Source organism: Mesorhizobium sp. M4B.F.Ca.ET.203.01.1.1 (genome assembly GCF_004791025.1).
In the GTDB taxonomy this organism is placed as follows: Bacteria; Pseudomonadota; Alphaproteobacteria; order Rhizobiales; family Rhizobiaceae; genus Mesorhizobium; species Mesorhizobium abyssinicae.
Window position 1 is genome coordinate 169,532 of record NZ_SRUO01000002.1, and the last position, 230,686, is coordinate 400,217.

Sequence of the window (230,686 nt, forward strand, 5' to 3'; positions counted from 1 at the left end):
CAAGTTTCCATGCGTTGAGGCATGTCATGGACCGCTATATCGCGCGCGCCAATATTGCGCATTTCGCGGATCTTCTTCGATATGAGGTGGACGCCGAGCGACGCCGCGTGATCGAGGACTTGCTGGCGCAGGAGCGCCAGAAGTTGGAGATTGCTGAAGCAAAAGCGCGCAAGCAGACCCATGCCGCCAATCCGGCCGAAGGCAGTGAACTTCCGGTTCGAATGGACGAGCAGAGACGGCGACGCCCTGCTTGAGCGGCGCCGGTGTCGATTGCTATGCCCATCGCCTCAAACGCCGGCTGGGCGTTGAGCGGTGACCGAACTTCATATCAAGCGGCCTTGACTGTGATCTTCTTCTCGGCCTTCTGGGCTTCCGCGGTCTTGGGCAGCTTCACCGTCAGCACGCCCTTGGCGAAGGTCGCATCGATCTTGTCGGCGTCGACGCCTTCAGGCAGCTGGAACGACCGCTGGAAGGAACCATAGCGACGCTCGGAGAGATAGTAGTCGTTGTCCTTCTCTTCCTTTTCCTCCTTCTTCTCGCCTTTGAGCGTCAGTATGCGATTGGCGAGCTTGATCTCGACGTTCTTCTCGTCGATGCCGGGCAATTCGACTGTGATCTCATACTCCTTGTCCTTCTCGACGAGATCCATCGCCGGCGCGACCAGCCAGTCCGCATTGCGCAGCGCCGGCAGTTCGCGACCAAAGAGGGAGCGTGTCGAAGGCAGGCGAAAGTCGAACGGATGAAAATCGTCGAAGAGCCGGTCGATTTCACGCCGCAGGCTTTCGAACGGACCAGTCCAGTTGCCGGCTGGGGCCGGCGCAGTGCTCTTTTCTGTTTTGACAGGCAGTTTGGTGGCAGCTTCGGCCATGGGTCTTCTCCTTGCGAGCGAGTTGATCGGCAGGTACCGCCGCCTCGACCCGTCCACCCCTCCAGGGAAGGGGCGCCAGAGCCCGAGGTCGGCGGACCGCTCGCCAGGAACCCTTGCCGAGTTGGTTCATCGCTTCGCGAATCCGCGCTTTCGGCGCGATCCTCCGCGCCCGCTTCGCCAAAGCCGGTAAACCTGACGAGGGCTGCATCAAAGCACCTCGCTGACGGAGCCGTATTGATCTGGGTCAAGGGTTCCGCGCCTGGGTACTGCGGCAAGGTGATACATTGATCTCGATCAACGACGTTCCGTCGGCTCGGGTTAGCTTTCTTGAAATACCCATGACGAACGGAATGGACCCAATGACGATGACCAATGGCCAGAAGTTCCTCTTTGCCGCGGCCGACCTTCAGGCGACTGCTCTCAAGGCCGTCATAAGTTATCAGATCGAAACGCTTTCCTTCCTCAAACGCCGCTGCGAGCAAAACGTCAAACTGATCGATGATCTCTTCGCTGGTGGCGAGTTCGTGGACGTTTTCGATGTCACCAGCAATTTTCTGCAGAACGCGACCTCAGCTTATGCGACCGAGGCCGGCAACTTCGCCCGTGTTGGGTCGCGGCTCACCTCGGACATGGCCAGACGCGTGCGCAGGCAAGCCGAGAGCGCCATCGAAGACATCGCGGCGAGCACGGCAGCGTGATCGGCTATCGAGGAAGTACAGCTATGGACAAAACCACCGGATGGGTATTGCGATGAACCCGCCACGGCTGAGCCGGCTTTCAGCATCTGCTCTCCATGTGGTGACCCTTGCTGCGGCACTTGGCCCGTCCGGCGGTTGCGCAAGCGCCGACCCGGTATCGCACGGGAAGGCATTGGTCGAAGCCAATTGCGCGCGCTGCCACGCCATCGGAAGAACGGACAAAAGCAGCCACCCCGACGCGCCTGCATTTCGCGTCTTGTCGCAGCGCTATCCGATTGTCGATCTCGAGGAGGCGCTGGCCGAGGGCATTTCAACGGGCCATCCCGACATGCCAGAGTGGGTTGCCAGCCCCGATCAAATCGACGCCATCCTTGCTTACATCGAAAGCCTCCAACGGTAATGACCGCTGCGGCCATGACGATCTTGAGCCGATCTGCGGCTAGCCTCCTCCTAGGAGGACGCAACCGGTCGGCGGCGCGGCCAGGCGACGGGGTGTTGGGTCTGCAGTGGCTACGCTCTTGAGACTATGGTTGAGGGGCGCGCGCAATTGTCGGCGTGAGGCGTCGCCCGCCTCACGCAGATCGGGACTCCAGCGTTGCCAGGATCGAGCCGGGTTCGATGACGGCATTCGCCGCGGCGACAATCGTCGCGCGGCCGGCTGCAGGCGAGACAATCTCGTGCAGCGCATCCTCGACTCGAATTTCTGCTATCCGATCGCCAGCCCTTACCGCGTCACCGCTGGCAATGAACCAACGCTCCAAGATACCCTCGGGCAACATGCTGGATGCCCATAACGCCTCATCGGCTTTGATATATTCCATCGCAATTCTCCTTCGCGACTGCACGATATTCCCTTCACCAAGGTTGGCCTTGATCATGATCAAAGGACAGATCGAGCGCGAGTGATCGCGTCGGGTGGCCCACCTTGCAGAGGTTCTTGCCGTCGCCCGGGGGGTAATCGAAAGGCGTTGCGTTTTGACCCGCGTCAAGGCGACGGAGGCTGGCGGATGCACTTCATCGAACGTCGACATCTTCACCGAAGGGCGCCCCGCAATGTCTTACAAGTCGATCATCGTTAACCTCGCTGTGGATGCATCTCCTGCACCCATTGTGAAACTGGGCGTCGAACTGGCCGAGCGTTTTGGAGCGCACCTTATCGGCCTGGCGGCTGCAGATGTTCCGCCGCTCGTCGCCACCGGCAGCGGCATGGTCTACGAAGGCGAGATCTTGCAGGTCCAGCGAACCGAGATCGAGAAGCGGCTTGCGGAGCTGCGTGCCGAATTCGAGAAGCTGGTTCCGGCATCGGTGAGCAGCGAATGGGGGCAGGCAGTCAGCAGTCCAACCCGCTTCCTGAGCGTTTCCGCCCGAGCCGCCGACCTCATCGTTACCGGTGGTGGGGATGGAGAAGATGTCTTCCGTGCCGTGGATGTCGGGAGCCTTGCGCTGGGAACAGGCCGACCAGTCCTCGTCACCGCAAGCAATGTCGAACATGTCATGGCACAGACCGTGCTGGTCGCCTGGAAGGACACCAGGGAGGCGCGACGGGCGATAGCCGATGCATTGCCTTTCCTGGCCGTGGCCAACGAGGTCATTGTCGCCACCATCGATACAGACCGCAGCGAGAGCGCCCGATACAGCCTCGCCGATGTCGCGGCTTATCTCGAAAACCATGGCATCATGCCGCAAACCGAACTGCTGGCTGGCGAGGCGGAGGGCGACCGGCTGGTTGCGTTTGCGCGTTCAATCCATGCCGACCTGATCGTCTCCGGCGCCTACGGCCACAGCCGCCTGCGGGAATGGGCCTTTGGCGGTGTCACCCGCTCGCTGATCGAAGACAGCAGCATCAACCGCTTCATGTCATGCTGATGGTTTCTGGTATCGTGCCCGGCGAAGTCGGCCAACAACCCGTCCCCGCACCGACGGGAATTGTTGACGACGACGCCTTTTGGTCAATGGAGATCAATGATCTTCTGCGACGCCTCAAGACGTCGGTCTCTGGGCTTGGCACCTCCGAGGCCGTATCAAGGCTGTCGAAATTCGGCACAAACACACCAGCATCGCAGTCAGGCACCTCGATACTAACAGTGTTCGTCCGCCAGTTCCGTAGCCCGCTTGTCCTGATCCTCATTTTCGCGGCCGCCGTGTCGGCCTTCGTCGGTCAGAGCCAGGAGGCTGCGATTATCGGCGCGATTGTGCTGGCTAGCTGTGTCCTGAGTTTTACCCAGGAATACGGCGCGTCACGTGCGGCAGAGGCGCTCAAAGGGCGCATTTCGCGCAAGGTCGCAATCCTGCGTGACGGCGTCGAGCGCTCGATCGGAGCCGAAAAGGTTGTGCCCGGCGATGTGATCCGTCTCTCGGCGGGAAACCTTGTTCCCGCTGATGGCATCATTCTGGATGCGCGCGATTTCAATGTCAGCGAGGCAGTCCTGACCGGCGAGACGTTTCCAGTTGTAAAAGCGCCGGGCCGGTCGGCGCCGGGCGCTTCCGTCGCACAGCGCGCCAACGCCGTCTTCGCAGGGACGTCGGTCCGCAGTGGCACCGCGACTGTGCTTGCGGTGGCAACCGGCCAGCGCACCGAGTTCGCGTCAATCGCAGCGGCCCTCGAACGACGTGTCCCGGAGACGGACTTTGCCCGCGGGATCAGGCTTTTTGGCTATCTGATGACGGAGATCATGCTGGCGATTGTCATCCTGGTGTTCTTCGCCAATCTTCTTCTCCATCGGCCGCTGATAGAATCGCTGTTGTTTTCGCTGGCGCTGGCGGTCGGCCTTACGCCAGAACTCCTTCCGGCGATTATCAGCGTGACGCTGGCTCGGGGTGCTCACGCCATGGCGGCCAATGGCGTCATCGTTCGCCGTCTCGACGCCATCGAGAATTTGGGCAGCATGGACCTGCTCTGCACCGACAAGACCGGAACGCTGACGGAAGGGATCATTCAGCTCGATGGATGGCTCGATCCCGATGGCAACTCATCGGCGGATGTCCTGCTCTGGGCGCGTCTCAACGCGACCATGCAGACCGGTTTGAAGAACCCGCTTGACGAAGCGATAGCCGGCACGCAAGGCGGGGACGCAAGGTTGACCGCCTTTGCGAAGGTCGACGAGATTCCCTACGACTTCATCCGTAAGCGCCTTTCCGTTGTCGTGCGGACCAAGGACGCCGAAGACCTCCTGATCACAAAAGGCGCAGTGCAGAATGTCCTGAACGCCTGTGGGTTTGTTCGAACCGCAAAAGGGTCACAACCCTTGGACGACACGCTTCGCGCCGCAATCGACGAGAAGTTCCGACGATGGAGCGCGGACGGCTATCGTGTCCTGGGAGTGGCAATCCGCCACATCAAAAGCCAGGGCGCCGGATCTAGGAAGGAGGAGACCGATCTGACGTTCGCTGGCTTCCTGCTCTTCCTCGATCCGCCGAAGGACGGCGTCATGGAGACGCTGGCGGCACTCGCTCACCGCGGCATTACCGTGAAGGTCATTTCGGGTGACAACCGTTACGTCACCGCGCACCTTGCTGACGCACTCGGCCTGCGGGCTGACAGGATCATGACCGGTGAAGACCTGTCGAAACTGACAAAGAGCGGACTTTTCGCAGGCGTCCAGCAGACCGATCTCTTCGTGGAGATTGACCCTAACCAGAAAGAGCGCATCGTTCAGGCTTTGCGCAGCTGTGGCCATGTTGTCGGCTATCTAGGCGACGGCATCAACGATGCGCCCGCGCTGCACGAGGCGGACATCGGCATCTCCGTCGACAGGGCTGTTGATGTCGCCCGCGAGGCCGCCGACATCGTCCTCCTCAAACAGGATCTGGACGTGCTCGTGCGCGGGATTGACGACGGCCGCAAGACGTTCGCCAACACGATGAAGTACATCTCCATCACGACCAGTGCCAATTTCGGCAACATGATCAGCATGGCCGTCGCGTCGCTGTTCCTGCCTTTCCTGCCGCTCCTGGCGGCACAAATCCTGCTCAACAATTTCCTGTCCGACATTCCTTCGCTGGCCATCGCCACCGACAATGTCGACCGGGACCAGCTGCGCCGGCCGCGCCGTTGGGACATCAGCTTCGTCAGGCGATTCATGGTCGGCTTTGGCCTGGTCAGCTCGCTGTTCGACCTTGCAACCTTCGCTTTCCTGCTGCTTCTTGCGAATGCGACGGCGGCTACGTTCCAGACAGGATGGTTCGTCGAGTCGCTGCTGACAGAACTCGCCATCGTGCTCATCGTGCGCACGCACAAGGCGTTTTGGATGAGCCGCCCCAGCCCGCTGCTTGCCTGGCTTACGCTTGCTGTCGCGCTTGTCGCGATCGCGATGCCCTACGTTCCCGTCGCCGCAAACTTCGGCTTTGTGCCTCTACCTCTGCCTGTGCTTGTCGGGCTCATCGCCATCACCGGGGTCTATCTATTGGCCTCGGAGATGACGAAGCGCTGGTTCTTCGAACATGAAAACAGACACCAGCATCGATCAAGGGCGGGGCGCGCCTTCGGCGGGACCATACCCCATTCAACCAGCATCAAATCAGAGCCGCATGGCTGAGGTCGGGAGCATGGTGGGGAATGCAGGCACTTTGCCTATCGACAATTGTCGACAGGCTTGGAGACAGGCCTCAGCCGCCTGTGGCGGCTCTGGCCACATTCACACCCAGATCATAGACAAGCAGGCCGCCGTAGTAGGCGGTGACGGTTACAAGTGCCGCGCCTGCAACTTCGATTACAGGAACGGCGATCGCCAGGGATCCCAACTCGCGATTGCGGACCCACAATGCGAATCTGACGACCCCCCAGGTCAGAAGGGCAAATGCCGTGATTCCGCCAGGGCTTTCGTGCGTCTCCGCTATGGCGCTGCTGAAGCCGGCAGCTTCGGCATGGTCAAGCGCCAGTCCGCCGTAGAACCAGGTTCCTGTGGCGAAGACTCCTGCTGCGAGCGCAACGAAAGTGGAAATCGTGCCCACGCCCGAGCGTCTCGTCACGGCATTGCTGCTCGCAAGTGCCACGAGGTCGAGGACCACGAGCGTGTAGATGAGCACAATTGGAAAATGAACGAGGATGGGATGGATATGCTGGATTGCGATCATCAGAAAAAACTCTCCGGAGACGGGCTTGGAAATTGGCGAAGCGAAGGGGACTCGGCGTTGGAGACGAGCTGCGGGGCCTGGCGTCAATGATGCCCAGGCAAGATTAGGTCGGTGATTTCAGTCGTCTTCTCCCAAGCCGTCGTCGTCATCGGGGCTGTTCAAAGCGGCCTTGTCCGAGGTGAGACCGTCGCCGCATTCGTCGTCATCGCCCACGCCCCTGATGGCCTTGGGGCCGGTAGCATCCTGCATGGGGATAGCGTCGAGATTAATCGGTCCGGGCTGCGCGGCGGAAGACGATGCGCTGCATGAGCCTTCGTCCGATCCAGCAGCCGCCGGCGCGGCAAAGATGGTCAGGGTCCCAAGTGCTAGGAGCAAAAACAAGGAATTGCGCATGGTTTCGACGTCCTTCTCGGCGCTGCCATGATTGGCGGCCATCATGCCTTGATAGAGAACTCTTGCTTGCAGGCAGCTGAGGATGGTTGACAGCGGATTGAAAGCTTCGACGTGCGACAAGCCGAGTTCATGATGGCCAGCTTGAAGCGCCTCGCTATCTTGGGCCTGACCGCGTTTGTCCTGGTCCAGCCGGTCGGCACGCACGCCGACGAGGACGACGATGGCGACCACGACCGGGCGCGCGACCTTTATGAGCAGGGCGAAATAAAGGGCCTTGCCGATATTCTCGACATCGTACGCACGCAGGCCCCGGGCGACGTCGTCGCGGTCAAGCTCGTGCGTAGAGCCAACAAATGGGTCTACCGGTTCCAGGTCGTCGGCGCCGATGGCCGGCGAACGATCGTCGATGTGGACGCCGGTGCCGGTGTCATCCTGCGCGACGGGGAGGGAGACAGATGAAGATCCTCCTGGCTGAGGACGAGGCCCGCATAGCTGCCGATGTCGCGACTGCTCTCAGGGCATCCGGAATGGCTGTCGATGTGGTGCACGACGGCGAAACTGCCTGGTTCGCTGGCGATGTGGAGAACTATGACGCTGCCGTTCTGGATATCGGTCTCCCCAAGCTCGATGGTCTTACTGTCCTGAAGCGCTGGCGGGCCAACGGGCGCCGGTTTCCGGTTCTCATTCTGACTGCAAGGGGGATGTGGACGGAGCGTGTCGAGGGCATTAATTCCGGCGCTGACGACTATCTTCCGAAGCCCTTTGAAATGGAAGAACTGCTTGCCCGGTTGCGGGCAATCCTGCGTCGCTCGGCTGGGCAGGCGGCACCCGTGTTGAAGTCCGGGCCGTTGCTTCTTGACACCCGCCAGATGCGCATCACTCTCCGTGGGATACCCGTTTCGCTTTCGCCGCTGGAATACCGGCTCCTGGCGTTTCTGATGCATCACGCCGGGAGGGTGGTGGCGCCGACCGAACTTGCCGAACATCTGTACGATTCAGGTAACGACCGCGATCCGAACACGATCGAGGTCATTGTAGCGCGGTTGCGACGGAAGCTCGGCAGCGATGTCATCGAAACACGACGCGGGTTCGGGTATCTGATGCCCGATGATCCCGCCTGATGGGCAACTCGATCCGCTTCCGGCTGTGGTTGGCGGCAACCATCTCGATTCTTGTCGCACTCGCGATCGCCGGCGCCGGCTTGCGCTATTTGTTCGAACTTCACGTCGAGCGGCGCGTGGTGGGCGAACTAACGGTCGACCTCAACGAACTCATCGGCGCAACAACTTTCGCCAGCGATGGTCGCCTTGTTGTGGCCCCGGTGCTGACCGACCCGCGGTTTGCCAATCCACTCTCCGGCTACTACTGGCAGGTGGAGGACATCGCCACCGGCAGCTTTGAGCGTTCGCGATCATTATGGGACGCCAAGCTGCTCCTCCCTGCCCGGAGCGCAAGTGGTGGGCTGCGAACCGTCGAGGAGTTCGCGGGCCCGGGCGGAGAACTCAGTATTGCGGTCGAGCGTACGATCATCGATGCTGGAGGCCACTCCTTTCGTGCAATCGTGGCGGAAGATCATCGAACCGTTGAGTTGTCTGTAGGCGAATATGTTCGCGATCTCGCTCCGGCTCTCTTGATGCTCGCTGCAGTCCTAATGGCCGCGTTTTTCATCCAGATCACCATCGGCCTTGCTCCGCTGGAGACATTGCGGGTCGCCGTCAGAAACGTGATCGCGCAGCGAATGGCACGGCTCGATGTGGTGGCACCAAGCGAGGTGCAGCCGCTCGCGGACGAAATCAATCGTCTTCTCGATGCCCAGGAAAAGGCGCTTTCGCGAGCGCGTTCGCGTGCCACGGATTTGGCGCACGGCCTCAAGACGCCACTGCAAGTCCTGTCGGCCGACATCCGAGCGTTGCGCAAGAAAGGCGAGACGGATCTGGCCGACGAGATCGAGAAGAGCGCAGGAGCGATCCGGCGCCATGTCGAGCGGGAGCTGGCGCGCGCGCGCCTCGCGCCCGGCGTCTCCGGCAAGGCATCCTGCCTTGTGTCTGACGTCGTGGCTGGCGTCGTTGCAGTCGTCAAACGGATACCAAGCGGCAAGCAGCTTTCATTCAAGATGGACGTTGCGGAAGATCTAACGGCGCCAATCGACGAAGGCGACCTGTCGGAAATCCTCGGCAATCTGGTCGAGAACGCGGCACGCTATGCAAAGTCCTCAGTCCGTGTCGATGCATCGGAGGCAGCTGGAGAGGTGATTGTCACCGTCGCGGATGATGGCCAGGGTATTGCGGATACCGATCGGGAGTCCGCCTTGTCGCGTGGCGTCCAGCTCGACAGCAGGGGCGGCAGCAACGGCCTTGGCTTGGCCATCGTTTCCGACATCGTCGAAGCCTACGGCGGACGCCTTGCCATGGCTAACGCCGATCCGGGTCTGGCTGTGACCATTTCCTTGCCGCGACACGGTTGAGCCTGCTTCAGGCAAAGCCCGGGAAATAGTCGACCTTTATCTTCGAGCGGCGAACGCCCATCGCCAGCAGTTTCTGACGCAGCGCCTTGACCATCGCTTGCGGGCCGGAAATGTAGAAAGTGCGCTCGAGGTAGTCGGGTATTGCCAGACGTATCAGGCGCTCGTCGATGTAGCCGGGATACTGCCCGCGCTCGCCACCGCGCGCCACAGCGTGGACCGTCATTATACCAAGTTCCTGCCTGGCCGCGCCAAGCACGTCGCGATATGCGATGTCCTGCTGTCCCTCGGTTCCGTAGAGCATGACGATCGGTCGCCGCTCCTTGCGGTCGAGGAGATATTGCAACATCGAGCGGAAAGGCGTGATGCCGATGCCCCCGGCCAGGAAAGCGATCTTGGTTTCACGTCGGGCGGGCAGCGTGAAGTTGCCGGCCAGTTGCGCGGCGTGGATCGTGCTGCCTGGCTTCATGGTCATCAGTCCGCGCTTGAAGGCGCTTGATTGCGGATAGAATTTTACGCCGAGCCGGACCGTTTCCTCCGTCGGCGCCGAGGCCACCGTGAAATAACGGCGGTTGCCGCGATTGTCGGCACGATCGAGGCCAAGCGTCCATTCAAGATATTGGCCAGCCTCAAAGGCGAGCTTGCGCGGCGACCGGAAGACGAAGTCAAAGCTATCGACGGCCGATATTGAGCCTTGCAGAGGCGACCCATCTGGTACGCTTCGGATGCAATATCCCACGACCAAGCTGACAACTGGCTGTCAGCCGAGGGCGGGCTGCGAGGCGCCGTGAAAGCTCAAGGGATACGCAGGCTGCGGCCGGGTACAGAGTCTCAGCGCCGCTGGTGAGCCGTTCAGGCGACTAGCGTCTTCCCGTAATATTTTCGAATGCTTCCCCATCCTATTCGCGATGCGTTCAGGGCTTCAGGCGAGTTGAGCGAGGATATTGTCGACGACGCTTGGAACCGTACCCGCCGTGTCGATATCGATGCCGACGAGAAGATATTCCCGGGTATGATGGTTGCGCAGTACCAGCCGCCGCTCGGCCGGATCGAAACCTGGCTCATTCGGTCGCCCATCTAATCGTCGGTTCAAAGTCTCAACGTCTACGTCGAGCACAAAGACCTTGTCGAATAAGTCCAGGAATTTATGGAAATTGCGCGATCCGCCGCAGAAGAAGGTGGCAGGATGGGTCGTGTCGGCAGCAATGGCCCGGACCTTGTCGACGGGCCAAATCCAGTGCGCATATGCCCAAACGATGCGATCCTCGCCTTCGGGTGGTCCTGGCAATGCCTTGCCTGTTTCAGGGTCGCCGACATAGGCCAGGACCCAGTCACCGTGGACGACATGATAACCCCGCCGCTCCAGTTCGGTAGCGACAGACGTTTTTCCAGTGCCGGAACCGCCTTCGATCAGATAATTCTTGAGTCCCATAGGCCCGCTTATCATGTCGTTCAATCCGGCGAGAAGAAGCTCTCGCTCAACCGACCGCTTCAGCTAATCAGGGCAGCAATCGGTCTGCGGATCAATGGCGAGTGTAACGTAGGAGCGGAACATCGGTTACGGTGGAAGTGAGGGCACTTCTGATCGTTAGCTCGCGCCCAGCGCCGCCCCCGATTGACGACCATTCAAAAACTAACTCGGTCGCAACGGCAGCTTTGCATCCATGAGCGGTCATTCGCCGCTTGTGCTAAGGCTGCTGGCTCAGGAAAGCTGCCGGCCTCAGAAACGGAAAGAAGTTACGATAGACCCGCACGCCGGGAGCCCTCTCTGATTGCGGCAATGGCCACTGGATTGGTGACCGGGTACGTGTTGATGAACAGTTCGGGAGTGAAGCTCGGGAACTCGTCCTTCAGTCGCGCAGCTATCTTGGTGGCCCGCAGGGTTTCACCAAGCATCGCATGAGCCATTGCAAAGAACAGAAGCGTGGCGGGCGAGTCGGACGGGGACCGACGCAGCCCAACCAACGATTCCCGGTACAGGCCAAGGACAAAGCAGCAGCGCCCCAACATTCCAAAGTACCACGGAACATTAGGATTTAGCCGGATCGCTCGCTTGGCCAATTCGTAGCCATGCTTGGCGTCGCTCCCAACAAGAGCCAAGCTTCCTGCAAGCAAGGCAAGTGTGTCAGCGTTGTTTGGGGACGACGCCAAGACTCGCTCATGTTCTTCGACAGCAGCGTCGATATCGCCCTGCAAAGCCCGAAGATCAGCGAGCATTATTCGTGCGTAAATATCGGCCGGATCGAGGGCCAGCGCTTTCTTGACACATGCGCTCCAGCTCTCAATAGAGACAGAAACATCATCGGAAAACCCGTTGCAAGCATCCACAGCATGCGCAAGAGCCAGCGCGGTCCAGGCTCTTGCAAGACCCGGATCAAGCTCGACTGCACGCGTCAGTAGCCGTATCCCTTCCTTGTTCGAATCTCGGGTGAAAAGGTGCTTCTGCTCAAGGCCAAGCAGGTAGCAATCATAGGCTTGCAAACTTGTTGGTGGCCTCCGACGCACTGCATCGCGTCGCAGGTTGGCGAGTTGACCGTGGCAAGTAGCAACGACATTGATGACGTTTTCGGTCACGCTGTCCAGCATCGCAAACAGGTTTTCTGCGGACCGATCATAACGCGCTGTCCAAACATCAACCCCTGTGCGGGAGTCGACGAGTTGCACCCAGATGCGTACCCGCTGGCCCTCCGCTTGCACGGTTCCTTCCATCACATAGTCGGCACTCAACTCTCGTCCGATGGATCGAACATCATCGCGCCGCTCCTTGTATGAGAGCATTGTCTGGCGGGCTATCACGCCCAAGTCGGGGTAACGGGCGAGATCAACGATGATGTCCGCCGACAACCCTTCCGCGATACGCGTCCAGCGTTCTTCTCCACCGAGGTTGTCAAACGGGAGAACTGCGACGACAGGCGGCCCACACAGGTCTGTCGAACGGCGTTCGAATGGTAACTGGTCGAGTTCTTGGAGGCGGCGATCCGCAAGCAATGCAGCGAGCGCCACTTTGCTGCGAACGTCGAGTTTCCGATAGATCGCCGACAGATGGGTCCGAACCGTGGCCGGCGCTATGAAGAACATCTCGCCGATTTCACGATATGTCATCCCCTCAGCGAACTTTGTCGCTATCATCCGCTCCCGGTTCGACAGAACGGTCAAGGGATTGTCTACGACTCTAAGCATCGCCCTCAACCTCGAACCGCTGTCGGCGAGAAGCCAGATTTAGCGAGGGCAGAAAGTACTACAAATGCGGGCCGAAAACACCGCATTTGTGTGATTCCGTCTGGCGGCCCTGGCCCAAGCCTATGTCGACCGGCGCACTCTCTCCGCGGTTAGCATGGTGATCTAGTCGGGACAGGAGGCGTGTCAAATCGGCGGCCCGGCCTGCCGGGCGTCGGGGGCAGACCTTCGAATGCTTTGAAAAAAATGATTCAAGTCAAAGCGCGGGCCGACATTTCCCTCAATGGTGGCGGGATGTGGAATCCGATCGCAAGCGCTCCGTTTGGTCGAAATCTCGAACTGGCCGTTATCGACGAGGACGGCCTGCACGCGCTCGTATTCCCCTGCAGGAAGGTGCAGGAAGGCTGGCGGGATGCCGTCACCGGCGTGCGCGTCGACATCCGCCCAACACACTGGCGTGACTGGGAAGCAGAAAATAGGCAGGCGGGTTCGCTTCCCGCCCCGGCCTAGTGCTTGGAATCGGCGATCAACGCCATGCGTACCAGATGCGACAGGCTGCCGGCGCCCATTTTGCTCATGACGTTTGCGCGATGGATCTCGACGGTGCGCGGACTGATGCCGAGGTCGTAAGCTATCGACTTATTAGGCAGTCCCGACACCAGTCCGTCGAGCACCTGTCGCTCACGCTCCGACAGGGTCGATAGGCAATTTCGGATCTCGGCGGCTTGCGGGTGCGTTGCGACCGCCAGATTGCGGTTGTCCAGCGCTGATCGAATCGCATCGATGAGCACCTGATCGTCGAACGGCTTCTCGATGAAGTCGGCGGCTCCCTCCTTCATCGCCTGAACGGCGAGCGCAACATCCGCATGACCCGTCATCACGATTACCGGGACGGTATGTCCGCGTGTCCGCAGCTGCCGCAGGAACTCTATCCCGTCGATGCCGGGCATACGCACGTCGGTGACGATGCAGCCATCGATAGTCTTCGGCGCAGTCGCGAGAAAGGCGGTCGCGGACTCATGCAGGCGCACGGCAAAATCAGCTGTCGCGAGCAGGAAGCCAAGCGACTTGCGAACATCGACATCATCGTCAACCACATGCACGACATCACTACCGGCCATTGGCGACCTCTTCCTTCTCCACGACGCGCAAGGTGAACCGGAAAGCGGTTCCTCCGCCTGGCATTGGCTCGGCCCAGATATGACCGCCATGCGATTCAACAATAGTGCGACAAATCGACAGGCCGACACCCATGCCCTGTTTCTTGGTGGTGACAAAGGGCTGGAAGAGCTGGGTCGAAACCTCGGGCGCCAAGCCCGGGCCGGTGTCTACCACGCTCACTTCCGCCATTCCGTCGCTACGTGCGGTCGTAGCCACCCGCAACTCACGGCGCGGTGCCCCCTGCATGGCCTCGACGGCATTGCGCATGAGGTTGAGCAGAACCTGCTGGATCTGGATGCGATCGGTGAGCACGAGCTCGGCTGCCGGGTCAAGATGATAGCTGACGCGGACATCGGCCTCCCTGGCGCCGACCAGGGCTAGCGACGCGGCCTCTTCGATCAGCTTCGGCAGCCGTTCGACCTGTCGTTCGCTTTCACCTCTTGAAACGAAATCGCGAAGGTGCCGGATGACATCTCCCGCCCGCAAGGCCTGTTCCGCCGCCTTCTCGACGGCGTCCCTCAACATTGGCGCGTTCTCTTCCGTGCTTTTCTCAAGCAGCCTGCGACTGCCCTTCAGATAGTTGGTAATGGCCGTCAACGGCTGGTTGATCTCATGCGCAAGCGTGGAGGCCATTTCGCCAAGCGCGGTAAACCGCGCCATGTGAAGCAGCTCCTGTTGCTGCTCCTGTATTCTGGCTTCTGCCCGATGGCGTTCGGTCAGGTCGCGGCAGAAGCCGGTGAAGAAGCGTCCGGTTCCCGGATGCATCTCGCCGACGGAAAGTTCCATGGGAAAGGTCGAACCATCCTTGCGCATTCCGGTGACCGTGCGACCAAGCCCGATGATCCGGCGCTCTCCGGTTGTCAGATAGCGGTGCAGATAGGCGTCATGCTCGTCGCGATAGGGTGCCGGCATCAGCAGGCTGACATTCTGGCCTATGACTTCGCTCGATGCATAGCCGAACAACGTCTCTGCGGCTGTGCTGAAGGATTGGATGCGGCCTTGCTCATCGATGACGACCATTGCATCCGGCACCGTTGCCAAGATCGAACGCAGATGGTCCTCACGCAGCCGAAGTGCGGCATTCGCAAAGGACAGCTCGCTAACATCCGTGCCTTCGACGAAGATCGCAGTGACGCGGCCATTGTCATCCTTGATCGGCTGGTAGACGAAATCGAGGATGCGCTCTTCTGCGGGCTCATCGGGCCTGTTGCGAAGGACGACCTTTTCCCCCTGGCCTCTATGTGGCTCGCCGGTCTTGTACACCTCGTCAAGCCGTTCGAAAAACGCTTGACCTTCGAGCTCGGGAAGCGCCTCGCGCACCGGCTTGCCAATCACCTGCCTGTTGTCGATCAGACGTTGGTAGGCGGCGTTGGTCAGTTCGAAGACATGATCCGGCTCACGCACGAGGGCCATGAAGCCGGGAGCCTGCTCGAACATCTGTGACAGAACGGATTTCAGCTTCGTCCCGCCGACCGGCAAAATAGGCGCTTCGTCTTGGCTCACCTGAAGTCCTTGGATTCGGCCACTCTTGCAAGAAGGGCTAATTATCACTCCTGGCCGCTTGCGCCAAACCTATCGAGGCAAACGTCTCAGAACGAAAACGGCGGCGCTTTTGACTCGCATCAAGGCATCGGGCGCCGGCGAATGCAATCGTTCAGGCACCCGACGACTTCTGAAAAAGGTGCCTTGCATGGCCTATAAGTCAATCATTGCAAATCTTGCGATAGATGCACCGCCCGCGCCCTTGGTGAAACTGGGGGTCGAACTGGCCGAGCGCTTCGGAGCGCACCTTGTTGGCCTAGCGGCCGCCGATGTTCCGCCCCTCGTCGCCACCGGTAACGGTCTGGTCTACGAGGGCGAGGTCATGCAGATCCAGCGAACCGAGATCGAAAAACGGCTTGCCGAGCTTAGGGCCGAGTTCGAGAGGTTGGTACCGGCATCGGTGAGCAGTGAATGGGGGCAGGCGGTGTGCAGTCCCACACGGTTCCTCAGCGAGTCCTCCCGCGCGGCCGACCTTATAGTCACCGGCGGAGGTGGCGAAAATGTCTATCGCGCCGTCGATATCGGGAGCCTGGCGCTCGGCGCAGGCCGGCCCATCCTCATTGCCGCGAGCAATGCCGAACATGTCATGGCAAAGACCGTGTTGGTCGCCTGGAAGGACACCAGGGAGGCGCGACGGGCGATTGCCGATGCGTTGCCGTTCCTCGCCGGCGCCAACAGAGTGGTTATCGTCACTATGGATACCGACCGTCATGAAAGCATCCGCGACAGTCTCGCCGATATCGCCGCCTATCTCGAACATCACGGCATCATGGCACGGACTGAACTGATACCCGATGAGGCTGACGGTCACCGGTTGCTTGCATTCGCGCACTCGATCCAGGCCGACCTGATCGTCTCCGGCGCCTACGGCCACAGCCGCCTGCGGGAATGGGCCTTCGGCGGCGTCACTCGCTCGCTGATCGAGAGCAACGGCATCCATCGCTTCATGTCGTATTGACCGCCGGCCGGAATCATCCGAGCCGGAGTTGCCTGTTGACCAAGATCAAGGCGGCGGCCCCCAGCATTGACGATCATGGCTGAGAACAGGAGTGATCCCAATGACTTTTCTCGACTACCTGATTTCAGTAGACGCCAGGACCGCCTTGATGGGACGCATGATGCAGAAGCTCGGCGTCGACAGACAGTTGAAGGTCATCGCGGACCATGCCGCCGTTACCAACCGGGCGGTAGACCGCTGCCGCTCCTGCGGTCACCAGGATGAATGTTCGACCTGGCTTGACCAACACCTGCAAGCCGACGACCCACCAGATTACTGCCGCAACCGCGACCTCATTGCACGGCTGCAGCATGCGGCCGGCCAGCGATAGTTGCTTTCAGCAGCGGCCGACCGCATGTAGCGTCCCATCGCTTGCGCGTAGCGGAGAGGTCTGCGAATGCCGTTGGACTTCCGGGGTTTGACAAGTGCCACCGTGTCAAACCGAGTTTGCAGGTGATGGATTTGCCTCCACGGGACAGGCAGTTTTGAGCAGGCTGTTTTTCCTGGAAGCATTTCTGCTCTTCGTCGCGCCCGGGCCAACCAATGCTCTTCTGATGGCCGGCGCGGCCAAGCGGCAGAAGGCGATTGCACTCTTGGTCGCACAGGCCTGCGGATAGGGGATCGCAGCAGCCTGCTGGTTTGCGCTGCGCCTGCCGTCCGACGCGTTCAGGTACTCAAGCTGGGTGCAGCCGTATGGCTCGCAATACTTGGCGTGCGTCTGATAGGCATCGACCGGATCGACGCATCCGAAGACGGGGATGGCCTTTCTGTTCTGGTAACGACTGCCCTCAACCCGAAAGCCTTCATATATTGTCTGGCAACCGTGCCGGTAGACGCGAGGCCATATGACTTGGGCTTGTTCTGGATTGTGCTCTTGGTGACCACAGCCGCCTCCGGCTCGATGTGGCTCTTGCTCGGTAGGCGGCTCAGCGGAGGCGAAGAAATGGCAGACAGGATCGCGGGTGCGGCGCTTGTTGTATTTGCCTTGACGCTGCTGCGGCCTCTGTTGGCAATAGCCGCGACCTAGGTTCAACGCGGATATTAATTCGAATTTTGGGTCATGCAGAATTTCTGCCGTGCTGAACTAAGAGACAAGCACCACCGACAGCGGCCCCGCGCAGAAAAGGTTATCCGTCACCGCACTTACGCCGCCGACATTTTCAGCGGCGACAATGGCTGCCTGCCGTTCGCGTTCGTCGAAGATGGCACCGCTCAGTATCACTACCCCTTTGTCCACCGTCACGTCGATCATGTCCTTGCCGGCCAATTTCTGCTTCGCAAGCTCGGCAATAATCTTCTGACGGATCTGATCGTCGTCCGTGGCTGTAGGGGCCGATCCGGGCAAGGCATTCAGCAATGCCCGCAGAAGATCGGAGCGGGTGACAATGCCGACAACGTTGCCATCGTCGACGACGGGAATACGTTTGACGTGATGGCGCATCATGAGTTCGACGATCTCGGGCAGCGATACGCTGGGGGATACCGTAACGACATCCGTCGTCATTACCTCCTCGATACGCCGTCCGTTGGCTTGAACATATTCGTCGGCGGCTCTTCCGGGGCTCACGAGAAACTCCAGCCAACGCGAGCGCCTGCGTTGCGTGCCGAGCTCTCCGCGGCGCAGGAAGTCTCCTTCGCTGACAATGCCCACCAGCGCGCCGTCGCTGCCAATGACCGGAAGGCCGCTGATCTTCCTGGAGAGCATCAACCCTACCGCATCGGAGATCGACGCCGTAGGTCCTATCCCGATGACCGGTGCGGTCATAATGGCGTCGGCCTGCATGTCTGCCTCCCGTGATATCGATCGGTCATTGTCGAGATCTTGCGCGGCAGATGCCTTGATCTCAATCATTTCCGGCTTCGACGGATGTCATTTTGCTTGTCGTCGCGGTCGATGAGTATCCGCGCCGCGGCTCCATCAAGATCCTCGTACTGACCGCTTCTCAAGGCCCACAGGAAGCCAGTCAGTCCAAGCGCACCGAGGAACAGCGCTACCGGGATGAGGTAGATGAGCGTCGTCATGAGAGTTGAACCAGCATGCCGGGGCGCGCGCGCCGATCTTGCCAAGCGAATTCAGCCGATGAACTTCTCGCGGAACCTTGCAGCCGCAGGGCGTTTCCGATCACGATCAGCGACGAGGCGGACATCGCGACCGCCGCAAGCAGCGGCGTCACATGCCCCGATATGGCGATCGGCACCGCAAACGCGTTGTAGACGATCGCGATGGCGATGTTCTGGCGAATGAGCCGACCTGCCTTCCTCGAGACATCCAGGGCGAGAGGCACTGCCAAAAGGCTTTCGCGCAGGAAGACGAAGTCGGCGGCATTGCGACCGACGTCTGCCGCGGTCGCGGGGGCCATCGAGACATGTGCCGCACCAAGCGCCGGGGTATCGTTGAGCCCATCGCCCACCATCAGAACCTTGTGGCCCTGCCTCGACAGCGCCTCGATCCGCTCGACCTTGCCGGACGGAAGCAGCGCCGGAACGAAGCTGTCGATACCCAGCGCCTTGGCGACTTGGCCGCAGGCATTGGCGGTATCGCCGGACAGCATCTCGACGGCCACGCCGCCATTCTGCAACGCTCCGAGCGCGGCCTTGGCATCGGCGCGCGCAGCATCCTCGAACGCGAAGGCGGCGACGATCGCCCCGTTCTTCGAGAGCACCGTTCCGCCAAAGCCGCCAGATTTGCCTTCGCCGCCGGTTCGAGCCTTCCATCCAGCCCATCCGCGCCGGCCGAGGCGCCAGGTATTCCCCTCGGTGACGGCCTCGATGCCGTAGCCTGGGTGTTCGCTGACAGACTCGAGCCTGGGTTGACCGGAAAAACCCGCGAAAACGGCTATGGCCTTCGAGAACGGATGGCGCGAATGCGCGGCCATGTCGGCTGCGATCGCCAGCATGGTCGGGTCGATGGACGACGCGTTGACCAGCCTCGGCTGTCCGAGTGTGAGCGTCCCGGTCTTGTCGAACACCGCCGTGTCGATCGCGGCCAGCCGTTCCATGGCCGAACCGTCCTTGACCATGACGCCGGCCTCGAACAGGCGCCGCGCCGCGACCACCTGCACGATCGGTACGGCGAGGCCGAGCGCGCAAGGGCAAGTGATGATGAGAACGGCGATCGCGATCGTCATTGCCAAGTGCCAGTCGCCGGACGCGACCATCCAGCTCAGGAATGTCAGCAAGGCCGCGAGATGAACCACAGGTGCATAGAGGGCAGAGACCCGGTCGGCGATCCTGCGATACTGCGAGCGGCCACCCTCTGCGGCATCCATGAGTCGGACCATTTCGGCCAGGAAGGAATCCTTCGCCGCGGCCGTGGCCTGCATGGTCAGCGAACCAGTGAGATTGAGCGTGCCGGCCTGCACCTGCGCTCCCGAGCCCACGGTCCGGGGCGCGCTTTCCCCGGATACCAGCGAGCAGTCGAGATCAGAGATTCCGCTGAGGATATTGCCATCGACCGGAATCCGCTCGCCGGCCGCGATGAGCAGTTGCATGCCCGGTTCGATCTCGCCGACGGGCAGGTAGTCGCGTGTATCGTCACCCCGCAGCACCATGGCGCCGCGCGCTGCCAGTTGCGCCAGGCCGTTCACTGCGGTCCGTGCGCGCTCCCGCATCACGTGATCCAGCGTACGGCCGATCAGAAGGAAGAACAGCAAGGACACCGACGCATCGAAATAGGCGTGCTCGCCGTGCGTGATCGTCTCGTAGAGGCTCATGGCATAGGCGAGCGAGACACCGACCGCTATCGGGACATCCATGTTCATGCGACCGTGGCGCAGCGCATTCGAGGCCGAGCGGAAATAGATGCCGCCGGCGAAGGCGAGCGCGGGGATGGCGATCAGCGCCGAAACCCAGTGGAATAGGTCGCGGGTCGCGCCTTCTGCGCCGGACCAGACCGAGACCGAAAGCAGCATGATGTTGCCCGCCGCAAAGCCAGCGACCGCGACGGCGCGGATCAGTTCCGACAGCGTCTTGTCCTTCCCGTCAGGCTCCGGATCGAACAGGTGCGCTTCATAGCCCAGTCGTCCAAGCGTAGCGACGAATGCTGGAACCTCATCGCCACGCCAGCGGACCGAAACACGTTTTGTCGACAAGTTGACGCGAGCGCCTTCGACATGGCCCAGCTTGCCGATTGCCGTCTCGATCGTCTGGATGCAGGCAGCGCAATGAACCGTTGGCACCGAGAGGTCGGTCTGGTGCAGGTCATCGCCAAGCGAGCGGCTGGCTAGCCTGATTTCCTGGCTCGACGGCAGGGCGGATGTGGCCCCGTCGAGATCCAGCGCCATTTCGGCGCCTGGTGCACAACAGCTCATTGCAGCGCTCCATGGGAAATCATGATTCTGCGCACGTCGCGATAGGGCTCCGCCAGACCGGCGTCGGCATCGATTTCGACGATCCAGACGCCGTCCTTCGGTGTATGACGGACGCCGAATTCCTGGCCCGAGCCAGAAGCCAGAACGACAGTCTTGTCCTCTGCTTCATAGGCAGGATGACGGAACCGGACTTTCACGCCATGCAGTGGAACAGGCTTGCCGGCGGCGTCGCTCAAGCTGTAGCGCACGTTGCCCGACACGATCGTCAGTTCGCCAGTCCAGCCGAGCGCCGCCTGCGCGCGACCTTCCTCCGCCTTTCGGTTGAACTGCTGGCTCGCCACATAGGTGTTTTCGACGACAAGGCCAGTCCAGCTCTTGCTGGCGAGGGTCGCCATGGTCACGTTGACCCCAATGACCACGCCAAAGAAGCCGAGAATGGTGAAAAGCATGTGCCGGCCGGTGAATTCGCGGGATCTCTGCGAATGGGCACTCATCTGGCGTTCTCCGGTGCATTGAACGTGGCTGTGTATTCTGCGGACTCGTGGCCGGCCCTGTCGTCGATCCGGAACTTGAAGCTTTGCGTGATCCCAAGAATCTGTCCCGGGGGCTGGCGCACGAAAACCTTCAGCGTCTTCAACCGGTCAGGCTCGACCAGGGTGGCGAAAGAGCGAGCCGGAGTAAGATCGACGCCGACCGTGCTCATCTCGGCGCCCGGCAGACCTTGCAAGGTGAGGACGATGGTCCTTGGCTCAGGGATCATGTTGAGCAGCTTGACGGTGTAGCCGTTGCGGATCGAGCCGTCGGAAAGAGTGACGAATTGAGGGTTGCGGTCGTGCAGGACATTGATCTCCAGCCGCTCGCGGGTCAGCAGCGAGTAAACCAGTGCGGCTCCGACTGCCGACCAGGCGCCAAGATAGATAAAGGTGCGCGGACGGAAGATCTTGCGTATGTGGAAATGCGCCAACTTCTCGGAGAATGTGCCGCCGGCGGTTCGCACCAGCGAAGGGTCCACCGGGCGTTCACCGCCCCCAGTGGCCACAGCCATGTTGGCGTTGTAATCGGACAATGTCGCATAGGAGATCAATCCGCGCTCCCTGCCGAGCTTGTCCATAATGCTGTCGCAGGCATCGATGCAAAGCGCGCAGGTGATGCATTCAAGCTGCTGGCCGTCGCGAATGTCGATCCCCATCGGGCAGACTGCGACACAGGCGTTGCAGTCGACGCAATCGCCGATTGGCTGTCCAGCGGCTATGGCCTTCTTGGCATGGCGCGAGCGGGGCTCGCCGCGCCAGTCATTGTAGGTGACGGTGAGCGAATTCTCGTCCAGCATGGCGGCCTGAATACGCGGCCACGGGCACATATAGGTGCAGACCTGCTCACGCATCAGTCCGCCGAACGTGTAGGTGGTCGCCGTCAGCACAGCGATGGTTGCGTAAGCAACCGGTGCGGCAGCGCCAGTGAAGACTTCGCCAATCAGCGTCGGCGCATCAGCAAAGTAGAAGATCCAGGCGCCCCCCGTGGCTGCCGCTATGACTAGCCAGATCGCGTGTTTCGACGCACGCAACACAAGTTTGCGCGCGGTCCATGGGCCGGCATCGAGTTTCATGCGTGCGTTTCGATCGCCCTCGACCGCACGCTCGACGACGAGAAACAGGTCGACCCAGACAGTCTGCGGACAAGTGTAGCCGCACCAGGCCCGGCCGACCGTGGATGTGATCAGGAAAAGGCCGATGCCGGCCATCATCAGAAGGCCGGCGACATAGTAGAATTCCTGGGGCCATATCTCGATGAAGAAGAAATAGAAGCGGCGGTTGGCGAGATCGAGGAGCACGGCCTGGTCTGGGGCGAACGGCCCGCGATCCCATCTCAGCCATGGCGTCAGATAGTAGATGCCCAGCGTAATCGCCATCACCAGCCATTTGAAGCGGCGAAAACTGCCCGAGGCCCGTTTCGGGAAAATCTTCTTCCGGGCAGCATAGAGCGGCTGCCGGGTCTTGGCGGAATTGACCGCCTGGGCTTCCAGTCGTTCTACCTGTATCTGATCCAGCACGGTTGTCTCCACTCGCGCGCTGGCGATTGTCGTGCCCGCGCTGAGCCAAACAATGCCGCTCGGCCGGCCGAGCCGCGTTGATGCAGGTCAATCTTGGAATGTCGGAAATGAACCGAGGCCCGGCGCGGCCGGGCCTCGTCGCTTTGGCGGCTGAGGGAAGAGAACAGGCCCCCGCCTTCCTATTTTCCGCCGCCAAGCGAATGGACGTAGACCGCAAGTTCCTTGACCTTGGTCTCGCCGAGACGTCCGATCCAGGCTGGCATGACGCCATGTTTCGGCTCGCGGACCTGGGCCGCGATGGCCGTCTCGCCCGATCCGTAGAGCCAGATCGCATCGGTCAGGTCAGGTGCCCCGAACTCCCTGTTGCCCTTCGCATTAGCGCCATGGCAGGCGACGCAATTTTCCGCGAACACCTTGGCGCCGGGCTCGATCAGGCCTTTGTTCTGGACCGGACCGGAAAGGCCGGCGACATAGGCGCTGACCTGCTTGATCTGGTCGCCCGTGATGATGGCACCAAACGCAGGCATTTCCGATTGCCGCGTATCCGGATCCGAGGCGAAGCGGATGCCGTGCATGATCGTCTGCTCAACCTGGGTGGCCATGCCGCCCCATAGCCAGTCGTCGTCATTGAGGTTGGGAAAGCCTTTGGATCCTTGCGCACCCGAGCCATGGCACTGGACGCAATTGACCTTGAACGTGGCTCCGCCGGCCGCGACCGCGAATTCACGCAGCGCGTCGTCAGCAGCAATCTGGGAGACGGTCTTTTCCTGGATGGCAGCGACATATTTGCCTTTGGCGGCTTCTGCGGCCGCCAGCTCGTTCCTGACATCGTTGCGGCTGGAATAGCCGAGCACGCCCTTCGTCGCTGAAGATAGCATCGGCCATGCCGGATAGGCGATGGTGTAACCCACTGCCCAGATGATGGTGACGTAGAAAGTTATCACCCACCAGCGGGGAAGAGGATTGTTGAGTTCCTTGATGCCATCCCACTCATGGCCGGTCGTCGAAATACCCGAGACGTCGTCGATATGCTCTGAGCTCATGATCAATCGTCCTTGAGGGGAATACGGGCGGCTTCATCGGCCTGGGCGCGGCCACCCGGCCGGAGTGCGAAAGCAATGCATCCGACAAAGAAGACCGCCATGGCGAGCAGGCCCCAGCTGTCTGCGAATTCCCGCATCAGAGTGTAATCCATGTTCGCTCTCCTCAGCGGTAACCGGCGGCTTCGTCATAGTTTTTGAAATCGACCAGGGTGCCGAGCATCTGGAGGTAAGCGACCAGGGCATCCATTTCGGTGACCTGCTGCGGATTGCCATCAAAGTCGCCGATCTTGGCCTTCGGATAGCGTTTCTCGAGGCCAGACGTATCGGCGTTCGGGTCTGCCTGCGCGATCAGATCGGCGTTGGCGTTGGCGATCATGTCATCGGAATAGGGGACTCCCACACGCCTGTTCGCGATCAGATGCGTCGAGAAGTCCTTTATTTCGATCGGCGCGTCCTTCAGGAAGGCATAGCTCGGCATGATTGATTCCGGCACCACCGAACGTGGGTCCATAAGGTGCTGGACGTTCCAATCGTTCGAGTATCGGTCGCCGACCCGGGCAAGGTCAGGGCCAGTACGTTTCGAGCCCCACTGAAACGGATGATCGTACATCGACTCGGCGGCCAGGCTGTAGTGGCCGTAACGCTCGACCTCGTCGCGGAACGGCCTGATCATCTGGCTGTGGCAGAGATAGCAGCCCTCGCGCACATAGATGTTGCGGCCTGCAAGTTCGAGTGGCGAATAGGGCCGCATGCCTTCGACTTTCTCGATCGTGTTGTCGAGATAGAAGAGCGGCGCGATCTCGACGATGCCGCCGACAGTCACCACAAGCAGCGAGCCGACGAGAAGAAGCGTGGCGTTCTTCTCGATGATCGCGTGTTTGTCCATCAAGCCCATTGTCTGGCTCCTTATTCGGCAAGCTGGAGGGCGGGTTCGGAACCCGGCAATGGTTGCTCCTCGCGCTGATAGCCGAGGATGGTCATGGTGATATTCCAGGCCATGAGCAGCGCGCCGGAGAGATACAGCGCGCCGCCCGCCGCGCGCATCACATAGTATGGATGCATGGCGGCGACGGTTTCGGCGAAGGAGTAGACCAGGAAGCCCTGCTCGTCGTACTCACGCCACATCAGGCCTTGCATGATGCCGGAGACCCACATGACCGCGGCGTAGACGACGATCCCGAGGGTCGCCAGCCAGAAGTGCCAGGTGACCAGCCGCAGCGAATAGAGCCGTTGCCGGTTCCATAGCTTCGGCACCATGTAATAGATCGCGCCGAACGAGATCATGCCCACCCAGCCGAGCGCACCCGAATGGACGTGCCCGATGGTCCAGTCCGTATAGTGCGACAGCGAGTTGACGGTCTTGATCGACATCATCGGACCCTCGAAGGTCGACATGCCGTAGAAGGCGATAGCCATCACCATCATGCGGATGATCGGGTCTGTACGGATCTTGTCCCAGGCACCGGAGAGCGTCATCAGGCCGTTGATCATGCCGCCCCATGAAGGCATCCAGAGCATGATCGAAAACACCATGCCGAGCGTCTGTGCCCAGTCGGGGAGGGCGGTGTAGTGCAGATGATGCGGCCCGGCCCAGATGTAGAGGAAGATGATCGCCCAGAAGTGGATGATCGAGAGCCGGTAGGAATAGACCGGCCGGTTGGCCTGCTTGGGCACGAAATAGTACATCATGCCAAGGAAGCCGGCGGTCAGGAAGAAACCGACGGCGTTGTGGCCGTACCACCACTGCGTCAAGGCATCCTGCACGCCCGAGAAGGCCGAGTAACTCTTCGAACCCAGGAAGGAGGCCGGCATCGACAGGTTGTTGACCACGTGCAGCATTGCGATGGTCACGATGAAGGATAGGTAGAACCAGTTGGCGACGTAAATATGCGGTTCCTTGCGCTTCATGATCGTGCCGAGGAACAGGAGGAGATAGGCGACCCAGACGATGGTCAGCCAGATGTCCACGTACCATTCGGGCTCAGCGTATTCGCGGCTTTCGGTGATGCCGAGGAGGTAGCCGGTGGCGGCCATGACAATGAAAAGCTGATAGCCCCAGAACACGAACCAGGCGAGATCGCCGCCGAAGAGCCGTGCGCGGCACGTACGCTGCACGACATACAAGGACGTGCAAAGCAGCGCGTTACCGCCGAAAGCAAAGACAACGCCGGATGTGTGCAGCGGCCGCAGACGGCCGAAATTGAACCAGGGCTGGATATTGAGATCCGGATAGGCAAGCTGCAGCGCAATGACCACGCCGACCAGCATGCCGACAACACCCCAGAACATGGTGGCGATGGCGCCGTAGCGGACCGGGCCATCCATGTAAGCCTCTGGGTCAATCGGGGCCGCCGGCTTGAACTCCGTCTTGCGCAACAGGATCGCAGTGAAGCCGGCCACGGCGAAGAACAACACCCACATGTGCTGGCGGAAAGGCTCATCCGCGCCGAAGCCTGCCGCGACGAGGGCCGCAAAGGCAAACAGGCTTAGAAGGACGATCTCCGTGCCAAATCTCATCGCGAAGTCCCCGATCTCGAATTTCCGGCGGATCGTGACCGCCATCGGCACGAATTCGGGATTTTCCCTTTTCTGGCCTTGATCCAGGTCAAAGGGCGGCTTCTTTTTTGTTTGGGGAGCGACAGTTCTGCAGAACGATGCAATGGGGCAGCCTGCAGGCGAACTGTTGGATTCAGATAGGGCGGCCGAAGCGGATATTATTACTTTCCCGGAGAAGGGACGATTGGCAGTTCAATCGCCGCAGCGTTCCTCAAGCCGAGCAACGCTTTCCAGGCTGATATGCCGCCTATTTGCAATCCTAATCACACCATCTGTTCGCAGCTTGGACAATTCGCGACTGGCAGTCCCGATCGTCAGTCCAAGAAAGTCAGCTATATCCGCGCGTTTGACTGGCAAGTCGAAGCTCATCGAGTTCGCCGAGTGGTTGCCAGGACCTATGTTCCTCAGAAGGAAGCTTGCGACCTTTTCCGAAGCAGTCTTGCGCCCCAACGCCGCCATCCAATAGCGTGCTTCGTCAAGCTGCTTCAGCGCGTGCTTTAGCAGCACACGCCTAAGCGCTGGCGTTTCCTCCATCATGCGCTCGATGATCGTCTTTGAAAACGAGCATAGCGTCACCTTCGTGAGGGCTCGCGCCGTGATGGGCCATTGTGCCTTGAAAGGCCTGCCCAGAAAATCGGGCGCGAAATGGAAGCCGACAATCTGCTGACGTCCATCCGAGAGGTTTCTCGTAAGTTTGATTACGCCGGACAGTACATTCGAGTAGGCTCCGTCGTCGGCCAATTCTGTCCCCCCCGGGATTTCATGCCTTGATGAAGCCTTGGCCAGGTTGACTAGTTGCCCAGTCTCAAGTGCGCCGCATAATCCACCTTGTCGCGCTTCGCAGGACTCACAGATCGTGGGAATGTCAGCTTGTTGAGCACCCTGTTTGATGGCCATTGTGACGCCTATGATCAATAGGACGCCTATTTGCTCCGACTGTGGCCTGCACCGCCTTGATCGAGATCAAGGCTTTGTCGGTGCTTGTTCCTAGGCCGGTGGCACCAGCGCTGCAAAGAAGAACAGTATGGGCTCTGTCGCCAATCATCAGCCGCCGCAGCGTTGTTCCAGCCGGCTCAGGCTGTCTACGATTATGTGTCGATGGTTCTCGATGCGGATTACCCCATCGGCTCGCAGCCTGGTCAACTGGCGACTTACCGTCTCGATCGTCAGCCCAAGGAAGTCAGCAATATCGGAGCGTGATAGGGGCAGATCGTAACTTGTCGGCCCAGCCGCGACATCAACGGCCGGATCGATATTCCTGGTGATCATCAGAAGAAAGCTCGCGACCTTCTCCGAGGCTGTCTTGCGCCCCAGCGCCACCATCCAGCTGCGCGCATCGTCAAGCTCGTTCAGCTTCTGCTCAAGCAGGCGATGCTCCAGCTCCTGCGAGTCTTTCATCATCCGCTCGATGACGGTCTTTGGAAATGAGCACAGCGACACCTCTGTCGCAGCTTCGGCATTGATAGCACTTTCCGCCTTGAACGGACGCCCCAAGAAATCCGGCGCGAACTGGAGTCCGACAATTTGCTGCCTTCCGTCCGGAAGGCTTTTTGTCAACTTAACCACCCCGGAAAGCACGTTTGAATAGCGTTCAACAGCTTCGGCATCGCCAACCAACTCACCGCCCGGGGGAACGGCACGCCTCGACGAGGTCTTGGCCAACTTGATCAATTGATCGGGCTCGAGCGCGCCGCACACCCCCCGGTGGCGCGCTTCGCAGGATCGGCAAAGAACGGGGATGCCGGCACTGTGGACATCCTGTCTGATCGTCATTGCATCGCTCGAGCCCAGAGAGAGAAATAGAATACCATACCGCATCTCGTTGCTGTTGCGTCAGTTTGTCCGTGGCGCCAAATGCCTTGATTGAAATCAAGGCTCGCCACACTTGCGCGGGCTACCTTGGCCCCATGCCAGCGAAAGCAATCAAAGACGCACGCCCCGTTTTGACGACCAATCCGGCAGAGAACGTGCCTCGTTACACGAGTTACCCAACGGCGCCGCACTTTTATCCGGGCGTTGACGCGGTAGTGGTTCGTGGATGGATGGACGCGCTCGAAGGCGATGACGAGATATCATTATATCTGCATATTCCGTATTGCGACCGGCTTTGCTGGTTCTGCGCCTGCCATACCAAGCAGACACGTCACTATGCTCCTGTGGCCACTTTTCTGCACTCCCTACATAGGGAGATCGAAACTGTCGGCAGGTTTGTGAGCGGTCGGGGCAAGGTCCGCGCCGTCCATTTCGGGGGCGGCTCCCCGACGATGCTGAAGCCCGACGACATCCTGGCGCTCGGTAGAGCGTTGCGGGACCGGTTCGACTTTCTCGATGATGCCAGTCTTAGCGTCGAGATCGACCCAAACGATATGGACGAAGGGCGGCTGGATGCCTTCGCTGCGATCGGCATGACGAGAGCGAGCCTTGGCGTCCAGGACTTCGATCCCAAAGTGCAGAGGGCTATCAATCGCGAGCAGAGTTTTGCCCTCACGAGAAGCATTGTCGATGCGGTCCGCGCGCGGGGCGTTGCATCCGTCAATCTGGACCTGCTCTATGGGCTGCCGCATCAGACTTGCGAGAGTGTTGCAACGACCGTCGCCCAGGCGCTGACGCTGGCGCCAGACAGGCTGGCTCTATTCGGCTACGCGCATGTGCCATGGTTCAAGAAGCACCAGACGATGATCGATGAAGCCTGGCTGCCCGATTCCGCCGCACGTCTGGCGCAGTCGCAGCTTACTGCACGACTGATTGTCGAGGCCGGATACGAGGCCTTGGGATTGGATCATTTCGCAAAACCGGAGGACACGCTGGCCATCGCCGCCCGCGCCGGCAAGATCCGTCGCAATTTTCAGGGCTATACCGAAGACCAATGCGAAACGCTTATCGGTCTTGGCCCCTCCTCGATCAGCCGATACCGGCAAGGCTACGCCCAGAACATCGTTGCGACCGGCGAGTACGAAAAGGCCGTCAATTCCGGACAGGTGGCGACAGCGCGAGGGATTGAATTCAGTGTCGATGATCAGGCGAGAGGCTGGGTCATCGAACGCCTGATGTGCCAATTCGCTTTCTCGGCGACAGACCTTGTCGAACGTTTTGGAAACGTCGGCCAACGGCTACTTTGTGAAGCGAGTCGACTGGCCATTGCCAGCGCAGGACAGGTTCTCCGGCTCGAAGGCGAGAATTTCGTCGTACCGGAGGAAAGCCGTCCGCTTGTCCGGACCGTGGCGGCGAAATTTGACAAATACCTGAAGAATGGAATCGGCCGGCATTCGGCGGCGGTGTGAACCGACCGCTCCAAGCCACAAGTCAAAAGTGCTCGCCAATCCTGAATGGACCGACGCGCGTGCCGGCGGCAATCAGATAAGCAGTCGACCAGCCGATCAGCAGAAACCCGTTGACGCCTTCCAGCGCCGCCAGGATTCGCCAGCCATGGGCGGGCACCACGTCCCCATAGCCGACGGTCGAAAAAGTGATGGTCGAAAAATAAAGCGCCGTCTCGAAGTCGCTCAAGATTCCGAGCAGCCGGTAGATACCAGCCCATAACCAGACTTCTGCCGTCATGACGACAAAAAGCCCCATCACCACGCTGATCATGGCGACGATCCGGCTGCGGCGGCCGTGCATGCGGAAGAGCGCCACAAGATGTGTCATCACGTGAGTGATCGCGATAAGACCGAAAGTGTGGATCAGGACCGTCAGGCTTATGACGATCGTGCCGACGCAAAGATTAAGGATCATGCGAGGAACCTACTGGCCCCGATCGCTTGGAGTCCTTGCGCAAAATCAAGCCCCGCACCGGTCTGGCAGAATCACAGCGCCCGGCGCTTGCCAAGCCGACCTATTCGCTACCACCGGCCGCCGCTGGAGCAAGGCGAAAGAACATCGCAAGCTTCAGACTTGTCGCTATCCGTTCCGCTCGGTCGACAAACACCGCCGCCGTTTCAGGTGCGAAGAGTTCAGCGGCCGTCTCGCCGAACAAATCCTGCCAGATACCGAAATCGGCTTCGGTGACGTCCTGGAGTTTGAGGTGCGCCGGCACCGGGCGGCCGTGATAGTCACCGCTCTTGAGGATGACCGAACACCAGAAGGCGGTCATCTTCTCCAGGTGCGGATCCCAAGCGCCGGTGATCTCGCGCGCGAAGATCGGCCCGAGCCGCTCGTCGCTCCTGACCTTGGCATAGAATTGGCGTACAAGTCTTCCTATTGACGCCCGATCGATGCCGGCGTGGTCCAAAGGTTGTTCTGCGACGGGGCGCACCCTGTCAGTCAATACTGGTTTCACTGTCATCATGCACTTTCGTTTACGGTGCTGTCAGGACAATTCTAGGTGCCGAAGGGCGGCCTGCACGGCACCGGACCGGTCGCGGACAAGCCGGAAACCCAGATTGTCAGGCGGCGTGCCGACCGCGCAACCGCCACTTTTGCCATCGCGGATGAAGTTCGACATGTAAGTGCGATGGAATCCCTCGACAACGTGCACTCCGCAATTGTCGATCGAGCTCGCAATCCCTAAGCCGTCGCTGGCGATAGTTGCGTGGACGTAGCACGTCGAGGTCCATTCCCAGATATTGCCAGCAACGTCCGCCAATCCCTTTGAGTTGGTGCCGAAAGCTCCCTGTACCCTTGGTTCAGGGTAGGGCTTCCGTCCAAGCGAACTCTCGGTGCGGTATTGGGCAAGCCAGCGACGGGCCGGGTTATTGGGGTCGTTTTCTTTACTCTCGATATCGCTCCGGAATCGTTCACCGGCGGCATAGGCCCACTCGGCATCCGTCGGCAGCCGCCATGCATCTCCAGTGCGGTTTGAAATCCAGGTCGCATAGGCTTCCGCATCAATATGGCTTACACCGGTGACTGCAACGTTGCCAATCTTGCGCGGGTCGGCTGGCTTGCAGGCGCCGTCCGCTACGCAGCGTGCATATTCGACGACGCTTACCTGATATTTCATGATCTCCAGTGGCGCGTCGATCCATACTTGCACGATGGGCGCCGCGACGGGGTGGTTCTCCTTGAGGAATTCCCCCGGCTCAGCGTGATCGAACACGCCTGGTCTGAGAATCACCATTTCGCTGACGGTTGCCGGTTGAGGGAACTCCATAGATCTGGTGTCGAGCGTATGGGTTATGCCCACGCCGATCAAGGCAGCAGCTGCAATCGTTCCGAAGGCAAAGACTGGGTCGAGGGACATCGCATCAAGTCCGGCTGTGGGTGCAACCCCTTGGCTCCGCCGTGGGATTGCACCGAGGTTCCGATCTCCCGACTACGAAGCGATGACCCTAGGCGCCTCGATCTGCATCATCAGATCGTCGTCCCAGCTGCCGTCGACCGTGAAGTGCGCGGTCGCGCCAAGCTCCACCGCCTCAATGAGATTGTGGTTCACATAGGCATAGACGCCCGGCTGCAGGAACGTGTAGAGCGCCGCCCCAGCGGACCCGCCACGGATGAACCAGGTTTCCATGTCCTTGGCCGGCGGGTTTGCAAACTTGCCCCCTTCCCAGACGAAGTCGCCATGGCCGCCGATAAGGTGCGGGCGGGTGTCGCGATTGGCCTGCGAGTGCACGATCAGGACAGTCTCGCCGACTTTGGCCTTCATGGCGTTGTCGCCGGTCAGCGATCCTGCCTTGCCGTTGAACACGACATGGGTCGGGATCAACCCGCGCATCACCTTCACGGTGTCGTCATAGTTGTCGCCGGCCGACTCGTACTTCTTGAATTTTCCCTGCTCGTCGCGGGGGATGTAGAAGTCGTTCTCGCCGATATAGTAGATGCGGTCATAGCGGACGGTCTTGCCCTTGTCGTCCTTCAGGCCGTCACGCGGCAGCACCATCACGGCTCCGCTCATCCCCGACACGACATGCCACGGGATCATCGCGCCGCCCGGCGCGCAGTGATAGACGAAGGTTCCCGTTCGCGTTGCCTTGAAGCGCAGCGTGACCTGCTCGCCGGGGTTGATCAGCGTCAGCGCACCGCCGCCTAGCGCGCCGGTCGCCGCATGGAAGTCGATGTTGTGGGCGAGACTGTTGGTGTCCGGGTTGATCAGTGTGAGCTCGAGATAGTCACCCTCATGCACGACCATGAGCGGGCCAGGGATGGAACCATTGTAGGTCATGGCGTTGAGCTGCGTGCCATCGGCATCGATGACCATCGGCTTCTCTTCGACATTCATGGTGAATTCGACGACCTTGGGGCCCCCCTTGGCCACCTGGTCGTGAGCATGCACGAAGGGCGGCGCGACGAGGATCACTTTCTCGCGCGGCAACCCGGCTACATCCTTCGGCTTGGCGGCTGCCATGGCCGGCGTTGCGCCAACGGCGGCAACGGCGGCTGCGGTGAGAACAGAACCCAATAGAGCTTCACGTCTCGTAAGCATCGTCATCTCCTTCGATTGCAACGGTTGAATGCCGTGAGGATAATTGATTTGCAGGCCGCGTCTTTGCGTTTACGCAAATCTCAAAAGAGAAGCCGGGTTGCTCTTGGAAACAGAGCGAGATCACGCGCTCCCAGGAAAATCACGGATGTGACGGAAATGGCCGGACAGACCCCTCCCTGGTCTGCCCGGCCAGTGCCTCCAGCCCGCCATTGCCGGAGGCAGTCCAAGAGATGTCAAATCAGTTCGAAGCAGCCTTGGTCGCTTCGGCGAAGAGTTCGGCAAAGACGGGCTTTGCCTTGCCAACCTGCTTGACGGCTTGCGCCGCATCGAGGTTGACCGGCTTGCCGACGACGATCAGTGCAACCATGCCCATGCCGTAGTGCGGGGCACACTTGACGCCATAGACGCCCTCCTTGGTAAGCGTCACGGTTACTTCTTCGCTTGGCTTGCTCTTGAAAGGCTCGGCGCCGTCCGGGATCATGTCCTTGATGCTCTCGGCGTTGTGGGATTTGTCGGTCGGCACGAACTTGACCGTGTCGCCGGGCGCCGCGCGGACAAAGGCAGGCTGGAAGACCATGGAGCCTTTCTCTCCTTTGTTCAGCATCTGTACGACGTGTTCCGCGGCATTGACCGGGGCAACGACAGACAGCAGGGCGATCGCTGCGGCAATCAGAGGCAGTTTCATTTGGAAGTCCTTTCTTGAAGTTCATCACGGCATCGACCGTCGTTGATGCTTGTAAGCTGCCGCGCGGCCTGCGATTTGAGCTGGCGCAAATTGGATGATGAAAAATGACTGGCGGAATCGAGCGCCAGCCGGTCGGCTTTTTTCAGCGAGCGTCCTTGCCACGCGCATGCAGACGCGGCTGCATTAGAATGCCGCCAAACTGGACTGCATAGCCGACGAAGGCGGCCACCCAGAGCACAGCTGAGACATGAAGGAAGATTGAGTAGGAAGGCGCCATGGAAGCCGCCACGCGCAAGATGGCAGCTATGACGATGGCACCGAAAACCGCGCATGTCGCGCTATTTGCTCTCAATTCTCGGCCAGTGTGGCCGAAGGTGGCGCGCGTCATGACGGCAAGCGTCATACAGGCGATCGCGCCCACCGCCAAGGCGTGAATTCCCGCCGCCATTGGGATGGTCTCCGGGGCGAAGGCGGACAGCCCGGCAAGCAGAAGTCCAACCGGTACAAAGACGAATGCGATGTGCAGGATCACAAGCAGGGGGTCGGACAGCGTCCGGGTGCCCGCCCAGCGGGCGAGTCGGACAGCATTGAAGATTGCGCCTGCGATCAGCAGAACGCCGGTACCCTTTGCTTTGGCATTGTTTGCGCTGGGGCAAATTGCACCCGTCAGACATAGGATAGAAGAACAATGAGGGCATCCCTGCCCGGCGAGGCATATCATGGCAATTCCGCGGACACAGCCAAGCGCTTATCCTGCAATTCTTTCCTATGGCTTCCGGCCCTTCTTTCTACTCGGCTCGCTGCAGGCCGGCCTCGCCATTCTTATGTGGTTGCCTCTCTACTACGGCAAGCTTGCAACGCTTAAGCCTGTTTGTGCCTGTGGATTGGCATATCCACGAACTGCTCTTTGGCTATCTGACGGCAGTCATTACCGGGTTCCTGCTTACCGCAATCCCGAACTGGACGGGACGACTGCCGGTTCAGGATTTCCGCTTGGCCCTGCTGGTATCGATCTGGATCGCGGGCCGGGTCGCCGTGTTCTTCTCGCAGGAAACCGGCTGGCTCCTGAGCGCAGTAATAGATTGCTCATTTCTTGTTGCCGTAGTGGTTGCAGCAGCGGCGGAAATCATCGCCGGTCGAAACTGGCGGAACCTCAAGGTGCTGTTGCCGGTCGCGACCCTTCTGGTGGCAAATGTCCTGTTTCATGTCGAAGCCCATTTCGTCGGGATATCCGATACGAGCCGCCGCCTCGGCCTGGGAGCGGTCGTCATTCTCGTCATGGTTATCGGCGGCCGCATCATACCGAGCTTCACCCGCAATTGGCTGGTTCGCGAAAAGCCGGGACGGCTCCCGACACCCTTTGGCAGATACGATGTTGGGACGATCGCGCTTTCCGCGGCGGGGCTTGCGGCGTGGACCGTCTATCCTAAGGATCGCAGACGACGGCGAACAGATGGCATCACTTGTCGATGGGCGGTCGTCCGTGACACAGTCTGGAATCGGATTGTTGAAGCCGGGGAGGAATGGCAGTTGGCAAGCCTCGATCGATCGCTGATTGCCGGGTTGTTGGTCTATCGAGGGCATGACTACCGCGGATCTCGATCGAATAGTCGGGCAGGCGAAGTCGATGCGGATCGCTCGGGACCAGCCGGTTTTCGAGCAGGAGCAGGAAGCACATTCCTTTTTCCTACTGCTGGACGGCCACGTGCGCGTGGTGAAATCGACGCCCGACGGTCATGAGGTGACGGTGCGCTACATAAGTCCAGGAGAACTGATGGGCATCGCTTATGCGCTTGGCCGCACCACCTATCCAGCGAACGCAATCGCCGCCGTCGATTGCGTGGTTCTGGCCTGGCCAAGCCATCTCTAGGCCGACATTCGCTGCCAGTTTCCCGAGCTTCAGCGCCAACACCTACAAGGCTGTCGGCACAAGGCTCCAAGATGCCCATGCGCGTGTCATCGAGATGGCCACCGAGCAGGTGGACCAGCGCGTCGCCCATGCGCTGCTCAAGCTGGTCAAGCAGACTGGCAAGAAGACCGTAGAAGGAATTCTCATCGACTTCGCCATCTCACGACAGGACATTGCCGAGATGACGGGCACGACACTCCATACGGTGAGCCGGCTGCTGTCGGCATGGGAAGACCAGGGATTGGTCAAAAGCGGGCGTCAAAAGGTGACCGTAGTCGAACCTCACCGGCTCCTTCTGATCGCGGAAGGCCGTGCCGAGAAAAGCTAGTCGGGGTCGGAATTCTCTATCGCCGCCTGCAAATCACTATTGAGTTGTTCCTCGTCCAGATCGTGCTCCCGTGCTGCGTCGGAAACGGTGTGGAACGAAGCAATCGGGCAGCCGACGCAAAGCATGCCGTGCTGTAGCAGGACCCGGACGGCGGCCGGCGACCCGTGCATGATTTCGTCCATCGTCGCATCGTCGTTGATCTTGCTTTTCATGCCGCTTGCTCGCGTCTTGGAAGCGGGTATCTTGCATCCTCTTTCCGGGAGGCTCGTTGCGCTGAGACAAAGAGCAAGCAGCTTGCTGCACCCCCTCGCGTCTGAACTACGCAGATCGTCGACCGCGTCAGAAACGGCTTGGCCGTCCCAATGGTTACGAAGCGGTTCGCCAAAATTCATTCAGGAAGCAGATCCGGCCACTCAGCGACCGTTTTTCCTCCACGCAATGGCAGCTTCGCGCCTGATATCGGCCGATGCGGTAAGGTTTGGCGTTTCCCAAAAGAGGTCATTGCTACCGGCCTTGGGGAGGCCAATTGTGATCAATTCAGATCGCTGGGCCGCGCCGCTGAAGCGATCGATCCTGAAATCATCGAGCGGCGTTTCGTTACGACCGGTCGTAATGAGTTCGGCCATGGCATCGCCGACGGCCGGACCGAGTTGGGCCGTGTCCGCAGAAGCCGAAGGCGTGGAACAGTCCCGGCGTCGTCGCCGAGCATCCATGACCGGCAGCCTATCCCGCACATCCCTCGCAGTACTCCTCCTGATACTTGGATTCGCCAGGCCATACGAGAGAATACGAAGGAAAGGGTTGGCTAACCACCCGCTAACGTATTGATTTTCTGTAGAAAACGATGGCCCTCCAGCCTGACATGACCATTGATTTCGCACGCGAAAAATGCGTCAATCTGGGGCGTGACGGTACTCTCTCCAACGGCCAAGGGCGCAGGCGGGCGCTACAAGGTGGCGTAAAATTGGCCGACTGCTGCCGATAGTTGCCGAAACCTCAAAAAATTTTTGCGGCATTTTTTGTCTTTGAAATTAATAGCGTAATTTTTTTACGGCCTTCATGCCGGAATTGTAGCAGACCAGGAAATATTGGGCAGTAATTTCAATGGGTTATACGCCAAGTAAATAATCGAGTGGGAGTAGGGGTCAGCGTAGTCTGGAGTGCTCCATAAATCCGCTTTTGTGCAAGAATAAACGATAGCGGAACGTTCAACCTCCAAGGTCTGATGTCGTGAGCCGACCCCAAGTCGCCCTTCGGCAGCATCCGCGATCGGACCACAAACCACGCCATGTGAGGAAGCCAAAAGGACGTGGTGAGTTGATCGCTGCTGGCGTCGGCACTGCACGCTCGCATTCGCGGTAGGACTAGCATACGCTCGCCGTGCCGAAGCTTCGACCTATGGGCAGGCAGGACACAGGCATGGAGCGACGCCTCACCGCAATTCTTGCTGCCGACGTCGTCGGCTACAGCCGCCTCATGGGAGCCGACGAGGTTGGCAGGCTTGCACAGCTGAAGAGGCTTCGCGCTGAAGTGATCGAGCCCAAGATCACAGCATCGCACGGACGCATCGTCGGTTCCGCTGGCGACAGCCTTCTTGTCGGATTCGCCAGCGCAGTCCACGCGGTGCAGTGTGCGGTCGAAGCCCAGGAGGGTTTGGCCGCTCTCAATGCAAGTTTGCCCGAAGACAAGCGCATGACTTTCCGCATGGGAGTGAATTTGGGCGACGTGATTGCACAGGACGATACGATCTACGGTGATGGCGTGAACATCGCCGCGCGGCTCGAGAAGCTTGCAGAACCTGGCGGCGTCTGCGTCGCGAGCAACGTCTACGAGCAGGTCAAAGGCAAACTGGACTATGCCTACACCGACCTCGGCAGCCATCAGGTCCACAACATCGTGGAGGCGGTGCGCGCCTATCGGGTCAGTCGAGCAAAACCCACTTCGGCATTCTCGACACGGGACACGCTGACGCTTCCCGAAAAACCGTCCATCGCGGTCTTGCCATTCGACAACATGAGTGGCGACCCCGAGCAGGGCTACTTCGCTGACGGCATGGTTGAGGAGATCATCACCGCGCTGTCCCGGACGCGCTGGCTGTTCGTCATCGCGCGCAACTCGAGCTTTACCTACAAGGGGCGGGCAGTGGACATCAAGCAGGTCGGACGCGAGCTTGGTGTGCGCTACGTGCTTGAAGGGAGCGTGCGCAAGGCGGCGAGCAGGATTCGCATCACCGGGCAGCTTATCGACGCGACAACGGGAGCACATCTATGGGCCGACCGTTTCGACGGCGGGCTGGAGGACGTTTTTGACCTGCAGGAGGAAGTCACCCGCAGTGTCGTTGGAGCGATCGCTCCGAAGCTGGAACAGGCAGAGATCGAGCGGGCCAAGCGCAAGCCGACCGAGCACCTTGACGCTTACGACTACTATCTGCGCGGGATAGCAAGCCTCCACCAGTTGACCAGGGAATCCACCGCAGACGCCCTTCAGTTGTTTTACAAAGCCATCGAACTCGACCCTGAATTTGCCTCGGCATACGGCATGGCCGCCTGGTGTGCCGTCATGCGCAAGGCCAACGGCTGGATGACGGATCGCAAGCAGGAAACCGCCGAAACCGAGCGCCTGGCTCTGAAGGCCGTGGATTTGGGCAGGGATGACGCGATCGCTCTTTCCCGCGGCGGGACCGCGCTCGCCTACGTCGTGGGCGACAATAATAGCGGGGCAGCGTTCATTGATCGCGCGCTTGCGCTCAATCCGAACCTGGCTACCGCGTGGCTATTCAGCGGCTGGGTCAGGGCCGACCTCGGCGATACGGAAACTTCGCTCCGGCACCTGGCGACCGCGATACGCATGAGCCCAGTCGACCCGCTCATGTTCGACATGCAGAATGCGGTTGCGGTGGCTCATCTCTTCGCTGGTCGATTTGAGGAGGCATCATCTTGGGCTGAAAGGTCGTTGCGGGAAAAGCCCGACTTTTTGGGGTCGTTGCGCTTTGCCGCTGCAAGCTATGCTCACGCGGGCCGAACCGAGGATGCGCAAAAAGTGGTGAGCCGAATGCTCGCCCTCGATCCCGGCCAACGAATTTCCAATCTCGCCGACGTCGTTTCAACTAGCCGTCCGGCCGATATGGCTCTGCTTGCAGAAGGTTTGCGAAAGGCGGGGCTGCCGGAATAGCGCTGTCAGGCTGGCGCATCGATCGCGAGTTGGTAGTTATGACGTGGGCAGCCTGGTGGCACGATGTCGCCGCCAGATAGCAACCAGATCCGTCATGTCGGCGGCCCTCGCGACCAATGGGGTTGGGGTTTCGATTAGCCCAAGCGGCGCAGGCGATCGCTCATTGGCTGGAAGTCACGTGTGCCTGCCAGGGGTCCCCGGATAATTGAGATTCGGGGGCTCCGGCGGAGAATGGGTCTCCGCCGGAGCACGCAACATCACTTCATCAGGTCGGTCCAGATACGGGTATAGAGTTCGTCGACCTCGGCGGGGCAGACTTCCTGCCAGCCGCCGGCGGCAATGTACTCCGCCGGAATGTTCAACTCGGGCGCGGCCTTGATGTCGTCGCGCATGAATTGGGTCGAGCCCTTGATGCCGTTGGCATAGGTCGCGAAGTTCGAAATCAGGGCCGCGTTTTCAGGCGCCATGATGAAGTTCAGGAACTTCTTGGCATTGTCCGGATGCGGCGCGTCGGCGAGAATTGCTACGCTGTCCATGAACAGCGAATAGCCTTCCTTGGGGAAGCCGAGCTTTATGTCGGCATTGACCTGCCGCGCCCGGAATGCGGCGCCATTGTAGTAGAGCTGGGCCAGCGTATCGCGGCTGTCCATCTTTTCGATGCCGTAATCCATCGAGACCCAGGACTTCTTGGCTTCAAGCAGCTTGTCTCGAACCTTCTTCAGCAGCGCCTTGTCTCCGGTGCACCAAGTGCCGCCCACGTACCGGATGGCGGCATAGAGAACATCGTTCTTCTCGGGCACGACATTGATCTTGCCCTTCAGTTCCTGCGGCGGATCGAGCCAGATTGCGCTGGTGTTGATGTCACCCTTGTAGACGGAAGTGGCAACGACCGGCCCAGTCATACCCCACTGCCACGGCACAGAGTAATGACGGCCCGGATCCCAGCTGACATTCACCCAGCGTTCGTCGACATTCTTGAAATTCGGCATCTGGTCGGGCCGCGATTCAAGGAGGAGCCCCTCTTTGATCCAGATCGGCACGAAATTGGCCGACGGAACCACCATGTCGAAACCCGAGCCGCCCGCCCTGACCTTGGACAGCGCGGTATCGTTGGAGTCGTAGTCCGTCACCGTGACCTTGATGCCGGTTTCCTTCTTGAATTTTTCCAGGAGTTCCGGGCTGGTGTAGTTGCCCCAGTTGTAGAGGCTCAATTCTTCCTCCGCGAGGGCCGCTGAACTTGCTGCCGCGAGCAGCATCGCCGATGTCAGCGCCGTCAATATGGATCGCATGCTTGTCACTCCTCTGTAAGGTTGCTTATTTTTTGCGGTTGATCAGATGCACGGCCGTCACCAGAAGGATCGAGGGCACCAGAAGCATGGTGGCGGCAGCATTGACTTCGGGGGTCATGTCTCGACGGATCTGACCCAGCATGTAGGTCGGCAGGGTTTCCTGTCCGCCGGACTTCACCAGATCGGTGATGACGACATCATCGAGCGAAATGACGAAGGCCAGCATGAAACCCGCTACGATGCCGGGCGCCAGCCTCGGAAGCGTCACATGCAGGAACGCCTTCCACGGATCCGCATAGAGATCGGCTGCCGCGGTTTCGAGGGTCAGATCCATGCCTTCCAGCCGAGCGCGGATCGGCAGATACGCAAACGGGATGCAGAAGGCCGTGTGCGCCAGGACCAGATAGCCGGTGCCCGAGTAGCCGGTTGCCGACTTGACTGCGGCGAACACGATCAGAAGCGAGATGGCCGTTACGATTTCAGGAACGATCAGAGGCTGGTTGATCAGGGCGTAGGAGACCAACTGCCCGCGATAGGCGTCGGTTCGGGTCATGGCAATGGCAGCCATCGTGGCCATGACGGTCGCCAGGACGCCGGCCACGGTGGCAAGAAACAAAGAGAAGAGGGCTGCGTTAATGATCAGGTCGTTGTGCCAGGCCTTGACGAACCAATCGAACGAGAAGCCGCCCCAGACGCCGAGCGAGGAGGTCGCGTTGAAGGCGAACACGACGAGGATGAGGATCGGCAAATAGAGAGCGACGATCGCCAATCGCGCAATGATGCTGAAGCCTGGCTGCGCCTTCAAATCGAATGCGTGCTGACTAGCCGCCATGCGCATTCTCCTTACCCGAACTTCCGCGGATGTAGATGATGAGCGCCACTGTCACGATCACCAGGAGGCAGATGGACAGTGCTGCCCCGAGGGGCCAGTTTCGACCCTGACCGAACTGCAGTTCGATCAGGTTGCCCATCATCATGTTCTTTCCCCCGCCCAGGACGCGCGGCGTCACATAGGCGCCGATTGCGGGGATGAAGACGAGGATCGATCCGGCGATCAGGCCCGGCTTGCAGGAGGGGATGACGATATGCCAAAGCACCTTTGAGCGCGTCGCATAAAGATCGTACCCTGCCTCAACAAGGTTGAAATCCATCCGCTCGAGGCTCGCATAGATCGGCAGCACCATGAGCGGCAGGTAGACGTAGACGAGCCCCAGGAGAACCGCCCCGTCCGTGAAAAGCATCTGCATGGGCTTGTCGATCAACCCGGCCCAGATGAGGATGTTGTTGACCGGCCCCTGATTGGACAGGAGGCCCATGATCGCGAAGGTGCGGATCAGAAGATTGGTCCAAAAGGGGATCGTGATCAGCAGCATCCATTGGGACCGGACCTGCTCGGGCCGGGTGGCGATGTAATAGGCGGTCGGGAAGCCGATGAGCAGCGTGGCCAGCGTCGCTACCAGTGCCAGTTTGATGGAACGCCAGAAGATGATGAGATTGGCGTCGGCCAGTACGAGCGTGTCGTCAAAGGGATCCCGCTCCACAAAGACATTCGTCCAGCCGTCGAGGCTGAAGTGACCGAGCGCGACCCCGCCGAAGGCACCCTTTGCCATCACCGAATAGACAAGCATCACTGCAAGCGGCCCGACAGAGGCGATCACGATGGTCGCTAGCGCCGGCGCCTTGAGCAACCAGCGGCGCCGGCCTTCGGCGGTTCGGCGTGTGGCCGCCATCTCAGCGATGCTGGACATGGTCGCCTCCGAGCAGCCGGGCGCTATGGCTATGGATTCGCAGCCATACCTGTGTGCCGGACGTCCTGATTTTCTCTTGTTCCGGGCTGTTGGTCAGGCGGGCCGTGAAAGTCGAACCGTCGTTCAGGCGCAATTGAAGGCGGGTGTCCGTCCCAACGAAAACCTCGTCCTCGACGACTGCAGGAATGCAGTCCGATGACGGGGAGTCGAGGACGTCGACATGTTCCGGGCGGATCAGGACCTGAACCGTCCCGTCGCCGGAAGTTCCGGCTTTGCCGTAGGCGGTAGCGACAGCGCCAGCAATTCTGACCTGGTGAGCATCCGCAGCCGCCTGCCCGACAAGCCGGCCGCTCAGAATGTTCGATTCGCCGATGAAGTCGGCGACGAACCTGTCCACCGGAGCGTTGTAGATTTCCCGCGGACGGCCAACCTGGAGCACCCGTCCACGGTTCATGACGGCAATGCGATCGGACATTGCCAGGGCCTCCTCCTGATCGTGCGTCACGAAGATAAAAGTGATGCCGGTTTCGGTTTGGAGCCGCTTCAGTTCGACCTGCATTTCCTTTCTCAGCTTGTAGTCGAGGGCCGACAACGGTTCATCGAGCAAAAGCACTTCCGGTTGCGGAGCCAGAGCGCGGGCCAGGGCGACACGCTGCTGTTGCCCGCCGGAGATTTCACTGGTCCGCCGGTCGGCAAGCGTTTCCATCCGCACGAGTTTCAGCATCGCGGCCACGCGATCCACGCTCCGGGACTTCGTCCAGCCCAGCATTTTCAGTCCGAAACCGATGTTCTCGGCGACAGACATGTGGGGAAAGAGTGCGTAGTTCTGGAAAACCGTGTTGATGGGCCGCCGAAACGGCGGAAGCGCCGCAATGTCCTTGCCGCGGAGCAGGATTTGTCCATTGGTCGGAAAGTTGAACCCGGCGATCAGCCTCAGAAGGGTCGTTTTTCCGCAGCCGGACGGACCCAGCAACGTAAAGAACTCGTTTTCGGCAATGTCGATCGACACATCGTCAAGCGCCAGAAAGGCCGAAGCGCCGGTCCCATAACTCTTATGCAGGCCGATCGCCTGGACCGCCAGGCGACGATCGGCGGTTTGCGGCTGGATGGGTTGGGACAATGCCAGCATATCAGGCCTCGAAGGTCACGCGACCGCCGCAGACGGTGAGTGCGGGTGAGAGGGTGTTGATCTCCTCGGGTGAAACGGCCTCGATATCGCCGGATAGGAGGACAAAATCGGCGAAATGACCGGGTTTGAGTTGTCCCTTCCGGTCCTCCGCGTGTTCGGCATAGGCGCCTTCGATCGTGTAGGCCGCAATCGCCTCGTGGACGGTGTAGCTCTGGTCTGGCAGATGCGGCGCCCAGGGCTTGCGGTTGACGGCCGCGTGGATGCCAGCCAGGACATCAATTCGCGCCACCGGCCAATCCGACGCGAAGACAACATGGGCTCCCGCCTGCTTTAAGGTCCGCCAGGCATAGGCAAGCGGCCAGCGATAGGGCCCGATGCGGGTCTTGGCCGGTTCAAGCGGGAAATCCATCACGCCTGGGGGATGCGCCGGCTGCATGGATGCGATCGCGCCAAGGGCAGCAAAGCGCGGAATGTCGGTGGGCTGGATGACCTCGATGTGCTCGACCCGGTGGCGCGCGTCCCGCGGGCCATTGGCCTTCACGGCGGCTTCATAGCCGTTCAGGACCGAGCGCACCGCGCCGTCGCCGATCGCGTGCACGGCGATCTGCAAACCGCGCCGGTCCGCCTCGATCGCCATTTCCGTGAATTGGGCCTGGGTGAAGAGCGGTTCCCCGGTGAAGTCGGGCCTGTCAGCATAGCCGTCGACGAGATAAGCGGTGTAGCCTTCGATCACGCCGTCATAAAACGCCTTCACGAGACCGGAATTCAGCCAGTCTCCGCGATAGTCGTCATTCATGCGGGACGCCTTTTCCAGCATGGCCACCGTCATGAAGTTCTTGAAATGGAAGGGAACCTTGACGCGGCAGAGCAGGGCGCCCTGTTCCTGGATCTCGGTGAGCAGTTCCAGCGTGTAAAGATTTCCGTCCATGTTGTGGATCGACGTGATCCCGTGCCTGGCGCACCAGGCCAGGGCGGCTTTTATGGATGCCCGGTCCAGCGCCCTTTCCTCTGGCGTTGGCGGTTCGGGCGGCTCGCCTCCCGTGGAAAGCCCCAGCGACGAACGAAAGGTGCCGGCATAGACATTGACCGGTCCGAAGGCCTCGACTTCGCGCAGTTCGCCGGTGGCGAGGGCGTCCCCGCCCATGACCACCTCGTTGCCGGGCCCCAGTGCCTTTCCATGGAGAAGCCCGACTTCCTTGAGCAGTATGGTATTCGCCCACATCGTGTGATGGTCGAAGGCCACGAAGGCCAGCGGCCGGTCATCGAGAATGCTGTCGAGGAAATGCCGGTCGATCGGCCTGCCGTCGAGCATGTCGTAATCGGCACCTTGGCAGAAAAGGACCTTCGCCTCCGGATTTGCCGCCGCGTGAGCCCGCACTTTGTCGCGGATCGCGGCTTCACCCTTCGTGCCCGTCAGCAACAGGTCATTGAGGATGGCGCCGCCGCCAAACACATGCATGTGCGCTTCGATGAAGCCCGGCAGCACGCTTCGGCCGGCAGCGTCGATTATCCGCGTCGAATTGCCGGCAAGCGGCAGCACTTCGGTTGCGTCGCCAACAGCGAGGATTCGTCCGTTGGCGATTGCCATCGCAGAAGCCGTCGGCCGGGTCGGGTCCATGGTCAGAATTCTTGCGTTCGTGACCACCATGTCTGCTTGCATCAATGACGTTCCCCCAGCCTGCCCAATTCCCCTTTCGGGTAGGGCAGCAATTGACTACGCTTTTTGCATACTTTGTTGTATACAATATGCGCTTGCGAATGCGCGAGTCAACCGGTACCTATTTGCCGCGTTGACGCCAGCCGGTGTTAGGAGCCCCGATGAACGACGTTGCCCGCGGCCATTTGCGTCAGTCGACCTATGAATCGATCAAGGCGATGATCGTGACCGGGCAGCTGTCACCGGGTAGGCGAATTACGGAACTCGAGCTCGTCGAACAGCTTCAGGTCAGCCGGACGCCGGTGCGCGAGGCGCTCAATCGATTGGAGCGTGACGGGCTTGTGGTCGAACGTCCCCGCACCGGATTTGCGGTGGTTCAATTTGACGAGACGATGCTTCGGAATGTGTTCGACATCCGGGCTGAGCTGGACGCCTATGCGACGACCTTGGCGATCGCCCGCATCACCCTCGATGAAGTGGAGCTGCTGCGCGGCTTGGTCGCGGACTGCGAGCGCCTGGCGCAAACCGATTCGGCTCCTCGCGCCCGGCTGGAAGAGATGCAGACCGGCATGGAAATCCATCGCGCAATCGCGCGATTTAGCGCCAACGCCATGCTCGCGGAAATGCTGAACGGACTTTTGGACAAGTGCCAGGTCTATGTCTGGATGGAGTTGACCCAGTTGAACGACTGGAAGGCGGCGCGTGACGACCATCACATGATCGTTGAAGCGATCGCTGCCGGGGACGCCGACACGGCCTGCCGCGAATCCCGCCGTCATATCCGGCAATCGAGGGATGGCATCCTGGACCTCATGCTCAGGCAGCGCGATCTGCGCGACCTGTATCTATCCCGGACCGAGGAGTTGCAGACGCGGCCGGGTCTGGCTGTTTAGGCTTCGCAAAATTGACGTTTCTGCTGGTGTCATCTGCCGGGACATCTGGCGCTGTGTGACGTGGCGGATGCGGACATGCCATCGACGCTTGTCCCGCCATTCGGCGAAGAATTGGCAGGGAGACGCCAGCACCATGATGCACTCGGACCAGATCCATATCGATGCGGATATCGTTCGCGCGATGGTCTTCGACCAGTTCCCGGAGCACCGCCACGAGAAGATCGAGCAGCTTGGCGCGATCGGTACGGTCAATGCAATCTTCAGGATCGGATCGAGTGTAGCGGCAAGATTCCCGCTGCGTGCGATGGCGCCTGTCGAGTGCGCCAATATGCTGCGCAACGAAGCCGCGGCCATGACCGAGTTTGCCGCGCATTCTTCGGTTGCCTGTCCTCGACCGCTCGGGCTTGGTCAACCGGGCCCGCTCTATCCGCTGCCTTGGGCAATGCAGAGTTGGATAGAAGGTGACGTTGCCACGCACGATGGGCTTGCTGCTTGCGCGACCTTCGCACGCGACATTGCCAGGCTGATTGCGGCGCTGCGGGCAGCGACCACGGATGGACGTCGTTTTGATGGGCAAGGGAGGGGCGGCAGTCTTCCGGACCACGACGAGTGGATGTCGATCTGTTTCAACAACAGCGAGGGTCTCCTGGACGTGTCTCGGCTCCGTCGCATCTGGGCTCGGCTGCGTGAACTGCCGCCGTCCGGTCCCGACGTTCTGGGCCATCGCGATCTTATTCCGGCCAACCTGCTGGTGCGTGGGGACCGCCTTGTTGGTGTGCTCGACTGCGGCAGCTTCGGACCGGCCGACCCGGCCTTGGATCTTGTCGCCGCATGGCATCTTTTTGATCGCAGTCGGCGCGAAACCGTGCGTGCCCATCTTGGATCAAGCCAGCTCGAGTGGCAGCGCGGAGCGGCATGGGCCTTCCAGCAGGCGATGGGCCTGGTCTGGTACTATCGGAGCACCAACCCCGCCATGAGTGCGCTTGGCCGCTCGACGCTCTCCCGCATCATCGACGATCTGGAAATCTGATCCGAACCTGGGCGTCGTTCGGGCCTAAGTTCCTTCACAAGCGCAGGGAACCTGCGTAGCGGCAGCTCATGACCGCTCGTGCAGCAAGGCGGCGTGGGCGACCAATGCATCGATGATCACGCGCATGCGCGGCGGTACGACGCGGCCGGCGCTCCACAGCAGGTGGATGGGGGCAGTGTCCACGGCCGAGCTCATCAGCACTGGCACCAGCTCGCCGCGACGCAAGCTGTTGCCGGCGAGCCAGTCGGGCAGGAAGGCAATGCCGCAGCCGGCGACCGCCGCCTGCAACAGCGCATCGCCGTCGCCGATCATCAGCCTGGCTTGCGGCTGGTAGAGCATGGTTCCGTTGCCATCGGGCAGTGGCCATGGGTTGATGAAGTCGCGCCGGCCGTAGACCAGCAGCGCATGCTGGGCCAGCCCTTGGATATCGGCGGGTGTCCCGGCCGTGGCCAGGTAGGCGGGGCTGGCGCACAACAGCGAACGCTGCGTGCCCAGCCGTCGGGCGGTCCGTGAGGCATTGTCCGCGAGAGGGCCGAGGCGCACGGCGAGGTCGATGCCGTCGTCGACAAGGTCGGCGCGGTGGTCATCGAAGCCGATCTCGAGCCGGAGCGCCGGATGGTCCTTGGCCAGCCCGAACAGCACCGGCGCCACCCAGCGGCGGCCAAAGGCCAGCGGCAGAGCTAGCCGCACCACGCCCGCCGGCGCCTGTCGCCCGGCGGCGATGACGTCCTGTGCCTCGCTGAGCCCCGCAAGCGCGCGCCGGCAGGCCTCGTAGTAGATCTCGCCGTCGGCCGTCAGGCTCAAGCGGCGGGTTGTCCGGTTGAGCAGGCGCACGCCCAGCCGCTGCTCGAGCTGCAGCACCTTGCGACCGACGGCCGATTTGGTCAGGCGTAGCCGCGCCGCCGCTGCGGTAAAGGTGCCCGCATCGACGGCTTCGACGAAGGCGAGGGCGCCCCCAAGGCTGCCAGCTATGAGGCTCATTGTATATCCAATCGCAACGATCTTCCGACAAATTCGCACCATTGTAGCTGAATGCGCGATGGTAATACAGGCCGACAGGGTTGGAGATGCGCAATGGATGACATGACTGAAGCCTGGCGCATGACCGGGTTTGGGCTCGACAAGCTGGTACGCGGGGCGGTGCCGTTGCCGTCGGTCGGCCGGCGCGCGCTGTTGGTCGCGGTGCGCGCGGTGGCGCTCAACTTCAAGGACCTGCTGTTGATCGATGGCAAGTTGCCGGCGATGTCGCTGCCCTTCGTGCCGGCGTCGGACGCGGTGGGCGAGGTGGTCGCCATCGGGTCTGAAGTGACGCGTTTCCGCGTCGGCGACCGCGTGTTAGGGCAGGTGATTGCCGACTGGGCCGACGGCGATGGGCCGCCGGTGTTGCACAGACAGACGCTGGGGTTGTCGCTGCCGGGCGTGCTGGCGCGCCACGTCGTGTTCGGCGAGGACGCCGCCGTGCCGGCGCCGGCTTCGCTTGGCGACGAGGAAGCAGCGACTTTGCCAATCGCGGCGCTCACCGCCTGGTCGGCGTTGGTCGAGTCCAGACGGTCGCGGCCGGGCACGACCGTACTTATCGAAGGAACCGGCGGCGTGGCGCTATTTGCACTGCAATTCGCGCTGGCCTTCGGGCAAGTCCCTATCCTGATGTCGCGCCACGCCGACAAGCTCGAACGCGCCCGGATGCTAGGGGCAAGGCTCTGCGTCGACGCCGGCGCCAACCCCGACTGGACCGCACAAGTGCGGACGCTTACGGGCGGGCGCGGGGTCGACCATGTACTGGAGCTGATCGGCGGCGCCAATCTGCGGCGATCGATCGAGACAGTGGCAGCCGGCGGACTTGTATCCCTCATCGGCCAACTGGCGGGTACCGAGCTGTCCGTGCCGACACCGGTGCTGACGCGCAACCGCATTACGCTGCAGGGCATCGCCACGGGCTCGCGACGGCAGTTCGAGCGCATGAATGTGGCAATCGAGGCGCTGGGCGTCAGACCGGTGATCGATGCCGTCTATCCCTTCGAGGCGGTCCACGAGGCTTTCGAGCACCAGCGGCGCGGGCCGTACGGCAAGGTCGTGGTCAGTCTGGGCCAAATGCCGAGCTAGACAGGCATCCCACCCTGATCGTTTTCGCGACGCCGTTGCAGAGCTTCCCTTACCGCGCGCACGACATCAGCGTTGTCGGGAAAGTATCCCTTGCGCCTCGATGTCACGACCTGACCGGCCACCGCGACCTGGAATACGCCCCCTTTGCCGCGCTGGTCTTGCGCCCCGGCAACGACTGCTGCGGTACCTGGACATCATCTCGGATCGGCTCGCTGCCGATGGCTATGTGCGGGGCTGTCTGATCGGCGACTTCAGCCTGGAGGTGGTCCAGGAGAGCGAGCCGCTGCGCCAACATCTCGTCGCGATGTACCGGGAGTGGCTTCAGCCCTTTAGCGACTGCATCGCGGAGGCCCAGGCTGCCGGGGAAATCGACAGCACGTTCGCTCCACGGGATCTGGCGGAGTTTCTTCTTGCCTCCTGGGAAGGCGCGATCCTGCGCATGAAAGTGGAGCGTTCCGGCGAACCGCTCCGACGGTTCAAGGACATCGCCTTCGCTACCGTTTTTGGTCCGCCATAATTTTCCGATTTGACACTAAGGGGTGGCAAGAACGTCTTCAGGATCTGGCTTTTCGCCACTCCTCGTACTCTCCGCGGGCATCGTCATGCAGCGGATAATAGCGTTGCAACGACCCGCCCTGCATGAGCTTTTCGCGCGAGAATTCCTCCCAATCGTGATGCTTCTGCGCCTCTTCGATCACCTTCGCGGCCATTGCGACGGGAACCACCACCACCCCGTCATCGTCGGCAACAATGATGTCGCCGGGGATCACCGTGACATTGCCGCATGCAATCGGAACGTTGACGGCATTGGGATAGATGCTGGTCTGCACATGGTAATTGGGCGTCCAGCCGCGCAGCCATAGGGGCAGATCGAGCTTCTCGACATTGGGCCGATCGCGCATGCACCCGTCGATGACGATGCCAGCGCCGCCTCTGCCCTTGAAATAGGTCGACATCATATCGCCGAAGACACCCGAACTCATGTCACCGCGCGCGTCGACCACGACCACATCGCCCTCCTGAGCGTGGTAGAGCACGTGCCGGTGCAATTGCGTCTCCGGATCGGCATATTCTCCCTCGTTGAAGAGGTCGGGCCGCTGCGGCAGGAACTGCAGCGTCAGCGCCGGGCCGACGATCGACTTGCCGTGGTTCTGCGCCACCGGACCGACCATATGCGGATTGCGGAAGCCCATGTGACCAAGCGTGCCGGCAACGGTCGCGGCACCGATCTCCCTCAGCGCGTCGATCAGGTCCTTGGACGGCCGGGTGATGTCGGGGCTATGCGTCATGGTGGACTCCGGTTGACGTTGCGCTACCAGTTCGTGACAGAACCATCGCGGCGCTTGAGGTGGGGTGCTTCCCAGAAACGGAAACTCTGCGCCTGGATCGCCGCCTCGTTGATCTCGACGCCGAGCCCCGGCAGATCGCTGACCGGATAGTCGGGGCCGTCGAGCTGTGGTTGCACCGGGAAGAACTCGGAACTGTCGAAGCCCAGCTTTCTTTCCGGCGCCCTGGTCTCGAGCCAGGCGAAATTCGGCACTGCGGCGGCGAGATGTATGGTCGCGGCGGTGCACACCGGACCAAGGGGATTGTGCGGCATCAGGTCCACATAGTGCGCCTCGCTCCAGCCCGCGACCTTCATCGCTTCGGTGAGCCCGCCGACATTGCAGACATCGAGCCGATTGAACTGATGGATGCCGCGCTCGATGTAGGGCAGGAATTGCCACTTGCTGGCGAATTCCTCGCCGATGGCGAATGGGATGTCGGTCATCGTGCGCAGGGATTCGTAGGCCTCCGGCGTCTCGTCCCGTATCGGCTCCTCCAGGAAATCAAGCACGCCGCGGCCGAGCTTGTTGCAGAAGCTTGCCGCCTCGGCCACCGACAGCCGATGATGGTAGTCGATGCCGAGCACGAGGTCGTTGCCCAGCGCCTCGCGCGCCCTGTTCAGCATGCTTGCGGTGGCGCCGATCGACTCGCGCGGCTCGAAGATGTCCCTGCTGCTTTGCCCGACGGGAAAGAAGCGTATCGCCTGCCACCCCTGCGCGCGCAGTTCCCCGGCTCGTTCGATGGCGGCTTCGCCCTCGGCCTCGTCTCCGGTCGAGGCGAAGGTCGGGATGCGGTCGCGCTGCTTGCCGCCGAGCAGCTCATAAACCGGCACCCCCAGCGACTTGCCCTTGATGTCGTGCAGGGCGATGTCGATGGCCGAGATGGCCGCCTGCAGGACGCGCCCGCCTTCGAAGTACTGGCTGCGATAGATCTCTTGCCAGATCCGGCCGATCTGCATCGGGTCACGGCCGATGAGGAACTCGCGATAGTGCTCGATCGCGCCGGCCACGGCTTTCTCGCGACCGCTCAAGCCGCTCTCGCCCCAGCCGAAGATGCCCTGATCGGTCTCGATCTTGACCAGCATCTGGTTGCGGGTTCCCACCCACACCGGATAGGGCTTGATCGCCGTGATCTTCAGCTTCGTGGTCATTCACACTCGTTCCACACGCATCCGCCCTGTCTCAGTTGGCCTCGAGGGCCATCTCCGTTTCGCCGTCGAACAGGTGGATGCGCTCCTGGTCGAACTCGAGCCAGATCTGCTCGTCGGGTGCGACGGCGATGGTGGGGGACACGCTGATATTGATGATCGCGCCGGAGAGGAACGCTTGCACGAAGGTGATGTCTCCGGTCGGCTCCACCGTGTAGGCTTTGGCCGGAATGGCGCCGGGAACGGCGCTCTTGTGCAGCTTGATCGTCGAATGTCGCGCACCGAGCACGACCTTCCTGGTGGTCGCTCCCTGGACCTTGCGCGCGTTGAGTTCCGACAGTGCAAGGCTCCAGCCTTCAGCGCTCGTCAGAGCGGTGGCGCCGTTGGCCGTCGATGCCTCCAGCGGAATGAGGCTCATGGCCGGGCTGCCCACGAAGCTCGCGACGAACATGTTGGCGGGATGGGCGAAAACTTGTGCCGGCGAATCGTATTGCTGCAGATAGCCGCCGTTCATCACGGCCATCCTGTCTGCCATGGTGACGGCCTCCAGCTGGTCGTGCGTGACGTAGACGATCGTCGCCTCGAGGTCCTGATGGAAGCGCTTGATTTCGGACCGCATCTGCACGCGCAGCTTTGCGTCGAGGTTGGAGAGCGGTTCGTCCATCAGGAATACCGCCGGATCTCGAACCAGCGCGCGGCCGAGCGCCACGCGCTGCTGTTGCCCGCCCGAAAGTTCGCGCGGCTTGCGCTCGAGCAGTTGCGTCATGTCGAGCACCCGCGCCGCTTCCCTGACCTTCCTGTCGATCTCGTCCTTGGGCAGCTTGCGCATCTGCAGCGGGAAGGCGAGGTTCATATAGACCGACTTTTGCGGATAGAGCGCGTAGTTCTGGAACACCATAGCGATGTCCCGGTCCTTGGGGTCGAGGTCGTTGACCACCCGGTCGCCGATGAGGATGTCGCCCGATGTGATCGGGATCAGCCCAGCGATGAGGTTGAGTGTTGTTGTCTTGCCGCAGCCTGAAGGGCCGACGAGCGCAACGAACTCGCCGTCATCGACCGTCAGCGAAACCTCGTTGACGGCTTTGAAGCCGCCATAGGTCTTGACGAGATCTTTGAGGACCACGTGGGCCATCGGCAACTCCCTAGTGCTTGACCGCGCCTTCGGTAAGGGCGCGTACGAAGTATCGTTGCAGGACGAGGAAGAGGACCACGACGGGCACGCTCATCATGAAGCTGGCAGCCATCAGACCCGGGAAGTCGGTCGTGTTTTCCGAGAAGAAGCGCTGGATACCGACCGGCAATGTCAGTTGCTCGTTCTTGGAGAGGAAGGTGTACGCGTAGATGTATTCGTTCCATGCGCCGATGAAGGAATAGATCGCCGTGGCGATGATGCCTGGCGCCGAGAGCGGCATCACGATCAGGACAAAGGCCTGGAACCGCGTCGCCCCGTCGATGCGCGCCGCCTGCTCGAGCTGCACCGGGATGTTGTCGTAGAAGCCCTTGAGGAGCCAGATTGCCAGCGGCAGGCCGAAGGTGAGGTAGGTGAGAATGAGCGACCCATGCGTGTTCACCAGCCCGATGGCGCGCATCAGGATGAAGAGCGGCACGAGAAAGATCACCGCCGGGAACATGTTGCGCAGCAATACGGCGAAGAACAGGAAGTTCCGGCCGGGAAACGTGAAGCGAGAAAACGCGTAGGCCGCGGGAACCGCCACGATCACCGAAAGGATGGTCGTGGCTGTGGAGACGAAAAGGCTGTTCCAGAAGAAGCGGAGGAAGTCCTGGCCGACGCTGTTCTGCGGATCGAGCAGCTTCTGGTAGCTGGCAAGGGTTGGTTGGTCAGGCCACCATTGCGGCGGGAACTGCATCGCGGCGAAGCCGGACTTGATCGAGGTGAGCAGCATCCAGATCATCGGCAATGCGGTGTAGAGCAGCATGAATATGAGGAAGATACGCCCGCCCCATCGCCATCCGTCGATGCTCGCACGTCGACGGGCCTGACCCAGGCGGGCTGTCTCGGCGATCGTGCTCATGCGCCTGCATCCTTGCGTTCGTTTCCGCTTAGCGCGCGGACGTAGAAGTAGCCGAGCGTCATCAGGATGAGGAAAAGAAGCACCGAATAGGCCGATGCCACCCCCCAGCGCTGCCGGCCGAAGGCGAGCTCATAGATGTGGGTGATCCAGATGTGCGATGCGTTGGACGGCCCGCCGCCGGTCATGATCCAGGGGATGATGAAGGAATTGAAGTTGGCCACCGCCAGCAGCAGGATCGTCACCGTGGAGACGTTTCTCAAATGCGGGAAGGTGACGTGCCAGAAGCGCTGCCATGCATTGGCGCCGTCGACTTTTGCGGCGCGCAACAACTGCTCGGGGACTGTCTGAAGACCGGCCATCATCATGATCATGGCGAACGGAAACTCCCGCCAGATATTGACGACGATCAGGGAGGGCAGCACCGTGCTGACGCTGTCGATGAAATTCGGCGGCCGATCGGCCAATCCGAGGCCGACCAGTACCGCGCCGATGATTCCAAAGTCCGAATGGTAGATCCACTTCCAGATATAGGATGCGGCGACCGCGCTGATGACCCAGGGAATGATCAGGATGGCGCGCAGCACGCCCCGGCCGACAAACTCGCGATGGAGCGCCAGCGCGCAGGCAAATCCCAGGACAAAGGAGATGAAGGTGGATGCCAGTGTCCAGATAAGGGTGTTGGAGGTGACCTTCCAGAACACCGGACTGGTGAGGATGGCGGTGTAGTTGCCGAAGCCGACGAAGATCTTGTCGCGGAGCTGCAGGCCAGGTGGCGTGTTGAAGAACGACAGCTCGATCGTGTAGTAGATCGGATAAGCGATGACGATCAGCATCACGGCAATCGCAGGAAGCACGTACGCGTAGTCAGCGCGATGCTCCCAAATCTTGCCCGGCAGGGGTCGCAATCTTCGCCGAGCCCCGGTCTTTCCGGCCACGATCGTCACTTTGGCGTGCCCTTGTTTTTCGGAGCGAACCGGCCGCGCGCTCGGCGCAGCCGGCAAGATCGGGTCAGGCTTCGGCTAGAGGCCGCCGCCCATCAGGTCTTTCACCTTCTTGGCCGCGTCGTCCGCTGCCTGGTCGACGGTCATCGCACCGGTCAGGGCATTCTGCAGCATGTCCGGGACGATGATGTTCATGATCTCGGGCGATTGCGGCAGCGCCGGGAACGGGATGCCGTATGGCAGCATCGAGGTGGTGACATCGAGGAACTTGATGCTGTCCAGCCGCTCCTTCATCCATTTGGTCTTGAAGCCGTTAAGGTTGCCCGGGTTCGAGCCGGCGTAGGCCATCTTCAGCGACCACTCGGGGCTCGTCCACATGCAGATGATGGCCTTGGCCGCCGGCTCGTCCACCTTGCCGCCTTCGACATATTCGGGCTTCAGGATGTGAATGTTCGAGCCGCCGAACACGACGGCGCGCTTGCCGTCCGGGCCGGTCGGAATCAGGCCGTAGCGCATGTTGTCGATGACGGTCTGGGCCTTGTCCTTGTCGGTGCCGGTCGCCTTCTTCTGCAGGTCGAGCATGACATTGTAGTCGGACGGGTGCGAGATCATCATGCCGAGCTGGCCGGCCAGGAACAGCGGCTGGTTGTCGGCCTGCTGATTGGTGAGTGCCGAAACTGGAACCGACTTATCGCGAACATACATGTCGTAAGAAGCTTGCAGCGCCGCCTTGCTCTGCGGGCTGTTGAGCTCGATCTCCTTATACGTCGGGTTCGCCGTGGCTTCGTCGAAGACGCCGCCGCCATAGGCCCACAACTGAGGCATGAAGCGGTACGGCGTATTGCCGGCATTCTTGCGCGCCACCAGGCCGTAACCGGCGATGCCGAGCTTGTCGTGGATCTGCTTGGAGTACTTGACGACATCGTCCCAGGTCGCCGGAGCCTTGTCCGGATCAAGGCCCGCGCGCTTGAAGATGTCGGCATTCCAGATGAAAGCCATTGTTTCATTGTTGGTTGGAATGCCGTAGGTCACCCCGTCCCAGGTCACGGCCTTCATGGCGCCGGGCCAGAAATCCTCGGTCGAATACCCGACATCCTCCGGCTTGAGCGGCTCCAGATAGCCCTTTGAGGCGAATTCGGTGCCACCCAGGATTTGCAGGCGGACCGCCATCGGCGCTGCATTGCCAAGGAGCGCCGTGCGGAACTTGTCGAGGAGATCGTTATAGGTGAGGGCTTGTTCCTCGAGCTGGATGTTCGGATAGGTCTTTCGGAAGGTCTCGAAGAAGTCCTTGTAGTACTGGCGCAAGAGGTCGGGATCGCCCTCGAACACGCCCTGATACCAGAAAGTCAGCCGCCCCTTGTAGTCGAGCGGGGTGACCTTGCCGCAATCGGCCGCCGTATCAAAATCCTGTGTGCCGGCAATGGAGCGCACATATTCCGGCGACCACTTGCTCAGATCGACCGGCGCCGCACCCAGCGCTGGTGCGGACATCAACGATGCCATTAAGGCAGTGGAGACAGTGCCGCGCAGGACGGCACTGCCGAGTGTAATCCTCGTCATAGGTATCCTCCAGGTTTCTCTCCCATGCCGCTCAGCATCGAGGCGAGCGGTCTTTGCTCGTCGGCCATGGGGATATCTCGTTCAAATGTATCCCTTCGCGCATTTTGTACGTTTTCAGATCACAGATTGTCTGTCAACGCGATAAATCGTACATTGTTTATAGGAACCGTGCGTGATATCGGTCAAAATGTGTATGATTGGGGAACGGGCCTTGGCAGAAACAAGCGATTTCAAAGCGGAACCACCCGAGGGGATTGACGCTCTCGGGGCCTCAAGCGAGGGCGCCTCGCTTTATCAACTGATCAGGGAAGACATCATCGAAGGTCGGCTCGCCGCCAACGAACGGCTGGTGGTCACCGATCTCGCCCGGCGTCACGGCACCTCGACCAACCCGGTGCGCGAAGCCCTGCAACTGTTGCGGGGCGAGGGCTTTGTCACCTTCGTTCCCAACCGCGGGGCGCGCGTGCGGCCTATAGATCAGGATTTTGTCCGGGATATCTACGAGATCGGAGTCCTGATCGAGCCGGCTCTGACGCGATGGTTCGTGAATATGGCTACCGTCGAGGACATTGCTGAGCTCGAACGCATCCAGGGCCTGATCGAAGAGAACAACTTCGCCGACACGTTCAGGCACAGTGAGCTGGATACCGCCTTCCACACCGTGATGTACCAGAGGCACTATAACCGCCATGCCGCCGAGCTTTGGTGGAAGCATCGCGAAGTGCTGCGGGCGGTGAGCCGGCGCTTCAATTTCACGCTCGCCCGGCGCGCCGCGATCATTCGCGAGCACCGAGAGCTCATCGCGCATGTCAAAGCTGGAAATGCGGACGAGGCAGCCGAACTCATTGCACGCCATGTCGAGGGCTCCGGGCGGCATGTCCTCGAACACATGCGCGCGCGCAACGCCGCTCGGGCAGGGTAGGCTATCCGGTCTGGAACGTCGTTATCCCGACCGCATCGGACAAAGGCAGGTGAGATGAAAATCACGAGCATTCGGCCATGGCTGATCAAGTCCGATGCTTCTTATTGGGGAGAGTACCTGTTTGTCGAAGTGACGACCGACGAGGGCGTGAGCGGATGGGGAGAGATCACCACCACCACTAAGCTCGCCAACCGCGCGCTCTGCACGATCCTGCGGCAGATCGGTGCCGCCGTGACCGGCGAGGATCCGGCGCGCATCGAGCATCTCTGGCACAAGGTTTTCCGCAGCTTCACCTATATGGGCAGCCGCGGCGCCGCCGTCGAATGCGTAAGCGCCATCGACATAGCGCTTTGGGACATCCGCGGCAAAGTCCTCGGCAAGCCGATCTATGAGTTGCTGGGCGGACCGGTGCGCGATGAAATCGCCCTCTACACCCATCCCAACCAGGCGAAGTTTACCAGCAAGGAGGCTGTGGTCCGTGAAATTCGAGACATCGTCGAGTCCGGCCACACCGGGCTGAAGTTCGATCCGTTCCCGCACCAGGGCCGCACCACCGATGGACTGTCGCGCGAGCAGCGGGACGGCTACCTCGACGGCAGCATGACCCGCAAGGACGAGCGAGAGGCGGCCGAACTCACAGCTCTCATCCGCGAAACGGCAGGCCCCGATGTCGACATCCTCATCGATGCGCATGGCCGCTTCGACGTTCCCACCGCCATTCGCCTCTGTCGCAGCCTCGAGGAGGCTGGCCAGATCGACTGGTTCGAGGAACCTTGTCCGCCCGAAAGCCTCAACGCGCTCAAGCAGGTGCGTGAGAAGGTCAGCGCCGCCATCTCGTGGGGCGAGCGCGGCCACACGAAATGGGATTTCGTGCCGGTGCTGGAGAACAAGCTCGCCGACTACATCATGCCCGACGTGACCTGGACCGGCGGCATCACCGAACTCAAGAAGATCTCCGCCCTGTGCGAGGCCTACTACATCCCGGTCTCGCCCCATGATGCCGCGGGACCGATAAACGTGGTTGCGGGAGCGCAGGTGATGATGACCGTTCCGAACTTCTACAAGCTCGAAACGTCGGAGTGGAATCTCTCCAAATACGATCATCTCATCGACACGCCGCTCGACGTTTCGAACGGCAGCCTCAAGCTGACGTCGAGGCCCGGTCTCGGTGTCGAGATGAACCGCGACTATCTGCAGGCTCACGAGATCGAGCTGAGTTAGCCGTGCTCGCCGGCCCATGTGCGGGTCACAAGCCCCATCGACCAGAACGAGGATAAGTCATGCCAGAGACGGGTGGAGCCGACGGGGCGCTCAATCGGGTGAACACGAATTCCAGGCCGTCGGAGCTCCGCATCACCGACATGCGGGTTGCCGAAATCGTCGGCGCGCCGTTCACCTCGGCACTGCTCAAGATTTACACCAACCAGGGCATCGTCGGACTTTGCGAAGTGCGTGACGGCGCCAGCGCCACCTACGCGCTGATGCTGAAGAGCCGGCTGCTGGGCGAGAACCCTTGCGACATCGATCGCCTGTTCCGCCGCATCAAGCAGTTTGGCGGGCACGGCCGCCAAGGCGGCGGCGTCTCCGCAGTCGAGATCGCGCTGTGGGATCTCGCAGGCAAGGCCTATGGCGTCCCGATCTATCAGATGCTGGGCGGCAAGTTTCGCGATCACGTGCGCGTCTATTGCGATACCGACGCCGAGAGACCGAGCGGGACCGAAACCGGCAAGCGCCTCAAGGAGCGCATGGACCGCGGGTTCACATTCTTGAAGATGGACCTGGGCTTGATGCAGATCTCCCATGTTCCGGGCGCCGTCGTCGCGCCCGCCGGCGCGCTCGAAGGGTTTCACGCCAATCCGCGCGGCCGTGGCGGCACACTCGAGGAGCGTAAGGCCCGCAACCTCGCCTACGACGCGCAGAACGTGCAGCACCCGTTCACGGGCCTGCATTTCACCGAAAAGGGGATCGACCTGCTCGAGCAGTATATCCACGAGGTCCGCGAGGTCATCGGCTACGAGATCCCTTTAGCCATCGATCATGTCGGCCACATCTCGCTGCAGGACGGCATACGCCTGTCGCGCCGCATCGAGAAATACGCACCTGCCTGGCTCGAGGACGTGATCCCCTGGCAATACACCGAGCAATACCGGCAACTGCAGCAAGCCACCACGGTGCCGATCTGCACCGGCGAGGACATCTACCTCAAGGAGGCCTTCGAGCCCCTGCTCAAGAGCGGCGGCGTCTCGATCATCCATCCGGACCTGCTCACCAGCGGCGGCATCCTCGAGACCAAGAAGATCGGCGATATGGCGCAGGACCACGGCGTCGCCATGGCGATCCATATGGCAGAAAGCCCGATCGCCGCGATGGCTGCGGCGCATGTCGCGACCGCGACCGAAAACTTCATGGCGCTCGAATACCACTCCGCCGATGTCGACTGGTGGGACGACATCGTCACAGGTCTCCCCAAGCCGCTCGTCAGGGACGGCTTCATCACCGTGCCGGACAAGCCGGGGCTGGGGATCGACGACGTCGTCGACGAGGTCATCTCGCATCACCTGCAACCGGGTGTCACGGGGATATGGCAATCCACCGAGCATTGGGACAATGAATATAGCTGGGACCGGACCTGGAGTTAGCCCAGACCACCTTCCCTCCAAGCTCACAAGGTCAACGACCGACCATTCGTGTCGACCTCTCCCAAAGGAGAGGCGAAGAAAGAAACGGACGAAACCATGTTCTACGAACTGCGCATCTATGACTGCCTGCCGGGCAGGCTGCCGGCTTTGCTCAGGCGCTTTTCCGACCAGACGCTGGCCATCTGGGAGAGGCATGGCATCCGCCAAGCCGGGTTTTTCACCACGGCGATCGGCGAAAACAGCAATCGCCTCACCTATTTCCTCGCTTGGGATTCGCTGGCCGAGCGTGAGGCGAAATGGGCGGCTTTCGTCACCGATCCGGCATGGCACAGGGCCCGGGACGAGTCTGAGCGCGACGGGCAGATCATTGCCAATATCAGCAGCCAGTTGCTCACGCCGACAGCTTTCTCGTCTGTGAAATAGGACTGCGCCATGAAGATCACCGACCTGCGCTGTGCCGTCATCGGCAAGCACCCCATAGTGCGCATCGTTACCGATGAGGGCCTCTATGGCCTTGGCGAGGTCGAGTTCACCAAGACGTATCTCAAGCCCTTTGTGCTGCATTTCCGCGACGCGCTGATCGGCGAGGATCCGACCGACGTCGAGCGGGTGATGCTGAAGATCCGCCAACGCGGCTCGTTCAAGCCCTATGGTGCCGCCGTTTCGGCCATCGAGCATGCCTTGTGGGACATCGCCGGCAAGGCGGCGGGCGTGCCGGCCTACAAGCTGCTCGGCGGCAAGGTGCGCGACAAGGTGCGTGTTTACAACGGCTCGATCCGCCGCAAACGCGCGGGCGATCGGCCGGAGGATTACGCCGCCGACGTCAAATGGATGATGGAGCAGCCGCAGAACTTCTTCATGATCAAGCAGGGAATCTCGTTCCATTCCAACATGAAGGACACCATCGAGGGCTTCCATTACGGCGTGACGCAGAAGAAGGCCGGCTATCATGGCGCCATGGATCAGGGCATGATCAGCGAGCGCGGTTTCAATCACATGCTCGACTGCGTGATCGCGATGAAGGAAGTGCTGGGCGACAAGGTCAGCCTGGCGCTCGATTGCGGTCCGGGCTGGATGCTGCCCGATGCGATCAGGTTCGCTCGCGCGGTCGAGAAGTACAATCTGATGTGGCTCGAGGACATGCTGACCGGCGACTATGTGCCCTGGGTCAATCCTCAGGCCTATCGCGAGCTGACGACCTCCACCTCGACGCCGATCCATACCGGCGAGCAGATCTACCTGCGGCACAATTTCAAGGAACTGATCGAGACCCAGGCGGTGCGCGTCATCGGCCCCGATCCGGCCGATATTGGCGGCATTGCCGAGCTCAAATGGGTAGCCGAGCACGCCTATATGCACTCGATCCTGATGGCGCCGCACGGCACCGCCAACGGCCTGCTCGGCCTCGGCGCGCTGATCAATGTCTGCGCCACCTTGCCCGCCAACTACGTGGCATTCGAATATCCCAGCGCCTCGGACCCGTGGTGGAACGATATCGTCATCGGCCTGCCCAAGCAGGTGGTAAAGGATTCAATGGTCGACCTGCTCGAAGCTCCCGGGCTTGGGCTCGACATCGACGCCCAGGGCGCCAAGCAATATCTGCTGGCAGAGGACGCCGGGTTCTTCGACTGATTGGGCGTGAAGCCAGCCAGAGCGAGCAGCCGGTGCCGGCGCCAGGCCGGCGGACACAAGATTATCGCTTCAGTCATCGCTGGTCTTGATCACGTCCCACGCGGCGGATGGTCAGCTCTCGTTCTCATGCGGTCGAGGAGGCGCGTGAACGCTCACCGGATGCGTTGTCCGTCTTCGCCGAAGAGCCGCGCCGATGCGGGCGCAAAATGCAGGATGATCTTGTCGCCGGTCCTTGGTTGCGACGACCGCCGCTCCGCGATGATGGTCTCGCCGGTCGCCAGCGTGGCGTGGACATAGGCCGTAGAGCCCATCGCTTCGACGAATTCCACCTTTGCCTCGAGGTCGACACCCTTGTCCTGGTCGAGATGTTCGGGCCTCAAGCCCAGCTGCAGTTTCCGTCCGGGCTCAAGCGGGGTCTGTGCCGGGCTGTCCATCTCTTGGCCTCCAAACGCGAGACGGCCCCCCGCCTGCACAATGGCGGTCAGAAAGTTCATCCGGGGAGAGCCGATGAAACCCGCGACGAACGCGTTGTCGGGATCTTGATAGAGGTCTTGCGGTGTGCCGATCTGCTCGATGCGCCCACTGCGCAGCACGACGATCCGATCGGCCATGGTCAGCGCTTCAGTCTGGTCGTGCGTCACATAGATCATGGTGTTGCCAAGGACCCGGTGGAGCTTGGCGAGTTCCACGCGCATCTGCACCCGCAGCTCGGCATCCAGATTGCTGAGCGGCTCATCGAAGAGAAACACCTTCGGGTCGCGCACGATCGCCCGCCCTATTGCCACCCGTTGGCGCTGTCCTCCCGAGAGCTGGGCCGGCTTGCGCTGCAAATACTCTTCGAGCTGCAGGATCTTGGCCGCGCGCCCGACCTTGCTGGCGATTTCCTCCTTCGGGCGGTGCGCCATCCGCAGGCCGAAGCTCATGTTGTCCGCCACCGTCATGTGCGGATAGAGCGCATAGGACTGAAACACCATCGCCACTCCGCGGTCGGCAGGCTCCGCGTCTGTCACGTCGTCGCCGCCGATGAAGATCTCGCCCCCGCTCGTCTCTTCGAGCCCGGCAATCATGCGCAGCAGGGTGGATTTTCCGCAGCCCGAAGGGCCAACGAATACGGCGAACTCGCCCTCCTCGATCGAAAGCGAGACATCGCGGATAACGTCCGTCGATCCAAAGCTCTTGCTGACCTGTTTCAGTTCGACACGCGCCATCGGCTAACCTTTCACTGCGCCCACCGCGATGCCCGAAACAATTCGTCGCTGGAACAGGATGTAAAGAACAACGATCGGCGCCGCCGCGATGACGATGCCAGCGGTAAACAGGGGTATCTGGTCCGAGTACTGGCCCTTGAGCGCGGAAATCCCCACCATGAGGGTGCGGTGCTTCTGCATGACCAGCAGGGAGATCAGAATATCGTTCCAGCAGCTCAGCGTGTTGAGGATGGCCAGCGTCACCAATGCCGGCGTTCCCAGGGGCAGCATCACGTGCCACCAGACCTGCAGCAGCGAGGCCCCGTCGATCCGCGCCGCTTCGATCAGCTCGCGCGGCAGGCCGGAGTAGAACGCCGTCATCATGTAGACCGAGAAAGGCAGGAAAAATGCGGTGTAAGACAGGATGAGCCCGATGTGCGTGTTGACCAGGTTGAGGGCAAGCATCGTGCGCATGAAGGGCACCAGCACGACTTGCACGGGGATCATCAGCGACGACAGGATGACCGCGAACAGGAAGCGCCGATAGGGAAAGCGCAGCGACGCGAGGGCGAAGCCGGCCATGGAAGACACGACCATCAACAAGATGACCGCCCCGAGCGTCGCAATCACGGAATTGAGGAAGTACTCATCGAGGTGCGCCCGGGTCCAGGCCTGCACGAAGTTGTCGAGCGTGGGCTGCATGGCGAGCCCGAAGCGGTCGAGCATGTAATCGTGACGTGTCTTGAGTGCGTTGTTGACCGCGAAAAAGATCGGGTAGAGGCAGCTCAAGGCCAGCAACCCCATCGGGATCGCCGCGATCCTGAGGGTTAGCCGCTGTCGTTTTCCTGCTCCTGACACGACCTCTCCTTCAGATGTTCGCGTTGCGCGACAAGATGCGAATCTGCAGCCATGCGAGAATGCTCGTCATGAAAAACAGGACCATCGAGACAGCCGCGGCGTAGGCGGGCCGGTTGAGCTTTCCCTGTGCGGCCCAGATCAGATATTCGGGCACCGTCGTCGCCGTGCCGGGTCCGCCGCCGGTCAGCACGTAGATCAGGCCGAACATCGAAGTCAGCAGGCCGATGGTCGTGATCACCGTCGAGAACTCGATGATCGGGCGAAGCTCCGGGATGATGACATGCCACCAGATCTGCCACATCTTGGCGCCGTCGAGACGTGCCGCCTCGACCATTTCCTTGGAGACGGTCGACAGCCCGGCAAGGAAGATCAGCACACCCATGCCGAAGGTCGACCAGCATTGGATCGCCAGCGTCACCGGAAGTGCGGTCGCCGAGTGCCCCAGCCAGTCCACACCGCTGATCCCCGCTATGCTCAGCAACGCGTTCAGATTGCCATTGAAGCTCAGCACCACGCTGAAAATAGACCCGATGATGACGCTCGAAAGAATGGCGGGAAAGAAATAGACGGAGCGGAAAAACGTGCGCCCCGGCACGCCCTGGTGGATCAGGATGGCCAGCAGCATCGGGATGGTCACAAAGATCGGCACCGAAAGCAGCACCACGACGGCGTTGGCCATGGCGGAGCGGAAATTCGGGTCGTCCAGTGCGCGCAGATAGTTGCCGGCGCCGATGAACTGGCCCGGGTCGGTCGACGTCGCGCTGGTCAGGGAGATGCCAAACCCCCAGAACAGCGGAAAGATGCGAAACACCAGGACAAGCAGGATGGCCGGAAGCAGGAACAGCACCGCAACGCGCGCCTCTGCCCGGCGGCTCCGGCCTGGGCGGGTACGGGTCCGCGCGGCTTGGCCTGTCTGGTGTAACGAATTGGCGGTCATGGGCACGTCACTGATGCGGGGACGGGGGCGCGTCGCAGCGCCCCCACTGTCTGCGTGAGAAGATTGCTATTGCGGCTTGGCTTCAGCCTGGACCTTGTCGAGCGCCGCCGCAGCCTGGTCCACGGTGGCTTCACCGTTGAACAGGAGCTGGCTCTGGTGGTGCCATTCATCGAGCTCGGCCGCTGAAGAATTGGCATGCGTGGTCGGAACGGCTCTGGTCGCAAGCCAGCCCATGATCTGCTTGAGGCCAGGGCTGTCAATGCCGGATGTGTTGACTTCGGTGTTTGCTGGCACCGAGCCGGTGTCGTTGACCAGGTATGACAGGACTTCCGGCGAGGCGAGGATTCGCACCGCGTCGACGGCGAGATCGATGTTCGCGGAGTCCTTGTTCACGCCGTAGCCAACGCCGCCGTCGAGCGGAACGCCGGGGGCACCTTCATGCTGATCGGCAGCAACGGTCGGCGAGGGCATGGGATAGACCCCGACCTTTTCGACGCCCATGTTGGTTTCGAACTGCTTCCAATGCGCGACGTTGGAGAGCAGACCCATCACGTTGGCTCCGACACCTTGCTCGAAGAGGGCAAACTCATCCATGAACATGGTCTGCGAGTTGCCGCCCTCCTGGTACCAGCCATTCTTGGCGGTATCGACCCAGGCCTGCAGGATCGCCTTGATCGGCGGATCCGACCAATGGAGCTTGCCTGCCAGCCAATCGGCCTGTTGCTGCGTGGTCAGCGACTGGTTCGCGGCTTCCGAAAGGAAGAACTCGGCGTTGTAGCCTTCCTTGTTGGCCATCATGAAGCAGGCGGGTTTACCCTGCGCCTTGAAGGCGTCGCAGACCTTGGTCAGTTCGGCCCAACTCGTCGGCGGCTTCTCCGGATCGAGCCCTGCGGCCTTGTAAAGCGCCTTGTTGTAGTAGACGACGTGACCCTGCAGCGTCGTCGGGATGAAGTACAGCTTGCCGTCAGGTCCGGTGAACGCGGACTTTCCAACGAGCTTCGGGATCAGGTCGGGCAGCTTGTCGTCGAGCGGGATTAGCCCGCCGACCAGGGCCTTGGCCTGGGCGCCGCCATTGGCCCAGATGACGTCGGGGCCGGCCTTCGAAGCGAGCGCCGTGCCCAGCAGCGTGTAGTACTCGGCGTCCGGTTGAGACAGGAGGTTGAGAGTTGCTCCCGGGTGCGCGGCCTCGAATGCAGCCTTCGCGTGATCGTAGTATGTCGCGTGGGCGGCATCGTCCACGTTGACGTCCCAGACGGTGATCTCCTGGGCCAGCGCCGGCGACGCCACCACCATGGTCGCAATTGCGGTCAATATCTTCAGCTTCTGCACGTCATTCCTCCCTTTTTATCTACCAGGCCTTCGCTTCATCCAGCGCTCGCTGCGAGTTTGGGACCACGTCAACCCGCGGGGTTGACGGGTGCATCACCAAGGTCTTCGCGCGACAGGATTTCGGGGCGCGTCCAATCCAGACGCCCGGTCTCCGACAAGACCAGCCCATGGCCCGTTCGATCGGGCGCATGAATCCAGCCGTCATGAATTTCGATTGTTTGCTCGACCAGGTGATCGAAGTTCTGGAACGAGTATTCGAGCCACTCGACTTCGGGCAGCGCACAGGCCATGTGTACGCCGATTTCGAGAAACGTATTGCCAAGCGTCACCGGGACGCCGAGTTCGGCTGCCAGCCAGCCGATGCGCATCACGTCCGTCACCTGCCCATGGACATTCAGCATGTCGGTAGCGCCGGCCTGCATCAACAGCCGCTTGCCGGCCGCATCAAGGTATTCGCCTGAATTGATCATGGTCCACGGCGTTGCCGCCTTGAGGTTGCGAAGTCCGTCGAAGTCGTGGCGCAGGATAGGGTCCTCGACCCAAAGCAGATCAAAGCCAAGGCTATGAATTTTCTGCAGTTTTACCGATGCCTCCTTGGCCCCCCAAGCCTCGTTTGCATCAATCATGATCGACGAGCCGGGCCGCACCGTCTTTCTCAACAGCTCCAGCCGGGACAAATCCCGGCCGAAATCGGGATGCCCCACCTTGATCTTGAACGCGCGATAACCAAGCGCCTCGGCATGGGCAAAGAACGCCTGGAATTCATCGTCGCTGAGGTGGAAATCGAGACCGGATGCGTAGGCTTTCACGCGTTTGCGCCGGCTCCCCAGGAGCTCGTGCAACGGCAGGCCGACCAGCTTCGCACTCAGATCCCACAAAGCAACCTGGAGGGCTTCCTCGAAAGGCAAGCCGAAGGCGCGCCTGTTTCCGCCGCGCGGCCGCTGGACTCGATGCACGAGCGCCAAAGGCGATTGCCCTGCGAGATCGGGCCAGGCCTCCTCTTCAAAAACCCGTACGATCTCCGCCTGGTCTGGTAGCGGGTGAAACAAGCTCTGGATAAAGCCCAGGCCGACCAGGCCATTCTCGGCAACGAGCTCAAGCGCGGCCACGTGCGCCGTATCGATGCGGACCTGACTGTCACCGATGGTCCGGTCACGAGCGAATTGATAGCGGGTAATGCGGTACTCGGCGATGCGCATACTGGCTCTCTGATATCTCAGAATGCGCTTTAGATATTTCAGTTTTGGACAAGAGGCAAGTTGCCAGGCGCAAAACTGTCGGGCAGGCAAGCACGCAAATGCAGCAGGCTACGCTTCGTCAACGGGTTGGCGGCCCAGGCTCGTTGGCGCCCGACGACCTCCAGGCAGCCCGGGATACCGGTTGCGCTCAACGCAAGACCCCGGTCAGCCGTATCCTGCAAAGGTGCATTGATAACCGGCAATGCGATACTTTACGATGGCACGGCCAGTAATGTTTCAGAATCATGCTTAGATATTTCAGAGGCGAGGGTCAAAGTGGCGCAGCACGACGATCAGTCCGATGGGGCCGCCGGGGCGGCAGCCGGCCAACGCCTTGGCGATCGTGCCTACACGCGCATTCTTGAGACGCTGTTTGAGCGGAAGATCCCCGCGGGCGCCTTTCTGTCGCAAGGCGATCTTGTCGAAATGCTGCAAATCCCGGTTGCGCCGCTGCGCGACGCGCTCAAGCTGCTCGAGGCGGAGGGGATCGTCATCATCCATTCGCGCTCGGGCATCCAGTTCGTCAAGCCCGGGTTCGAACTGACCAGGTCGACCTACCAGTTTCGCAGCATTCTGGAGCGCGCGGCGACAGGGGTTTACGCGCAAACCGCGGACGAGGCGGATCTGGCGGAACTGGAAAGACGTCATTTGGCGGTCATCGAGGAGATCGAGCGCGGTGGGCTCACCGACCTGGTCAGGGCCGACCTCGAGCAACTCGAGACCTTGCTGCATCACTCCATCATTGCCAGCCTGAACAATCCATTGATCGACAGTTCCTACAAGCGGCTTCACAACTACGTCCGGCTGATCCGGCTGGACAGAAAGGTCACCGTGCCTCTCGTGCTGCAATCCCTGCGCGAGCACATGCAGGTCATCCTGGCATGCAAGGCACGCGACCCGGAGGCAGCTGCGGCGGCAATGCAGGCGCATCTGGCCTCCGCCCTGCAGCGCGGTCTTGGGCTCTACTACGGCTACTAGGCTGAATGAGATCCCACGAGGCGGGCCAATAGTGACGCGGCTTCGGTGCCCGCCACGCCAAGGTCGCGGACGCTGCTCATGTGATTGGCCGCCGCAAGGGTCGTGCGCGAGACAGTCAGCCCTTGCTCTTCCAGGTGACTCGTGAACATCGCGGCCTGGCTGTGGAAGGGCGGCGTCTCATCGGCGCCGACCGAGATCCCTACGGCCACGGATGGATCGAAGCTGTGGTTGATCGGCGAGAACCGGCGGGCTTCTTCGTCGGTGATCGCGATCTCGGCGGCAAGGAATGACATCTGCAACGGCTTCAGGTCGTAAAGGCCGCCGAGCAGCAGCGCAGCTTTGATGCCGGACGGCCGGCTGTCGCCGTCGAAAAGCATCGTCGCCAGATGCGCGCCGGCGGAATGACCGCTGACCGTCAGCAGGTCGGGATCGCCGCCATGGTCCGCGATATGGTCAAGCACCCATCGCTTGGCGCGGCGCACCTGGTCGACGATTTTTGCCATCCTGACAGCCGGCATCAGCGCATAGTCGACGATGACTGCGATCGCACCGGCGTTCGTGACGGTCTCGGCGACATAAGAATAATCACGCTTGGAGAACATGCGCCAATAGCCGCCGTGAATGAACATATGCACCGGCAGGCGGTCCCGCTTGCCCTCGGGAAAGAACAGGTCGATGGTCTCGGTGGCGTCATCTCCGTAGGCGACATCGCCGACCATTGGCACGTTCGCCCTGCTATCTTCGCTTCTGCGCACGATCTCGGCGACGATGTCGTCGAACTCGACCACATGATCGCGAATGCGAAACGGATCTTTGGCGTGTCCGCTCACAGGGTCACGGCGATGTACTTCGCCTCCATGAACTCGGCAACGCCGTGCTTTTGACCGCCTTCGCGGCCCAGTCCGCTCTGCTTGACGCCGCCAAAGGGCGCCGCCGGATCCGACATCAGGCCGCGGTTCAGGGCGATCATTCCCGACTCGATCTTCGATGCCACGCGCATCCCCTTGGCCAGGTCGCGCGTGTAGACATAGGCAGCGAGACCGTATTCGGTGTCGTTGGCCCTCGCAATGGCGTCCGCCTCGCTGTCGAAGCGCATGATCGGAGCCACGGGACCGAATATTTCCTCATGCATCATGGCGGCGTCAGCGGAAACGTCGCGAAGCACCGTTGGCGGGTAGAAGTAGCCTTTGCCTTCGGCGATCGCTCCGCCGCACAGAACCTTGGCGCCACGGGCGACCGCGTCCCGGACGAGACGATCGATCTTGTCCACGGCCTTGCTGGTGATCATCGGGCCGCACTCGGTTTCCGTGTGTGTGCCAGGACCTACATTGAGGGCGGCCATGCGTTTGCGCAGCGCATCGGCGAAGGCATCATGGATGCCGGCCTGAACGTAAAGCCGATTGGCGGCGGTGCAGGCCTCGCCGGCATTGCGCATCTTGGCAACCATCGCACCGTCGAGCGCTGCTTCCAGGTCGGCGTCGTCGAAGACGATGAACGGTGCATTGCCGCCAAGTTCCATCGAACAGGAGATGACATGCTTGGCGGCTTCGGCCAGGAGCACCCGGCCGACACCGGTCGAGCCGGTGAATGACAGTTTCCGCACGCGCGGATCGGCCAGCATGGCCGCCGTCACCGGTCCGGGCGTCGAGGTCGTGAGCACGTTTACGACGCCGGGCGGCACGCCAGCCTCCTCGTAGAGCGCTGCCAGCGCATAGGCCGTCAGCGGCGTCTCGCTAGCGGGCTTCAAAATCACTGTGCAGCCGGCCGCGAGCGCCGGCGCGATCTTGCGCGTCGCCATGGCGGCGGGAAAATTCCATGGCGTGATGAGCACGCAAATGCCGATGGGCTGGTAGTCGACAATGATGCGGTTGGCGCCCGAGGGCGCAAGGCCGAACTCGCCGCTGATGCGGACCGCCTCCTCGGCATTCCAGCGAAAGAACTCGGCGGCGTAGGCGACCTCGCTGCGCGCGTCACGCAGCGCCTTGCCGTTCTCCAGCGAGATCAGCGCAGCCAGTATCTCCGCCCGTTCGGTCATCAGTTCGAAGCAGCGCCGCAGGATTTCCGAACGCCTGCGTGGCGAGGTCTCGCGCCAGCCGGCCGCTGCCTTCGAGGCCGCGTTGACGGCTGCGGCCGCGTCGGCAAGCGTGGCATCGGGAACCACCGCGATCACGGCTTCGGTTGATGGATCGACCACTTCGATCACGCGGCCCTCCGACGAGGGCTGCCAGCGTCCGCCAATGTAGAGACCGTGCGAGACCGTGGCGTAATCGAACATATCTTGATCCTCGTCGGATATGCCTGCGGCGATATTCATGGGGTGAACTCCTGGTCGATCACATCATGGTGGCGGACATGTCGCCATCATAAGCAGCCCTGACCAGCCGTCGCATCGCGGCGAGGTCGAACGGACGCGGATTGTTCTTGATCAGCCGGTCGATGCCGAGCGCCTGCTCGGCCGTCCAGTCGATCCTGTCCTCGGGAAGGCCAAGCTTGGCCAAGTTCGGTGGGATGCCGATAGCGCAAAACAGCCGGCTCACCTCTCGGATGGTGGCGTGCGCCGATGCATCGGCGCCGTCGCCGTTCTGACGGAGGCCGAGAGCGGCGCCAACTTCGGCAATCTCTGCGGCCGCGGCGGGAAGGTTATAGCTCATCACATATGGCAGCATCGTGGCGACGCCCAGACCATGCGCAGTATGTGTAACTGCGCCGACCGGATACTGCACCGCGTGAGCGGCGGCCGTTCCGGCGGTACCGAAGGCGCAACCGGCGGCCAGCGCTCCCATCATGACGTCGGCGCGCGCATTCCCGTCCGATCCGTCGCGATATGCCGTTTCGAGGCTGCGACCGAGCAGCCTGATGGCCAGAAGCGCGAAATGATCGGTCAGAGCGCTTTTGCCGACAAAGACATGCTGCTGCGGCAGACGGGGATCATCGCCGCGTCTGGCCGCGGTGAAGGCCTCGATTGCGTGCGTCAACGCGTCGGCGCCGGCGATCGCCGTCAGGGAAGGGGGGCATGTCGCCGTCAGTTCCGGATCGCAAAGCGCCACCGCGGCGATGAGGTGGGGACTGGAGATACCCACTTTCAGCGTCCGATCCGGATCGGAAATCACGGCGACGGGGGTCACCTCGGAGCCTGTCCCGGCCGTAGTTGGCACAGCGATCACGGGAAGGGTAGGGCCTGGTACCTTGAATTCGCCGTAGTAGTCCTGGGGCCTGCCACCATGGCTGAGCAGAAGTGCTGCGCATTTGGCCATGTCGAGGCAGCTGCCGCCGCCGATCCCGATCACCATGTCCGGCTTGAAATCCTCCGCCTGCGCAATGCAGGCGGCGACGCTGTCGCGGGGCACATCCGGCAGCGTTCGGTCGTAGACCAGCGTCTCTATCGCCGCATTGTGCAGGCCGGCAAGAATTTCGGCGAACTGCGAAGTCGCCGCGAAACGCTCGTCGGTGCAGACGAACGCGCGCCGCCCAAATTTGGCGGCAACAGCAGGCAGCACATGACGCTGGCCTTTGCCGAACAGGATCTCGCGCGGCAGGCGCGCGGCTGCGAACAAGGTCATGGACGGCATCCTTCAGTTCCAGGGGCCGGCCTCGACGTCTGAGTCATTTCCCAAATTATCCTCTATTAAATCGTATAGGATATAGGATTGAATTGCCCGAACCATCGTGCTAGTGAGTGCTCCTGTCAAGAGGGTAAACAATGCAGAACGCGGACCTGACGGAAGCTCCTTCGACAGCCCGTATCCAGCGCGCCAACAGCCTGGCCGGCGACGTTTACGAGGCAATCTTCGCGCAGCTGATGTCGCTCAGGATTGCTCCGGGATCGCGCATCACCGTCGACAATCTCGTGAAGGAATTCAACGTCTCGCATACCCCCATTCGCGAAGCGCTTGGCAGGTTGGAGGGTGAGGGCCTGGTGCTGAAGACCCACCTGATCGGCTATCGGGCCGCCCCGCAAATCACCCGCCGCCGCTTTGACGAGCTTTACGAGTTGCGCCTTCTACTTGAGCCCGCCGCCGCGGCCAAGGCCACTGCAACACTGGACGACGAGCGCCTGACCGTGCTGCAGGAAGCGGCTGGCGTCATGGCCCGGCGGGAGGGGAAAGACGAACGCCTGCGTTATTCGAACTTCGCCCGTCAGGATGCGATCTTCCACGACAAGATCGTCGAGTTCGCCCAGAACGAGCTCATTCGCGAGACGCTCAATCACCAGCATACCCACTTCCACATCTTCCGCTTGATGTATCACTCACGCGTGACCGAAGAGGCCCTCGACGAGCATGAGGCCATTCTCGCCGCCTTCTCCGCGGGCGACCCGGACGCCGCCGCAAAAGCCATGCGCGTGCACATCGAGAATTCGCGGGACCGGCTCCTGCCTGCGTTCGAGTAGGAGCGTCAAGCTCGACGCGCCGCCGATCACCCAGGTCAACGCCAAGGAAAACCATTCCCCGACTTAACCGCTCTGCTCCGATTTCGATCCCTGTCTGGCGAGGCGCCAAGTGCACCTCGCCTTGCCACAACCGAGAGGAAGACCATGCCAGGAAAAAAGATACTGATGCTGACGGGCGAATTCACCGAGGAATATGAAATCTTCGTCTACCAGCAGGCGATGGAGGCCGTCGGCCATACTGTTCATGTCGTCTGCCCCGACAAGAAAGCCGGCGACGTGATCAAGACATCGCTGCACGATTTTGAGGGCGATCAGACCTACACCGAAAAGCCCGGTCACAATGCGCTGATCAACAAGACCTTTTCCGACGCCGAGAAGCAACTGAGCCAATACGACGCCGTCTACTGCGCCGGCGGGCGCGGACCGGAATATATCCGCACCGACAAGCGCGTGCAGGCGATGGTGCGCCACTTCCACGAGGCGAACAAACCGATATTTACGATCTGCCACGGCGTGCAGATCCTGATAGCGGTCGATGGCGTCGTCCGCGGCAAGAAGGTCGGCGCGCTCGCGGCTTGCGAGCCGGAGGTGACGCTGGCAGGCGGCACCTATATCGATCTGTCTCCCACCGATGCCTATGTGGATGGGACGATGGTTTCGGCCAAGGGCTGGACCGCGCTTGCGGCGTTCATCCGTGAATGCCTGAAGGTGCTGGGAACGGAAATACGCCACGCGTAAGCGTTGGTTCCGACGCATCACGCAATGGATGCGCCGGGTCCCTCAAAGCGGCTCGTTCCTATCATTCGTCAAATACGATCAGCGAACGCATCAGCGTTTCTCTTGCCGAGCCCAGATGCGCTCGGCAGGCTCGCTCGATGCGTTCTGGATCGCGGCTTTCGAGCGCCTCGATATAGGCGAGATGCTCCAGGATCGCCGCCTGGTTGCGCTGTTTTTCGTCATGCTTGTTCCACTGATAGTGGTAGTGGAAAATGAAGCTGATGATATCGTAGAAATCGTCGATGAAGCGGTTCGGCGAAGCCTCGTTTATGAGCCGGTGAAACCGGTTGTCGAGGCCGGAAAAGTCGTGGAATCGGCTTTCAATCCGCTTCAGCAGTTCGGTATGCGCAATCTTGAGCACGGCCAGCTTCTCCCACAACGGGGAAGTGTCGGCCTGTCGGGAAAACAGATGCGCCGAGCGCAGCTCGAACATGACGCGGATCTCGAACAGCTCAAGTGCGAAATCTTCAGTAAAGCCCTTGAAAAGCCAACCCGTGTTCGGCCTTTTTTCGAGCAGCCCAAACCGGCTGAAGCGGATCAGGAACTCGCGGATTCCGTTGGTTGCGACACCGAACTGCCGCGCCAGCTCGAGCTCGTTGATGCTGGTGCCGGGTCTGGTGTCACCGCGCAGCATCCACTCCATGAATTGCTGCTCGACGTGCTTGGCCCGTGATGTGGTTTCGGCGTCGGGATAGTAGTCGCTATCCTCGACCGGTCGGCCTGCCGTCCTGACGCCGCTGCGCTCGGCAATAAGTTCGCGGTGGGCAAGTTCTCCCAGGACCTTTCGGACAGTCGTGCGGCTCACTCCCATTTGCCTTCTGAGTTCATTTTCGGAAGGGAGGTCGCCGGTCAATTGTCCGTCGCGCAGCATACTGGCGGCGCGGTTGAAAGCCTTCTTGTAAACAGTGTCGGTTCGCATTGGATCTACCTCAGAGCAACACCTTGTCCTTTTTAGCATAAACTTTATCCATAAAAAACAACTTGACCAAGTGATGTTGGTTGTTTTTTATCGATAAGAGGAAGCTAAAAATACAACATAAGCTTTTGACGACGAGGCTCACACAAGCCGCGGCGGGGAGGGAACTTTGCCTGAAGCGGGAAACACCGGCACCTCTGTCGGCGAGGCCGCAGTGCGAGCACCCAAGAAGCAAGAAGCCGTCCCTGGCCTTGCTCTGGGCTTGGCCCTGCTGAGCGCCGGTCCGGTCGTCATCCTGGCGTTGCTGATTGTCGTTCTCAGTTTTCTGTCGCCCTATTTTTTGACGGGGCGCAACCTCAGCAACATCCTCGCCCAGACCGCCGTCATCTCGGTTGTGGCGATGGGCCAGCACCTGGTCATCCTGACGCGTGGGATCGATCTCTCGGTCGGCTCGAACGTTGCACTGGCTTCGGTCGTCGGCGCGCTCAGTTTCCATGCCGGCGCCCCCGCCTTCCTGGTGATCGCGGTGATGGTCGCCTGCGGTGCGGCGGTCGGCGCCATCAATGGGCTCTTCTACGTCTTCGGCCGGCTGCCGCATCCGTTCATCATCACCCTGGCGACATTGAGCATCGCCAAGGGGCTGGCGCTGCAACTGGCTGACGGGCGCGCCATCCCTGGCATGCCGGATGCCATCGATGCGCTTGGCCGCGAGGCGGTCTGGGGTCTGCCTGGATCGGTCTTTGTGGTCGCCGGCGTTGCCGCGGTTCTTTTCGCAATGGCCAAGACGATGGTCTGGGGACGCTGGATCTATGCCGTCGGCGGCCGGCCCGACGCTGCCCTGCGCATGGGTATTCCCGTGTCCTGGGTGCTGGTTTCGGTCTATGTGATCTCGGGGCTGTGCGCCGGCATCGGGGCGGTCATCCTTGCCGGCCGCACCGACGCCGGTTCGCCCTTGTTCGGCAATCTGCTGGAACTGGATACGATCGCGGCGGTGATCATCGGCGGTGCCAGTTTTCTCGGCGGTCGCGGCCATCTTGGCCATGCCTTGATCGGCGCCATCATGATCGGCGTCATCCGCAACGCGCTCAACCTGCTCAACGTCAATGTCTTCTTCCAACTCATCGTCATTGGCGTGGTCATCGTCATAGCGGTCGAGTCCGACGTGTTGCGCAACTATCTCGAAGGGCGCGTGCGTGTCATGCAGGCCGGGAGGCAGTCGTGAGTGCCGTTCCAGCAAGCGTCGATCATGCAGCCACCGCCGCTGAATATCCCGTGCTTGCGGTACGCGGCGCGACCAAGCGTTTCGGCTCGGTTGTGGCGCTGGACGACGTCAGCATCGAGGTCCGGCGCGGCGAGATCTTGGGGCTTCTGGGCGACAACGGCGCTGGCAAGTCGACGTTGACCAAATGCATCAGCGGGGTGCACCAACTCGATGCCGGCGCGATCCTCCTGGACGGTGCGCCAACGCAGATACGCTCCCCTGCGGATGCGCGCTTCGCCGGCATCGAGACTGTCTACCAGGATCTGGCGCTGTTCGACAATCTGACGCCAGGACAGAACTTCTTTGCCGGTCGCGAACTGGCGGGGCCGCAATGGCTTCCTCGCGGCATGCGATTTCTTCAACAGCGCCGGATGGATGCCGAAACGCGCGTTCTGCTCGCCAATTTGAAAGTCACGTTGCCAAGGCTGGACGCCGTCGTTGCCATGATGTCGGGTGGACAAAGGCAAGCCATTGCGGTGGCCCGGTCGACCGTGTTTGCCCGCAAGGTCGTGATCCTGGACGAACCGACCGCTGCACTTGGCCTGCGTGAATCGCGGCAAGTGCTCAACTTGGTCGCGACGCTGCGCGACCAGGGCAACGCCGTCATCCTGATCACCCACAATATGGAGCATGTCGTCGAGCTTGCCGATCGCGCCGTGGTGCTTCGCCAGGGCCGCAAGGTCGGCGAACTGGTGCCGACCAAGGACAACAAGCAGGAACTGGTCTCCATGATCGTGGGAGCCTGATCCGTCCGAGATTTGGGGACTGTTGCGGTCCGCAAATGCCTGAAGCGACTTCCGCCGGAAGACGCCTCAATCCAAGGGAGGAATGGAATGCCAATGAACCGAAAACTGTTCGCTGGGCTGGCGATCGCCGTTGCGTGCGCGATGCCGGCTTCGGCCGCCGACAAGATCAAGGTCGGCCTGATTACGAAATTCCCGGTGCCGTTCTACTCGACCATGGAGGACGCGGCCAAGAAATACGCCGCCGCTCATCCTGAAGTCGAGTTGGTCACCGGCCAGGGCCAGGCGGCAACCGACATCGAGGGCCAGATTGCCCTGATCGAATCCATGATCACGCAAGGGGTCAAGGGGCTGGCGATCACTCCGGTCGATCCGACCGTCGCGCCGACGCTCGACAAGGCGGTCGCTGCCGGCATCAAGGTGGTTCTCGTCGACAACGGCATCCCGGACTGGAAGGGCCAGACCGCGTTGGTTTCGACCAACAACCTGAACGGCGGCAAGATTGCCGGTGAGTACCTGAAGACCGTGCTCAAGAGCGGCGACAAGATCGGCATCCTGCAAGGCGTTCCCGGAGTGCCGGCGCTGGACGACCGGGTCACCGGCATGATGGAGGGCCTCGGCGACGTCAAGGTCGAGGTGGTCGGCAAGGGCGCAACCAACTGCACGCTCGAACTTGGCACGTCGGTGACCGAAGACATCCTGACCGCCAATCCCGATCTCAAGGCGATCTACGCGGCATGCGGACCGCCAATCCCGGGAGCCGTCAAGTCGATCAGCAATGCGGGGATCGGCAACGACAAGATCATCCTGGTCGGCTTCGACGCCTGCTGTGGTGAGATCGAAGCGATCAAGTCCGGCGCGGAAGATGCCAGCGTGGCGCAATTTCCGGCAAAAATGGGCGAGCTTGGCATCGATACCGTCGTCAAGGCGATCCGCGGGGAACCCGTCGAAGCCAATGTGGATACCGGTGCAGGACTGGTGACGCTGCAGAACGTCAAAGACTTCGAATAGGCTCCACACCTTGGCCCGGCGGCGATCTCAGCCGCCGGGTTCTTTTTGAAACATTTCAGGAAGATAATTCGCATGAAAGCGCTCGTATGCCGCAAGCCCGGCGAATTGGTCTTCGAGGATCGCCCGGCGCCCGGCCCGCCGGGCGCCGGATGGGCGCTGGTCAGCATCAGCCATGTCGGCATCTGTGGCACCGACTACCACATCTATGAGGGCAAGCATCCCTACCTGGTCTATCCACGTGTCATGGGACATGAACTCTCTGGCACCGTGACCGCGGTAGGCGAAGGCGTCGCCATCGAAGTCGGCGAACGGGTCGTCGTAAATCCCTATCTGGCCTGCGGCAAATGCATTGCATGCCGTCACGGCAAGCCGAATTGCTGCGTATCGATCGAAGTGTTGGGCGTTCATCGCGACGGCGGCATGTGCGAAGAATTGCTGGTGCCTGCCGACAACCTCTACCCGGTTGCAGGACTGCCTCTCGTTGACGCGGCAGCTGTCGAGTTCCTGGCGATCGGCGCTCACGCGGTGAGACGCTCCAGGCTTGCTGCCGGCGCAAAGACGCTGGTCATCGGCGCCGGGCCTATCGGACTGGGTACGGCATTGTTTGCGCGTATTGCCGGCCAAGCGGTGACGCTCATGGACACCAGCCGGGAACGGCTCGACTTCGCCGAAAGCCAACTCGGGTTTCCCGTCATCGACAGTGCATCGGGCTCACCTGTCGAGCAGGTGAGAGAGCGAACCGATGGCGACTTTTTCGACCTCGTCTTCGATGCGACCGGCAGCAAGGTCTCGATACAAGCCGCGTTCGGCTACGTGGCCCATGGCGGCGCCCTGATAATGGTAAGCGTCATCAAGGACGAGATCACCTTCTCGGATCCCGAATTCCACAAACGCGAGATGATGTTGATCGGCAGCCGCAATGCGCTTCGCGTCGACTTCGACCACGTCATGGCGGCAATGCGCGATGGCGCCATTCCTGCGGCCAAGCTGATAACGCACGACACGACCCTTCAGAACAGCCTGCACGATATCGCTCGTTGGACACATCAGAAGTCGGGGCTCATAAAGGCCGTCATCGCCTTCTAGAAAGAACGATGCTGGCGCCTCCGCAGACCCTGGAGTCCGATCCGCCAAGGCCAAGCACATGCGGTCGCCGGCTAGATCCTGACGACGAGAGCGCCGCCGCTGAGGCCGGCACCCGCCGCAGCCAGAAGGATTTTCTCGCCCGACCGAAACGGCTCCGCATGATGGGCCAACGACAGCGACAGCGGGATCGTTGCTGCGGAAGAGTTGCCGTATTCGACGATCGTCTTGACGATCGCTTGATCGGTGATGCCAAGGTTCCGCCCCACCGCGTCGAAAATGCGGGCGTTGGCCTGATGCGGCACGAACCGATCGATGTCCTGCGGCCGCATGCTGGCAGCAGCGAGCGCGTCCCGCGAGCAGGCTGTCATCATATCGACCGCCTTGGCGAACACCTCGCGGCCGTCGATGATGGTCATCCGGGTCTCAGCGAGGTCGAGATCGGCCTGGAAGGGCTTGTTGCTTCCGCCCGCGGGAATCTGGATCAGCCCGTAGCGCGAGCCGTCGGAATCAACCGATGCGCCGAGAATGCCTCGATCCGGATCCTCGCAGGGACCGATCACCACGGCGCCTGCGGCGTCGGCAAACAGCACGGCGCTGGTGCGCTCGGCCGAATTGATGCGGCGGCTGAGGATGTTGGCGGCGATGACAAGGCTCGCTTTGCCGTGCAGGCGTGTAAATCCGTCCGCGAACATCAGCGCATAGATGAAGCCGGCGCAGGCGCCGGTCAGGTCGATCGCGCCGGCGCGGCCGAGCCCCAGTCGATGCGCGACCAGCGGCGCGCTGGGCGGCAGGAGGTGATCGGGCGTCGAGGTGGCAAGCAGCAGCAGGCCGATGTCGCCGCGCTCGATGCCGGCGTTCGCCAGCGCCATGTCGCCGGCGCGCGTGGCAAGGCCCGACAGCGTGTCTTCTTCCGTTGCCCAGAAGCGCGACCGAATGCCGGTGCGCCGCTCGATCCAGCCGGGCTCGAGCCCGAGACGGTTTTCGATCTCCGGGTTCTCGACCCTGCGCGCCGGCGCATGATGGCCGAAGCCGAGAAAGCGCGACGACCTGTTCATGGCTTTGCGCCAAAGCGTTCGCCGGCCTCCTCGATGGCGTCATAGAGGCCGTCGAGCTCGTCGCCGGTGATGCAATAGGGCGGCAGGAGATAGAGGACATTGCCGAGCGGACGCACCAAAAGTCCGCGTTCGAGGAAGAACGCGCGCAGCTGGGGCCCGATCTCGGCCAGATAGCCGGCGGAGCCGGTGCGCAGATCGAGGGCCGCGATTGTCCCCGTTGCGCGGCTGTCGCTAAAAAACGGATTGTCGCGAAAACGTCGAAGCCCGGCAGCCTGTTTTGCGCTCAGGTCCGCGACCCGCTCGGCCACCGGTTCGTCGCGCCAGATCTCGACATTGGCGAGCGCCGCCGCGCACGCGATCGGATTGGCGGTGTAGGAACTCGAGTGGAAGAATGTCTTCCGCCGGTCCTGCGAATAGTGGGCCTGGAAGATTGCATCGGTCGCAAGCGTCGCCGCCAGCGGGATAACGCCGCCCGTCAGGCCCTTTGAAGTGCACAGAATGTCCGGTGAGATCGATGCCTGCTCACAGGCGAACATGGTCCCGGTGCGGCCCCACCCGGTCATCACCTCGTCGGCGATCAGCAATGTGCCGGAGGCTTCGGCGATCTTCTTCAGCTCGGCCACAACCCATGCCGGATACATCAGCATGCCGCCGGCGCCGAGCACCAGAGGTTCGACGATCAGAGCGGCCGCGCGCCGGTCGCGGGAGACTGCCTCGAACCGATCGAGCGTCTCCTGCTCGCGACCGGCGGCCGGGAAGGGGATGGTGTCCACCTCGAACAGCAAGGGCTCGTAGGCGGCGTTGAACACGCCGCGGGCGCCGACGCTCATCGTGCCAATCGTGTCGCCATGATAGCTGTGCTCCATGACGACGATGCGAGAGCGCGGCGCGTCGATGTTGCGGAAGTAGCCGAGCGCCATCTTCAGCGCGACCTCGACGGCGGTCGAGCCGCTGTCGGAATAGAACACCCGATCGAGGCCGGCCGGAGCGAGGCCGACAAGCGCCTTGGCCAGGCGTTCGGCCGGCTCGTGAGTGAAGCCGGCGAAGATGATCTGGTCGAGGCTCGCCGCGGTCGTCTCGATGGCCTTGACGATGCGGGGATGGCGGTGGCCGTGGGTGACGACCCACCAGGAGGAAATGGCATCCAGGATGCGCGTGCCGTCGGCCTTGCAGAGGTAGGCCCCTTCCGTCCGGACGATTTCGGGGATAGCCGGCTCGAGCGCGTGCTGGGTGAAGGGATGCCAGACTTGAGACTGCGACATCATTCGCCCCCCGCGATCGCTGAGAGGTCGAAGCCGGCAACCATCGCTTCCCTCAGCGTCCCGCTCGTCAGCGGATCGAGCAGCGGCAGCCTGCCAAGCTGGCGCACGCCGCTGAATTCCACGATTGTTCTCTGCGTGTCGGCCACCTCATCGCCGATGAAGGCAATGCCGATGAGCGGGATGGAACGGGCCCTGAGCGCCTCGATCGAAAGCAGGGTGTGGTTGATCGTGCCGAGCTTGGTACGGGCGCACAGGATGACCGGCACTCGCCACTGCGCGAAGATGTCGATGAATTTGGTACGCCGGTTGAGCGGCACCATCAATCCCCCCGCGCCTTCGATGACGAGCGGACCCGGCAAGTCTGGAAGCGACAGCTCTGCGGCGTCTATCGCGACGCCGTCGAGTTCGGCTGAACGATGCGGCGACAGTGGCTCCTTCAGGCGATACACTTCGGGCAGCACGCGCCCCGGCGGCAGGCCGGCGAGCCGTTCAACGACCTCGCTGTCGGTCTCCTCATCAAGCCCCGATTGCACCGGCTTCCAGTAGAAGCCGTCGAGCAGGCCGGCCAATGCCGCCGAAAACACCGTTTTGCCGATCCCGGTATCTGTTCCGGTGATGACGATGCGCTTGGTCATGCCGCGGCCAACACCTCGACGAGCGCCTCGACCATGGCCGAAATGTCGGCCTCGTCGACATTGAGCGTCAGCGAAATGCGCAACCGCGATGTGCCCTCGGGGACGGTCGGCGGACGAATGCCGCGAATGTCGAAACCGCGCGCCTGCAGCGCCGCCGCCAACGCCATGGTGCGCCCGTTGTCGCCGATGACGAAGGGCTGGATCTGCGAGCCGCTGGGGGCCACGCCGCAGCGCTCGGCCAATTGGCGGCCCGCGAAGGCAACGCGCTCCTGCAACTGGGCACGGCGTTGGGGCTCGTCGGACAGCATGGCAATCGCCTCGCGCGCTGCCACGGCCATCAGCGGCGATGGCGCGGTGGAATAGATGAAGGGCCGGCAGCGGTTGACGAGATAGTCACACAGCAGTCCCGGCCCGGTGACGAGCGCACCGGCCGCGCCGAGCGCCTTGCCGCATGTGTGGAGCGCGACGATGTTGTCGCGGCCCTCGAAAGCGGCGGCAAGGCCGCGGCCGTCTGGCCCCCAGACGCCGGTGGCATGCGCCTCGTCGACGACGATGAAGGCCTCGTGGCGGTCGGCCAGCACGACCAGACCGTCCATCGGCGCGCGGTCGCCGTCCATGCTGTAGAGGCTTTCGACCACGATCCAGACGCGCCCGGTGCCGCCTTCGGCGCGCCAGCGCGTGATTGCATCCTCGAAGGCATCGACGTCGTTGTGCACGGCGAGCTTGAACTCGGCACGGCCGGCGCGGGCCCCCTCATGCATGCTGGCATGAGCCAATTCGTCGAGGACCAAAAGGTCACCCTTCTGCGGCAGGGCGGTCAGCAGGGCGAAGTTGGCGATGTAGCCGGTGCCGAAGAACAGCGCGCGGTCGGCTCTGAAGAACGCTGCCGCGTCCGCCTCCAGTGCCTCGTGTTCCGGCGCGTTGCCGCGCAGCAGCCGAGATCCGGTCGCGCCGACCGGCGTGCCCTGCGCGATCGCCGCCGCCACCGCGTCGCCGAGTCTTTTGGAGGCGGCGAGCCCGAGATAGTCGTTGGACGAGAAATCGAGCCCGGCGCGCGGCGAAAGCGTCCGCAGACGGTCCTTGCGCGCCAGTCCGCGCAAGGTCGCGTCATAGCGGGCAAGCGGCGCTTCGTTCATTGCGCCTCGAGGTCCATCGGCTCGATGCCGAGACGGCGGAACAGAAGGCTATCCTTGTCCTCGCCAGGATTGTCCGCCGTCAGCAGCGTGTCGCCGACGAAGATCGAATTGGCGCCGGCAAAGAAGCACAGCGCCTGCATCTCGTCGGTCATGGCGGTGCGCCCGGCGGAAAGTCGGACATGCGATTTCGGCATCATGATGCGCGCCAGCGCGATCACGCGCACGAACTCGATCGGCTCGATCGGCCTGGCATCGGCAAGCGGGGTGCCGGCGATCGGGATGAGCATGTTGATCGGAACGCTTTCCGGATGTTCCGGCAGGTTGGCCAGCGTCACCAGCATGTCGATCCGGTCCACCGGCTCTTCGCCCATGCCGACAATGCCGCCGCAGCAGACCTTGATGCCGCTGTCGCGGACATTGGCCAGCGTATCCAGCCGGTCGGCAAATGTCCGGGTCGAGATGATCTCTGAGTAGTAGCGCTCGGAGGTGTCGATGTTGTGGTTGTAGTAGTCGAGGCCAGCCTCCTTCAGCCGCTGCGCCTGGCCGAGGTCGAGCATGCCGAGCGTCATGCAGGTCTCCATGCCCAGCGCCTTGACGCCTTCGACCATCGCCACGACCGCATCCATGTCGCGCCCCTTGGGATTTCGCCAGGCGGCGCCCATGCAATAGCGGGTGGCGCCGGCGTCGCGCGCCTTGGTCGCCTCGGCGATGACGCGCCTGACCTCCATCAGCTTCGACGCCTTCAGCCCGCTTTCATGGTGCGCCGACTGGCTGCAATAGCCGCAATCCTCCGGACAGCCGCCCGTCTTGATGCTGAGAAGCCGGCTGAGCTGGACCTTGTTGGGATCGAAGTTCTGGCGGTGAACGGTCTGCGCCTGAAACAAGAGGTCGTTGAAAGGCGCATCGTGGAGAGCCTGGGCTTCTTCCAGGCTCCATACCTGGCGGTCGCCGAGGGATTGAACTTCAGGCGCGGTCTTTTCCGAAATCGCTGCGTGCATTTCGATCCTGTTCCTTGCGTTGTGGCGAGCCGGCTAGACTTTAGATGGCCTGGTCCGACGATCAAAGCTCACGATAATCGAGGCCGATATCGAGGATCGGGGCGCTGTGAGTCAACCAGCCGATGGAAATCAGGTCGATACCGGTTGCGGCAACGGCTGGCGCAATCGCGGCGGTGATCCTGCCAGACGCCTCGGTGACCGCCCGGCCATCAACCATGGCCACCGCCTTGCGCAAGTCATCGACTGACATGTTGTCCAACAGGACTGCGTCGGGGGCAAGCGCCAAGGCTTCTTCCAACTGGGCCAGCATATCGACCTCGACTTCGACCTTGACGAGATGGCCGACGCTCATTCGCGCCCGCTCCATCGCCGGGCGAATTCCGCCGGCGATGGCGATGTGGTTGTCCTTGATCAGGATGGCGTCGTCGAGGCCGAAGCGGTGATTGGCGCCGCCGCCGGCGCGCACGGCGTATTTTTCGATTGCCCGCAAGCCCGGTGTCGTCTTGCGGGTGCAGACGATCTTCGCCTTGTGCCCGCGGATCGCACTGACGATCGCTGCGGTCGCCGTGGCTATGCCGCTGAGATGGCACAGGAAATTGAGCGCCGTGCGTTCCGCCGTGAGAATGGCACGGGCCGGGCCGCTCACCGACGCGATGGTCTCCCCCTGCGCTACGTCGCTGCCGTCCGCGCGCTCCACCGTCATCTCGACATTCGGATCGATCAGCTTGAAGGCGAGCATCGCCAGATCGAGGCCGGCGATGATGCCTTGCTGGCGAGCCGCAAGCACGGTCGTCGTATGGCGATCTCGTGGTACGATGGCGTCCGTGGTCACGTCGCCGGCTCTGCCGAGGTCTTCGAGAAGAGCCGCCCGCACCATCGGCTCGAGCATGATTGCGGGAAGTGGCGAGAGGGTCATCAGGTTACGGTTTCCAGCGCTGGCGAGTGTGCAAGTTCCCGCGCTGCCGCAAGTGCTGCTTCGAGCGTAATTTCGGAGCGCCGGCCATCAGTCGCGTGATGGGGAAAGTCTGTCCGATAGTGAGCGCCGCGGCTTTCCCGGCGCAGCAACGCGGCAATCGCGATCATCAACCCGACGGCCGCCGGGTCCGCGCCCTCGTGCTCGGCGAGCGGCAACAAGGACCGTGCGGCTGCTTTCAAGCCTTCACCGTCCCGCACGACGCCGAGCGCACGCGACAAGAGGGGACGCACCGCCTCGGGATCGGACGGCGGGCAGTCGCTTGCATTCGCTTGCCTTGTCCGGAGGGCAGCGGTTCCCGCGATGCTTTCGGCGACCCAGCGCGCGCAGACCACCGCCTCGGTCAGGGAATTGCTGGCAAGCCTGTTCGCGCCGTGCAACCCCGTCGCGGCGACTTCGCCGCAGGCCCAAAGCCCCAAAACGGACGTGCGGCCGGAGCCATCCACGGCGATACCACCCATGTGATAGTGCTGGGCAGGGCGTATGGGAATGAGATCGCGCGTCGGATCGATGCCGGCCTTGCCGCAGGCCGACGCGATCGTCGGGAACTGCCGCGCGAATGCCGGGCCGGGTCTTTCCCGCACATCGAGAAAGACGCGGTGGCCGTTCGCAAGATGGTTCCAGACGGCACGCGCCAGCACGTCGCGCGGCGCAAGTTCCGCCCCTTGCACGCCTTGAAGAAGACGCCGGCCGCTTCCATCGACGATGGTTGCGCCTTCGCCGCGAACAGCCTCGCTGATCAGCGTCATGGGGCGGCCGGACCCGTCAAGTGCGGTCGGGTGGAACTGGACGAACTCAAGGTCGGCAAGGGTAGCGCCGGCACGCGCTGCGAGCGCCAGGCCTTGTCCGCAACTGCCCAATGGATTGGTGCTGTCGAGGAACAGGCCACCGATGCCGCCCGTGGCGAGGACGACCCGTCCCGTGGCGAAGAACACCGGACCAGTCGAGCAGGTCGCCAGCACGCCGGCGATGCTGCCGTCCTCCACGGCCAGCCGGCGCGCTTCGAACCCCTCAACGACCTCTATCGTCGGCGTCGAGCGGACGGCCGCGACCAAGGCACGCATGACCTCTCGTCCGCTGCCGTCACCACCGGCATGGACGATTCGCCGCCGGCTGTGCGCTGCCTCCAGTCCGAGGCGGAATGTTCCGTCTGGTGCCCGGTCGAAGCGGACCCCGAAGCCCGCAAGCCGATCGATGGCGCCGGGCGCGGCATTGAGGATACGGCTGGCCATCTCCCTGTCGCAGAGCCCATCGCCGGCGGCGAGGGTGTCGGCCAGATGCAGTGCCGGATCGTCGTCGTCGCCGAGGCTGGCGGCCAGCCCACCTTGCGCCCAGGCGCTCGATGCGTCAGCCCCCAGCGGTGCCCTGGACAGAAGAAGCACCGGCTGCGGCGCCAGATGCAGCGCGGTCATCAGTCCGGCAATGCCGCCGCCGATGATGACGGGGCGGCCGTCGAGATTTTGCACGCTCATACGGCCAGCATCCGCTCGACGGCCAGGCGCGCGCGGCCGGCGATGCCGGGCTCGATGCTCACGACATGGCGGTTCTCTTCGAGTGCCGTGCGAATGTTGGCCAGCGTTATCCGCTTCATGTGCGGGCAGAGATTGCAGGGCCGGATGAATTCGACCTCGGGATGCTGAAGCGCGACATTGTCGCTCATCGAGCATTCCGTCATCAGCACGACGCGGGGCGGCTTTTGCCTTTCGACATAGCCTGACATGGCGGCGGTCGAGCCGGAAAAATCGGCCTCGGCCACCACGTCGGGCGGGCATTCGGGATGCGCCAGCACCGTCACGCCGGGATGGCTTTCGCGCAACTCGCGAATATCGGCGGGCGTGAAGCGCTCATGCACCTCGCAATGTCCTTTCCAGGCGATGATCTCAACGTCGGTCTGCGCGGCGATGTTCTGGGCCAGATATTCGTCCGGCAGCATGATCACCCGAGGGACGCCAAGCGACTCGACGACCGCCTTCGCATTGCCTGACGTGCAGCAGATGTCGGACTCGGCTTTCACCTCGGCCGACGTGTTGACATAGGTGACGACCGGCACGCCCGGATAGCGTTGCCTGAGCAGGCGGATATCTTCGGCGGTAATGGAGTCCGCCAGCGAACAGCCGGCGCGCAGGTCGGGAATGAGCACGGTCTTCTCAGGGTTGAGCAGCTTCGCCGTCTCGGCCATGAAATGCACGCCGGCCAGCACAATCACGTCCGCTTCGGCCGATATCGCCTTGCGGGCAAGCGCCAGACTGTCGCCGACGATATCGGCGACGCAATGGAAGATCTCCGGCGTCTGATAGTTGTGCGCAAGGATGACAGCGTTTCGTTGCCGCTTCAGGTCGAGAATGGCGTCGATGTCGCCGGCGAAGGCGGGCCATTCGATCGGCGGGATAGCCCGCCGCACGCGGTCGTACAGCGCGGCGGTGCGCGTGGAGGCGTTGAACATGCCTTACCCTCATTATGCTCGCGTTGAGTATAACTAGGGTATATGCTTAACTTGAGCATAAGGAATGTCAAGCGCGTGAAAGTGGCAATTTTGTCCCTGCGACAGTTCGTTCCGCCAGAACCGTCTGGCGGAAGCGGAAGCGCTTGGCCGGTCTCCCGCCGGTGTCCGACATCGTCTCCCCGGTCTCCTCGACCAGATCCTGCTGTTCGATGAGGCGCCGGAAATTCTGTTTGTGCACGAGCCGCCCAGCGAGCGCTTCGACGGTGCGCTGCAGTTGCAAGAGCGTGAAAGCCGGCGGCATCAGCTCGAACACGACGGGGCGGTATTTGATCTTGGTTCGAAGCCTGGCGATCCCGGTCGCCAGAATGCGGCGGTGGTCGGCAGTCATTGGTCGGCCCGGAATGGCCGGCGGAATGCCATTGTCCCGGCCGCGTGTAGCCTCCGGCACCAGCGCGGCCTCATAGAGCAGTTCGTAGCGCTGCAGAGCAAGCTCCTCGTTCCAGCCGCGATCATCCAGGCCGAAGGCATATGCCACGCGTTGCCGGCGATCGCGGCGCACGCCGAGATCCTCGGCAACGTCGGCCCAGGCCAAAAGCCGGGGCATGAGGATATCGGCCAGAATGGGCGGCGCGCCCACGCGGTGATCCTCCCACGGAAAATACTCATACCAGCCCCGCCAACCATGCGTTGGCGACCTTTCGGCCTGCTCTTCCCGTGTCAGGCCGAGATAGCTGATCGATATCTGCACGCGCGCATCGCCTGTCCTGTCGCGATCGGCAAACGTGTAGAGCTGCTCGATATAGCCTAGCAGGTGACCGGTCTGCCGCTCCACCCATGCCCGCAAGCCCGATTGCAAGGAGCGATGGTCGAGCTCGAAAGGGCCGGACGGCAAAGCTTGCGCCTGCTCGATGGTCAGGACGCGCGGCTCGCCATTCGTCACGGCAATGACGACAGCGATCAGGTCCGCACTGACGGGATGGCTCTGATCGTTCCTCTGAGCCTGCCTTGTCGCCTGGGTTGTATCGTATTGCATGGACTTCGATGGATTCCAGAAATCAGGTGGATGGCAGGCAAGCGAAGGTGAACTGCCGCCTGCCACCCGTCAACGTTTTGCACGGAAGAACGGTCTCGAGATCGGCCTCTGGAGGCTCATTGCATCGGCGTCTCGCCGCGAAACAGCGGCTGGTGCGCTTGCATCAACGCGGCAATCCGGTCGGCGACTTTTCGCACTGGCGGCGAGTGGCGTTCTTCGTGATGGGTGACGATCCATTGGTCGGTTTCCAGTTCGGGGATGGGCCGGGCGACGCGCACCAGTCGTGGATCGCTGTCGCCGACGAAGCACGGAAAGATCGAAAGGCCGGCGCCGGCGGCCACCAGTTCTCGCACCGAATGGGTGTTGTTGCCGCGCACCGCAATGCGGTCGCCGTGATGGGCTTGCAGCCAGCGCGCCGAGGCAACGTTTGCCCCTTCGCCGGTGACGCCGACGAACAAGCCGGCGGCGATGCCGTTGATCAGGTGGCGTCCGGAGTAAAGCGCGTGGGCGACCTTGCCGCTCTGACGGCCAGCCAGCCACTGCTCGGTCGGGCGCTCGCTGCGGATGCCGACGTCGGCGGCACGACGTCCGATGTCGACCCGGTCGGTGGTGGTGACGAACTCCATCCTTATGCCGTCATCGACCGTCCAGACCTCGCCGATATGGGCGGAAATGAAAGCCGAGGTCCATGGCCCGGCCGAGACGCGGACAATGCGGTCGGGCAGGCTTCCTTCGCGCCAGCGGGTCAGCGACTGCATTGCCGCCTCGACGTCCTCGGCGCGCCGCAGCAATTCTTCGCCGACCGGGGTCAGCCGGTAGCCGGTCTGCTGACGCACGAACAGCGGCTCGCCGATCTGCTTTTCAAGCGCGGTGACGCGTCGTCCAAGGGTAGCTGCGCTGAGGCGCGTGGTCGCCGTCGCCGCGCTCAGGCCACCCAGTCGCGCAACGTCGAGAAACAGCCTCAGATCGTCCCAGCCAATATCCATTTTGCAGAAATGAAAAATGCCTTGCGACCTTGGCTGTAGCGCGAAGCGGGCATCATCGCAAGTATGCAGCCATTGGCGGCCTTGGACAATCGTGCCTGGCGGGACAGCGGCAGGCGCCCAGGCTGGTCAGAAAGCCAGTGCAGTCCCTTCGGTCATGCACCCGCTTGCACAGGCTCTTTGCGTTTTCGAGAAACCCGGCGTGCGGGGCATTCCGCGCGCCAAAGGAGACAATCATGTTGTATGAACTTCGAGACCGTTTCACCCGCTGGCTTGTCTATCGTCAGACGCTTGCGAGCTTGCGGCGGGTTCCGGACAGAACCCTGGCGGATGCCGGCATTTCTCGCGAACACATCCGTGAGCATGCCCGTCGCGCCAGCCAGCATCATTGAGATCACCGAAGTGGCGGCGCCAGGATCCCGCCTTCATCGGCAGATCGTGCATCTCGACGAGATTGGGAAAGCGCTGGCATCACCACATGATGTTTCCAGCCTGCGGCTGAACCGGTCGGCCGGCTGGAGTCGGCACGCAAGCGTATCTATCCCCGCATGATGCGATAGACGGTTGCATCACCCTCCACGCCCCGAAGGGGCGCGTCAAAACCAAACACGCGATGGCCGGCAAGCATTTCGCTGACCCCGGGCGCGGAATGGAGCGCCTCGGAAATGCAGATCTGGCCGGCTTCCGCCAGCGATTGCACGCGCGCGGCGACATTCACCGTCTGGCCGAAATAGTCGAGGTTGTCGTTGAGTGTCACGGCGATCGACGGTCCACAGTGGGCACCGATCTTGAGGATGATCCCTGGCCCGTCATGCTCGCCGTTGAAGCGATCGATGTCTTCAAAGATGTGCAGTGCAGCCGAAATCGCATCCGAAGGCTGCGAGAAGACTGCCATCACCGCATCCCCGATCGTCTTGACCACCGCTCCGGCATGTTGCTGCACCGCCGCGTTGACCAGGGCGAAATGCTCGCGGACCAAAGCGTAGGCGTTGAGGTCACCAAGCCGTTCATACATGGCGGTCGAACCCTTGAGGTCCGTGAACAGGAAGGTGATCTGCCGGATGCCGAGCCCCTCCTTCTCGTCGACACGTTCGGATCGGAAGAGCTGGCGGAAGGTCTGCCGCGCAAGCAGCGCTCCACCGGAAACATAGGGGTCGAAATCGAGCGCCGGCTTGGTCGTCAGCGCGACAAGCTCGGGCGGCCAGTTGATGGCAAGCAACGAACCTCGCACCGGCCCTCTGTTCGCGACCTCGATGACAATCGGACCGGGTGGCACGGCGGGCAACGCCGGCAAGAAGCGTTTGCCGTCGTAGTCGATCTTCAGGAGTGTCGGCGCAGATACCTGGTCGCCTGATATCGGCACCGCGAATGCGGCCTGCGTCTGCACGTTGACGCCCGCAAGCGCGCCCGGTCCCAGGTCGGCGCGGAGCACTGTGGTGGTGCCGGGCGGCAGAAACGTCATGCCCCGAACGAAGCCGCGCAGTAGGTCCAGAAAGCGAACGTCTTGCCCCGGTAGCCGCCCGTCATGTCCGAAGTGGAGTTTCCAGTGAAAATCCTCGACAGAAAGCGTCTCGGGATCGTGGTACGGCAGGCGCCGCAGCTTCGGCGATATCGAGAAGGTGACCTCGATGAAGTCGTCGAGGTCGGTGTCGCCGGATACGTCGCACAGGCCACAGACGTAGTGGGTCTTCAGCGTGCGCAGGGCGCCGAAACTATCGAGCACCATACCGGACTGTGGACAGAGCACATCCCAGCTCATGTCGAACAAGCCGCAGCGGGCGGCATGAAGGAAGAGGTCGATTGCTTCAGGCTCCGCGACCGCGCGGTCGCGAGCAAAGGTCAACGGATTGACGCGATGGAGTGAGTGGTCGTCGGCGCTCCTGATCAGCGTCTCGAATTTCGAGATGACGCGTGGGCTCCAGGCTCGCGACTGCTCCACCTTGGTCATCTTGCTTTCGAGAAGACGATCGTTAAGTACCGTCACGCCGGATCCTCAATCTTGATGGGCTGCGGAGGCTGCTGGAAACTTTCCAGCGAAATCAACAGCGGAGCTATCCAGCGCCCGCCGGCCGATCGTAGCTGGCACAAGGCGTCGATCACGCCACGTCTGCTGCGATGAACCAATCGTTGATCTCCCGCAATTCCGCACGGGCCTCTTCGAACCTGCCCTGTGACCGCAATAGCTTCGCCAGACTGGTGGTCGCCTGCAGCTCCCAACTCCTGGCGTTCTGCCGCCGCGCAAAGGCAATCGCCTCGCGGAAAGAAGCCTCTGCCGCCCTGTCTCCCGCTCCGTTTGCAAGTTCGATCTCACCGCGAATGCGAAGCAAGGCGGCTGTAAAGTAATGCTCGCCGATCTTTTCGGCCTCGTGCAGACCTTTCTCAACGGTCTCTGCCGCTATATCGAATTGCCCGGAGTTCATGAAAGCCTTGGCGAGTAAACCTAAATAACACGACTTGTCGACCTCCTGATCTTCAAGGTCATTTTCGGTCAATGCCATCATGTGGCTTCCCGCCAGATTGTCATCGAGGTCCGATGCAGCCAGGCCGCCAAAAAAGCGCGCCACCCTTGCCCAGAGATTGAAGCCATTTTCCTGCGCCAGCGGCAGGAGTTCGTCGGCCAGTCGAGCGATCAAACTGCTTTCTTCGCGGAAGGCGAACAACACGCAGCCGTTTCCCAGGCAAGCGGCCAAGCGATAGGCGGGCTGCTGCCGAACGGTCGTCTCGGCCTCGAGGTAGAGTTTGAGCGCCTGACGGCGATACCCCAGAATGTGCAAGGTCCAGGAAAGGTAGATCATGGCCATGCTCGGAAAGTCGCTGCCGACCTTGTCCGCGCTTTCCTTGTGGCTGAGAGCGCGCTCGAGATATTGCCGGGCCGCCACCAACTCGCCCTGACTGAACAGGGTCATCCCCTTGAACTGCAAACCTATGACGAGCGCATTCAGGTAGCCGCCCTCCTCGCCAACCCGGATCAACTCATCGCTGGCTGCAAGGGCCTTGCCAAACTGGCCCGAGTTGAAATGGGTTCCGAAAAGCCCGTCGAGCGCCCTGATCGTCGCTTCCGGTTCGCCGAGCTTCCCGCTCAGTGCTATGGCCCGCTGATATGCGGCACTGCCTTCGCCGGTCACGTAGCCTTGCGCGGCGTAGAGCACGTCGCCCAGCTCCAGTTCGAAGCGAAGCAGCTTGCGGCTGCGATCGTCGGAATCGGGCAAGAGTTTCGCGGCTTCAAGCCCCTTCCTGAAGATACGCACCGCGTCAGCTTTTGCCCAAGTCTTGGCTGCCTTCACCCCTGCCAGCAGCCAGTAATCAGCGGCGCGATCGAACAGACCTGCGTCGGCGAAATGCTCGGCGAGCACTTCGGGACGGGCAAAAGCCGCGTTGCGGTCGCGCAGTTCGATACATTCGGCAATCAACCGATGAATCTGCTGCGCACGTTCGTGCAGCATCGTGCCTCTGGCGGCCTGCTGCAGGAGCACGTGGCTGAACGAAAAGCCCGCGCCGGCTGTCCCTCGCTCGGCGACGACCAGCCCCGTGCGCATCAGGTCGCCAACTGCGTTGCGCAGCTCCGCTTCGGGCCAATCGCAAATCTCGCGCAGTATGTCGAAGTCAAATTTTCGGCCGATCGCCGCTGCGATCTGCGCAACTTCCTTTGCTGGCCCCAGCCTGTCGAGGCGGGCAAGCAGCAAGAACTGCAGGGAGTTTGGAATGTTGTTCGTGAGTGACAAACGCTTGGGCTGCGCTGCGTCCAGCCGCAACCCTGTTTCGACCACGCTCCGGGTAAGCTCTTCGATATAGAGCGGGACGCCTTCACTGCGATCGAGCACCACTGAAACATCAGCGGCGACCGCATTCGGACTGATGTCATGGACAATAGCTTCGGCATCCTCGCGTCCGAGCGCTTCAAGCCTGATGTGATGCACATCCGGCCTGTTGAACCATGGAAGGCTTGCGGTGTTCCTGCTCGATACGAGCAGCAGCGCGGGGGTCGCAGCCAGGCTGGCGACGATTTTGTCGAGAAGCTCGCGCGAGGTCGCATCGGCCCATTGTTCATCTTCGAACAAGATCAGGATCGGGGTGGTGCGCGCCAGATAACCGACCAGATCCATCAACGCCTGTTCGGCGATGTTGCGCTGCCGTTCGGCGCTAATTCCCTCGAGCCTGTCCGGCCTGGCCGTTGGTATCCCGAGCAGGCTTGAGAAGATCGCCAGCGCGACGTCGCTGGACACCGAACCCATCGACAATCCGTTGCTGAGCTTTCGGAGCTTTTCCTCCGTTGGGTCACCGTCCTCGATCGTTGCGATCCTCTGCAATTCGGCGAGGAACGGATAAAGGGTGCTGTTCTCGAAGGTCGGAGAACATTGCATGGTCAGCTGCGGAAAGCTGCGCAGGCGCTGCTGGATCTCGTTGAGCAACCGGGATTTGCCGATACCCGACTCTCCCGAGACCCACACCGCACTGCCGCGCCTGTCGCGCACGACGGTCTCCCAGCGCTCCATCAGCAGTCGCAGTTCGGCATTGCGGCCGCACAGCCTGGTCATATGCGCGCGCTTTGCAAAACGGGTCGGCACCATGCGCTGCCGCTGCACCTGCCAAACCTGGACCGGTTCGGCGAATCCCTTCAGCTCATGTTTGCCGAACCTGGTGAAATCGATTGCGCCGCTCGCCGCCTCGAAGGTCGCCGCGTCGACAAGGACCATATTCGGCTTGGCCAGTACCTGCAGCCGCGCCGCCAGATGCGCGACGTGGCCGAAGGCGACGGTGGATACGCCGCTCGGCGCGCCGACGAACTCCCCCACCACCACCTGGCCGCTCGCGATGCCCACCCGCACTTGCAACGGATATCCCTGATTTGCCGAGATGGTGGCCACCGCATCGACGATCTCGAGCGCCGCCAGCACCGCGACCTCGCTGTCGTCCTCGCCAGCTATCGGATAACCGAAATAGGCCTGTATGGCGTCGCCGATGTAGCTGGCCGTCACACCCTTGTGGCGCCGCACGACGCTGCTGCAGGTCTGCAGAAAGGTCTCAATCAGGCGTTGGAAATCCTCGGGATCCAGGCGGTCGGCATATTCGGTCGACCCCACCATGTCGCAAAACAGGATGGTGAGATAACGCCGCTCCGCAACAGACTTCGCCGGGCCGGGCAAAATCGGGCTAGCCAATGGAACCGGCGTGGTCACGCTCCGGGACCCTCCTTGGTGCGGCGACCATGTAGCACCCGGTCATGTTATCGCAAATCGCGGCGCTCACCAGCCGCTTTCGATCGCGTCAGATGGATCATCGATGCTCGTCACACCGAACGTCGGCATAGACCAAATGGTCTGCCTCGCTGAATGCCGCTTGGCTTTGGTCGAAGCAGAACCGTTTGGGCACCAGCCGGATCAAGGTGCGTCGGTTGCATTCGCCAGGCAGATCGATCTGGAAGGTGCGCGGCGACATCGACGGCGTCGGGTCGCTCCATTTCGTGTGGCCGGCAAACGAAACGTCCTGGACCAGCAAGCTGGAGCCGGCTGAACTGACGGGACCGGAGATGGCCACGGCGTCGGTTCCTTTTGCCTGCTCGATGCTCGGATATTCGCCGCTTTGCGGTGGATCCCCGTTTGCCGGAATCGCGGCGGCGCCGACTGCCACATTGATCCTGACATCGTCGCGCTCAGGAACGCCACCGTAGCTGTTGCGAAAGGTCCAGCTTACGCGAAGGACAGGCGTCTTCACCGCCGCTCCGGGCAGGGGAGGCAAAACCTGAATCCTGGCATCGGCGAGCGAAGAGCCTTCATCCTCCGCCTCCGCCTCCGGCGCCGGGCAGCCGGTGTAGAGCGGGCGGTAGCCGCACTCGGAGCCGCCGGCTCCCCACAGACAGTCGCTCAGCTTGCGCCAGTCTTCCGAGCTCAGTCGCGGCGCGCTGGAGGACAGGTCATTGCCCGACCCCGGCAACATCCAGGGATGGATGCCACCGCTGCCGGCCGCCCAGTTCGTGCGGTGTGCTTCTATCTCGGCGTAGACGACCTGTTCCTCGTGCAGCTCGAGCAACTGGACCCAGGTCGGCAACGTGACTGTCGGCTCGTGCCCCGCCGCGTCGGCGGCAAAACGGCGGCCCGTGACTTGTGTGGTAAGCGTGTGGCAGCTTGTGCAGTTGCCCGTCGGATCTTCGACCGTCCTGGCTTGGCTGAGTTCATTGCGGTAGGTGCCGGTGTAGCCGGAGCCGACCACGCGGAACGGCGCGTCCGGCAACCGCGGCCGGTGCGGTAGAAAATCGCCCAGGCTGAAGGCGGTCGATCTGGCATCGCCGGCCGAACGAAAACCGACCCTGCTCTGCGCAATGTGCGGATCGATCACATAGGGGCTTTTGTTGTCATGGCATGCATGGCACGAGATCTGGAACGTCGGATCATAGATTTTCTCCGCCGTGTCCCTTCCCGCTTCATCGGAATAGCTGCGCCCGCCCGGCGGAACGAGGGGCTTTGACCAATCGAACTGGCTCTGGTCCTTGCGGCCGTCGAAGAAGACAATTTCTCCGGATTTCCGGTTGAACCCGATGGTGCCGAAGACAGAAAACCTCGGATCCGACCGCGTCCAGTAGGGATCGGTGCTGACCTCCTGGCTGATATTCGATTTCCTGCAGAGGAACAGCCATTCCACGTTGCCGCGCACGACTCTGACGACACGTGAGTTCAGCCCACAGTAGGTCGTGCTGCCGGTCAGCGAAGGCTTGTCGCATTTGGGCAAAGTCGCCGTCCATTTCACCACCTCTCCGTTCTCGTTCCTGTGCTCGAACTCCAGCGGAGTGCCCGGTTTTGTTGGATTGGGCTTGAGGTCGACGACATTGCCGTCGACTTCCAGTGGGATGACCTTCATCTGTGGGCTGTCGCAATCGCCGTCGGGAATAGGACCGAAGATCGCTCGCGCTTCATCGCCAGACCTGGTTATGACGTCGGTGCTCTTTGAGGCCGGCGCCCAAAAGATGTCGGGATTCCATCGCGTAACGGCGTTGGCGAACGACTTCGAATCCAGGTCGTCCTGATCGGAGCCGTGCCTCTCACCGGCTTGCGGCGTCGATACGAAAGCTGCATGTCGAAGCCCGATCGTCCCGGATATTAGGACAAACACAATGCCGAGGACCGCAGCGATCAGCGCAACGGCACGCATTTCAGCCCACTGGAGCGTGCCAGTGAACCCATGGCCGATCTCTGGGCGTCATCGCTTCTTCGCTGCGATAGAGCCAGCAACATAGTCGGCGTGGACTGTAAGCGATTGAAATCGCCACCTGCCGTCGTCCCCCTTTACAAAAGAGGCCCGGGCATCCGCCGAATAGTCAAGAACCGGTGCCGGAGAGTGGGAGTCCTGCAGAGTCACCAGGACTATCGATTTGGTGTTCACCGTCTTATCGTCAACCACGTCGAACAAGGTATTGGTCACGAGGTGCCGAGTCTGGAGGCTATCGGTCTCCATCTTCTTAAGTATTATTGTCATCTGTCCGAGGAGATCGGTTGCCGACTCCGGACCCATGCCGAGTGTCAACTTGAGGATACTGTTGCCTGAACTGCAAATCTTATAGTAAGACGATCTCGGTTCCGCAAAGAGACCAGTGAACGCGGGTGCATTTCTTTCGTCGATCGTCCAGGCATAGCGGGACAAGAGATCTTGAATTGCTTGACGATCCTCGGCCGGAGGATTCTCGACATCCCAACCGGCAGTAGCATCTGTTCCGCAGGAATCAGCTGAAGCAGTGCCGCTTAAAGCAAAAAAGAACCCACAAACCAGGGCAAGATTTCTCAAACTCGCGCAGTTAGTGATTATGCCTTTCCAACGCTCGCTCATGATGGCCCCCTCTATGGAGCTTGATGGGAAAGTACCCATTCATCTTATACCACCCCGAAAGAGGTGTCAGTCGAAATCGCTGACATTCGCGGCAACGGACATGATTTCGCGTTCCTGTTTTTTTGAATCTGAGGTAAGTTGCAATGCCCAGCCCGCAGCAATTTCATTCCTAATTTGTAAGGTAGGCTGCGGGCGATTCAGGTATGTTATCGCAAACTAAAAACTCACGTAGACGCAGCAATTCCGTCTGATCGTGGTTATATGGGAGCGTAAAATGCCAAGTATTGTTCGGAGTGTGACGCTTGTACTTTTGTATTTTTTTAGCCTTGTGCCCTTGGCGTTTGCGCAGCAGAATCAGGAAATTGAGATAGTTCTGCAATCGCGCCTGACTTCTTATGGAAACGATACCCCCCTAACTATTGTTTTTACTCTCACGAACCGATCGGGCAGCCCGATCAGGGTGCTCAGATGGACCACGCCGATCGACGGCGTCTCGGGCCAAATTTTTTCAGTGACGAGAGGGTCGCAGCCAATTCAGTATATTGGCCCTTTGGTGAAGCGAGCAGAACCGACCGAGGCTGATTTTATCGATATCGAACCCGGACGATCGATTTCGGCGACCGTCGATCTGTCATTGTACTACGCCATCTATGAAGCAGGGAACTATGCGGTTACCTATGATACAGAGCGAGTGGGTCTGCTGGTTGGTCATCCAGCTGCCCTGAGACGCGCCCAGGTTCTGAGCAACGCCGCCACGTTCAGGCTTCTATCCGGTCGAATTCCTCCGGAACGGATACCGCTCTCGGCACCCAGATTCGACCATTGTGACAGCTCTCAACAGGCTGATATTGGCGCTGCGCTGGCGGAGGCAAACAACATAGCCTCGGCTGCCCTGCAGGTTTTGCAGGGCACGCCCTCTGCCCAGCAGCCGAATTCCCAACGATATCGGACATGGTTTGGGGCGCATACCGTAGGACTGTACGCAAAGACCACTGGAAATTTCTCGAAGATTGCGGATGCTCTTGCAAACAAGACAATAACGTTTGGATGCCACGGCAGCATCTGCGGACCGGATGTCTATGCGTATGTGTTCCGTGATCAACCTTATAATATTTTTGTTTGTCAAAAGTTCTGGTCGGCGGCTCTGAAAGGAACGGATTCAAGATCTGGAACGATTGTACACGAAATTAGTCACTTTGAGGTCGTCGCCTTCACGGACGACTATTCATCTGGCGGTCAAAATTTTGCCAAGATACTCGCGGTTGAAAACCCGCCGCAAGCTACAGAAAATGGCGATAGTCATGAATACTTTGCCGAAAATAGCCCCGAGCTTCCGATGTGAGGAACGCCACACCCAACTGAGCTAGCATGGATGCGGGTGCCGCATCGCCATCGGAAACGAGCAAGGATCACCGAGGGTTGCAGCCTCGTTGACGCAAATAATCAACATTCCGCTGCTACCAGCGGGCGTCACAGCTTTCCTACTCCGTTGTGCCGGCTTTTTTTCTGCGCCGATTGGTATGCGACTGCGCAACGGCCATTTTTAGCTCCGGTGTGATCTCCACAGGCGCATTCTCTGCCCCATGTGGGTTCTGCAGCCCCTCGACGTGGACGGTCGGGAATGGGAGTTCGATGCCCTGCTCCTTGAAGGCCTGGCGGAGGCGTAAAAAGAATCTGCCTTTCATAGCGAAGGCGCCTCCCGGTCTGGTTGTGACCTTGACCCTCAAGACGATGCCGTACTCACCGAACTCCTGTACGCCCTGCATCTTGATCGGTTCGATCACCCAGTTTTTGAATTCGGGGTCTTCCGCCAGTTCCAGGCCGATGCGCTTGATCAGCTTACGAGCGAAGTCGATGTCGGTGTCATAGCCGACGGTGATGTTGAATTTGTCGGTAACCCAGTCGCGGCTCTGGTTCTGGACGGCTCCGAGTTCACCGAACGGTATTGTGAACAGCGGGCCGCGATGGTGCCGCAGCTTCACCGAGCGCAGCGAAAAGCTCTCCACCGTACCCCTGTAGCTGCCCGATGAAATGTATTCGCCGACGCGAAACGCATCGTCGAGCAGATAAAACACGCCTGAGATCACGTCCTTGACGATGGTTTGCGCGCCAAAACCCACGGCGACGCCGACGACGCCGGCGCCGGCGATCAGCGGGCCGATCTGGATACCAATTGAGGCGAGCATCATCAGCACCGCCATAACGACGATCACTGCGAGCAGAATGTTCTGGATGATGGGCAACAGCGTGCGCAGCCGCGCCTGCTGCGGATCGAGGGTTGGGATGTCCTCCTCGCCGATCACCGCATGCGACGTTTCGATGCCCAGCTTTCGTTCGATCAAGGCCTTGATGATCGACCAGCCGAAATCGGCGGCAAGAGCAATGACAATGACATTGATCAGGCCGCGCAATATGAGCGTGGTCGTCGTATCGCCGTCTCGCATGGCCTGCATGTCCAGACCCCAGACACGCGCAAGAAGGTAAGCCGCCGCCAGGATCAGGATCATCCGGATTCCGCGATCGATCACAGCGATCGTCACCGCCGGGATCGTAGGCCGGCCGGCATCTTCCGAACCCGGCCGCAGAACGAAATTGACCCCGCGCTGCGTCAGCACGATTGCAAAAGGCAGGACGAATGCGGCCAAGGTAAACCAGAACCACGTGTACAGGCCGACGATGCGCTCCAGGAACAGAGCGACGAAATAGGCAGTCAACAGCCATGTCGCTGCCGTGTGGCCGTGCCCATCGCGCCGTGTCCTTGGCCGGCGCCAGACGGCAAGCAGCAGGAGCACCAGCAGCACGAAATCGGCGCCCACCGACAGCACCATCATGCCGTCACGGTCGATGCCGAGACCCGGCAGGAGGATAAACGCGGCGGCGAAGAAGGCGAAGACGCCGACGATCCGCGTCAGCCAATAGGACCAATGGTCGGCCGTCTCGTTGCTGACCGGCAAGGCACGAACCTCGACAGCGTTCTCGACCTGCATGAAGGAAGGGACGAGCAGGGCTATGAGGTACGTGCGCACCCCCCATGTAACGACTGCAGCCATCAGGAATGTCAGCACGATCTCACGGATGAGCATTGGCCAGTCGAACAGCATGAACGCGCCGGCGCTGCCCAGCGCGAACGAGACGATCAGCAGGCTGGAATAAAGCAGGCGGCCACCAATCTTCTTGGCCCGCCCGGTCGGCGTATCCTTCGATTGCGCGATGATCCAAAGGCGAAATGGACGCGTCAGCTTGTACGTTGCCCAGGTGAGCGCAAGGCCGGCAGCGATGAAAATCGCGATCAGCATCAATACGCCGGCAGGTCCCCTGCTGGACATATCCTCCATGGTCGCTTCCCGAACGCGCGCGAATTGGCCGGGCAGCGAGGGCAAGGTTCGCACGATCCGTTCGATGTGATGCTTGATCCGATCGAGCGTCGAGGATGCCATCGTGTTCATCTGGCCCGTTGCGGCCGCGGCGTCGGACGATGCGTCAGCCGGTGAAGCGCCTGCCGCGGCAGGGGCTGCCGTTGAACCGGCGTCCTGATTTCGTTGTTCGGCCACCCAGGCCTTCACCGACGGATCGTCGAGGAGTTCGAACAGCTGTTTGACCCTTTCGGGCGGGACGGTCGCCGGCGTCTGGGCCTGTGCCGGACCGGCCAGGAAGAGGGCTATCCCGACAACAAGGGACCCGGCAATCAGGGCAAACATCGCGGTTAGATATTGGAGACGTCGTGCCGGGCGCGCCGGATTCCTGGCTCCCAATCGTCGAATCATGAGCGGCATCGCGCTGTAGCCTTCCCTCAAATCGGCAAGCAAGACATCTATGCCCGTCGTTGCTCCTACCTTGAAGAAGCCCATGTTGTGGTGCAAGACGTCATCATTGCGAGCTAGACAATTGCGCGATATCGCCGCGCGTCCGTGCACACAACGAAGTGTGATTCTGGAGTGAATAGCGCCATCGGGCCTTTCGCGTTCGGCCCGGTCGGCGCAGTGTGCAGAGAAGTCGGTGGGTTCGCGGATTGCTAGGCGATCTGCGGCTTCTTGGGTGATTCAAATTGAAAATTGCGCCTTCATGTTTCAAAACAGGTCTGTAGACCAGGATGGTTTCGGAGCCTGCGGGTCGGTGACGGCCCTCAAGGCGAGAATTCGAAAAGACGTTCAACAATGACCCAGCACGCAGAAAACACTCGAATTCTCATGTACAGCCACGACACGTTCGGGCTCGGCCACCTGCAGCGCTGCCGGACTATCGCGCATTCGCTGGTCGAGGATTTCCGCGGACTTCAGGTGCTTATCATTTCGGGTGCGACCATCGCTGGCGCCTTTGATTACCGCGCCCGTGTCGACTTCGTGAAGATCCCCAGCGTCATCAAGTTGCGCAACGGCGAATACACCTCGCTGGAAAAGGATATCGATCTGCACGAGACGCTAAGGATGCGCCAGTCGATCATCCGCCACACGGCCGAGAGCTTTCGGCCGGATATCTTCATCGTCGACAAGGAACCGCTCGGCCTGCGCGGCGAGATCGAGGACACGCTGTCCTATCTCAAAACGCGAGGCACCACGCTCGTGCTGGGCCTGCGCGAGGTGATGGATGCGCCGCATCTGCTCGAAGCCGAGTGGGCACGCAGGGATGTGATGCGCAAGATTGGCATGTTTTACGACAAGGTCTGGGCCTATGGTCCGCCGGATTTCTACGATCCGTTGACCGGCCTGGATGTGCCGCCGGCTGTCAGGGCAAAGATGACCTTCGTCGGTTTCCTGCAACGGAGCCTGCCGCGGAACGAGTTGCCCGGCCATCGGCCCGAGGGCGACTATATCCTCGTTACCACCGGTGGCGGGGGTGACGGCGCCGAACTGATCCACGACGTTATCGATGCCTATCAGCAGGATCCGCAATTACAGCACAGGGCGCTGATCGTGCTTGGGCCTTACATGCCGGCGCGCAAGCGCAACAAGCTGCTCAGGAAGGGGTCCAAGATCCCCTACATCAAGATCATCGAGTTCGACAACCGCATGGAAGACCTGATTGCCGGCGCCAAGGCGGTTGTGGCGATGGGCGGTTACAACACCTATTGCGAGATCCTGTCTTTCGACAAGCCGGCGCTGATCGTGCCGCGCATCGAACCCCGCGAGGAACAGCTGATCCGCGCGCGGCGTGCAGCAGAACTCGGCCTCATCGAGATGCTTTTGCCGGAGGAGGCCAAGGATTCCCAGCGGTTTGCCGATGCACTGGTGGCGCTGCCGGACCGGCCTCGCCCGTCGCAGAGCAATCCGCATCTGACGCTGGAAGGGCTGCCTCATATTTCCGAAATCGTCGCAGAACTGCTCGACCGGCGGGCCGGCCATCACCTTTCGGTCATCGAAGGATCGAACTGAGTTGCAACGTCGCAAGATCGTCGTGGTTCTGAAGGGCTATCCGCGGCTGTCGGAAACCTTCATCGCGCAGGAACTGCTCGGTCTGGAGCGTGCGGGGTTCGACCTGGTACTCGTCGCGCTCAGGCGGCCGACCGACGCGAAACGCCACCCCGTGCATGACGAGATCAAGGCGCCGGTCCATTATCTGCCGGAATATCTGCATCAAGAGCCGCTACGCGTGGTTCGCTCGCTGTTTGCCTGTCTGCCGCGTCCGGGCTTCTGGCGCGCGCTCGGATCGCTGGCCACCGATATCCCCCGCGACTTTACGCGCAATCGCGTGCGCCGCTTCGGGCAGGCACTCGTGCTGGCCGCCGAATGGCCGCAAGACGCGGGATGGTTGCATGCGCACTTCGTGCACACGCCGGCATCGGTGACGCGCTATGCCAGCCTGCTTCTTGGTCTGCCCTGGAGTTGCTCGGCCCATGCCAAGGACATCTGGACTTCGGCGGACTGGGATCTGGCCGGCAAGCTGTCCTCGGCGCGTTGGACGGTCACCTGCACAAGAACAGGCTTCGACCGTCTGAAGGAACTCGCCAACGGCAACTCGTCCGTACATCTGAGCTATCATGGGCTCGATCTTGATCGCTTCGGCAGCTTCGGCGAGGCGCGAAAGCAGCATGACGGCTCGGCGCCGGGCGAACCGGTTGTCGTTCTCAGTGTCGGGCGCGCCGTCGAAAAGAAGGGTTACGATATCTTGCTGGAGGCCCTTGCCCTCCTGCCAGCCGATTTGGCGTGGCGTTTCGAGCACATCGGCGGCGGCGAGGAACTGGAACGGCTCAAGGCGCTGGCGCTAAAGCTCGGCCTGGATGGTCGCGTCGCTTGGAAAGGTGCGCTTGCGCAGGAGGAGGTGCTTGAGCACTATCGAAGCGCCGACATTTTCGCCCTGGCCTGCAGGATCACTGCAAATGGTGACCGGGACGGCCTGCCGAATGTTCTGGTCGAGGCGGCCAGCCAGCGGCTTGCCTGCGTGTCGACCGACATTTCCGGCGTGCCGGAGCTTTTATCGCCGGATGAAACCGGGCTGCTGGTTCCGACGGAAAACCCGATTGCCTTGGCACAGGCGCTGGAGCGCCTGATCCGTGATCCCGCGCTGCGCGCTCGCCTCGGCGACGCCGCCGAACGGCGCGTGCGAAGCAATTTCGACCATATGGCAAGCATTGGGCAGCTCAAACAGCTGTTCCAACAGGAGTGGCAGGCTGCCGAATGATGCGGCTGCGCGCCTTCTTGTATGTCCAGCACCTGCTCGGCATCGGTCATCTCGCGCGCACCAGCCGCATCGCGGCGGCTCTGGTCGATGATGGGTTTGACGTCACCGTCGTGACCGGCGGAGCGCCGGTCGCGGGATTTCCGGGACCGGGGGTAAAGTCGGTAATCCTGCCACCTGTCACCTCAAGTGATGAAGGATTTTCCGGCCTTGTCGACCTGCAAGGCAAACCCATCGACGATGATTTCAAGAAGCGGCGTTCAGAGATGCTGCTGCAGGCATTTCGGGATTGCAGGCCTGATATCGTCATGATCGAGGCGTTTCCATTTGGACGCCGGCAGATGCGTTTCGAACTCATGCCGCTGATCGAGGCCATCGACGCGACATCGCCCAGGCCGCTGTTGGCGACGTCTGTCCGTGATATCCTTCAGGAGCGCGTCAAGCCGGGCCGAAACGAGGAAACGGTCGATCTTATCAACAGGCATTTCGACGTTGTCATGGTTCACGGCGATCCGGCTTTCGCAACCATCGACAAGACATTTCCACTGGCCGGGGCGATCACAGCCGAGGTCACCTACACGGGGCTCGTTGCCGCGCCGCCACCGCCCGCGGCCTCCGAGCGCTTCGACGTTCTGGTGTCGGTTGGCGGCGGCGCTGCCGGAAAACACCTGGTCAGATCCGCCATCGCCGCCGCAAGGAATGCCAACAACGCTTGGAAATGGTGTTTGATCACCGGCCCAAACTTGCCGAAAGACGAATTTGACGCGATCGCGCGCGATGCCACGCCGGGGCTGTCCATCTTCCGGTTCCGCGAGGATTTCGCCAGCCTGCTGACCGGCGCCCGCCTGTCGGTCTCGCAGGCGGGTTACAACACGGTCTGCGATGTCCTGCGCGCCGGTTGCCGCTCCCTGCTGGTTCCATTTGCAGCCGGTGGGGAGACCGAACAAACGGTTCGCGCCCTGATGCTCGAAGAACTCGGTCTTGCAACGGTGCTGACGGAAAAGGACTTAACGCCTGAAGGTTTGGCGCAAGCGATCGAACAGGCGCTGGTGGCGCCGGCGCCATCCGCGCATCGCCTCGACCTGGAAGGCGCGCATCACGCGGCGCAAATCCTGCGCGAGCGGCATCGAGCCTGGTCCTTGAAATCCTAACGCGGGTCGCGTCCGTGTTAGAGACGCGCAAAGCGCTTCAAACAGTTCCAATCAGCATGAAGCGCGTATATTTCTTCGTCGGCAGCTCGCCGGAGAACCTGATCTCGCGCAGCGCCGCCATGGCTTCGAACGCTGCAAGTGAAGCCACGCAGTTGATGTGCGTCGGCTCGCTGAAATAGTCGTTCGATTGCAGCAGGACAGTCGTGCCGCGCGGAAGCAGAGCAAGCCAGGCGCCGAGATCGGCTATGTGTTCACAGCTTGTATTGACCACCAGGTCGGGTTGCCCGGCCGCATAGTCGAGTGCGTACATATCGTCCGTCAGCGCCCGGAACCGGTCGCCGGCTTCCCGGTTGAGGGTCAGGGCCACCGCGCCGACTTCGGGATCGATATCGATGCTATCGACCGCCGCTATGTCGAAACGGGCGTCGTTGAAAAGCATTGCCGGCAATACGCCGTACCATCCACCCAGCACCCATATGCGCTCGAACCGGCCGCCGCAGCTTTCGAAAAGCCTGTCGAGCGCCCACATCTTGCAGGCGACCTGTTTGTGGTTGAAGGCGTTGGCGATGTCGGCCCGCGGATGCTTGGCGATGACGCGCGCCAGCCCGCTCACGAGAGGGTGGTTGACATAGGCAGCAATTCCCCGCGTAAGGTCCAGGGCCTGCTCGTGCCCGTCCAAGGCGGCATTGCGTGGTTGCGTGACATCCATCATAGTCGTCTTGTATGGTGGGATTTCGGGCGACACAACGCAATCTTGCCCCCCGCAAGGCTGTTTGATCCGGGACGTGATTATGCTGTTAGCCGCTTCGCCATTGCCCGGAGAGGGCCGGTTGCATCTGTCCGGACCGAAGGCGTCCTGGGTGGGCTGCGGCTGCGAGCTTGTCTTTGGCGACGAAGACCTTGCCGATGCGCCCTTCGCCGGCAGGTGCTCTCACATCCTGCATCCTTCCAGCTGAAGGACCCACAGTCGCATATGGAACCCAGCCTAGCCCGCTATATCTGGAGGCACACCAGGAAGCAGCAGCTCTGGATATTGATGATCGTCCTGCTTTCGATGATCCCGTATTTCATGTCCTTCGACCTGCCGAAGCTGATCGTCAACGGCCCGATCCAAGGCAAAGGCTTCGAGCAACCGGGCGCCACCCAGCCATTCATGAGACTGCACTATGACCTGCCGTTCATTGGCGAGGTCCAGTTCTTCTCCGGCTTTCAGCTCGACCGCTCGGCAACGCTGCTTGCCCTAAGCGTCGTGTTCCTGTTGCTGGTCGTCATCAACGGCTTGTTTAAACTCTACATCAACACCTACAAGGGCCGCCTCGGCGAACGCATGCTGCGGCGTATCCGCTTCGATCTGGTTGATCGAGTGCTGCGGTTTCCGCCGTTTTACTTCAAACGGGTGAAATCCGCCGAAGTGGCGACCATGGTCAAGGACGAGGTGGAGCCGCTGGGCGGCTTCATCGGCGACGCCTTCCTGCAGCCGGTGCTGCTCGGCGGCCAGGCGCTGACGGCCATGCTGTTCATCATGGTCCAGAATTTCTGGCTCGGAACGATAGCGGTCGTGATCGTGGTGATCCAGATCGTGCTGATCCCGCGAATGCGGCGGCGGCTGATCGTCCTCGGTCGCGAACGGCAGCTGACGGCGCGCGCGCTTTCGGGCCGGGTTGGCGAAATCGTCGACGGCATCGGCGCGGTTCACGTCCACGACACCTCGAACTACGAGCGCGCCGACATAGCTGCCCGGCTAGGGCTCATCTTCAAGATCCGCTTCGATCTTTACCAATGGAAATTCATGGTAAAGTTCCTCAACAATTTTCTCGCGCAGCTGACGCCCTTCCTGTTCTACATGATCGGCGGGTATCTGGTCATCGAGGGGCGGCTGGACGTCGGCCAGCTCGTGGCCGTGATCGGCGCCTACAAGGACCTGCCCGGACCGATGAAGGAACTGATCGACTGGGATCAGGCGCGGCAGGATGTCCAGGTCAAATATCAGCAGGTCGTCGAACAGTTCACCGTCGACGGTGTCATTGCGCCGACAATCGGGGCATTGACGATCGACGCCCCCGGGCCGATGACCGGCCCGCTGTCGGCGATCGGTCTGTCGATAGCGGACGATGGCGGTGCATTGCTCCTCGACCGTATCTCCCTCCAGGTCAAGCCGGGTGAGACGGTGGCGCTGGTCAGTACCGCAACAGGTGGAGCGGAGGCGCTGGCGGAAGCCTTCGCGCGGCTGAACCGGCCGAAAGGCGGCAAGGTCGCTTCGGGCGCCCACGACCTGCTTGAACTCCCCGAAGCAGTGACCGGCCGGCGCATGTCCTATGCCTCGTCGGATGTTTTCCTGTTCCAGGCAAGCCTCCGCGACAACCTGCTCTACGGGTTGAAGCATGCGCCGCTGACATCGGTGACTTATGACGGCGCTGCGGCAGACCAGCGCCGATGGAACATCCACGAGGCGCGCCGGTCGGGCAATCCCGATCATGATATCCAAAGCGACTGGATCGACTACGCTTCCGCCGGCGCTACCGGCCCGCACGACCTCTTTGAAGCCGTGCGCCGGGTGCTCGACGCGGTTATTCTGTCGCGCGACATTCTGGATCTTGGCCTGCGCTCTTCGGCCGACCTGACGCGTCACACGGAGCTTGCCAGGCGAATCGTCGAACTGCGTGCGGCGCTGCGAACGCGGCTGGAACACGAAGGGCTGAGCGGACTGGTGGTTCCTTTCGAACCGGGCGCCTACAACAAGGAAGCAACGATCGGCCAGAACCTGCTCTTCGGCGCTGCCGCCGGCCCCGAACTGGCCGACAGGGCTCTGGCGGCCAATCCGTATTTTGCTTCTGTGCTGAGCCAGGCCGGCCTCGACCGCACGCTCTACGAAATGGGCATGGAGATCGCCGACCAGGCGATCGAGCTGTTTGCCGACCTGCCGCCCGATCACCAGTTCTTCCAGCAGCTCGCCTTCATGAGCGCCGAGGAGATACCCGCCTACGAAACCTTGCTGCAACGGCTCAAGAACCGTCCCTACGAGGCGGTCTCAGAGAACGATCGCGCCATGATCGTCACCTTGAGCTTTGCCTATATCGAGCCCCGGCATCGCTTCGGCCTGCTGAGCGACGAGCTGATGAGCAAGATCGTCGCTGCGCGCAACGGATTCTATGAAAACCTGCCGCCCGAGCTGCAGAATGCGGTCGAACGGTATGATCCCGCCAAATACATCGCCGCGGCTACCGTCATGGACAATGTCCTGTTCGGCCGCGTGGGCAACAACCATCCCGACGCGCCGGACCGCATACGCTCCATCGTCTATGACATTCTTGACGAGCTGGGGCTCTATGCCGAAGTTCTGGATGTCGGTCTGGACTTCAATGTCGGTTCCGGCGGTAGGCGGCTGACCGGTGGACAGCGCCAGAAGCTCGACGTCGCCCGGGCCTTGCTCAAGCGTCCCGATTTTCTCATTCTCAACCGGCCGCTGTCGGCGCTCGACCAGCGTATGCAGGACAAGGTGCTGCAAAACGTGCTCGAGGAGGCCAGACGCGACGGCCATTCGCCGGCAATTGTGTGGGTGGTGACGAATCCGGCAATGGGGATGATGTTCGATCGCGTTGTCGTCTTCGACTCGGGCCAATTGGTTGAAGACGGAACACACGAGACACTTTTGGCGGAGAGCGGTATCTTCAAGGAACTGCTATCATAGAGCATTGGACATTCAGATGGGATCATTCTGCCGGTGGGAACTTGTGGCAAGGTCAAGGGATTCGGGTTTCCGGCTGATCGGGCCCGCCACCTTTCGCGTGGTTCGTCCCGCTACCCGGAAACAGAATTGATCCTATCTGGGGGTCGGTTGTTCTAGTCTCGCAGACGTGAGTTTTGGGAAGGTTCGCGACAATGCTGCTCAAGGATGAGGTTGGAATGCTGCAACGCGTTCCCTTGTTCTCTGGCATAGAGCCGACAAAGCTCAAGCTGCTTGCGTTCACATCCGATCGCGTGAGCTACGCCGCCGGCCAGATCCTTTTCCGGCAGGGTGATGAGGGAGATGCGGCCTATGTCATCCTTTCAGGCAGGGCGGATATTCTGGTCGATTCCGACAGCGGACCGATAAAAGTTGCCGAACTGCTGCCAAATTCGATCGTTGGCGAGATCGCCATATTGTGCAACAGCTCCCGCACGGCCACCGTCAGAGCCGCAAGTCCGGTTGAAGCCTTGAGAATTCACAAGGATCATTTCCTAAGGCTTATGAAGGAGTTCCCGGAAATGACCATCGAGATGGTTCGGGTTCTTGCCGATCGCCTGAGCCATACGACCGCGGATCTGATCGACGCGCGAAGCGCCAATAACGAATGAATTGCGCTCGATCCTTGCCGTCGTGATGGCACGGGCCTCTCACGGACAAGGTCATCAGGAGGAAAACCTTTCTCGCCTAGCAGCAGTTGTTTGGCTACGATGGCCGAGGGGGACTACGAAGGGCTTGCATGGACGACGACGTTTTCCTGGTCAGGTTTTGGGGCGTGCGCGGCAGCATTTCGGTATCGGGGCCAGAATTCTCTCGTTATGGCGGCAACACAATCTGCATCGAGATGCGATGCGGCAAGCATACGCTTCTATTCGACGCGGGCTCTGGCCTGCGGCCTGCCGGCTGGGCGCTTCGTGCGTCGGGCGTGACCGATTTCGATCTGTTTTTCACGCATTGTCATTACGATCACATCATCGGGCTGCCGGCCTTTAAGCCGATGTATGACCGGAGCGTCAAACTCAGGCTTTGGTCCGGGCATCTTGCAGGACGCATGACGACCCGGCAGATGGTCGATGAGTTCATGCGGCCGCCCTGGTTTCCGGTGAGACTGGATGTCTGCAAGGCAAGCCTCGACTATCGCGATTTCGTATCCGGAGACGTGCTTCGGCCGCGCCAAGGGGTGGTGGTCCGAACCGGCAGTCTCACCCATCCCGGTGGCTGCATAGGCTACCGGGTCGAATGGGGTGGCCGCGTCGTGGCGGTGATCACGGACACCGAGCACGAGCCGGGCCAGCTCGATCAGGCGATCCTCGATCTCATCGAGGATGCCGACCTCGTCATTTACGATTGCACCTACACCGAGGAGGAAATGGAGCGCTACCGCGGCAACGGGCACTCGACATGGCAACAGGGAGTCAAGCTCTGTGAGGCTGCCGGCGCGCGGGGGCTTGCCCTGTTTCACCACGATCCGTCGCGCACCGACGATCAGTTGGACGAGATGGAGAAATTGGCCAAAGACCGGTTTGCAGGCGCTTTTGCCGCGCGGGATGGCCAGACGCTCGAATTTCCCGTCTCATCGCATAAAAAGCGCTGAGCTATTTTCCTTTGCCGGCGCTGCGCCCGATCAATGTCCTGATCGGAAGCCATGCGCAGCCTTCAGCCTGTGCGGTGACTGCGAACAGCCGTTCGAGGAAAAGCCAGGCCGATTCATCATGCACGAGATGGTGGGTGAGCAGGCCGACCGGTTCGCCGCCATCGAATGCCTGCTGCAGTTGCGCGACGATAGCCTGAACCAACAGGCCATGATCGCGGCAACCGCGCGTGCCATGCCAATCCATGATGTCGACATTGCTGTTGATGACCGCCAGCGAAGCCGGCTTCGGCGGCCCGTAGACCGACAATGCCGCAAATCCTATCGATCCAAGGTCGGAAACCAGGCCGGCGTCGATCCTGTTCCAGGGTGGCACCAGCATCGGAACGGCACGTGCGCCGTGCAGGCCGGTTACGTGCGACAGCCCGCGCGCCAGATCATCGAGCATCGCCTCGCGTGGCCGATGCGGGCCGAGCTCCTGCTTTTTCTGGTCCTCTGGCGCATGATTCCGGTGCGCCCAGCCATGGATTGCGACCGTGGCATGCGGCGCCTCGTCAAGCCGGGCGACAAGCTTCTCATCAGTCCGGGCCGGAATCACGGCCAGGGCGACCGGAACCGCGAATGCACCGGTGAGGCGGAGCAGCCGGTCAAGCGCGGGCGTCGGATCCACGGCGTCATCGTCGCGCAGCCAGAACTCTGCCTTGCGGCCCACCCGTTGCCGACGCGCCAGTTCTTCCACCAGGGGTTGCCAGATCCGATCGGGTGTCATGAAACCGGGATCTTCGCAAGAAGTTCGGTCAGACGCGCAGCCGCCGCACCGAGGGAACGCTCTTCGAGGGTGAAGCGTCTGGCTTCCGCGGCCATGATGGTTCTTTCGTCGTTCCGGGTCAGGAGCCTTTCAATGGCGGAAGCGAATGCCGCCACATCGCCCGGCGGGGTGAGAAACCCGGTCTGGCCATCCCGCACGACCTCCGGCACGCCGGCGATGTCCTGAGCTACCACCGGAAGGCCGGCGGCCTGTGCTTCAAGATAGGCAATGCCATAGGCTTCGCCGAAACCCGGCCAGACGTAAATTCCCCCACCGTAGAGGACATCCGGCACGGCGGTTGGCTCAATCGCGCCAAGCCATTCGATACGGTCGGCGGGCAGGCCCGCGAATTGCGCTTTGACCTCTTCACGGGCAGGCCCGTCCCCGACGACCGAAATGGTCCAGGGCAGGTGGCCGATCGAGCCGAGCGCTTGCGCCAGCATGCGATAGCTTTCGAGCTTGTCGCCCGGGCGCATCATGGCGACGGTAATGAGGCGCGTCGGACAGCCCCGTGTCGGGGTTTCCCGGAATGCCGATGTGTCGATGAAGGGCGAAAGCATGCCCAGAGCGGCATCGGGTATCGCCTCTGCCAGTCCCTGACGATCCCTTTGCGTGAAGCAGATGTTCAGCGCCGCCTGTTCGACGGCTCGCACCACCAACGCTTGCGCATCGGCCCACAAACCGGTGTTGCGCCGCCTCGAATAGGAGGCTTCCGCTGTCACATAAGGGACGGCAAAGGCCGATGCCAGCTCTGGCCCGATCGGGTCGGGCGCCTTGTAATAGGGATGATAGGTGAACCAGAGATCGGGTTTGCCGTCATGATCCCAAAGCCTTGCCAGCCGCGCCGCTTCCGCTCGGGCCTCGATCTTGAGCGCATCGAAACTTTTCGACTCCGGTTCGCGTAGATAGAAGCGCAATTCGGAAGCCAGTTCGACGCTATGCCCGCCGCGCTCCAGCGCCTTGACCAGCGCCCTTGCCATCTGGCGGTCGCCGGAGGCAACGGGATGATTGAGTGACTTCAGCGGCGCGTAGAAGGCAATTCGCATTTCCGGACCCTATCATCGCAAAGCCAGCGCAAGTCAATTTCGCAGCACGATCGACTTCACCTTCAAGCAGTGGAAATGTGCTATCTCATGCTCATGGAAACAGCCGCCGCGTCCGACCCGTTTGTCGCTTCTCTGCCGGTCTTCGCAAAGTTCGAAAGCGTCGCCGATATAGACAACTATCGGCCTCTCCCCGATGGCTGGGCGCTGGCCACGGCCGACATCGTCGGCTCGACCAAGGCGATCGAGGCTGGGCGCTACAAGACCGTCAACATGGCCGGCGCCAGCGTCATTTCGGCGCTGCTCAACGCGCTTGGCCGGCAAGACCTTCCCTTTGTCTTCGGCGGCGACGGCGCGCTGGTGGCGTTTCCCGGCTCGGCGCTGGAGGTTACCCGCAACGCGCTGGCGGCTGTCCAGAGATGGGTGGCGGACGAACTGGACCTGACCTTGCGTGCCGCAATCGTGCCGATAAAGGATATAAGAGCGCAAGGCCGCGACGTTCGCGTGGCGAGGTTTCAAGCCTCCGAAGCGGTCTTCTATGCCATGTTCGCCGGCGGCGGCGGCAGTTGGGCGGAAGCCGAGATGAAAGCGGGACGCTACCGCATCGATCCTGCGCCGGCCGGCGCGCGGCCGGATCTGACCGGCCTCTCCTGCCGCTGGAATCCGATCGAAGCCCGGCACGGCGAAATCGTCTCGATCATAGCCATACCGGGGGCGTCGCGCGATTTGCGCGGTTTTCAGTTTCTGGCGTCCGACATCATCGCCCTTGCCGGCAGGCAGGAACGCGATGGCCACCCGGTACCGGTGAACGGGCCGGACTACAGCCTGCTGCCTGCCGGCCTCGATATCGAGGCGCGCGCCACGGCCCCGGCAGGACGGCGCTGGCTAACGAAGCTGTGGGTCATGTTCCTGATGACGCTCACGGCCGTCACCGATAGATATGGCTGGACGATCGGCAGTTTCGATCCGAAGGTCTACAAACGTGACGTGGCCAGCAATTCGGATTTCCGCAAGTTCGACGACGGCTTGAAGATGACCATCGACGTCGACGCGGATGTGTTGCAACGGATCGAGAACCGGCTGAAGCAGGCGGAAGATGCGGGCATTTGCAACTATGGCCTGCACCGCCAGAAATCGGCCTTGATGACATGCCTCGTCGCCTCGCCGCTGCAGCGCGATCACCTTCATTTCATCGATGGCGCGGCCGGCGGCTACGCGATGGCTGCCGCCAGCCTAAAGGCGAAGGTGCCGGTTCGATGACGGGGTTGCGGAAATCGATCTTGGGCAATATGCCTCGGCCGTGGTTCCTAGTGAGCCTCGCCACGGGAACGGACCGCCTGTCCGAATTGAAGGAAAGCAGTTTTTTGGACGCCTCGCGATCGATATATGACCGTCTTCTAGACCGGATTTCGACCCGCGCCGCGCAAGTCGGCGTGATCGGACTGGGCTATGTCGGGTTGCCGCTGGCGGTTGCGATCGCACGCGCCGGCTTTCCGGTTTTCGGCTTCGATATCGAAGCCCAGAAGGTCGAGAGCCTGAACAACGGCCAATCCTACATCGAGGCAGTGACGTCGACTGCCCTTGCCGACCAGGTGGCGGGCGGACGGTTCCGCGCCACTGAGGATTTTGCCGAACTGGCCGTCTGCGATGTCATCATCATCTGCGTTCCGACACCGTTGACGAAACACCGTGAGCCGGATCTCTCCTTTGTCAGGAACACTGCAGGCACCATTGCGAAGCATCTGCGTGTCGGCCAGCTGATCGTGCTGGAATCGACCACCTATCCCGGCACCACTGACGACGTGATCAAGCCGATACTGGAAGAAACCGGCTTGCAGTCGAGGATAGACTTCTTCCTCGGCTTCTCGCCCGAGCGCGAGGATCCCGGCAACCGCAGCTTTGAAGTCGCGACGATCCCCAAGGTCGTGGCAGGCGATAGCATGGAAGCGGCGAGGCTGGTGCAGGCTTTCTACCAGGGCGTGGTCAAGACCGTCGTTCCGGTCTCCACCACCGCGACCGCCGAGGCGGTCAAGCTGACGGAAAACATCTTCCGATCGGTCAACATAGCGCTCGTCAACGAGTTGAAGGTCGTGTTCGACGCGATGGGCATTGATATCTGGGAGGTGATCGAGGCGGCAAAGAGCAAGCCCTTCGGCTACATGCCCTTCTATCCTGGCCCCGGACTTGGCGGGCACTGCGTTCCGATCGATCCCTTCTACCTGACGTGGAAGGCGCGCGAATACGAACTGCCGACCCGCTTCATTGAGCTGGCGGCAGAGATCAACACGGCCATGCCGCATCGCGTGGTCGATGAACTGGCGAAGGCGCTGGACAGGCGCTGCGGCAAGGCGCTCAGCCGCTCGCGCATTCTCATCATCGGGCTGGCCTACAAGAAGAATGTGCCCGACATCCGCGAAAGCCCCTCGCTGCGGCTCATTGAGCTTATTGAGGAATGGGGCGGCAAGGCGGAATTCCACGATCCGCACGTCACCGAGATTCCGGCCACGCGGGAGCATATGGCGATCAAGGGGCGCCGCTCGGTCGAATTGACCGAGGCGGCCTTGAAGGATTTCGATGCTGTCGTCGTTGCAACCGACCACGACGCGATCGACTATCGGGCGATCGCTGATCACGCCCTTGTGATCGTCGACACACGCAATGTTTTTGGCCGCCTCGGGCTGGCCCGCGAGAAAGTGATGAAGGCCTGACAGCGTCCAAGCCGGCGAATTTTCTGCCCGATGTCAGGATCGTGGTTGCACTCCGAAGGCAGCTTCGCCACATAACGCCCAGAACATAGATGCAGTTACGTCTGCTGCCGCAAGGACAGTCATCAGGGAAATTCTTCGCCGCTTTTGCCGCCGAAGCAGGTCTCGTTGACTTCGGGGGATTATCCTTGGGGTTGTTGGCGGACTGTTTTATGGCGGATCAAACGACAAGGGCTCCGTCTTCGACGGGTTGCGAGATAGCATGAGCACAGCGCAGGCAGAAATTTCCACCATTCTCATGGATAAGGTTGCAGATTGGCTGAACCAATCGGCGCTGGCGGGCAGCGACCTGGAAACATTGGTAAAAGGCTTTTGCGAGCGGCTGGCTGCTGCCGGCCTGCCGCTGAAGCGGGTGCATCTGAGCTTTTCGATGCTGCATCCGCTTTATGATGCGCTTGGCTTCACCTGGGTTCGCGGCCAGGGCATGGAAGTGGAAGGTTTCCGCGTTGAGCCGGGCGAGCCGTCCGACAGATTCCTGACCAGCCCGTACTACCATCTGCTCAGCAACAAGCTCGACCATCTGCGTCGCCGGATCGACCCGTCATTGCCGCCGGAGTTTCCGATTTTCGGTGAACTCGCGCTTATGGGCGTCACCGACTACATGGCTTTCGTCCATCCCTTCAGCGACGACACCAGTCAGGGCATGATCGGGTCGTGGTCCACCGACGGCACTGCAGGCTTCAGCGATAGCATGATTTCAGCGCTGCTTCGCATCCAGAGCCACCTCGCGATCGCAACCAAGATGGCGGTGCTCACCAAGCTCGCCGACAACATGATGACCACCTATCTCGGCGGCGACGCCGGCAGGCGCGTGCTTGACGGTCAGATCAGGCGCGGCGAGGGTGATACGATCCGGGCCGCACTGGTCATGGGCGACATGCGCGGGTCGACAAGGCTTGCCGCAACCTCGGGCCGCGAAATCTATATCGATACGCTGAACCAGTTTTTTGACGCAGTTGCCGCGCCTTTCAATCGCAAAGGCGGGCAGATCATGAGTTTTATCGGGGACGGCTTTATTGCCGTGTACCCCTGCGAAAGGCACCGCTCGCAGTCCGAGATCGCCTGCCAGGCTGCTCTTGCGGCAGCGCACCAGGCTAGCGCGCGGGTCATGGATCTCAATCTGCGCCGAAAGCAGCAGGGGTTGTCCGACATAAAATTTGGCATCGGCCTGCATGTCGGCAATGTGATGTTCGGCAATGTCGGGCTTACCGACCGGCTCACATTCTCTGTCTTCGGCTCGGCTGTAAACGAGGTCCAGCGCCTCCAGATCCTGACCAAGAAATATCCGCACAGCGTTCTCGCCAGCAAGGACTTCGCCAGCTATTGCGGCGCAAACAGCTGGCTGACGCTGGGCCATGAGGAGCTGACCGGCATCAAGCAGAAGCTGACGGTGCTTTCACCCGATCTGTCGGGTGCGCTCGCGCTCGATGAAGACGGTGCGATGGAGACGATTCACGATCGAAAATCGGAGGCCGAGCAGGTCATGCTGCTGCATCGCGATGCCGCCCGGCTGTCGGCGGGCGACCCGAGCAAGCTCCAGTAAGCGCCACGAACCAACCCGAACGCCCTTGCCAGGCGGTCCGGTCGCCGGCGCCGCCGCTGGCGACCGCTTCGAATCCAAGTTGCTCTAGGCTGGCAATACGCTAGTCTCGCTTTCTGGAAGTTGCCAGAGTGGGGCTGGTTTAAGAATGAATTCAGGTGTTGACCTGCTGCGGATCGAGGATGTTGGCATCTCTTTTGCCATTATCGGCGGGCCGTTGCATGCCGTCAGGCGCGCAAACCTTCGCGTCCTGCCGGGCAAGGTTACCGCGCTTGTGGGCGAGTCGGGTTCCGGAAAATCGGTTCTCAGCCAGGCGGTGATGGGCATTTTGCCGAACACAGCCCATGTTCGTGGCCGCATCCTGTTTTCCGATCCTGAAAAGCCCGGCACGACGCAGGATATCCTGCAGATGTCGCGCGACGGACCTGAAATCCGGGCGTTGAGAGGCAGCCGCATCGGCAAGATATTTCAGGAGCCGATGACATCGCTGTCGCCGTTGCACACGATCGGCAACCAGGTCAGCGAATCCCTGCAGATTCATACGCCCATCGCTCGGGCGGAGCGCAAGGCGCGGACCGAGGAAATGCTCAGCCTTGTCGGCTTTCCCAATCCCAAGCGCGCCTATGACATGTATCCGTTCGAACTTTCGGGAGGACTGCGTCAGCGCGCCATGATCGCCATGGCGCTTGTCTGCCGGCCCGCTCTGTTGATCGCCGACGAGCCGACGACGGCGTTGGACGTCACCATCCAGGCGCAAATCCTGCAATTGCTGCGCGAGCTTCAGAGCAAGCTGAACATGGCGATGCTGCTGATCACGCACGACCTTGGCGTGGTCGCCAATGTCGCCGACGAGGTGGTGGTCATGTACCATGGCGAGATCATGGAAGCGGGACCTGTCGAGGCGATATTCCGCCGGCCGGGCCACCCCTACCTGAAGGGCCTGATGGCTGCCGTTCCGCATTTCGACCTGAAGCCCGGCGAAAGGCTGAAGGCGCTGCGCGAGGTGCCGGTGAATGTCGGGAACCTGCTCGGCAAGCAGACGGCGCCGGCGTCCAAGGGGCCGGACGACATCCTGCTGTCGGTCAGGGATCTGACGAAGACCTTCACCATCCGCAAATCCGGATGGTTCGGCGGGGATCATCAAACCTCCATTCGCGCCGTGGACGGCGTGAGCTTCGATATCAGGCGGGGTGAGTGCCTGGGTCTGGTCGGCGAAAGCGGCTCCGGCAAAACCACTGTCAGCAAGATCCTCATGCGGGCCGTCACCCCCAGCGGCGGCTCTGTGATCTTCAATGGCCGCGATGGACCGATCGACGTCTTGGGAGGCGAGGGAGACGCGCTGCGCCTGCTGCGCGCGAAAATCCAGATGGTTTTCCAGGATCCGGTTTCGTCGCTCTCACCTCGCATGACGGTGGAGAACATCTTGAGCGAGCCGCTGGAGATCCATCAACGTGGCAATGCCGCGTCCCGCCTCGCAACGGTCAAGAGCCTGATGCAGGCGATCGGGCTCGATCCGCGCTTCATCAAGCGTTATCCGCACAGTTTCTCCGGCGGGCAGCGTCAGCGTATCGGCATCGCGCGGGCCTTGGCGCTGGGGCCTGAACTCCTGATCTGCGACGAGCCGGTTTCGGCGCTCGACGTCTCTGTCCAGGCGCAGATCCTGAACCTTCTGAAGGACCTGCAGAAGGAACTGGGCCTGACCTACCTGTTCATATCCCACAACCTCGCGGTGGTGGACTACATGGCAGACCGCATCGCGGTGATGTGCGGCGGGCGTATTGTCGAGCTTGCGCCGCGCGAAATCCTGCTCAGGAAGCCGATCCACCCTTACACGCGCTCACTGGTCGCCGCGGTGCCTTTTCCCGATCTCGACAGGCCGATGGATTTCAGGACGCTGAAGCTCAGCGGCGCTTCCGACACCAGCGCATGGGGACCGCAATTCCGCGACGAGGGCGACGAGAATATGCTGTCGCCGCTCGATCTTGGCGGCGGCCACCTCGTGCTGGCCCGACGTTCGGCCGATGTCAGCGAGCTACGCCATTGATCAGCCGGCGCACAGTCCTTGGGCTCATGGCTTCGGCAATTCTGCCGGGCACGGTGCGCGCCGGCGATCTGGAGCCGGATTTTCTTCAGCCACGGCTGAAGGCCAGGTCGCTGCCGGCACTCGCCGAACGCCTGCCCAAGCGCCCGCGCGCGTTGAATCTCGCTGCGATGGGCCGGCAGCCCGGCCAGTATGGCGGCACGCTGCGTACGATCATCGGCAGCCAAAAAGATATCCGGATGATGACCATCTACGGATACGCTCGCCTGGTCGGCTATGACGAGAAGCTTAACTTGCAAGCCGATATTCTCGAAAGTTTCGACGTGGCGGATGATCGCGTCTTCACTTTCAAGATACGGGAAGGACACAAATGGTCTGACGGCAGCCTGCTGACGCCGGAGGATTTTCGCTATTGCTGGGAAGATGTCTGGCTCAACGATGAGCTTTCGCAAGGCGGGCTCGCCCCGGTGCTGCTGGCGGACGGCAAGCCGCCACGCTTCGAGATCGTCGACCCGTTGACGGTCCGCTACAGTTGGGATGCCCCCAATCCCGACTTCCTGCCTAAGCTCGCTGCGGCTTCGCCGCTGTCGCTTGTTCTGCCGGCCACCTATCTCAAGCAGTTCCACAAGAAATACCAGGATCCATTCCGGCTCGCCGGCCTGATGAAGGAGAACCGGGCCCAGAAATGGACGCTCCTGCATATCCGCATGTCGCGGCAGTATCGCCCGGAGAACCCGGATCTGCCGACCCTCGATCCCTGGCAGAACCGAACCAAGCCGCCGGCCGAGCAGTTCGTCTTCGAACGGAACCCGTTCTTTCATCGAATAGATGAGAATGGCCGGCAACTGCCCTATGTCGACCGGATTGTCATGAATGTCAGCTCGTCGGCGATCATTTCCGCCAAGACCGGCGCGGGCGAGAGCGACCTGCAATGCATGGGAATTGACTTCGCCGACTACGCGTTCCTGAAGGACGCGGAGAAGCGTTACCCGGTGAAGATGCGTCTGTGGAAACGCACACAGGGCTCGCGGCTGGCGTTGCTGCCCAATCTGAACTGTGCCGACCAGGTGTGGCGCGGCCTTCTTCGTGACGTGCGCGTGCGCCGCGCGCTTTCGCTCGCTGTCGACAGGCGCGAGATCAATATGGCCGTGTTCTACGGATTGGCGCAGGAGAGTGCCGATACGATCCTGCCGGAGAGCCCGCTCTACCGGCCGGAATTCGCGAAAGCCTGGATCGCCCATGATCCCGACCGGGCCAATGCCCTGCTCGACGAGGCCGGGCTTCAGGCGCGTGACGATGACGGCCTGCGGGTACTTCCCGATGGACGCCCGGCGCAGATCATCGTGGAAACGGCCGGCGAAAGCACGCTGGAAACCGACGCGCTCGAACTCATCACCGATCACTGGCGCCAGATCGGCATCGCCCTGTTCATCCGGACCTCACAGCGCGACATCTTCCGCAGCCGCGCGCTTGGCGGCCAGATCATGATGTCGATCTGGTCGGGCATCGACAATGGCGTGCCGACCGCCGACATGAACCCCTACCAGCTGGCCCCCACCATCGACGACCAGCTGCAATGGCCGCTCTGGGGTGCCCACTACTTGTCTCACGGCACGCTGGGTGAGGCGCCCGACCTTCCGCCTGTGGTCGAGCTGATGGCTTTGCTCAAGCGCTGGAACGCATCGACCGAAGCCACGGAGCGAGCCGAAATCTGGAATTCGATGCTGTCGATCTACACCGATCAGGTGTTTTCGATCGGCACGGTGAACGGAACGCATCAGCCAATTCTGGCGTCCTCGCGGCTGCGCAATCTGCCTGACAAGGCGCTCTACGGCTACGACCCGACCTCCTACTTCGGTGTCTACATGCCGGATACATTCTGGCTTGGAGAGTCCTGAGCGTGCTTCGATACATTGTCTGGCGCATTGCCGTGATGGTTCCAACGCTGCTGATCATATCGGCGCTTGTGTTCACGATCATCGAACTTCCCCCAGGCGACTATTTCGACAGCTATGTCGCCGAGCTTCGGGCTCAGGGCGAAGCGGTGGATTCCGATCGCATCGAGATGATGCGGAAGGACTATGGTTTCGACAAGCCGCCGGTCATTCGCTATTTCTACTGGGTCGGCGGGATGCTGCACGGCGATTTCGGCTATTCCTTCGAATATGAGCTGCCGGTTCGCGACGTCGTCGGGGACCGAATGTGGCTGACCGTGTTGGTGTCCTTCGTCACGATCATCTTCACCTGGCTCATCGCCTTTCCGATCGGCATTTACTCCGCCACGCATCAATATAGCTGGGGCGATTACGGCCTGACTTTCTTCGGCCTTCTCGGCCTTGCCATCCCGAATTTCATGCTGGCACTGATCCTGATGTATTTCGCCAACATCTGGTTCGGCACGTCCATCGGCCATCTCATGGACCAGCAATATCTCAGCGAGCCGATGAGTTGGGCCAAGGCGAAGTCTATCCTCGCCCATCTCTGGATCCCGGTCTTGATCATCGGCACCGGGGGCACGGCAAGCATGATCCGGCGGCTGCGCGCCAATCTGCTCGATGAGCTTCACAAGCAATATGTCGTGACCGCGCGCGCCAAAGGCCTTCATCCCTTCAAGGCGCTGATCAAATATCCGCTGCGCATGGCGCTCAATTTCTTCATTTCAGACATCGGCTCTATCCTGCCGGCCATCATCTCCGGCGCCGAAATTACCGCGATCGTGCTGTCTTTGGAAACGACCGGGCCGATGCTGATCAAGGCGCTGCAAAGCCAGGACATGTATCTGGCAGGGTCGTTCCTGATGTTCCTCGCCTTCCTCACGGTCATCGGCGTCCTGATTTCCGACCTGGCGCTTGCGCTGCTTGATCCACGAATTCGTTTGCAGGGCGGCAGCACCAAATGAACACGCAAACGCCGCTGCCAGCTCCGGGTGCCCCACTGCAACACTACGTTTCCATCGCGCCCTTCGACCTGCAGTCGGTCGAGGCGATGACGCCGGAGCAGTCGAAGGTCTTTCAGGCGTCGCAGTTGCGGCTGATGTGGTGGAAATTCCGACGGCACCGGCTTGCCCTTGTATCCGGCCTGTTCCTGGCAGTGCTCTATTTCGGGATACTGATCTGCGAGTTCCTGGCGCCCTACAATCTCCATACGCGCAACATGGACTACATCTATTCGCCGCCGCAGCGGGTTCACCTGTTCCACGACGGCCAGTTCGTCGGGCCGTTCGTCTATGGCCGCCGGATGACGCTGGATATGGACACGCTCAAGCGGAACTACGTCGATAAGCAGGACGATGTTCAGCGTATTCGCTTCTTCTGCAAGGGCGACAGTTACCGGTTCTGGGGCCTGTTCGAAGGTGACAGGCATTTTGTCTGCCCTGCCGAAAACGGCCAGCTCTTCCTGGCCGGCACTGACAGGCTGGGGCGCGATGTGTTCTCGCGCATCATCTATGGCGCACGCATTTCAATGACGATCGGCCTCGTCGGCATCAGTTTCAGCTTCCTGCTCGGCATAGTCATCGGAGGATTGGCCGGCTATCACGGCGGCATCTTCGACCTGATCGTTCAACGGATAATCGAAGTTCTGCAATCGATCCCCAGCATCCCGCTATGGCTGGCTCTGGCGGCGATCATGCCGATAACCTGGAGTCCGATCCTGATCTATTTCGGCATCACGGTCATCCTCGGGCTGCTCGACTGGACCGGACTGGCGCGGGCGGTGCGCTCGAAGCTTCTGGCCTTGCGCGAGGAGGATTATGTACTGGCCGCGCAATTGATGGGCGCCAGCAGCAGCCGCATCATCCGGCGGCACCTCATTCCCGGCTTCATGTCGCACCTGATCGCGACGGCGACGATCTCCATACCCGGTATGATCCTGGGCGAGACGGCGCTTAGCTTCCTCGGGCTCGGCCTCAGGGCGCCGATAACCAGTTGGGGCATCCTGCTCACCGAGGCGCGCAGCGTCAGCGTGATCGCGTTCTATCCATGGCTGCTTTTGCCGATGCTCCCCGTCATTCTCGTCATCCTGGCCTTCAACTTCCTCGGCGACGGCTTGCGCGACGCCGCAGACCCCTACAAGTGACATTGCTGTTCCGCGGCGCGCCGGGCCGCCGGCTCCGCCCGGTAAGATCCTTGTTGGCAGCCTGTTCGGTTGTTGCGGTGCTGATCGTTGGCCTCTATATGCGGCGAGGCTCGATCGGGGGTTCCACCCGCGAACCGATCTGTTCGCTGGCAATTGCCGATCTCTTGAGCTGGTTCAGGACACAAAAACGCATATGTCTCGCCTCGAGAGCTTCATCCGCAGGCTGACCGCACAACGCGACATTCTCGATCAAGTCTGCGCGGAAGTGGCGAAGATCGAGGGCCCCGTGCTCGAGCTCGGCCTCGGCAATGGCCGGACGTTCCACCATCTGCGCGAGCGCCTGCCCGGACGCCGGATCGTGGCGTTCGATCGCGCACTGGCCGCGCACGCCAGCTCAATTCCCGAGGCTGAAAACCTCGTGCTCGGCGAAATACGCGAGACGGCGAGCAGGTTCATCGGCATCGACGCCGCTCTCGTTCATGCCGACATCGGCACCGGCTATGAAGATCGCGATGCAGTGACCGCTACCTGGCTTCCCGATCTGATCGCGCGCCTGCTCCGCGTCGGCGGCATCGCGGTCAGCGGCACGCCGCTCGATCACCCGCAATTGGAGCGCCTCGCGCCGCCACCTTCGGTGCCCGCCGATCGCTATTATATCTGTAGGCGCGTGTGAGGGCCGGGACGATCTAAGAGCGTTTCACCGTTTCAAAGGAACGGCGAACCGCTCTATCTCTTTGTTTTGACGCAAATTCCGGACGGAAGGCTACGGCGAAGTCGCCGAGCCTAACCGCTCACGCCTTTCCTGGAATTGCTCTCGTCTTCAAGGGATCGTGTACACTGCTATCTCTCGCTCAATGCCGCGCAGCGAGACCTCGTGGGGTACGGGTGTGAGGGCGTTCCTGTGCAACAGATCGGCGGTGAGATTGTCGTCGACCACCGCGCGAGTGGCGAAGATCGCCTGTGTGTTTGCAAGGTTCTGCACCCGTGAAGCAATGTTGACCGTCTGGCCGAAATAGTCCTGTCGCTCGTTCAAAGACACGGCGATGCAGGGGCCGGCATGGACGCCGATCTTGAGCAGCAGATCCTCGCGCCCGCTCGTGTCGTTGAGCTCACGCATGGCATCGCGCATCCTGAGGGCCGCGGCAATCGCTCGGTCAGGCGTCGCGAAGGTTGCCATCACCGCATCACCGATCGTCTTCACCACCGCGCCGGCCTCCGCCGCGACGATCTCGTGCAGAACCTGGAAATGCGCGCGCACGAGATCGAAGGCCGCAAGGTCGCCCACCCGCTCGTAAAGCGCGGTCGATCCGCGCAGGTCGGTGAACAGGAAGGTCAGGCTGGTGATCTTCAGGCGCTGGTCGATGTCGAGCGTATCCGCGCGGTAGAGATCGCGGAACGTCTGGTTGGTGAGCAGGCGCTTGGCGGTGAGGAATGGCCGACGCTTGCCCAGGAAATCATGCAATGCCTCGCCGGCGATGAAGACCGCCGGCAGCACGCGGGTGTCGGTCCGGTTTTCCAGCGAAATGCGCAACGGCCCAGGCTGCATCTCCAGTGTCTGGTTCTGGACATGGTCGCGGTCGAAGACCAGAGAGAGGCTTCGGCGCTCCTTTGTTGGTTCGCCCTTCACGTCGATGAATTGCGCTGAATGGGTGACCGGCTCGAAGACGATGATGAATTCGGAGGGAAGCTGTATGGGCAGAACCGCCTTCTCACCGGGCGCAAGCTCGATATCCTCCAGCGAGAACGATTCCAGCTTTTTCGCGAAATCCTCATCCGGTACATCGACGCCGGACGCCCAGTAGATCTGGCGGAAATATTCCACCATCGGCAGGTCGTGTGGATTATGGGCGGCAATCCTGCGTATGCGGGGACTGACGGTAAATGTCACCTCGACCATCTCGTCGAGGGTCGGCGAATAGCCCTGAGAGCACAGCGCGCAGGTGTATTCGTCCTTCTGCAGGGTTTTCAGCGTGGCGTTGGTGTCGAGCACGCCGCCGCAGCCGGGGCACAGGACATTCCAGGAAACATCGAAGATTCCCACCCGCGCCGCATGCAGAAAGGCGCTGATGGTGCGCTCCTCGTCCAGGCCATGCTTGCTGGCGAAGGCTGGCGCGTTGATGCGGCAAAGTTCGCGGTCCTTGCCCTCCGCGATGGTTCGCTTGATCGCGTCGATTGCCAGTGGGTCGACATCGGTAGATTGCCGCAGAAGCGAGAACAGATCCTGAGCTTCGTTCATCGTGCAGGCTCCGGAAAATGCAACCCGAGGCGTGTTGGCCGGACCGTCTTTGGTCCGACTGCTCCCTTTTACGTCGAAACGTACAGTACGGCCATTCGAATAGACAAGCGACAGTCCAATCTTCATTCGGCCGATTTTCACCGGCCGCATGCGGCACTATGATGGTCCATGGGCATTCATCTTTGGGGCTCTCCCATGCCGACATCCGACAACCCGCCGTTTCCCGCGGGCCTGCGCCTCTTCTCCGCGATGGTCATTATCGTCCTGATCGTCGGCGCCGGCCTGTTTTTCGCGCCTGTGCTGGTCAAGCCGCGCTGGCCCTGGGCCGTCACGCCGTTCAATGCCCGCTTCCTCGGCGGCTTCTACACCTCCGAAATGGTCGTGATGGCGGCGCTGCTGTTGTGGAATCGATGGTCGCCCGGCAGGCTCGTATTGGTCATGGCCTTCATCTTCACCGTCATCGTGTCGGCGGCTTCGTTCATCAATCTCGGCTATTTCAACTTCGAGCGCAAAGCGCCCTGGCTCTGGTTCTTGGTCTATCTTGCCTCGGTCGCGGTATCCGGGCTGTTCCTGTGGCGGGCCAGGACCCGTCCCCCTGCAAAAGGGGTGACCTTGAATCCCGCATGGCGCCGCTACCTGCCTGTGGAATCGGCGATCCTCGGGCTCTATGGCCTCGGCCTGTTGCTGTTTCCCCTGACATTCAGCAGCATCTGGCCATGGCCGGTCGATGCCTTCCATGCTCAAGTCTACAGCGCCATCTTCCTCGCCGGCGCGGGCGGCACATGTCTCGTCTGGAGGAGCGCGCCGCGCGAGGAACTGCTGGTGCTAGGCTTGGCGCAGTTTCTCGTTGGCCTGCTTGCCATCCTTGGCCTCGTCATCACCGACGCTGCGGTGCACCGGATCGACTGGACGGCGACCGGCACATTGTGCTGGCTCGCTCTTTTCGCCTGGATCGGCATCAGCGGCGCCTTCAAACTCTACGCCGCCTCGCGATATTTTGACTCGCAATCGGCGTCATAGGTTGCGAAGACGGCTGGATTTTCAGGTCGTGTCCGGTGCATCGTGCCGTGCCGATTGCCTTGGAGCATTTCACCGTTTCAAAGGAAACGGCGAACTGCTCTATCTCTTTGTTCTGACGCAATTCCAGGCGGAAAACCGCTTTACACTTTTCCTGGAATTGCTCTAGCCAGGAACGCCATGAGCAGCACGACTTCGCCATCCTCCGAGAAAATCCAGCCGCAGCTCCGACCCGTCCGGCCAACCGATGCGGAGGCGCTTTGCGCGATCTTCAACATGCCGGGCTTTCGCTGGGGCACGTTCAGGATGCCCTTCGAGCGGGTGGAGCAGGTGGAGCGGCGCATCGCCAAGTCCGGTCAGGAAACCACCTGGATCGTTGCGGAGTTGGACGGCAAGGTCGTCGGCCATGGCAACTTGGTGGTGCAGGGTTCGCCGCGCCGTTCGCATATCGGCCAGATCAACATCGGCGTCGACGATGCCCTTGTCGGCAAGGGCATCGGCTCTGCCATACTTGGCGCGCTACTCGACGTGGCCGACAACTGGCGGGCCCTGAAACGGGTCGAATTGACCGTCTATGCCGACAACGAACCGGCCATCCGTCTCTACTCTGGCCACGGCTTCGAGGTCGAAGGTCGGCATGTGAAGGCCGGTTTCACCGACGGGCAGTACCATGACCTCCTCAGCATGGCCCGGCTGCGATTCTAAGATCGGCTGCATGGTTTTGGCTGTCTGGTCTCCCTTGGCGTTTTCACCGCAAGCGGCTAGACGGGGCCAATGACCGCCGTCTTTGATCCAACCCCTGCGCCTCCGGCGGAAATTCTGGCGGTGCTGTCGCTGCTCTGCCCGGAAGTCGTGCGTGACATCGAGCAGAACTGGAATGCACCGGTTTCCGATTACGCCCGCCATCTGTGGCGGCCCGTGGCAAGGCCTGCATCGGGCCCGGCGATCACTGCCCGCTCGATCCTGCGCGAAGTCCTGCAGCAGCGCCTCAGTGTCGTCATCCAGCCTGAGGAGATCGGCAAGGCTCTCGAAGAGTTCGAGCACAGACCGGTGATCCAGTCCGGCCTGCATTGCCTGCTTCTGATGGACCGGATCACCTTTGACGCCCTCCTGCTTGCCTGGTTCGGCGCGATCGAAAACGGGCTGTCGGCCTTCGTTGCTTTCATGGGAACGACGATGACCATGGAGACAATTGGCCGGGAGGGGCCTGGATGGCTCGATGTCGGCGACGACAAGGTCAACCTGTTTGGCATGGGCCGCCACAAACTGTGCCGCAAAAGCGCCTGCGCGGCGGGTCCCGTTTCCCTCAACAAGCGCGCGCTCGAAGCGGTGGGCGATGAAACCGATGCCAGCCGCTGGCTTGGTACGCTGCTTGCCAGCCAGGACAAGGTGTTCGGAACCGCCGCCGATGCGCTGACAGCGCTCAACGAGGATCTGGTCGCAGATTGGGATCGTTCCGGCATGGCCCGGCCGGTTTTCATCGATGACCGGCTCGCCGCTTCTGCCATGGCGCGGCATCTGGAACATGACGGCAGCCTTCTTTCCAGGCTACTCATCGAGCCCGCAAGACGCCAGCGTCTCGAACATGCCCTGCAAGAGGCCGCATCGGGACCATTCGGCAGATTCCTGCCCAATGCCACGGACTATTTCTGGGGTATCCGCGAGCAGCGCGTACGCAAGCTCGTGCTGAAGGACGGGCACCTGATCGAGCCTGACAGGCCGCAAGGTCTTTCCATCCCGTTCGAGCGGGTGCAGCTGAGGCAGGCGCTGCTGGACGGCGTGCTGCTGCCGAACCTGTTCCTGATGTTCCTCGTCCTTGCAATATTGCCGCGGGTGCGGGTAGTGGGCGGCCTGAGACAGATTGGCTATGTAGCGCTTTTCCACTCGATCCTGTTGGCTGTGCTAGATGAAAACGTGCCGGAAGAGCGCGATCTGGCAGCGGAGCTGCAGGTTCGGGAAAATGCCTGGGGGATGCGGGTCATCGATGAAAAGACCTCGGTCCGTGAGCAGCTCGCAGGCTTGCCGGAAGGGGCGCTCTTCCCGGACCTGCTTCGGCAGTATCGATTGCGGACATTTGCCCAGACGACCGACGACCTGAAACTGGTTCGCGAAAACGCCCGATGGCGCAAGATCGGCAAGGCAGCGATCAAGGCGACCTGAGCCCCTCAGGCTTTATTTCAAGCTGATTTTCCAGTGCGTAACCGCAAGCGATGGCGACCATCGGTGAACTTCCGGCCACTTCATTCGAGCACCGCCTCAAGAATGGCAACAAAGTCATCGAGCGAACGATCGCCGCGAATCTCGATGCGCGGAAGGTCGATGGGATCGCCATCGAGGCCCGCCGGCCCATGTCTGCCGCCGAAGCCGATCCGATAGCCGCACTCCCTGAGCAGCCGGCCAAGTCGCCGGTCGGTGACTGAGAAGGGTGCCGCGAACGCCGTGGTTGGCCGACCGGTCCACCGTTCGATGAACATACGCGAGCGCAAGAGCTCGGCGGCCAGGTCAGCGGTCGACAGGCCATCGATTGCACGATGCGTCGCCATATGGCTGCCGAAGAACGCACCTTCGCCGGCGAGGCGTCGCACCGTCCCGGCATCCATAAGCTGCGCCGGCGGACCGTTGTGGGCGTCCCACTCTGCACTCTTGCCAACCAGGTCCGTCACCAGGAACACTTCCGCGGTCAGGTCGCTCGCACGCAAGATCGGCCAGGCATGGTCGGCAAAGTTCTGAAAACCGTCATCGAAGGTGATGAGCACCGGGCGGCCAACGAAAGGCTGACGGTTGGCGATGGACCATTCCAGCTGCTCGGACGCAATCGCGTGAAAACCGTTGGCGCGCAGCCATGCCATCTGGCTGCCGAATAGGGCGGGCGTGCACCGAAAACGGGCGAGCGCGGCCGGACCGTCTTCGGCAACGGAATGATACATAAGGACCGGCATACGCTCCCGCCGCTCGCTGCGTGCGACGTCGCGGCGCAAGGCCTGCGCCCCGCCCCAGACGATTTTTCGCGCGACCCCCATCTCGATGCGCGCGCGGATCGGCACACAATCAATCTTTGGTTCCGCCGCCACGTCGCCAGGCGACAGGCGGCGAAAGCGGTCTATGCGATAGAGCTCCGTCTGGATCGATTGCTCGAGGACGAGGCCTTCGGTCCCTGCCAGCGTCTCCGAGATCGCTTGTGCACCGAATGTGTTCCAATCGAAGCCCGTTCTCTCAGGATTGTCGCGCAGCACGAATGCGTGTGCGGTGATGAGCCTGCCGCCAGGCGCCAACGCCTCGACGACCTTGTTGGCGAAGCGTTGCAACTCGGCGAGATCATCCAGGTAGTAGAGCACTTCCGAACAGAAGATCAGATCCATTTCATCCGGCAGCGTATCCGCCATGAAATCCAACACGCCGTACTCGACATTCGGCTGATCGCCGCCGCGCGCGCGTGCCCGCTCGATGGCTACGGCGGAGATATCAGTTGCGGTCAGATGGGCCACTCGCGGCGCCAGCTGCCGCGTGAAGTGACCCTCCGCGCAGGCCAGCTCAAGCGCCCGTCCGATGCGACCGGCAGGCAGAATTTCGAGCTGCCGCTCATATTTCTCCTGCTCATAGGACGAACTGTAGTTCCAGGGATCCTCGGTCGCGAAATGGCGATTCCAGAACGACGTGCGATCCTTGTCGCGACCATCGGCTGCCCGTGCGCGGCGCGACGCTGGAAGAGCCTCCGTAGCGTCGGCGCTCGAGGCAGCCAGCTCCCGCGCCTGCGCGGTCAATTGCGCGAGTTTGCCGAAGTGGCTGTCCCGACCCGTCCGGCGTACTGGCCGCTCAGGGGGCACGAAATTCGGCGCCAATTCAATCCAATGACGTCTTGTCACGGTCCCGAGTGCGCCGAACTGCACGCGCGCCTCGATCTGGCCGTCCATCATCAGACAGGCGTAGATCTGATCGATTCCTTCCGGAAGTTCGACAGAGGCCGGGTTTCGAACGTCGACGCGAATTCCAAGTGTCCGCGCCAGTCGGCGCGGCGCGGCAAGGTCGTCGATGTCGAGAAGCATTTGCTCAAGCTGATACTGGGCGCGGCGCGCCGCTGCGGGATCGCCCCAGACCTTGCCGAGTTCGACGATCAACTCGGTGACGGCGCCGCCGAACCTGGCCCCCCTGGCAGCCAATTGCTCTGGCGTCGACAGGCTTCCAACCATCAGGCCATCAAAGACCACCCTAACGGCCTTGCGCACCCACTTGCGCGCTACCGGGAGCGCGCGCAGGGACTGTAGGTTGATCGGGCGCGAGCCGCGGCCGCAATCCGACGCGGCGTTCCACAACGCGAACCACGCGAGGGCTTCGGCAGCGGTGCCGCCGTTGGCCTCGATCGCTCCATTGGCGTGAGCCGATGCCGGGTGTTTGACCCTGGGATCGCGAGAAAAGCCGCGGGCGATCACGATTTCCGCATCTGCCACCATCTGCGTCGAATTGCGATAAAGCGCGTTGGGGCTGATCCGATGGAAGGCGAGCGGCTCGTCGACCATCACCCAATTCTTGCCCAGGCGTGCCAGACGCTGCCACAGATCCCAGTCCTCGCAAGTGCGCAGCGAGACATCGAAACCGCCCAGCCCGACAATCGTCTCCCGGTCGACCAGCAGCGCGTGCGTGCGGACGGCGCACTGGCGGGCGAATGTTTCGAAGGGCTGGATCGCAACCTCCGGCGAGATGGTCGACGGGGTGAGCGCGCCGTCGGGCATCACGCGCCGGGAACCGCAATAGGCGGCCACCGCATCGGGAGCGGTTTCTAGTGCGGCCAGCACTTTGGCGAGGAAGCTGGCATCCACCCAATCGTCGGCATCCAGAAACATCAGCCACTGGCCGCGCGCTGTCGAAATCCCGCTGTTGCGCGCGCCGGCGGGGCCATTGGCGGAAGAGTTCAGCGTTCGAAATCGGGCATCGCGCTCCATTTGAGCGGCGATGATAGCGGGGGTGCGATCGGTGGAGGCGTCGTCGACGATGATCGCTTCCCAATCCGCTATTTCCTGATCGAGCAAGCAATCGAGCGCGCGCGCCAGCGTCGCCTCCGCGTTGTGCGCGGGCACGACGATTGAAACCAGGGGATTATGTGCCACGCCGTCTTACCCGCGCCTGGTTCGAAGGGAGAACGAGGGTCCCGAAACATAGCCGGCGATTTCCTGCATCATCGAGCTTTGGTTTTCTTCGGCAAGAGTCGGCGAATGTGAAAAACGGATGATGGCATCGGATGGCAGCACTGCCCTGTCAAGATCGGGGCGGACTGGAGGCAGGCAAAAAGGATCGGCTGCAGTTCAAGGCCTGACCTCACTCACCTGTCATTGCACAATGCCGGCTTTGCGGAGCCCGTCCACCATGCGCTCGAAATCGGCAGGGTTCTTGTAGGGCATGACTTTGCGACGGTATTCCAGCGAATAATCTGGATTGACGCGAAGCACTTCCTCCCATGCCGCGCGGGCCTCGGCGAAACGGCCCAGCTGGCCGTAGCAGGCGGCTAGAAGCGCGCGCGAGACGTCGGTGACGGCATTGCGCGCCAGCCGTTGCATCAAAAGGTCAATGGCCTCTTCGTACCTTCCAAGTTGAAACTGCGCCAAGGCCTGGAAGTGCAGAAGCACGTCCGGAAAGTATGGATTCAAGGTCTTCCCTCGGGCGAAACTCTCGAGGGCCTCCTCGGATCTGCCCGAATAGTGCAGCGCCTCGCCGAGGATGACGTGCCCTTCGGCGAAGTTCGGATTGAGGGCTAACGCGCGCTCGGCCTCGTTGATGGCGCCATCGTGCCGTCGTGTGTACAGCTTGGTTATAGCCAGCGCCCAGTGCGCCCAGGGATCGCTGTCATCCAGCGTTACCGCTCGCATTGCTGCCTCTTCCGCTTGCGCCATCGATTCCGGCGGCGACGCGCTCCATCTGTTCAGGTAATCGAGCCCGTGCGTGAGCGCGAGGAAAGCGTGGGCAGAGGCAAACGCCGGGTCCAGTTCGATGGCACGTTGCAAGAGGTTGCGGGCTGCGAGGTTCGTCTCCTTCGTCAGCTGGTGCCAGAGTTCCCGGCCCCGCATGAAATAGTCATACGCCTCAGTGTTGCGCGAGTGCTCGGGCGCCAGCCGCTGACGGTCACCCTCGGTCAGATTGAGCGCCAGCGCTCCGACGATCTGCTGCGTCACGTCGTCCTGCACGGCGAATATGTCGGTCAGGTCGCGGTCGAACCGCTCCGCCCAAAGATGGCCGCCCGTGGTTGCATCGATGAGCTGCGCGGTGATGCGCACCCTGTTCCCCGACTTGCGTACGCTGCCCTCAAGCACATGCCGCACGCCGAGCTTCGCACCCACGTCCTGCACATGGACGTTCTGGCCCTTGAACGTGAACGACGAATTGCGGGCGATGACGAAGAGCTGCGACAGTTTGGACAGCGCCGTGATGATGTCCTCGGAGATGCCGTCGGCGAAGTAGTCCTGTTCGGTGTCCCCGCTCATGTTGGCGAAGGGCAGGACGGCGATCGACAGCTTCGGCGGCGCTGCCGTCGCCGGCCGGCCCGTCGCGGTTTCCGGGGCCGCGGCCGCCTTGGTCGCGGCGCTGCCGACTTGCAGCGAATAGACCCGGATCGGCTCGGCGATGTTCTTGAGCTGCGTGCTCCCGAGATCGCTGACTGAGAGGTCGAGCCTCGCCTTGACCTGGCGATAGGCATCCTCGGACAGGCAGATGGCGCCGGGCGACGCGACGCCTTCCAAACGCGAAGCGATGTTGACGCCGTCGCCCATCAGGTCGCCGTCGCTTTCTTCCACCACATCCCCCAGATGGATGCCGATCCTGAACTCGATGCGGCGGTCCTGCGGCACGCCGGCATTGCGCTCGACCATGCCATTCTGAACCTCGACGGCGCAGCGCACGGCATCCACCACGCTGCGGAACTCAACCAGCGCCCCATCCCCGGTGCGCTTGATCACCCGCCCGTTGTGCACCGCGATGGTGGGATCGATCAGGTCGCTGCGCAGTGTCCGCAATCTCGCCAAGGTAAGATCTTCGTCAGCGCTCGCGAGCCGGCTATATCCGACCACATCTGCCGCCAGGATTGCCGCTAGCTTACGATTCTCGCTCATGGTCCGTCTCCTCGTCTCCACGATAGCAGGAAGACGCAGGGCAAGAGGGAACTTTCGCAAAAGACGGCGACACAGCTGCCGGAGTCGGCAGCGCTCTGCCGCCGGACGCACGGGTCGTTCGATGCCCATTTGCGCTGCCGCTTGCTGGTCGGCTTCTATCGGTTCATGCTTGTGAATACCGTGGCCGTGAAGCGCTTGGCGAGATCACGCCGCCACGGCCGCGAGTGAGGTCTTGCTCCATGGACTGCTCAGGCTGCGGTTTCGAGGTTGAAAGCGGTTTCGCTTTCTGTCCGAAGTGTGGCAGGCGCCAGCCCGTGCCATGCGGCAGTTGCGGCTACCTCTGCGCACCGGATTTCGAGTTCTGTCCGAAATGCGGGACAAGCCTCGGCGCGCCGGCAAAGCCGGTCGAACGGCCTGCTCCGACACCAAGCCGAACCCTTGAGCCGCCTTCTCGACCTGCGTCGCAGCCTGCGAAGGTCGAGAGCGAAGAACAGCTGCATCCCGTCTCTGACGCCGATCGCCGGACGGTAACGGTCCTGTTCGCCGACCTTTGCGGCTTCACGACACTCAGCGAGCAGCTCGACCCCGAGGTCATGCAGACGCTGCAGAACGAACTGTTCAAGGAATTGACGGCGGCCGTGCGAAGCTTCGGTGGTTTCGTCGACAAATTCATCGGCGATGCACTGCTGGCTTTGTTCGGCGCACCGGTCGCGCATGAGGACGATCCGGAACGCGCGCTTCGCGCCGCTCTCGACATGATCGCCAGGACGGCGCGGCTCGGCGAAAGCGCCCCCCGTTCCGGCTCGCCTCTGCTGCTCCACATCGGCATAAACACTGGTCCGGTCGTTACCGGAGGATTGGGCATCGGCGCCGCCAAATCCTATTCGGTGACCGGCGACACAGTGAATACGGCGCAACGGCTGCAATCGCTGGCCGCACCGGGCGAGGTGCTGGTAGGCGAGCTCACCCACAGGCTGACCCGGCATGCCTTCTCTTACGAGTCGCTGGGCGACGTCGTGCTTCGCGGCAAGGCTGGCAGTGTGCTCGTCCATCGACTGGACGCACCGCTTGCGGCGCCGCGTGCAGCGCGTGGGCTCGAGGCGCTCGGCCTCGGTGCGCCTCTAATAGGTCGCGGTGCCGAGCTCAATAGAATGCTGGCGAGCCTTGACCAGGCGTGCGGCGGCTCGGCCCAGCTTGTCCGCCTCGTCGGAGAAGCCGGTATCGGGAAATCGCGGCTGGTGAAGGAGTTCGTCGCCCGCGTCGGCGACGAGGATCGTTTTCGCAACGTCGCCGTGCGGCAGGCCACGTGCTCACCGCTGGGCGAACAATCATTCGGCGCCTTGGGCGCAGTGGTGCGCAGCGCTGCCGGGATGATGCAAAACGACAATGGCGACGAAATGCGGGAGAAGCTCGCAGCCTTGCTTACCGATCTCGGCCTGCAGGGCGAGGAGGCGAAGCGGCTGATGCCTTTGCTCTACCATGTGCTTGGCCTTGGCGACCCCGATGCCACCCTGCAGCATGTCGAGCCCGAGCAGCTGCGGCGGCAAATTCTCTACGCAGTCCGCACAATCATCGAACGGCGGCTTGCCTTGTCGCCGCTGCTGATTGTCGTTGAAGACCTGCACTGGGCCGACGCCGCTTCGCTCGAGGCACTGCGTTTCGTGATGGATAAGTTGGAACGCACGCGGTTGATGTTGCTGGTCACGCATCGTCCGGCGCCGGACAACGACCAGCTCGACTCAAGTCGGGTCAGTCACACAGCGCTCCGGCTTTCGCCGCTCAACAGCGATGACGGACGCGGATTGCTGGCGGCGCTTTTCGGCGAGAGCTGGGTGAGCTCGGCAGGCGGACTTCTCGACCAGATCCTCGAGCGTGCGGGCGGCAACCCCCTGTTTGTAGAGGAGATCGTTCGCGGTCTTATCGATCGCGGTGTCCTGGTGCGCGAGGGCCAGCGATGGCGGACTGTGGCAGGCGAAGTCGCAACCGGCATTCCCGCCACTATCCAGGCAATGCTGCTTGCCCGCGTCGACCGGCTGCCCCCGGAGGTGCGCCGGTTGGCCCAGGAAGCCGCGGTGATCGGCCCGCGCTTCGATGCCACACTTCTGAAAGCCGTGACAGCCGACCCCGGCCGCCTGGAAGCGGGCTGCGAACTGCTTTGCGATGCGGAAATCATCGAGGAAGTTGTCGGATCAGGATCGGTCTCGTCGCAAAGCTATCGCTTTACGCAAACATTGCTGCAGGACGTGATCTACCAGAACCTGCTCCTGCAACGCCGGACCGATATCCACGGGCGGGTCGGTACAGCCTTGGAGCAACTGTGCGGCGACAAGCCGGAACGGCTCGAGGATCTGACCGCGCTCGGTCATCATTTCGCACAGAGCGCCGAGCGGGAGAGGGGCGCGCATTACCTGCAGGCGGCGGGGGATCGCGCTCGCACGATATACGCCAACGACGACGCCCTTCGTTTCTACGAGCGAGCACTGACTGCATTGGGCGAAATAGGGCAAACACCGCTCAAACTGGCAATCGCAGAGCGCGTCGCCGATCTGAGCGGCCCGTTAGGCCGTCGCGACGTCGCGCACCAGCACTACGAGACGGTGCTGCAGGCATATCGCGCGTCCGCCGATCGTGTCGCTTCGGCGCGGGTTTTGCGTAAGATCGGTCGGCTGCTCTGGGACGTCGGCAAGCGGGACAACGCAGTATCCCGCTATGCCGAAGCGGCAGCGCTCCTCGATGGCGCGGATGCTCCGGTCGAGCAGGCGCATCTCTGGCAAGAACGTGGCCGACAGGCGTTCCGTAGCGGAGATCACGCCCTCGCGGCGAAATGGGCAGACGCGGCGCTGGATTGCGTCGGAACTCTGACAACCGAGCATGTCTCCGAGGTAGGGCGCGATGCCACCCTTGTGACCGCCGAGGCACTCAACACCAAGGCTGTCGCCTTGGCTCGTCTTGGGCGAGACCGCGAAGCCGTTAGCCAGGTAGAGCGTAGCATTGAATTGGCCGAAGCCGCCGGCCTGCTGGGCACGGCTTGCCGCGGCTACACCAATCTCGGCGTGCTTTACACAACCATCGATCCGACAAAGGCGATGGAGGTCTGTCGGCGTGGCCTCGAAGTGGCGCGCCATATTGGTGATTTGGGCTTCCAGGCGCGCCTCCTCGCCAATCTGGCGGTCGCTTGCTGTACTTTCACGGATCGCTGTCCAACGGAGGGCGTGCCTGCCGCCGAGAAGGCCATCGAGATCGACCGGGCGCTCGACCAGCGCGAGCACCTGTCGGTGCCGTTAATCGTGCTAGGGCAGATCCACCAGTGCAACGGCCGTCCGGAACTGGCGGTTGGCTTGTTCCACGAAGCACTGGGGGTAGCCCGCGAAACGGGCGAACCGCAACTGCTGTTTCCGTGCTATGATGGTCTCGCAACGCTTAATCTCGACCTCGACAATCTGGCCGAGGCCGAACGCTACTTTTCCCTGGCGCAGGGTATATGCGCCCAGCACGGGCTCGACCCGGAAGGGCTTGTGGTGCTGCCTTTTCTCGACTAGCCGGGGTGGGAGGTTGGAATGTCAGCGCGCATTGACTTGATACCGCTTCAGCCGGGCGACCGTGCGCCGAACGTGATACTCGACGCCATCACCCACGAGGGCAAGATTGCGCTTGACGACTTTCGCGGCCAAAAACCGGTGCTGGTCGGCCTGTTTCGAGGTCTGCACTGCGCGTTTTGCCGGCGCCATATCGCCGCCCAGGCGCGGCTCGATCCGGAACTGCGCGAAAAGGGCGTGGGGAGCCTGACGGTGGTCAACACGCCCATCGAACGGGCGCGTCTCTATTTCCGCTACCACCCGATGCCGAACCTGCTTGCGGCCTCCGACCCTGAACGTGCTTCACATCGCGCTTTTGGCCTGCCCAATCTCGAATTCACCGAAGACGAGACGAATTGGCCCTACAAGGTCTCGATCGCAGCGGCAAAGGATATGCGGGTCAACGTACCGGGCGAGTTGCCCGGTCCAATGGATCCTTTTTCGGCCAGCGAAATCCTCAACAACAAGGACCAGTACGAAGTGACCGAAGCCGACGAGCAGATGATGGCGACCGGACACGGACAACTGATAGGTCAGTTCCTGCTGGACCGGCAGGGCATTGTCCGCTGGAGCTTCACCGAGGTTCCAGAGGGTGGGCGACACATGTTTGGGGCGCCAAGCCCGCAGGAACTGATGTCAGCCGTGTCGCAAGTCGCCCAATAGACTTGCGAACGAGGTAATGCTCGCTTTCGCCCTAGCGATGTCGTCGGTGCATCGGCCTGGTGTCCGGTGGGTTTGCGCAAAGATTTTGCATTTTGTGCGCGTGCCAACCCAAGCCTCCCGAAATACCAGATATTTGTAGTCTTGGAGAATCGAGATCAACTCGTCGGCCTGTGGCGGACGGCCCGAACACTGTTCGTCCTGATTCCGATTGTCGAATAGGCTGGCGGAGTTGTCGCAGACACGGCGGCGGCTGCGGGTTTAAGGCGGCCCAGCAGACGCGGGTACGAGTTGGGTGGCCGCTGGGCCTAACCAGCGTCTTTTGGGGGGCGCCGGCTAAGCCCGCATCTTATTCATTTTCCTGCAATTGCTAATTTAGCAAAAAGGCGGATGCTCGTCGTACTACCCATCGGAACGGCCCGATCTCGACCGGAATTCGTGCTTGGCGAACGCGTGCCGGCAGCCAGCCGGAGCTCGTCCCTTTGGATGATGCCTGTTTGGAAGCCGAGCTGTCGCTGCATCCGCCTGGGCTCGCGGAATGAAGGCCGCGTCTCCCCGGCAATCGCCTCGGCTCGGCAATGCATGCCGGGCCGTTCGGGTCAGGCGTTGACCTGCCTGAGCGAGGCCTTGCCCGTATCCGAAACTGGCATTGGGAAGGGCTCGACCTGTCCTCCGGTCTTGTCCAGATACTGCATCAGCGCGGTGACCAGATGGTAGAAGATGCTGGCCGGGACCTCCGTCGCCGCTGACCTGCCGCGCTCGTCGATCCTGTCGACCCACAGCCCGAGCGGCGCCGGATCGATATGCCATCTGAAGAGGCGGGCGACACGCGCTTCGATCTCGGGTTTCAGGTCGGGTCCGCCAATGCCGTCCAGGGCGACTGCCGCCTTGACCGCCTCGCATTGCGGCCAGCTTCGAGAGAGCCGGTCGAGGGGGATCCCGTGCCGCGACACGGCAGCATAGGCCAGACCCGTGGCCCGGTTCAGTCCGCTGGCGACCGCCGACGAATAGAGCTTCCTCGCATAGGCGACCAGGTCCTTCTGCCCGCTCGCCCGGGAGAACTCGACGAGCAGCGAGGCCCATTCGAAATGATGCCCTGGTTCGGTCCACTGTCCGTCGTCGCCCGGCAGAGGCAGCCAGTCGACGTCGAAACGCTCCCCGAGCGTCCAGCTCTCCTGGTCGAAGAAATGGCACCGGAAGAGATCGATGACGCGCGCCGCCCGGCGCAGATAGGCGCGGTCGCCGGTGACGTCATGCCAGGCAAGGAAGGATTCCAGCATGTGCATATGCGGGTTCGAGAACCGCACTCCGTTCCAGCCGGGGCTCTCGAGGAAGCCATTCAGGCTGCCGTCCTCGAGATGGTTGTCGATGAAACCAAATGTCTCCTGGGCAAGCCGCAAGGCGTCGCCATGGCCGCATCGATGAGCGTGGGCAAGCGCCAGCAGCACGCAGGAATGGTCGTAGGCGTCCTCCGCCGGATCGGCCACGCTGCCGTTGCAATTGAGGGTGCGCACCCAGCCGCCGCGGTCGCTGCGGCCGTGTTTGGCGATGAAGCCGATGCCATGGTCGATGAGCCTGTCGGCCGGTCCGTCCCAGCCGCGTTCCTTGGCCACCGCGAACGCATAGATCTGGCGCGCCATCGTGCGCATGCGCTTGGGTTTTCCGAGCGCCCTTGCATCGAAACCGAGCGCCTCGTGGAAGCCGCCATGCACATCGTCGACACCTGCCGTCGACCACAGCGGCAGGGTTTCCTCGAAGAGCCAGTGCTCGACGCGCTTGCGCCATGATCCGCTGACAATGACGCGGTCTTCCGACGCCGTGAATTTTGTCTCGAGGCGTCCGCTCTTCTCCAGCTGTTCGACGACCTTCTTCACGTTCTGGCTGTGGCTTACGGGCGCGACGAACACCGCGTCAGGCGTGGCCACCACCGCCACATCCTTCATTCCGATGACGGTCAGCAGCCTGCCCTGGCTGCGCAGGTAGGAACTGTCGCAATCCATGGCGACGACATCGCCCATCACGACGTTGCCGTCGCGGTCGGTCGGGCTGGCTTCCAGCAGCGATTGCCACGATCCAAGGTCATTCCAGCGGAAGGAGGCCGTGACCATCGCGATGCCGTGGGCATGCTCCATGACAGCGTAGTCGATCGATGTCGACGGGACAGCCGAGTAGAAGCCCTGCGGCAGATAGATGCCGGAAATATCGGCCCGTGCGGTCTTATACGCCCGCTCGGCGCCGTCCCAGATGTCGGGCCGGAAGTCGAGAAACGCTTGCCGCATCGTGTCGGCGCGAAACAGGAAGATGCCGGCGTTCCAGTAGAAGTGTCCCGAAGACACATAGTGGCGGGCGGTCTCGGCGTCGGGTTTCTCGACGAAACGCGAGACGGCGGCCACCCCGTCGCCATTCGCCGACACCTCGACGTAACCGTACCCGGTTTCGGGATGTGTCGGCTTGATGCCGAATACGACGATCCGTCCCGACGCGGCCGCCGGCCTGCCCGTCTCGACGGTTTCCCAGAATTGCCTTTCGGTGGATATCTCATGATCGGAGGGGACCACGAGCACAAGCGCATCGCCGCCATGCTCGGATATCGTCTGCAGCGTGGCGATCGCGACCGCCGCGGCGGTGTTGCGGCCTACGGGTTCGAAAATCGGTCTGCCGCCATTGAGGCCGAGCGGACCGATGTCCGACACAAGGCGGTCGGCATGCCGCTCGGACGCTATGAGGTAGATGGGCGTCTCGCCATCCGGCCGCGCCTTGAGGCGCCGGACCGTCTTCGCTAGCATGGAGCCGTCGCCCGAAAGATCGTGGAACTGCTTGGGGTTGTCTTCGCGCGACAGCGGCCACAGCCGTGAGCCGACGCCGCCGCTCATGACAAAACTTACGATCCGGTCCGGCATGTCCAGTCCCTCTCGGGCTCCTTTTCGGGGCCTAGGTGCCCGAACCACCAACCCGCGTCGTGTTCCCGAAAGCCGGTGGCCCTGGTGGGCGCACTGGTCTCGAAAGCGAGCGTGTTCAACCTAGCCTGGCCGACTATGTTCAGGGCCACGGTTTCCCCTCCGCACTTCTGGGCGGAATCCTAGCACGCTGCCGAACCCAAGGCCTCTTCATGAATTGGGGGTAGCCCTTGGTCCGCACCCACTCATCCAATAGGAGCATGCCTGCCGACAGCCGAGAGGATACGTCGCGCATCCTGCTCGGGCGCCGACGGGAAGGGTGGGCTACAAGGATGGCGGACCGCGCCGCGTTCTCTTCGGAGCGTGACGGGCCCGACGGAGGTTCGTCGTCTGGAAGCCGGCTTTACCGCTCGCGTAGCGATTCCTGCTGATATTTCGCCAGAGGCGAGAGGAAGTAGCCGATGATACTGCGCGTGCCGGTCTTGATCTCAACCGTCACCGCCATGCCCGGACCGAGCTTGACGAGCTTGTCATCCACCTGCATGTCCGTACGGTCAAGTGAAACGCGTGCGGCATATTGGAGTTCCTGATCTCTCGGCTCGCTGTCGCTCTGCGCTGCGCCCGACGCACGGTCGTTCGACCCGGTCGGTTGCCGGTCGCGAACTATGGCATCGGATGACACGCTGACCACTTCACCATGAAGAAGCCCGTAGCGGGTGAAGTTGAATGTGTCGACCTTGATTTCCGCCATCTGTCCCGGATGGACAAATCCGATGTCTCGGTTGGAGAGCATGGCCTCGATCTCGAGATGGCTCTCACTGGGCACCACCACGGCCAGTGGCTGAGCGGGCGTCACCACGCCTCCCACCGTATGAACGGCCAGTTGTTGTACGACGCCATCGACCGGCGCGGTCAATTGTTGGAGCTTCGTGCGCCGCTCAGCCTTGATCACTTCTTGCCCAGTGCTCGCAGCTCTCTGCTCGGCTTTCGCGAGCGCCTCATAGGTCGCGCGCCGGTACTCCGCGGTCGTCTTTTCCCTCGTTTCCCTTAGCAACGCGATGGCTGCGTCGGCTTCGCGCAGCCGGCTCTGCTGCAGGTTGAGATCCTGTTGAAGGCCGACCAACTCCTGATACTCGGAGAGATAGAGGACCTTCGAGGCAAGTGCCTTGTCGACGAGCTGCTTTTGAATGTCGACCCGCTCCTGCAGCAGCGGTATCGTCGCCTCGAGCTTCGCCCCGCTCGCCAAAGTGGTCGATCGTTCCGCTTCTTTCTGGGATTGCTCGCGATCTATCTCGGCGAGCTTGGTGTTCTGTTCGGCGAGCTGACTGACCAGATACTGGCGGTGCATCTCGATCTCCGCTGCGCTCGCGCCCTGCGGCGGCCGGAAGGCCGCAAGAGGATCCTCCGCGAGCGCCGCGCGCAGCCGCGCGACGTCGAGTTCGGCCGAAAGGAGATCGCTTTTCTGGCGCTCCTGGTCGGCGTCCGCCATGGTCGGGTCGAGCTCGATCAGGACGTCGCCAGCCTTTACGCTCTGTCCATCGCGTACGTTGATGGCGCGGACGACGCCCGTGTCGAACGGCTGGATCAGCTTGGTGCGCCCGCCTGGCACGATCTTGCCCGTCGCGGTTGCGACGATATCGACTGTGCCCAACCACGCCCACGCCAGCGCGAAGCAGAAGACCGCGATGATACTCGCCCCGATCGCGCGCCCGATCGGCGACGGCGGCGACTCGGTGATTTCGAGCGCCGCTGGCAGGAACGCAACTTCGTGCTCGTGGCGACGAAGTTTGACTCCCGGAAATTCGACGATGTTTTGACTAGCGGACTTCATGGATGCCAGCCTGCAGATAGTGGAGGTTTGCGTAACGCCCGTTCGAGCGGATCAGGTCTTCATGGGTACCGTCCTCGACGATGCGGCCATGCTCGATCGTGATGATCCGGTTCGCGTGACGCACAGTCGAGAGCCGATGAGCGATGACAAAGACGGTCCGGCCGGCAGAAATTCGCTTCATGTTCTGCTGAATGGCGCGCTCGCTTTCGTAATCCAGGGCGCTGGTCGCCTCGTCGAGGATGAGGATGCGCGGGTCCGTAATGAGTGCCCGAGCGATTGCCACACGCTGGCGCTGCCCGCCGGAAAGACTGCTACCGCGTTCGCCGACGACGGTGTCATAGCCCTCTGGCAGCTCCAGGATGAAATCGTGAGCACCGGCGAGCGATGCCGCAGCAATGACGCGCTCCATGGGCATGGCCGGATCAGAGAGCGCGATGTTCTCGCGAATGGATCGGTTGAAGAGCACGTTCTCTTGCAGGACGACTCCGATCTGGCGTCGAAGCCAGGTCAGGTCTACCATCGCCAGATCGACGCCATCGACCAGCACGCGTCCACTCTCCGGCACATAGAGCCGCTGTATCAGCTTAGCAATGGTGCTCTTGCCGGAGCCCGAGGAGCCCACGATGCCGATGACCTGACCGGGCTCGACGCTGAACGACACGTCGTGCAGCACCTCGGGGCCGTCGATCCGGTAGCGGAAAGTCGCGTGCTCGAATGTCACCCGCCCGCGGATCGCCGGCAGCGCGGCGCGGCCAGGATTGAAGCTTGGCTCGGGAATGGTGTTGAGGATATCGCCCAGACGATCGATCGACAGGCGAGCCTGATGGAAATCCTGCCAAATCTGCGCGAGCCGCAGCACCGGCATGCTCACGCGTGATGCCAGCATATTGAATGCGACGAGTTCGCCGACGGTCAGGTCGCCGCCGATCACGAGCTTGGCACCGAAGTACAGGATTGCGGCGACGACCAGCTTGTTGATCAGCTGCACCGCCTGGCTCGCAGTATTGTTCAGGCTCAGCACGCGAAAGCTTGCGGTCACATAGGCGGCGAGTTGCTCCTCCCAGCGGCGCTGCATCTGCGGCTCGACCGCCATGGCCTTCAGCGTCTCGACGCCCGTGACGGTCTCGACGAGGAAAGCTTGATTCTCCGAGCCGCGATCGAATTTCTCATCGAGGCGCCGGCGAAACAGTGGCGCAGCCCCCGCGGAAATGCCGATGTAGAATGGGAACGACGCCAGAACGATCAGCGTCAACGAGGTCGTGTAATAGAACATCACGGCAAGGAAAACGACGGTGAAGACGAGATCGATGACAAGCGTGAGCGCCGAACTCGTCAGGAACTGGCGGATATTTTCGAGCTCGCGGACGCGTGCAACCGAATCCCCCACGCGGCGTGTCTGGAAATATGCGATCGGCAACGCCATCAGGTGACGAAACAGCCGGGCGCCGAGCTCGACGTCGATGCGGTTCGTCGTATGCGCGAACAGATAGACGCGCAGCGTGCCGAGAACAGTTTCGAAAACGGTCAGCGCGACGAGACCAGTGACCAGAACATCGAGCGTGCTCATGCTTCGATGCACGAGCACCTTGTCGATGATCACTTGGAAGAATAGCGGTGAGAGAAGGGCGAAAACCTGAAGGAAGAACGACGCGACAAGCACTTCGCTGAGAAGATAGCGGTACTTGTGGACCGCGCCGAGGAACCAGCCGATATCAAACCGTCGAGAGAGATCCGTCAGGGCCGCGCGCCGGGTCATCAGGATGATGCCGCCGTCCCAGATGGCCTCGAACTCGGCCTGGGTCATTGTGATGGGTTGCGGCGACGATGGGCGCTGAACGAGGAGCTTGTCGTCGACAACTTTGCCGAGGATCAGGTATCCACCGTCCCGAAGCACGGCGATTCCAGGCAGCGGAGTAACCGCAAGCCGATTCCAGTTTGTCCTCTGTGCCTGAGCCTTGAGTCCAAAATCTTTTGCACAGCGCAGGATTTCGGTAACGCCCACTGGCGCCGCGCCCATCCGATGCCGGATCTGGTCTGGGTCGGCCGCGATGCCATGGCAACGCATCAATATCGCCAAGGCAATAAGCCCTGAATCATCGCCGCCTTCGGGTGCGGTGCTCGCCGCCTCGACGGCCGTATCGCGTCGATCGGCGAACCGCGCAGGCAACACGGTATCGCGGGCGCGGCGTACCAGATCACGCCCGCGGGTAGCCATGCCGGCAAGGGCATGAAGCGCCCGTTGCGCAAGGTTCTGTGATCCGGCCAGGATCAAACGGCCGTCCCAGATTGCCTCGAATTCCTCGCGCGTGAGCCGCTTCGGCCCTGACAAGGGCGGATGCAGCACAACCGCTCCGTTGTCGTCGACCTTCCCGAGAAGCAGAAACCCGCCGTCATGCAACGAAGCGATGCCAGGCAGTCGGACGCTCGCAAGTTGTTTCCAATGTGTCTTGCGCGAACCGACCTCAAGCCCGAGCGAGCGGGCGCAGCGAAGCATCGCGCGGATGCCGATTGCACTGCCGCCGCCACAGCGCTCGCGGATCTGGTTGAGTTTGGCGTCTACGCCATGAGAGCGCAGGAACAGAGCCAAAGATCGAAGTCCCAGGTCTACGGCATGGGTATTCTCGTTCTGCATCGCCATCTTGGCACAACCCTTCGCGGATACGTCCGCGTTCCATCCCCCTTGCATTCACAAACTTGACGGCGCCGCACCCAGGGCCGAACCCCCGGGTGCGGCGGCGATCAATGTTGCGGTCTGGTCAGGTACGAGTCGTGATTCCAATTGCCTCCATTATTCGACAAGGAAGCCACGATCTGGCCGGGATCGACCGGGCCGGAATTACCGGCCAAGTACTGGCTCAGCAGCGCAAAGCTCTGGCTTGCCAGCGACGCTCTGGCTGTGCCGGTCGCAAATGGGTGATCCGCCATGGCGGTGTTTTGGGGCGCCAAGGTTCTGGTGGCGCCGGCGACCAGGTCCCTGTGCTCGTTCAGCAGCGCAGAGCCCTGGGCTGCCAAGGACCGTTGCCAATTGGCGGGAGCAAGCTTGCGATCCGTATGGGTGACCGCCAGCGACGACGTTGTGATGGTCGCAGGCCGAGGATCCGTTACGGCGATGGTCTGCGGCGAGGCTGTTGCGACGGCGCCGGTGACCGGGTCCTTCGCCGTTGCCGTCAGCGTCAGCGTCGCCACCGGATGAGCCGCGCCCCTGTAGTTCGATTGCAGCGTCAATCCGCTGTCGACCTGCGCTGCCGTCAAGGTGATGTTCTTGCCACTAAACGTCTTACCATCGAGTTTGTCGGTGATCGTCTCGTACCTCGGCAAGCCCGTCACCTTCACGGTCACGAGGTCGTTGGGGTCGGTCGTTGTCACCTTGACCCCGAGGTCGACCGTACCGCCCAGCCCGCTCACGTCGAGCGTTTTGTCAGCGATGGTGAGGACCGGCGCGATCACTGACGGGGTCGTTGGGGTTGTTGGGATGGTGGGGGTTGTAGGGACGGTGGGGGTCGTTGGGGTGGTTGGGGTTGTTGGGGCTGCCGATGACGTCGCGATCTGGAGACCGGAGAACGTCTTCACCGCGGCCGCAAGGTTCGCAGCGACACCGCCGGCGTCCTTGATGCTCGCACCGTTCGGAAGATTGACCCCGGTGATGGCAAGTGCCGAGGTACTCGTGTGGGTCGACGCGACCGTGATGCGGAAGTTGAGCGCGCTCGTTCCGGAGCCGCCCACATAGGTGGCGGTCGCGCCATTGTTGAGCGACAGCGTCGGCGTGCCCGATACCGCCACGGCCTCGTTGAAGCCGAGTGTCAGCGTGACCGTGTCTCCGACGTGCTCGGTGCCGGTTCCCGGCGAGGCTGTGGCCTGCGTCACCGCCGGCAAGATCGGATCGATCTGGAGCCCGGAGAACGTCTTCACCGCGCCCGAGAGGTTCGCCGCAACACCGGACGCATCCTTGATGCTCGCGCCGCTCGGAAGATTGACCCCGGTGATGGCGAGCGCCGAGGTATCCTTGTCGGTCGAAGCGACCGTGGTGCGGAAGGTGAGCGCGCTGGTGCCAGAGCCACTGAGATAGCTGGCCTTTCCGCCGTCATTGAGCGACAGTGTAGGCGTGCCCGTGACGGTCACGGCCTTGTTGAAGGCGACCGTCAATGTGATGGCATCGCCGGCATGCTCGTTTCCCGTTCCCGGCGAAGCGGCGACCTGAGTCACCGCCGGCTGGACCGTCGGCGTCGTCGGGGTCTGGGTCGATGACGTCGTCGAGGGAGTGACGTTGGCGCCCGTGACGGTGTCGCCGCTGCCCGCCTTCTGATAAAGCTGAACCCCGTCGATCAGCATTTGCATCGACGATGGGGTCGAACCATCCAGAGCCGTATGCCACCCGCTCGCGTTGTCATTCGCGACCCCCAGGTTCATCATCAATTGCATCGGCTCATCCGGGATCGCGACCTGGGCGCTGGTCACTTGCGCCATCTGTTTGCCGTCCAGATACCAGGTGATCGATTCACCGGGCACCCAGTTGATGCCGTAAGTGTGGAAGCCGCCCGTGAGGTCGATGCCGCTGTCGATAGTGTCGCCGACCCACCCTGATGGCCCGTGGAGGTGCCAGGAGAAGTTGTTGTCAGCCGACCCCGAACCGGTAAATCCACCCTCCTGTATGTCGAGCTCGAAATTGTCGCCGCTGCTGCCCGCGCCATCGCCGGGCATCAGCCAGAGGCCTGGCCATGCGCCGTCGCCGCTCGGCGCCTTCATGCTGATCTGAAGGTAGCCGCCGTTGAATTCAAAGTTGCCATAGCTGCTGACGGCGCCGGACGTGATCGGGAATGTCTGTGACACCCCACCCTGATTTACGCCGTTGATGGCCTGTTTGATCGCCGTGAGATCCAGGTACCCGTTGCTCACCGACACCTGGCTCGGCATATCGTAGTCGGCATTATATGGGCCGCCCGGCGTGCTTCCTCCCGACCCATTGCTATTCCATGCCCAGCCGTCGGCGGCATTGCTGGTGATGTAGGTATTCCAATCGCTGCCGAGCGTCGTGCCGGAGAAGTTTTCCTCGTAGACGAGGTCGCTGGAAGTATAGCCTGCGGGGGCGGAAAGAGTCATTCCGAGATCCTTCTTTGGCGCTGAAAAAAATAGAGAACTCCACTGCCGCGCATCGCCAAGCTGCGCGACATGTCGCCTGCTCGCAGTCAGGCACTGCGAATGGATTTCAAAGTAACTGAGGTTTGGAAGGCCTCGCACTAGACATATTGTCGAGCGAGCCTAACGTCGAACGCATCATCGGTGGCGGGTTTTGTCGACGGGAATGCTCACATCTCGCCCGGCGGGAGCACAGCCAAGCATGCCTTGTAGTATAAGCACGGTAGATCCTTGGTTCATTGCGTCTTTTTTGTTTTAATTCGACCCGCGCACCCAAGCAAAACGCAGGCATTTCCGCTTCTTAACTTATTCACTCACATCGTTTTGTACCTGCATGAATTGATCATTAAGGATGATGTACGTGACGTCGGCGACCCTACCACGATTTGCGGCGAGAATGAGGCTGGCAGAATGCCTGTTAACAAATTACTAACATAACTTATTAACACATTCTAATATGGAAAGTGATCGAACGGCCGCACTGGAACCGCCTTCCCGACGTCCTGCCAAACCGTGTCCGTTGGCTGAAAATGTTGCGCAGCTTGGGTTCGAGCGGTCGTTCGCATAGTGGAAGGCTGGCGTCATCGGGCGCCGCGCCGACGGCACCAGACAGGCCGTTCACTCGCGACCCCAACGTGCCTGCATAGCGATCATGGCGTTCAAGATCTGGGTGGCACCAGGATGCGTTTGGGCGGCTTGTTGAAATGGCTGAAACGTGGCCCTGGTGCGCGAAGGGGTTTCGTCGCCGCGGGACGGCCCCGTGGATTGTCAGATCTGAGCCGCGCAACCAGTCGCCAAAGCTCCACCTCGTGGCCGTCTGCTAACTGCCTGGCGTGCTCTTGCGCCGCGCCGTCGTCCGTGCAGGCAAGGTTGACCCCGCCCATGAACTGGCCGCGTTCGTCCAGAACGTAGAGCCGATAATGGGGCATCGCCTGTTCTCGATCAGGATTGCCAGCCCGTCTCGGCGCTAGCTGGATTTGCATTGAAGCCTCCAGCAGCGCTGCGCCGCTGTCGCCGATCGCTCCACTTTTGTGTACTCGCAAGACAAAGACGCTGCATGACGACATGCCCGAACATGGAATGTATATCCTCCGCAATTTGCATGTCATTCACATTGACCCAGACCACATGTTGGGCGATCTGCCGGAGCGTGCCTCCGCCGAATCCGCAAAGGCCTAACGTAACTGCGCCATGATCATTGGCGTATCGAACGGCGCGCAGAACGTTTTCCGAGTTTCCGCTTCCCGATATTGCGATGACCAAGTCGCCCTCGTTCAGGATGTTCTTCAGCTGCTCGACGAACACATCCTGGAAAGAAACATCGTTCGCGTATGCAAACGTAAGGCCCACATTGTCGACCAGCGTCCGGCCACGAAACGGGCGCTTCGTGGAAAGATAGATGCTCTTGTTCCAGTCCGTGATGAAATGCAGCGCCGTGAGCGAACTGCCACCATTTCCAAGCGTGATTATCTGCTTGCCATCCTCCTGTGCCTGCGCGACCAAGGCCACTGCATCATCGATGCTTTGGTGGTCCAATGAAGCCAGGACGATCTCGAGTTTCTTGAAATAGCCTTGAGCACTGCCGCCAACATTTTTTATTGAGCGGGCTCCGATGTCGGTTGATTGATTACTGCCGCCAAAATGTTTCATTGGGTGGACTCCGATGTCGGTTGATAGTGAACGATGCGGCTCCCGGCGAAGTCGAACTTGACAGGGAAGTGCTTTAGGTCCCCTAGGGCCGCTTTGATGGCGTCGTGGCGATCGAGAGGTGCGAAGAACATGAGAAAACCTCCTGCACCTGCTCCCAGCAGCTTGCCGCCCGTGGCACCCGCCCGCATTGCGGTCTGGTACCAGTGATCGATTGCATCGTTCGTGATTTCCTCAGAGAGGCTCTTTTTTAAGAGCCAGTTCTCGTGGAGGATTTCGCCGAAGGCGTCGAGGTTGCATCGATGTAGTTCATCACGAAGCTGATAGGTGAGCCCGACCATCCGCCTCAGCGCTTTGCGCTTGTCCGGCGCTTTTGCGATCCCCTCCGACTGGCGTACGAGAATGTCCGAAGCACTGCGAGTAATGCCGGTGTAGAACATGAGAACTTGCTTCTCGATCGAAGCGATGAAATTACGCGGGCATATGAGCGGTGACACCGAAACGCTGTCATCGCAGTGAAACTCGATGAGATTCAATCCGCCGAAGGCGGCGGCGTATTGATCCTGCCTTCCAATGGGCGCGCCACAAAGTTCGATCTCGATGCAACAACTATCGGCACCGAGCTTTGCCTTGGAGACATATTGCCCTCGGAACGCGTTCAGCGCGTGCAGAAGGCCAACCGTAAAAGCGCTCGATGATCCAAGTCCGGTTCCCTTGGATGGAATATCGGCAATAGTCGTTATTTCAACGCCCCCGCATATCCCAAGGTATCCCATCGTCGCCCTGACAATCGGATGCTGGATATCCTCAACGCTATCGACCTCTTCCGTTTTGGAATAAGCGATTCGAGTGCCGTTATCGAACTTGCGGTTCACATTCACGTAGACGTACTTGTCGATAGCAACACTTAGGACGGCGCCGCCTTCCTCCCGATAGAAGGCAGGCAGATCGCTGCCACCTCCCACGAAGCTCACTCGAAGCGGCGTCTGGCTGATAATCATCCCACGGCCTCAATCAGCTCGATCGCCCGCAATCGGACACAATGGTTGGCGCGCGCCCGCGATGCCAGAACGATTGGTGTCTCGTCCTCCTGGCGGGAGCTGTAGATACGCGCTGCAGCCTCCCGATCCACGCCTCGACGCGAGTATTCCCGCGTTACTCGGTACCTCCTCAGCTCCTCATCGATATCAACGAAGAATGTGTGTGCACGACCGGGCAAAACCACATCGGACAGCGAAAGAGCGACGGATCCTTCCACGACCAGGACGGTTTCCGGAGAAATGCTTATCTTTTCCGATCTTGGATGCGATATGCGGCTCAGCTTTTCGTAGTAGGGCAGATCGAGCGTCTCGCGAGAACGAACGCCGACCAGGCGGCTTAGAACCTTCCTGATCTCGTTCATGTCGTAGCGACCCATCACCGTTGCCTTGCGATCGGCGGCGGACCGTATCCAGCGATCAAGGGCAACGACTTGTGCATCAATGCCGCGGCCGCGAAGCACCTCGGCGATAGCGCTGGAAAGGACACTCTTTCCGCTCCGGGAGAGCCCTGCCACGAAACACACATCACCCGGCTTCACATGCGCGATCAGATCAGATGCCGTGTCGACCAAGGTCGGGTGAACGGTGAGAATGAACTTGGCAGCCTCGAACAAGTCTGGGACGGTATAGTCGGGCATGACATGATACTTGCTGTCCAGCCCGCCCGCGCCCGTCTCGACCAGAATCGATCTGATGCCGGACCGTTTTGCGAGTGCGACGTCGGCAGAGGAATCGCCGATGACCCAGGATTGTCTGCGATCGATATTGAACGCCTCGACCGCCTGGTCGACCAACCCGGTGGCGGGCTTGCGGCATTCACAGTGGACCTTTAGCGCTTCAACCTCGCCGGCAAAGCCGCGGTCTGGATGGTGCGGGCAGTAGTAGATGGCATCGACAAAAGCCCCGTGGCGGCCAAGCTCGGTCTCCATCTTGTTATGGATCATCCGCAAGTCTCGTACAGAGCATCCTCCTCTCGCCACAACGGGTTGGTTGGTGACGACGATTGCCCGGTATTCGGCCTGGTTGAAACAGGCGATCGCGGCCGCGGCCCCCTCGATCAGTTCGAAGCGTTCGGGACGATCGATGTGCCCATAGTCGACATTGATGCACCCATCCCTGTCCAAAAATACTGCTTTCTGCGGAGAAGCGAGTGAAGCTCGGGCTATGCGGCCGGAGGCAAGGTCGGCGCAGGCCTTGTCAAGTCTCGCCGGGGTTCCCGCGTCTTTTATGTACTCAGGGCTGCTATAGCTTCTGATCTCCGCGCCGGCCCGAAGCATTTCAGGAAAGAGATCTTTGCCAAAATCCAGCGGAGTTGCCGCGGCGCGCCACGGGTACAGGGCTTGTCTTCGAATGTAGTAAAGAGCCGCGCTGACTTTGTTGGGATAAAAGCAACCGGGATCGTGTGGATAAGGATGGAACGCGGCAACCACGCCATCTTCCGACGTTTCGATCAGATCGGAATCTTGCGGGTGATCATTCGGATGGGTGAAAACAGTTGCGGCTGCTGCCTTGTGTTTTTCATGGAAGCACTTGAAGCGGGTGAGATCGACGTCGAGCATCGTGTCGCCGTAGATGGTGAGGAAGTCGTCGTCGAGCAGATGCAAAACAGACAGAACCGCTCCGGCAGTCCCGCGAGGTGCACCGTCATCTACACAACGAACGTCAATCCCCCAATTCCCGCGCTGAGTGCAAAATTCCACGATCTGCTCGGCTGCATGGTTCACCAGGATCAAGATCCTCTCGATCCCGTGTTGCTTGGCGAGGAGGATTTGATGCTCGAGAAGCGGCGTGCCACCAATGTTGGCCAGCGACTTGGGCAAATCACCGATCCGGCCCCTGAGCCGTGTCCCCAGACCACCCGCAAGTACCACGGCTTGCATCACGGGTGTCCTTCCTGCCGCACGATTTCCACGACGGCTTTTCGGACAGCGTCGGCCGATCCAAGCTGGGGCCGCCAACCGAGTGCACGGAGCTTTGCTACGTCATAGGAAAACCGGGGAACATCCCCCGTCCAACCGCGATCTTCAAATCCGTATTCGATCCCCGCGCCCGGTGCGACGGCCTCGACGGTCGTTTCCGCTATGAAGCTGACGGTTACCCCTTTGTCCTCGGGGCCGATATTGTAGCAGCCAAGCCGCTCGGATGCGTTTGCACGCAGGTAGACGATCGCATCGATCAGGTCATTGACGTGAAGATAGGCCTTCCGTTGCCGGCCCGATCCCAAGACATTCAGCTTGTTTGGTGTGATCTTCAGCTTTCTGACGAAATCCAGAATGACGCCATGTGTTGCCGGAACGCCGATCACGTTCGGAAAGCGAAAAATCAAGGCCCGCGCCAACCAATTCTCGACGGCTGCGCTGATTAGCGCTTCCGATGCGAGCTTCATGGCGCCGTAGTTGGAAATCGGCAGCAGCGGCCCGACATCCTCTCTGATCGGAGCCTCCCCCAAATCGCCGTACACGGCTGAGCTGGAAGCGAAAGCAAGGAACGGAACCTCTGCCGCCTTCATTGCGTCCAACACGTTGAACGTCGTCAGAAAGGTATCGCGCAGATCGACAGAGGCATCGGCGATTCCTGCGGGAATGTCTGAATTGGCAGCCATGTGCCAGACTTCGGAAATCGGAATGCGACCGTGACAATTCAAAAATCGGGTTCTCACCGCAGCCGCGTCTGAGAGATCCACTTTCTCGAAAAAGAACCTCTCATGCGAGAGAAGTCCGTTCAGGTTTTCCCGAGAGCCTCGCGACAGATTGTCAAAGCCGAAGACCGGATATCCGCGGTCAACAAAGATCCTTGCAAGCCTGCTTCCTACAAAGCCGGCCACTCCCGATACGAAGATGGCGCGCGGTTCACCCAATCGGATTGCCCCTTACCTCTTGTGCGCAAGCTTTCGCGCCACAAGTCCTCCGGATTCTGCAATGACTTCCGTTTGCAAGCCTTCACCGCCGGACAAACAGGGAATTCGACGGGGGCTCGGCGTTAACCTCTGCGCTCGTCTTTGAGGTCATGCGTCTCTTGCGTCTTTGTGAATCATTGCATGGTTTTCTTCGATCCGCGATTATTCCTCGGGGGTAGCCCCATTTTGCTGATCCGGACTGAATCGCATCGCGCCCGCCTGTGCGGCGACGCTGCCGCGGATCCTTGCGATCGTGCCGGCCGCAAAGTTTCGCCGTTTGCGTCTCTGGCGGATCGAACCGGCCTTCGACTAAGAATACCGACGCAATGCCCCGGATGAGGGGCGGTCGCCATCCAGCGAGAAGCTCCGAAACTCGATACCGAGTTGCCTGAGCCGCTCTACGCCGGGAACCGCACGCGCCGGGCGCACGAGCCCGAGGATGGAGTCGGATCGGAAGGGCAGGGGGACATGCAGGGCCTCAACTGCCTTGAGCGCGCCACTGACAAACTGCCAGGGCACGGGGACGGCGTGCAGTGCTCTGCCTTGCGATGCGGCGATCTCGTTCATGAGCTGTCGGAACGGCACCGGTTCGGGGTTGGCCAGCCCTACCGGTTCCAGCAGCGGCATGTCCGACTCGGCAATTCGCACCATGGCGGTTGCCATGTCCGCCTCATGCACCATGAACTGATGGGAGCGCGCCCCGATCAGGGGTGTGACCGGCAGCGTGGTGAGCTTGCGGAGCGCGCCTGCCATCCCGCCCCAACCAGGGCCGTACACCAGGCCGAGCCGGGTGGAGACAGCTCCCAGACTGCCGGCGGTGCGTTCGCAGGCCAGCTTCGCCTGACCGTACAACTGTTGGGTTCCCTCCCAGGCGGACATCGAGGAGATGAAAATGACCCGGCGAACCCCCGCGTCGACCGCATTGCGGAGGAGGTGCTGCGAGCCGGACACATTGGTGCCCCACACATCGCCGGCGCTGACGAGGGTCAGGTCCCATGCGCCGTGGATGAGCACATCCAGGTCGCTGAATGCTGCCCCCGACAGTGGGCTTTTGATCTCGTACGGGCGCCACTCAGTGACGCCGGCGGCAGGCCCGGAGGTCACCCGGTTCGAACGGGCGAACGCGATGACCTCATGCCCTTGTTCGGCGAAGGCGGCACGCAGGATGGTCCCGACATATCCGTTCGCTCCGGTGATACCGACCCGCATCGAACGCTCAAGCCATCAGCTGCATCGCTTCGCGAGCGATGCGATGCGAATTAGCCATCACCGTCAGGGTAAAGGTGGTTGCCGGAACACTTGGGAAAACCGACCCGTCGATGAGATGGATCCGGTCCCAGCGCGCCAGCCGCCCGAGGCGGTCTGTCGTCGCACTCCCGGAGTCCGGCTCATTGGCGTGAGGAAAGCTGCCGCCAAAGTGGTAGCTCTTGGCTCCGCCCGACCATAGCATCTGCGGCGTGACTGGCCACAAGTCCAGGTAAGGTGCCGCTTTGCGGATCCGCCTTATTACGTCAGGCAGCATCGGAGGCACACATTTGCCCCTGACCCTGGCCTTGCTGAAGCCCTCCGAAGTGAGGGTAATCTGGGGAAGCTCGTCAGGAGCTGCTGCGGACAGCTGGGCGCTCACCCGGATCTTAGGTGATGCCCAGGACGGCAAGTAGCCCAGGCCTACCGTCAACCGGCTGAGCAGCCGATCGGTCGCGAAGGCGGCGGCGCGGTGTTTGAGGAACCCGGGAAGCGCATCGTAATATGCCTGGTTGAACGGGTAGAAGTGAATCTGTGAAACATCCAAGCCTTCGTCGTCCCGGGCGATGACCATGGTGAACTGGTTGAGTGTGAACTCGCGCCTTGCACGTGGGTCGGGTGTTGGCTTCATGGAAATCATTGGAAGAACGAACTGAGCAGATTCCGAAAGATGTACCGGCTGGTCCGACCTGAGCGAGCCTAGCATCAGCCTTGTGGTCCCGATTGCTCCGCAGCCCACGAAGACCCGGTCGGCCGTGAATCGCTGGATATGGCCGCTCGACAGTTCCCGGGCGTGCACGACGGCCGTGTCGCCATCCTGTTCGACTCGCACCGCGAGCAACCCGCTGCGGTAGTCGATCCTCCCGTTTCGCCGGAAGCGATCGAAGCTGTGCGAGGCCGAGAAGATCAGCGACCGTGGGCACCCGGTCATGCACAGGCCGCAGGGCTGGCATTCGGGGGCAGCGAAGGCGAGCCGGGCGCGGCCTATCGTTATGCCGGTGGAGCGCACTCGCTCGCGGTGCCGGTGGTAATTGGCCAGGACCATCTGTGTCCGCGGCGCCAGCGGCGGAAGCGGGTCCGGGGATCCGATGAGCGGAAACCACTCCTCGAGATCGTCGGACTCTCCAGCGAAAGGAATGTGACCCAGGATCGTCCGATAGTGCTCTTCCATATCCGAGAAGTCGACCGGCCATCCCTTGAACGTGGCGGCGCTGAAGGGCATGATTTGGGCCCCCCAGACATTGCTAAACCCGCCGTAGGCGCTCGATATGACCGCCGGGTTCACTCTGCCCACGGAATGGACGCGGTCGAGCTGGCCCTTGTTGGCAAACGGGAAATCGGATCCGTAGCTTCTCTTTTCAGGCAGCGAGTCGGACTGGACCCGCTTGGGCTGCAGGCTGACCCGGCGGACGTCCTCCTCATCCCAGTCGTCGACACGCAGCCTGGACAGCCTGGCTATTACCTCCTGGGTCTCCGCGTCCAGCACGGTGCCCGGATCGAACACGGTTATCTTCTCGTCCGGTTTTTCGGACAGCGCCAACACGGCGGCGGCTGCAGCCGGACCCGACCCGATGATTAGCGAAGACGGCATCTACTTCCCACGTCTAATACCTTGCGCGGCTGCGTCCAGTATCTGCTTGTTGGCCTGACGCAGCCGGCGCAGGCGGCGCAGCAGCGCGATCCGGCCGGTGACATGGCCTGCCGCGGCAAGACCCACGCCAACGATTATTGCCGCGCATCGCGCCAGCCCGTGGGCGTCGCCCTTGGCCGCTTGCAAAATCTCGCGCGGAACGCCCCTGGTCAGCGCGTGCCAGACGAAGCGGGTCTCGGCACCCAGTGTGGCGGCGTCGCCCATCTGGGCAAAGGCCTCGACTTTCCCCTTGTTGACGAAGAAGCAGCGGCGCCAGAAGTACTTCCAGGTCGGCCGTGAGGCGGGCACAAAGTGGCGGACGGTCGCCGCCGGTTCATAGATGACTGCCTCGCTGCCCTTGATGTGCGCCACGCGGTGGCACATGTCCATGTCGTCGTGATGGTCGGAATGGAACCCTCCCACCTGCTCGAGGAGGGTCCGCCGCACCGACATGTTGGCTCCGATGAGGTGGGCCGAAGGGCCTCGGCTGGTCGGAAGGCCATCGTAAGCACATCCGAACACCCAGTCGAACTGTAGAGGGAACCAGGCCGGGCGGCCAACCTCGAACACCGGAATGGGACGCCCGCCGACGGCGCCGATGCGCGCGTCCTGGTACGGGGCGGTGAGAACCTCGAGCCAGTCCTTGTCGGCCGCCGCATCGTCATCCAGGAACGCCAGGATCTCTCCGGCAGCCGTCTCGGCTGCCGTGTTTCGGGCCGACCCGAGATGCCCGTCCCATTTGTTCTGGATCACCCGTATCGGGGGGGTGGATGCAGCGAAGTCAGCCCATTGGACGGCACAACGGCGGAACAGGGGCTGGTCGACGCATACGATGATCTCGCAGGGCTGCAATGTCTGCTCCTGAGCCGAGGCCACCGACTTCAGCAGCAGTGCCCACCTGTCCGCAGTGTAGGCACAAATAATTACTGAGATCGTAGGGGGGCGGCGTTCGCTGCTGACGCCATCCTCGGACTGCCCGGTTTTCGATCGCGGCTGACCGGTTGTGACAACGTCAGCGCCGCAAGCGAGACCGATATTCGGGTTCCGGACGTGGCCCTCTTGGCCAACGCCAGTCGAAGCATAGGATTGCGCAAGCTTCAGAATACGCATCTAGGATTTCTCCCGACTTGAGCTGCCAGTGTCTGTCCAAACTCTTGGATAAAGGTGCGATGGTCCTGGTTTGAAACGCCAGGCCTCACGCACTGGATCCGGCCTGCCCGGAGGGCGGTTCTCGCCACGGAAGATCACCAGGGCCCGCGTGCGCGGCGGGTCTGGCGGCGCACCGGCGTGACGCAAACCACCTCGCGTTACGCAGTCCGTATTTTGTCCGTTTCCGGTCGACAATCATCCCTCCACGTGACTCCTGTCGCAGGCACAGCGCAAGCGCCCCGAAGGACTACCCCTTCTGACCTCGCACAGGCGAGCGTCGATCGGGCATAGTAGTGCCTGGCCGCTTCCAGCCGCTCGAGTGGGGACCCGTGCTGTCAGCCATCTCCCAAATCAAATGTTCGGCGAGTGTCCGAAACCGCAGCGGGTGGAAACCATCCTCGCGCTGCGGGGCGCGCTGCTGCTTTGTCATCGTGGAGTTGTGAGCTGGCGTCCTTTTGAAATCGGCTGCGAGAACAACAATGCGTATCTGCCTCAATCTCGATCCGTCCCGGCTACTGCGATGGCACCTCTGGCTGGCAGAAGCGCTTGCTGAAGTGCCTGGCAACGAAGTCTCCTGCGCTTTGGTGGCCGGCCGCCGGCCGCTGCCGTTAGTCTGCCGTCTGCTCCTCGAACTCGAAAGACTGGTCTATGGCCTTCGCGGGAAGAGCGCCGTCGACCCGGTAGACGCGGCGCTGCGGCGCCTGCCGCCGCCTCCGGCCGACCGGGTGGATGTGGTGATCGATGTGAGCGGGCTGGGATCGCTCCCGGCGGCGCGGCGCGTGCTCACTCCGGTATTCAACGGCGCACCCGGCGAGATCGGAGTCATGGCGGCCTGGGTGAACAATCAGGATCTTGTCGTCGAGCTGCACGACACGGCTCGCCCGTTGTGGCCGTGGACGGCGCGCCTGGCCAGCGCGGACCATGAAGTGCTGGCAATGAGGCTCGACAGCGCCCTTTCCTGCGCTGTGCCACTAATCCTCAAAGCCCTGCGCGAGGAAACCGGTTCAACTACGCACGGTATCTCCGGTCCACGGAAGGCAGTACCTTCATTTGGCGCGCTTTCGGCTCTGGCAAGGGCGACCGGCACGGTTGCATCGAAGGCGATCGGGGCTTTGGACATTCTGGCGAGGGGCGGTAGGATGTGGGGGATCGGCTGGCGCTTCGATGAGTCGGCGAGCCTGCTCGACAAAGGCGAAGCAGGCTTTCGGGTGCTCACGGGAAATGCCGACAGCTACCTTGCCGACCCGTTCCCGTTCCGGCACCAGGGGCAGGCTTTCATCTTTGTTGAGCAGTTCCTCTACTCGAGGAACCGGGGGTGCATTGCGGTCGTGGCAGTGAACCGGGATGGGACAGCCGGCGCCCCCCGGATCGTTGTGGAGGAACCGCATCACCTCTCGTACCCGTTCGTGTTCGAGCAGGATGGTCAGATCTGGATGATCCCTGAATCGGGGGCGGCCAGGAATGTCAGCCTCTACAGGGCAGTGGAATTTCCCTACCGGTGGACACGGGAGGCCTGCCTCATGGAAGGCATTGAGGGCTACGATACCACGCCGCTCTGCCACGAAGGGGGTTTTTGGTTTTTCGTCAGCCCAAGGCTGTGGAGGTCCACCGCCTGGGATACTCTCAGCCTCTACCATGCCGAGAGCCTGGCCGGGTCTTGGACGCCCCATGCTGCCAATCCCATTGTGATCGATGCCGGGCTCAGCCGCCCCGCCGGCGCCGTAATCCGACACGGCGGACGCGCGATGCGCCCAGTCCAAGACTGCGCGCGCGGCTATGGCGGCGCGGTGACATTCTGTCAGATCGATGCGCTCGGCGCGTCGGAATTTGCCCAGACCCCGGTCGGTCGCATTTGGTCCGGAGCCTTCGGGTGTCACACCTACAACCGCCGGTCCGGCTTGGAGGTGATCGACCTGTTCGGACATGTCCGGGGGTTGCGAGAGGTCACGACCGCTTATCGAGTGCTGGTACCGAACGCGCCGGTCTCCGGAGCGCGCGGAATCTCGGAGCCGTATGGGCAACTCGTTTCCCTGCCGGTCTCACGTCCGGATTAGCCACCCGCTGCAAAAGCGGTCGAGCGCATGGGATAGCCCAAAAGAGCTAATCATCTATTGTCTCTTTCTAACCATCCATCGTCCTTCCATTTCAGATCTTCGCCGGTAATGCTCGTATGCTCGTACAGCAACCAAAGCTTTAGGGGGCCACAAGCGCTCCAATAGGCGCACCAATCTTCTTTCAGCTCATCTTCATATTCGTTGTGGCCGGGGAGTCCGCATATGGTTGGATCAAACACATCCGTGTATGTGGCGCTCATTGGAGATGGCCCCTGCGGCTTGTCGCTGGCCGCGCACTTGCCTGCGCGTGGTGTGGCGCGCTTCCAGCGCGCCCTCTGGGTCCCGTCCTCGACCTCGCAGCACTGCCATGAATGAGCGCCTCGCCAGCAATCTCGCCCACGTCGGTGCCGTATCGCCGGCCGACCCGATTGATTTTGCCCTTCAGCCGGCACTGGCACTGCCTCGGGTGAGCTTCATCGTCCCGACGCTCAATGAAGCCGAGAACCTCCCCTGGCTTCTGCCGCGCATCCCCAACTGGGCGCATGAGGTCATTATCGTGGACGGTCGTTCGACTGACGACACGGTCGCGGTCGCGCGCCGCCTGCGCGAGGACGTGAAGGTCGTCATGGAGCCCCGGCGGGGCAAGGGCGCTGCATTGCAAGCGGGATTCCGGGCCGCCACAGGTGAGATCATCATCATGCTGGACGCCGACGGCTCCATGGTCCCGGAGGAGGCGATCGTCTTTGTCAGTGCGCTGATGGCTGGCGCAGATCTCGTTAAGGGTTCACGGTTTATCCAGGGCGCCGGCACCGACGACATGTCGCTATTCCGGATGTTCGGCAACAGGGGGCTGACCCTGTTCGTGCGGTTGCTCTATGGCGGTTGGTTCTCCGATCTATGCTACGGATACATAGCCTTCTGGACCAAGCACCTCGGCACGCTGAATTGCGACTGCGATGGGTTCGAGATAGAGACCCTCATCAACGTACGGGCCTTGAAGAGCCATCTCAACATCGTCGAGGTGCCGAGTTTCGAGGCTCCGCGCATCAGCGGTGTGAGCCATCTGCGCGCCCTCCCGGACGGCTGGCGCGTCCTCAAGACCATCCTGCGTGAGAGGGTGCACCAACAGCGGGGCGCGACAGCCCGTGCTGAGGGCGGGTAAGCCTGATGCGAATCTTGATGGTTGCCGCTCGCTGCTACCCCTTTATGGGCGGAACCGAAACTCACATCCAGGAGGTCGGTCCCCGCTTGGTGGCGCGTGGCCACGCGGTCGACGTGCTCACGACCGATCCCTCGGGGGAGCTGCCAGTCGAGGAGGAGGTGCGCGGCATGCATGTGCAGCGCGTACCGGCCTGGCCAAGGGAGCTGGATCTCTATGTGGCGCCGGGCATTTACACAGCGATCCGGCGCGGGACTTGGGATCTGATCCACTTCCAGGGCTACAGTTCTTTCGTGGTGCCGATCGGACTGCTCGCGGCCGTCCGCGGGCACGTGCCGTTCGTCCTGACCTTCCACAGCGGCGGGCATTCCTCCCGGTTGCGCAACGCAGTGCGCAGCACCCAGCACATGCTGCTCCGGCCGCTGGTCGCCCGGGCGGCGCGCCTGATCGGCGTCTCCGAATTCGAAGCCGACTTCTTCAGCGGGAGGATGGGCGTGCCGCGGGAGCGGTTTGTCGTCATCCCGAACGGCGCCGCAATGCCGGCTCCGAGCCCAGGCGTCAAGGTCGATCCGCACCTGATCGTCTCGGGCGGCAGGCTGGAGCGCTACAAGGGCCATCACCGGGCGATCGCGGCCTTGCCCGAACTGATCCGCCGGTTACCGGACGTGCGACTGCACATCGTCGGTACAGGCCCGTACGAGGGAGAATTGCGGCGCTTTGTCGGGACGCTCGGCCTCGAGAAGCGGGTCACGATTGCGGGTATTCCCGGGTCACAGCGGCAGAGAATGGCAGACCTCCTGGCAAGTGCCGGGCTATTCGTGCTGTTCAGCGAATACGAAGCCCACCCGGTCGCCGTGATGGAAGCCCTGTCGCTGCGCCGTCCGGTCCTCGTCACCGACACGTCCGGTCTGCGGGAACTGGCCGCCAATGGCCTGTGCCGGGCGATTGCGTGCAACGCCGGTCCGGCGGAGCTGGCCGTCGCCATGGCCGAGGAACTGGAGGCCCATCGGGAGGTCCCGGATTTGGCGCTGCCCGACTGGGATGCCTGCGCGCAAGCGCTGAGCGACGTCTATCGTGATGTGCTGAGCAGCCGATCCACGGTCCGCTTGCCACCCGGACGCGTGACATCGTGGCCTCCCGCGACGATGGCATGATGCTGATGATGGCGGCTCATTTCACCGCGGGAACCAGGATTAGCCCGCTCAAGGCCGGGATACGGTTCATCTCGGCCATTATCGGTCCCGACCTTCGCGGCGGCAGCGCCGATGCCCCGCCGCAACGGGCTAGCTGCGGATGGATCGCGATTCTGGGCCTGACGGTCGCCACGGCTCTGCTCCTGGTCGTGGCCGGGCACGGAGCCGGGCGCCGGGGTTATGAGATGGCGCCGCTGCTCTTCTGCTCCGGTGTCATCCTCCTGGTCGTTCCGACCAGCCTCCGCATCGCCTGGCCGACGACAGCCCGGGGGGAGCGTCTGTGCCTCCTGTTCCTGCTTAGCGAAGCCTTGTTCTACTGCAAGAAGGTCTATTCCCCGACGAGCTTCAGCGGTTACGACGAGTACCTGCACTGGATCGCAACCCAGGATCTGATCACGGCCCGCCGTCTGTTCCTGTCCAATCCGCTTTTCCCGATTGGGCCAACGTATCCCGCCCTGGAGATCCTGACGACGGCGATCGTCGATCTGACGGGACTGTCCTTGGTTGTGGCGGGGACGCTCTTGCTTGTCATCCTCAAGGGCACGTTCATCGGTGCCCTGTTTCTGTTCCTCGAAAGCATCACCGGATCGCCGCGTATCTCGGCAATCGCCTGTCTGGTCTATATGGGCTGCTCAACCTTCTTCCTGTTCGACTCAAGTTTCTCCTACCAGAGCCTCGGCATCGTGCTTTGCGTGCTGACGTTTGCGGTCGAAGCAGCCCCTAATAATCTCGTCGGGCTATCGAGGCTGAAGTCGCTCGGGCTGGTTGGCTTGCTGTTGGCAAGCCTCGCGGTCACGCATCACCTCTCGGCCGCCTTCGCCGCCATCTATTTTGGAGCGCTGGCGGGCCTCGAGGCTTTGCGCCGGCACGACCCCCTGCGGTTCGAGGCCAGGATCGTCGTGAGCTTCACGGCGATCCTGGCCATCGCTCTGCCGTTCCTGTGGATGCAGTGGCGTGGCATCCCTCTCGCAGCCTATCTCGGCCCGGTTATCGGGGCCGGCCTCAACGCATTGCTCGCGAAGATCCTGGGCGCGGCCAGCCCAATGTCGGAACACCTCGGAGCGCCGGATAAGGCCCTCTACTTGCGGCTGACTACCTTGACGGCACTCCTGCTGTTGGCACTCGGCCTGGCAACGGGCTTCTTCCGGTCGTTGGCCATGGCGGCTCCGAGTGGTGGGCGGTCGGATTGGCGTCCGATTCAGGAGATTTTCCAACGCCGCTGGCGCGACAGTCGGCTCGTGCTCCTCACCTTGCTGGCCTTCGGGCTCCCCGTCTCAGTCGCCTTCCGACTGACCTCCGCCGGATGGGAAATCGGCAACCGCATGGCAACGTTCGTGTTCATCGGCGTCGGGCTGGTCGTCGCGGTGAGCATTGTCCACTTCTGGCAAGGCCGCACACCGCGCGGGTGGCGCCGCATCGCGCCGGCCCTCGCTGTAGCGGTTATCGTCCTGGGCGGCGTCGCAAGCGCTGCGATCAATCCGATCCATGGGCGCTACAGGGTGGCGGCAGATCAGGAATCAATCGAGCCCATGGGGATCGAAACGGCACGCTGGGTTAGGGAATGGCTCGGTGCCGGCAACCGCTTCACATCCGACCGCATCAACCGCCTTCTCCTTGCGGCCTACGGCCGGCAGGACGTCAGGGTCAGGATCAAAACGGGCGTCGATGCCGCGCGCATATTCGAGGCCGAGAATTTGGGGGCCGACGAGTTTTGGGCCTTGGCGGGGAGCGACATCGATTTCCTGCTGGTGGACCTGCGCCTGACCACGGCTCCGCCGGTGCTCGGCTCTAACTTTCAGCCGTGGCAACGGCACCAGGAAAAGCCGCTCTCGGGTGCAGCGCTGCTCAAGTTCAATCATATCCAGGGCGTCGCCCGCATCTACGACAACGGCTGGATCATGATCTATGACGTGAGGGGATTGCATGGGAATCCCTAGCAAGCGGGACCTTTGGGTCGCCTTTCTGTGGGCAGCAGCGACGGTGGCGGCCGTAGCGCTCAGCGACAATGTGTTCCTGCGTACCCTCCTGGGCGCGCCCATGGTGTTCCTCGTCTCGGGCCACTCGATTCTGCGGGCCATTGGCGTCCGGACCACCTCAGTGTTGCAACACCTCGCTTACGCGGTCGGGGCAAGCTTCGCCGCCGGCATCGCCGGGGGGTTTGCCCTCAACGCCGCAGACTACCTTACGCCGCTCGGCTGGGCGGCGTGGTTCTGGGCCGTGACAGCCGCCGCGGCACTGGTGGCCGCCATCCGCCGCGACACTCCCGACCTGCCAGCTTGGCCGGCTCGCACGCGGTTCCGGCTTTGGCAGGGGGCCGCGATCCTGTTGGCAATGTTTGTGGCAACCGGAGCCTATGCGCTGGCCGTCAGCGACGAAGCGGCCTACCGGGAATTCAAATACACCGAGTTCTGGTTGTTGCCGTCGATCAGTGGCGAGTCCGGCCGGATCACCGTCGGCATCAGGAGCGCCGAGACACAACCTCAAAACTTCGACGTCGAAATCACTCTTGATGGGCAACCGTTGGCGGTTCTCCGATCGATCGCCATCGCGCCGGGCGACACCTGGACGCGAGAAGTCCCGGTGCCGGCCCTGGCGACTCGCCAGACCGCCGAAGCCCGGCTCTATCGACCGGGGGACAACCGACTCTATCGCAGCGTTTCGACGCTGGTGCCGCGCATCTGAAACGAGGCTCGATCATGCGCATCCTGCTGCTATCGCAGTTCTATCCTCCGGTGATCGGCGGAGAGGAGCGGCACGTCCGCAATCTGGGCGCAGCGCTGGCGCGGCGGGGCCATCAGGTCAGCGTCGGGACCTTGATGCATCCTGGATCGCCCGAAACCGAACTGGACGGCGAGGTACGCGTCCATCGCCTGCGCGGCACGCTCCAGCGTCTGTCGGGCCTCCACGCCGATCCCGATCGCCGCCACGCACCGCCCTTCCCGGATCCCCATCTGGTGCTTGCCCTGCAGCGGCTGGTCGCCCGGGAGCAGCCGGACATCGTTCACGCCCATAACTGGATCTACGCGTCCTTCCTGCCGCTCAAAGGTCTGAGCGGGGCACGCCTCGTGGTTACGCTCCACGATTACGGCCTTGTCTGCGCCAAAAAGAATTTCATGCACTTGGGCGCCCAACTCTGCAGCGGCCCGGCGACGGCAAAGTGCCTGCCCTGTGCCACACGGCATTACGGAGCGGTGAAGGCAACCGCGACCACCTTGGGTAACTGGGCGACGAGCTTTGCCGCTCGGCGCGTGGTGGACCGCTTCATCGCGGTGAGCCACGCGGTCGCCGGTCACACCGGACTCACCCAAGGCCGCGCCCCCTACGACGTCATCCCCAACTTCGTGCCCGACGATGTCGAAGTGCTCGGCCCGGAAGATGCCTGCCTGCAGGGGCTTCCCGAGGATGGATTCATCCTGTTCGTCGGCGACCTGACACGCCTCAAGGGCATTGAAGTTCTCCTGCAAGCCTATGCCAGCCTGAAGCGGGCGCCGCAACTGGTGCTGGTCGGGCGCCGGGTCGCCGATACGCCAACCGAATTTCCGCCGAACGTTCGAATATTCAACATGTGGCCGCATTCCGCCATCATGCATGCATGGCGGCGCTCACTGTTCGGCGTGCTGCCGTCGGTGGGGCCAGAAGCCTGCGCGACAGTGATCATGGAAGCGATGGCGTCCGGAAAGGCAGTTGTTGCAACCGACATCGGCGGCATGCCGGATATCGTCAATCATGGCGAAACAGGCCTTCTCGTGCCGAGCGGCGACGCGCACGCCCTCGCCAGCGCGATGCAGACACTTCTCGATGACCGCGCCTTGCTCGCCCGCCTGGAGGCGACAGGCCTCGCCAGGATCGAGCGCCTCAAGGCCGGAGCGGTCGTGACCCGTATCGAGCAGGTGTACCGGGACGTCCTGCGCCCAGCCCCCGGAAGGTCCGCGGTGCCGGCACAGCAAGGTTCGGGATAGCAATGATGTCGGTAGACCAATCCGGGGCGGCCATTGCTCGCGTGCGCCGAGAGCTTCGAAAGAGCGCCGCGTTCGTGATGAATTCCGGCGCCATGGCAACCGGAACGGTTGCAGCGGCCGGTCTCGGATTCGTCTATTGGTGGCTCGCGGCGCGGCTGTTTCCACCGGAGGTGATCGGCAACACCTCTGCTCTACTGTCCGTGATGGGACTTATCGGCACGCTGGGGGAGGCGGGGCTCGGAACGATGCTGGTGGGCGAGATCGTCCGGAATCCCGGCAGGGAGCGCGGCCTGGTGGCCGCAGCACTGTGCTTCGGGCTGGCGCTGGGGGTCGGGCTGGCCTTCTTGTTCGTCTTCGGGCACGCGTATTTCAGCAGCTCTACCGAGCTGATCGGCGGCTGGTTCGTGGGCGTTGCGTTCGTCCTCGGCTGCGGTCTGACCGTTTTCGCCATCTTGGCCGACCAGGCGTTCCTGGGCAACCTGCGCGCCACCGGCAGGATGATCCGGCAAGTGCTTTTCTGCACGTTGAAGCTGATGTTCATCGCCACCGCCGCGATTGGCGGCTACACCTCCCATACCGCGCTTATTCTGAGCTGGGTGGCCGGACTTCTGGCGTCCATCATCGGCGTGGACCTGTTGACCCGGGGCGGTGCGCGTCGCCTCGTTGGGCCTCCCGATTTCCAGCTGCTCCGCACGCTGCGGGGCAAGGTCTTCGACCACTACGTGCTCGACGTGGCCTTGCAGGCTCCCGGCATCATCATGCCCTACGTCGTGCTCGTTCTCCTGTCTCCGGCCATCAATGCCGCTTTCGTATCCCTATGGATGCTGGTCACCATCGCCTCGTTGATTCCCGCGGCCATGGCCACGGTCCTGTTCCCCGTGGTGAGAGCGAGCCCGAAACAATCCAGACACGACATCCTTCTATCGGTGATGGCGTCATTGCTCTTTTCGCTGGTCTGCGCCGTTTTCATCTTCACCTATTCACAGAAGATCCTTGCGGTCTTCAATCCGGCCTATGCTGAGATCGCCGGTTCGAGCCTGCGCTTCCTTGGCTTCAGCCTGCTGGGAACAACGCTTAAATTTCATGCCTGCACGCTGGCGCGGTTGGGCGACAGGATGCGCAAGGCATCTCGCTGGTTCGCGCTTGGCGGATTGCTGGAGCTGGGCTTGGTGATAGCTGGAGCGAGGCTCGGTGGACTTGAAGGCCTAGTCCTGGGCTGGACGCTCGCCACCAGCATCGAGGGCGTGTGCGCGGCCCTGACTTTGGCCTTCGCAATAAAATTTGATTCTGCCGCAGGCCCCGTGCACGAAGAGTCGCCCCCGTCGCCGCTCCAGACTTGAAAGACGGGATCGCGTTGTCAGGACCCGCTTGAGATGCTCGAACGCGCAAGCCTGAGCGCCGCGGCCGAAGCCTCAATTGCCGAAAGTGATGTCATGACGCTGCCGGCGCGAAGGGCTGCGGTCCGCAAGCAGCTCGATGTGATGCTGGATGGCGTCAAGTCGGTGCGCGCCGCGCTTGAGGATTTCTATGCCAAGGCGCTGCCGAGGCGGCCATGGAAGTCGCGATGAAATTCTCGGACGCTGATGCGCGATTCCTCCGTCACTCAGAAGTACGATGAAGGGGAAGAAACAGCACATCGGCAGATTTGGTACCGGTTGTTCTGGCCTCAATCTCGGATTGGCTTGCCTTTCGGCGCCCGGTCCGGGTCAGCCAGTATGCCTCGTATCCGTTATCCGACAAGAGGCGCAGGACTACCAAAACCGACGCCCCGAACTTGTTCAATCCCTGGTCGGAAAGTTCGACGAACAGGGCCGGCCGGGCGAACCTCAGGATCTCGATCATGCCCTGAAGCGCCAGCAGTTCGGCGCCCTGCACATCGATTTTCACGAGCGCCGGGCGCCGGGGTCCCTTGTCCGCGAGCAGCCCGTCGAGCGTCACGGCGGTGACCGGCACGCCGGTGCCGTTCCGGGAAAGCTTGTGGTCGGACGGGTAAAGCGGGTTGATTTCGAGAAAGGTCGTGCCGGGCTCAGCGGCGGCGACCACCCTCAGCGCCTCAACGCGGCCAAGGAAACCCGCGCGCTCGAGCGCGGAAATCAGGCCGCTGTAATTCTGATCCTCCGGCTCGATGGCGATCACTTTTCCGCCATCGCCGACCCATTCAGCAAAACGGAGCGTGAAGAAGCCGACATTGGCGCCGACATCGATGACCAGCGATCCGCCTGGCACGAATTCCCTGAGCTGATCGATCGGGCCTGCTTCAAAATACCTTTTGTAGAGGGGATAAAGCGCAAGATAGGCGCGGTGGAAAATCGGAAGACCCTGCAGGCCGAGCTTGGCGGTCAGCACATACAGCTTGATAGCCGAATCTCTTAGTAAAGCTATGAGCATTCAGGAACCATCCAATGACACCGATGCAGGATTTGTTGGCTGTGGCTTGTCGAGGGGCCCGCTCGGAGAGAGGGGGCCCGCTCGGACGGCGGCATCGCAACGATCATCGTTCAGTTCTGCAAACTTTATCACTCGATCAAGGTCTGATCGCGGGGATAAAGAGGTACCACTCGAGGATCAGCATCGACACGCCGCCCCAAGACCACCTGGCTGGATAATGCCGCCACCGCCACAAGCAGGAGGTTTCCCAACTACAAACATCATCAGGAGCATTTCCTCCCATCACCGGCTGGCGTGGCACAGCTCGGAAAACCATTGCTTGGTCCCGGCGAACAGCTTCGCTGAGTGCGCTTCCGAGCGGAGCCCAGTGACCAAAAAAACGCGGTCTGGTTCGCCCGCAAATGAGGCATGTGGCGACATTCAACGGCGACCGACGGACGGACCGCTACGTTTATGGCTTCCTCACAACGGCGCCGAACGAGCCGTTTCATCCCAAGGCTATGCCGTGATCACACCGCGGATGAGGAGTGCGACGCTTGGATGTGCCGTGCGACATGGGATGAGGCGAAGGCGTTGCAGCGGTCGGATAATGCGCGGCGAAGACCAAGAGGGTAGGGCAGTAGCGTTAAAGCGACTGATACCTCTATAACCTCGTGCCCTATGGTCGCATCGAGGCCCACCTGCCGCGCCGCAATATAGTCGGGGTATCCTCTCATTGTCGACTATCCAGTCCTTGTCGTTTCGCTTTAAGATTGGCTGTGACATCGATGAGCGGTGGCGACCATTGCAATCGCATCTTGGTCAAGCCCTCGTTACGAGAGGGCAATATGAAGAGTATATCGAAGTACATTTCTGTCACAACGCTCATGATCGTCTCGTGCGACACCAGTGGTGGAGGCGGTGGGTCGTCGCTGCCACCGCCAACTGGGTACACTACCAGTCAGCTGATATTCGAGGACACCTTCGCCGGGCATTCGCTCGACTCCACGAAGTGGATACCGGCGATCGCGGACCAGAACGGTATCTGGCAGCAGAGCGTGCCATCGCCGTACTCCGCGATGAACGCTGGTGGGTTCGACGCCGAGTACTTCGACCCGGCTCAGATCAGCACTGGCCCATCAGGCTTGAAGATCGTTGCGACGAGAAGCAACCGGTTCGCCGGGTACGCGTGGAAGTCCGGCGCTATCTGCACGCACGGCAAGTTTTCGTTTGCCGGTGGCTACGCCCAGATACGCATGAAGCAACCGGACGTCAGCACTGGCGGATGGCCAGGCTTCTGGCATCTCGAGGGCGGGGCCGAGATCGACACGCAGGAGGGCGGGTTCCTCCACGGCTCCGGGTCGGCCAACGGAGTGCTGGCAAAGTCGGCCAACCGAGTGCTGGCAAACGCTTTGTTGGCTGCCACCAACGAGCAGCGGTTCTTCGATGCTGGTGTGGACCTGTCGGCCGACTACCACGTCTGGGGCATGGAGTACAAACCGGGCGTGTCGATCAAGTTCTTTTTCGATGGTGTGCTCAAGCGAACCGTCACTACGAACGTGCCGACCGGTGCCATGACCCTGCTCATCAGTCTGAGTATTGCCAACAGCAGCGCGTCTGGCTGGCACACGGCCTACGACAGTTCGACCCCGGCAACGCTCGAACTGGAGGTGACCGACGTTCAGGTCTACCGCCTGAGCATGAACTGACAGCATTGTGGGGTGACGACACGAAAGTGAGCGTTACGCACCGCACGATAGAACGGAGCAGGAAACTAAGAGGCGAGCAGCGAGACGGGCCGGCGCAGCGGCCGCAAGCCGTCGGTGGGCGCCGGATCGGCGCCCCAGGCGTGACGTCGTAGTCCGCTCCTGGCGGGGCCTGCATCGACAGGCGCTCATGACAATGACCGCTTATCCTTTCCTCCAGCGCCGCCTGAGTGCGGGTGGGGGAAAAAAGAACAGCCGAAAGACCCCATCAGCCAACCCTACCCGCCGTTCCGAAGAGCCCTTAACGCGGCCATCTTACAATCAACGCCAGGGAGCGATGTCCTCACTGCCGCATTGGGCTCACGACAACGATGCGACCACCTCCAGCATTACCTCCGTGGCGCCGCCGCTGATGGATATGGCGCGGGCGTCACGCGCCATGCGCTCGATCGGGCTCTCGCGCATGAGGCCCATGGCGCCGTGGAACTGCACGCAGGTGTACATGACCTCGTTGACGAGTTCGCCGCAGATGGCCTTCACCATCGAGACCTCGCGCAGGCAATCTTCGTCCGCCGCCATGCGCCAAGCGGTGGCATAGAGAAACTGGCGGCTCGCCTCTACTTTCGCAGACAGCATCGCGAGGCGTTCACGGATCGCCTGCATGTCCCATAGCACGCCCCCGAATGCGCGGCGCGCTTTTACCCAGGCGAGGGTCATATCGATCGCCGCATCGGCCGCGCCTATCGCCATGCCGCCGAGGACAAGGCGCTCGTTCTGGAGGTTGCTGATGATGGAGTAGAAGCCCTGTCCCTCCGCGCCAAGCACGTTCTCGGCGGGGACAAGGCAACCGTCGAAGACGAGCTCGGCAGTGTCGGATGAGCGCCAGCCGTGCTTGTCCATCTCGCGGGCAACGCTAAAGCCAGGCGTGCCCTTCTCGACGAGGAACATCGTGATCCCGTGCATTCCCGCCGAGGGATCGGTCTTGGCGGCGACGCAGTAGAGATCCGCGTGGACGCCGTTCGTGATGTAGAGCTTCGTGCCGTCGAGGACGTAAAAGTCCCCCTCTCGGCGGGCACGCGTGCGGATTTCCTTCACATCCGAGCCCGCATCTGGCTCAGTGATGGCGAGCGCGGTGATCACCTCGCCGCTGACAATGCCTGGCATCCAGCGGGTCCGCTGGGCTTTGGTCCCATCGCGAAAGACATGCACGGAAGCCATGTCGGTATGGACCAGTGTCGCGTCGGCGAAGCCGCCATAGGTCGAGCGCCCGAGTTCCTCGGCGAAGATCGTCGATGCGACCGCGTCCATCTCCGCACCACCGTACTCGGCCGGGTAGCGGATGCCGAGGAAGCCGAGTTCGCCCATGCGTCGCAGGATCGGACGGGGAATGAACCCGTCTTCCTCCCAGCGATCTGCAACGGGTTTGATCTCCTCCTCGACGAACCGGCGCACCTGGTCACGTAAGAGTTCGTACTCCCCCGCCGCCCAAGGCAGGCCCGGCCCGCGCCCCGGTTCCCATCCTTTGTCCATCGTCTTCATCCGCTCTGCCATGCCAGCGCAAGAACTTCCGTGGGATTGGTCCCCCAGCCATTCGGAGGCCTTGCGGCAAGCTAGAATTCGATTTCCTCTCTCGGTCCTTCCGAGACTAAAGGGGCTCTCGACTCGGCCACCCAATGCATTCCGTCGATCACTTCCGCCAGTCCGGTCACGGTCGGGCGCTCGAAGAGGTTGCGAAGCTGCACGTCGACGCCGAAGGTCTCTCGCATGCGCGCCACCGCCCGCATCACCAGGAGCGAGTGCACGCCCAGGCCGAAGAAGTTGTCGTCACGGCCGATCGACTCGACCTTCAGAAGATCGCACCACAGCGCGGCCAGCCTCTTTTCGGTCTCCGTCGAGGGGGCAGCGAAATCTTGTGCAGGCTGGATGTTTTTCGCCGTCGGCTCGGGAAGCGCCGAGCGGTCGATCTTGCCGTTGGATGTGAGCGGCATCCGTTCGAGGCGAACATAGTGCGTCGGAATCATGGACTCCAGGAGTTGCTCGGCGAGGTGGGCGCGCAGCTCCGCCACCGTCAGGGGTTTCGACGATACATAGTAGGCCACAAGCCGTGCGATGCCGTCTGTCGCTGGTGTCACCACCGTGGCGGCGATGGCAGCGACAGCGCATTCCTGGACGTGCGGGTGCTTCAGAAGACGAGCTTCAATCTCGCCCAGTTCGACACGCGCGCCACCAACCTTCACCTGATGATCGGCGCGGCCGAGAAAGTCCAGGCGCCCTTCCGAATTCCAGCGGGCGAGATCGCCCGTCTTGTACAGCCGCAGCCTCGAAAACCCATCTTGGGGATCGGCGACCGTGAGGAAACGTGCGTCGGTGAGGTCGGGGCGATTGAAATAACCTCTTGCGAGACCGTCGCCGGCGATGAACATCTCGCCGATAATGCCGGAGGCGGTGGGCTGATGTGCGTTGTCGAGGACATAGATGCCTGCATTGGCGGCCGGGACGCCGATCGGCACCGATGCGGAATGATCCCGGTCGATGTCGAAACGGTGGATCATGCAGCCCACAGTGGCTTCGGTTGGTCCGTACTCGTTGTAGATCTCGACAGGACCGGGGATGGCCTTCGTGATAGAGCGAGCCAATTCGGTCTTGAAGTCCTCGCCACCCACGATGAACTTGCGCAGCCTTGTGGTCTCGAGATTGCGGTCGCGGACCATCGCGAGGTGCGCCGGCGTCAGCTTCATGATGTCGACGGCATTGTCGTCGATGACCTTGAGCACGACCATGCTCTGGATTCCGGGATCACCCAGATAGACCACGATTCGGCCGCCGGTGATGAGTGGCGTGAAGAGCGTTGTGACGGTCAGGTCGAAGGCCAGGGATGAGAAAAGGGGCCATGCGAGACGTTCACCGGAACTGTACACCCGAGCGGCCCACCAGATATAGTTCACCAGGTTCCGGTGCTCGATCACGACGCCCTTAGGCGTGCCGGTCGAGCCGGAGGTGAAGATGATATAGGCGGCGCCGTCCGGAGTGGCCGCGGACGGCCGGGCCGAGTCCGGCTGATTCAAAATCGATCCGAAATCGGCGTCGAGCACGAAAATGTCGGCAATGTTCGGGGAAATGACCGACTGCAGGCGCGTCTGAGTGATCGCCACCGGCGCCCGCCCGTCGGTCCCGTCGGCAATGTCCTTCAGGATTGTCGCGAGACGCCCCTTCGGTGTTGCCGCGTCCACCGGCACATAGGCTGCGCCTGACTTCAAGACGCCTAAGATCGCGACGACGACTTCAATGGAGTGCTCCATGAACACAACGGCAATCCGACCCGGTCCCACGCCGATCGAGCTCAGATGCGTGGCCATCTGGTCAGATCGTTCGTCGAGTTGCCGGTACGTCAGCGTTGCGTCGCCGAAGCGGATCGCTTCAGCGTCAGGACTGCGCGTCGCCTGGTCGCGGAAGAGATCAATGATCGTCCTGTCCGACGGGTAAGGCGCTGCCGTGGCGTTGTACTCGACAACCAGCGCCCGACGATCGGGACCTTTCAACAAGGGGCGCGCAACGCCCTCCGCCGCGATAGGTAGGACTTCATTCATGAGATACGCTCCCCATTGCAGAAATCAAAAATCAATCACGTCAATCGCTCAGCCTTTCGGGTTGCCTTGCGATAAAGCTCTGCGATGGCAGATGCGTCCGGCTCCTCCAGCATATGGCTATCGTTGCAGTCGTCGGGCCCGAAATAAAACTCGGCTTGGGGCATCACTCGAAGCCATTGGCGCGGTGCCGCACCCGATCGCATCCAGGCCTTGTTTGGAAGGAATATGCATACTCGACCCGAATACGGGGTGGGGATGTACCGCCGCAAAGCCGTGATCGCCGTGGATTTGAGTCGAGCTCTGCTCGCTAGCACCGGATCTGACGTGACAGGCTCTTTGCTTTTGCGGACGGGGAGCACTAGGGCGCCGACGCGCCCGCCAAGGTTCCGGAGACGCCTGCCGAAATACCGGAGACGAGCGCCGAATGTCGGCAGCTTTGCTATCTCTCGCAGGGACGAATCGGCGGTGCGACTGGCAAAGAAATACAGCTGATGCAGCAATTGCTTAAAGATGATGGGATGAAGGGGGCCAAAGAGCGCCATGCACGGGACCTCCGCTCCGCGTTGATGCAGGATTTTCGCCAGCTCGAGAGCGGTTGCGGCGCCGGAGCAGTAGCCGGCGATGATGTACGGACCGGTGGGCTGATATGCGACGATCTGGCGGGCGAAATACTCGGCGATATCTTCGACGCGTTCCATCGGTTCGCTCTGCCCGTCGAAGCCAGACGGTTGGAGTGCGTAGAACGGTTGATCGCCACCCAGGTGCTTCGACAGGTCCGAGAATGAGAAGGGCGCCCCGATATGCCCGGGCACGGCATAAATGGGCGTGCGTGTTCCGCGAGACTGCAGGGGAATGATTGCTGGCTGTTGCCGGGCTGCCGCAGTGGCCATGTTCAGAAACGCGATGATTTCGCCCTTCCGGTCACGCAACTGGTCGGAAGACTCGGCAGTCAGTGCGCCAGCTGGCGCGTTGCACCGCAGCCGGCCGCCCTCTACCCAGACCTTGATGTCCTTGACCGCGAGGTCTGCGAGAAGCTCTGGGATCTGCATCACGTCCGCCGACATAGGGCCTCTCGAGTTGGTTGACCTCATCGCTCATCCGCATTGCATCGTAAGTGAATGATGGCATCGCGGGCACTTCAATTTCGGACTACCAATTCTGGACTACTACCGTCCCCACGTAGCCAGGTTTCGGCACGAAGCTATGGACAGCCCAATCCCTTTCAACCCAGGAAAGGGGCTGTCCTAAGCCGCACCCCAGAGCCTTGGAGATAGCCTCCAGCCGGGTCCAGCGCCGGAGGAAACCTTCCAACCGGTCTTCCGGACCGAGGGCGGTGTAGGACCCATACTCGGAGGCGGAGAAGCAGAGCGCTGCGATCTCGTCCGCTTCGGGCACGGGGAGAACGGCCTCGATGTCCACCCCGATATCCTGCCTGGTCGAGAGGGCGACGACCGCGAGATCTCCGGATCGTGAGACGCTGAAGCGCAGATCGCGAGCAGGCATGCGGTGCGAGAGGTGTGGCTTGCCTTGGCGTCCATATTCCAGTTCGACGTCGGACGGCGCGATTCCCAGCCTGGAAGCGAGGATCCGGCGCAACTGCCCACGGGTCGCGACAAAGCGGCGGCGGTCCCGCTCCAGCCTCAACCCCTCGGCGCGCCGGCGTTCCTCTTCGCTGAGCCAAATGCCTATCTCGCGGATGACGATCTGCTCAGCATCGAGGATGAACGCCAGGAGCTGCAAACCATCATTCTCGAGAATCGGCACTATGATCTCGGATCCCAGCTTGGCCGAGACAGCAGGAAAACGGTTCGCGCCCAATGCGCCATGGCGATCGTCCCCGCCCGCGCCAGGAAATTGTATCAAGTTGAGCTCAGGGCAGCAGTCAGAAGACATAGGTGGATGCCGATCGCTTGGAGCGCTCACGCGCACAAGTGCAACTCTTTCCAAACGGGAGCCGAAAGGCCCCTGTTCAACGACTTGATATGCTGCCTCTAGATCTATGGCTCCAGCGGTAGGGGTCGAACCTACAAGCCTCGCGGCGTCGCATTAACTGTGCGGTGCGTCTACCAATTCCGCCACGCTGAAACATAGATTAGAGAGCCTATCGCGCGAACAGGTGCTCTGATACCGAGTTGAACCGGATACGCGCTGTGCTTCAAACAGCCGCTCTTTCATGTTCGTAGCTACGGTCCCCAGCACCCGCCTGGCACCGCGCAGCTTTGCCTCGATGCGGCGCTCCGGACCGTCCCTGCCTATTGCGATCCACTTCAAAGGATGTTCCGCATTGGCCAGGCGGGACTTGTGCCCCGAGAAGCCTGCCAGAAAATCGTAGCCGCACTCCCCGCGCCCGATGCTGTCCTCGATGGCCAGAACATGGCTGACAAGCCCGGGCTTGAGCCGGCCGTCGCGCTCATAGAGAAAACCGCTTTGGTAGTTGTAGACACGGCCGTCATGCACGAAATTGTAGAGGATCCCGATTGTCTGGTCCCCAGCCAAAGTCCGTGAGATGCGGACGGCCCCGGTGGGAACTCCGCGTGCAATGAGCTCCTCGTGAAATCGACGGAAGCTCGGATGGGCGAAGGCTCCCTTGCGTCCCCACCGCACCTGATGAAGCTCGGCGAGCAAATCAAACGCGGCGAGCGCCTCCGATGTGGCTTCCATGGTCCGGAACGAAATGGGGCCGCGTTCAGCATACAGCCGCATGGCGCGGCTTACCGCTTGCCGAGTATTGCGGCCCAATGTGGCGCGGAAATTTCCGCCTTTCTGGCGGACTTTGGCGAAATCGATCCACCGCGCCATATCGTCCGCCCTCACATCGGCAAGCAGCCCGGCTCGGCCCGCGGTGCGACAGGCGGCCAACTCAAAGTCCGGATCAATTCCGGAGAGCACCAATTGGTCAGAGTGGCGCAAGTGATGCGCCAGGGCCTCAAGGCACGCCAACCTCGTGGCATCGGCCAGGGATCGCTCCGCAAGAATATTGTTGTACTCGATGAATAATCGATCGAAACGAACGTCTCCGGTTTCATTGAGTAGCCAACGCGCCCGCGCATGCAGCCCGAAACTCCAGGTCTTGCGCCGGCAAATAATCGCCAATCCAACGGTCCTGCTTGACGTCCGAGCGACCAGAACATGTGGTTGCGCGCCGCGCGGCAGATGACGTAGCCAAGTACCGATCCAGAGCCAGGACAGGTAGAATGAGTGACTTGCCCGCGCTTCGAGCTCCGTCCAAATGGTCTCGAGCCTCGCGATGTCCCGCATCGTCTCCACTGTCACGTCAATAGCTGTATCCTGGCTCATGGCCGGTTCTACTGAAGTTTGTGGCAATGATGCCAAGGATATCCCCATTGCGCCCTGCTGCTCAGCCATGGAGTACTCGGAGTCTGTCTTGTTTGGCGAAGTCTCGTATCGCCAGCGCGAGAAGTGAAGTCCCTATTCCTGACTACTCAAGGCGGGCACTGCGCGGTCAGCACCTCCATCTTTGGAAGCGCTCGCGGCGACCGGCGAGCTCGCGGCGGTCGGCGACGAGCCCAAAACCGTCAGTTCCTCTTCGCCCACGAGGATATTGACGAGGTCGCCTGGCTGCAACAGGGTCATGCCGACCGACTTGATGCTGACCGGCCCGGATGCCGATTGCCGCACGATTTGATAGGTTACGCTGCTCGCGTCCGTCGCCAACTGGGCGCTGCTCCCCGGCAACGCGTAGAGGACGCCTTCGCTGGAGTTCAACTCGCGCAAATTGGTCGCGATCTGGCTCTCCGTGGACTCGATCTCAACCTCCAGATCGTTCGCAAGGTCGGCCCGGGTCCTTAGCGCCTCGGCCTCAAGTGAGGCGAGGCGCTGCTTGGCCATCGCGTACTGGTTGAGGGCGTCCTGCCGACGCTGTTCCGCGTCGGAGAGTTCGCTCCGGACCTGATCCATCACCGTCATGCTGACGACGTTGCGGTCCACGAGCGTGCGCATGCTGTTGACGCGGTCCTGGCGCAGCTTGACGAGTTCGTCGAGCGACTCCATGTGCCCATACGTGGTAACATCCTGCTTTGCCGCCTCCAGCGCACCCCTAATCGTGCGCTCGCGCTCTTTGCGGGCGGTGGCAATGGCCTTGCGCCGGTCGCTCTGCTCGTTGACGAGGTTGGCGGCTTCGGTCTCGCCAGCCAACTCCAGCAACTGGCGCGGGATCTTGGGTTCCGTACCGTCGCGCTCGGCTTTCAGAACCGCCGTGCGGGCGAGCAACTTCGACATTTGATCGATCGCCCCGCTCCGCTTCTGGGTTTCGCGCACGGCTTCGATCTTCTGCCACGGCTGGCTGTCGCCCCGGTCGAGTCCGCCGGCCAGCGCGATGGCGTGCAGGATCGTCATGCCGGGCGCGTACTTAAACGAGCCTGGATTCTTGACCGGCCCCAGTACGTAGATGGGCGAGCGCTCCAGTGGCAGGATGTCGACCAACCCCTTGCGGCCCAGCAATTGGCCGAAGATTTCCGCTGAGTCAGCCTGTACTTGTCGCGTCGACCGATTGGCGACCGGAATGGAGCCAAGCAAGGGCACGGAAATCGTGCCGTCCTCTTGGACAACATACTCGCCGCTCAGTTCCGGACGCTGCACGATGCCGCGCAGGGCAGAGGCCGAGGACCCGTCCCCCCATTTGTCTTCCTCGACGTCGACGCGCTCGTAGAACACAACCTTGAGACGATCGCCGACGCTGAACAGACTTCCGGTTGGCAGGTCTGGCGCCGTGCTGACCGCTTTGGGGCGCGCGGCACTGGTGGGGACGGCAGGTACGACGCTCCCTTCGACCAAAGTCGCCTTCGGCGCATCCGGTCCCGACACGATTGCGCGGGAAGGTTCGGAGGTGGTTTGAACCGGTTGATCTTGGGGTTCATCTTTCCAGCTGTCGATAGCAGCTGACGCCTTCTGCACAAGGGCTCCGGAGACATCCCCAACCCTCTGCGCCAACGCTTCGGAGACAGCCCCGGCCTTCTGCACCAGCGCAACCGAGACATCCTCGACCTTCTGTGTCACGCCTCCGGAAGCAACCTGGATGGCCTCCCAGTGTCTGACTGCGCCTCCTCCCAGGACGGTGACTCCGGAGAGCCCAACGACAAGCAGGATGGCCTTCACTCCCATGCGGCCAGCCGCCGGTGACAAGGGAGAGACAGGTTCGGAATTGTCATCTTTGGCCATGGCGCGTGGCTTTCACCTTTTCAATGGTGGCAATCCCCTCCCGAACTGGTCGAGGCACGGGTCGTCGACGAGCAAGGCTCTCTGTTATCGTGATCCTTCACCGCCTGCGGCACAACTATCCCTTTGTGGGCACTCCTTCCGGATAAGCACCACTTTTGGCGAACTCGTCCAATGAGCAGATTGCTGCGAGGGATCACTCCTGCCGCTTATGGGCCGCGGCTCCCGCTCGGCACGCGGCAGCCGCACCGTGGGAAAACCAAGCCCGGCAAGCACTGCCGCGCGTCGAAAACCGCGATGGTGCAGGTCCGCTGCCCGCTCTATATGCCCTGTGCCAAGCCACTGGTTTCAGAAACCCGGGCAGGCTCGACAAGCGGCCCTACGCCTAATGAGGGTATTTTGGGGTAGGGTTTCCCTAGCGTACCTTCAAAAAATGGGCGGTTGGCGCATCGAGCGCTTACCCGACGTGTTGGGGAAGTTACGATGACAAAACAATCTTGTATGACAGTGCTTGTCGGGCCAAGCGAGTTACTCCGAGAAGGCCTTAGTAGAATCCTCGATGAAGCAAAATTTCGTATCATTTTCTCCGTGGCTTGCGTTCACGATCTTCTGCAGAAGCCACTACCCCAACACAGGCCCATCCTGCTCGTCATGGATGTCGGCGGTACCGATGCAGATGCTGAATTCGCACAAATTACTGATTTTAAAGCGATTTATCCGAACAGCCACGTCGTTGCGCTAGCCGACCACTCTCGATCGAGCGATATAGTTTCAGCTTTTCGTGCGGGGGCTGACGCATATTTGACAAAGGCCGCTGCTGCCGACACTTTCGTCAAAGCGCTCGAATTGGTTATGCTTGGTCAGACGGTTCTACCGGTGGAACCCTCGTCGTTTATTCGAGATATCAGGCAAGACGTGAAATATGATGCGTTGACTAATGATTTGACCGGCGTGGATATAAAAATTGAGAATGTAGAACGAGAACTATCAATTTTATCAACCAGGGAAAAATGTATTCTGCGCTGCTTAATCGAAGGGGAGTCTAACAAGACAATCGCGCGCGAGATTAGAATTGCCGAAGCTACGGTGAAAGTGCATGTCAAAGCAATCCTTCGCAAGATTCGGGTTCGCAACCGTACGCAGGCTGCGGTTTGGGCGATGAACCATGGTGTGCTCACTCCCGCGTCGTCAGGCAACGAAAAGATGGAAACTCAGCCCTCTCGCTATCCGCAAGATCTATTTGAAGCACAAAAGGGGTACCGCTTTATCGAGAACGCTCATCCCGTGTAACCCGCTATATTCGGGTTGATGCATTCCCCCTCAAAAAGATGCGGTGGAGACGGATCGCGATGGTGCGCATTTAACCCTCTCCAGGTTCGATGCCAGCGGAGGTCAACCAACTGGCCTGGAATGTCTTCCGCGATCATCTATGCTCGAATTGGGACGGCAACCTCCGCCAGCCGAATGCATACGTGCCGCTCACGGCCAGCGTGCGGGAACGCAAGATCGGACGCAGCGCGCCAAGGACTGGCTCGACCGCCAGACCTTCGTCGGGCTTGCGAGATTGCGCGACGCAGCCGAGCATTTCGCCGGGGCTTTCACGCTTCGGAAAGCCAGAATTCTTTGCGGGTTTCGCGCCAGAAACTAACAGTGGATCATGGAGTGAAAGGGCTTTGAACGTATCCGGCGATCTGCTAACAAACTTGCCTGTCGTCGTCCGGCGAAACAGTCATTTACAGGTAAGATAGGCACGGAATCAGCGATCCAAGCCAACGTATTTTTGCCGATGCGTTCTGAGGGAATTGACTAAGGTGGGCCAAGCTGCACTTGCACCTGGATTTTCGCTCAACGAAGCTCGAATCGGAACGGTCGAGGGGGGAGAATCCGGCCTTCTTGTTTGGAAATTTGGCCAGTTGGTTGCTGTCCTCACCCGGATCGACGAGGAAGCCTATTCCACGAAGGGAAAATGGTTCCTCGAGACGGGCTTCGGATTGCTGAGCGGGCAGCACAAGAACTTCGACACGATCGAGGAAGCCGTAAGCTGGGTCGGCAAGTACACCTTCCCTAGCGCCGCCAACTCTGCAGATTGATCGGCGGATTCCAAAACACCAGGCCTCCAGGCTCTCAGGAGTCCTCAAGACTCCGGCGCAATGTCAGCCGCGGCCGAGCTCGGCGTGCGGCCCACGGACGTTACCCGTAGCGTTCCGGGGTCAGATGATTTTTGAGCTGGACGCGCGGACGCTCCGTTCCAGCGGCAACCCTGCATGTCGGCTCAGGGTCCACTGGAACGGGAGGTTGTTCTATCCAACACGGTCACTTCTCGGCCAGCGTTCCTTCCGCGAAGAGATCGTTGACCTTGTAGGCGACTTCCGTGCGGTTGGTCGCCTTCAGTTTCTTCATGATATTTCGGATATGCACCTTCACGGTGCTTTCGCGCAGGTTCAGTTCGTAGGCGATGATCTTGTTCGCCTTACCGCGCCGGAGCGCCTGCGCTACTTCGGCCTGCCTGAGCGTGAACATTCCGGTAAAAGGCTGCGTGTCGCGGCTGCCTGAATCTATCAGATGCCGCATGGAGAGAACGCTGCTCGCCGGAACGAAGATGCCTCCGGCTGCCGCAAGGTTGATCGCCTCGACGCAGACATCGATCCCCACGGAGGTCGGAATGTAACCTCGCGCGCCGCATTCGAGAGCCGTCAGGATCTGTGTCAGCTCTTCGTTGTCGGCCAGGATGACCAAGGGGATTGATTTGAACTCGGACGATATGTGCCTGATCTCGTCCGCTATACCACGATCGGTGACCTTCCGGCCGCCGAGGTTGAAGAGTATGGCGACAAGCGGAGGGGCCGAGCCCTTCTTCGTACGCCATTCTTCGATTGAACCCATGGCGGCGACCGCCATGCCGAGTTCGTGCTCTACAAGGGCCGATGCTAGACACTCGCGGTCTAAGGCCCTGCCATCCAAGATGAGCAGGCATTCCCTGCTGGAGGCATTTTCGGTTCCGTTGGCTGGAACTCGCGGCTGATTGGCCGAAGCATAATTAGACAGTCCTACTGCGGTACTCATACTACCCACCCTTTCCCACACCGAGCCGCCTTCCGGCGGCCGACATAAACTCCTTGTCCTCTAGATTTGGAAGGTGATCCCCAACCCTACGCCAAAAGTTGACGCTCTTTTGCCCTAAGCCCTGGCGTCCTTGGCAGTTTCCCGGTTTGCCCCCGAAGAAACGGCTTGGGTAGTTTAGAACCAAATTATTAGGGGTCTCTAACATAGGTTAATTTTTAGTAAATTTCTGGTCGAAAGGCCTGCGCTGAGATGGGCTCTCGATGCATCGCAATTTGCTGCAAAAGGGGAGACATGGTCAGCCCGATGCACTGTGGCCTGGCGCCACGGGGAGGCAAGCCACGAGAATAAGACTAGGCCGTAGCGGGAGAGAAACCCTACCGCAGGTACTCATTGTCGAACCCGGCAACCTTGACCAGATTCTTGCGGTTGAGGATTTCCACATGGCCTGCCTTGAAAGAGACGAGATCGGCCTTGCGAAGTTCGCTCAATGTCCGGTTCACATGAACCGTGGTCATTCCGAGGATGTCTGCCAGCTCGTGCTGAGTGAGGGGGCACTCGTATCTGCCATGGGCAGATAGGCCAACGGAGGACAGCCTCTCTTCCAATTCGAGCAGGAAATGAGCAGTGCGGCTCATCGCATTGCGCCGCCCGACATTCACCAGATGTTCGGCAAGGATGGCATTCAGGCGAGCGAGCGAGCAAGCGATCTTGTTGCCGAAGCTGCCCCCCGACAGAATGCGCTCGACGAGCACCTTCCTGGAAACCTCATGAACCGCCAGTTCCGTTATCGACGCCAGCGATGCGAAACGGGGTCCGTCGACGGAACGGAAGCCGACAACGTCTCCCCACAGCGGAGTGTCGATGATCTGCCGTTCTCCGTCCAGCAGCCCGCGGTAGAGCAGGGCCCAACCCGATTTCACGATGAATATTGTGTCGTCGTCATCATCCTGGCGGCACAGGACCGAGTGGGGTTTGTAGATCTTGGCGGTGCCGAGAAAATCATTGTTCGCCCACTCGTTCTTGGACGATGTTTCCCCCGAATGATGTGACCCTATGAACTGCGACAGCGTCTGCATGGAGACCCGCGAGTTTGTTTCAATTTATGCACAACCTACAATAGTTGCTTTCAAAAGGCCAGCTGTACACAACTTTGTGTGTTCTGGCCTTGCCGATGCATCGTGCCCCACCCGCCGCGCAAATCAGCCAATTGCATCAACGCTGCGCCGAACTTCAAAGTTCCGCATCCGGCATGGATGCGGGTCGAAAATGACTTTTTCCGCTTTGGCGATTGCGCGGCCCATCCGAGGAAGGCGGTGACTACCCGGCGCGCGGGCGCCGCGCGGCGAACACGCCGCGGCCTGTTCCCGGATAAGTTGAGAGGCAAGCGGGCTCCGCCTTAGGGCAGGCGTCGATGGCATCGACGGGACAGCAGGGTCACCTCGTCCGCCGGCTTCGCGGACGCCGCCCGTGAAGTCCAAGTCTCAGGCGTTTCCTTTGGGATTGGCGTCACGCAGCCACTGCGTCTCCAGGGCCGTTCCGTCGGCCCGGATCACCGTTTCGAAGGCGTCGATCAGTCTTTTGGCGGCTCTGCTTGCAATGTGTGACTCCGGGTATCTGGCCTTCACCTCCCGGGCGCGGTCGTAGACTTCCTTGAGCTGCCGGAGTTGCTTGGCTCGCAGCGCACCCTGCATGACCTGGCCGGTCATATCGTTTCTCCTCCTCCTCTCGGAACGCGAAGCAACCCGTCGACCGCCCGTGTGCTTGTGTCCTCCCAGCCGGCATCCAGCCAGCAAGGCAGCTTACATCGTGCCGAGGTCTCCAGCACATTGACCCCGCTTAAGCTTTAGTACGTATCGTCAGCCCGGCCGTGCGCAGGCTCATTCGGAAGGAGTATCGGCTGCCATCCTACTGCCGTGGGATGTCCAGCTACGTCCTTTGGCTTCCTTGTCCGGGCCCCTGGTCTGCCGAAGTAGGGGGGTGTGAAACACAGGCAGCCTGACGACATCCAACCCGCGACTTGTGCGAGAAAGGCCGAGCGACCATGCAGGTCTCGATTCCGGGACTGACAGGGTGCGCTGCCATCTTGATTGTCGCTTACTATTCCCGCGGCATGTTGGTCATCGGACTGATTGCATCCATGGCATTCGGCGCCACGGCTGCCATGATCCTTACGGCGCTCGAACGCGGCCCTGGCCGGCATAGTGGCGAGCTCGGTGTCGGCCGGCGGCGCCGGTCCAGGCATTCTCTTCTTCATAGCATTTGCTGTCGTTGCCACCGCGAGGGTTCGCGCCCGGCGCGCGATGGCTGCATTTGAACAGACTTGGCATCGGCTGGTCACGCAGCCAATATGAGCGGCTCGCCGACGGCGAAAATGGTGCGAAATTCGATCGCAGACGGCAGGGCAGGAGCGAGCCTCGATCATGCCAGCAATCGCGCCGGCACGCCGAGCAAGGACCGACCTCGGCAAGCCTCTGGTCGTTTGTACTCTGGCGCCATGTTATGACGCCGTTACGAGGCGCAGGGCATCGCCGGCGCGCAGGCCGCGCCGGAGCTTACTTGCGCCCGTCCTTGCGGGCCGACGCCTGCTAGACCAGCGAGGTCCAGCTGTTGCTCGAGGCGAGGTGGCAATAGAGCATTCCCAGCGCGCCCGATTTCCTGAGGTCGAAGAAGGCCTCGTCGCTCAGTTTGTTGAACGCGACCTCGTCGATCACCTGGAAATCGGTGAGGTTCAGCACCTCGCCGCCCTCCAGTGTCACCTTGCTCTGGCGCGGCGCGAACAGGCCGTGCGCGTCGATCTTCTCGATCATGGCCCGCGTCGCGTTGAAGTCGGGCTGGAACTGGTTGCAGAAGGCCAGCGCCTGCCGGGTCGCCTCGGTCGGCTTGGTGCCGTTGAAGAAGGGCGCGATCTGGCCGCCATCCTCGCGGAACGGCGCCAGCAGCTGGTCGATGACGCGCTCGCTGGCGCGGTCGATGCCGGCCGGCCGTCTTGGTCTCGTCGGCGAGGATGAAGGGATAGCGCCGCACATAGGCCGGAATGTAGTGCGGCTCGCTCCAGCGGCCGTCGGCATCGACGAACAGGTTCTCGTTCTGGCGCACGCCGGTGATGATCACTGGCGCCTTGGCGACGCCGATGAAGACGATCGGATAGGAGCGCATCGCCGCCGGCATTTCCGAGGCCACCACGGGGATGGCATGGGCGGACAGGGCGAAGGAGAAGTCGGCACGCGCCGTCAGCCCGAGCGAGCCGTGCCGTATCGGGTTGAGCGCCTCGGGCTTCGAATAGAACAGCGGCAGCCCGGTATCCGCCGCGGCCGGTGCCGTCTGCGTCTTCAAATCACTCATCCGTATCCTCCTCTGGCGCCATCTGGGTTTAGAGCAATTCCAGGAAAAGTGTGTAACGGTTTTCCGTCCGGGATTGCGGCAAGGCAAGAAATAGAACGGCTCAACGTTTCCGCCAAACGATGAACCGCTCCGGTGACCCGCAAGCCGGTGACCATTCCGATCTCGCTGGCCGGCTTCACCGCCGCGATCGACAGGCTCGCAGCCGTGAAGTGATCAGGGAAGCCCGAACGGCTCCGAGTGCAATTGACCCCACCGCGATGATCGAGCCCGCTTGCGAAGAGTGGAGCGAACGGCGTCGATCGACTAGCTTCATGGTCCTCGGTCGCTTTCGAGCGAGCGCATCACGGAGGATCGGATGGTGACGGGTGGCTGTCTTTGCCGGCGGCGTGCGTTACGAGATCGCGGGCGAGCTCTTCCAGCCGATCGCATGCCACTGCTCGCAATGCGCGCGCACCAGCGGCAATTTTGCCGTCATGACGGCATGCCGGTCGTCGGATATCAGGCTGCTGACCTCGTCGACGTTCAGCTGGTACCGCTCGTCGCCCAAGGTCGAGCGCGGCTTCTGCTCGCGCTGCGGCGGCAACCTGTTCTGGAAGGCGGAACCCGGCGCCGAGACCTATGTCACGGCCGGCACCCTCGACCGGCCGACCGGCCTTCGCCTTGGCGAGCACATCTTCGTCGGCTCGAAATCCGACTTCTACGAGCTGACCCTGCCCCAGAAGCATGAATGGTAGGTTGCAAGAGCCTATCGTTCCCGGAAGCCGCGATTGAATGAGTCGCGAACCGAGGCCAGTGTCCGGCGGCTATTTTTCCCGCATCGCCCGGCGGAAGTTCTGCGTGATCGGCTCGGCGATGTAGGAAAGCACGGTGCGGGCGCCTGTCCGGATCATCGTCTCGCTCGACATGCCGGGCAGCAGCTTGCGGCCCTCCAACTTCGCGAGTTCGGTCTTGTCGATCAACACGGTCGCCGCGAAATACGGTGCCCCGCTGCGCTCCTCCGTCATGCGGTCGGCCGACACGACCTCGACGACGCCGTCGAGCGGCGGCAGGTTGTAGCGGGCGAAAGCCGGGAAGCTGACGCGCGCGGGCTGTCCGGGGGCGATCGTCTCGACATCCTCCGGTTTGACCATCGCCTCGACCACGAGCTGTTGCCCGAGCGGCACGACTGTCATCATTGTCTCGCCGGGTTTCACGACACCGCCGGCCGTGTGGACCTTCAGATCCATGACGATCCCGTCGACCGGTGCGACGACATTGGTGCGGGCAAGCACGTCCCTGGCGGAACGCTCCCCCTGTCTGAGGTCGAACAACTCCGCCTCGACCTTGCTCAACTCCTCGACAGCCTCGTTCAGCCGCACAGTGTTGAGGTTCAGGGTCTGCATGTCGATCTCGGCCATGGCGCTTTTGGCGCGCGCGATCGCCGCGACGTTGGTGGCGCGCTCGCCTTCGATCTCGCGTTGTTGCTGCCTGAGCGACAGATTCCGTTCGCGGGTGGTCAGCCCCTTCTTGAGCAGGCCCTCAAGGTCCTTGGTCTCGGCCTCGAGCGCCTCGATCTGCCTGTCCTCGGTGGCGACAAGCTCCTGCAGTCCCGTTATCTCTTCCTCGGTCTGGTGACGGCGCTGGGCGAGAATTCCCCGCTCGTCCTCGAGATTATGATGCTTGGCCGCGAACACGTCGCGCTGCGCGGCCACCGCGTCCCTCGCGGCGGTAGTGGGATTGGCGAGCAGCGTCGGATCGAACTCGATCTCGGCCTTGCCGTCGCGCTCGGCCCGCAGACGCGCCGCCAGCGCCTCTCGCGTCGCTATCCGGTTCTGGACCAGGTCGAGCTGCGCCTTCGCCTGCGTGTCGTCGAGCCGGAGGAGGACCTTGCCCGCCTTGACGATATCGCCGTTGGCGGCGTTCAGGTCCGCGATGATGCCGCCCTCAAGGTGCTGGATGAGCTTGCGGTCGCCGGCGACCTTGATAACGCCCGGCGCCACCGCGGCGCTGTCCAACGGTGCCAGCGCCGCCCAGCCCCCGGCGACGCCGAAGAACAGGAACATGATCGCGAACCCGGTGGATGTCACGCCGGCGAGACGCAGTGGCACCGGCTCCAGCCGCGACGGTGGCGGCGCGGGTAACTCGACGACGTTCATATCCGCCCCCGTGTCCTTGGTTGCGCGGCACCGGCCTCACCCTCTCGAACGCTGCCCTGTCGCGCGGGAACGAGGTTGAGGCTCGGACGCAATTTTCGTTCCGCGTATCGGCGCGCCGGAGGTGGGGCGCTGTCCTGGTTCGCCGGCACGGCCTGGTTCGCCCCTATGGCCTGGTTCGCTATGGCCGGCACCTGACTGATCTGTCGGATGCGCGCGGCGAGTTCGCCGAAGACATAATCGCGCGGACCGTAGAGGTCCTGCTGGCCCCGGTTGAGCACCAGGATCTTGTCGACCTTCTCCAACATGTTCGATCGGTGCGCGATCAGGATAATGGTCGTGCCCGCCGCCTTGACGGCGCCCAGGGCAGCGACCAGGGCATCCTCTCCCTCGCGATCGAGGTTGGAATTGGGCTCGTCCAGGATGAGCAGCGGCGGGTCGCCGTAGAGCGCGCGCGCCAGCCCGATGCGTTGGCGCTGCCCGCCTGACAGCACCGCTCCGGATTCGCCGATCTCGGTGGCGTAGCCTTTCGGCAGCCCTTTGATCAGTTCGTGGACTCCCGCCAGTTGCGCGGCCTTGACCACGTTGTTGAACACCGTCGGGTTGAGCTGCGCGAAGCGGCAGATGTTCTCGGAAATGGTGCCGGCGAAGAGCTCGATGTCCTGCGGCAGGTAACCGACATAATGGCCGCGGTCCTCCGCCGCCCATTGGGCGACATCCATGCCGTCGAGCAGCGCGCGCCCGCCGGATGGACGCCAGGCGCCGGCCAGTATGCGCGCCAGGCTCGTCTTGCCGGCCGCGCTCGGGCCGATCAGCGCCATTGCCTCGCCTGGATTGAGCCGGAAGCTGATGCCTTTCAGGATAGGTTCGCCGCCCGGTCGGCCAAGCACGAGATTGTCGGCCTCGAACTTGCCTTTCGGCCGAGGCAGCGGCAGCACCGGCGTGGCCTCAGGATGTTGTCCGGCAACCGCGGTGAGGCGCCGGTAGGCGGCGCGTGCTCCGACCGTCGCCTTCCATGTGCCGATCGCCTGCTCGACCGGGGACAGAGCGCGACCCATCAGGATCGAGGCGGCGATCATGATGCCGGGCGAAGCCTCGTTGCGAACCACCAGGTAGGCGCCAAGGCCGAGTATCGCCATCTGCAGGGCCAGCCGGTGACAGCGCGCGATGGCCGAGATGACGCCGCCGCGGTTGGCGGCGAGAACCTGTCCCTTGTTTGCCTCGTCCTGCTGCTCCTTCCAGCCTTCAAGCAGCGGCTTCAGCATGCCCATCGCCTGCACGACCTCGGCGTTGCGGATGGCCGCCTCGGCCTGCACGTAGGCCCGCGACTGCGCGTTTGCCGCCTCGGTCAGCGGCTTCCGCGTGAGGTATTCGTTGAGCAATGCCAGCCCAAACAGCAGGATTCCACCGACCAGGGCCAGCCAGCCCAGCCAGGGGTGCATCAGGAATATCGCGGCGAAGAACAGCGGCGCCCAGGGCGCGTCGAGGATCGGGAAGATGCTCGGGCTGGTGAAAAAATTCCGCACCTGATCCAGGTCGCGCAGCGGACGGGCGTTGGCATGACCGGGCGCCGAAGCGGAATATTCCACCGATGCGGTCAAGAGTACCGGCGCCAACCGTGCATTCATCCACGATCCGACCTTGGCCAGGAGGCGCCCGCGAACCACCTCCAGCCCCGCCATCGCCGCGAGTGCCGCCGCCGCCATCAGCGACAGCATCGCCAACGTCTCCAGGCTGTGGCTGGACAGCACGCGATGGTAAACCTGGAGCATGTAAAGCGCCCCGGTCAGCATCAGCACATTGATGCCGGCGCTGAACCAGATAAGCGGCCGGATGGCGCGTCTGGCCTCTTTCATCACGACCTGCAGCGCAGGGAGCTGTTGGCTGGCTCTCATCATTATTTCTCTGTGCGGGATGACATCGGAGCGTCGTCCACAGCATCGTAAGTGGACACTGCAAGCCGCCGCTTTGCCCGTCGCCTGGTTTTAGTCCAGGGCCTTGATGTCTCGTGAACGACCGGTCCCCCAAGGGGGACCGGATCGCCAGGCTTTGAAGTTCTTGCAGGCTGCGAGGACGCCATTAAATGAAGTCCTGGCTTGCGAGGATGCTCAGGTCTTGCGTGGCAGCATCGCCGTCGAGGTCGGTGTTTGCCAGCGTGAAGTCGAACTGCTGATCGGGAACCGGACCCTCGATGCTCGTCGAGAAGTCGAGGATGCGAACACCCGAGTTGGCACCGGGGACCGTGAACTGAACGTAGGCCGTGTCGAAGGCTTGACCACCATCGTCGTTGATGGTCACGGTCTGATTACCCGAGCGCAAGCCAGTAACGTTGTCGATATTGTGATCGATCAGATTACCGGCATTGTCGTAAAGCCACGATTCTACAGTGATGGCATTGATGTTTCCAATTCCTGCGACCGCAAAGGTTAGATTGTTGATATCAGAACCGTCCGCAGTATGGAAGGTGAAGCCCTCGTTGTTATTAATCTGCGAAGCCTGACCGCCTTTCACCCCGAATCCAACCGCATCGGGGTTAAGATCGTCAGCAGCTACAGTCGGGCCTCCCAGTGGAGCCGTGTTGAACGGCGTAAAGGCATCCTTGGTCGCGTCCGCTGCGGGGTGAGTGTTGAAGATAAGACCGTCAAAGACGATGCTGCCGGTGTTGTCCACCGTGGGTACCGTCAAGGTCTCCTGAGGACCGCCCGACTTGACCGCATTGAAGTTGAGGTCGGACTGCTCACCGTGGGGTGTGAAGAGCACGTCGAAGGTGTACCCCGTGTCCGTCACGTTCAGTTGGTAGAGGTCCGTATCGGTGGCCACGTCGTGGTAAGTCAGCGTGGTTCCGTCGTTGGTGAGGATCTCCGTGATGTCATCGCCTCCGAGATCGGTGTATTCGGTGATGATAACGTGTGAGCCATCGGCTCCGGCAGTAAGGTCGAACGTCCCTGTGTCCTGTTGACCGGCGGCCAATCCGACCTGGAACGGCGAGGTATCACCAGTGATGTCGGTGAACGTCGGCCCGGCGTCCTCGAACACCAGGTGCGTCCCGAGATCCTCGTGGTTGACGACCGTCACCTCGGACGATGATGGGAACGCGACTTCGAGGTTCTCAACGCGTACGCCGGAGGTGCTTACCTTTGTGTCGTAGTAAAATCGAACGTAGATTTGGTCGACGCTATCGGCCGTTTCGATGGTATAATTCTCAAAGACGGCGCTGCCGGAAGGTAAGTTTACGGTGTCGGTGTCGGTAGCAACTACTACTCCATTATCGACAGCCCACCACTCAATGTTCACTTTCTTCACGCCGCCTACGGCCTGGATGTCGAACCTGATGCCGCCGATTTCGTTCGCATCCTGATCAGCAGAAGTCCAGGCCGCGTCTTGAACCAAGAAGCCCTCATTTTGATTCATCTGAGAGGCTTGACCGCCCTTCACACCGAAGCCGATGGCGTCGGGGTTCAGATCATCATTGGTTCCGGGGTTGGTTGGGACTGTCGTTGGATCGGCCACCGTCCCCGGGAAGATGAGTCCATCAAACTTGGCGCTGTGATTGTCAGTGGGATCGGTTGTCGCAACCGTGAGGGTCTCCTGCGGGCTACCTGACGGGATCGACGCGAAGTCGAGTGTCTGAAACGTCGTTACGATCTCGGTGGTCGATACATCCAGTGTGATCTTGCCATCGGCAAACGACAGGATGTCGTCATCGTCAACGTTGAGAGGATCGCTGTGCCCCAGCGGCTCGTATTGAATGAGGTAAATTTGCGCCGAGGACAGGTCGCTCTCGTCCAGCGCAACAGCGAACGCCAGGTCGCCGTTCGGGTCAGCGTCACCATTCGCGTCGGCCTCGCGCCCATAAATGATGCCGCCTTCGTTGTAGAGGAAGATTGCCACACCGTCGACGGTAGAGAGGCCGCTCGCCGTGCCGTCATCGGGGATCGATAGCGCCAGATCGGTCACTCCGGTTGTGTCAAGGAGGGCGTCGTTGACGGCCACCTGCGGGAAGCCTGTTGTGGCGTCGGTACCGCCACTGATATCAGCCACGCCGAGAGTGGTGAGCGTGTTGATCAGCGTCGCGTCGAGTTCTTTATCATTATCATTGGTGACGGTCTGTACGCCGATTTGCTCGTCGAGAACGAGATTGCCGTTAATAGTAGCCATAATCTGCCTCCCAATTGTGATCGAGTTATTCCAGGGTCAGTTGGAATTAGGTCAGGGCGCGCCGAAAATGGTGGATTCGAGAACCAGAACAGAACACGCCTTAACGTAAGCAAGTTCCGGAAGCGTCGAAAACTACGATTGCCCGTCCGCCATGACTTGGATGCTGGCAAACCCCAGTTGCTGAGGATCGATCTGAAATGCGGCCCTCGGAGTCATTGTCCGGCCAAGGCAGAGGGCGCGTCCATTCGCGTTTCGATAGCTTTTCGGTCAATGATCGTCCTGATCGAACGATATATATCCTTCGATATACGGGCGGACGCGGGCCTGAACGCGCTGGGTCTTCGTGTCAAACACGTCGACAGACACTCGCGCGCCGGCGCGATGCGCTTCAGCCTGAAAAGGGGATCAGATCAGGTCTGTGTTGGGACGGTCGCCCTTGCCGTGCGTCGCCCAAGCGAGCTCGGCCCTGCTGCCGAGGTTGAGCTTGGCGTAGACGTGGTGCAAATGCATCTTCACCGTGCCTTCGGACACATGCAACCGCTGGGCGATGGTCTTGTTGCGCAAGCCGCGCGAGACGAGGTCGGCGATTTCGCTCTCGCGCCCCGTGAGCTTCGACAGGGGCTGCGGCTGCGGCCTGGGCATCAACAGATGCTGGACGATCTTGTTGTCGATCCACTTTTTGCCGCTCGCCACCGCGTTCACGCATTCGACGAGAAAGCGGTTGCTGATGCCGTCAAGCACCACGCCATCGGCGTCGAGCGCCTGTATTTCCTTGATATCGAAGCCGCCGTTTTGCTGCAGGATGAAGACAATGCCGAGCGCACGGTGGGTGGCTCTCAGCCGGGAGGAAAGACTGGCCGTCTGCGGGTCCGCTGTGTCCAGGCCGACGATGACAATATCGGGCAGATGGCGCTCCACATGGGGGAGAACGTCAACAGCGCGGTGGCACTCGGCGACAATCTCGTGACCGGCCTTCCGCAACACCCACTCCAGACCGGCGAGATACACCCCCCGCGGGTCCGCGACAACCACTGTCGACATGCGAACACCGTCCGTAAAAAACGCAACGAACTTTGTTTAAACCCCTAGGAAAAAGGAAACCAGAGGTTAGGCTAATTGTCAAGAAGTCCCTAATATAGTTGCGGCTATAACCGTAGTCCAAGGCTGTTCTTGCCCCGGTGCGCCGGACGGTCCGGCAACGCCGATGTTTTGAGCTTCGGCTCTGAATGCTAGCCGAAGCCGCGAATTCTCTCAGTAGCCGACGGTGAAGCGCTGCCGGATGTGCCTCGGCGTCTCGATCTCGTCGGCCATGACGATGGCGTAGTCCTCGAAGGAGATGCTGCTGCCCTTGTCGGAGGAAAGCAGCGTATCCTTGCCGAGCCGGAACGTGCCGGTGCGCTCGCCCGCGGTGAACAGCGCCGACGGCGACAGGAAGGTCCAGTCGAGATCGCCGACCGTCCGCAGCGTGTCGAGGAAGTCGCCGCCCTTCTGCGCCTCGGCCTTGTAGATGGCCGGAAATTCCGGCGTGTCGACCAGGCGCTTGCCAGGCGCGACCTCGAGGCTGCCGGCGCCGCCGACGACAAGGTAGCGCTTGACGCCGGAGGCGCACGCGGCGGCGATCAGCGTGTCGGGATCGCTGGCGGTGAAATGAACCGAACTGACGACGGCGTCATGTCCCTTGATCAGCGCGGCGAGGCCCTCCTTGTCGAAGACGTCGCCCTTGACAGCGGTCACGCCTGGCAGCTTGGCGATCTTGTCCGGGTTGCGGGCGATTGCGGTGATGGTGTGGCCGCGATCGGAGAGTTCTTTCAGGATGCGCGAGCCGGCCTGGCCGGACGCGCCGATGAGGGCGATCTTCATGGCATTTCCTTTCTGCTTGGGGGAGGGCTGGGAGGATCACGCCGCCTGGATATGGGCGACGAGATCGTCGTAGCTGCCGAACAGCGCGTTGGCGCTGATCAGGCGCGGCGCCGCGTTGCGGATCACGGCGAGCGCGGGGACGCCATTGGCATGCAGGCGCTGGAACAGCGTGCGGCCATGGCCGACAAGGTCGCGGTGCGCGGCCAGCAACGCCGGCGTCGGCGCCTTCAGCATCTGCGCCGCGTCCGCCATGCCGACGTCGGTCAACACCGCGGCGACACCGTCCACCGTCACGATGTCGCGTCCGCCGACATAGCGGGCATGCTGGATTGCCTTCAGCGCCGCAAGCCGCTGGCGCGGGTCTTCGAGTCCGCCGGCGACGATGCCGAGGGTGGCAGCGCCGGAATCGAGCAGGGTACCGCGAACGTTCAGCACGTTGTCGAGATAAGCCTGGCTGAAGCGCTGTCCGCTCAGCCGCTCGATGCGCTGGTCGTTCGCCCAGGCATGGGCGGCAAAGCCGGCGTCCAGCGGCCGCGCGCCGGCGCCGGAGAAGAGGCCGGTCGGCAGGAGATCGAGCGCGATGCCGCTCTGCTCCAGCCTGTCCAGCATCGGCGTCGCGCCATAGCACCAGCCGCAGAGCGGGTCGAAAAGATAGGTCAGCGTTGCATTGTTCATGGCCGTCTCGTCCGGTGTCTGTCACGGATCTAGATGGCAGTTCGCCCAATTGCGAAAAACAGCGATCAATCGTACAGACTGTCTGACCAGATCAGACAATGGCTTTGCCGATGGCCGAACTTCTGAACCTTAACCGGCTCGTCTATTTCACCACGGTTGTCGAAACCGGGTCCTTCACCGCGGCCGCCGACCGGCTCGACGTCGCCAAGGCGGTGGTCAGCCACCAGGTCGGCAGGCTCGAGCGGGAACTGGGCGCCACGCTGCTGCGGCGCACGACGCGGCGCGTCACGATGACGGAGGAGGGGCGGCTGTTCTACGACCGCGCCGCCATCATCCTGCGCGAGGCGGAAGCCGCCTATGGCGACATCGCGCGCAGCGCCGACAAGCCGACCGGGATGCTGCGGCTGACGGCGCCGCTCGACTATGGCGAGAAGGTCGTGGCGCCGACCATCGCCGCCTATCTCAAGAAATATCCGAGGATGCGGGTCGAGACGATCTTCGACGACGCGGTCAGCAATCTCGTCGACGAGCAGATCGATCTCGGCATCCGCGCCGGCTGGCTGGCCGATTCCAGCAATCTGGCGCGCCGCCTTGGGAGCTTCCGGCAGGTCGTCGTCGCAAGTCCGGAGCTTGCGGCCAGGCTGCCGCCGGATGTGGCCCCCGGCCAGGCGAGGTCGCTGCCCTGGGTCGGCAATGTCCAGCTCCGCGGTATCGGCCAATGGCTGTTCTCGAAAGACGGCGAAACAGTGCTGGCCGAGCTCAACCCGATCGTCAGCTGCGACAAGAGCCCCGGCGTCCATGCCTGCGTGAAGGCCGGCATCGGGCTCGGCATCTTTCCGGACTACAGCGTCGATGACGACATCGCCAAGGGGCGCCTGGTGCGGATGTTCGCCGACTGGAGCCTGCCGACCGGCGGTATCCATGCCGTCTTTCCGCCGGCGCGCTTCAGGCCGGCCAAGGTGCGCGCCTTCGTCGAGCTTCTGGCGGCGGCCGAACGAAAGCGCGCCCGGGGCTCAAAACCGGACTGATGTCTCGACTGGTCAGCCCGGGCGGGGGGAGCAGGTCAGGGGAACCTTTGTCCGGCTGGCGATTTTGGATATGGTGGAACTTCGAACCGGTTAGGAGGGGTATGCGAATGACGACGAAACGCCTTGCGATCCGCGCACTCGTTTTCGCTGTGGCTTGCGGCATGGCCGCCTCGGCCTTCGCCGGAAGCCGCGACCATCGGGCCGAATCCGAACGCTACGTCCCCGCGCATCGCGATATCATCGACATCCTGTTCGCGGGCCCGCACTACTATGACCAGCAATTGTTCACGACGGCGGCCGGAGCCTGCTCGTACCAGCGTGTTGGCCCTGACGCCAATGCGTTGAACAAGATCAACGATCACCACTGCGGTAAATAGGCGGCCGGCCTCAGCGCCCGCCGCTCTCCCTCATCTTGCCGATGATCTCCGCCATCAGCGCCAGGTCGGCGCGTGAATCCGCGAGGTCGGTCAGCGGCTTCGTGCTTTCCATGATATGGCGGTGGAAGGTCTCGAGCTCGTTGGAGAAGGCGTCGCCATAGAGCGGGCCGAAGGCCTTCGTCACCGGACCGAGCGGACCGGCTTCCGTCACCTCCAGCCGCGTCGGGAGGCTGCGGACATAGGGCGTGTCGTAGATGATGCGAACCCGCCTGGTGTTCGAGCGCACCTCGATCATGGCATCGAACAGGCCGAGGTCGTCGACCACCGCGTCATAGAGGCAGGCGAAGTGACCGTAGTCGAAGGTCACGCTGGTGTTGGCGCCGCCATTGGTGCGGTGCGCCGCCACCACGCGCTTCGGCTCGCCGAGCAGCCCGCGCATCGCCGAGATGTGATGCGAGGAGAGCGCCGTCAGCCCGCGATAGGCGCGCACCAGGTCGGCGGAGGCATCCTGCCCCACCACTTCGCGGATCAGCGCGTCGCGTTCCTTCGCACCGCGCGCCAGGATCGCCGGATCGATGTCTGTGGGATAAAGGACGTTCTGGCTCTTCTTGAGGAAGTGCCGGCCCTCCGAGATCAGGTCGAAGATGCGCACATGGATGATGTCGGCGTGGGCCGGCAATTCCTCCCGTGCCGCCAGATAGGCCGGCGCATAGCGGCGCATGTAGCCGACGAACATGGTCTTGCCGTAATCCTTGCTCAGCGCCAGCAATTCGTCGATCTCGCGCACCGTCAGGCAGGCGGGCTTTTCCAGCAAAATGTGCTTGTTGGCCGCGATCGCGGCGCGCACGAAGCGGCTGTGCGTATCGTCGGACGACAGCACGAACACCGCGTCGATATCGGGCGAGGCGATCAGCGCCTCGGCGCTCTCGAACGCCTTGGCGGTCGGATATTCCGAGGTGACGAGCGACACCAGGCTTGGCGAGACGTCATGGACGCCGGCGATCACCCAGCGGTCGCGCTGGTCGGCCAGCACCGGCAAATGGATCGACTGCGCCACCTCGCCAAGCCCAACAAGTCCGACACGGATCACAGCCACGGCAAACTCCCTTGCATTTCCATTCTGTCGCCGGCCACCGAGGCCCGCGTTTGACGTCACGAATGACGGGCGATCACGCCGCGCCGGTGACCAGCGCCACCAGTTCGTTGCCGGTGGTTTCGGAGGCGCGCACCGTCGCCGCCATCCGCCCGGCCCGCATCACCCAGATCTGGTCCGAAAGGCGCCGCACCTGATCGAAATTGTGGCTGACCAGGATGACGCTCACCCCTTGCTCGCGCAGCCGCCGGATCAGCGCCTCGACATTGCCGGTCTCCTGCACGCCGAGTGCGGCCGTCGGTTCGTCCATGACGACGAGCTTGGCGCCGGAGCCGGCGGCGCGGCAGATCGAGATCGCCTGTCTTTGCCCGCCCGACAGGCGCCGCACGCGCTGCGTTACTGAAGGCACGTTGATCGACAGGCGCGACAGCATGGCGCGAGCCTGCGTCTTCATCGCCTTGCGGTCGAGCAGCGCGAACGGGCCGATGCGGCGCACGATCTCGCGGTTGAGGAAGAGGTTCTGCGCCACGGTCAGCTCGTCGATCAGCGCCAGGTTCTGGTGCACCGTCTCGATGCCTGCCTTGCGTGCTTCGTCGGGATTGGAGAAGGGATGCGGCCGGCCGTCGAAGAAGATCTCGCCGCCGTCCGGCGCATGCACGCCGACCAGGCAGCGGATCAACGTCGACTTGCCGGCGCCATTGTCGCCGATGACAGCGGTGACCTCGCCGCGGCGGGCCTGGAAGGCGACATCGGTGAAGGCGCGGATGCCGCCGAAATGCTTGCTTAAGCCGTCGCAGGCGAGGATCGCTTCGGTCGAGGGGGTGTGATGGACGGCGCTCATTTCTGGTACCGCATGATCAGCGCCGCCAGCACCACGATGGCGCCCACGGCGAGCGGTTGATAGAAGGCCGAGACGCTGAGCAGCGTCAGCCCGTTGACCAGCGCGGTGAGCATCAGCGCGCCGATGGCGGGCCCGAGGATGCTGGCGCGGCCGCCGAACAGGCTCACGCCGCCCAGCACCACGGCGGCCACCGAATTGAGGAGCAGGCTGGTGTTGATCAGCGGCTCGGCCGAGCCGATCCGCGCCACCAGGAGCAGCGAGGCGATGCCGGCGCAGAAGCCGGAAATCGTGTAGGCGGCGATCTTCACCCTGCCGGTGCGGATGCCCAGCGCCGAGGCGCTTTCGGCCTGGCCGCCGGTGGCCAGCAGATGCACGCCGAAGCGCGTGTGATAGAGCGCGACATGGGCGACGATGACGGCCGCGATCGCCACCCAGACCGGATAGCCGAACGGTCCGAACGAGCCGGAGGCCAACCGCAGCAGGAAGGTCGAGCCGACCATCGTCGGTTCGCCGCCCGACAGGATGAGGCCGAGGCCGGTGATGCCCGACAGCGCGCCCAGCGTCACCACGAAATCGGGAATTTTCCCGGCGGTGATGAGGACGCCGTTGAGGAAACCCACCGCGCTGGTGGCAAGGACGGCGAGCACGCAGGCCGCGAATATGCCCCAGCCGGCGGCGTTGACCAGGCCGAGGATGATGGCGCCGAGCATGACGGCGGCGGCCAGCGAAAGATCGATGCCGGAGGTCGCGACGACGAAGGTCTGGCCGATCGACAGCACCACCAGGATCGCCGCGGCCAGGAGCAGCGCCTGCAGATTGGCGACGCTGAGGAAGACCGGCTGGGCGATGCCGAAGACGATGACGAGGCCGACCAGGCCGACGACCGAGGCCCAGTCGGCCCAGAAGGAAGGATCCAGGAGGAGAGCCGACAGGGAGGAACGGCTCTCCTCCGCCGCGCCCGCCGTCACTCGAGCGGGCGCGCTTTGTTCAGGTGTGCTCACTTCAACATCTCGCGGAAGGGATCGGGATACTCGCCGCCGGGCGCGGGGAAATTCTTCAGCGACGCTTCCGCATTGTCCTTGTTGATCAAGAGCACCGGCGCCGGAACATTGGCGGGCAGTTCCTTGCCCTTGGCGGCAATGGCGCAGGCCTCGACGCCCATTGCGCCGACGACATAGGGATATTGCGCGACGGTGGCGGTGAGCTCGCCGGCGGCGATCGATTTCAGCGCGTCGACGATGCCGTCGAGGCCGATCACCTTGACGTCCTTGCCCGAGGTCTGCACGGCGCGTTCGACGCCGAGCGCCATGACGTCGTTGGCGGCGAAGAAGCCGGCGAGATCGGGGTGCGCGGCCAGGATGTCGGTGGCCGCGGTCAGCGCCTTCTCGCGATCCCAATCGGCGCTCACCATCACCACCACGTCGAGCTTGCCTTCGACGGCCTGCTTGAAGCCCTTGATGCGCGCGTTGGAGCCGACGTCGCCGACGATGCCGGCGACCAGCGCCACCTTGGAACCTTTCGGCACCAGCTTCAGCATCTCCTCGCCCGCCAGCGCGCCGGCGGCGACGTTGTCGGTGCCGATATAAGTCGAGATGGCAAAGCCTGCCGCCTTGGCTTGTTCGGCGTCGATGGTGCTGTCGATGTTGACGATCGGCTTCTTCTTCTGGGCGACCGGCACCAGCGCCTGCACCAGGTTGGAAACGCTGATCGGGTTGACCAGGTAGCAGTCGAAATCCTGCATCGCCATGGCGGTCAGGCGATCGGCCTGCCCGGTCGCGTCGCCCATGTTGGCGGCCGCCTGCACGGTGACGCCGACGCCGTCGGCCTTGGCCTGGTCCTCGATGCCCTTCTGCATGGTCTGGAAGAACGGATTGTCGAGACCCTTCACGATCGCCCCGACTTTCGGCGCTTCTCCGGCATGCGCCGGTACGGCAAGCGTCGTTGCAAGCAGGCCCGCGCCGAGCGTCAGGCAGTTCAACATGCGCATATGTCTTCCTCCTCCGAATTTTGGTTTACGGTTGGTTGTTCTGCGAACGGAATGCCTGACGGCGCGCAAGCGACCCAGGCGCTCGTGCTGGAGAGGTGCAGGGTGTCTTCCATGTCAGGCATGCTCCTCCCAGAGCGCTGGCCGATGTGCCCTGCCAGCATTTCCGCATGTTTTAGAAAAATTTGACACGCGTCAAGAATTAAAGTGGTGTGCAGCGTGTTTTAATGTGCTGCGGTGCGGTAGGAGACGGCTGCGCCTTCTTGTTTCGTCATCCACGGGCGGAGCGGGAACGAAGCGGACGCGCAGACCCGAGGATCCATGCCGCTCCTTGCATGCGTCGCAGCGGTGCAGAACGTATGATTCTGCAGCGCCCTGTCGTTCGAAAGTCACGGGTGTGGATCCAGGGTCTCCGCGACGTCGCTTCGCTTCTGCTCTCGCCCTGGAATGACGAAGAAGGGTCTGCTCAGGCCCGCGGCGCCAACGCTGGCTCATCCTGCCCGCCGGCGCCGCTCCTGGTCTCGTCGTTCTGCACCATCGCCAGCGCCGTGCCGGGCTCGCCCTCCCACAGGATCAGGCTGGCCGCGCCGACCAGGCCCGCCCGGTCGCCGAGCTCGGCCGGCACGATCGGCACGTCGCGGTAGGCCGGCATGGCGCGCTCCTCGACCGTCGCCCTGATCCCCGGAGCCAAAAGGTCGAAGCCATTGGCGAGGCCGCCACCCATCACGATCAGGTCCGGCGAATAGAGATGCAGAAGATTGGTGAAGCCGATGCCGAGCCATCTGGCTTCCGCCTCGACCAGTTGGCGGGCGGTCGCGTCGCCCGTCCGCGCGGCCTCGACGACATGGCGGGCGGAGATGTCGCCGTCCTTCGCAAGGCGCCGGAGCAGCGATCCGTCGCCGGGCGCTGTCAGCCGCGTCGCCTGGCGCCCGAGCGCCGTGCCGGAGGCGACCGCTTCGAAGCAGCCGACCGCGCCGCAGAAGCAGCGGTCGCCTTCGCCGGTGATTGTCATGTGGCCGATCTCGGCCGCCAGCCCGCGCCTGCCGTGATAGATGTGGCCGTCGGCGACCACGCCGCCGCCGATGCCGGTCGAGACGGTGACGAACACCAGCGATCCGGTGCCGCGGCCGGCGCCGAAGCGCCATTCGCCGAGCGCTGCCGCATTGGCGTCGTTCTCCAGCCGCACCGGCAAGCCGAACTGCCGGCTGAGGATGTCGATCAGCGGCACATTGTGCCAGCCGGCCAGAGTCGGCGGTCCGATGACGATGCCCGCCTTGGGGTCGAGCGGGCCGGGCGCGCACATGCCGATGCCGACGACCTTGGCCTGCGGGTGCTGCTTGAGCAATTTGTCCGCCAGCGTGATGATCTGGCCGATCACCGCCTCCGATCCGGCACCTGCAAGCGTCGGCGCCGAGACGCGGACGATGACGTCGCCGCTGCGCTCGACCAGCGCGCCGCGCAGCTCCGTGCCGCCGAGATCGAAAGCGAGCGCGACCGTGTTCATCACGCGGCGGCCTTCAGCCCGTGCAGCCAGGCCATGCGCTGCGCGAGGTCGGGGTCGCCGAAGGCAAGCGAGCCAAGCACCACCGTGTCGGCGCCGGCGGCGCGCAAGCTGGGCACCGTCTCGTGGCGGATGCCGCCGTCGGCGGCAAGGATGATATCGGCCTCGCGCCCGGCCTTCCTGATCAGCGCGCGCGCCTCGATCAGGCGCGGACAGGCCTGCTCCGACAGGCTCTGGCCCTTGACGCCGATCGACGTGCCGAGAAGCGTCACGAACGCCACCTCTGCCAGGAACGGGACGATTGCCGCGACAGGCGTTTCCAGCCGCAGCACGACGCCGGCCTCGGCGCCGAGTTCACGCGCCAGCCGCACGGCGCGTAGGCCCGCTTCGCCATTCTCGGCGTGGATGGTGACGAGGTCGGCGCCGGCCTCGATGAACTGGCGCGTCTGCGCCTCGACGATCTCGGCCTCGACCATCAGATGCACATGGATCGGCTTCGCCGTCAGCCTGGCGATGCGCGCCACGAGGTCGGGGAAGAACAGGAAGCCGGGGGTGAAGCGGGCATCCGCGACGTCGACGTGATGCAGGTCGGCATAGGCCTCGATGCGCTTCAGGTCGCGCTCCATATTGGCGAGGTCGGCCGACCACAGCGAGAATTCGCCGAGCAGCCTGTTGCGCGGCAGGGCGGCGATTGCGGCGGGGCCGGAGAGGGATTTGCTGGTCATGACGGAATGAGGCTCCGGACTTTCGAGTGGGACTGGAGGAACGTGGTGATCTCAGTGTGCAACTCACTGAAATGCTGCTTGCTGTCGCGGGCCTTGGGTGTGACCTCGGCGAAAACCGCGTTTGGCATCGTGGCGGCAAGCGTGTAGGCGCTCGACAGCGGATGGACAGCGTCCATGGCATTGCCGACGAACAGCGCCGGAATGGCGAGCGCGGCCACTTCGTGTTGCGAAACACCCGGTCCGTCGGCGGCAATATTGGCCAGCACCTGCGCGAAGGCCTTGGCGTCGGGCCGGTCGAAATAGCCGAGCAGCGAGGAAAGATTGTCGGGCGCCTCGTGATAGAGGCGCGTGGCCGTCGCCGTTTGCGCGAAGATCGTCCTCGCCTTGTCGGGCCCATGCTCGAGGATCAGTTCGGCGACCTCGGCTATGGGCTGCATGTTCGGCGGTGCCGCCGCGAAGGTCCAGGCAGGCCGCACCATGACCAGGGCGGCGACGCGTTTCGGATGGCGGCAGGCCAGCCGCAGCGCGATCCCGGCGCCCATCGAGACGCCGCCGGCAATGAAGCGGTCGAGGCCGGCCCGATCGGCGGCCGCGAGAACGTCGTCGGCGAACATGTCGAAGGAAAACGGGCGCCGCTCGCCAAGGCCGGAGCCGCCATGCCCGCGGCATTCCAGCGTGATGCGGCGGAAGCCGGCGGGGAAGGTCTGGGCGACCTGCGCCTCGCCGCCACCCAGCCCATGCTGGAAGACGACCGCCAGACCTTCGCCGGCGTCGGTGAACCGCAGCGTGGCGCCGTCGCGAGAGAGCGTCGCCATCACACCAGCCCCTTCAGGAAACGGGCGACACCGGGCGCTTCCTCGGCGGAAAGCCCATGCGTCACCAGCGGCCCATCGAAGCCGGTGCGCTTCAGCCGGGTGATGAAGTCGGCAAAGTCGACCACGCCGTGGCCGGCCGTGGCGAAGCGGGCGTCGGCGAAACGGTCCTTGGCATGCGCCATGGCGACATGACCGGCCGTGCGTTCGACCGCATCGGCGACGATGGCGCGCGCCTGTGCGGCATCCGCCTGCTCGAAGAGGTTCGCCGGATCGAGCACGACGCGCAGCCGCTTCGAGCCCATCTCGGCGATCAGGCGCGTCGCGTCGGCGGCGGAGGTGACGATGTTGGCCTGCTCGGGCTCGATTCCGAGGTCGACGCCGTGGCGCTCGGCAATCTCGAGCGCCTTCTCCATCTGGCGCGCCATATCGGCCCAGGCCGAGGGGTCGGCATTGTCGGGGTGATGCGCCCACTGGTCGTCGGGGTTGCGTGTTCCGGTGCAGAGCGTCACCAGCGGCGTGGAAAGCCTGGCGGCCGCCTCGATCACCAGCGCCAGCCGGCGCAAGCCGTCGTGGCGCACCGCCTTGTCCGGATGCGCCATGTTGTAGGTGCCCGACAACGCGACAAGGGCCACGCCCGAAGCTTCGGCGGCGGCCTTGATAGTCCGGATTGCCTCGTCGGGGACGGCATCCGGCATCGATGGCAGGCCGGCGCAGGCGAGATTGAACTGGGTGACCGCGAAGCCCGCATCGCGCACGGACGCAAGCACGCCGGCCGGCTCGGTGCCCGGAAAGGTCTTGGCGAACACCCCGACCTGCATCAGACCGCTCCCGTCACGCTGGCGATCTCGACGCGCTCGCCGCTCTCGACCGAGCGGGCGATCGCCACCATGGCGCGGATCGAGGCGAGCCCGTCCTCGACATTGGCGCCGCGCATCGGCTTGCCGTCGAGCACGGTTTCGGCGAGGCCTTCGATCTGGCGCCGGAAGAAGTGGCCGTCGGCGCCGAGCGGCTTGCGCGAGGTCGCGTCCTTCTCGTGGAAGATGTCGACCTCGCTCGCCCGGAAATACCAGGGATTGAAGGTCTTCGCGATCACGGAGCCGTTCTCGCCATAGAGCTGGAAACCTTCGTGCCAGTCCAGACGCACGGCAACGGTGAGATCGAGATGGCCGAGGGCGCCATTGGCGAACTCGGTTTCGACGAACCAGCAATAGGCGCCGAAGCGCTCGTTGAGGCGCGCCCGCACGGCGGTGATCTCGCCGGCGAGGAAGCGCGCCGTGTCGACCAGATGCGAGCCGTGCGCCAGCATGAAATATTGCCTGAGATCGGCTTTCGGGTTGCCGGCCGGCTTCCGCGCCAGCTTGCTGGTCACCGGCAGCGGCTGCACCGCGTCGGTGTTGGTGTAGCGATGCGTGGAATCGCAATACCAGGCCTTCAGCGCCAGGATCTCGCCCATCTCGTCGCGGACGAAATCGCGCGCCGCTTCCAGCGCCGGATCGAAGCGCTTCATGTGCCCGACCTGCAGCACCTTGCCCGAGCGCTTGACCGCTTCGGCCAGCTTCTCGCCTTCCTCGACCGAGACGCCGATCGGCTTTTCGCACAGCACATGCTTGCCGGCCTCCAGCGCCTTGATCGACATCGGCACGTGATAGGCATCCGACGTGGCGACGATCACCGCTTCCAGCGCGGGGTCGGCGAGCATCTCGTCAAAGTCGCCATACATCTTCTGCGGCTCATAGGTCGCGCCCATGCGCCCAAGCAGGTCGGGCGCGGCGTCGCAGATCGCGTAGAGGTCGGCGTTGCTCGCCTTCGCGCAGGATTCCAGATGCGCGAACTGCGCGATCGGCCCGCAGCCGAGCACACCGACACGAAGGCGACGGTCTTGCTTGCGGATCATCGTCTCAGGCTCCGTATCCGCGCATGGTCTGGCGGTTGGTCTTGACCGCGCCGGCTGGATCGGCGGCGGCGGTCTCGGATTCCTCCTCCAGCACCAGCCAACCGTTGAAGTTGGGCGCCGCGCTCGCGATCTCGATCACCTTCGCCGTGTCGCAGACACCCTTGCCGAGCATCGCCCAGGTGCCGCCGGCGTCGACGTCCTTCAGGTGCACGTAGCGGATGCGGTCACGGTAGGTGGTGAGCGTGTCGGCCATGTCCTTGTGGCCGCGCAATATGTGCCCGGTGTCCGGCACCCAGCCGACCAGCGAGGCGTCCAGCAGGGAAAAGATGCGGTCGTAGTCGGCGCGGTCGAAGAGCAGCGTGTTGTGGTGCGAGCTTGGATGCACCGCGACCTGGACGCCGACCTCGCGGCCGATCTCGCCGGCCTTGCTATAGAATTCCGCCGCAATGGCGAACTTGTCGTCGCGCGGCCCGTCGGAGACGACGGTCGCCGAGCCCATCGAGACAAGCGCGCCCGGAAAGGCCGCGGCAAAGTCGATCCAGCGCCTTGCGGTTTCGAGGTCGGCGCCAATCTGGTCCTTCAGCGTGAAGCCGCTCTTTGAACCGAAGGCGAAGGAGACCAGCGTCAGGCCGGTGGCCTTCAGCGCGGCGGCAAATTCCGCCGGCTTGCCGGCGTAGCGGCCGATCATCGTGTCGGTGATCTCGATGCCGGCATAGCCGCCATTGGAAATGGCCTTCAGGAGATCGTCCGGGCCGCCGGCAAAACGGTCTCCGAGCATTTCCCAGGTGAAGGTCTGGCAGCCGACTTTGAGGTCTTTCACGTTCATCCTTTCAATCCTTGATACCGCCCATTCCGTGATGTCGCTTTGCGTCTTCATGGGATGGACGTCTACTTGACCGAGCCCGCGGTCATCCCGGCGAGGAAGTACCTCTGGGCAAGAAGGTAGATGAGCAGGAGCGGCAGCGAGCCGAGCACGCTCATCGCCATCATCTGGTTCCATTCGAAAGCGTGCTGCCCCATCAGCAGCTGGATGCCGATCGGGACCGTGCGCATGGATGTCGACTTCGTCAGCGTCAGCGCGAAGAGGAACTCGTTCCAGCACAACAGGAAGGTATAGACCGAGGTCGCCACGATGCCGGGAAGCGAGATCGGGACGATCACCCGCCAGAGTGCGGTCCAGCTGCTGCCGCCGTCGACGGCGACGGCCTCGTCGAGATCGCGCGGCAAGGTGTTGAGATACCCGGTCATCAGCAGGATCGCGTAGGGCAGCGTGAACACCAGATAGGTCACGATCAGCGCGACATAGGTGTCGAAGATGCCATACGAGACGACTAGCCCGAAGAAGGGGATCAGAAGCGTGATCGGCGGAATCGTCTGCGTGCTGATGATGAGCGTGTTCAGGCTGCCCTTGCCGCGGAAGTTGAAGCGGCTGAACCCATAGGCTGCCAGCAACGCGATCAGCACCGTCAGCACGGTCACTGCTCCGGCAACGAAATAGCTGTTGAAGAAGAAGCGCAGTTTTACTGGGTCGCCAAGGATGGCCGCATACGCTTCCAGCGTGAAGGCCTTCGGCAGGATGGTTGGCGGCAGGGCAAAGATTTCGGTATTCGATTTGAACGAACTGGTCAGCATCCAGTAGATCGGGAAAGCCGCGAAAAACAGCCCGGCGGCAAGCGCGACATGCAGCGCGACGGTGATCAGTCGATCTTTCGGTGTGTGCCTTTTCCTCATGGTGACTACCGAGCCTTCTGATAACGGATGTAGAACAGCGTCAGGCCAAGAGAGATCAGCAGGATGATCACGGCGCTCGCCGCCGCCTGGGACAGGTTGTAGCTCGAGAACGCCAGCTTGTAGGTGTAGGTGCTCAGCACCTCGGTCGAGTAGATCGGACCGCCGCCCGTCGTTATCCAGATCAACGGGAAGACCTGCATGGTCCAGATGAAATCGAGCAGCGAGATGCTGATGATGATCGGCATCAGCTGCGGAATGGTGATGAAGATCAGCTTCTGGTAGGCCTTCGCGCCGTCGATGTCGGCGGCCTCGTAGAAATCCTTGGGAATGCCCTGCAGGCCCGCGAGCAGGCTGACCATGAAAAGCGGGTACCCCGCCCAGATATTGGCGAAGGTGACGGCGTGCAGCGCCGTCTCGGGCGAGGAAAACCACTCGACCTTGGAACCGATGATGCCCAATTGCATGAGGATGCTGTTCACGACGCCGTTGGGCTCGAGCAGCAGGCGCCAGATCACCGCGATGATCACGGCGGTGAACAGCCAGGGCAGGATGTAGAGCACGCGCAGGATATTGCGCAGCGTCGGATTGATGCGGTCGCTGTTCAGCATGAGCGCGAAGATCATGCCGATGGTCATGTGGAAGACGACGCTCATGCAGGTGAAGTAGAGCGTGTGCCACAGCGAAGCCCAGAACACGGGATCGGCAAAGATCGCCTGGTAGTGTTTCAGTCCGGCAAAGGAAGGGTCGCGCCGCAGCACCGCGCTGTTCTGGAACGAATAGCCAATCACCGTCACCATCGGCAGCAGCATCAGCAGGCTGATGATGATGAGCGAGGGCGACAGATAGAGATAGGGTGCGACCGCTCGTTTCAGCCGATGGTGGGAGCGCTTCTGCGGGGTCATATGCCAACCTTGGGATACGCCTTCAAGAGAAGGGGAGCTTCGGAAACGGGTCCGTCCGCATTGCCGATGCGTTGTTGCCGGGAGGCCTGCCCGAAGTCAGGCCGCCCGGTAGAGATCGCAAAACAGGCCGATCAGAATTTCGCCATCCAGCCCTTTTGAGCGTTGGCCGCGGCTTCTTCCGGAGATTGTTCGCCGGCGAGCATCTTCTGGGCTTGCACGTCGAACTGGGTCATCAGGTCTTCCGCCACCGGCAGGCCCGTGAACTCATTGGCAAGATAGCCGGTCTTGAAGATTTCGAAAGCCTTGCCGAATGCCTTGTCGGAGGTCACGAAATCTGGCTTGGCGTTGACGTTGCCGGGGAAGGCGTTGGCAAGCGACACGAGCTTGGCGTTCACCTTTTCGCTCATCAGATACTGGACGAGTTTCCAGGCCTCTTCCTGATGTTTCGAGCCCGCGGAGATGCCGATGCCCCAGGAGGCGTATGGCAGGCCGCGCTTGCCGTCGTAGTTTTCCACGACCGGGACCGGGATCAGGTCGAAGTTCAGATTGGGATTGCGTTTGCGGATGAGGTTCACATGCGCGAGCGAGTCGATCATCATCCCGACCCGGTCGTTGACGAATTCCTCGACCTTTTCCTGTTCGGTTTTGGTGGCGATGCCGGGCGAGATGGTGCCCGCGTCATTAAGCGATTTGACGAAGGTCAGCATATCCACCACCGGCTTGGCCTCGAGAGCGGGCTTGCCGTCCGCCATCATCGATTGACCCGACGCCCAGACCCACGACATCATGTCGTTCTGGACACCGGACGGCGTCTGCAGCGACAGCGGCAACACCCAGCCATACTGGTTCTTGTCGGCCTGGGTCATCTTCTTGGCGGCTTCGAGGAACTCCGCGCGGGTCGACGGCAGCTTGGTGACGCCCGCCTTGGCGGCGAGGTCCAAATTCACGAAGACCGGATAGACGAACGAAGCCACGGGAAACATCACCGCTTTGCCGTCCACCTTGATGATGTCCGCGACCTGGGCTTTGTCGAAGCCGCTCGCATCCATCATCGGGTTCATGTCGGCCAGCGCGTTCTGCGCGTTCAGATTGTTGACCCAGGCGCCGTCGAGACCAACGACGTCGCTAAGCGTTCCCGTCGCAGCACCAACCGAGATCTGGTCTCGCGTGGTCGCATAGGGGCCGCTGACCAGCGTCACCTTGATCCCGGGATTCGCGGCCTCGAATTCGTCCATGATTTTCCGCAGCGAGCCGGCGGGCAGCTCAGGCTCCCACCATTGGGTGAACTCCAGCGTCGTGTCCGCCATGGCGCCGGTTGCGCCAAGCAACCATGCGGCCGCGGCCATTTTCAGCACCGCGGGTCTTATCCGAAACGTCATTTTCTCCTCCTTCTTTAAGATCGGCTGCACAATGCGGACGATCGTCTGGTTTATTCAGAAGTCTTCATTCGCGGGCGCCTCGCTCTCGCCCGCCGGCTCTGCCGCAATTCTTCAGATCGCCAGATGCGTCTCGGGATCGAAGAAATGGAGCTTGCTGTCATCCAGGGCCAACCGGATTTCCGAGCCGGAGCGGACTGCGCTGTCCGGTTCGAATTTCGCCACCGCGTTCGACGTCAGGCCGTAATCCTCCACCGCGTCCGGGTCGCCGGAGTCCACCCGGACCGCGTCGATGTTCAGATGGACGATATGTTCCGACCCGAGTTCCTCGATCGAGGTCACCTTTGCCGGTATCGTCTGATACTTGCGGCCGGATTCGAGGCTGCTGTCATAGAGATGCTCCGGGCGGATCCCGAACACGACCTTGCGCCCCGCATACGACCTCAAGCCCGGCCTGCGCACGAAGGCTGCATCCTGCAGCCGGACGCCGAAGGTGCCGGACGTCAGTTCGTCGCCCGTCAGGGTCGCCTCGAAAAGGTTCATCGAAGGAGAACCGATGAAGCCGGCAACGAAGGCGTTCACCGGCGATTCATAGAGCCGCTTGGGTGTGTCGACCTGCTGCAGCACGCCGCCCTTCAACACCGCGACCCTGTCACCCATCGTCATCGCTTCGGTCTGGTCGTGGGTCACGTATATGGTCGTGACGCCGAGCTGCTTTTGCAGGCTGGTGATTTCCGCGCGCATCTGGACACGCAGTTTCGCGTCCAGATTGGAAAGGGGTTCGTCCATGAGAAAGGCGGCCGGCTCGCGCACCATGGCGCGGCCCATGGCAACCCTTTGACGCTGTCCGCCTGAAAGGTTCGCGGGTTTGCTGTCCAGCAGCGACGTCAGCTGCAGGGTCTTGGCGATCTCGTCCACGCGCTTCCTGCGCTCGGCCTTCGGCTTGCCCGCCAGCCGCATCGAAAAGGCGATGTTTTCGAACACTGTCATGTGCGGGTAGAGCGCATAGCTCTGGAAGACCATGGCAATGTCGCGGTCCTTGGGCGGCATGTCGACGACGTCGACGCCGCCGATCCGAAGGCTGCCGCTGGTGACGTCCTCCAGCCCCGCGATCATTCGCAACGCGGTGGATTTACCGCAGCCGGACGGGCCGACGAGGATCAGGAACTCGCCGTCCTCGACCGACAGGTTCAATTGGTCGATGGCGTGAAAATTGTTCCCGTAGGTCTTGCAGATATTCTCAAGAATGACTTCTGCCATCTTCCTCCTCCACAAGTCTCAGTTCGACCGCTGACGGAGCGTTCGCAGAGGTCAGAAGTTTCGTGACCTGGTCGTTGGTGGGCAGCGCTTCGCGCCCGCCACGTCCCGTTACGGACAGGGCTGCGGCCGCGGCCGCGAACGCGACCCGGCCTGCGGTGTCGGCCCCGCGCGTCAATGCATGGGCATAGGCGCCATGAAAGCAGTCACCGGCGCCGGTCGAGTCGACGACGTCAACCCGGTGCGGGGGCAGGTGCCAGAGCCCTGTCTCGTCGCGCCCGCGATAGTAGACGCCCCTGCCGCCATCGGTCAGAACCACGGCGGACCGCGACGGCAACCATAGCGCATCGAGCATCTCGGCCGGCGATCGGCGGCCCGTGGCAGTCCGCGCAAAGCCGAGGGGAAGAATGAGATGGTCGCAGAGCGCGATCAGCCTCTGGGTGTCCGGGCCGCTGCTCCATTCGATATCGCCGAGGATCGCAAGGCCGAGATCGCGAGCCCGGGCCACGACATCCAGCGACCGGATCGCGTAGCTATCGACGATCAGGACGGCTGCCCGGCTGAGGATATCGTCCGGAAAGTCCGGCGTGGTGCCCAGCATCGCTTCGTCGTCATAGGCGATGAACCGTTCCCCGTCCGAGCCGACTGTGATGCGCGAGCGCACCGGGCGCGCGTCCGGGTGGCGCGGTGCGAATGCGGTTTCAACGCCGCTCGCAACGAGATCGCACAGCACGGCGTCGTCCGCGGCACTGCCCAGCCATCCGACAAACCCGGCGGTTCCGCCGAGCCGCGCGACGGCGGCCAGCGCCGTCGCGACATTTCCGCCGAAAGCCCGGGCACTTTGCAGAACCTTTCCCTTGCCCGCCGACAACGGCTGATCGACATAGACGATGTCGTCGATCGCAATAGCGCCGAAGCCGAGGATCGAGGGGACGGCGGGCATGGTTCAGGCACCCGCCTTCGCCAGGGCGTCTTTTGCCGACAGGCCGTCATGGATGACGCCGCGAAAGGCAAGCGCCGCCTTCTGCGGATCGCCATGCCCCCAGAGATTGCGGCCGACCACGGCACCGCGCGCGCCGGCACGGATGGCGTCCGCCGTCTGCTGAAGCGCGCCGAGCAGCGTATCGGTCTTCGGACCACCCGCGATCACAACCGGCACCGGGCAGGTCCGGACGGTCTCTCGGAACGACTCGAAATCGCCCGTGTAGCCGATCTTGATCACGTCGACGCCGGACTCGTAGCCGATGCGCGCCGCATAGGCGATCTCGTCGGGGGTGAAGACGATTTTCGCCCCGTCGGTGAAATCGCGAGGGTAGATATGCGCCACCACCGGCATGCCGTAGCGAGCCGCCGCGTTCACCGAATCGGTCAGCCAGCGTATGTACTTGCCCTCGGTCGCGCCGCGCACCGGAATGGCCACTGCCAATGCATCGGCCCCCGCGCGCACCGCATCCTCGGGCGTTGCGATCAGCTCGCTGATGCGATCGTCCGGAGTGAAGCAGCCCGCCTGGATCACCAGGGAAGCCTTGCCCGCATATTGCGGCCACAAATGGCGGGCGGTGCCAGGCTGGATGCTGACATAGTCGGGTTTGCCCGCCATGACGCGCGCCAGCGCCCCCGGCAGGTCGGCAAGGCCGCCTTTGCGCACGTCGCCATAGCCGACGAAGTGGTCGACCGCGCCGCCAAAAAGGTTCCCCGATGGATGCGAGAAGAGGCGCGCAAGGCGCACCTTGGTTCCGAGGCTCATGAGTTCAAAATTCCCCAATCGGTTGTTTTCAAAATCCTGCTGCGTCAGCGTTTTCATATGCTCCATAAAATTTTTACGCGCGTCAAGAATTAAAATGTTGTATAGCGGCTTTCGATTGTGATCCATTGCTTGCGCCAGGGTGCGGCCAAGCCGTGGCCGCGTTGGGAGGTACGATCGAAAATGCACGGAAAATCAAAGACAAAGCTCGGCATCGGTGTCATCGGATGCGGCAACATCTCGATGACCTATCTGCGCAATGCGGCTCTGTTCGGCGGGATGGAGTTGCGCGCCTGTGCCGACATTTCCGCCGACATGGCGGCGCTCCGTGCCAAGGAATACGGCATCCGCGCGCTCGGCGTCGACGCGTTGCTGGCCGACCCGGACATCGACCTTGTCCTCAACCTGACGATACCGGCGGCGCACTTCGACATCTCGTTCTCGGCGCTTTCGGCCGGCAAGCACGTCTTCACCGAAAAGCCGCTGGCAACCTCGGCCGGCGACGGCCGCCGGCTGGTCGCCGAAGCAGCCAGCCGCGGCCTGCTGCTCGGCTCGGCTCCCGACACCTTCCTCGGTGCCGCCGGGCGCCGCGCGCGCCGCCTGATGGATGAGGGCGCCATCGGCCGCGCGGTGACCGGCACCGCCTTCATGATGGGGCGCGGCATGGAGCACTGGCATCCCAATCCGCAATTCTACTACCAGCCCGGCGGCGGCCCGGTCTTCGACATGGGCCCTTACTACCTGACGATGCTGGTCAACCTGCTCGGCCCGGTCGCCAGCGTCATGGCCATGGCGACGCGCGGCCAGGAGGAGCGGCTGATCACCGCCGACGGTCCCTTCAAAAACACCAGCTTCAAGGTCGGCACGCCGACCAACATCCTGTCGCTGCTCGAATTCCGCTCCGGCGCCAGCGTCACCTTCGGCGCCTCCTGGGATGTCTTCAGGCACTCCAACCATCCGATCGAACTGCACGGCACCGAGGGCTCGCTGAGACTCCCCGATCCCGACACGTTCGGCGGCACCGTCTCGCTGTCGGCGCGCGGCGCCGAGTGGAAGGATTTCGAGAGCGACAGCGAGCTCTACGGCGCGCGCAACTGGCCCTATGCCGCGCCCGACCGCGCCAACTACCGCATGCTCGGTGTCGCCGATCTGGTCCGGTCGCTGTCCGAGGGCAGGAGGCCGCGCGCCTCCGGCGAACTGGCGCTGCATGTGCTGGAGATCATGGAGGCGATCCTCGCCTCGGGCGAGCGCCGCGGATCGGTTGCTGTCAATGGCACCGTCGACCAGCCGCCGCTTCTCGCCGAGGACGAGGCGACGAGCCTGCTGGCCTGACGGGAGGCCGCCCGATGACGACATCGCCCTCGACGGCAGCCGGGCTCGATCCGCAAGCCCGCCACGTGCTCGATCTCGGCCGGCAGGCCGCCGCCCCGCCGTTCGAGACCGGCACGCCCGAAGAGGCGCGCCGCGCCTATGACCAGGGCTCTCCGGACCTGCAGGGCGAGCGCGAGCCGGTCGGCCTGGTCGGCGAGCGCACGCTCGCCGGACCCGGCGGATCGCTGGTGGTAAGAATCTATCGCGGGCAGGGGGCTCCGTCCCGGGCTGCTCCCGCGCTGCTCTATCTGCACGGCGGTGGCTGGGTGATCGGCAATCTCGACTCGCATGACGAGATCTGCCGCTGGTTCGCCAACATCGCGGCATGCGTCGTCGTTTCGCCCGCCTACAGGCTGGCGCCGGAGCACAAGTTTCCGGCGGCGGTCGAGGACTGCCGCGCCGCGCTCTCCTTCATGCGGGATGAGGCCGCCGCTCTCGGCATCGATGCTGGGCGCATCGCCGTTGCGGGCGACAGCGCCGGCGGCAATCTCGCCGCCGTGCTCAGCCTGCTCGCGCGGGACGACCGGATTCCGGTGACCGCACAGCTTCTGCTCTACCCCAACACCGATGCCGCGCAGACGGCGGACAGTTACCGACGCTTCGCCGAGGGTTTCGGCCTGACCGCCTCGACCATGGCATGGTTCCGCGACCAATATGTTCGCGACGCCGGCGACATCGACGACTGGCGCGTCTCGCCGCTGAAGACCAAAGGCCTTGCCGGTGCCGCCCCCGCCTTCGTCGCCATCGCCGGCCACGACATCCTCGCCGACGAGGGCGAGGCCTATGCCAGGCGTCTCCATAACGACGGCGTGCCGGTGGTGCTCAAGCGCTGGCCGGGCCAGATCCACGGCTTCGTCTCGATGGGCCGCCACGGCCCGGCATCGCGGCAGGCTGTCGAGGCGGCGGTCGCCGCCTGGCGGAGCTTCGATCCCGGTTGAGTTGGGTCGGGTCTGTCGAGGTTCAGGTCACGCCGACTGGCGCATCACCAGCGTCGCGTCGAGATTGACCTTGGGCGCCACCGCCGTCCCGTCCTCGTTGAGCAGCCCCAGCAGCGTTTCGACGCTGCGCCCGGCCATGGCGGCGAAGTCCTGCGCCATGGTGGTGAGGCCGGGGCAGGTGTAGCGGCTGAGCGGATGATCGTCATGCGCCGCGACCCTGAGGTCGCAGTCCGCCTTGCGGCCGACCTTGATCCCCTTCGAGAAGGCGGCCGCCATCACGCCGAAGGCGAGACGATCGTTGTTGCACAGGATGGTCTTGCCCGGCAGGCCGCCACTGCCGAGCATCCTCTCGGTCTGTTCGTAGCCGATCCGCTCGAAATCCCAAGTGTAGTCCCTGGTATTGCCTATGACGATCGGCTCATGCCCGAGCCGCTTCATCGAGGCGACATAGCTGGCCAGCCGTTCGGGCGAGTTGTGGTTGACATGCGGGATGTCGAAATAGACCGGCGCGTCGCCCGATCGGCAGAGATACTCGACGATCGTCGCGACGCTCTGCGTGTTGTTGTTGCCGACGAAGGGCGTGCCGCCATCGAGATAAGTGTCGAAATAAACGATCGGGATGGCCTGCGTCAGCTTCTCCAGCGTGCGGTGATCGGAGCGCCGCCCGAGCGGCGCGACGAGCGCGCCGGAGACCTTCAAGGACAGGATGGTCCGCGTCGCCTCGACCTCGAGCTCGGTCGAGCCGTGCGAGGAAATGACGATCGGCCAATAGCCTTCGTCGCGCAGCCGAAGCTCGATGCGGCTGACCATTTCCGAATAGAACGGGTCGGTCACCGTCGGCACGACGATGCCGATGCTGCGGGTGCGCTTGCGGTTGAGGTTGCGGGCGAACAGATTCGGCTGATAGTCGGAGGAGCGCAGCGCCTCCTCGATGCGCTTTCTGGTCGCCGGCTTGACGCTGGTCGGATCGTCGAAATATTTCGACAGCGTCGGTCTGGAGACGCCGCAGGAACGGGCGAAATCCTCCATGGTCTTGTGCGTCATCGCCATTCCAACCCTCGCGGCATGGACATCCGAAGAATCCTCGGTTCCATGCGACTGCCCCGGCACCTACTTAGAGCGCGCCGGCGCGCACCTGCAAGGTGAAACTTTACAGACAAGTTTTCAAGTTTCAACGCGTTATGAGAAATTATTGCATGCGTAAATTTTGTGCAGAAGCGTGTGCAGCTTTCAGTGAGGGTAACGCCTAGAGCCGGATGATTTCAGGTCGAATCGACCTGAAATCTGAATCCGGCTCTAAATCAGAGAAATAGAGCATGATGTCGCCCGAAAACCGCTTCACACTTTTCGGCATCATGCTCTAGTAGACCGGCGTCGCCATATGCCGGGGCGCCGGCCATTCCTGGGTGATGCCGGGCTGCACCGGCCGCTCGAGATACGTCGACAGCACCACATAGCTGCGCGTCGAGGTGACGCCCGGCGTTTCGTAAAGCCGTGACAGCAATCCCTCCAGCGCGCGCGTGTCCTCGGTGCGGACCTTGAGCAGCATGCAGGTGTCGCCGGCCACCGTATGGATCTCCTCGACTTCGGGGAATTCGGACACCGCCATCAGCTCCGGCGTCTTGCCCCAGCCCCTGGTGTCGATATGCACGAAGGCGAGCAGCGGCTTCTTCACCGCTCTGGGATCGATGATCGCCGCCGTGGCGCGGATGGCGCCGCTGCGCTTGAGGCGCTTCACCCGCTCATGCGCCGCCGGCGGCGACAGGCCGACGCGATCGCCGAGCTCGGCGTAGCTGATGGTCGCGTCGTCGACCAGGATGCCTAATATCTTTCGGTCGATAGGGTCGATATCGCGGGTAGGCTGCCTGTTCCGCTGAATGCCATCTGTTTCTTCATCCATATCGGAATTCCTCATTGATGCCGAATTAAATACGGCCATTATGAGCATATGTCGAACAGTGATCAATCAGCAATTCTGGTGGCGGCGCCCCGGCCGCCGATCCCGGCGCTCGCCTATCTCCTGACCGGCTGCATCGCCGTCATCGGTTCCAACTCGCTGGTTCTCGGCCCGATCGCGCCCGCCGTGGCGACCTCGTTCGGGACGAGCGTGCCGGCGGTGATGAGCGCGGCCGCTGCCTTTGGCCTCGGCACCTCGGCCAGCGCGCTCTTCCTTGCCCGCTATATCGACCGGGTGGGCGCGCGCCGCATGCTGCAGGGCGCATTGCTGCTGCTGGCGCTGGCCCTGGTCGCCAGCGCGCTGGCACCGACGGTGACGGCGCTGGTCGCGGCCCAGCTGGTCGCCGGCATCGCCGCCGGCGTCGCCATGCCGGCGATCTACGCGAGTTCGGCGGCGATCGCGCCGCCCGGCCGCGAAAGCGGCACCATCGGCGTCGTGCTGACCGGCTGGACGCTCTCCATGGTGGCCGGCGTCTCGCTGTCGGCCGTGCTTGCCGATCTCGTGCACTGGCGCGCCGTCTTCGCCGCCGTCGCGCTCCTGGCCGCGACCGCCGTCGTCGGCCTGACAATGAGTTCGCTGCGCGACAGCAAGAAAAGCGGCCCGGCGCCTTCGCCGCTCGGCGCCCTCGCCGTTCCCGGCATCCTGCCGCTGCTGATCGCCTGCGGCGCCTTCATGACCGCCTTCTACGGCGTCTACGGCTATCTCGGCGATCACCTTCACCAGGGCCTCGGCGAGCCGGTCAGCGCCAATGGCCTGGCGGCACTCGCCTATGGTTTCGGCTTTGGCGCGGCGGCACTGCTCGACGGCGTCATCGACCGCCTCGGCGCCCGGCGCGTCATGCCGTTCGCCTATCTGCTGGTGGCGGCCGTCTATGTCGCCATGGCCACCGCCAGCGGCAGCTTCGGCCTGCTCATGGCGACGATCGCCCTCTGGGGCCTTGCCAACCATTTCGGGCTGAACGTCCTGGTGATGCGCCTGACCGCGCTCGACCCCACGCAGCGCGGCACCATCATGGGCCTGAACAGCTCCGTCACCTATCTCGCCGTCTCCATCGGCACCGCCGGCTTCGGCCCGCTCTATACGAGCCTCGGCTTCGCCAATTGCGCCGTGATCGCGGCCCTGCTGATGCTGGTCGCCGCTTCGGCGGCGGCATGGCGCTCGGCAGGCACTGCCCAGCAGTAAGCTTGCGTCCCTGTTCGGTCCTTCGCTAAGGCTGGCAAATGGAACCGAACTGGACGAAGCGATGAAGACGACGCTTGAGACCACCGCCGATCCTTCGGCGCAGGAACTCGCCTTCCTCGGCGAGCAACTCACGGCCTTCAACGACGCCGATGTCGGCGCCTCGGGCCGAAAGGCGCTCGCCGTCTTCGTTCGCGACGAGGCTGGCAAGGTCGTCGCCGGCATCTCCGGCTACACCGCCTGGGGCTGGCTCTTCGTGCAATGGCTGTGGGTCGACGAGAGCCTGCGCGGCCAGCACATGGCGGGCCAGATGCTGCAGGCGGCCGAACAGGAGGCGGTGGCGCGCGGCTGCCACGGCGCCTGGATCGACACCTTCAATCCCAAGGCGGCGAGGGCCTATGAGCGCCAGGGTTACCAGCGGTTCGGCACGCTGCCCGATTTCCCCATCGGCCGCAGCCGCATCTTCCTGCAGAAGAGCCTGACTGCCGCCTGATCGGCGGTCCGGAATTGCGTCAACCAAAACCTACCCGGCGAGCTTCCCGCCGCGCATCGGCTGCGGCACGCCGGTCGTGCTCGGAAAACTGATCGGCAGGCCGCGCAGCACCCGCACCGCCAGGAACGCAAAACACTCCGCCTCGACCGCGTCGCCCTTCCAGCCCAGCGTCTCGGCTTGCACGGCCTCGACGCCGGAACGGCTGGCGAGCATCGCCATCATCGTCGGGTTGTGGCGGCCGCCGCCGCTGACCACCAGCCGTTTCGGCCGATGCGGCAGAAGGTCGAGCGCCTTGCCGACGGCGGCGGCGGTGAAGGCGGTCAGCAAGGCTGCGCCATCCTCGGCGCCGAGGCCTTCGGCCATCGCGGCGGTGAAGTCGAAACGGTCGAGCGATTTCGGATAGGGCTTGGTCAGATAGGGATGTTGCAGCAGCCTTGCGAGCCGCGCCTCGTCCACCGTGCCGGCGCGCGCCAGCGCGCCGTCGCGATCCATGTCGCCAAGCCCCTTTGCCTTGATGAAATCGTTGAGCGGCGCGTTGGCCGGTCCGGTGTCGAAGGCGACGACATTGTCCTTGCCGTCCCACCAGGTGATGTTGGCGACGCCGCCGAGATTGAGCACCGCCATGTCGCCGTTGGCATCCGCCGCGCGCAGCAGCGCGGTGTGATAGGCGGCCGCCAGTGGCGCGCCCTGTCCGCCGGCGCGCATGTCGGCCGAGCGGAAGTCGTAGGCGACCTTGGTTCCGAGGATAGAGTGCATCAGCTCGCCGTCGCCGAGCTGGCGGGTCTGGCCGAGCCGGCCGGTCTCCGGCGCGCGATGCAGCACCGTCTGGCCGTGGAAGCCGACGACGCCGATATCGGCCATGGTCAGGCCATGGCCTTCGACAAGGTCCTTCACGGCCGCCGATTGCGCGCGCGTCAGCGCCTCCTCGGCCTCGCGGAAGATCGCCGGTTCCGGTCCGGTGAAGTTCCACGCGCGCGCCTTCAGCAGCGTCTCCTCCAGCAGGGTACGGATCGATTGCGAGTAGGGCGCCAGCGCATAGGTGCCGAAATCGGCGATCCGCTCGCCGTCGGTCCTGATCAGCGCGACGTCGATATTGCCGTCAAGCACGGTGCCGGTCATCAGGCCGACGGCCCAGATTGGTTGCATGGGTTGCTAGTCCTCGTTGATCCGATCGCCGACAGCCTGGCGAAGCGCGGCGATTCCGCTGTTGAAATGACGTGTCGGATGGATCCGGTTGGTGAGCAAGGTCCAGGCCCTGCCTTTGTCGAAGTCGATCCACAGCCCGGTGCCGGTGAAGCCGGTATGGCCGATCGTGCCGGGGCTGCAGAGCCCGCCGCCGGACCAGCCTTCGTAAGGGCGTTCCCAGCCATGGGTGCGGGTGGCCGACAGCGGCGCCCGCATCAGCGCGATCGAGGCCGGCGAGGCGCCGGTGCCGTCGAGCAGCCCTTGCGCGAAATCGAGGACCGAGGCAGCCGTGCCGAACAGGCCGGCATGGCCGGCGCCCTCGAGCGCCGAGCAATTGTCGTCATGCACCTCGCCTGAGAGCACGCGGTGGCGCCAGGTGCAGTCTTCCGTCGCCGCCGCCTGGTCCGGCGCGGCCGAGAAGGCGAAGCCCGGACCGGGATCCATGGCGCGGATCCTCTTGCCCGACAGGCGCTCCATCGCGAAGCCGAGCAGGATGAAGTTGATGTCGGAATAGACCGGCATGCCGGCCTGCCATTCGCGCTGCAGGATGAAGGCGCGCAAGAGGTCGGGATCGCGGCCATAGGTGTATATGGGCGCGACGGCCGGAAACGGCGTCTGGTGGCCGAGGCACTGGCGAAACGTTACCTTTCGCTCCCACGCCTTCTCGTCATATTGGCGCAGGTCCGGCAGCGCCGAGATCAACGGCGTGTCGAGGTCGATGACGGCATCCTCCGCCAGCTTGAGAATGCGCGGCGTGGTGAAGATGACCTTGGTCAGGGAGGCGAGATCGAACCAGGTTCCTTCATGCATGGGCCTGGGTTCGGGCACGCGTTGGGCGAGGCCTGTTGCACGCACAACGCGGGCGCCGCCGCGCTCGACAATCCCTAACACGCCGCCCGGAATGCGGCCCTCGTTCACCGCGGTTTCGAGCGGCGCGAAGGCGTGAGTGAAGAGCTCGGCGAGGGCGGTCAATATCGGCCTCCATCGGAGAGGCAGCGATCCGTCCCACACCCCTCTGGCCGGCAGGCCGGAGGGGAGTGCTGTCCCGCCAAGCCTGCGCATCTTTGAGCGCTATCCTTCACCCCTCGATCCTCACTCTGTGATCCGACCCAAACACATCCCACTTTGCTGGCCCCGGTTCAAACCCCAGCGGCCGCACCAGCGACGGCACTTGCCGCGTGTCCAGTTCGAAACGCTGGCGCCGCCGCTCGATGGTCGGCACCGCCGCGATGAGCTTCTTCGTGTAGGCATGCCTGGGCGCCGACAGCACCGACTTCGCATCGCCGATCTCGACGATCTGGCCGGCATAGATCACGGCGATCCGGTGCGCGATGCGTTCCACCACGGCCATGTCGTGCGAGATGAACAGATAGGCCAGGCCAAATTCGCGCTGCAGGTCGACCAGAAGCTCCAGCACCCGAGCCTGTACCGAGACGTCGAGCGCCGAAACCGCTTCGTCGAGCACGACGACGGACGGGTTGAGCATCAACGCGCGCGCTATGCACAGCCTTTGCCGCTGACCGCCGGAGAATTCGTGCGGATAGCGCTCCAGGCTGTTTTCCGGCAGGCCGACGCGCTTCAGCAGCGTCGTCATCCTCGCCCGCGTCTCTGCATTCACGCGGCCGCCGCTGGCGATCACCGGTTCGGCGAGGATGCTCTCGATCGTCAGTCGGGGATTGAGCGAAGCATAGGGGTTCTGGAACACCATCTGGATCGGCAGTGCGCTCTGCCCGGCGGCGGCCTTGCGGACGCTGGCCGAAAAGCTGCCGCGCGTCGAGCGCACCAGGCCTAGCACCGCGCGGGCCGTGGTCGACTTGCCGGAGCCGCTCTCGCCGACAATGGCCAGCGTCTCGCCCGGCATCAGCTCGAAATCGACGCCGTCGACGGCATGCACTGCGCCGGTGGCGCGCCCGAACAGGCCGCTCCTGACCGGATAGCGCACGGCAAGCCCGTCGACCTTGAGCGCCGGCTCGGCGTCAGGCGCCTTCTCGCGCCGCCCGTCCGAACGCGTTGCCTTGCCGCTGGCGAAATGCGGCACGGCGTGCAGCAAATGCTGCGTATAGGCATGCCGCGGATGGTCGAGGATCTGGTTCAGCTCGCCCTGTTCGACGGCCTGTCCGTTCTGCATCACCATCACCTTGTCGGCGATGCCGGCGACGAGGCCGATATCGTGGGTGATGAAGATCATCGACATGTCGGTCTCGCGCTTCAGCTCGGCCAGCAGCGCCATGATCTGCGCCTGCACCGTCACGTCGAGCGCCGTCGTCGGCTCGTCGGCGATCAGCAGGCGCGGATTGCAGGCAAGCGCCGTGGCGATCATCACCCGCTGCAGCATGCCGCCGGAAAGCTGGTTCGGCGTGTATTTCAGCCGCCGCGCCGCATCGGGGATGCGCACCCGGTCGAGCGCATCCTTGGCCGCGGCAATCGCCTGGCGGCCGGTCAGGCCGCGATGCAGGCGGAACGATTCCGCGATCTGCGTGCCGATGCTCAGCACCGGGTTGAGCGAGGTCATCGGCTCCTGGAAGATCATGCCGATCTCGGCGCCGCGGATCTTCGTCAGTTGCGGTTCGGCCGCCCCTGCCAGATCGAGCACGCCGCCGTCGCCGCGCCTCAGCCGGATCGAGCCGCCGGTGATCTTGCCGCCGCCGAAGTCGACGAGCCGGTTGATCGACAGCGCGGTGACCGACTTGCCGGAGCCGCTCTCACCGACGATGGCGAGCGTTTGGCCGTCGGCGAGATCGAAGCTCACGCCACGGACAACTTCATTGGCCTCGGCCTTGCGGCCGAAACCGACGCTGAGATCGGATACGGAAAGCAGCGGGATCACGCGATCGCCCTCCGCATCTTCGGATCGAGAATGTCGCGCAAGGCGTCGCCCAAGAGGTTGAAGCCGAGGATGCTGATCATGATGGCGATGCCCGGGAAGATCATCAGCCACGGCGCCGTTTCCATAAGATTGCGGCTGTCGCTCAGCATCAGCCCGAGCGAGGCGGCGGGCGGCTGCGTGCCGAGGCCGAGGAAGCTCAAGCCCGCTTCGGTGAGCAGCGCCCAGGCCAGCGCCAGCGTGACCTGGACGGTCAGCGGCGCGACCAGATTGAGCAACAGGTGCCTGGTCAGGATGTAGCCCGAGCTGCTGCCGAAGGTGCGCGCGGCATCGACGAATTCGCGCGCCTTGAGCGACAGCGCCGGGCCGCGCACCACGCGCGTGAAGATCGGCGTGTAGACGATGCCGATGGCAAGCACGCTGGTCCAGGTGCCGGGGCCGGCGACGGCGACGATGAGCAGTGCCAAGAGGATCGCCGGGAAGGCGAGCAGCACGTCCATGATCCGCATCAGCAGGCCGTCCCAGCGTCGCCCGAACCAGGCCGCCGCCAGGCCGAGGACGGTGCCGGCGAGCGTGGCGAAAGCCACCGAGAAGAAGGCGACGGTGAAGGACTGGCCGATGCCCGTCATCAGCCGGCTCGCGACGTCGCGGCCGAACAGGTCGGTGCCCATCCAGTAGGCGGCGCTTGGCGCATGCAGCCGGTCGACACGGTACTGTGTCAGCGGATTGTGCGGCGTCAGCCCAAACAGGCCAAGCATGGCAAGCAGCAGATAGAGCCCGACGATGAAACCGCCGATGCGGCCGCTGGTATGGGCGAAGATGGCTTTGAGGATGCGCATCAATTTTCCCCCAGTCGGATGCGCGGATCGAGCGCGGCATAGGCGAGGTCGACCAGGAGATTGACGATCATGAAGTTGAAGGCGATGAACAGCACGCATCCCTGCACCAGCGCGTAGTCGCGCTGCAGGATCGCGTCCAGCACCAGCCGTCCGAGGCCGGGCAGCGCATAGATCTGCTCGACGATGACGGCGCCGCCGAGGAGATAGCCGAATTCGATGCCGCTCAGCGTCACCACCGGGATCAGCGCATTGGGCAAGGCATGGCGCCAGATGACGCTGCGCGCCGAGGCGCCCTTGCTGCGGGCGGTGCGCACATAGTCGTCGCTCAAGACGTCGAGCATGGCCGAGCGCGATATACGGGTGACCGAGGCGGCGAAGGCGAAGCCGAGCGTGATGGCGGGCAGGATCAACTGGCCGAGATTGCGCAGCGGATCCTGCCACAGCGGCGCGAACTCGCCCATCGCCGGCAGCACGCCGAAACCGGCCGACAGCGTGTAGATGATCAGCAGCGCCAGCACGAAATTCGGCGTCGACTGGCCGATCATGGCGGCGATGCGCACGCCGAGGTCGGAGAGTTTCTCGTTGCGCGTGGCGGCGAAGACGCCGGCGGGCACGCCGACCACAAGCGCGATCAGCATCGACAGTAGCGCCAGCTCGAGCGTCAGCGGGAAGCGCTCGAGGATGACATCGAGCACCGGCCTGCCATAGGTCGTCGAAATGCCGAGATCGCCGTGCAGCAAGCCGAGCAGCCAGCGCCCGTACTGGACGAACCAGGGTTGGTCGATGCCGAAATAGGCGGCGAGCGCAGCGCGCTGCTGCGGCGTCAAAAGCCCCGCCTCGGTGCCCAGCATCGCCGTGATCGCGTCACCCGGAACCATCCGGATGGCGACGAACACGACGATGGAGACGCCGATCAAAACGAGAGGAAACACCGCCAGGCGTCTGAGCAGATAGGTCACGCGAAGAACACCTCTCGCCCGCTCGCTTCGGCCGCTACTGCTGGATCGTGACCTTGCTCAGGCTGAACAGCGTGCCGGTTGGCGTTGGCACGAATCCCGCGACATTCTTCTGCTGCGCCGTGTAGCTGTAGGAGGTGTAGAGCCAGATCCACGGCGAAACCTCGGCGATGTGCTTTTCGAACTCGGCGAAGATGGCCTTGCGCTTTTCCGGATCGGTCTCGGCGCGGCCCTTCTGCATCTGGCTGTCCAGCGTGTCGTCGATGTAATTGGCCACCTTCTGCAGATTGCCGGCCTTGGTCCAGTAGCGGTTGTACATTGTGTAGGGGTCGGCCCTGCCGCCATTGAGCGCCACCGCCATGTCGAAATCGCCCTTCAGCCAGGCGTCGACATAGACGTTGAGCTCCATCATCTTGATGTCGAGCTTGACGCCGATCTCGGCCAGCTGCGACTGGATGACCTGAGCTTCCGCCGCCGCCGTCGGCGGCTCGCCGTTGGCGCCGATCACGGTCGCCGAAAAGCCGTCGGCAAAGCCGGCTTCGGCCATCAGCTTCTTCGCCTTCTCGACGTCGCGCTTGTAGCAGAACAGCTGGCCGGGATCGGTGGCCATCGAGGGAATGGTCAGCGGCCCGGTCACCTTGCCCTCGCCGAGCGAGGCGGTGTCCAGCACCTCCTGCCGGTCGATGGCGCAGGAGATCGCCTGCCGCACCTTCAGCTCGGTCATCGGCTTGCGCGACGGGTTGAGCTGCAGCACGTGATAGGCAAGCACCGGCACGCGGTTGAGCTGCAGGCTGGCTTCCTTCGGCACCAGCGTGGCGACCAGCGGGTCGTTGAGCAGCGCGAAGTCGATCTGCTTGGTGCGCATCGCCGCCAGGATCGCCGTCTCGTCCGGCAGCACGCTGATCTCGATGCCGTCGACGCCGGTGGCGCCGCCGGCCCAGTCCTTGTTGGCGCTGAGCACTTCCTTGGCATTCGGATCCCATTTGTCGAGCTTGAACGGGCCGGAGCCGATCGCCTTGGTGCCGATCGAGCCGGCGGCGATCTCGCTGGCCGGAACGATGGCCGCGTTTACGTCGCTCATCGCCGTCAGCAGCGGCACGTCCGGCTGCGACAGGTGGAAGACGACGCTCGCCGGATCGGGCGTGTCGATGCTGGCGATCGACAGGAAATTGGCGCGGGCAGCCGCCCCGGTCTTCTCGTCGAGGATGCGCTCGAACGAGGCCTTCACGTCGGCCGAGGTGACGGCGGCGCCGTTCTGGAACTTGGCTTTCGGGTTGAGCTTGAAGCTCAGTTCCTTGCCGTCGGCCGAGAACTGCCAGCTATCGGCGATCGCCGGCACGATCTTCAGGCTGGCATCGACCCTGACCAGCGGTTCATAGACCAGCTCCAAGAGCCTCAGGGACGAAAAGGCGGTCTGCTTGTGCGGGTCGAGCCCGGTGGCATCCTGCGCCCAGGCCATGTGCAGCGTCGCGGCACTTGCCTCCAACGGCGCGGCGGCGATGCCGACCAGCGCAGCAAGCGCCATGCCCGAAACCAGTTTCCTCGTCAGATGCTTGACCATTGTCGTCTCCCATTTCGCTCGACCTTGCTTTGCAATTCCGCGGACCGCTTCAAAGGGGCAGGCGCCCCGGACTGTCGGCCCAGTTTTCTCGTGCGGCTTCACGCCGTCTTTTCGCTGATCGCCTTGCGCAGGAACCCTCCCGCCTTGCCGAGCGCCTCGCGCGCATCTTCCACGCCCATGCCGGTAATCACCATCAGGATCGCCAGCTTCACGTCCTTGCCCGTCGCCTCCAGCGCCTGCCGTGCCTGCTGCGCCGTGCAGCCGGTCGTCTGCATGATGATGCGGACGGCCCGCGCCACCAGCTTCTTGTTGGACGGATTGAGGTCGACCATCAGGTTCTGGTAGCTCTTGCCGATGCGGATCATGCTGGCGGTGGTCAGCATGTTGAGGACCAGCTTCTGCGCGGTGCCCGACTTCAGCCGGGTCGAGCCGGTAAGCACCTCCGGACCGACGACCGGCGAGATGGCGATGTCGGCAATGCCGGCAATGGTCGAGCGCGGATTGCAGGACAGCGCCACCGTCGTCGCGCCCACGTCCTTGGCGTAGTTGAGCCCGCCAATGACGTAGGGCGTGCGGCCGCTGACGGCGATGCCGACCACCACGTCGTCGGCGGTGAGGACGATATCCCGCAGGTCCTCCGCGCCCTGCTTCGGATCGTCCTCGGCGCCTTCGGCGGCGCGCACCAGCGCTTCGGCACCGCCGGCGATGAGGCCGATCACCATATCTTCGGGAACGCCGAAGGTCGGCGGGCATTCGGAGGCGTCGAGGACGCCCAGCCGGCCGCTGGTGCCGGCGCCGATATAGATCAGCCGAGCGCCCTTCTGGAAGGCTTGCACGATCCGGTCGACGGCCATCGCTATCTCCGGGATGACCTTGTCGACGGCGGCGGCGACGCCCTTGTCCTCGTCATTGATCCGGCGCAGCACGTCGGCGGTGGGCAACAGGTCGATGTCCATCGTGCGCGGGTTCCGGTCCTCGGAAACCAACCGCTCCAGCTCGGACATCAAGCCGTGTTCGCTCATCCGCTTGCTTTCAAACGCTGCCTTTTGGCAGGGAATCTGATGCAGCACCGGACGCCGACCAGTGCCGCGGTCGCGGCATTGGCGCTCATATTTGTGGCCGGTTCTGCTTCGTTAACTTTTTAGAATTGAATATTCGCAGTGTCAACGACAGAATGGAATAGAATATTCCTATCGACGAGACGCGTCAGCGACCGGCGAGGGACCTTTTGGCCAGGATGATCGCCCCTGAAACCGCGTCGCCGTCGGCGGGCTTCAGACGCCGGCGCACGTCGGGCGCGAGCCACGGCTCGAGCGGGCTGGACAGGCCCCCGAGCAGCGTCACCCGCGGCGCGCCCTTGTCGAACAGCACCCGCACGAAAGTGTCGACCTGCTCGGCCGCGCTCTGCACGATCCGCCGCCCGGCCGCGTCGCCCTGGTCGGCATGGCGGATCACCATCGGCGCCAGCGCCGCGTAGTCGGTGGCGCTGGCGCGGTCCATCCAGGCGACGGCCTCCATCGGATCGTCCTTGAAGCGCTGCATGACTTCGGCGAGCAGCGCCGTCCGCTCGTAGCGTCCGTCATGGGCGCGCAGGGCAAGCCGCACCGCCTTCAGGCCGAGATCGGCGCCGCTGCCTTCGTCCGAGATCGGAAAACCGTAGCCGCCGACGCGCAGGTCGCGCCCATCGACGAAGCCGAGTCCGATCGAGCCGGTGCCGGCAATGACAATGGCGCCGTCCTGGCCCGAATGCGCGCCAAGGCAGGCCCCGACCCCGTCGCTGACGAAAGCGATGCTGGCGAAAGGATGCGCGATCGCCTTGAGCGCCTCCAGCGCACCCTTGCGGCCGATGCCGGCGAGGCCGATGCCGGCGCGGATCCGGGCGATCTCCGCCGGCCCGAAACCGGCCTCGTCGATCGCCGCGCCGAAGGCCCGCGAGACGGAGCTCCAGGCGGGCTCGATGCCGAGCCGCGTCGTCGCCGGGCCGGACAGGCCTTGCCCGAGAACGGTTCCCGCCTCGTCCTCGATGCGGGCCCGGCAGCCGGTGCCGCCGCCGTCGACGCCGAGGAAGAAATACGGCGAGCCCGCGTCGACGCTCATCTGCTGATCCGCTCGATCTCGGCGCCGCAGAGACGCAGCTTGCGGTCGAGCTGCTCATAGCCGCGGTCGAGATGGTAGACGCGGTTGATGATCGTCTCGCCTTCCGACACCAGCGCCGCCAGCACCAGCGAGACCGAAGCGCGCAGATCCGTCGCCATCACCTGGGCGCCTCGCAGCTTTTCGCCGCCGCGCACCAGCGCCGTCGTGCCCTGCAGCTTGATGTTGGCGCCGAGCCGCGTCAGCTCCGGCACGTGCATGAAACGGTTCTCGAAGATCGTCTCGCGCAACAGCGAGGCGCCGTCGGCACAGCACATCAGCGCCATGAACTGCGCCTGCAGGTCGGTCGGAAATCCCGGATAGGGCTCGGTGGTGACGTCGACCGCCTTGAGCGGTCCGTCGCGCGACACGATCAGCCCACGATCGCCTGGCCAGATTTTCACCCCGGCGGCCTCCAGCAATTGCACCACCGATGCCATGTGCTCCAACCTGGCATGGGTGAGCTCAAGCTGGCCGCCGGTGATGGCCGCCGCGACCGCATAGGTGCCAGCCTCGATGCGATCGGGGATGATGTCATGCGTGGCGGCTCGCCAGCTGGTGCCGCCCTCGATCAGGATGCGGTGCGTGCCGGCGCCCTCGATGCGCGCGCCCATGGCGTTGAGGCAGGCGGCAAGGTCCGCCACTTCCGGCTCGCGCGCCGCGTTGAGGATCTCCGTCTCGCCCTTGGCCGTCGTCGCCGCCATCATCGCCGTTTCGGTCGCGCCGACCGAGGGCGAGCTGAGCACGATGCGCGCGCCCTTGAGGCCGTTCGGCGCCGAGGCGACGATCGATCCGCCTTCGATGCCGATTTCGGCGCCGAGCGCGGCGAGCGCCGCGACATGCATGTCGACCGGCCGGGCACCGATGGCGCAGCCGCCCGGCAGCGACACCCTGGCATGGCCGAAGCGGGCAAGCAGCGGCCCCAGCACCAGGACGGTGGCGCGCATTTTTCTGACCGTATCATAGGACGTTTCCGCCGAAACGGCGGCACCGGTGTCTATCGTCGCCGCGTGCGCGGACCTGGTGACCGCGGCGCCGTGAAGGCCGACGACGCCCAGCATGTTCTCGACGTCGGTGACGGAAGGCAGGTTGGTCAGCTGCAGCGGATAGGGGCTGAGCAGTGCCGCCGCGATCTGCGGCAGCGCCGCGTTCTTGGCGCCCGAGATCGTCACCGCGCCCTCGAGCCGCTTTCCGCCGATGATCCGCAATTTGTCCATGCCGACTCCCGGTTCGATCCGCTTCCATTGACACTCGATCGACCATTCTTGGCTGTCAATTGAAATTGGAATAATTTATTCCATGGCATTGCCAACCGCGATGGGCGGCTGGTGACCAGCGCAAGGGAACTCGATGTCCGTCCTGAAGAAGATCGAGGCCAAGCTCGAGACGATGGCGCAGGGCGATCGCGAGATCGGCCGCTACATCGTCGACAATCCCGACCAGATGCTGCGCCTGTCGACGGCGGCGCTCGCGGCCGAGATCGGCCGCAGCCAGTCGAGCGTCGTCAAGTTCAGCCAGAAGCTCGGCTATGCCAGCTATCAGGAGCTGAAGCTTGCCGTCAGCGAGGCCAAGGCGCAGGAATGGCAGGTGCCGGCCGGCGTCATCCACGGCTCGATCGAGGTCGGCGACAGCCATCAGGTCATCCTCAAGAAGCTGATCGGCAGCAAGCTTCTGTCGATGCAGCAGACCGTTGCCGCCAACAGCGAGCGGATCCTTTCCCGGGCGCTGGACCTGCTCGATGGCGCGCGCCGCATCCATCTGGTCGGCGTCGGCGCCTCCTCGCTGGTGGCACGCGATTTCTCCTACAAGCTGATGAAGCTCGGCCGCAATGTCCTGCACGACAGCGACAGCCACATCCAGATGGCCAATGTCTCGACGCTTGGGCCGGATGACGTGCTGTTCGCGCTCTCCCATTCCGGCGCCAGCATCGAAACCTTGCGCATCGCCGAGCTTGCCCGCAAGCGCGGCACCACCGTGATCGCCGTCACCGGCCTGCACGACAATCCGCTGAGCCGCGTCGCCAACATCCGCCTCTACACCATCGCCGACGAGGAGCGCGCCCGTTCCTCCTCGATCACCGCGCGCGACGCGCAGCTGACCCTGACCGACCTTCTGTTCCTGCTGCTGGTGCAGCGCCAGCCCGACGCCAACGACCATATCCACAACAGCGAGGCGGCGGTCTCGGTGCTGAAGGCGGAACGGTCCTAGGAAGTCGTGCAACCCGGGTTGAGCCAGGCCGTTCGGATTTGCATGCCAGCTTCTTGCGAGGCAGGCCTTTGGTATCCACGTCCTCCTGACGCAGGCACCGGAGCAGGCCTTCTTGCCTCTTGTCGTCGAAGGCGCGACGCTGCAGGCGGAAAGACGTTTGCAAGGAGGACAACATGGCAACCGATGTCGCGGTGATCGCAGGGGCGGGGCAGGGCTTGAGCGCCTCGCTGGCGCGTCTCCTGACCAAGGAAGGCTTTCGGGTGGTGCTGGCCGCGCGCAACACCGGCAAGCTCGCCTCGCTGGTCGAAGAAACCGGCGCTCTGGCCGTGGAAACCGACGTCGCCGATGCTGCGTCGGTGGCCAGGCTGTTCGAGGCCGCCGACAAGGCGGGCCCTCTTGCGCTTGCCGTCTTCAACGCCAGCGGACGCACGCGCGGACCGATCGCCGAGCTCGACCCGGACGCGGTGAAACAGGCGCTGCTGGTGGGCGCCTATGGCGGCTTCCTCGTCGGCCAGCAGGCGGCGCGGCGGCTGCTGGCGCGCGGTTCCGGCTCGATCCTGTTCACCGGCGCCACCGCCAGCCTCAAGGGTTTTTCCGGATCGGCCGGTTTCGCCATGCCGAAATTCGGCCTGCGCGGACTGGCGCAGTCGATGGCGCGCGAGCTCAGCCCAAAGAACATCCACGTTGCGCATTTCATCATCGACGGCCAGATCGAGCCGCCCGGACAGGCGACCGAGCCGGACCGGCCGGATCGCCGCCTCTCGCCGGACGCGATCGCCGAGACCTATCTCGCTGTCCACCGCCAGCACCGCAGCGCCTGGAGCTTCGAGGTCGAGCTCAGGCCCTGGGTCGAGACGTTCTGACTTCCCGATCATGGCCGCGCCGCCGATTCCAGGCGGCGCCTCCCGCCGCTCACCCGCACCCCGGCGGGCGTGCTCGCTGTCGTGAAATCTTTGAGAGAATATTTCCTGCTCTGTTCCTGAGAAGAAAAGCAGTTCTTTGATCGGACGCCCAGCATTGCCGATGCTGTCATCAAGGCTTCGCATTCCGCCAAGCCGAAACGATTTCAGGATCGCAAGGAAAGAACCATGTCCGGACACGGCAACGCTTCAAAAACTCTCTTTACGTCAATCACCAGGCGCGCCGGACTTGCGGCGCTTCTTGCCTCGGCGCTTGCCGTTGTCGGCCTCACAACGCCGACGCCCTCCTTCGCCGAGGACAAGAAGGCGATCAAGGTCGGCATCATCAGCGGCGAGGACGAGGATGTCTGGCGCGTCGTCGTCGCCCAGGCGGCCGAGAAAGGCCTCACCATCGAGACCGTCGTCTTCAACGACTACACCCAGCCGAACGAGGCGCTGGAACGCGGCGAGATCGACGCCAACGCCTTCCAGCACAAGCCCTATCTCGACAACCAGATCAAGACGCAAGGCTATCACATCGTCCCCGTCGGCTATACCGGCGTCTGGCCGATCGGCCTCTATTCGAAGAAATACACCAAGGTCGCCGACCTGCCGGAAGGCGCCGTCATCGGCCTGCCCAACGATCCGTCCAACGAGGGCCGCGCCCTGCATGTGCTGCTGAACGAGGGCGTGATCAAGCTGAAGGACGGCACCGGCATCCTGGCGACCACCGCCGACATTTCGGAAAACCCGAAGAAGGTCGCCATCAAGGAACTCGATGCCGGCATCGTTGGCCGCTCGGTCGAGGATCTCGACGCCGCCGTCGTCAACACCGACTGGGCGTTGAAGAGCGGCCTCGGTCCCGACAACCGCATTGCCCAGGAGCCGGTGGCCGACAATCCCTACCGCAACTTCATCGCCGTCAAGGTCGGCAGCGAGAACGAACCCTGGGTGAAGACGCTGGTCGCGTCCTACCAGAACGAAACGGTGAAGGCCGAATTCGACAAGGTCTACAAGGGCACCGGCATCAGCGCCTATTGATCGGCGCCTGGCTTGCAGCAGCAGGCGGCCCGCTGTTCGGCGGGCCGCCATCGCGTTTGCGGATCGCTGAAACGGAAACAAAGATGAACCAGCATGTCACGGCCGAAGTGGCCGATCCGGCGCACAGCCCTCCGGCAGATCGGGAAGATGTCGTCCGCCTCGTCGACCTGAAGCGGCGCTTTGGCGCGACGCCGGCGCTCGACGGCGTCTCGCTGGCGGTGCGCAAGGGCGAGATACTGGGCATTATCGGCCGCAGCGGCGCCGGCAAGTCGACGCTGATCCGCTGCCTGAACGGGCTGGAGCGCCCGGATACCGGCGAGGTCGTCATCGAGGGCCGCGAGATCGGCCGGCTCGGCGAGCGCGAACTGCAGCCGCTGCGCCGCCGCATCGGCATGATCTTCCAGCATTTTAATCTGCTCTCGGCCAAGACCGTCGAGGACAATGTGGCGCTGCCGCTCAAGATCGAGGGCCGGCCCAGGGCCGAGCGTCTGGCGCGCGCGACTGAACTGCTGGAACTCGTCGGCCTGTCGGAGAAAGCAAAAGCCTATCCGGCCGCGCTGTCGGGCGGCCAGAAGCAGCGCGTCGGCATCGCCCGGGCGCTCGCCGCGCGCCCCGCGCTGTTGTTGTCCGACGAGGCGACCTCGGCGCTCGACCCGGAGACGACGCGCTCGATCCTCGCGCTGCTCAAGGACATCAACCGGCGGCTCGGCCTCACCATCCTGCTCATCACCCACGAGATGGAGGTGATCCGCTCGATCGCCGACCGCGTCGCGGTGATCGATGCCGGGCGGATCGTCGAGGAAGGCCCTGTCTGGTCGGTCTTCGCCGATCCGAGGTCCGAGATCACCAGGAGCCTGCTCGGCGGCATCCGGCCGCAGCTGCCTGATGAGATCGCCAGCCGGCTCGCTCCGGCAGGCGGCGGCGAGACGATCCTGAGGATCGATGTCGCGGGCGAGGCCGCGCGCGGCCCGCTGCTGTCGGACCTCGCCACTGCGGTGCCGGGACCGTTTCGCCTCGTCCATGGCGGCATCGATCATGTCCAGCAGCAGCCCGTCGGCACGCTGTTCCTCGCCGTGCCCGGCAACGATGCAAAGCATCTGTTGGAAGTCATTGCGTTCCTGAAGACCCGCGAGGCGCGGGTGGAGGTGCTTGGCCATGTCGCCGGTTCTGTTTGAGCTTCTCATCCGTTCGATCTGGGAAACGGTGCTGATGACCGGTGCCTCCGGCCTCATCTCGCTGGTCTTCGGCCTGCCGCTCGGCCTGGCGCTGGTCGCCACCGATCGCGGCGGCATCGCCGAAAGCCTGTGGGTGAACCGCGCCCTCGCTGCGGTCATCAACGGCTTCCGCTCCGTTCCCTTTATCATCCTGCTCGTCGCCTTGATCCCGGTCACGCGGCTGATCGTCGGCACCTCGATCGGCACCTGGGCGGCTATCGTGCCGCTGTCGATCGCCGCCACGCCCTACTACGCGCGCATCGCCGAAGTGTCGCTGCGCGAGGTGGACCACGGACTGATCGAGGCGGCGCGCGCCATGGGCGGCAACCGCTGGACGATCATCCGCGAGGTGCTGGTGCCGGAGGCGCTGCCGGGCATCGTCGCCGGCTTCACGGTGACCCTGGTGACGCTCGCCGGCGCCTCGGCCATGGCCGGCGCCATCGGCGCGGGCGGGCTTGGCGATCTCGCCATCCGCTACGGCTACCAGCGCTTCGAGACCAGCGTCATGGTCGCCGTGGTCATCGTCCTGATCATCCTTGTCTGCGGCATCCAGTGGGCGGGCGACCGGCTGGTCGCCAGGCTGGATCGACGCTGATGATGGCAGGGCCGGAAGTTCTTTGCCCGCCGACAGCGGAATGCAGCGCCGGCTTTGCGTCATTCGCGCCGAGATTGGATCGTGCGTTGCTTGGGTCAGGGCCGCGCGCATGGCATCGTGGGGTGGGGTCGCACACTGCCGCGAAAGGAGCCTGACCATGGCCAGAATCATTCCCGTGCTCGATCTCGACCGCCTCGACCAGGGCGCCTCGGAACGGCGGACCTTTCTGTTCGACCTGCGCACGGCCGCGCGCGACGTGGGCTTCTTCTATCTCTCCGGCCACGGCATATCGGCTTCTGAAATCTCCGACGTGC

198 protein-coding genes, 1 tRNA gene and 6 pseudogenes (1 of these 205 only partly in view) are annotated in these 230,686 nt (G+C 62.4%); 77 read left to right on the plus strand and 128 right to left on the minus strand.

What is annotated here, in order from left to right; all coding sequences use genetic code 11:
- The first annotated feature begins 26 nt into the window (after positions 1–26).
- Positions 27–254 (plus strand): hypothetical protein, encoded by a 228-nt coding sequence (locus EN846_RS04215; RefSeq protein ID WP_127282021.1) that lies wholly within the window; start codon positions 27–29, stop codon positions 252–254.
- A gap of 74 nt (positions 255–328) precedes the next feature.
- Here EN846_RS04215 and EN846_RS04220 read toward each other — a convergent pair whose 3' ends face one another.
- Positions 329–868 (minus strand): Hsp20/alpha crystallin family protein, encoded by a 540-nt coding sequence (locus EN846_RS04220; RefSeq protein ID WP_127282022.1) that lies wholly within the window; start codon positions 866–868, stop codon positions 329–331.
- A 359-nt stretch (positions 869–1,227) separates the two neighbouring features.
- Between EN846_RS04220 and EN846_RS04225 the strand changes: the two genes are divergently transcribed.
- Together EN846_RS04225 and EN846_RS04230 are read left to right on the plus strand one after the other, a co-directional pair.
- Positions 1,228–1,566 (plus strand): phasin family protein, encoded by a 339-nt coding sequence (locus tag EN846_RS04225; RefSeq protein ID WP_127282050.1) that lies wholly within the window; start codon positions 1,228–1,230, stop codon positions 1,564–1,566.
- Positions 1,567–1,606: 40 nt separating this feature from the next.
- On the plus strand, positions 1,607–1,966 hold the full coding sequence (locus tag EN846_RS04230; RefSeq protein ID WP_127282023.1) for a cytochrome c: 360 nt from the start codon (positions 1,607–1,609) through the stop codon (positions 1,964–1,966).
- A 172-nt stretch (positions 1,967–2,138) separates the two neighbouring features.
- Here the strand turns inward: EN846_RS04230 and EN846_RS04235 are convergent, their stop codons facing one another.
- The gene (locus tag EN846_RS04235) at positions 2,139–2,387 is read right to left on the minus strand and encodes a lipoyl domain-containing protein (RefSeq protein ID WP_127282024.1); all 249 of its coding nucleotides are present in this window, start codon (positions 2,385–2,387) and stop codon (positions 2,139–2,141) included.
- Positions 2,388–2,619: 232 nt separating this feature from the next.
- Between EN846_RS04235 and EN846_RS04240 the strand changes: the two genes are divergently transcribed.
- Together EN846_RS04240 and mgtA are read left to right on the plus strand one after the other, a co-directional pair.
- A complete protein-coding gene (locus EN846_RS04240) occupies positions 2,620–3,432 on the plus strand; it encodes a universal stress protein (RefSeq protein ID WP_127310000.1) in 813 nt (270 codons plus the stop codon).
- Complete coding sequence (gene mgtA / locus EN846_RS04245; RefSeq protein WP_245511325.1) at positions 3,432–6,101, plus strand: magnesium-translocating P-type ATPase; 2,670 nt, start codon at positions 3,432–3,434, stop codon at positions 6,099–6,101. The genes EN846_RS04240 and mgtA overlap by 1 nt, the downstream gene beginning before the upstream one ends.
- A 70-nt stretch (positions 6,102–6,171) precedes the next feature.
- On the opposite strand, the gene EN846_RS04250 is transcribed toward mgtA, so the two are convergent.
- Both EN846_RS04250 and EN846_RS04255 read right to left on the minus strand, forming a co-directional pair.
- Complete coding sequence (locus tag EN846_RS04250; protein ID WP_127390799.1) at positions 6,172–6,639, minus strand: DUF2231 domain-containing protein; 468 nt, start codon at positions 6,637–6,639, stop codon at positions 6,172–6,174.
- Between the two features lie 117 nt (positions 6,640–6,756).
- Positions 6,757–7,152: a hypothetical protein gene (locus tag EN846_RS04255; RefSeq protein WP_127282027.1), complete on the minus strand. Its 396-nt coding sequence runs from the start codon at positions 7,150–7,152 to the stop codon at positions 6,757–6,759.
- Positions 7,153–7,161: 9 nt separating this feature from the next.
- Between EN846_RS04255 and EN846_RS04260 the strand changes: the two genes are divergently transcribed.
- From EN846_RS04260 to EN846_RS04270, 3 genes are read left to right on the plus strand one after another with little or no spacing between them, the layout of a single operon-like run.
- Positions 7,162–7,491: a PepSY domain-containing protein gene (locus tag EN846_RS04260; protein ID WP_127282028.1), complete on the plus strand. Its 330-nt coding sequence runs from the start codon at positions 7,162–7,164 to the stop codon at positions 7,489–7,491.
- The gene (locus tag EN846_RS04265; RefSeq protein ID WP_127282029.1) at positions 7,488–8,153 is read left to right on the plus strand and encodes a response regulator transcription factor; all 666 of its coding nucleotides are present in this window, start codon (positions 7,488–7,490) and stop codon (positions 8,151–8,153) included. The genes EN846_RS04260 and EN846_RS04265 overlap by 4 nt, the downstream gene beginning before the upstream one ends.
- On the plus strand, positions 8,153–9,496 hold the full coding sequence (locus tag EN846_RS04270) for a HAMP domain-containing sensor histidine kinase (RefSeq protein WP_127308696.1): 1,344 nt from the start codon (positions 8,153–8,155) through the stop codon (positions 9,494–9,496). The genes EN846_RS04265 and EN846_RS04270 overlap by 1 nt, the downstream gene beginning before the upstream one ends.
- A gap of 7 nt (positions 9,497–9,503) precedes the next feature.
- Here the strand turns inward: EN846_RS04270 and EN846_RS04275 are convergent, their stop codons facing one another.
- The 3 genes from EN846_RS04275 to EN846_RS04285 all read right to left on the minus strand — a co-directional run bounded on the left by EN846_RS04275 (position 9,504) and on the right by EN846_RS04285 (position 12,649).
- Positions 9,504–9,968 carry a hypothetical protein gene (locus EN846_RS04275; RefSeq protein WP_245478070.1) on the minus strand — a complete coding sequence of 155 codons (465 nt, stop codon included), beginning with the start codon at positions 9,966–9,968 and terminating at the stop codon, positions 9,504–9,506.
- A gap of 447 nt (positions 9,969–10,415) precedes the next feature.
- Complete coding sequence (locus EN846_RS04280; RefSeq protein WP_127308697.1) at positions 10,416–10,925, minus strand: nucleoside kinase; 510 nt, start codon at positions 10,923–10,925, stop codon at positions 10,416–10,418.
- Between the two features lie 305 nt (positions 10,926–11,230).
- Positions 11,231–12,649, minus strand: coding sequence for a LuxR C-terminal-related transcriptional regulator (locus EN846_RS04285; protein WP_245493249.1), 1,419 nt, complete (start codon positions 12,647–12,649; stop codon positions 11,231–11,233).
- Positions 12,650–12,916: 267 nt separating this feature from the next.
- Between EN846_RS04285 and EN846_RS04290 the strand changes: the two genes are divergently transcribed.
- Entirely contained in the window at positions 12,917–13,180 is a 264-nt protein-coding gene (locus EN846_RS04290; protein WP_245478071.1) for a hypothetical protein, read from the plus strand.
- Here EN846_RS04290 and fixJ read toward each other — a convergent pair.
- Both fixJ and EN846_RS04300 read right to left on the minus strand, forming a co-directional pair.
- On the minus strand, positions 13,177–13,791 hold the full coding sequence (fixJ, locus tag EN846_RS04295; RefSeq protein WP_127284842.1) for a response regulator FixJ: 615 nt from the start codon (positions 13,789–13,791) through the stop codon (positions 13,177–13,179). The two genes, EN846_RS04290 and fixJ, sit on opposite strands and share 4 nt — an antisense overlap.
- Positions 13,781–15,334 carry a PAS domain S-box protein gene (locus EN846_RS04300; RefSeq protein ID WP_127284841.1) on the minus strand — a complete coding sequence of 518 codons (1,554 nt, stop codon included), beginning with the start codon at positions 15,332–15,334 and terminating at the stop codon, positions 13,781–13,783. Before EN846_RS04300 ends, fixJ begins: the two co-directional genes overlap by 11 nt.
- 187 nt (positions 15,335–15,521) lie before the next feature.
- Here EN846_RS04300 and EN846_RS04305 point away from each other — a divergent pair, with 187 nt between their 5' ends.
- Together EN846_RS04305 and EN846_RS04310 are read left to right on the plus strand one after the other, a co-directional pair.
- The gene (locus tag EN846_RS04305) at positions 15,522–16,331 is read left to right on the plus strand and encodes a universal stress protein (RefSeq protein ID WP_127308701.1); all 810 of its coding nucleotides are present in this window, start codon (positions 15,522–15,524) and stop codon (positions 16,329–16,331) included.
- A gap of 100 nt (positions 16,332–16,431) precedes the next feature.
- Positions 16,432–16,701 (plus strand): DUF6455 family protein, encoded by a 270-nt coding sequence (locus EN846_RS04310; protein ID WP_127284839.1) that lies wholly within the window; start codon positions 16,432–16,434, stop codon positions 16,699–16,701.
- 753 nt (positions 16,702–17,454) lie between these two features.
- Here the strand turns inward: EN846_RS04310 and EN846_RS04320 are convergent.
- The 11 genes from EN846_RS04320 to EN846_RS04370 all read right to left on the minus strand — a co-directional run bounded on the left by EN846_RS04320 (position 17,455) and on the right by EN846_RS04370 (position 28,102).
- Positions 17,455–18,222: a CBS domain-containing protein gene (locus EN846_RS04320; RefSeq protein WP_320254843.1), complete on the minus strand. Its 768-nt coding sequence runs from the start codon at positions 18,220–18,222 to the stop codon at positions 17,455–17,457.
- Positions 18,219–18,392, minus strand: a complete 174-nt coding sequence (gene ccoS / locus EN846_RS04325) for a cbb3-type cytochrome oxidase assembly protein CcoS (RefSeq protein ID WP_127284837.1) — start codon at positions 18,390–18,392, stop codon at positions 18,219–18,221. Before ccoS ends, EN846_RS04320 begins: the two co-directional genes overlap by 4 nt.
- Positions 18,389–20,680: a cation-translocating P-type ATPase gene (locus tag EN846_RS04330; RefSeq protein WP_127308702.1), complete on the minus strand. Its 2,292-nt coding sequence runs from the start codon at positions 20,678–20,680 to the stop codon at positions 18,389–18,391. Before EN846_RS04330 ends, ccoS begins: the two co-directional genes overlap by 4 nt.
- Positions 20,677–21,174 (minus strand): FixH family protein, encoded by a 498-nt coding sequence (locus EN846_RS04335; RefSeq protein WP_127308703.1) that lies wholly within the window; start codon positions 21,172–21,174, stop codon positions 20,677–20,679. Before EN846_RS04335 ends, EN846_RS04330 begins: the two co-directional genes overlap by 4 nt.
- Positions 21,171–22,730: a cytochrome c oxidase accessory protein CcoG gene (ccoG, locus tag EN846_RS04340; protein WP_127308704.1), complete on the minus strand. Its 1,560-nt coding sequence runs from the start codon at positions 22,728–22,730 to the stop codon at positions 21,171–21,173. The genes EN846_RS04335 and ccoG overlap by 4 nt, the downstream gene beginning before the upstream one ends.
- A gap of 179 nt (positions 22,731–22,909) precedes the next feature.
- On the minus strand, positions 22,910–23,773 hold the full coding sequence (ccoP, locus tag EN846_RS04345) for a cytochrome-c oxidase, cbb3-type subunit III (protein WP_127308705.1): 864 nt from the start codon (positions 23,771–23,773) through the stop codon (positions 22,910–22,912).
- A gap of 2 nt (positions 23,774–23,775) precedes the next feature.
- The gene (locus tag EN846_RS04350; protein ID WP_127284833.1) at positions 23,776–23,925 is read right to left on the minus strand and encodes a cbb3-type cytochrome c oxidase subunit 3; all 150 of its coding nucleotides are present in this window, start codon (positions 23,923–23,925) and stop codon (positions 23,776–23,778) included.
- A gap of 11 nt (positions 23,926–23,936) precedes the next feature.
- Positions 23,937–24,668 carry a cytochrome-c oxidase, cbb3-type subunit II gene (ccoO, locus tag EN846_RS04355; RefSeq protein WP_127284832.1) on the minus strand — a complete coding sequence of 244 codons (732 nt, stop codon included), beginning with the start codon at positions 24,666–24,668 and terminating at the stop codon, positions 23,937–23,939.
- 11 nt (positions 24,669–24,679) lie between these two features.
- Entirely contained in the window at positions 24,680–26,290 is a 1,611-nt protein-coding gene (gene ccoN / locus EN846_RS04360) for a cytochrome-c oxidase, cbb3-type subunit I (RefSeq protein ID WP_127284831.1), read from the minus strand.
- Positions 26,291–26,521: 231 nt separating this feature from the next.
- On the minus strand, positions 26,522–27,226 hold the full coding sequence (locus EN846_RS04365; RefSeq protein ID WP_127308706.1) for a Crp/Fnr family transcriptional regulator: 705 nt from the start codon (positions 27,224–27,226) through the stop codon (positions 26,522–26,524).
- Positions 27,227–27,373: 147 nt separating this feature from the next.
- Positions 27,374–28,102: a Crp/Fnr family transcriptional regulator gene (locus EN846_RS04370; RefSeq protein ID WP_127308707.1), complete on the minus strand. Its 729-nt coding sequence runs from the start codon at positions 28,100–28,102 to the stop codon at positions 27,374–27,376.
- A gap of 134 nt (positions 28,103–28,236) precedes the next feature.
- On the opposite strand from EN846_RS04370, the gene hemN reads away from it, so the two are divergent.
- Positions 28,237–29,610, plus strand: coding sequence for an oxygen-independent coproporphyrinogen III oxidase (gene hemN / locus EN846_RS04375; RefSeq protein WP_127308742.1), 1,374 nt, complete (start codon positions 28,237–28,239; stop codon positions 29,608–29,610).
- Positions 29,611–29,632: 22 nt separating this feature from the next.
- On the opposite strand, the gene EN846_RS04380 is transcribed toward hemN, so the two are convergent.
- From EN846_RS04380 to EN846_RS04405, 6 genes are all read right to left on the minus strand, one after another.
- Positions 29,633–30,064 carry a potassium channel family protein gene (locus EN846_RS04380; protein WP_127284771.1) on the minus strand — a complete coding sequence of 144 codons (432 nt, stop codon included), beginning with the start codon at positions 30,062–30,064 and terminating at the stop codon, positions 29,633–29,635.
- A gap of 100 nt (positions 30,065–30,164) precedes the next feature.
- A complete protein-coding gene (locus EN846_RS04385; RefSeq protein ID WP_127390802.1) occupies positions 30,165–30,614 on the minus strand; it encodes a group III truncated hemoglobin in 450 nt (149 codons plus the stop codon).
- 24 nt (positions 30,615–30,638) lie between these two features.
- Positions 30,639–31,511 (minus strand): formylglycine-generating enzyme family protein, encoded by an 873-nt coding sequence (locus EN846_RS04390; RefSeq protein WP_127390797.1) that lies wholly within the window; start codon positions 31,509–31,511, stop codon positions 30,639–30,641.
- Positions 31,512–31,583: 72 nt separating this feature from the next.
- A complete protein-coding gene (gene nirK / locus EN846_RS04395; RefSeq protein WP_127308709.1) occupies positions 31,584–32,693 on the minus strand; it encodes a copper-containing nitrite reductase in 1,110 nt (369 codons plus the stop codon).
- Positions 32,694–32,931: 238 nt separating this feature from the next.
- On the minus strand, positions 32,932–33,378 hold the full coding sequence (locus EN846_RS04400) for a pseudoazurin (RefSeq protein WP_127284774.1): 447 nt from the start codon (positions 33,376–33,378) through the stop codon (positions 32,932–32,934).
- 142 nt (positions 33,379–33,520) lie between these two features.
- Positions 33,521–34,099: an NnrS family protein gene (locus EN846_RS04405; protein ID WP_127390796.1), complete on the minus strand. Its 579-nt coding sequence runs from the start codon at positions 34,097–34,099 to the stop codon at positions 33,521–33,523.
- On the opposite strand from EN846_RS04405, the pseudogene EN846_RS04410 reads away from it, so the two are divergent.
- Positions 34,098–34,794 (plus strand): annotated as a pseudogene (locus tag EN846_RS04410) (NnrS family protein); the annotation flags it as partial. The gene EN846_RS04405 and the pseudogene EN846_RS04410 overlap by 2 nt on opposite strands.
- A 114-nt stretch (positions 34,795–34,908) precedes the next feature.
- Positions 34,909–35,615 (plus strand): annotated as a pseudogene (locus EN846_RS04415) (Crp/Fnr family transcriptional regulator).
- Here EN846_RS04415 and EN846_RS04420 read toward each other — a convergent pair.
- Together EN846_RS04420 and EN846_RS04425 are read right to left on the minus strand one after the other, a co-directional pair.
- Complete coding sequence (locus tag EN846_RS04420) at positions 35,612–35,827, minus strand: DUF1858 domain-containing protein (protein ID WP_127284777.1); 216 nt, start codon at positions 35,825–35,827, stop codon at positions 35,612–35,614. The pseudogene EN846_RS04415 and the gene EN846_RS04420 overlap by 4 nt on opposite strands.
- A 345-nt stretch (positions 35,828–36,172) precedes the next feature.
- Positions 36,173–36,326 (minus strand): annotated as a pseudogene (locus EN846_RS04425) (FAD-binding oxidoreductase); the annotation flags it as partial.
- Between the two features lie 708 nt (positions 36,327–37,034).
- On the opposite strand from EN846_RS04425, the gene EN846_RS04430 reads away from it, so the two are divergent.
- Complete coding sequence (locus EN846_RS04430; RefSeq protein ID WP_127308712.1) at positions 37,035–38,786, plus strand: adenylate/guanylate cyclase domain-containing protein; 1,752 nt, start codon at positions 37,035–37,037, stop codon at positions 38,784–38,786.
- 257 nt (positions 38,787–39,043) lie between these two features.
- Here the strand turns inward: EN846_RS04430 and EN846_RS04435 are convergent, their stop codons facing one another.
- The 5 genes from EN846_RS04435 to EN846_RS04455 are packed head-to-tail and all read right to left on the minus strand — an operon-like array spanning position 39,044 to position 44,612.
- Complete coding sequence (locus EN846_RS04435; protein ID WP_127308713.1) at positions 39,044–40,075, minus strand: extracellular solute-binding protein; 1,032 nt, start codon at positions 40,073–40,075, stop codon at positions 39,044–39,046.
- Between the two features lie 25 nt (positions 40,076–40,100).
- Positions 40,101–40,907 carry an ABC transporter permease gene (locus EN846_RS04440; protein ID WP_127284784.1) on the minus strand — a complete coding sequence of 269 codons (807 nt, stop codon included), beginning with the start codon at positions 40,905–40,907 and terminating at the stop codon, positions 40,101–40,103.
- Positions 40,897–41,823, minus strand: a complete 927-nt coding sequence (locus EN846_RS04445; protein WP_127284780.1) for an ABC transporter permease — start codon at positions 41,821–41,823, stop codon at positions 40,897–40,899. The genes EN846_RS04440 and EN846_RS04445 overlap by 11 nt, the downstream gene beginning before the upstream one ends.
- Positions 41,807–42,952, minus strand: coding sequence for an ABC transporter ATP-binding protein (locus EN846_RS04450; RefSeq protein ID WP_127308714.1), 1,146 nt, complete (start codon positions 42,950–42,952; stop codon positions 41,807–41,809). The genes EN846_RS04445 and EN846_RS04450 overlap by 17 nt, the downstream gene beginning before the upstream one ends.
- Before the next feature lies 1 nt (position 42,953).
- The gene (locus tag EN846_RS04455) at positions 42,954–44,612 is read right to left on the minus strand and encodes an amidohydrolase (RefSeq protein WP_127390795.1); all 1,659 of its coding nucleotides are present in this window, start codon (positions 44,610–44,612) and stop codon (positions 42,954–42,956) included.
- A gap of 158 nt (positions 44,613–44,770) precedes the next feature.
- On the opposite strand from EN846_RS04455, the gene EN846_RS04460 reads away from it, so the two are divergent.
- Together EN846_RS04460 and EN846_RS04465 are read left to right on the plus strand one after the other, a co-directional pair.
- Positions 44,771–45,502 carry a GntR family transcriptional regulator gene (locus EN846_RS04460; RefSeq protein WP_127282681.1) on the plus strand — a complete coding sequence of 244 codons (732 nt, stop codon included), beginning with the start codon at positions 44,771–44,773 and terminating at the stop codon, positions 45,500–45,502.
- Between the two features lie 133 nt (positions 45,503–45,635).
- Positions 45,636–46,532, plus strand: coding sequence for an aminoglycoside phosphotransferase family protein (locus EN846_RS04465; protein ID WP_187331230.1), 897 nt, complete (start codon positions 45,636–45,638; stop codon positions 46,530–46,532).
- A gap of 66 nt (positions 46,533–46,598) precedes the next feature.
- Here EN846_RS04465 and EN846_RS04470 read toward each other — a convergent pair whose 3' ends face one another.
- Positions 46,599–47,513 carry a LysR family transcriptional regulator gene (locus EN846_RS04470; RefSeq protein WP_127308715.1) on the minus strand — a complete coding sequence of 305 codons (915 nt, stop codon included), beginning with the start codon at positions 47,511–47,513 and terminating at the stop codon, positions 46,599–46,601.
- A 93-nt stretch (positions 47,514–47,606) separates the two neighbouring features.
- Here EN846_RS04470 and EN846_RS04475 point away from each other — a divergent pair, with 93 nt between their 5' ends.
- The gene (locus EN846_RS04475; protein ID WP_210213976.1) at positions 47,607–48,635 is read left to right on the plus strand and encodes an NAD(P)-dependent alcohol dehydrogenase; all 1,029 of its coding nucleotides are present in this window, start codon (positions 47,607–47,609) and stop codon (positions 48,633–48,635) included.
- A gap of 157 nt (positions 48,636–48,792) precedes the next feature.
- Positions 48,793–49,152 (plus strand): annotated as a pseudogene (locus EN846_RS04480) (TetR family transcriptional regulator C-terminal domain-containing protein); the annotation flags it as partial.
- A 37-nt stretch (positions 49,153–49,189) separates the two neighbouring features.
- Here the strand turns inward: EN846_RS04480 and EN846_RS04485 are convergent.
- The 6 genes from EN846_RS04485 to EN846_RS04510 all read right to left on the minus strand — a co-directional run bounded on the left by EN846_RS04485 (position 49,190) and on the right by EN846_RS04510 (position 55,642).
- On the minus strand, positions 49,190–49,924 hold the full coding sequence (locus EN846_RS04485) for a ribonuclease activity regulator RraA (protein WP_127308717.1): 735 nt from the start codon (positions 49,922–49,924) through the stop codon (positions 49,190–49,192).
- Between the two features lie 23 nt (positions 49,925–49,947).
- The gene (locus tag EN846_RS04490; RefSeq protein ID WP_127390794.1) at positions 49,948–51,111 is read right to left on the minus strand and encodes a mandelate racemase/muconate lactonizing enzyme family protein; all 1,164 of its coding nucleotides are present in this window, start codon (positions 51,109–51,111) and stop codon (positions 49,948–49,950) included.
- A 31-nt stretch (positions 51,112–51,142) separates the two neighbouring features.
- Positions 51,143–52,240, minus strand: a complete 1,098-nt coding sequence (locus EN846_RS04495) for an ABC transporter ATP-binding protein (protein WP_127308719.1) — start codon at positions 52,238–52,240, stop codon at positions 51,143–51,145.
- A 10-nt stretch (positions 52,241–52,250) separates the two neighbouring features.
- Positions 52,251–53,141 carry a carbohydrate ABC transporter permease gene (locus EN846_RS04500; protein WP_127308720.1) on the minus strand — a complete coding sequence of 297 codons (891 nt, stop codon included), beginning with the start codon at positions 53,139–53,141 and terminating at the stop codon, positions 52,251–52,253.
- Positions 53,138–54,085 carry a sugar ABC transporter permease gene (locus EN846_RS04505; RefSeq protein WP_127308721.1) on the minus strand — a complete coding sequence of 316 codons (948 nt, stop codon included), beginning with the start codon at positions 54,083–54,085 and terminating at the stop codon, positions 53,138–53,140. The genes EN846_RS04500 and EN846_RS04505 overlap by 4 nt, the downstream gene beginning before the upstream one ends.
- A 75-nt stretch (positions 54,086–54,160) precedes the next feature.
- Positions 54,161–55,642 carry a sugar ABC transporter substrate-binding protein gene (locus EN846_RS04510; protein ID WP_127308722.1) on the minus strand — a complete coding sequence of 494 codons (1,482 nt, stop codon included), beginning with the start codon at positions 55,640–55,642 and terminating at the stop codon, positions 54,161–54,163.
- A 211-nt stretch (positions 55,643–55,853) separates the two neighbouring features.
- Here EN846_RS04510 and EN846_RS04515 point away from each other — a divergent pair, with 211 nt between their 5' ends.
- From EN846_RS04515 to EN846_RS04535, 5 genes are all read left to right on the plus strand, one after another.
- A complete protein-coding gene (locus EN846_RS04515) occupies positions 55,854–56,564 on the plus strand; it encodes a GntR family transcriptional regulator (RefSeq protein ID WP_127308723.1) in 711 nt (236 codons plus the stop codon).
- 54 nt (positions 56,565–56,618) lie between these two features.
- A complete protein-coding gene (locus tag EN846_RS04520; RefSeq protein ID WP_127308724.1) occupies positions 56,619–57,785 on the plus strand; it encodes a mandelate racemase/muconate lactonizing enzyme family protein in 1,167 nt (388 codons plus the stop codon).
- 59 nt (positions 57,786–57,844) lie between these two features.
- Complete coding sequence (locus tag EN846_RS04525; RefSeq protein ID WP_127308725.1) at positions 57,845–59,203, plus strand: mandelate racemase/muconate lactonizing enzyme family protein; 1,359 nt, start codon at positions 57,845–57,847, stop codon at positions 59,201–59,203.
- Positions 59,204–59,299: 96 nt separating this feature from the next.
- On the plus strand, positions 59,300–59,626 hold the full coding sequence (locus EN846_RS04530) for an NIPSNAP family protein (protein ID WP_127282693.1): 327 nt from the start codon (positions 59,300–59,302) through the stop codon (positions 59,624–59,626).
- Between the two features lie 9 nt (positions 59,627–59,635).
- Positions 59,636–60,835, plus strand: coding sequence for a mandelate racemase/muconate lactonizing enzyme family protein (locus EN846_RS04535; protein ID WP_127282694.1), 1,200 nt, complete (start codon positions 59,636–59,638; stop codon positions 60,833–60,835).
- 152 nt (positions 60,836–60,987) lie between these two features.
- Here the strand turns inward: EN846_RS04535 and ugpC are convergent, their stop codons facing one another.
- The 5 genes from ugpC to EN846_RS04560 form a co-directional block, all read right to left on the minus strand.
- Complete coding sequence (gene ugpC / locus EN846_RS04540) at positions 60,988–62,043, minus strand: sn-glycerol-3-phosphate ABC transporter ATP-binding protein UgpC (protein WP_127308726.1); 1,056 nt, start codon at positions 62,041–62,043, stop codon at positions 60,988–60,990.
- 3 nt (positions 62,044–62,046) lie between these two features.
- On the minus strand, positions 62,047–62,880 hold the full coding sequence (locus EN846_RS04545) for a carbohydrate ABC transporter permease (protein WP_210212271.1): 834 nt from the start codon (positions 62,878–62,880) through the stop codon (positions 62,047–62,049).
- A gap of 10 nt (positions 62,881–62,890) precedes the next feature.
- Positions 62,891–63,727: a sugar ABC transporter permease gene (locus EN846_RS04550; protein WP_245478072.1), complete on the minus strand. Its 837-nt coding sequence runs from the start codon at positions 63,725–63,727 to the stop codon at positions 62,891–62,893.
- A gap of 156 nt (positions 63,728–63,883) precedes the next feature.
- A complete protein-coding gene (locus EN846_RS04555; RefSeq protein ID WP_245478073.1) occupies positions 63,884–65,146 on the minus strand; it encodes an extracellular solute-binding protein in 1,263 nt (420 codons plus the stop codon).
- Positions 65,147–65,214: 68 nt separating this feature from the next.
- Positions 65,215–66,345, minus strand: coding sequence for a mandelate racemase/muconate lactonizing enzyme family protein (locus tag EN846_RS04560; protein WP_127308728.1), 1,131 nt, complete (start codon positions 66,343–66,345; stop codon positions 65,215–65,217).
- A gap of 315 nt (positions 66,346–66,660) precedes the next feature.
- On the opposite strand from EN846_RS04560, the gene EN846_RS04565 reads away from it, so the two are divergent.
- Positions 66,661–67,362: a GntR family transcriptional regulator gene (locus EN846_RS04565; RefSeq protein WP_127282711.1), complete on the plus strand. Its 702-nt coding sequence runs from the start codon at positions 66,661–66,663 to the stop codon at positions 67,360–67,362.
- On the opposite strand, the gene EN846_RS04570 is transcribed toward EN846_RS04565, so the two are convergent.
- Genes EN846_RS04570 through EN846_RS04580 form a run of 3 tightly spaced genes read right to left on the minus strand, consistent with a single transcriptional unit; the run spans position 67,359 to position 70,922 of the window.
- The gene (locus EN846_RS04570; protein ID WP_245509052.1) at positions 67,359–68,150 is read right to left on the minus strand and encodes an alpha/beta hydrolase; all 792 of its coding nucleotides are present in this window, start codon (positions 68,148–68,150) and stop codon (positions 67,359–67,361) included. The genes EN846_RS04565 and EN846_RS04570 overlap by 4 nt on opposite strands.
- 38 nt (positions 68,151–68,188) lie before the next feature.
- Entirely contained in the window at positions 68,189–69,637 is a 1,449-nt protein-coding gene (locus EN846_RS04575) for an NAD-dependent succinate-semialdehyde dehydrogenase (protein ID WP_245478075.1), read from the minus strand.
- A 58-nt stretch (positions 69,638–69,695) separates the two neighbouring features.
- On the minus strand, positions 69,696–70,922 hold the full coding sequence (locus EN846_RS04580) for an iron-containing alcohol dehydrogenase (RefSeq protein WP_127308731.1): 1,227 nt from the start codon (positions 70,920–70,922) through the stop codon (positions 69,696–69,698).
- 140 nt (positions 70,923–71,062) lie between these two features.
- On the opposite strand from EN846_RS04580, the gene EN846_RS04585 reads away from it, so the two are divergent.
- A complete protein-coding gene (locus EN846_RS04585) occupies positions 71,063–71,752 on the plus strand; it encodes a GntR family transcriptional regulator (protein WP_127308732.1) in 690 nt (229 codons plus the stop codon).
- Between the two features lie 144 nt (positions 71,753–71,896).
- Positions 71,897–72,490, plus strand: coding sequence for a DJ-1/PfpI family protein (locus tag EN846_RS04590; protein ID WP_127308733.1), 594 nt, complete (start codon positions 71,897–71,899; stop codon positions 72,488–72,490).
- A 61-nt stretch (positions 72,491–72,551) separates the two neighbouring features.
- Here the strand turns inward: EN846_RS04590 and EN846_RS04595 are convergent, their stop codons facing one another.
- The gene (locus EN846_RS04595) at positions 72,552–73,448 is read right to left on the minus strand and encodes a GntR family transcriptional regulator (RefSeq protein ID WP_127308747.1); all 897 of its coding nucleotides are present in this window, start codon (positions 73,446–73,448) and stop codon (positions 72,552–72,554) included.
- A gap of 166 nt (positions 73,449–73,614) precedes the next feature.
- Here EN846_RS04595 and EN846_RS04600 point away from each other — a divergent pair, with 166 nt between their 5' ends.
- From EN846_RS04600 to EN846_RS04615, 4 genes are all read left to right on the plus strand, one after another.
- Entirely contained in the window at positions 73,615–74,667 is a 1,053-nt protein-coding gene (locus EN846_RS04600) for an ABC transporter permease (RefSeq protein WP_245478074.1), read from the plus strand.
- On the plus strand, positions 74,664–75,452 hold the full coding sequence (locus EN846_RS04605) for an ATP-binding cassette domain-containing protein (protein WP_127308734.1): 789 nt from the start codon (positions 74,664–74,666) through the stop codon (positions 75,450–75,452). The genes EN846_RS04600 and EN846_RS04605 overlap by 4 nt, the downstream gene beginning before the upstream one ends.
- 93 nt (positions 75,453–75,545) lie before the next feature.
- The gene (locus tag EN846_RS04610) at positions 75,546–76,460 is read left to right on the plus strand and encodes a sugar ABC transporter substrate-binding protein (RefSeq protein WP_127308735.1); all 915 of its coding nucleotides are present in this window, start codon (positions 75,546–75,548) and stop codon (positions 76,458–76,460) included.
- A gap of 72 nt (positions 76,461–76,532) precedes the next feature.
- Positions 76,533–77,546: a zinc-binding alcohol dehydrogenase family protein gene (locus EN846_RS04615; protein WP_127308736.1), complete on the plus strand. Its 1,014-nt coding sequence runs from the start codon at positions 76,533–76,535 to the stop codon at positions 77,544–77,546.
- 71 nt (positions 77,547–77,617) lie between these two features.
- On the opposite strand, the gene EN846_RS04620 is transcribed toward EN846_RS04615, so the two are convergent.
- The 10 genes from EN846_RS04620 to EN846_RS04665 form a co-directional block, all read right to left on the minus strand.
- Positions 77,618–78,601 (minus strand): beta-ketoacyl-ACP synthase III, encoded by a 984-nt coding sequence (locus EN846_RS04620; RefSeq protein WP_127308737.1) that lies wholly within the window; start codon positions 78,599–78,601, stop codon positions 77,618–77,620.
- Positions 78,598–79,863, minus strand: a complete 1,266-nt coding sequence (locus EN846_RS04625) for an adenosylmethionine--8-amino-7-oxononanoate transaminase (protein WP_127308748.1) — start codon at positions 79,861–79,863, stop codon at positions 78,598–78,600. Before EN846_RS04625 ends, EN846_RS04620 begins: the two co-directional genes overlap by 4 nt.
- Entirely contained in the window at positions 79,863–80,498 is a 636-nt protein-coding gene (bioD, locus tag EN846_RS04630; protein ID WP_127308738.1) for a dethiobiotin synthase, read from the minus strand. The genes EN846_RS04625 and bioD overlap by 1 nt, the downstream gene beginning before the upstream one ends.
- On the minus strand, positions 80,495–81,634 hold the full coding sequence (locus tag EN846_RS04635) for an 8-amino-7-oxononanoate synthase (protein ID WP_127308739.1): 1,140 nt from the start codon (positions 81,632–81,634) through the stop codon (positions 80,495–80,497). Before EN846_RS04635 ends, bioD begins: the two co-directional genes overlap by 4 nt.
- The gene (bioB, locus tag EN846_RS04640; RefSeq protein ID WP_127308740.1) at positions 81,631–82,632 is read right to left on the minus strand and encodes a biotin synthase BioB; all 1,002 of its coding nucleotides are present in this window, start codon (positions 82,630–82,632) and stop codon (positions 81,631–81,633) included. Before bioB ends, EN846_RS04635 begins: the two co-directional genes overlap by 4 nt.
- A gap of 61 nt (positions 82,633–82,693) precedes the next feature.
- A complete protein-coding gene (gene nadC / locus EN846_RS04645) occupies positions 82,694–83,548 on the minus strand; it encodes a carboxylating nicotinate-nucleotide diphosphorylase (RefSeq protein WP_127392942.1) in 855 nt (284 codons plus the stop codon).
- Positions 83,548–85,077: an L-aspartate oxidase gene (locus EN846_RS04650; RefSeq protein WP_127312017.1), complete on the minus strand. Its 1,530-nt coding sequence runs from the start codon at positions 85,075–85,077 to the stop codon at positions 83,548–83,550. Before EN846_RS04650 ends, nadC begins: the two co-directional genes overlap by 1 nt.
- Positions 85,074–86,048 carry a quinolinate synthase NadA gene (nadA, locus tag EN846_RS04655; RefSeq protein ID WP_127312018.1) on the minus strand — a complete coding sequence of 325 codons (975 nt, stop codon included), beginning with the start codon at positions 86,046–86,048 and terminating at the stop codon, positions 85,074–85,076. Before nadA ends, EN846_RS04650 begins: the two co-directional genes overlap by 4 nt.
- Before the next feature lie 67 nt (positions 86,049–86,115).
- Entirely contained in the window at positions 86,116–87,081 is a 966-nt protein-coding gene (locus EN846_RS04660; RefSeq protein WP_127310793.1) for a hypothetical protein, read from the minus strand.
- A 116-nt stretch (positions 87,082–87,197) separates the two neighbouring features.
- On the minus strand, positions 87,198–88,067 hold the full coding sequence (locus EN846_RS04665) for a LysR family transcriptional regulator (RefSeq protein ID WP_127310792.1): 870 nt from the start codon (positions 88,065–88,067) through the stop codon (positions 87,198–87,200).
- A 233-nt stretch (positions 88,068–88,300) separates the two neighbouring features.
- Here EN846_RS04665 and EN846_RS04670 point away from each other — a divergent pair, with 233 nt between their 5' ends.
- Positions 88,301–88,456, plus strand: coding sequence for a DUF1127 domain-containing protein (locus EN846_RS04670; protein WP_127283540.1), 156 nt, complete (start codon positions 88,301–88,303; stop codon positions 88,454–88,456).
- Positions 88,457–88,602: 146 nt separating this feature from the next.
- Here EN846_RS04670 and EN846_RS04675 read toward each other — a convergent pair whose 3' ends face one another.
- From EN846_RS04675 to EN846_RS04690, 4 genes are all read right to left on the minus strand, one after another.
- Positions 88,603–90,048 carry an adenylate/guanylate cyclase domain-containing protein gene (locus EN846_RS04675; protein WP_127310790.1) on the minus strand — a complete coding sequence of 482 codons (1,446 nt, stop codon included), beginning with the start codon at positions 90,046–90,048 and terminating at the stop codon, positions 88,603–88,605.
- A gap of 112 nt (positions 90,049–90,160) precedes the next feature.
- Entirely contained in the window at positions 90,161–93,241 is a 3,081-nt protein-coding gene (locus EN846_RS04680) for an adenylate/guanylate cyclase domain-containing protein (RefSeq protein ID WP_127310789.1), read from the minus strand.
- 97 nt (positions 93,242–93,338) lie between these two features.
- The gene (locus EN846_RS04685) at positions 93,339–95,207 is read right to left on the minus strand and encodes a hypothetical protein (RefSeq protein WP_127392098.1); all 1,869 of its coding nucleotides are present in this window, start codon (positions 95,205–95,207) and stop codon (positions 93,339–93,341) included.
- Positions 95,208–95,255: 48 nt separating this feature from the next.
- Positions 95,256–95,879 (minus strand): nuclear transport factor 2 family protein, encoded by a 624-nt coding sequence (locus tag EN846_RS04690; protein ID WP_187331229.1) that lies wholly within the window; start codon positions 95,877–95,879, stop codon positions 95,256–95,258.
- Between the two features lie 274 nt (positions 95,880–96,153).
- Between EN846_RS04690 and EN846_RS04695 the strand changes: the two genes are divergently transcribed.
- The gene (locus tag EN846_RS04695; RefSeq protein WP_127392099.1) at positions 96,154–97,221 is read left to right on the plus strand and encodes a M35 family metallo-endopeptidase; all 1,068 of its coding nucleotides are present in this window, start codon (positions 96,154–96,156) and stop codon (positions 97,219–97,221) included.
- A 139-nt stretch (positions 97,222–97,360) separates the two neighbouring features.
- Here the strand turns inward: EN846_RS04695 and EN846_RS04700 are convergent, their stop codons facing one another.
- A complete protein-coding gene (locus tag EN846_RS04700; RefSeq protein ID WP_245478222.1) occupies positions 97,361–99,739 on the minus strand; it encodes a mechanosensitive ion channel family protein in 2,379 nt (792 codons plus the stop codon).
- A gap of 294 nt (positions 99,740–100,033) precedes the next feature.
- On the opposite strand from EN846_RS04700, the gene EN846_RS04705 reads away from it, so the two are divergent.
- Genes EN846_RS04705 through EN846_RS04715 form a run of 3 tightly spaced genes read left to right on the plus strand, consistent with a single transcriptional unit; the run spans position 100,034 to position 103,642 of the window.
- Positions 100,034–101,248, plus strand: a complete 1,215-nt coding sequence (locus EN846_RS04705) for a glycosyltransferase family protein (RefSeq protein ID WP_127283545.1) — start codon at positions 100,034–100,036, stop codon at positions 101,246–101,248.
- Between the two features lies 1 nt (position 101,249).
- Entirely contained in the window at positions 101,250–102,494 is a 1,245-nt protein-coding gene (locus EN846_RS04710; protein WP_127309846.1) for a glycosyltransferase family 4 protein, read from the plus strand.
- Positions 102,491–103,642: a glycosyltransferase family protein gene (locus EN846_RS04715; RefSeq protein ID WP_127309845.1), complete on the plus strand. Its 1,152-nt coding sequence runs from the start codon at positions 102,491–102,493 to the stop codon at positions 103,640–103,642. The genes EN846_RS04710 and EN846_RS04715 overlap by 4 nt, the downstream gene beginning before the upstream one ends.
- Before the next feature lie 37 nt (positions 103,643–103,679).
- On the opposite strand, the gene EN846_RS04720 is transcribed toward EN846_RS04715, so the two are convergent.
- The gene (locus EN846_RS04720) at positions 103,680–104,351 is read right to left on the minus strand and encodes a class I SAM-dependent methyltransferase (protein WP_127309847.1); all 672 of its coding nucleotides are present in this window, start codon (positions 104,349–104,351) and stop codon (positions 103,680–103,682) included.
- 264 nt (positions 104,352–104,615) lie between these two features.
- Between EN846_RS04720 and EN846_RS04725 the strand changes: the two genes are divergently transcribed.
- The 3 genes from EN846_RS04725 (at position 104,616) to EN846_RS04735 (ending at position 108,960) form a co-directional block, all read left to right on the plus strand.
- Positions 104,616–107,330: an ABC transporter ATP-binding protein gene (locus EN846_RS04725; protein ID WP_128346031.1), complete on the plus strand. Its 2,715-nt coding sequence runs from the start codon at positions 104,616–104,618 to the stop codon at positions 107,328–107,330.
- A gap of 191 nt (positions 107,331–107,521) precedes the next feature.
- Positions 107,522–107,977: a cyclic nucleotide-binding domain-containing protein gene (locus tag EN846_RS04730; protein ID WP_127284751.1), complete on the plus strand. Its 456-nt coding sequence runs from the start codon at positions 107,522–107,524 to the stop codon at positions 107,975–107,977.
- A 128-nt stretch (positions 107,978–108,105) separates the two neighbouring features.
- Positions 108,106–108,960 carry an MBL fold metallo-hydrolase gene (locus tag EN846_RS04735; RefSeq protein WP_127284752.1) on the plus strand — a complete coding sequence of 285 codons (855 nt, stop codon included), beginning with the start codon at positions 108,106–108,108 and terminating at the stop codon, positions 108,958–108,960.
- Position 108,961: 1 nt separating this feature from the next.
- Here the strand turns inward: EN846_RS04735 and EN846_RS04740 are convergent, their stop codons facing one another.
- The gene (locus tag EN846_RS04740) at positions 108,962–109,726 is read right to left on the minus strand and encodes a polysaccharide deacetylase family protein (RefSeq protein ID WP_127309466.1); all 765 of its coding nucleotides are present in this window, start codon (positions 109,724–109,726) and stop codon (positions 108,962–108,964) included.
- A complete protein-coding gene (locus EN846_RS04745; RefSeq protein ID WP_127309467.1) occupies positions 109,723–110,811 on the minus strand; it encodes a glycosyltransferase family 4 protein in 1,089 nt (362 codons plus the stop codon). The genes EN846_RS04740 and EN846_RS04745 overlap by 4 nt, the downstream gene beginning before the upstream one ends.
- 93 nt (positions 110,812–110,904) lie before the next feature.
- Here EN846_RS04745 and EN846_RS04750 point away from each other — a divergent pair, with 93 nt between their 5' ends.
- From EN846_RS04750 to EN846_RS04785, 8 genes are all read left to right on the plus strand, one after another.
- Positions 110,905–112,068 (plus strand): DUF3095 domain-containing protein, encoded by a 1,164-nt coding sequence (locus tag EN846_RS04750; protein WP_127391584.1) that lies wholly within the window; start codon positions 110,905–110,907, stop codon positions 112,066–112,068.
- A 104-nt stretch (positions 112,069–112,172) separates the two neighbouring features.
- Positions 112,173–113,516, plus strand: coding sequence for a nucleotide sugar dehydrogenase (locus tag EN846_RS04755; RefSeq protein WP_127391581.1), 1,344 nt, complete (start codon positions 112,173–112,175; stop codon positions 113,514–113,516).
- A 259-nt stretch (positions 113,517–113,775) separates the two neighbouring features.
- The gene (locus EN846_RS04760) at positions 113,776–115,116 is read left to right on the plus strand and encodes an adenylate/guanylate cyclase domain-containing protein (protein ID WP_127310538.1); all 1,341 of its coding nucleotides are present in this window, start codon (positions 113,776–113,778) and stop codon (positions 115,114–115,116) included.
- A 145-nt stretch (positions 115,117–115,261) separates the two neighbouring features.
- A complete protein-coding gene (locus EN846_RS04765) occupies positions 115,262–117,157 on the plus strand; it encodes an ABC transporter ATP-binding protein (protein ID WP_127310537.1) in 1,896 nt (631 codons plus the stop codon).
- Complete coding sequence (locus EN846_RS04770; RefSeq protein ID WP_127310536.1) at positions 117,154–119,052, plus strand: ABC transporter substrate-binding protein; 1,899 nt, start codon at positions 117,154–117,156, stop codon at positions 119,050–119,052. Before EN846_RS04765 ends, EN846_RS04770 begins: the two co-directional genes overlap by 4 nt.
- A 2-nt stretch (positions 119,053–119,054) precedes the next feature.
- The gene (locus EN846_RS04775; protein ID WP_127285079.1) at positions 119,055–120,053 is read left to right on the plus strand and encodes an ABC transporter permease; all 999 of its coding nucleotides are present in this window, start codon (positions 119,055–119,057) and stop codon (positions 120,051–120,053) included.
- On the plus strand, positions 120,050–121,231 hold the full coding sequence (locus EN846_RS04780) for an ABC transporter permease (RefSeq protein ID WP_127285078.1): 1,182 nt from the start codon (positions 120,050–120,052) through the stop codon (positions 121,229–121,231). Before EN846_RS04775 ends, EN846_RS04780 begins: the two co-directional genes overlap by 4 nt.
- A gap of 193 nt (positions 121,232–121,424) precedes the next feature.
- Positions 121,425–121,904, plus strand: coding sequence for a class I SAM-dependent methyltransferase (locus EN846_RS04785; protein ID WP_127310535.1), 480 nt, complete (start codon positions 121,425–121,427; stop codon positions 121,902–121,904).
- A 147-nt stretch (positions 121,905–122,051) separates the two neighbouring features.
- Here the strand turns inward: EN846_RS04785 and EN846_RS04790 are convergent, their stop codons facing one another.
- Positions 122,052–123,467: an adenylate/guanylate cyclase domain-containing protein gene (locus EN846_RS04790; protein ID WP_127310534.1), complete on the minus strand. Its 1,416-nt coding sequence runs from the start codon at positions 123,465–123,467 to the stop codon at positions 122,052–122,054.
- A 195-nt stretch (positions 123,468–123,662) separates the two neighbouring features.
- Between EN846_RS04790 and EN846_RS04795 the strand changes: the two genes are divergently transcribed.
- From EN846_RS04795 to EN846_RS04805, 3 genes are all read left to right on the plus strand, one after another.
- The gene (locus tag EN846_RS04795; protein ID WP_127391582.1) at positions 123,663–124,487 is read left to right on the plus strand and encodes a hypothetical protein; all 825 of its coding nucleotides are present in this window, start codon (positions 123,663–123,665) and stop codon (positions 124,485–124,487) included.
- Positions 124,488–124,664: 177 nt separating this feature from the next.
- Positions 124,665–125,189, plus strand: coding sequence for a GNAT family N-acetyltransferase (locus tag EN846_RS04800; RefSeq protein ID WP_128346030.1), 525 nt, complete (start codon positions 124,665–124,667; stop codon positions 125,187–125,189).
- A 69-nt stretch (positions 125,190–125,258) separates the two neighbouring features.
- On the plus strand, positions 125,259–126,644 hold the full coding sequence (locus EN846_RS04805; protein ID WP_127309702.1) for a hypothetical protein: 1,386 nt from the start codon (positions 125,259–125,261) through the stop codon (positions 126,642–126,644).
- Between the two features lie 80 nt (positions 126,645–126,724).
- On the opposite strand, the gene EN846_RS04810 is transcribed toward EN846_RS04805, so the two are convergent.
- Together EN846_RS04810 and EN846_RS04815 are read right to left on the minus strand one after the other, a co-directional pair.
- Positions 126,725–129,586: a glycosyltransferase gene (locus tag EN846_RS04810; RefSeq protein WP_127392455.1), complete on the minus strand. Its 2,862-nt coding sequence runs from the start codon at positions 129,584–129,586 to the stop codon at positions 126,725–126,727.
- 219 nt (positions 129,587–129,805) lie between these two features.
- Positions 129,806–131,578 (minus strand): adenylate/guanylate cyclase domain-containing protein, encoded by a 1,773-nt coding sequence (locus EN846_RS04815; protein ID WP_127309700.1) that lies wholly within the window; start codon positions 131,576–131,578, stop codon positions 129,806–129,808.
- A gap of 239 nt (positions 131,579–131,817) precedes the next feature.
- On the opposite strand from EN846_RS04815, the gene EN846_RS04820 reads away from it, so the two are divergent.
- The gene (locus EN846_RS04820) at positions 131,818–135,117 is read left to right on the plus strand and encodes an adenylate/guanylate cyclase domain-containing protein (RefSeq protein WP_127309699.1); all 3,300 of its coding nucleotides are present in this window, start codon (positions 131,818–131,820) and stop codon (positions 135,115–135,117) included.
- A gap of 18 nt (positions 135,118–135,135) precedes the next feature.
- Positions 135,136–135,816 (plus strand): redoxin domain-containing protein, encoded by a 681-nt coding sequence (locus EN846_RS04825; protein WP_127309698.1) that lies wholly within the window; start codon positions 135,136–135,138, stop codon positions 135,814–135,816.
- A 596-nt stretch (positions 135,817–136,412) separates the two neighbouring features.
- Here the strand turns inward: EN846_RS04825 and EN846_RS04830 are convergent.
- From EN846_RS04830 to EN846_RS04880, 11 genes are all read right to left on the minus strand, one after another.
- Complete coding sequence (locus EN846_RS04830; protein ID WP_127309697.1) at positions 136,413–138,713, minus strand: AGE family epimerase/isomerase; 2,301 nt, start codon at positions 138,711–138,713, stop codon at positions 136,413–136,415.
- Between the two features lie 400 nt (positions 138,714–139,113).
- A complete protein-coding gene (locus EN846_RS04835) occupies positions 139,114–140,541 on the minus strand; it encodes an HlyD family type I secretion periplasmic adaptor subunit (RefSeq protein WP_127285033.1) in 1,428 nt (475 codons plus the stop codon).
- Positions 140,528–143,179 (minus strand): type I secretion system permease/ATPase, encoded by a 2,652-nt coding sequence (locus EN846_RS04840; protein WP_189340381.1) that lies wholly within the window; start codon positions 143,177–143,179, stop codon positions 140,528–140,530. The genes EN846_RS04835 and EN846_RS04840 overlap by 14 nt, the downstream gene beginning before the upstream one ends.
- Positions 143,180–143,280: 101 nt before the next feature.
- The gene (locus EN846_RS04845; protein ID WP_135858495.1) at positions 143,281–145,638 is read right to left on the minus strand and encodes a glycoside hydrolase family 16 protein; all 2,358 of its coding nucleotides are present in this window, start codon (positions 145,636–145,638) and stop codon (positions 143,281–143,283) included.
- Positions 145,639–146,616: 978 nt separating this feature from the next.
- Positions 146,617–147,324, minus strand: coding sequence for an SIS domain-containing protein (locus tag EN846_RS04850; protein ID WP_127285298.1), 708 nt, complete (start codon positions 147,322–147,324; stop codon positions 146,617–146,619).
- A complete protein-coding gene (locus EN846_RS04855) occupies positions 147,321–148,322 on the minus strand; it encodes a GHMP kinase (RefSeq protein WP_127285299.1) in 1,002 nt (333 codons plus the stop codon). Before EN846_RS04855 ends, EN846_RS04850 begins: the two co-directional genes overlap by 4 nt.
- Positions 148,319–150,241, minus strand: a complete 1,923-nt coding sequence (locus EN846_RS04860) for an HAD-IIIA family hydrolase (RefSeq protein WP_127390825.1) — start codon at positions 150,239–150,241, stop codon at positions 148,319–148,321. Before EN846_RS04860 ends, EN846_RS04855 begins: the two co-directional genes overlap by 4 nt.
- A complete protein-coding gene (locus tag EN846_RS04865) occupies positions 150,241–151,218 on the minus strand; it encodes an NAD-dependent epimerase/dehydratase family protein (RefSeq protein WP_210212288.1) in 978 nt (325 codons plus the stop codon). Before EN846_RS04865 ends, EN846_RS04860 begins: the two co-directional genes overlap by 1 nt.
- A gap of 348 nt (positions 151,219–151,566) precedes the next feature.
- The gene (locus EN846_RS04870) at positions 151,567–152,466 is read right to left on the minus strand and encodes an NAD-dependent epimerase/dehydratase family protein (RefSeq protein ID WP_127390826.1); all 900 of its coding nucleotides are present in this window, start codon (positions 152,464–152,466) and stop codon (positions 151,567–151,569) included.
- Between the two features lie 7 nt (positions 152,467–152,473).
- Positions 152,474–154,093: a GMC oxidoreductase gene (locus tag EN846_RS04875; RefSeq protein ID WP_127309823.1), complete on the minus strand. Its 1,620-nt coding sequence runs from the start codon at positions 154,091–154,093 to the stop codon at positions 152,474–152,476.
- The gene (locus EN846_RS04880) at positions 154,094–155,242 is read right to left on the minus strand and encodes a glycosyltransferase (RefSeq protein ID WP_127309824.1); all 1,149 of its coding nucleotides are present in this window, start codon (positions 155,240–155,242) and stop codon (positions 154,094–154,096) included.
- A gap of 518 nt (positions 155,243–155,760) precedes the next feature.
- Here EN846_RS04880 and EN846_RS04885 point away from each other — a divergent pair.
- The gene (locus EN846_RS04885; RefSeq protein ID WP_127309825.1) at positions 155,761–157,335 is read left to right on the plus strand and encodes a hypothetical protein; all 1,575 of its coding nucleotides are present in this window, start codon (positions 155,761–155,763) and stop codon (positions 157,333–157,335) included.
- A 50-nt stretch (positions 157,336–157,385) separates the two neighbouring features.
- On the opposite strand, the gene EN846_RS04890 is transcribed toward EN846_RS04885, so the two are convergent.
- Positions 157,386–157,595: a hypothetical protein gene (locus tag EN846_RS04890; protein WP_127309826.1), complete on the minus strand. Its 210-nt coding sequence runs from the start codon at positions 157,593–157,595 to the stop codon at positions 157,386–157,388.
- Between the two features lie 107 nt (positions 157,596–157,702).
- Between EN846_RS04890 and EN846_RS04895 the strand changes: the two genes are divergently transcribed.
- The 7 genes from EN846_RS04895 to EN846_RS04925 are packed head-to-tail and all read left to right on the plus strand — an operon-like array spanning position 157,703 to position 165,214.
- Complete coding sequence (locus EN846_RS04895; RefSeq protein ID WP_127309827.1) at positions 157,703–158,497, plus strand: glycosyltransferase family 2 protein; 795 nt, start codon at positions 157,703–157,705, stop codon at positions 158,495–158,497.
- Positions 158,498–158,502: 5 nt separating this feature from the next.
- Positions 158,503–159,648, plus strand: coding sequence for a glycosyltransferase family 4 protein (locus EN846_RS04900; RefSeq protein WP_127309828.1), 1,146 nt, complete (start codon positions 158,503–158,505; stop codon positions 159,646–159,648).
- Positions 159,645–161,624 (plus strand): hypothetical protein, encoded by a 1,980-nt coding sequence (locus EN846_RS04905; protein ID WP_127309829.1) that lies wholly within the window; start codon positions 159,645–159,647, stop codon positions 161,622–161,624. The genes EN846_RS04900 and EN846_RS04905 overlap by 4 nt, the downstream gene beginning before the upstream one ends.
- Positions 161,611–162,369 carry a hypothetical protein gene (locus EN846_RS04910; RefSeq protein ID WP_128346496.1) on the plus strand — a complete coding sequence of 253 codons (759 nt, stop codon included), beginning with the start codon at positions 161,611–161,613 and terminating at the stop codon, positions 162,367–162,369. The genes EN846_RS04905 and EN846_RS04910 overlap by 14 nt, the downstream gene beginning before the upstream one ends.
- A gap of 14 nt (positions 162,370–162,383) precedes the next feature.
- Entirely contained in the window at positions 162,384–163,646 is a 1,263-nt protein-coding gene (locus EN846_RS04915) for a glycosyltransferase family 4 protein (protein WP_127309831.1), read from the plus strand.
- 2 nt (positions 163,647–163,648) lie between these two features.
- Entirely contained in the window at positions 163,649–164,986 is a 1,338-nt protein-coding gene (locus tag EN846_RS04920) for a hypothetical protein (RefSeq protein WP_128346497.1), read from the plus strand.
- Positions 164,987–165,019: 33 nt separating this feature from the next.
- Complete coding sequence (locus EN846_RS04925) at positions 165,020–165,214, plus strand: hypothetical protein (protein ID WP_127311949.1); 195 nt, start codon at positions 165,020–165,022, stop codon at positions 165,212–165,214.
- Between the two features lie 31 nt (positions 165,215–165,245).
- On the opposite strand, the gene EN846_RS04930 is transcribed toward EN846_RS04925, so the two are convergent.
- Positions 165,246–166,034 (minus strand): FkbM family methyltransferase, encoded by a 789-nt coding sequence (locus EN846_RS04930; protein ID WP_127283936.1) that lies wholly within the window; start codon positions 166,032–166,034, stop codon positions 165,246–165,248.
- A gap of 827 nt (positions 166,035–166,861) precedes the next feature.
- On the opposite strand from EN846_RS04930, the gene EN846_RS04940 reads away from it, so the two are divergent.
- A complete protein-coding gene (locus EN846_RS04940; protein WP_187331226.1) occupies positions 166,862–167,722 on the plus strand; it encodes a glycoside hydrolase family 16 protein in 861 nt (286 codons plus the stop codon).
- A gap of 154 nt (positions 167,723–167,876) precedes the next feature.
- Positions 167,877–168,011 (plus strand): annotated as a pseudogene (locus EN846_RS35770) (IS701 family transposase); the annotation flags it as partial.
- Positions 168,012–168,079: 68 nt separating this feature from the next.
- Here EN846_RS35770 and EN846_RS04945 read toward each other — a convergent pair.
- From EN846_RS04945 to EN846_RS04975, 7 genes are all read right to left on the minus strand, one after another.
- On the minus strand, positions 168,080–169,258 hold the full coding sequence (locus EN846_RS04945) for an acyl-CoA dehydrogenase family protein (protein WP_127283938.1): 1,179 nt from the start codon (positions 169,256–169,258) through the stop codon (positions 168,080–168,082).
- A gap of 71 nt (positions 169,259–169,329) precedes the next feature.
- Positions 169,330–171,306: a non-ribosomal peptide synthetase gene (locus EN846_RS04950; protein ID WP_127310750.1), complete on the minus strand. Its 1,977-nt coding sequence runs from the start codon at positions 171,304–171,306 to the stop codon at positions 169,330–169,332.
- Positions 171,307–171,341: 35 nt separating this feature from the next.
- On the minus strand, positions 171,342–172,370 hold the full coding sequence (locus tag EN846_RS04955) for a thioesterase domain-containing protein (RefSeq protein WP_245478335.1): 1,029 nt from the start codon (positions 172,368–172,370) through the stop codon (positions 171,342–171,344).
- Between the two features lie 85 nt (positions 172,371–172,455).
- Positions 172,456–173,070 (minus strand): 4'-phosphopantetheinyl transferase superfamily protein, encoded by a 615-nt coding sequence (locus tag EN846_RS04960; protein WP_245493304.1) that lies wholly within the window; start codon positions 173,068–173,070, stop codon positions 172,456–172,458.
- 236 nt (positions 173,071–173,306) lie between these two features.
- Positions 173,307–173,391 (minus strand) — tRNA-Asn (locus tag EN846_RS04965).
- Positions 173,353–174,672, minus strand: coding sequence for a GNAT family N-acetyltransferase (locus EN846_RS04970; RefSeq protein WP_245478337.1), 1,320 nt, complete (start codon positions 174,670–174,672; stop codon positions 173,353–173,355). The genes EN846_RS04965 and EN846_RS04970 overlap by 39 nt, the downstream gene beginning before the upstream one ends.
- A gap of 63 nt (positions 174,673–174,735) precedes the next feature.
- On the minus strand, positions 174,736–176,484 hold the full coding sequence (locus EN846_RS04975) for a polysaccharide biosynthesis/export family protein (protein WP_127310752.1): 1,749 nt from the start codon (positions 176,482–176,484) through the stop codon (positions 174,736–174,738).
- Positions 176,485–176,964: 480 nt separating this feature from the next.
- Here EN846_RS04975 and EN846_RS04980 point away from each other — a divergent pair, with 480 nt between their 5' ends.
- Both EN846_RS04980 and EN846_RS04990 read left to right on the plus strand, forming a co-directional pair.
- Entirely contained in the window at positions 176,965–177,771 is an 807-nt protein-coding gene (locus tag EN846_RS04980) for a response regulator transcription factor (protein ID WP_127310753.1), read from the plus strand.
- Positions 177,772–178,292: 521 nt separating this feature from the next.
- Positions 178,293–178,571, plus strand: coding sequence for a hypothetical protein (locus tag EN846_RS04990; RefSeq protein ID WP_187331225.1), 279 nt, complete (start codon positions 178,293–178,295; stop codon positions 178,569–178,571).
- 223 nt (positions 178,572–178,794) lie between these two features.
- Here EN846_RS04990 and EN846_RS04995 read toward each other — a convergent pair whose 3' ends face one another.
- The 5 genes and pseudogenes from EN846_RS04995 to EN846_RS36375 all read right to left on the minus strand — a co-directional run.
- Complete coding sequence (locus tag EN846_RS04995; RefSeq protein ID WP_245478124.1) at positions 178,795–179,451, minus strand: response regulator transcription factor; 657 nt, start codon at positions 179,449–179,451, stop codon at positions 178,795–178,797.
- A gap of 467 nt (positions 179,452–179,918) precedes the next feature.
- Positions 179,919–180,620 carry a Crp/Fnr family transcriptional regulator gene (locus EN846_RS05000; protein WP_127309023.1) on the minus strand — a complete coding sequence of 234 codons (702 nt, stop codon included), beginning with the start codon at positions 180,618–180,620 and terminating at the stop codon, positions 179,919–179,921.
- 405 nt (positions 180,621–181,025) lie between these two features.
- Positions 181,026–181,250 carry a hypothetical protein gene (locus tag EN846_RS05005; protein WP_127309024.1) on the minus strand — a complete coding sequence of 75 codons (225 nt, stop codon included), beginning with the start codon at positions 181,248–181,250 and terminating at the stop codon, positions 181,026–181,028.
- Between the two features lie 879 nt (positions 181,251–182,129).
- Entirely contained in the window at positions 182,130–182,612 is a 483-nt protein-coding gene (locus tag EN846_RS36370) for a SapC family protein (RefSeq protein WP_348627049.1), read from the minus strand.
- Positions 182,596–182,886, minus strand: a pseudogene (locus EN846_RS36375) (SapC family protein); the annotation flags it as partial. The gene EN846_RS36370 and the pseudogene EN846_RS36375, both read right to left, overlap by 17 nt.
- Before the next feature lie 365 nt (positions 182,887–183,251).
- Between EN846_RS36375 and EN846_RS05020 the strand changes: the two are divergent.
- Positions 183,252–183,620, plus strand: a complete 369-nt coding sequence (locus EN846_RS05020) for a GFA family protein (protein WP_210212279.1) — start codon at positions 183,252–183,254, stop codon at positions 183,618–183,620.
- A 69-nt stretch (positions 183,621–183,689) separates the two neighbouring features.
- Here the strand turns inward: EN846_RS05020 and EN846_RS05025 are convergent, their stop codons facing one another.
- The 6 genes from EN846_RS05025 to EN846_RS05050 form a co-directional block, all read right to left on the minus strand.
- A complete protein-coding gene (locus EN846_RS05025) occupies positions 183,690–185,021 on the minus strand; it encodes an HlyD family type I secretion periplasmic adaptor subunit (RefSeq protein ID WP_127309025.1) in 1,332 nt (443 codons plus the stop codon).
- Positions 185,018–186,874, minus strand: coding sequence for a type I secretion system permease/ATPase (locus EN846_RS05030; protein WP_245478123.1), 1,857 nt, complete (start codon positions 186,872–186,874; stop codon positions 185,018–185,020). Before EN846_RS05030 ends, EN846_RS05025 begins: the two co-directional genes overlap by 4 nt.
- Positions 186,875–187,097: 223 nt before the next feature.
- Positions 187,098–189,176, minus strand: coding sequence for a hypothetical protein (locus tag EN846_RS05035; protein WP_127309026.1), 2,079 nt, complete (start codon positions 189,174–189,176; stop codon positions 187,098–187,100).
- 405 nt (positions 189,177–189,581) lie between these two features.
- A complete protein-coding gene (locus tag EN846_RS05040) occupies positions 189,582–190,217 on the minus strand; it encodes a response regulator transcription factor (protein WP_127309027.1) in 636 nt (211 codons plus the stop codon).
- 210 nt (positions 190,218–190,427) lie between these two features.
- Positions 190,428–191,036, minus strand: coding sequence for an NAD(P)-dependent oxidoreductase (locus EN846_RS05045; protein WP_127309028.1), 609 nt, complete (start codon positions 191,034–191,036; stop codon positions 190,428–190,430).
- Between the two features lie 36 nt (positions 191,037–191,072).
- Positions 191,073–191,711, minus strand: a complete 639-nt coding sequence (locus EN846_RS05050; protein ID WP_127309029.1) for a DsbA family protein — start codon at positions 191,709–191,711, stop codon at positions 191,073–191,075.
- A 110-nt stretch (positions 191,712–191,821) separates the two neighbouring features.
- On the opposite strand from EN846_RS05050, the gene EN846_RS05055 reads away from it, so the two are divergent.
- Both EN846_RS05055 and EN846_RS05060 read left to right on the plus strand, forming a co-directional pair.
- Positions 191,822–192,739: a LysR family transcriptional regulator gene (locus EN846_RS05055; RefSeq protein ID WP_127309030.1), complete on the plus strand. Its 918-nt coding sequence runs from the start codon at positions 191,822–191,824 to the stop codon at positions 192,737–192,739.
- A 107-nt stretch (positions 192,740–192,846) separates the two neighbouring features.
- Positions 192,847–193,116: a hypothetical protein gene (locus tag EN846_RS05060; RefSeq protein WP_127309031.1), complete on the plus strand. Its 270-nt coding sequence runs from the start codon at positions 192,847–192,849 to the stop codon at positions 193,114–193,116.
- 10 nt (positions 193,117–193,126) lie between these two features.
- Here the strand turns inward: EN846_RS05060 and EN846_RS05065 are convergent, their stop codons facing one another.
- From EN846_RS05065 to EN846_RS05140, 16 genes are all read right to left on the minus strand, one after another.
- Complete coding sequence (locus EN846_RS05065) at positions 193,127–194,212, minus strand: Gfo/Idh/MocA family oxidoreductase (RefSeq protein WP_127309032.1); 1,086 nt, start codon at positions 194,210–194,212, stop codon at positions 193,127–193,129.
- A gap of 73 nt (positions 194,213–194,285) precedes the next feature.
- On the minus strand, positions 194,286–195,050 hold the full coding sequence (locus tag EN846_RS05070) for an ATP-binding cassette domain-containing protein (RefSeq protein ID WP_127393439.1): 765 nt from the start codon (positions 195,048–195,050) through the stop codon (positions 194,286–194,288).
- The gene (locus EN846_RS05075) at positions 195,047–196,051 is read right to left on the minus strand and encodes an ABC transporter permease (protein WP_127309034.1); all 1,005 of its coding nucleotides are present in this window, start codon (positions 196,049–196,051) and stop codon (positions 195,047–195,049) included. Before EN846_RS05075 ends, EN846_RS05070 begins: the two co-directional genes overlap by 4 nt.
- Complete coding sequence (locus EN846_RS05080) at positions 196,048–197,037, minus strand: substrate-binding domain-containing protein (RefSeq protein ID WP_127282943.1); 990 nt, start codon at positions 197,035–197,037, stop codon at positions 196,048–196,050. The genes EN846_RS05075 and EN846_RS05080 overlap by 4 nt, the downstream gene beginning before the upstream one ends.
- A 463-nt stretch (positions 197,038–197,500) precedes the next feature.
- Positions 197,501–198,538 carry an ROK family protein gene (locus tag EN846_RS05085; RefSeq protein WP_127309035.1) on the minus strand — a complete coding sequence of 346 codons (1,038 nt, stop codon included), beginning with the start codon at positions 198,536–198,538 and terminating at the stop codon, positions 197,501–197,503.
- A complete protein-coding gene (locus tag EN846_RS05090) occupies positions 198,538–199,260 on the minus strand; it encodes a ribulose-phosphate 3-epimerase (RefSeq protein WP_127309036.1) in 723 nt (240 codons plus the stop codon). Before EN846_RS05090 ends, EN846_RS05085 begins: the two co-directional genes overlap by 1 nt.
- Entirely contained in the window at positions 199,257–200,075 is an 819-nt protein-coding gene (locus tag EN846_RS05095) for an alpha/beta fold hydrolase (protein ID WP_127309037.1), read from the minus strand. The genes EN846_RS05090 and EN846_RS05095 overlap by 4 nt, the downstream gene beginning before the upstream one ends.
- Positions 200,075–200,893, minus strand: a complete 819-nt coding sequence (locus tag EN846_RS05100) for a sugar phosphate isomerase/epimerase (protein WP_127309038.1) — start codon at positions 200,891–200,893, stop codon at positions 200,075–200,077. The genes EN846_RS05095 and EN846_RS05100 overlap by 1 nt, the downstream gene beginning before the upstream one ends.
- Complete coding sequence (locus tag EN846_RS05105; RefSeq protein WP_127391401.1) at positions 200,893–201,969, minus strand: Gfo/Idh/MocA family oxidoreductase; 1,077 nt, start codon at positions 201,967–201,969, stop codon at positions 200,893–200,895. The genes EN846_RS05100 and EN846_RS05105 overlap by 1 nt, the downstream gene beginning before the upstream one ends.
- Before the next feature lie 4 nt (positions 201,970–201,973).
- Entirely contained in the window at positions 201,974–202,795 is an 822-nt protein-coding gene (locus tag EN846_RS05110) for a sugar phosphate isomerase/epimerase (RefSeq protein ID WP_127309040.1), read from the minus strand.
- A gap of 62 nt (positions 202,796–202,857) precedes the next feature.
- Complete coding sequence (locus EN846_RS05115; protein ID WP_127309041.1) at positions 202,858–203,700, minus strand: carbohydrate ABC transporter permease; 843 nt, start codon at positions 203,698–203,700, stop codon at positions 202,858–202,860.
- A 5-nt stretch (positions 203,701–203,705) separates the two neighbouring features.
- The gene (locus EN846_RS05120; protein ID WP_127309042.1) at positions 203,706–204,602 is read right to left on the minus strand and encodes a sugar ABC transporter permease; all 897 of its coding nucleotides are present in this window, start codon (positions 204,600–204,602) and stop codon (positions 203,706–203,708) included.
- Between the two features lie 131 nt (positions 204,603–204,733).
- Positions 204,734–205,981, minus strand: a complete 1,248-nt coding sequence (locus tag EN846_RS05125; protein WP_127391400.1) for a sugar ABC transporter substrate-binding protein — start codon at positions 205,979–205,981, stop codon at positions 204,734–204,736.
- A 111-nt stretch (positions 205,982–206,092) separates the two neighbouring features.
- Positions 206,093–207,238 carry an ABC transporter ATP-binding protein gene (locus EN846_RS05130; RefSeq protein WP_127309044.1) on the minus strand — a complete coding sequence of 382 codons (1,146 nt, stop codon included), beginning with the start codon at positions 207,236–207,238 and terminating at the stop codon, positions 206,093–206,095.
- Positions 207,219–208,178 carry a PfkB family carbohydrate kinase gene (locus EN846_RS05135; RefSeq protein ID WP_127309045.1) on the minus strand — a complete coding sequence of 320 codons (960 nt, stop codon included), beginning with the start codon at positions 208,176–208,178 and terminating at the stop codon, positions 207,219–207,221. Before EN846_RS05135 ends, EN846_RS05130 begins: the two co-directional genes overlap by 20 nt.
- A gap of 3 nt (positions 208,179–208,181) precedes the next feature.
- Positions 208,182–208,982 (minus strand): class I fructose-bisphosphate aldolase, encoded by an 801-nt coding sequence (locus tag EN846_RS05140; RefSeq protein WP_127309046.1) that lies wholly within the window; start codon positions 208,980–208,982, stop codon positions 208,182–208,184.
- Positions 208,983–209,162: 180 nt separating this feature from the next.
- On the opposite strand from EN846_RS05140, the gene EN846_RS05145 reads away from it, so the two are divergent.
- The gene (locus EN846_RS05145; RefSeq protein WP_127391399.1) at positions 209,163–210,311 is read left to right on the plus strand and encodes a Gfo/Idh/MocA family oxidoreductase; all 1,149 of its coding nucleotides are present in this window, start codon (positions 209,163–209,165) and stop codon (positions 210,309–210,311) included.
- Between the two features lie 14 nt (positions 210,312–210,325).
- Complete coding sequence (locus EN846_RS05150; protein ID WP_127282929.1) at positions 210,326–211,288, plus strand: alpha/beta hydrolase; 963 nt, start codon at positions 210,326–210,328, stop codon at positions 211,286–211,288.
- A gap of 27 nt (positions 211,289–211,315) precedes the next feature.
- Here the strand turns inward: EN846_RS05150 and EN846_RS05155 are convergent, their stop codons facing one another.
- Complete coding sequence (locus tag EN846_RS05155) at positions 211,316–212,338, minus strand: LacI family DNA-binding transcriptional regulator (RefSeq protein WP_127310598.1); 1,023 nt, start codon at positions 212,336–212,338, stop codon at positions 211,316–211,318.
- A 310-nt stretch (positions 212,339–212,648) separates the two neighbouring features.
- Complete coding sequence (locus EN846_RS05160) at positions 212,649–213,188, minus strand: Lrp/AsnC family transcriptional regulator (protein WP_127310597.1); 540 nt, start codon at positions 213,186–213,188, stop codon at positions 212,649–212,651.
- A gap of 48 nt (positions 213,189–213,236) precedes the next feature.
- On the opposite strand from EN846_RS05160, the gene EN846_RS05165 reads away from it, so the two are divergent.
- A complete protein-coding gene (locus tag EN846_RS05165) occupies positions 213,237–214,427 on the plus strand; it encodes an MFS transporter (RefSeq protein WP_127310596.1) in 1,191 nt (396 codons plus the stop codon).
- A gap of 61 nt (positions 214,428–214,488) precedes the next feature.
- Positions 214,489–214,917: a GNAT family N-acetyltransferase gene (locus EN846_RS05170; protein WP_127310595.1), complete on the plus strand. Its 429-nt coding sequence runs from the start codon at positions 214,489–214,491 to the stop codon at positions 214,915–214,917.
- 30 nt (positions 214,918–214,947) lie between these two features.
- On the opposite strand, the gene EN846_RS05175 is transcribed toward EN846_RS05170, so the two are convergent.
- The 9 genes from EN846_RS05175 to murA form a co-directional block, all read right to left on the minus strand.
- The gene (locus EN846_RS05175; RefSeq protein WP_127391398.1) at positions 214,948–216,063 is read right to left on the minus strand and encodes an anhydro-N-acetylmuramic acid kinase; all 1,116 of its coding nucleotides are present in this window, start codon (positions 216,061–216,063) and stop codon (positions 214,948–214,950) included.
- Positions 216,064–216,069: 6 nt separating this feature from the next.
- Complete coding sequence (locus tag EN846_RS05180; RefSeq protein ID WP_245478318.1) at positions 216,070–217,074, minus strand: serine hydrolase; 1,005 nt, start codon at positions 217,072–217,074, stop codon at positions 216,070–216,072.
- Between the two features lie 106 nt (positions 217,075–217,180).
- Complete coding sequence (locus tag EN846_RS05185) at positions 217,181–218,929, minus strand: ABC transporter ATP-binding protein (protein WP_127391397.1); 1,749 nt, start codon at positions 218,927–218,929, stop codon at positions 217,181–217,183.
- The gene (locus EN846_RS05190; RefSeq protein WP_127391396.1) at positions 218,926–219,765 is read right to left on the minus strand and encodes an ABC transporter permease; all 840 of its coding nucleotides are present in this window, start codon (positions 219,763–219,765) and stop codon (positions 218,926–218,928) included. The genes EN846_RS05185 and EN846_RS05190 overlap by 4 nt, the downstream gene beginning before the upstream one ends.
- Complete coding sequence (locus EN846_RS05195; RefSeq protein ID WP_128346173.1) at positions 219,765–220,724, minus strand: ABC transporter permease; 960 nt, start codon at positions 220,722–220,724, stop codon at positions 219,765–219,767. The genes EN846_RS05190 and EN846_RS05195 overlap by 1 nt, the downstream gene beginning before the upstream one ends.
- 34 nt (positions 220,725–220,758) lie before the next feature.
- Positions 220,759–222,282, minus strand: coding sequence for an ABC transporter substrate-binding protein (locus EN846_RS05200; protein ID WP_127394188.1), 1,524 nt, complete (start codon positions 222,280–222,282; stop codon positions 220,759–220,761).
- A 98-nt stretch (positions 222,283–222,380) separates the two neighbouring features.
- Complete coding sequence (gene murQ / locus EN846_RS05205; protein ID WP_128346998.1) at positions 222,381–223,304, minus strand: N-acetylmuramic acid 6-phosphate etherase; 924 nt, start codon at positions 223,302–223,304, stop codon at positions 222,381–222,383.
- Positions 223,305–223,488: 184 nt separating this feature from the next.
- Positions 223,489–224,379 carry an N-acetylglucosamine kinase gene (locus tag EN846_RS05210; protein WP_127394305.1) on the minus strand — a complete coding sequence of 297 codons (891 nt, stop codon included), beginning with the start codon at positions 224,377–224,379 and terminating at the stop codon, positions 223,489–223,491.
- On the minus strand, positions 224,376–225,632 hold the full coding sequence (murA, locus tag EN846_RS05215) for a UDP-N-acetylglucosamine 1-carboxyvinyltransferase (RefSeq protein ID WP_135858497.1): 1,257 nt from the start codon (positions 225,630–225,632) through the stop codon (positions 224,376–224,378). Before murA ends, EN846_RS05210 begins: the two co-directional genes overlap by 4 nt.
- Positions 225,633–225,765: 133 nt before the next feature.
- Here murA and EN846_RS05220 point away from each other — a divergent pair, with 133 nt between their 5' ends.
- The 6 genes from EN846_RS05220 to EN846_RS05245 form a co-directional block, all read left to right on the plus strand.
- Positions 225,766–226,623, plus strand: a complete 858-nt coding sequence (locus EN846_RS05220; protein ID WP_127393917.1) for a MurR/RpiR family transcriptional regulator — start codon at positions 225,766–225,768, stop codon at positions 226,621–226,623.
- A gap of 173 nt (positions 226,624–226,796) precedes the next feature.
- Positions 226,797–227,486 (plus strand): SDR family NAD(P)-dependent oxidoreductase, encoded by a 690-nt coding sequence (locus tag EN846_RS05225; protein ID WP_127393916.1) that lies wholly within the window; start codon positions 226,797–226,799, stop codon positions 227,484–227,486.
- A 225-nt stretch (positions 227,487–227,711) separates the two neighbouring features.
- Positions 227,712–228,563: a MetQ/NlpA family lipoprotein gene (locus tag EN846_RS05230; protein WP_127393915.1), complete on the plus strand. Its 852-nt coding sequence runs from the start codon at positions 227,712–227,714 to the stop codon at positions 228,561–228,563.
- A gap of 83 nt (positions 228,564–228,646) precedes the next feature.
- A complete protein-coding gene (locus EN846_RS05235; protein ID WP_135858500.1) occupies positions 228,647–229,738 on the plus strand; it encodes a methionine ABC transporter ATP-binding protein in 1,092 nt (363 codons plus the stop codon).
- On the plus strand, positions 229,719–230,372 hold the full coding sequence (locus EN846_RS05240; RefSeq protein WP_127394220.1) for a methionine ABC transporter permease: 654 nt from the start codon (positions 229,719–229,721) through the stop codon (positions 230,370–230,372). The genes EN846_RS05235 and EN846_RS05240 overlap by 20 nt, the downstream gene beginning before the upstream one ends.
- Before the next feature lie 157 nt (positions 230,373–230,529).
- Positions 230,530–230,686 carry the 5' portion of an isopenicillin N synthase family oxygenase gene (locus tag EN846_RS05245; RefSeq protein WP_128346436.1) on the plus strand. It continues 860 nt past the right edge of the window, so only the first 157 of its 1,017 coding nucleotides appear in the window; the start codon lies at positions 230,530–230,532; the stop codon falls past the right edge of the window.

What these genes read in the sequence shown, in the direction of transcription:
- EN846_RS04580 (WP_127308731.1), bottom strand. Translation starts at nt 70,922, where the DNA reads ATGACCTTGTTCGCAGCCGCGCGCCTGCCGCGCGAGATCCTGTTCGGC.
- EN846_RS04510 (WP_127308722.1), bottom strand. Translation starts at nt 55,642, where the DNA reads ATGACGAGGATTACACTCGGCAGTGCCGTCCTGCGCGGCACTGTCTCC.
- EN846_RS05175 (WP_127391398.1), bottom strand. Translation starts at nt 216,063, where the DNA reads ATGCAACCAATCTGGGCCGTCGGCCTGATGACCGGCACCGTGCTTGAC.
- EN846_RS04695 (WP_127392099.1), top strand. Translation starts at nt 96,154, where the DNA reads ATGCCAAGTATTGTTCGGAGTGTGACGCTTGTACTTTTGTATTTTTTT.
- EN846_RS04940 (WP_187331226.1), top strand. Translation starts at nt 166,862, where the DNA reads ATGAAGAGTATATCGAAGTACATTTCTGTCACAACGCTCATGATCGTC.
- EN846_RS04835 (WP_127285033.1), bottom strand. Translation starts at nt 140,541, where the DNA reads ATGAAGTCCGCTAGTCAAAACATCGTCGAATTTCCGGGAGTCAAACTT.
- EN846_RS04215 (WP_127282021.1), top strand. Translation starts at nt 27, where the DNA reads ATGGACCGCTATATCGCGCGCGCCAATATTGCGCATTTCGCGGATCTT.
- EN846_RS05145 (WP_127391399.1), top strand. Translation starts at nt 209,163, where the DNA reads ATGCACGGAAAATCAAAGACAAAGCTCGGCATCGGTGTCATCGGATGC.
- EN846_RS04535 (WP_127282694.1), top strand. Translation starts at nt 59,636, where the DNA reads ATGAAGATCACCGACCTGCGCTGTGCCGTCATCGGCAAGCACCCCATA.
- EN846_RS04350 (WP_127284833.1), bottom strand. Translation starts at nt 23,925, where the DNA reads ATGGATTACACTCTGATGCGGGAATTCGCAGACAGCTGGGGCCTGCTC.
- EN846_RS04750 (WP_127391584.1), top strand. Translation starts at nt 110,905, where the DNA reads ATGGAAACAGCCGCCGCGTCCGACCCGTTTGTCGCTTCTCTGCCGGTC.
- EN846_RS04225 (WP_127282050.1), top strand. Translation starts at nt 1,228, where the DNA reads ATGACGATGACCAATGGCCAGAAGTTCCTCTTTGCCGCGGCCGACCTT.
- EN846_RS04795 (WP_127391582.1), top strand. Translation starts at nt 123,663, where the DNA reads ATGCCGACATCCGACAACCCGCCGTTTCCCGCGGGCCTGCGCCTCTTC.
- EN846_RS05025 (WP_127309025.1), bottom strand. Translation starts at nt 185,021, where the DNA reads ATGAACGTCGTCGAGTTACCCGCGCCGCCACCGTCGCGGCTGGAGCCG.
- EN846_RS05045 (WP_127309028.1), bottom strand. Translation starts at nt 191,036, where the DNA reads ATGAAGATCGCCCTCATCGGCGCGTCCGGCCAGGCCGGCTCGCGCATC.
- EN846_RS04455 (WP_127390795.1), bottom strand. Translation starts at nt 44,612, where the DNA reads ATGCAAGCAGACATGGTGGTCACGAACGCAAGAATTCTGACCATGGAC.
- EN846_RS04970 (WP_245478337.1), bottom strand. Translation starts at nt 174,672, where the DNA reads ATGGCTGAGCAGCAGGGCGCAATGGGGATATCCTTGGCATCATTGCCA.
- EN846_RS04890 (WP_127309826.1), bottom strand. Translation starts at nt 157,595, where the DNA reads ATGAGCGCCACATACACGGATGTGTTTGATCCAACCATATGCGGACTC.
- EN846_RS04870 (WP_127390826.1), bottom strand. Translation starts at nt 152,466, where the DNA reads ATGCGGGTCGGTATCACCGGAGCGAACGGATATGTCGGGACCATCCTG.
- EN846_RS04275 (WP_245478070.1), bottom strand. Translation starts at nt 9,968, where the DNA reads ATGACCATGAAGCCAGGCAGCACGATCCACGCCGCGCAACTGGCCGGC.
- EN846_RS04715 (WP_127309845.1), top strand. Translation starts at nt 102,491, where the DNA reads ATGATGCGGCTGCGCGCCTTCTTGTATGTCCAGCACCTGCTCGGCATC.
- EN846_RS04805 (WP_127309702.1), top strand. Translation starts at nt 125,259, where the DNA reads ATGACCGCCGTCTTTGATCCAACCCCTGCGCCTCCGGCGGAAATTCTG.
- EN846_RS05150 (WP_127282929.1), top strand. Translation starts at nt 210,326, where the DNA reads ATGACGACATCGCCCTCGACGGCAGCCGGGCTCGATCCGCAAGCCCGC.
- EN846_RS05055 (WP_127309030.1), top strand. Translation starts at nt 191,822, where the DNA reads ATGGCCGAACTTCTGAACCTTAACCGGCTCGTCTATTTCACCACGGTT.
- EN846_RS05115 (WP_127309041.1), bottom strand. Translation starts at nt 203,700, where the DNA reads ATGAGGAAAAGGCACACACCGAAAGATCGACTGATCACCGTCGCGCTG.
- EN846_RS04500 (WP_127308720.1), bottom strand. Translation starts at nt 53,141, where the DNA reads ATGAGCACGATCGCCGAGACAGCCCGCCTGGGTCAGGCCCGTCGACGT.
- EN846_RS04790 (WP_127310534.1), bottom strand. Translation starts at nt 123,467, where the DNA reads ATGAACGAAGCTCAGGATCTGTTCTCGCTTCTGCGGCAATCTACCGAT.
- ugpC (WP_127308726.1), bottom strand. Translation starts at nt 62,043, where the DNA reads ATGGCGCGTGTCGAACTGAAACAGGTCAGCAAGAGCTTTGGATCGACG.
- EN846_RS04405 (WP_127390796.1), bottom strand. Translation starts at nt 34,099, where the DNA reads ATGATATGCCTCGCCGGGCAGGGATGCCCTCATTGTTCTTCTATCCTA.
- EN846_RS05070 (WP_127393439.1), bottom strand. Translation starts at nt 195,050, where the DNA reads ATGAGCGCCGTCCATCACACCCCCTCGACCGAAGCGATCCTCGCCTGC.
- EN846_RS04560 (WP_127308728.1), bottom strand. Translation starts at nt 66,345, where the DNA reads ATGCGCATCGCCGAGTACCGCATTACCCGCTATCAATTCGCTCGTGAC.
- nadA (WP_127312018.1), bottom strand. Translation starts at nt 86,048, where the DNA reads ATGTTCAACGCCTCCACGCGCACCGCCGCGCTGTACGACCGCGTGCGG.
- EN846_RS05235 (WP_135858500.1), top strand. Translation starts at nt 228,647, where the DNA reads ATGAACCAGCATGTCACGGCCGAAGTGGCCGATCCGGCGCACAGCCCT.
- EN846_RS04440 (WP_127284784.1), bottom strand. Translation starts at nt 40,907, where the DNA reads ATGGCGGCTAGTCAGCACGCATTCGATTTGAAGGCGCAGCCAGGCTTC.
- bioB (WP_127308740.1), bottom strand. Translation starts at nt 82,632, where the DNA reads ATGCACGCAGCGATTTCGGAAAAGACCGCGCCTGAAGTTCAATCCCTC.
- EN846_RS04595 (WP_127308747.1), bottom strand. Translation starts at nt 73,448, where the DNA reads ATGCGAACCGACACTGTTTACAAGAAGGCTTTCAACCGCGCCGCCAGT.
- EN846_RS04685 (WP_127392098.1), bottom strand. Translation starts at nt 95,207, where the DNA reads ATGCGTGCCGTTGCGCTGATCGCTGCGGTCCTCGGCATTGTGTTTGTC.
- EN846_RS04735 (WP_127284752.1), top strand. Translation starts at nt 108,106, where the DNA reads ATGGACGACGACGTTTTCCTGGTCAGGTTTTGGGGCGTGCGCGGCAGC.
- EN846_RS04945 (WP_127283938.1), bottom strand. Translation starts at nt 169,258, where the DNA reads ATGAAGACGATGGACAAAGGATGGGAACCGGGGCGCGGGCCGGGCCTG.
- EN846_RS04855 (WP_127285299.1), bottom strand. Translation starts at nt 148,322, where the DNA reads ATGATTATCAGCCAGACGCCGCTTCGAGTGAGCTTCGTGGGAGGTGGC.
- EN846_RS04310 (WP_127284839.1), top strand. Translation starts at nt 16,432, where the DNA reads ATGACTTTTCTCGACTACCTGATTTCAGTAGACGCCAGGACCGCCTTG.
- EN846_RS04475 (WP_210213976.1), top strand. Translation starts at nt 47,607, where the DNA reads ATGGATGACATGACTGAAGCCTGGCGCATGACCGGGTTTGGGCTCGAC.
- nirK (WP_127308709.1), bottom strand. Translation starts at nt 32,693, where the DNA reads ATGCTTACGAGACGTGAAGCTCTATTGGGTTCTGTTCTCACCGCAGCC.
- EN846_RS04885 (WP_127309825.1), top strand. Translation starts at nt 155,761, where the DNA reads ATGCGTATCTGCCTCAATCTCGATCCGTCCCGGCTACTGCGATGGCAC.
- EN846_RS04305 (WP_127308701.1), top strand. Translation starts at nt 15,522, where the DNA reads ATGGCCTATAAGTCAATCATTGCAAATCTTGCGATAGATGCACCGCCC.
- EN846_RS05240 (WP_127394220.1), top strand. Translation starts at nt 229,719, where the DNA reads ATGTCGCCGGTTCTGTTTGAGCTTCTCATCCGTTCGATCTGGGAAACG.
- EN846_RS04690 (WP_187331229.1), bottom strand. Translation starts at nt 95,879, where the DNA reads ATGAGCGAGCGTTGGAAAGGCATAATCACTAACTGCGCGAGTTTGAGA.
- EN846_RS04220 (WP_127282022.1), bottom strand. Translation starts at nt 868, where the DNA reads ATGGCCGAAGCTGCCACCAAACTGCCTGTCAAAACAGAAAAGAGCACT.
- EN846_RS04825 (WP_127309698.1), top strand. Translation starts at nt 135,136, where the DNA reads ATGTCAGCGCGCATTGACTTGATACCGCTTCAGCCGGGCGACCGTGCG.
- EN846_RS04950 (WP_127310750.1), bottom strand. Translation starts at nt 171,306, where the DNA reads ATGAATGAAGTCCTACCTATCGCGGCGGAGGGCGTTGCGCGCCCCTTG.
- EN846_RS04800 (WP_128346030.1), top strand. Translation starts at nt 124,665, where the DNA reads ATGAGCAGCACGACTTCGCCATCCTCCGAGAAAATCCAGCCGCAGCTC.
- EN846_RS04330 (WP_127308702.1), bottom strand. Translation starts at nt 20,680, where the DNA reads ATGAGCTGTTGTGCACCAGGCGCCGAAATGGCGCTGGATCTCGACGGG.
- EN846_RS05220 (WP_127393917.1), top strand. Translation starts at nt 225,766, where the DNA reads ATGTCCGTCCTGAAGAAGATCGAGGCCAAGCTCGAGACGATGGCGCAG.
- EN846_RS04445 (WP_127284780.1), bottom strand. Translation starts at nt 41,823, where the DNA reads ATGTCCAGCATCGCTGAGATGGCGGCCACACGCCGAACCGCCGAAGGC.
- EN846_RS04880 (WP_127309824.1), bottom strand. Translation starts at nt 155,242, where the DNA reads ATGCGTATTCTGAAGCTTGCGCAATCCTATGCTTCGACTGGCGTTGGC.
- EN846_RS04830 (WP_127309697.1), bottom strand. Translation starts at nt 138,713, where the DNA reads ATGCCGGACCGGATCGTAAGTTTTGTCATGAGCGGCGGCGTCGGCTCA.
- EN846_RS04465 (WP_187331230.1), top strand. Translation starts at nt 45,636, where the DNA reads ATGATGCACTCGGACCAGATCCATATCGATGCGGATATCGTTCGCGCG.
- EN846_RS04495 (WP_127308719.1), bottom strand. Translation starts at nt 52,240, where the DNA reads ATGGCCCACGTGGTCCTCAAAGATCTCGTCAAGACCTATGGCGGCTTC.
- EN846_RS04615 (WP_127308736.1), top strand. Translation starts at nt 76,533, where the DNA reads ATGAAAGCGCTCGTATGCCGCAAGCCCGGCGAATTGGTCTTCGAGGAT.
- EN846_RS04400 (WP_127284774.1), bottom strand. Translation starts at nt 33,378, where the DNA reads ATGAAACTGCCTCTGATTGCCGCAGCGATCGCCCTGCTGTCTGTCGTT.
- EN846_RS05230 (WP_127393915.1), top strand. Translation starts at nt 227,712, where the DNA reads ATGTCCGGACACGGCAACGCTTCAAAAACTCTCTTTACGTCAATCACC.
- ccoS (WP_127284837.1), bottom strand. Translation starts at nt 18,392, where the DNA reads ATGACGACGCTCATCTACCTCATCCCGGTAGCGCTGTTCCTCGGTGCG.
- EN846_RS04850 (WP_127285298.1), bottom strand. Translation starts at nt 147,324, where the DNA reads ATGAAACATTTTGGCGGCAGTAATCAATCAACCGACATCGGAGCCCGC.
- EN846_RS05225 (WP_127393916.1), top strand. Translation starts at nt 226,797, where the DNA reads ATGGCAACCGATGTCGCGGTGATCGCAGGGGCGGGGCAGGGCTTGAGC.
- EN846_RS04280 (WP_127308697.1), bottom strand. Translation starts at nt 10,925, where the DNA reads ATGGGACTCAAGAATTATCTGATCGAAGGCGGTTCCGGCACTGGAAAA.
- EN846_RS04390 (WP_127390797.1), bottom strand. Translation starts at nt 31,511, where the DNA reads ATGTCCCTCGACCCAGTCTTTGCCTTCGGAACGATTGCAGCTGCTGCC.
- EN846_RS05120 (WP_127309042.1), bottom strand. Translation starts at nt 204,602, where the DNA reads ATGACCCCGCAGAAGCGCTCCCACCATCGGCTGAAACGAGCGGTCGCA.
- EN846_RS04845 (WP_135858495.1), bottom strand. Translation starts at nt 145,638, where the DNA reads ATGACTCTTTCCGCCCCCGCAGGCTATACTTCCAGCGACCTCGTCTAC.
- EN846_RS04470 (WP_127308715.1), bottom strand. Translation starts at nt 47,513, where the DNA reads ATGAGCCTCATAGCTGGCAGCCTTGGGGGCGCCCTCGCCTTCGTCGAA.
- nadC (WP_127392942.1), bottom strand. Translation starts at nt 83,548, where the DNA reads ATGACCCTCTCGCCACTTCCCGCAATCATGCTCGAGCCGATGGTGCGG.
- EN846_RS04635 (WP_127308739.1), bottom strand. Translation starts at nt 81,634, where the DNA reads ATGAACGAAGCGCCGCTTGCCCGCTATGACGCGACCTTGCGCGGACTG.
- EN846_RS04760 (WP_127310538.1), top strand. Translation starts at nt 113,776, where the DNA reads ATGAGCACAGCGCAGGCAGAAATTTCCACCATTCTCATGGATAAGGTT.
- EN846_RS05170 (WP_127310595.1), top strand. Translation starts at nt 214,489, where the DNA reads ATGAAGACGACGCTTGAGACCACCGCCGATCCTTCGGCGCAGGAACTC.
- EN846_RS04490 (WP_127390794.1), bottom strand. Translation starts at nt 51,111, where the DNA reads ATGACCACGAAGCTGAAGATCACGGCGATCAAGCCCTATCCGGTGTGG.
- EN846_RS04230 (WP_127282023.1), top strand. Translation starts at nt 1,607, where the DNA reads ATGGGTATTGCGATGAACCCGCCACGGCTGAGCCGGCTTTCAGCATCT.
- EN846_RS04530 (WP_127282693.1), top strand. Translation starts at nt 59,300, where the DNA reads ATGTTCTACGAACTGCGCATCTATGACTGCCTGCCGGGCAGGCTGCCG.
- EN846_RS04590 (WP_127308733.1), top strand. Translation starts at nt 71,897, where the DNA reads ATGCCAGGAAAAAAGATACTGATGCTGACGGGCGAATTCACCGAGGAA.
- EN846_RS04905 (WP_127309829.1), top strand. Translation starts at nt 159,645, where the DNA reads ATGATGCTGATGATGGCGGCTCATTTCACCGCGGGAACCAGGATTAGC.
- EN846_RS04450 (WP_127308714.1), bottom strand. Translation starts at nt 42,952, where the DNA reads ATGCTGGCATTGTCCCAACCCATCCAGCCGCAAACCGCCGATCGTCGC.
- EN846_RS04620 (WP_127308737.1), bottom strand. Translation starts at nt 78,601, where the DNA reads ATGAACAGGTCGTCGCGCTTTCTCGGCTTCGGCCATCATGCGCCGGCG.
- EN846_RS04625 (WP_127308748.1), bottom strand. Translation starts at nt 79,863, where the DNA reads ATGTCGCAGTCTCAAGTCTGGCATCCCTTCACCCAGCACGCGCTCGAG.
- murQ (WP_128346998.1), bottom strand. Translation starts at nt 223,304, where the DNA reads ATGAGCGAACACGGCTTGATGTCCGAGCTGGAGCGGTTGGTTTCCGAG.
- EN846_RS05140 (WP_127309046.1), bottom strand. Translation starts at nt 208,982, where the DNA reads ATGAGCCTCGGAACCAAGGTGCGCCTTGCGCGCCTCTTCTCGCATCCA.
- bioD (WP_127308738.1), bottom strand. Translation starts at nt 80,498, where the DNA reads ATGACCAAGCGCATCGTCATCACCGGAACAGATACCGGGATCGGCAAA.
- EN846_RS04820 (WP_127309699.1), top strand. Translation starts at nt 131,818, where the DNA reads ATGGACTGCTCAGGCTGCGGTTTCGAGGTTGAAAGCGGTTTCGCTTTC.
- murA (WP_135858497.1), bottom strand. Translation starts at nt 225,632, where the DNA reads ATGGACAAATTGCGGATCATCGGCGGAAAGCGGCTCGAGGGCGCGGTG.
- EN846_RS04915 (WP_127309831.1), top strand. Translation starts at nt 162,384, where the DNA reads ATGCGCATCCTGCTGCTATCGCAGTTCTATCCTCCGGTGATCGGCGGA.
- EN846_RS04460 (WP_127282681.1), top strand. Translation starts at nt 44,771, where the DNA reads ATGAACGACGTTGCCCGCGGCCATTTGCGTCAGTCGACCTATGAATCG.
- EN846_RS36370 (WP_348627049.1), bottom strand. Translation starts at nt 182,612, where the DNA reads ATGCCGACGGCCGCTGGAGCGAGCCGCACTACATTCCGGCCTATGTGC.
- EN846_RS04265 (WP_127282029.1), top strand. Translation starts at nt 7,488, where the DNA reads ATGAAGATCCTCCTGGCTGAGGACGAGGCCCGCATAGCTGCCGATGTC.
- EN846_RS04335 (WP_127308703.1), bottom strand. Translation starts at nt 21,174, where the DNA reads ATGAGTGCCCATTCGCAGAGATCCCGCGAATTCACCGGCCGGCACATG.
- EN846_RS04980 (WP_127310753.1), top strand. Translation starts at nt 176,965, where the DNA reads ATGACAAAACAATCTTGTATGACAGTGCTTGTCGGGCCAAGCGAGTTA.
- EN846_RS04320 (WP_320254843.1), bottom strand. Translation starts at nt 18,222, where the DNA reads ATGATTGAGATCAAGGCATCTGCCGCGCAAGATCTCGACAATGACCGA.
- EN846_RS04955 (WP_245478335.1), bottom strand. Translation starts at nt 172,370, where the DNA reads ATGTCGGCGGACGTGATGCAGATCCCAGAGCTTCTCGCAGACCTCGCG.
- EN846_RS04380 (WP_127284771.1), bottom strand. Translation starts at nt 30,064, where the DNA reads ATGATCCTTAATCTTTGCGTCGGCACGATCGTCATAAGCCTGACGGTC.
- EN846_RS04895 (WP_127309827.1), top strand. Translation starts at nt 157,703, where the DNA reads ATGAATGAGCGCCTCGCCAGCAATCTCGCCCACGTCGGTGCCGTATCG.
- EN846_RS05090 (WP_127309036.1), bottom strand. Translation starts at nt 199,260, where the DNA reads ATGACCAGCAAATCCCTCTCCGGCCCCGCCGCAATCGCCGCCCTGCCG.
- EN846_RS05080 (WP_127282943.1), bottom strand. Translation starts at nt 197,037, where the DNA reads ATGCGCATGTTGAACTGCCTGACGCTCGGCGCGGGCCTGCTTGCAACG.
- EN846_RS04650 (WP_127312017.1), bottom strand. Translation starts at nt 85,077, where the DNA reads ATGAGCGTGCAAAATCTCGACGGCCGCCCCGTCATCATCGGCGGCGGC.
- fixJ (WP_127284842.1), bottom strand. Translation starts at nt 13,791, where the DNA reads ATGGCCGGTAGTGATGTCGTGCATGTGGTTGACGATGATGTCGATGTT.
- EN846_RS04575 (WP_245478075.1), bottom strand. Translation starts at nt 69,637, where the DNA reads ATGTTCGATTACGCCACGGTCTCGCACGGTCTCTACATTGGCGGACGC.
- EN846_RS04720 (WP_127309847.1), bottom strand. Translation starts at nt 104,351, where the DNA reads ATGGATGTCACGCAACCACGCAATGCCGCCTTGGACGGGCACGAGCAG.
- EN846_RS04420 (WP_127284777.1), bottom strand. Translation starts at nt 35,827, where the DNA reads ATGAAAAGCAAGATCAACGACGATGCGACGATGGACGAAATCATGCAC.
- EN846_RS04610 (WP_127308735.1), top strand. Translation starts at nt 75,546, where the DNA reads ATGAACCGAAAACTGTTCGCTGGGCTGGCGATCGCCGTTGCGTGCGCG.
- EN846_RS05100 (WP_127309038.1), bottom strand. Translation starts at nt 200,893, where the DNA reads ATGCAGGTCGGGGTGTTCGCCAAGACCTTTCCGGGCACCGAGCCGGCC.
- EN846_RS05085 (WP_127309035.1), bottom strand. Translation starts at nt 198,538, where the DNA reads ATGAACACGGTCGCGCTCGCTTTCGATCTCGGCGGCACGGAGCTGCGC.
- EN846_RS04365 (WP_127308706.1), bottom strand. Translation starts at nt 27,226, where the DNA reads ATGGCCATCAAACAGGGTGCTCAACAAGCTGACATTCCCACGATCTGT.
- EN846_RS04235 (WP_127282024.1), bottom strand. Translation starts at nt 2,387, where the DNA reads ATGGAATATATCAAAGCCGATGAGGCGTTATGGGCATCCAGCATGTTG.
- EN846_RS04525 (WP_127308725.1), top strand. Translation starts at nt 57,845, where the DNA reads ATGCCAGAGACGGGTGGAGCCGACGGGGCGCTCAATCGGGTGAACACG.
- EN846_RS04875 (WP_127309823.1), bottom strand. Translation starts at nt 154,093, where the DNA reads ATGCCGTCTTCGCTAATCATCGGGTCGGGTCCGGCTGCAGCCGCCGCC.
- EN846_RS05135 (WP_127309045.1), bottom strand. Translation starts at nt 208,178, where the DNA reads ATGCCCGCCGTCCCCTCGATCCTCGGCTTCGGCGCTATTGCGATCGAC.
- EN846_RS04485 (WP_127308717.1), bottom strand. Translation starts at nt 49,924, where the DNA reads ATGACGCATAGCCCCGACATCACCCGGCCGTCCAAGGACCTGATCGAC.
- EN846_RS04740 (WP_127309466.1), bottom strand. Translation starts at nt 109,726, where the DNA reads ATGACACCCGATCGGATCTGGCAACCCCTGGTGGAAGAACTGGCGCGT.
- EN846_RS04430 (WP_127308712.1), top strand. Translation starts at nt 37,035, where the DNA reads ATGGAGCGACGCCTCACCGCAATTCTTGCTGCCGACGTCGTCGGCTAC.
- ccoN (WP_127284831.1), bottom strand. Translation starts at nt 26,290, where the DNA reads ATGAGATTTGGCACGGAGATCGTCCTTCTAAGCCTGTTTGCCTTTGCG.
- EN846_RS04385 (WP_127390802.1), bottom strand. Translation starts at nt 30,614, where the DNA reads ATGACAGTGAAACCAGTATTGACTGACAGGGTGCGCCCCGTCGCAGAA.
- EN846_RS04660 (WP_127310793.1), bottom strand. Translation starts at nt 87,081, where the DNA reads ATGCAATACGATACAACCCAGGCGACAAGGCAGGCTCAGAGGAACGAT.
- EN846_RS05005 (WP_127309024.1), bottom strand. Translation starts at nt 181,250, where the DNA reads ATGACCGGCCAGGTCATGCAGGGTGCGCTGCGAGCCAAGCAACTCCGG.
- EN846_RS04780 (WP_127285078.1), top strand. Translation starts at nt 120,050, where the DNA reads ATGAACACGCAAACGCCGCTGCCAGCTCCGGGTGCCCCACTGCAACAC.
- EN846_RS04725 (WP_128346031.1), top strand. Translation starts at nt 104,616, where the DNA reads ATGGAACCCAGCCTAGCCCGCTATATCTGGAGGCACACCAGGAAGCAG.
- EN846_RS04860 (WP_127390825.1), bottom strand. Translation starts at nt 150,241, where the DNA reads ATGCAAGCCGTGGTACTTGCGGGTGGTCTGGGGACACGGCTCAGGGGC.
- EN846_RS05200 (WP_127394188.1), bottom strand. Translation starts at nt 222,282, where the DNA reads ATGGTCAAGCATCTGACGAGGAAACTGGTTTCGGGCATGGCGCTTGCT.
- EN846_RS05190 (WP_127391396.1), bottom strand. Translation starts at nt 219,765, where the DNA reads ATGCGCATCCTCAAAGCCATCTTCGCCCATACCAGCGGCCGCATCGGC.
- EN846_RS04665 (WP_127310792.1), bottom strand. Translation starts at nt 88,067, where the DNA reads ATGGATATTGGCTGGGACGATCTGAGGCTGTTTCTCGACGTTGCGCGA.
- ccoO (WP_127284832.1), bottom strand. Translation starts at nt 24,668, where the DNA reads ATGGGCTTGATGGACAAACACGCGATCATCGAGAAGAACGCCACGCTT.
- EN846_RS04250 (WP_127390799.1), bottom strand. Translation starts at nt 6,639, where the DNA reads ATGATCGCAATCCAGCATATCCATCCCATCCTCGTTCATTTTCCAATT.
- EN846_RS04920 (WP_128346497.1), top strand. Translation starts at nt 163,649, where the DNA reads ATGATGTCGGTAGACCAATCCGGGGCGGCCATTGCTCGCGTGCGCCGA.
- EN846_RS04290 (WP_245478071.1), top strand. Translation starts at nt 12,917, where the DNA reads ATGATTCAAGTCAAAGCGCGGGCCGACATTTCCCTCAATGGTGGCGGG.
- EN846_RS04840 (WP_189340381.1), bottom strand. Translation starts at nt 143,179, where the DNA reads ATGGCGATGCAGAACGAGAATACCCATGCCGTAGACCTGGGACTTCGA.
- EN846_RS04435 (WP_127308713.1), bottom strand. Translation starts at nt 40,075, where the DNA reads ATGCGATCCATATTGACGGCGCTGACATCGGCGATGCTGCTCGCGGCA.
- EN846_RS04670 (WP_127283540.1), top strand. Translation starts at nt 88,301, where the DNA reads ATGTTGTATGAACTTCGAGACCGTTTCACCCGCTGGCTTGTCTATCGT.
- EN846_RS04785 (WP_127310535.1), top strand. Translation starts at nt 121,425, where the DNA reads ATGTCTCGCCTCGAGAGCTTCATCCGCAGGCTGACCGCACAACGCGAC.
- EN846_RS05040 (WP_127309027.1), bottom strand. Translation starts at nt 190,217, where the DNA reads ATGTCGACAGTGGTTGTCGCGGACCCGCGGGGGGTGTATCTCGCCGGT.
- EN846_RS05210 (WP_127394305.1), bottom strand. Translation starts at nt 224,379, where the DNA reads ATGAGCGTCGACGCGGGCTCGCCGTATTTCTTCCTCGGCGTCGACGGC.
- EN846_RS05130 (WP_127309044.1), bottom strand. Translation starts at nt 207,238, where the DNA reads ATGGCAGAAGTCATTCTTGAGAATATCTGCAAGACCTACGGGAACAAT.
- ccoP (WP_127308705.1), bottom strand. Translation starts at nt 23,773, where the DNA reads ATGAGCTCAGAGCATATCGACGACGTCTCGGGTATTTCGACGACCGGC.
- EN846_RS04370 (WP_127308707.1), bottom strand. Translation starts at nt 28,102, where the DNA reads ATGACGATCAGACAGGATGTCCACAGTGCCGGCATCCCCGTTCTTTGC.
- EN846_RS05030 (WP_245478123.1), bottom strand. Translation starts at nt 186,874, where the DNA reads ATGAAAGAGGCCAGACGCGCCATCCGGCCGCTTATCTGGTTCAGCGCC.
- EN846_RS04585 (WP_127308732.1), top strand. Translation starts at nt 71,063, where the DNA reads ATGCAGAACGCGGACCTGACGGAAGCTCCTTCGACAGCCCGTATCCAG.
- EN846_RS04815 (WP_127309700.1), bottom strand. Translation starts at nt 131,578, where the DNA reads ATGAGCGAGAATCGTAAGCTAGCGGCAATCCTGGCGGCAGATGTGGTC.
- EN846_RS04520 (WP_127308724.1), top strand. Translation starts at nt 56,619, where the DNA reads ATGAAAATCACGAGCATTCGGCCATGGCTGATCAAGTCCGATGCTTCT.
- EN846_RS05165 (WP_127310596.1), top strand. Translation starts at nt 213,237, where the DNA reads ATGTCGAACAGTGATCAATCAGCAATTCTGGTGGCGGCGCCCCGGCCG.
- EN846_RS05155 (WP_127310598.1), bottom strand. Translation starts at nt 212,338, where the DNA reads ATGGCGATGACGCACAAGACCATGGAGGATTTCGCCCGTTCCTGCGGC.
- EN846_RS04910 (WP_128346496.1), top strand. Translation starts at nt 161,611, where the DNA reads ATGGGAATCCCTAGCAAGCGGGACCTTTGGGTCGCCTTTCTGTGGGCA.
- EN846_RS04240 (WP_127310000.1), top strand. Translation starts at nt 2,620, where the DNA reads ATGTCTTACAAGTCGATCATCGTTAACCTCGCTGTGGATGCATCTCCT.
- EN846_RS05160 (WP_127310597.1), bottom strand. Translation starts at nt 213,188, where the DNA reads ATGGATGAAGAAACAGATGGCATTCAGCGGAACAGGCAGCCTACCCGC.
- mgtA (WP_245511325.1), top strand. Translation starts at nt 3,432, where the DNA reads ATGGTTTCTGGTATCGTGCCCGGCGAAGTCGGCCAACAACCCGTCCCC.
- EN846_RS05110 (WP_127309040.1), bottom strand. Translation starts at nt 202,795, where the DNA reads ATGAACGTGAAAGACCTCAAAGTCGGCTGCCAGACCTTCACCTGGGAA.
- EN846_RS05000 (WP_127309023.1), bottom strand. Translation starts at nt 180,620, where the DNA reads ATGCAGACGCTGTCGCAGTTCATAGGGTCACATCATTCGGGGGAAACA.
- EN846_RS05050 (WP_127309029.1), bottom strand. Translation starts at nt 191,711, where the DNA reads ATGAACAATGCAACGCTGACCTATCTTTTCGACCCGCTCTGCGGCTGG.
- hemN (WP_127308742.1), top strand. Translation starts at nt 28,237, where the DNA reads ATGCCAGCGAAAGCAATCAAAGACGCACGCCCCGTTTTGACGACCAAT.
- EN846_RS05095 (WP_127309037.1), bottom strand. Translation starts at nt 200,075, where the DNA reads ATGGCGACGCTCTCTCGCGACGGCGCCACGCTGCGGTTCACCGACGCC.
- EN846_RS04925 (WP_127311949.1), top strand. Translation starts at nt 165,020, where the DNA reads ATGCTCGAACGCGCAAGCCTGAGCGCCGCGGCCGAAGCCTCAATTGCC.
- EN846_RS04900 (WP_127309828.1), top strand. Translation starts at nt 158,503, where the DNA reads ATGCGAATCTTGATGGTTGCCGCTCGCTGCTACCCCTTTATGGGCGGA.
- EN846_RS05105 (WP_127391401.1), bottom strand. Translation starts at nt 201,969, where the DNA reads ATGATCCGCAAGCAAGACCGTCGCCTTCGTGTCGGTGTGCTCGGCTGC.
- EN846_RS04745 (WP_127309467.1), bottom strand. Translation starts at nt 110,811, where the DNA reads ATGCGAATTGCCTTCTACGCGCCGCTGAAGTCACTCAATCATCCCGTT.
- EN846_RS04930 (WP_127283936.1), bottom strand. Translation starts at nt 166,034, where the DNA reads ATGCTCATAGCTTTACTAAGAGATTCGGCTATCAAGCTGTATGTGCTG.
- EN846_RS05035 (WP_127309026.1), bottom strand. Translation starts at nt 189,176, where the DNA reads ATGGCTACTATTAACGGCAATCTCGTTCTCGACGAGCAAATCGGCGTA.
- EN846_RS04270 (WP_127308696.1), top strand. Translation starts at nt 8,153, where the DNA reads ATGGGCAACTCGATCCGCTTCCGGCTGTGGTTGGCGGCAACCATCTCG.
- EN846_RS05060 (WP_127309031.1), top strand. Translation starts at nt 192,847, where the DNA reads ATGACGACGAAACGCCTTGCGATCCGCGCACTCGTTTTCGCTGTGGCT.
- EN846_RS04730 (WP_127284751.1), top strand. Translation starts at nt 107,522, where the DNA reads ATGCTGCTCAAGGATGAGGTTGGAATGCTGCAACGCGTTCCCTTGTTC.
- EN846_RS04260 (WP_127282028.1), top strand. Translation starts at nt 7,162, where the DNA reads ATGATGGCCAGCTTGAAGCGCCTCGCTATCTTGGGCCTGACCGCGTTT.
- EN846_RS04705 (WP_127283545.1), top strand. Translation starts at nt 100,034, where the DNA reads ATGACCCAGCACGCAGAAAACACTCGAATTCTCATGTACAGCCACGAC.
- EN846_RS04765 (WP_127310537.1), top strand. Translation starts at nt 115,262, where the DNA reads ATGAATTCAGGTGTTGACCTGCTGCGGATCGAGGATGTTGGCATCTCT.
- EN846_RS05125 (WP_127391400.1), bottom strand. Translation starts at nt 205,981, where the DNA reads ATGACGTTTCGGATAAGACCCGCGGTGCTGAAAATGGCCGCGGCCGCA.
- EN846_RS04975 (WP_127310752.1), bottom strand. Translation starts at nt 176,484, where the DNA reads ATGGCCAAAGATGACAATTCCGAACCTGTCTCTCCCTTGTCACCGGCG.